This window comes from Aliidiomarina sp., from assembly GCF_022565475.1.
Lineage (GTDB): Bacteria > Pseudomonadota > Gammaproteobacteria > Enterobacterales > Alteromonadaceae > Aliidiomarina.
The window spans coordinates 114506-306093 of the sequence record NZ_JAIUMR010000003.1 but is presented as its reverse complement, the minus strand read 5'-3'; the positions used below and the strand labels follow the sequence as shown (position 1 = coordinate 306093).

Here is a 191588-nt window from a genome sequence, read left to right as displayed (position 1 = left end):
CCAGTAAGGTCTTTGCCTTCACGCAATTGCTTTAAGGCGGCTTCCATATCGAAGTTTGGTTTGGTCATGTAGTGTCATCTCGTTTTTGCTTAGTTTATCGAAATGACACAGAATTCTGAACACTACTTAAAGTTGTTTATGAATCCTTATCTGGTGTAACTGATGACGACACAAAATTAATCATATTCGCAGCAGGCATTGGCTGCGCATACAGGTAACCTTGCGCTAGGTCGCAGTCAAGCTCCCGAGCTAGCTGCTCTTGATCTGTGGTTTCCACACCCTCAACAACCACAGTTAAGCCGAGGCTATGCCCGACGGTAACAATCGCTTGCATAATGGCCATATCACTGGCATCTTCCATCGCGTTTAACAAGAAAGTGCGGTCAATTTTAAGGCTGCATACCGGTAAACGCCTTAAATAGACGAGCGAAGAATACCCGGTACCAAAATCATCGATGGATATATGAACTCCCGCATCTTTTAATCTTTGCAGTTGTGCTATTTGCTCAATATCGCTACCGATCACTTCATTTTCGGTCAGCTCAACACCTAACAACGTCGGCGAAACATCATAATGTTTTAGCGTTTTTAGTATTTTTTGCGCCAATTGATGATCGTCTAATTGCTTTCCCGACAGATTAATATCAATCCGGATACCATCAAGTTCACTTCCCTTCCAAGCAACGAGTTGCTTGCATGCGGACTCAATCACCCAGTCGCCGATACGATTGATCAAACCCGATTTTTCAGCCACTGGAATAAAAACGTCAGGTAATAATGGGCTTGAACCTTCAGGAAGACATCGGAGTAGTGCTTCACAGGACAGCATTTTCCCATCTTTTAAGCTGATCTGAGGCTGAAAGTACAACTGCAATTCGTTGTTCGTTAATGCACGATGAAGTAACGAACCGATCTGTTGATAGTGTTGCAACCGGTCGTTAATATCTGGCGTGTAAAAACAGCTTCTATTTTTGCCTTTTTCTTTAGCTTGATACATAGCTGCGTCTGCGTTACTGATTAACTCAGCTACTGTGGTGCCGTCCATAGGAAACAAGCTCACACCAAAACTTGCGGTGACTTGGTAATTTAGCCCATTCAACTCAAAACCACGATCCAAGGCATCAGTAATACGCTCAATCAATATTTGAACACCGTTAATACCTTCATAATCACTTAGCAACAACACGAACTCATCACCACCGAAGCGACTCAGCAAATCACAATCCCGTATTTCTGCCTTCAGAGTATCGGCAACGGCTCGCAGTAATTCATCGCCATAGTGGTGCCCCAAGGTATCGTTAATCACTTTAAAATTATCGAGATCGACAAAAATAACAGCTATTTCGTGCTTAAAATGACGCTCAGCCTCCACAAGGCGTGCTGACAGTTCAGTCTCCATCATGCGTCGATTAGGCAATTCCGTTAAGTCATCAAAACTGGCCAGCCATTGCAGCTTTTTATTGGCTTCCTTTTGTTCCGACAAACAAATGTCGATGCAAAACATTTCGCAGTCGCCGGTATCTTGCTTAATCATTACATGGCTGGAATATACAGGTACGGTATGACCATCTTTATGTTTGAGTTCAATTTCATCAGCAGGAATACCCACGTTATTATCCAACCACTCTCTGTGAGCGGTGATAACAAACTCGCGCATTTCATCAGGAATGATGAGATCTTCTAAAAGTTGTCCTTCTGCTTCCTCGCGAGTATATCCGTATATACGGCGGCTCGCGTCGTTCCAATAAATAACACGACGGTCTCGGTCATAGCCCTGCACAGCAACCATGGGTAAGCTTTCGATCAATTCGTAGAAATTTTGTTCGCTTTGGCGCTTAGCTCCACGCGAACTATCATGATATGGCATCCGATTCAGCTCCACGGATGTGTTCAAAATCCAATGAACAATCCAAATAGTATGTACTTTCTGCAGTATAGACATTGAGTCCATTTTCTCCATGCGAAAGTGTAAAGCATTATTTCGGGAGCTATTTTCTGAATTAGGCAGGAATGCAATAAAGCCCTCAAAACGAGGGCTTTATGCGGTTGAATCTCACTTTATGAACGCAAAGTATTAGGCAACTTCGCGTTGATTAGACTTAATCGTGTCCTCTGACATCCAGCAACCATGAAAACCTGCTGGAACCCGACGAGGAAGTTTAATTCGTGCGACCGGCCCTTGGCTAATATCCCGCGCATCAAATACCTGAAGCTGCTGTTCTTTCTCTTTGTCGTTCCAGGCGAAAACCACGACATATCCATCATCTTCCGCAGCTGCATTATCAGCGGGTGCAAACCATGGTTCTGAATACCAAGTGTGTTTGTGACCATCGCTAAACTCTCCAACACATTCGCCAGTGTCCGTATTGAATTTGCGCACACCCGTCCAATGTAGAATGTGGGGATTGTGATCGACCAAATAAGCCCACTGCGTTTTAATGCCGAACATTGCAGGGTGAATACTTGGAAACTCGACATTGTACTCACTATTGACTGGCTCTTCGCGACACTCGCCGGTCTTCATGTTCATGCGATAGCGCCAAAGGCGTGCATTCATGCCGAGGTTCGCGATGGCTTTTGCGGTGCGATCCGCGTCAATCTCGCCCGTTTCGGTTTTAAACGGCATATAGCGACAGGCAACCATGACGACTTCGTCGCCTTCTTCCCACGCATTCACTGTGTGATAAAGGAAACAAGGCGTAAATTCGAACCACCGAATCTCGTCGCTTTTACCATGCCGCGGAATGACTCCAAACCGGGTTGAAACTTCGGGATGAAACTCTAGCTTATGTCGTCCATTACGCATTGCTTCTTCATTATGAAACAAAGGGAGGTCATGCAAAATAGAATAATTTTCACTGATCGCCATATCATGTGGAAGGCGCGGGCCAGGCAACTCAATCGGTACATGATGGGTCAAATTTCCAAAGCGATCGACGACTCCGTAACTCATGTACGGCGCCTCGTTCCAATAATCGAAGAACATCAACTCACCGGTGCGCTGATCCACTTTTGAATGTGCTGAAAAACCACCACCCAACCCTTTGGCGTAATCGGCCTTACCAATCGTTTCTAGGGTCACAGGATCAATCATATAAATATCACCCGACATATACCAACTCGCCAAGGCAACGCCGCCGTGACCAATTACGTCAGTGTTGGCAGTATCTTTTAAATGTTTATCATCACGACCTTTTAAGGTCTCTCGGATGCCCCACATCGTCGCTTGACCAGCAGACACTTCTTCTTTCAGATCATCCGTTTGCACCCAGCGGTTTCTATAGGTGACTTTGCCGTCTTTGAATCGAGCAGCATGAATCATGCCATCACCATCAAACGGATGATAACGCCCTTGCGGAGCAAATCGGGGGTTCGGGCCATTGCGCAGATAAACACCACTCAGATCACTTGGAATCGTACCTTCAACTTCGAGATCGTCCCAAGTTGACTCGTCTAATACAGGAGCAAACGTTCCCATCAACCCAGGACCATATTCATCACCAAATGGTGCTTCGTTATCTATAGGCTGCTGCAGTGCCGTATTGTCGAGTGACTTCATGTTTATCTCTCCTAATGAGCCGACCATGAGACCCTTAAGTCTAAGTATGAAAGTATCACTATAAAACGACACGTCTAATTATGCAAGTATTAGGTTTTATCTCACTTATGTGACGTTTATGATTCCATTCTCATAATTTCAGTAGCCCAATCTAACGCTAAACGAGATAACTCCCCGAATTCAGCGAAACGTTCATCTTGAGTGTGCCCATGGTGATAGCGGGCAAATATTTGCTCCAGAATAACAGCAAGCCGATAGAGGCCAAGAATGTGATAAAAATTGACTTGTTCTACGTTTAAACCGGTTCGCTCTGCGTACTGACGAATCAAGTACTGGCGTGAAGGAAAACGGGAGTCGGCAGGTATCATTGCCAAACGCGCATATTTCGGATCGTCTGCCTCATGGCGCCAGTACGTCAGCAGAGTTCCAAGATCGCTTAATGGATCACCAATAGTGCACATGTCCCAATCGAAAACCGAGGTCAGTTGACTCGGATCCGATGGACTTAACATAACATTATCAAGCTTAAAATCATTGTGGACGAGGGTCATTCGCTGAGATTTCGGCTCATGCTCGCAAAGCCACTGAAAGAGAGAATCCATTCGAGAGTCTGCTGCAGTCGTGCACGCATTCCAGCGTTTAAACCACCCGTGAATCTGTCGCGAGAGGAATCCTTCTGGTTTGCCAAGAGTATCTAAACCGACAGACGATGGCGTAACATTATGAAAATCAGCCAAAGCATCGACTAAAGCTTGGCTCATACGTTGGGGAGCGTCTGTTATCTCCGCGTAGCACTCGGGTATCTCCATCCGAACGACGACACCCTGACGATATTCCATAATGAAAAATTCAGCACCTAAGACCTCAAGAACATCACAAAATACGAACGCTCTTGGTGCTTGTGGAAAGGCTTTATAGAGTCGCGAAAGCACTTTAAACTCTCGCGCCATGTCATGCGCTCCCTTGGCAATTGGTCCAAAAGGCGGACGACGCAGAACATAGGACACATCAGGGAACGTCAATAAATAGGTTAGATTTGCTTTACCACCGCCAAATTGGGTGATGTGCGGACGTTCCGTAACACCCGCTAGATCCTGCTTTTGCAGCCACGCAAACAACCGCTCTTCATCTAAAGCTTCGTCTGGACGCACAGCAATGATGTCGGACGACATTACTCGAACTCCTTCATGAGCCTGCGTGCAAACGCTCGTTTATGTGTTTCATCTGGTCCGTCATAGATTCTTGCTGCCCGCTCATGGCGATACCAGAATGCGATGGGTGTGTCATCGCACATACCTAAAGCCCCGTGGATCTGCAAAGCTCGATCTAAGGTGCGTTGCAGTACACCCGCGGTATGAAACTTGATCATGGAGACATTATTGCGCACTGCATACTGGCCCTCGCGGTCGATTCTGGCTGCAGTATCGAGCACCAATAACCGCGCAGATTCAATTTCAGCACGCATTTCTGCCAACCAAAATTGAATCGCTTGCTGATCGCCGAGTACTTGAGTGTGCGTGAGCTGTCGGTTCGCCGCATAACGCGCCGCCAATTCAAAGGCTCGACTACAAATACCTAACCAGCGCATACAATGATGAATGCGGCCTGGCCCAAGGCGTTGCTGTGCAATTTTAAAACCCTCGCCTTCTTTGCCGATGAGATTACTTACAGGAACACGAACATCTTTAAATTCGATTTCAGCATGAGAGTTGTGTCCCCAGCAGGTTTCCCCCATTACCGCAATATTTCGAATATGGCGATAACCCTTCGTATCCGCTGGCACTAAGATCTGGCTGGCAGCTTCGTGAGGTGCAGCCTCTGGATCGGTAACCGCCATCACAATAAAAAACGCTGCACCGTCTGCGCCGGTGGTGTACCACTTATGGCCATTGATCACATAGTCATCGCCATCACGGACTGCTCGGGTCGACATGATCACTGGATTCGACCCTGCGTGTTCAGGCTCTGTCATCGCAAACGCGCTGCGAATCTCCCCGGTCAACAGCGGCTTTAAGAAGGTGTCTTGCTGAGCTGGCGTGCCGCGTTCAATCAGCACCTCCATGTTACCGGCATCAGGTGCTTGGCAGTTACAGGAAACATGGCCAAGCATACTGCGGCCGAGCTGCTCACTGATTAAGCCATGCTCATATAGAGAAAACCCTTGGCCACCGAAGTCTTTCGGCACTTGTGGCAACCAAAAACCTTCCTTTTTCATCAGCGCTTTTACGGGCGCTAATGCACCTTCAAGCGCATCTTGGTTGCCTGCAAGCATTAGGCTTTCCAATGGAATTAGATGCTCGTCAACAATCGCTTTTAGTCTTTCGAGCTTCGCTTGAAAGGACGGTGTTACCGACGGAAAATCCGGAACAGGTGTAAAATTCATAATAATCTCTCAGAGTTTAAAGCGCCCAGCGGTGTGACCACCGTCGCATACAAAAGTAGACCCGGTCGTAAACGATGACGCAGGCGAAGCCAGAAAGAGTGCGAGACCGGTAAGCTCTTCGGTCTCGCCAACACGTCGTTGAGGGATTCGCTGAGTCAGTTGCGTTTCTCCTGCAGGGTCTTGCCATAAAGCTGAACTAAACCGTGTTTTAATAAAGCCTGGGGCGAGCGCATTGACCTGAATATTTTGTTGTGCAAGCTCTACCGCTAACGCTTCCGTTAACATCAAAACTGCTGCTTTACTGACTGAATATAGTCCCATCGAGGGTCCCGCACCCAAGCCCAAAATAGAAGCAACGTTGATAATTTTGCCACCACCGCGCTTATCCATGAGTGGCGCAGATTCTCGGATCCAACGCGCATAGCCTTTCACGTTAATATCCAAAATCTTATCCCAGACACCATCGTCCGCTGCCAAAATAGGGCCATAATGAGGATTGGTCGCAGCGTTGTTAACCAGAATATCCAGTCCACCAAAAGTGCTTTCAACGTTTTGAATCGCCTTTTTCACTGCTGCTGGATCACCACTATGAGCAGCAATTCCCATGGCCTGCCCACCTTCTTGAATGATCGTTGCAACGGCGTCCTTCAGCGACTCGTCGCTGCGCGCGGTCAAGATGACGGTTGCACCGGCCTGTGCATAACAACGTGCAATCGCCTCACCGATACCTCGCGATGCCCCGGTAATCAGCGCTACTTTTCCAGCGAGAGAAAAATCCGGTTGGGTCATTATTGATCTCCCTTGGGTCGTCTCGATTGAGCATAGCGAAACCGTCCTGCAATAAAGGAGGGCTCTGCTAAGGTGGCATTCCCTGCTGGGTTTAGCCCAGAAACGTGCATGTCACTATAGGCAGCAGAGAAATTGAGAGGCATAACGCCCGTGAGGTTGGTGGTCAATGCTACACCGGCCCATGCGAACGACTCTTCTGCCTTGGCAATAAATTCCTCATCAATTGAATAGAGGTACGTCGTCAAAGCGCCATGCTTTTTGCTAATAGCGCTTGCGTGCTCTAAGGCGTGGTCTCTATCTCGAACACGATAAATAAACCCTATCGGCGCAAACACTTCTTCCGTAATTGGCGTTTCCGCATTTAGTCCGAGTAATAAAGGTGTTGCAGTACGACAGTGGTCTCCCGCTACATTTGTATAGGGCTTACTCGCTCGAAGTAATCGGAATTCGCCGCTCTCGGCTCGGCGTTGCCAATCGTCAAGCAGTTGCAAGGTCGCTGGGGACTGAATACAACCTAAAACGCTCGAAGCGCGCTTGCTGTCCTGAATCAACTGGTCAATTCTTTCACAAAATAGTGACTCAATTTCATCGGCACTGACTTGTCGGCCATCCGCGAGCGAAACGCCCGACTCGGGAATGTAAAATGTCTGGGGACTGGTGCACATTTGCGCTGAAAATAGACAAAACGTATTCGTGATTGCGTCAAGCACAGCGTCTAAGTCACGAGCACTGTCTAAAATCACGGAATTAACGCCGCTCGTTTCCGTATAACATGGCCGATTACCGCTATGTTGCTCAACCCAAGCACCGAATTTTGCACTGCCGGTAAAGTCAACGATGGCAGTCTCAGGATGCTCAACAAGCACCTTACCCAAAGGTTCGTCGGTTGAATCAACAACCAACTGAACAAGTTCTGGATCAAATCCTACGTTTCTCAACCCTTCACGAAGAACCTTCACCGCAATCGCCATAGGCAGAATTGCTGTTGGATGCGGCTTGACGAATACTGGGTTGCCACAGGCAAGATTCGCGAATATCGCCGGATAGCCATTCCATGTTGGAAACGAAGCACAACAAAATACGACCGCCGTGCCCATCGGCATAATTCGCCACTTTTTCTCTAAGGTAACCTGATGTTTGCCACCGAAAGTCTTAGTCCAAGACGCTTCGGACGGAAGAACATTCAAACTTCCCCACGCCCACGCGAGCGCTTCTAAACCGCGGTCAAGCGCGTTCGCTCCGCTACCGGCAAACGCCATAGGGAAACTTTGCCCAGCGGTATGCATCACAGCGTTGGCGATTAGAAACGCTTGAGCATCAAGATCTTTGAGCAGTTGTACGCACACTTCTGTGCGCTTTTCTGCGCCAGCATTTACCCACGATCGCATCGCAGCATGGGCGTTTCGATACTGCTCATCGAGATTGAATATCGGATATTGGATGCCAAGCCGCTCACCAGTGTAAGGCGATATTTCCTCTCCTTCGTGGAAGCGTTCTGCATGCTCAAAATGGGCTTCTCGAGCAATTTTAAACTGTTGCCCGAGCAATGCTTCGTAGTCGCGGCGACCTTGAGCTACTTTTTCTTCACCATGAACACGGCTACTGCCCGTTTCAGTAAAGCCACTAAATGATGACCGACGAATGATAGCCTCGATTGCTTGGTCGAGTAATGGGTCTAGACCTTTAGGTGCGTGTTCAATCATGTTTTGCTCCTTTTTGCGCGTCGCCATTTCAAAATATGGTCTCTGGCTTGGCCTGACGCATCCGTCTCGCGTCCCGATAAAACTAAAGTATTGTCGTTAAGCTCCGCTCGGCGCACCTGATCAGTGCCAATGAAGTCCGGGTTCAATGCCTGCGAAACATGATGAACGATGCTGTTTTCAATCACTGTATAAGCACCACAGTAGGCAAAGAAGCCCTCTAACAATGATTGCCGTTGAGCATCTGTAAGCTTCCGTATCGACTGTCCTTGTAACGATGGACGGGATGATACTGAAAGCTGAGCAGACATGAATCCGTCGCTTGTGTAGACCAATATACCTTTTGGATCCGTGCCAAATGGATAAGCGACCTTACTCTCGTCGTAATGAATCTCCCACGAAACCAGCTCCCAACCGCCTTCAACTTGACCTTGCTTAATCATGTTAAACGCTCCACGACCATCGCCGTTCCCAAACCACCGCCACCAGCGACGCTGACTAGTCCATAACGCCCATTACATTCATCTAATTCATCCAGAAGCTGAGCGATGAGCATGGATCCTGTCGCTCCCATTGCGTGACCAAATGCGATGGCTCCGCCGTTAGGGTTTATTTTCTGACTATCGATATTAAAGCGGCGAATATAACGAATAACGGTTGCGGCAAAGGCTTCATTGACTTCAAGTCGATCCATTTGTGCCATGGTTAAATTCGACTTCGCCAATGCTTTTTCTGTGGCTGACTCTGCAGCGGTTAGCATTAACATGGGATCTGCGGCTGCAGTTGCATAACTTAAAATACGAGCACGAGGCTTTAAACCAGATGATGCGGCAAAGGCGTCGCTGCCAATCATGACTAAAGCAGCACCATCGGCGGGTGCCGGCGAGTTTCCGGCAGTGTGCAAGTGGTTGATTTGCGCCACACCGTCAAATGCTTTCACGAGCATTTGATCAAATCCTTTCTCACCAAACTCTTGAAATGCCGGCGGTAAGCTAGCTAGTTTATCCAACGTGAGGCCAGCTCGCGGCGGCTCATCAACACTTAAAAGCACGTCGCCGTCAGCATCTAAAATTGGCACCAACGATGACTGAAAACTTTTCTTTTCGCGCGCTTTTACCGCTCTGTTTTGACTTTCCAAAGCGTACTGATCTAGTTCTTCACGACTCAAACCTTCCAAGGTTGCAAGTAGATCCGCAGAAACACCTAGCGGTGTAAATCGGGTTTTCCGCATCACCGCTGGGTCGGTAAACCAATCCCCTTTGTCACTAAACATGGGTACCATTGACATGCTCTCGACGCCACCAGCGGCGATCAAAATGCACTCTCCCGCGCTAATTCGAGCAGCTGCGGCAGCACAGGCATCAAGCCCTGAAGTACAAAACCGATTCATAACCATGCCTGGAACATGATCGGGCCAACCGGCATACAGCGCCGCGATACGCGCAAGATTAGCACCTTGTTCTTTGATTTGGGTGACACAACCCAACACCAAATCTTCGACCTGCTCCGGCTCAATACCACTGCGCGCCGGCATGGCTTGTAGCAGCTGCGACATAAGCTCGATGGGTTTCACCTGCGCAAGTGCACCGCCATTTTTGCGAACTGCACCTCGAGGTGTACGAATAGCGTTAAATATTAATGCGTTCATTGACTCACCATAAAACTGACGACAGTTGTCGTACTTCCACCTACGTTAAGCGTGGCAAAGTGTTTTGCTCCGTGAACTTGTGTAGAGCCTGCTTGATTACTCACTTGAAGGGCTGCGTCGAGTAGCATCCTTACTCCGGTCGCTCCGACCGGGTGGCCGAGCCCGATGAGGCCGCCACTTGGGTTCACTGCGAATTGACTGGAAGGAGAAACGCCTCTCTCAATAATCTTCCAAGCTTCACCGGGCTGCTCAATTCCAAGGTGGTCAAGCAACATATAGCCGGTGATACTGAAGCAATCATGAAGCTCGATCCCAGCGAGCTGGTCGACCGTCAGAGAAGCTCGATGCATGGCGTCTGTGAACGCCTTTCTGACATGCGGAAACACCTGCTGATCGGCGACACTGCGACGTAATTTTTCCGACAATCGCATTGCGGCAGATGTATGCCCCCAACCGCTGATTCTCGGTATTTGGTCTAACCTTAACCCGTGCCGTTTCGCCCATTGACGTGCTGCAGATTCACTGGCCAATACAATACCTGCGGCACCGTCGGTTACCTGCCCACAGTCCTGCTTGCGAAGTTGACCTTCAATACGTGGATTGAACGCGTCATTGTCACCTAATTGTTCTGGCCCGATCGTCCAGCTTCGCGTTTGCGCTCGACTATTCAACGCTGCATTTGCGAACGCATTCGCTGAAATTGCCGTTAGCCACTCACGTTTAAGCGAGTAACGTGATTGATAGACGTCAGCAAGCTCGGCAAATTGTGCCGGCCACAAATAGGTCGCATCCACATGCTCTTTGCCACGCCACGCTGCTGCGGATAAATGTGCCGCGGCTTCCACGCCTGGCACATTTTTCATCTGCTCAATGCCCAGCACTAACGCAGTGTCATAATGACCCGATTGAATATCGGCAATGGCAGCCAACACCGCAACCGAACCTGATGCACAAGCAGCTTCATGTCGTGTGCTTGGCGTGCCATAAAACCCAGAGTTAGCTTCAGCAAAAAAACCACCTAAATGCGCTTGCCCAGTGAACAAGTCACTGACGAAGTTACCCACATGACAAACGCCGATCTCCTCAGCATTGATTTTTGCCGCGTGTAGGGTATCTGCGGTGACTTCACTGAATAGATCAAACAGTGTCAAACCTTCGCGCGCTAGATTGCGCGCGAAGTCACTCTGGGCACCACCGAGAATGAAAATCGGCTTCATAATTTTGCTCGAAGCTCATTTCTCAGGACTTTTCCGAGCGCATTTCGAGGCAATTTGTCGATATGTTCAATTCGCTCAGGCATTTTAAAAGAGGCAAATCCTTCAGCTTTCAAATGAGACTTGATGTCTTCAAGGCTAATATCCTCACCTTCTTTAGCCACGACAAATACGCAAATCCGTTCGCCCATGTCGTCACAAGGGAATCCAACGGTTGCCGCTTCGGCGAGCTTCGGGTTTGCGGCCAAAGCAATATCAATCTCATCAGGTGAGATATTAAAGCCACCGCGGATAATGATGTCCTTGCTCCGGCCAACAAAACGATAAAACTGCTTGGGCTCACTATCACCAGCGATTTCAAACAAGTCACCAGTCTTGAAATAGCCATCACTAGTAAAAGTATCTCGATCCCCAGGTTCCTGCCCTAGATAGTGGTCAAATAACGTTGCTCCATACACCTCAAGTTCCCCAGGCTGGCCTTCTTGCGTAATGATCTCACCAGTTTGCAAGTCGCGTAGCCGAGTTTTCATCAAGCGCGATACACTTGCCTTCCAGCTCAAACCTTCAACACCGAAACGGGGGAAGTAGGTTGCTCGTTGTTCATGATTAGGAATATCTGCAACGCTACTGACTAACGAAAGTCCCTCGTTAGAGCCAAATAAGTTAACCACTCCAATCCCATATTTCTCTGCGAATCCTCCAACCATCCAAGGTGACAAAGGTGCGGAGCCAGACGCGATCGTTCGTAAAGTGCTGATATCGAACTTCGCCATGAGCTCTTCGTTCTTCAGCAACATGTTCAACAATGCTGGAGGAGCAATCGTAAATGTCACTTTCTCTTTCTGGATTTGAGTCAGAAACACTGGAAGATCAAGAGGGTGATGCAGCGCCATCGCACTACGACTGCGGATCCAGTTAAATAGGAAACCGCCAATACTAGCCATGTTGACGAACGGAAATGGATTCAGCAATACATCGCCGATTTGAATTTCCGCCGCTTCATACGTCGCTTGTGCAATGGAAATCCACTGGTTATGGGTTCGCGGAACTCCTTTGGGATTGCCTGTGGTTCCAGACGTCCAGCAAATGGTGAAAACACTATTTGCATCATTAACCAAGCTCGATTCGATTCTTTCGCCCGAAGCGCGAACCGTATCGAGTTCTGCTGTAAAACTAAGACCTTTATCTGGAACGTCAGCACCGACCCACAAGCGCACACCAACATCGACGTTTTCAACGGCTGGAATCAGCTGATGCGGACCGCAATGGGTCGCGCCAACAAATACTTTGGGATTCAATTTACCCGCAATAAGCTCCATCTCATGCCGCCCATACTGCACGGGAACTGGGCTAATAGTGGCACCTAGACGCGACACCGCAAGGAACAGAATCACTAATTCAGAAACGTTTGGAAGTTGGGTCAGAACAACGTCTCCCGCGCCTAACCCCTGCTTGTGGAGGACACTGGCGCAGTAACCTACTTCTTCGTTTAACTCACTCCAGGTGAACCGTTGAGGCTCTCCTTCGAGAAGGTTGTTGCGGTTTGGCTGATCGAGCAAAGCCGCGGCACTTGGTGATGCCTGAACCGTTTCAGCAAACATGTCGTTCAGCGTTCGCGATCCCCACCACTCGTTCGCCGTGAACTCCTCGATACGCTGTTGAACAATTGGATGTACATTAGTCATAATCTCTCCGTTGTTGTTACTTACGTTGACGCCCCAGCGTTATTATTATTTTTTATTGAATGCTGGTGTATTGAGTGCGTCTTCGTATTCATGAATAAGCTTGTTGACGATGTCAGCCATTGGCTCAACTTGATGGATTGTCCCAACGCCTTGACCCGCAGACCAAACGTGTTTCCAAGCTTTTTTATCTTGATGTGGATTATTAAAATCGGGCTTGTCTACTGCTGCCATGTTGTCTGGGTTATAACCTGCACCAATCAAACTTTGCCGTAACCAGTTTGCCGGAACGCCGGTAATACCAGCGGAACAAACGATGTCTGCAGGTCCAGCTTCAACAATCATTTTCTTGTAATCGGGTAACGCCATGCTCTCTTCTGCAGCGATGAATTTAGTGCCCATGTAAGCCAGATCGGCGCCGAGCACTTCAGCCGCGCGGATGCCTCGACCGGTAGAAATTGAACCAGCTAAAACAATTGGGCCATCAAAAAACTCGCGTACAGAGTCAACAAAAGCAAACCCTGAAACCTGACCTGTGTGACCACCAGCGCCAGAACTCACGAGAACGAGGCCATCAGCGCCAGCTGCGGCCGCTTTGCGCGCATACTCAACGTTATTGACATCTGCAAAAACGAGGCCACCATAGCCGTGGACTGTTTCGATTGCGTCTTTAGGGCTACCCAAAGCCGTAATCACCAAAGGCGGTTGCGCTTTTGCCACCATCGCTAAGTCTTCCAGGCGACGCGGGTAGCTGCTATGCATCACTAAGTTCACAGCCCAAACAGCATCAGTACCCTCAAGACCTGTTTTGATTTGTTCTAACCACTGCGCAAATATTTCGGGAGTACGCGCATTTGGAGCAGGAAAAGAACCAACAATGCCAGCCTTACATGCTGCAATGACAAGTTCAGGGCCTGAGACGAGAAACATGGGAGCAGCGATAAGTGGCAGCTTGAGTTTACTAGTGATATTGTTGAGTTGAGACATCAAATTGGAACCTCTCGGAGTTATTATTGTAAGTGTCGATACCACATAGTGGTTAATCGTTACCCATTAGGTCTTATATTGCAAGTTATAATAAAATTATGAATATATCAACAGATCTCATTCGATCTAGCTCGGTTTACAAAGTGCTAGAGGTCATTGGTGACCGCTGGACTATTACAATTTTGCACCAGGCATTTCATGGTGTTCATGGCTTTGAGGAGTTTCAGAGACGGTTAAATATTCCACGTAGCACGCTAAGTAGCCGCTTAAAGCGGCTCATAGAATATGGTTTGTTTGAACAGCGACCTGCAACGACTCCCGATCAACGCTGGGAGTATCGTCTAACCGATATAGGTAAAGACTTTCTGCCTTGCGCTCTACTTGCGCTCGAGTGGCAAACGAATTGGGTAGCCGGTGCACCTCCAGGGTCTATCATTCACAAACCCTGTGGCGCACAAGTATTTCCTGAACTCGTTTGTGAGCATTGCCAAGGGCCGATAGAGGCCCGCAACGTTAGCTTTCAACCAGGACCAGGAGCGAATCGAGCGGCCGGTCAAAACCAACGCCGACGACGCAGTGTGGCGAAAGCGGCGCATAGTGATTTTCTGCCTGTTTCCGAAGAGTTGCTTGATATCTTAGGCGATCGTTGGACACCGCAGGTTATGGCTTTAGGCTTCTTTTCCATTCGCCGATTTGATGACATGCTGAGTGTACTTGGCGTTGCCAGTAACATTCTAACAGATAGATTAAAGCGTTTAGTTGAAATGGGCATGCTCGAGCAGCACCTTTATCAAACTCGGCCTGCACGAAAGGAGTATCGTCTGACGGACAAAGGCAGAGCGCTCTATCCTCTACTCGTCAGTCTGACGCAATGGGGAGACAAGTGGTTCTGTGGTCCGGAAGGCAAACCTATCGTATTCTTCCACAAGACCTGTGGGCATGAACTCAACGGGTTAATTGTTTGCCAAAGTTGTAAAGACGTTATCTTACCGGGTTCAACCGAACCGGGGCACAAACATACACATTAAGAAGCCACTCCTCGGAGTGGCTCTTGAGCGTGAAGCAATAAAGCAAAGCCTTAACACCATGTGTTAAGGCTTTTGTTTAAAAACGATAGCCCACACTTAAACCAAACATTCTTGGCTCTGCTATCACAGCAGAAGCATTTTGACTTAAGTTGAACGGTCCTCGGCCATCGATAATATTGGTGATATGCACTTCATCAGTAAGATTTCGGCCCCACAAAGAAAATTCCCAGTTTGTGCCTATTTCCCAAATCGCTTTAGCATTCAATAAACCGACCGATTCGTCGCCAAGAAGATCTAAGTTATTGGCTTCGAAAAATATTTGCGAACGGTAGGAATAATCGAGGAAAAAGCGGAAGGCGCTGCGCTCACCCACAGGACGGTAATAATTAATGCCAATGCTGTAACTGGTTTTTGGCGACCGGGTGAGGTTATTGCCACTGAAGTCTTGCCCGTTTTCATTGACAAAAGTGTCATAGGTCGCGTCTAAATAAGCATAGCTGCCGTGCAAGCGCCAATTTTCGTTAAGCATGGCATAAGCTTCAAGTTCCAGACCTTGGCTTGTCGCATTTGCCGCGTTACTGACGACCAGCGACGCACCATCGACTAACTGGAACACTTGCAAATCACTGTAATCGATATAGAACAAACTCGCATTCAGTCGCAGTCGGTTATTTAGCAGCTGAGATTTGAAGCCTAATTCATACTGGCGTGCATGCTCTTCATCAAAGCCTTGCTCCGCGGAATCAAGATCCCGTGCGGTACCATTGAAGCCACCGCTCTTATAACCCTCAGAGTACGAAACATAACCCATGACACGAGGTGAAAACTTGTAATCCAGAGAGGCCATCGGCGAAAAGTTGCTCCAACTCGCCGATGGACTTGTTTCATACGGAGCGACTAGGAAAGATCCTGTGGGGTCAAAGCCTTCGGTTCGAATACGAGCTTCTTTCTTTTCATAACCGAAACGACCACCAAGTTGTAGCGTTAAATTTTCAGCTAGCTCAATCCCCATTTGACCAAATAATGCATGATTGGTCGTATCATTCCACTGGTAGTAGAATGGATTGAAGCTCAACGTTGGCGGTAAGCCCAAGCCTGCATCATTGCCGGAAAAATCATTGTTTTCCATGCGGTATATATCTGCTGTCAGGTAATAGTAACCAAGTAACCAACGGAAATCTTGATCACCACCTGACAGTCGAAATTCTTGAGAAAATGTGTCTGCCTCATCAATAACATAACGAACGACTAATGGCGCATCTGATCCTGAGAAATCATCTTCTAGATCAACCTCACTGCGGCGGAAGGCCGTCACTGACGTTAAATCGGCCCAACCTAGATCATATTGAGCGGTCGCGGAAAGACCCCAAACATCAATGTTCGTATAGCCATCGACGGTTTTCTCACTCGTATAGGGGTCGGCACTGCACGGACTTGGCGCCATGGGTGAGCCTGGAGCGAACCATGGGAAGAAGATAAACTGCTCACCTTTACAATGACGGTTCGTACCGATCTCTCGAGTTCGTTTATAGTCAAAACTAAAACGGATATCGAAATCATCGTTAGGTATAAAATGAAGCTGTGACCGAAAAGCTAGACTATCTTCGTCACTCAATTTGCGACCTGTTGTTGCACTCGTTGCATAACCGTCACGGTCGCGTCGATTGATACTTGCTTTAGCATTCCAGTTTTCCGCAATCGCCCCTTCAACCAAACCACGAAAATCACGTCGATTGTAATTTCCGACAGTCACTTCAGCACGAGCACCGAACTCTTCCCTTGGTGCTCGAGTGATAAAGTTTATGGCGCCACCAACAACGTTCTTACCATATAAAGTTCCTTGCGGACCACGTAAGACTTCCACACGTTCCAAATCAAAAAAGTCAAGGTCAGTTCCACCTGGACGAGTGATGTAAACGCCGTCAACAAAAATACCAACCGAAGGATCTCCAGACGCGGATTGATCCGTGGAACCGATACCACGAATATAAATTTGTGGTTGTGCTGGGTTGAATCTACCTGTTGAGACACCCGGGGCACGCAACGCTAAATCATCGATACTTCCAATATTTGCATCTTCAAGTTGCGGCCCTTCAAAAGCACTTACGGCAACCGGCACTTCCTGCATACTTTGCTCAACGCGCTGTGCAGTGACCATTATCCTCTCAACCCCAGATACTTGCTCCTCAGGTTCAGGGCTCTCTTCTTGTGCTAACGCATAACTCGAATTCAATAATGCTGCAGAAATCGCTACTGACAAAATTTTTCGTTGGAACCCCATAAGGATGCTCTCCTTTATAATTGTGATTTGTCGTTCTCAAGCTCCTAACTACACAGGCATACAGTTTGATTCGACTAATTGTATGTTTCAGAGTCTTAGGTCTTATTATGAAATCAAATAATTCAATTATGCAAGTTAGGTAGTTAAAAAATACCCACAGAGGTACCTCCGAGAATGTATACGGCAACCAATTAGAATTTAAAAATGATAATTTTCAATTGGATATCAATAATGAAGAAAATCGGCTAACGACCCGAAAAATTTCGAAAGACGAGTGTTTTTGTTAACGAAAGTGTATTTTTTTACTATTTCCGTTCCCTCCAATCCCTGCTTGCATTTTCAATGCACCAAATTTGCACTCGTATTTCAGCTGGATACATCACTTCTATTCGGGGGCAGAGATCAGAGGTTCGAATCCTCACTGGCGTACCAGAATAAAGAACCACCTTCACGGTGGCTTTTTATTCTTTTTGGTGTCCATTTCAACCGCGGTAGTATGCCCAACCGGTTAATGTAGAGGTTGATAACCCATCCAATCCGGAGCCAACACCTGTTGCCCGCCATCATGCTCGCAATGAACGTGAAAGCCATCCAACAAATCAAGTGCTAGACAATCATCCACTGCTAACAGATCGTCCTTATGAAATTGTTCGGCGCCGGCCAATCCAGCCACCATCACTTTGGATTTAGCTAGAGCTTTTGCTTCTTCAGCTGTGCTCGCAACGACCAAGGTAAAATCATGATACTCGGCCAGTTTCCCCGGAAAGTAGCCACCAAAATTCACAAAGTAGAGCTTCTTACTGCTTGTTGAAGGTGCTTTCATCAGTTCGATTCTGTAGCCATCGACATGATGCACATGCACATAGCTATCCATGTGCACACTGTTACGATCGCCGAACCACTGTCGCTTTAACGCCGAGTACGTATCCTCAATCGTGTCGCCAACCACAAAGCGCACATCATGCAATTCAATATTTGCCCCCGGTGCATCGCCACCCACATAAACTAAAAATAACTTATCAGCCATTGTCCGCTTCCTGTATTTCACCATCAAAAAGTGCCTTGAATCGATAACGAGAATATTGGCCCAATGCGACGGTCGCGTTCTTCAACAAAAGCAATGGAATCGGTTCTACGACCGTCATAGACGGTGCGATCCCACATGCTTCGTGCGCCTAACACATTACCAATGGTTGCACGTATCGTGTGTCCGAACAGACTGCGTTTCTCGATATATGCATTCGCCCAAACAGGGCCCTCCCAAAACCGTCCTTGCTCCGTTAATCGCACATTTCGCGCTTCATATTCATAAGAGGCATTCATCCCCCACGCCCAATCACTTCCCGAACGGTCGCTTCGAAGTGTGATACTAGCAAAATTCTCTAAGCTTCGACTAATCGCCCGCGTTTCACCGGTAAGAGGGTCTTCAACGCGGCTATCTTGCCAAATAAATCGGGTATCAATTCGGCCACCTTCCCACCCCAGTTTGGCTAGCTCGAATGTATTCTTCCACTCCACTCCGTAGCGCCATGCATGATCGATATTACCGGGCGACTCACCGTCGTCGCCAATGGGAATTATGTCGACGATATCGTCTATCCGGTGCACGTAAGCCCGTAACGTCGTGGTTCCTATTTGGCCAATTTTAGTCGACATTTCACTCTCTAATTCCCACAACTGCGGCGGTTTCAGGTTTGGATTAGCAGAATTACGGACATCGTCGTTCAGGTTTACATTGGCTAAAAAGTCATAGAAGTTCAGCTGGCCGACACGTCGTTGTAAACGCAGGTTGGCATCCGTATCAGCAGACAATTGCCAAGCAAGGCTGATTGTGCCTTTCGGACGTCGGAAGTGACGGGTCATACCATCAGCACCGACCTGCTCCAGTCGGGAATACTCACCTCCCGCATTCACTTGCAGGGTTAAATTATCTCGGAGCTGACGGTTGTAACCGACCATAATTTCCATGCGCTTTTCTTCGACAATGGCTGTGGCACCGGAAAATTGTATTGGCTGAAATTGGCCATCTTGTAATTCAAATAAGCTGGCAGTGTTGTCGAGTTGATTGAATGCCGCTTCTGATGAAAACTGCCACTCGCCGCCCTCTTGAACAAGTCGATACTCAGCTCTGAGGATGTGCTCGCTTTCTTTACTCGTGCGATCGAACCGACTCCCTGAGTTCGCATGATCATCAGCATGAAACCCTTGCAGCTCATCGGAAAAATCAACGTCCATGGCTCGTGTAAGACCAATGAATTTCATTCGACCCAGTCCCCACGCGAATTCATAGTCCGCACCTAACTCGTAATTATAACCATCGGCATTACCTCGCAATTCACGTCGGCGGTCATCCAATCCCGGGCCACTTCTCGTTCCGTCCTCGGCAAAGTATTCAGAAATCTGACGATAAAGAATATTAATGTTGGCCACCGAATCACCTAAGTCGTTGATGACAAAACGGCCGCTAACGCGAGGTTGATTAAATCGAGATTTCCACTGATCATGACGATATTCAATCACATCGCCTTGAGCATTTCGTATCACTGCCGGTCCGTCGGCTCCACCATGACTGGAGCGGTTATCTAAACCTAGGGAATACTCGACGCGTCCTGTGTGACCACCTGCAGAAACTTCAAAATTGGAGAAGCGCGGGTCGGTATTGTAAGGACGAAACTCAGGTCGCCACACATAGGTTCCATTAATTCGCTCAGCCTTCACAATCACATTAGCCACAAGCCCCGACAAACCAGACACATCCAACGTCGAGCCATCGACAACTTCAATCCGCACCACATTCTGCACAGGAATACGGCCGAGTTCGCCAATGACTTCGTTACTTTTACCTGACATCCGTTGGCCATTAATCAGAACATTCCCTGTTGCTTGTCCTAGGCCACGCTCTTGAGCTTGTTCACGGATGACGAAACCGGGTACTTGTTGCAGCATTTCGAGCGCGGTACGCGGGGCATAACGCTCAAAATCTGCGGCGACATAAATACGTCGCCCGTCTGTCATCGTTGCTTCGGCATCGCCAGCAAATGTTGGCATCGATAAAGAAAGGACAGCCAAAGCGCAACCCAAGGTAGCAATCGGTGTTAATTTCATAAGTAGGCTCTTCATTGTATTTATTAATATTCACAAAAGAATAACAAATGCAATTAATGTGCCATATTGGAAAGTCGTTTTAAATCAAATGGGTATAAGGATCGACTGGGAAGTACTAGAGGTAAGTCTCATTAACATTTAGTGGTTTTTGCTACTTTTTAAACGCTCAAACCATGCTACCTCGTTAAGCGCATGTCACCAAGAAAGGCGGGCTGCCACCCGAGTCTCATCCGCATTGAGCACAAATGACCAGTCATTGCGTTCACACAGGCGCTCGACAATGCCCAATCCGAGTCCGTAGCCATGAGGCGATGCTTCTAATGGAGCAAAATGCCCATCCATGTCACTGCTCACTTGGTTAGTGATTAACAACTCGCGTTCATTAAGTTGAATCGTGATTGGCCCCTGCCCTGCAAGTGCGTGCTCAAATGCATTCCGAACTAAATTATTGACGGCAATAGAAAATGCCGGCGGGTGACCATTTACGGTTGGCGTTGCCCCCTCATCAATCACCACTTCAACAGATTTACCGTTTAAGAGGTAACGCTGCTGCTCAACTGCTTTCTTCACGATCGGCATGACCGCAAACTGCTCATTGAACAATCCGTCATCGGTTTCACGGGCAAGGCACAAAAACATATCGATTGTGGTTTTCATTTCATGAGTCGCGCGGCGAATCCGAGCGATTACCTTTTCGTCGGCCGCTGACAAATCACTCTGTTCCAGTAACTCGAGTGCGCCGGTTATCACCGTAATCGGCGTCCGTAATTCATGACTGGCAGAACTGGTAAAGTATCGTTCCCTGACAATAAACGCGGAAATGCGTTCAAGTGTCTTTTCAATGGTGCTCGCCAACATACCGACTTCATCATCACCGAAACGGCTTGATTGAATGCGCTTATGGTCTCCGGCAGATAGATACTCCATATCAATACTCGCGACGACGTGGGCGAGTTCAGCGACCGGCGAAACCGCTCTGCGCATGACCATCATGCCCAACCAAAAACCAAGCAGGCCCAGCGTGCCAATGACCCCAGCAATACCAAGCAACCACCACCAGTCCTCTGATGACTCAGCCTCAATGCCGGCTACGTCAAACACGACAAAGGCACGTCCTAGTTCGTTCTCAGCAGGGATGACCGCAACATGAAACTCGTCAGCAGTAAATTCGTAAATTCCCTCAGCGGGGTTTGTTCGTGCCCACGCTTGAAGTGCTTGCGGCAAACGATCAATTTGGTCATATCCACGTGGGTTAGTTTCGATTGTGGGATAGCTATCGGCAGCATGCTGCAACTGCACCGTCATGACCCGATCTTCTGTTAATTTTATTGCCGCGAAAAAGGCGAATCCCCAAGCCACGCTGAGTACCGCCATGCAGATCGCAAAGGCAATGGCCACGCGTTTGCGTAAACTGTGACGGTACATTACTCAGCTTCCTCGGAAATTCGATAGCCAATACGATGCACGGTGTGAATCAGCGGGTTAGCAAACGGCCTATCGATGATCTGGCGTAACTTGTACATATGTGAACGCAGCGCATCACCGTCGGGACGTTCATCAGCCCATAACAAGGCTTCGAGGTCATCGCGAGCGACGACGGCAGGCGCCGCTTCCATTAACCTTTGCAGCAGCCGCATACCCGCTGGGGTAATATCGAGATGCCGGCCAGCGCGATGCACCTGTAATGTCGCCCGATTCAAAATTAAGTCCCCGACAGTTAGGAGGTTGGTCGCTTTCCTGTGGCTCCGTTTATACAGTGCTTGCAGACGTGCATGCAGTTCCTGCAATTCAAACGGTTTGGTTAAATAGTCATCGGCACCCATACGAAAGCCATTGAGCTTATCCTCTAGGGTATCCCTTGCCGTTAACATCAAAATGGGTGTTTCGAGCGCAGCGCCGGTCCGCAATCTTTCGCAAACGCTCAAGCCATCCATCCTTGGCAGCATGAGATCCAGCACAATAACGTCATATGAATTCGCCATCGCGAGTTGCACCGCGCTCACGCCATCGTAAGCAAAATCTAGAACATAATGATGGCGCTCGAGGTACTCGGCTATGTTGCCAGAAATGTCACGATTGTCTTCGACAATCAATGCTCTGATTGGCGTTGGCGCGAGCACCTGTCCCATTTGTTGTTCTCCCTTACCAAGCGTAATCGAATCGCAGTCCAATAATGGGCTCCGCTTCGCTGCTGTCTTTCACTTGTACACCGCGGCGATAATCAAACTCAGTGTCATCACTCGATGATGCTGCGGTGACGTTGATTACATCGAGAAATGCGGTGACATCGACGGGGCCAAAAGCGCGCCGATAGTCGACGCGAAGGTTTAATGAGCACGAACCACTGCGACGACCAATGTTACGCTCTATAATCTCTTTAGAGTAGCGCAAAGGTTCCCCTGGTCCCAACACGTCTGCATGAATAATGAAATTTTCGTCCGGTCTACCGGACAGATATTTGTAGCGTCCAGCAATTTTCCAGCGATTGCTAATTTCCCACGTTAAACCAATGGTAGCGACGTGACGACGGTTAAAGTCAGAGGGCACTTCCCCACGACCGTCTTTGCGGTCGATGACAGCATCGTTGTATGAATAAGTTGTCGTCGCATAAATGCCTTCCGTAATCATACCGTTAACGACGAAATCGATGCCGTGCGATGAGCCGTCACCGCGATTTGCGAACGTTCCATTCACTCGGTCAAGATCAACGATCAGATTATCGAGACTTTGATAGTAAGCTTCCGTTAAAACGGACCAGCGATCACTCGGGAAGAATTGCAGACCGACGCTCGTATGCGTGATTTTTTCGTTCTCAAGTCTATTCGACTCGTTCGCGGCGAGGTAGAGAAAACGCGGCGACTGATAAAAGAATCCGGCGGTCGCAAAGTATCGAAACGTTCGGCTCGGGCGCCAATTCACGCTGAAACGGGGAGACACGAGGCTTTCGTCAGCAAAACCATCACGCTCAAAGCGCAGGCCCGGGGTGAAGTCCCAATCGCCGCGCTCAAACACCTGTTCTGCATAGCCAACATAATTGGTTTCTTTTTGATTCAGTGAAGAATCCACGCTCTCTGGGGTAAGGACAATGTACTTCTGCTCGGGATCAGGGCGGAAATCACCGCTATCATAGACAAATCGGGTCCAATCGCCATCGAGCACGGTTGCGTATTTGAGATCCAATTGAGTGACGTGCACACCGGTTCTGAACACTCCCCAGGAATTGACTGTTTCGAAATCACTGCGCCAGCCAATCTCCGTTTCACCTTCACTAATCGTGATAATGTTTTCCCGAACCGGATAATCCGACGGTGGCGAACCCTCGGGAACAAGATCAGGAAATGCTTCACCTTCAGAGCTTATTTTGTCACTTCTGCGATAATATACCCGGTTGGTCCATATCGCCGAATCGCCAATCCACGACCGTAAGGTTAAACCATACAAATCGCTGTCTTGCTCCGAATCTTGCAACGCCACATCTTCAAAATTGGGCGATTCAGCGACATGGGTTACACCACGGGTATACTTCTCGTGTGTGTCGATTAGCAACACTTCTAAGGTGTTGCGATCGTTCAAAGGAATAACCGATTTGACGATGATATCGCGTAAGACCGGCTCGCCGATGTCTAACTCTTCAATGATTTCGAACAATTGACCAAAATCGAGTCGGCGCGCAGAAATAAGCATGGTCGCATCGTCGGTAATCCCACTTGGGCCATCATAACCGACCTCAAAACCCGCGAGATCATAACGAAAACTTGCTGAAGGGCTGGGGTTGCCTTTGGCGACATCTAATTTGAGTAACGAAGCTGACCGTCCGCCATAGGCCGCACCCCATCCGCCCGGAGAGAACTCTGCGCCACTGATGACATTCGGTGCGAAGATTGAAAAACGGCCACCACCGCCAACATCTTCTTCTTCACCTAACGTTGCATCAAAGTGAATCGCTTTATCAAACGGGAATTCATCAACGAAGATTAAATTATCTCGCGGGCCACGTCCGCGTACACTGAAGCTCGCAAACTCACTGGAGGAGGCTAAACCCGGCAAGCCGTCGAGGGACAAGAGCGGATCGGCACCACCGCCAACGGCGCTGCGCAATCCTTCTCGGTCAATATAGGTGTTACTGCCCGAAGCATACGAGTCAGCACGTTGTCCTTGTACGACAAGTCGTTCGATCGCTTGCTCAGCCAGTGCAAATTCAGCGATGACATTTTTGCGCGTGACCACGCGTAGGCTCGGCTCAGAAGCGGGCGCGAATCCGCTTTGGGTAACCCGGACTGAATAAAGCCCAGGTGGCAGATCGTCAACAACAACGCGGCCTTGCTCGTCGGTTTCAACGGTTTGCGTGGTATTCGTCCTACGTTCTCTGAGGGTAATCTGGGCGCCTGAAATTGGCCTATCGGTTTTCTGATTCTTTATCACAAACGTCAGCGCGCCGGGCGCCTCTTGTGCTTGCGCAAACAGTGGGAAGCTCAGTAATAGCGCCCACACCATGAATAACGAGACCAGCTTCAAGTACCTACTCATGTTCTTGCTCCTTCAGCTCTCAACGATATTAAGTCAATTAAGTGCTGAAAGCGTAGCAAGAACAATGTCACCGAAAAGTCGCCAAATTTGTTTCAACAGCCAAGATGAGCGCAATTGATTGTCACGGTGTTTCACGACATCTATTCCACAATCTGGCCATCAACCAAGTTTATGGTGCGGTCACACTGTGCAGATAAGCGTGGATCGTGGGTGACGATCAAGACAGCACAGTCGTGCTCGCTTTGAATTCTGCGAAAGAGTGCAAAGACATCTTCCGCTGACTTAGAATCGAGGTTACCGGTTGGCTCATCGGCCAGCAACAGCGCCGGATCCGTTGCCAATGCGCGCGCGATGGCCACCCGCTGCTGTTGACCACCCGATAGCTGATTTGGCCGACGGTCACTGAATTTTTCCAACCCAACTGCGCTTAACAATTCCCGTGCTCGGTCGCGGGCAAGGTGATCGGGCTTGCCTTGCTGTAACATCAACGGCATTAACACGTTATCCAGCGCTGAAAAAGCCTGAATTAAATGATGAAACTGAAAAACAAACCCTAACGCGCGTCCGCGCAACTGGGTTCGCTCCATCTCACTCATAGAGCCTGTCGCTTGGCCGAGCAAATACAATTCACCTGATGTCGGTTGATCGAGCAACCCCATAATGTTTAACAAGGTACTTTTACCCGAACCGGATGGGCCGACCAGTGCGGTAAAATCATTAACCGAGAGCGTTAAGTTAATACCATGCAGCACTTCAACTTCATTGGGCATACCGATATTATAGGATTTCTTCAGCGCTTCGAGACGCATGATTTCCTTAGACATATCGAATTGCCTCCACCGGATCGAGCTGCGCTGCTCGACGCGCAGGTATTGCCGCCGCGATGACACCGGTAACAGTGGCAAGACTGACTGCCGAAACAATCAGCGACTGGGCAACGGGGATATAGAACAAACCGGGCCCGAAGGTATTGAAAACCCAAACCAACGCATAACTTGCCGCGACACCAACCACTGAACCAAATAAGCCAAACAGCGCACCTTGCAATAGAAACACCCGCAAAATTTGCGACTGACTGGCCCCTGTGGCACGCAAAATTCCGATTTCCCGCGTTCGCTGTACCACGCTCACTGACAAAACACTGGCGATACCAAACGCGACCGAAATCCCAACAAATACGATAATCATGTTGGTCGATAAACTCTGTGCACTCAACGCGTTCATGAGCTGTGAATTGGTGACGATCCAACTTTCTGAGCGCAGCTGCGTCAATCGGCCAATACTTTGGGCAATGTTTTCAGCGGTAAATATGTCAGCAACGCGCAAATCAATCACGGTCACCCCACCGACCAGATCGAGCATCGACTGGGCTTGGCGCAAGTCTAAATAAACATACCGGGCGTCAAGCTCACGCACGCCGAGTTCAAAAATTCCAGCCACATTGACCACTCGGCTTTCCCGCTGACCCGTGTCGAGTCGAATTTTACTACCCACTCGAACACCCAAATCTTGAGCCAACTGCGAACCGATCAACACATCATCAGCAGCAATGCTCAAGCGCCCACTGATCAGGTAATCTTGCAGCGGTACGATTTGTTGATAGCGCTCGAGCGTAATCCCAACCAAGGCGACCGATGAAACCGCTTCGCCGCGCAACACAAAAGCCGGCCCTGAAACAATCGGTGAAACTGCTGTGAGCTCTGGACGCTGGTCGAGTGCTGCGACAATTTGCTGCCAGTTATTGATACTGCGCAGGCGCTGTGCGCGTTTATCTTCAAGGACAAATTGCACAACGTCATCTGCAACAGGTGCAAGACGGTTTTGTTCATCTGGCTGAAGTAGGCGAATATGCGCTTGCGTGCCGAGCGTACGGTCAATGACATTAGCTTGTAAGCCTTGGATCAAGGCGCTGACAAAAACGATAACCGCGACACCCACAGCGACGCCAACCGTTATCATCAAGGTTTGCATCCGCCCTTCGCGAAGAAAGGCTATCGCGATCACCCATTCGGTCCAGAGTCGCTTCATGGTTGCAGCTGCATCCGCACACGTTGCCCCACTTCAAGCTCGCCCGGCAGCTTGGTGATCACATGGTCGCCCGCTGCAAGCCCGCTCACCACTTCCGTCATAGTTAAACCACGCAGGCCAAGCCGAACGGTGCGCAGCTCAACCTGCTGGTCTTGCACGACCCAGAGCTGGGCTTGCGATCCAGAGTTTTGTAATAGTGCTTCGTTGGGAACAACAAGCGTCGCGTCGCGCCTTGCTGTTTCAATATTGACCGACACCGTCATATCTTGACGGAGCAACTCGTTCGATTCGGCCACTTGCAAGCGAACCTCAATGGTTCCACGTTCAGGGTCAATGGCGGGTGCAATATAAGTTACAACCGCAGCAAATGGATGATCCAGATAAGCATCGGCGATAATCGTGGCGTCTTGCTGCAAGGCTAACAGCCCTAAGTTGCGCTCATCAAGTTGTGCTCGAACTTCCAGAACACCGTCGAGGGCGACCGTGAACAGCGTTTGTCCAGGTTGGGCAATATCACCCGTTTCGATATGACGGGTGAGGATAGTACCGGCGGCAGGGGCGCGGAGGGTCGCTTTCTCGCGTTGCGCTTGCAATGCCGCAAGCTCAGCCTGCAGGCGTTGTTCTTCGGTACCGCCGACGGCCAATGCCGCAACCTGCAGTTGAGCATTGGTCAGATTCACCCGCGCTAGGCGCTCAAGACGCTGAGCCTGCTCATAAGCCTCTTCAGCAAGCAATGCGGCCTGCCACAGTTCATAGCGGCGGTGACTCTCGCGCTCTGCTTGGGCCAGCTCAATCGCGGCGCGCTCAAGCTCGGCCGCAGCTTGCGGGCGAAGTCGGCTGTTTAGTTCACGAAGTGCAGTTTGAATTTGCCGAAGCTGAGCATCCAGCGTTTCCGCGCGTAACTCCAGCAGCACATCGCCCGCTTGAATACGGTCACCCTCAGCAACGTACCGAGCGACAACCATACCTGTGACTTCAGTGCCAACCTGTAAGCGCGCCTCATTCATTACACGGCCAGCTGCAACAACAGTTTGCACTAATGGTGCGCGTTGCACGGTATACGCTTGAACAACCGGGCCTTGCCATGTTTGCCAGACCAAATAGCCAACCACGATCACTAGGCTCGTGAGCAACACAAACTTCATTTTTAACATAGCGCGCACCGACCCTTCCCTCGCTAAAGACGCTCTGCATTATAGGCACAGGATCTCAAGCGCGGCTAGGTCGGCGCCACGGCAGAAATGTCGCGGCTTAAGCGCCCTGCTCGCGCAAGTAATCCTCGTAGGTTCCTGAGAAATTACGCATACCCTGCTCGGTTAGTTCAATGATTCGCGTGGCGATGGAGGATACAAATTCACGATCGTGACTGACAAACAGCAAAGTACCGTCATAATCTTCAAGCGCTAAGTTAAGCGCTTCGATCGATTCCATATCAAGGTGGTTGGTCGGTTCGTCCATAATTAATACGTTAGGACGCTGCATCATTAACTTACCAAAAATCATCCGGCCTTTTTCGCCACCAGAAAGAATGGTGACCGGCTTTTTAATGTCGTCTTGCGAGAACAACATGCGCCCAAGCACCCCGCGAATCGCTTGCTCGTCATGATGCGGTTGCTTCCACTGACTCATCCACTCAAACACCGTGATTTTCTCTTTGAACCAGTCCGAATGATCCTGCGCGTAATAGCCAATATTGACGTTCTCTGACCATTTAATCAGGCCGCTGTCTGCTTTATATTGCCCCATTAAACATTTCAGCAAAGTCGTTTTACCAATGCCGTTAGCGCCCAAGATCGCCACTTTCTCGCCAACTTCGATCATCGCACTGATGTCGTTGAGGACTTGATGATCATCGAAGGATTTCGACACGTCTTCCAGTTCGAGAGCCAGACGATATAATTTCTTCTCTTGTTCGAAGCGAATATATGGACTAACCCGGCTTGACGCTTTCACCTCGGCTAACTGGATTTTATCAATTTGCTTGGCGCGCGATGTCGCTTGTTTTGCTTTCGAAGCGTTTGCCGAGAAACGGCTGACAAACTGCTGCAGTTCAGCAATCTTTTCTTTCTTTTTAGCATTTTCATTCAAGAGTTGTTCGCGAGCCTGAGTGGCGGCAAACATATATTGCTCGTAGTTACCTGGATAAACACGAAGTTCACCATAATCAATATCGGCCATGTGCGTACACACGCTATTCAAGAAGTGACGATCGTGCGAAATGATAATCATGGTTGCTTGGCGCTGATTCAACACGTCTTCTAACCAACGAATGGTGTTGATATCCAAGTTGTTGGTTGGTTCGTCGAGCAGCATAATATCAGGCTCAGAAAAAAGCACCTGAGCTAACAACACACGTAATTTAAGGCCCGGCGCGATTTCGCTCATTAAACCATAATGCTGTTCAAGCGGAATACCGACACCAATTAACAGCTCACCAGCGCGTGATTCAGCGGTATACCCATCCATTTCGGCAAAAGCAACTTCCAAATCGGCGACGCGCATACCGTCGTCTTCGCTCATATCCGGTAAACTATAGATGCGATCCCGCTCGGCTTTCACCTGCCATAATTCCTCATGGCCCATGATCACCGTATCAATCACACTAAACTGCTCATAAGCAAATTGGTCTTGGCGTAATTTACCCACCCGCATATTCGGTTCAATCGACACATTGCCGGTGGACGGTTCCTGCTCACCACTAAGGATCCGCATAAAGGTTGATTTGCCGCAACCATTCGCGCCAATCAAGCCGTAGCGATTACCTTCGCCAAATTTAACAGAGATATTTTCAAACAGAGGTTTAGCACCAAATTGCATGGTGACATTTGCAGCAGAAATCACGATTACACACCCGAACAAAAAATAGGCGCGTAATCTACGTGTTTTGGCGGCAAATTACAAAGGATATCGGCCTTAAGTGAGTAAACGTGCCCGAAAACGTCGGCCTTTTAACTTGTCATTGGTCAGCACGGTCAGCGCCTGTTTAGCGGAATTTCGGCGCACGGCCACATAGCTCACCTGACTTTGCACATTGATTTTACCCACATGGTCAAAATCAATCCGGTTATCTTTGGTCAAGGCACCGACTATATCGCCGGGACGAAGCTTGTCTTTTTTACCACCAAGAATCTGAATAGTGGCCATTTCCGCCGCTTGCGGCTGGTTTTGCAGGTCGGAACTAGTCGGTAACGCCAGCAGGGCTACATGCTGTTTCAACGCGTCCTGCAACAGGCTAAATTTATAAGCGTCAGCATCCGTGATGAGCGTAATCGCCAGCCCCTTTTCACCGGCGCGACCGGTCCGGCCAATGCGATGAATATGGGTATCGGCGTCATGCGCAAGATTGACGTTAATCACTAAGTCGAGTGCTTTAATATCCAAGCCACGGGCTGCGACGTCGGTTGCCACCAGAATTCGGACACTCTGGTTGTTAAACAGCATGAGCGTTTGCTCTCGGTCTTTTTGCTCTAGGTCGCCATGCAGCGCCATCACACTAAACTGATGATTACGCAAAACGGTGTAAAGCTCATGGGTGTCGCGCTTGGTGTTACAAAAGAGAATCGCATTCTTCGGTTGCCGCTCGAGCAGCAATTGCATTACTGCATCTTCACGTTGCCTGCTGCTCACCTGATAAAACACTTGTTCAATCGCGTCGTCCACACGCACTTCGGCAACAACAATATGCTCCGGCGAGCGCATGAGTTTCTTCGCCAGTGACGCGATTTCGGCGGGAAAGGTTGCACTAAACATGAGGCTTTGACGCGTTGCCGGAATGGCAGCGACAATTTTATCGAGTTCTTCTTGAAAACCCATATCCAGCATGCGATCTGCTTCATCCAGAACTAAGGTATGGACACGGGTTAGGTCAAGCCGCTCTTGGTTTAAATGGTCGAGTACTCGGCCTGGCGTCCCAACAATAATGTGGGCGCCATGTTGCAAGGACAGCGCTTGTGCACGCGCCGGGACGCCACCGCAGAGTGTCAGCACTTTGAGGTTGGCTTGATTACGCGCCAAGCGACGAATTTCTTCGGCGACCTGCTCTGCCAGCTCACGTGTTGGGCACATCACAACACCTTGAATATGGTAAGCAGCAACATCCACTTTGGCCAGCAGGCCTAGGGCAAACGCAGCGGTTTTACCTGAGCCGGTCTGCGCCTGTGCCAATACATCACGACCCGCCAAGATCAATGGCAAACTCTGCGCCTGTACCGGCGTCATTTGCGTATACTCAAGGGTTTCTAATGTCGCGAGCTGTTCTGAAGAAAACGGCAACGATGAGAAAAGTAATGATGAGTCAGTCACGTGCAAGCGCCTTTGTTTGTGCAGGCACTTGGCCCGAAGCTAAAAAAAGCAATTATACCTGATTGCGACACATCACGCTGAAAAAGTATCCGCAGCTACCCTGCTTGATTGATGTGCAGCTTAATCACCAACGGGTAAGTGGCCTGTCTTCACATAAATGATCGTTTCTTCTTCAACAAACGGTGTGTGTTGACTCAGATGTGGGCTGCGCAGCCAAGATCCCGCCGGGTAGCGACCATGCTCATCGATAAATTCGCCACTGCGCACAACAATTTTTTGAGAGAAATCCATGTTTAGCATATCGACACCTTAACAACACACTTGCCTGTACAACGTCACTTGATTACATAAGTTCAACTAGTTTTGATCAATCGTCTCAAGACAAGCAGACAAGTGTTTTAACCAAAACTCCGGCGGGTGCGCCATGGTGCTGCGGCCAACACTAATTTCGCACACGGCGTAACTAGGGTCGCCGTTGCGAGGCTTCGGCAACACCAATATGCCGTGTTTGTTGACATAACGTTCTGTTGCCGCAATAACCGCAGCGTGATCATGGCCGATGTGCAAATGAAACATCGCGCCTTGCGGCTGCTCTGGGTTGACCTGAACGCTGGGAATTGTGGCTAGTAGCGGTCCAAGACTCTGGGCGTAACGCACAGCGTCATCAATGGCCGCGAGGTTGTCGTCGAGTCCTTGCTCGGCAGCGAGTATATACGGATAAAAAGAAATCAAATTACCGCCGGCGCGCCGATTCCAAATTCGAGCTTGGGCAATAAAGTCTTCGTCTCCAGCTAGAATCGCACCAGCGATGCCACCTAGATCTTTATACAAGCTGACATAGACGGAATCCGCTAAAGCACAAATGTCTGCCAATGAGCGTTGATAATACGCTGGACATTGCCATAACCGCGCGCCATCAAAATGAATGGCAATATCATGCTCTCGGGCCCATTGCACTTGAGCTTTCAGTTCTTCCCAACGCGGCAGCTGCCCGCCAATTTCACGCATGGGAAGTTCCAACAGAACGGCAGCAAGCTCCGCGGGCTGCAGCGCCTGAAGATCGGCCAGACGAACAACCTGATCGGTCATTCCAGCTAACACCACCTGCAAGCCCCAGAGTTTTTGGATACCGTCTTGTTCATGCAGAACCAAGTGCGAGGTTGGGTGCATCGCAACGCCAACTTTTCCGCATCGTTCACTATGAATTTTCAGCGCCATCGGCTGTGCCAAGGTGCCACTGGCCAAAAATAACGCGGCGGGCTTTCCAAGCAGATGCGCCATTTTTGCTTCGAAATCTGCAATCAACTCACCGCGACCATAAACATCCGCAGCCGTGTAGGACTGCGCACGCTGAGCTAACTGCCTCAATGTGTCTGCCATCGTTTTCTCAGGATGGCGTAAAATAGACGCTTTGATTCGGTTCGTCATGACTTACAAAACACCCGGGTTAAGCTGCCAAATCGAAAAATTGAGCACCGCCGCAAAACTTACCCAAGCGAGATACGGAACCAGTAGCACCGCGGCGACGCGGTTCAGGCGCCAAAACTGAATAATCGTCAGCACAATCGCTAACCACAAGAAGACTATTTCGATAAAACTCACGGCACCGAAATACCAAGCAAAGAACAACCAGCTCCAGAGCATATTCAGCGCCAGCTGCACAAAATTAGCTAAATGCGCACGTTTACTTGTAGCGGAAAAGCCATACTCACGCCAAATCAGCCAGCTGGCAATCGCCATCATCGTATACAGGGTGGTCCACACGGGGCCGAACAACCAGCCCGGTGGCGCCCAGCTCGGCACGCTCAATTCGGCATAAAAGTTTGGCGCATTCAATGAACCTAAACTACCAACGGCCGCAACAACGAACAGCAAAGCGAGCCATGCCAGTAGACCGATAAATTGCTGGGATTTAGTCGTATTGACGGACATTATAAGTTCCTTGTTAGCGCTTATATTGAGTCGAGCAGTAGGCTCGAGATACTTTAGGTGAGCGTAGCTGCAAATGTTTCGTTACTCTGCCGCTGACGCGCTTACGCCAAAGCCGAAACGACTGTGGCTTGAGTTCTTTGCGCATAAGCCGAATAACATCCTGCTCATTTAAACCATAATTTGTTTGTATCGCTTCAAAAGGTGTCCGGTCTTCCCAAGCCATTTCGATAATGCGCGACAAGTCCGCCGGAGTTTCTACAGATTTCATGGTAGCCTAGTTTTTGGCAGTGTATTTGTCATAAATACGAAGAAATCCAACGGTTAGATGACCCCACATCGCAATCACTCAATCTGAATAATCACCTTTGACGTAAAACCAGATGCCATTCTCGCGGACAAAATCCGATTTTTCTTCTAACATCCCCAACTCACCGTCAGCCCGATAAAACGCACGGAAATGAACAAAGCCAGTATCGTCACGTTGCCAAGTGTCCAAGACTTCCAGCTTCACCCACTCTGGATTATCACGAAGATCAAGCTGCGGTCGCGTGCGTGGATGCCAAGTAGCCAACAGGTAGTCGGTTAGCCCCAGCGCAAAGGCACTGAAGCGCGAGCGCATCAATTGCTCTGGTGTCGTTGCCACTTGGTTACCATGAAACCGACCACAGCAGTCATTGTAATCATGCGGAAGCCCGCATGGGCAGGTGTTAACCTGCATCTGGCTTCACCGCGATAAACTGGCAAACGGATCCTTCTCCGGTATGCCCTTGTCCTTCGTGAATCGGCCGCACCACATCAAGCGCATGTTGCACGTCAAAAGCTGAGAATTCGTGCTTTAACTCCTCGAGACTTAACATCAGGTCAGCAACCGGCGGCCCTCCGGTTCCTCTGCCCAACTGCGCTTCGTTATAACATTCAACGAGTAACCTGCCTCCGGGCTTAAGCGTGTTCTTTATCTGTTCATACAGGAATGGGCGTGAAGCGGAAGGCATGTGGCAGAATATCATCACTACCGCATCATAGGTGTTTGAGGGAAATCGATGCGTACTCAGATCGGCATGTAAAGTCGTCAAAGAGACTTTTCGCTGAGCCGCCAATTGTTTTGCTTTCTCAAGGCCTACGAGCGAAATATCGACAGCCGTCGCTTGTGCCCCTAGTTCGGCGAGATAGACACTATTTCGTCCCTCACCATCAGCAAGGCAAAGAACTTGAGGACTGTTTTGGTCGCTCAGCAGCGTCGTTGCGTTCGCTTTTAAGAAGTCATTTGGCTGCGTGCCATAATGATAGTCATCTTTACTGTAACGCTCATCCCAGGGGTTCATATTCACTCCTCATTTACTATGAGTTCCAATTAAGCACACTATCTCGAAAGTCGACTAGCAGAACTTATTTCGATGACTCGTATTTAGTTCACTTGTGGTCAGTTTTGAGTCCATGGTCGCTCGTCTAATTTATCAGATTTTTAATGTTCTTTTTCGTTAGAATACACGTACACAAGCCCATCGTCTCGAATTGAATTGGAAGTACTTATGTTAAAGCGAATGATCCTCATGTTGATTGGCACTGCACTCCTATTTGGATTGATTTTCGGCTATAAAGCGGTTGGCAATCACTTCATGAATCAGTTCTTCGATAACATGCCAACCCCACCTGCGACGATTACCGCAAATGAAGTCGTTCGCGATCGTTGGGTCGACTCCATTCCTACCATTGGTAACTTCCGCCCCGTCAATGGCGCCATGATCCCTGCCCAAATCGATGGCGAAATTAAGTCGATTCGTTTTAACAATGGTGACATCGTTGAACAAGGACAAGTGTTATTTATCCTCGATGACCGAGTGGAGCAAGCTGAACGCGAACGCCTAGCCGCTGCACTTGCGATTGCGGAAACCGAAGCTGCTCGTTTAGAACCCTTGTTTGCTCGACAAGAAGTTTCTGAATCTGAACTGCGCCGGCAACAAAGCCAAGTTGCACAAGCACGCGCAGCGTTAGCGATGCAAGACGCCATGATCGAACGGAAAACGATTCGTGCTCCGTTTTCCGGCGTTGCTGGATTACGACTCGTAAACTTGGGTCAATATGTGACCCCAGGTAGCGAGCTCGTTAGCATTCAGTCATTCGATCCTATCTATTTAAATTTCACCCTGCCAGAACGATTTTTAAGTGACATCGTTCGCGGCCAAACCATCTCCGCAGAAGTTGATGCCTATCCGAGTGAACGTTTTAGCGGCGAAATCCGCGCTATCGAGCCTTCGGTGCGTGAGTCGACCCGGACCATTCAAATACAAGCTCAATTCGAAAACCCAGAGCAAAAGCTACGTGCTGGGATGTTCGCACGGGTCCGTATTGATAGTGAAGAAGCTCGTGACGTGCTGATGATCCCGCGCACAGCAATTCAGTTTAATCCCTTTGGCAATATTGTTTTTATGATTGAAGAAGAAGGGGACGAATTAATTGTGCAACAACGCCTTGTGCGCACGGGTCAATCGCGTGGTGACATGGTTGAGATTACCGAAGGGCTCGAGGAAGGTGATCGGGTCGCATCATCAGGACTCCTAAAGTTGCGCAATGGGGCGGTCGTAAAAATTAACGACGATCCTGAGCTTCAACCTGCAACCAGTACCGACCCACAACCGGCAAACCGATAAGCGAGGTTGGTGATGAAATTTACTGAAATTTTTATTCGCAAGCCGGTTTTAGCGACTGTCATTAGCCTGCTGATCTTACTGATCGGCTTGCGAGCTGCACTTGATCTAAATGTGCGTCAGTTTCCTGAGATTCGCAATGCAGCGGTAACAGTAACAACGCAATACATCGGTGCGGATGCCGACTTAGTTCAAGGGTTCATTACCACCCCGCTCGAACGCGAGATTGCTGCTGCCGAAGGTATTGACTACATTGTTTCCAGTTCAACGGCCGGGATGAGCACAATTCAAGCTTTTCTGCGCCTTGACTACGACCCCAACGATGCCCTCACGCAAATTGCTGCTGAAGTGAATAAAATGCGCTCCGATCTGCCGGAGGACGCACTCGACCCAGTCGTTCAGCTTTCCGTCGGTCAAGACGTCGCATCTATGTATTTATCCTTCTACAGCGATATTCTCGAAGCGAATCAAATTACCGATTATCTCGTCCGAGTCATCGAGCCCCAGCTCTCGACCATTGCCGGGGTTCAACGCGCTGAAATTCTCGGTGCCCAAACATTCGCGATGCGGATTTGGCTGGATTCCCAGCGCATGGCCGCACGTGACATCACCGGCTCGGACGTCTTGCGCGCACTGCAAGCCAATAATGTACTTTCGACACTCGGCCGCACCAAAGGCAGTATGGTTGCAATCGATCTGGTTGCCGACACTGATTTACGCAGTGTTGAAGCCTTTCGCGACCTCATTGTCCGTGCCGATAATGGCTCCGTGGTCCGCGTTGGTGATATTGCCGACATCGAACTCGGCTCCGAGAATTATGAGGCGTCGGCTCTGTATAACGGTGAACAAGCGACCTTTATCGGTGTTGAAATAGCCCCAGATGCGAATGCACTCGACGTCATTGCGGCTGTTCGCGAAGTTTGGTTTCGCGATATTATTCCGCAACTACCCCAGGGTCTCGACGCCAGTATTTCTTACGACTCGACGGAGTATATTGAGAACGCCATCGACGAAGTCATGATGACCATTCTGCTCGCCTTAGTTATCGTGCTTGCGGTTATCTATGCATTTTTGGGTTCACTTCGATCCGTGATTATTCCAGCTGTCGCGGTTCCACTTTCGTTAATCGGAACCTTCATGGCGATGCTAGCCCTTGGCTTTTCAATCAACCTGCTAACCCTGTTAGCGATGGTTTTAGCCATCGGCATCGTGGTCGATGATGCGATTATCATGCTCGAAAATATTCAGCGGCACATCGAGAATGGCATGTCGCGAATGGACGCATCGCTCTTGGGCGCACGCCAACTCACTGGCCCAGTTATCGTTATGTCAACAACACTGGTCGCCGTGTTTGTACCCATCGGATTTATTGGTGGCTTAACCGGTACGTTGTTTGTTGAGTTTGCCTTTACCCTAGCGAGTACCGTCATTCTCTCCGGCGTTGTCGCCCTAACCCTCAGCCCGATGATGTGTTCGCGCATGCTGCGTTCTCGCGATCAAGGTAAGCGTCCGCGTTTCGAGCAATGGTTGGACGTTCGCTTTAATCGACTGAAAGATAGTTATCAGCAAAAGCTCCACAGCGCCCTTGAAACCAAAGCGGTATTGGTCGTGTTTGGTTCAATTATCCTCATTTCCTGTTATTTCTTGTTCGTCACGAGTAATTCAGAACTTGAGCCACAAGAAGATCTGGGTTTTGTCTTTGCCATTAGTCAGGCAGACAGTTACGCCACGCTCGATTATATTGAAAAGAACAGCGCTCAGTTCGCACAGCTTGAACGTGATGTCGACGAAATTGACATGGCCTTCGTGATTAACGGTATGCTCGGTCCCGGTAGTGCGGGTACCGGCCTCGGTTTAGCGCCATGGTCACAGCGTGAGCGGACAACTCAACAAGTGCTAGAACGAGACATTCAGCCGTTTATCGAGAACATTCCGGGGCTGCGCGTATTTGCCCTCATTCCACCGTCGTTACCGAGTCCTGGTGGTGGTCTGCCCGTTGAATTTGTCATCAGTTCGACACAGCCTCTTGAGAATCTACAAGACATTGCGAACGAGATCATGACCGAGGCAATGGAATCGGGTCGCTTCATTATGCTCGATAACGATTTGCGTATTGATCGTCCGCGCCAAACTGTGAAAGTCGATCGTGAGAAAGCCGCTTTGATGGGTGTCGATATGAGCCAGATATCGACCGATTTAGCGGCGATGTTAGCGGGCCCTTTCATTGGCCGCTTTGCGCTGGAAAATCGCTCCTACCGAGTCATCCCGCAAGTGCAGCGCAGTGAACGACTTACCGCCGATCAACTTACGCATTTTTACACGCGCAATCGCGATGGTGAACTGGTACCCATGTCGGCGTTAGTCGATTTGCAGGAATCAGTACAGCCGCAACAGTTAAGTCGCTTTCAGCAACTGAACGCCGTGACGATTAGTGGTATTCCGCGCCCTGGGGTGTCGCTTGGCGAAGCATTGTCGATACTCGACACTATCGCCGCACAGCGTATTCCTGCAGGCGTTGTGATTGACTATGCGGGTCAGTCGCGACAGTTTAAAAACGAAGGCCAACAACTATTGGTTACTTTCTTTTTCGCGTTAGTCATTATCTTCCTTGTATTGGCAGCGCAATTTGAAAGTTTCCGCGACTCACTGATCGTATTAGTGACGGTGCCCATGAGTATCTGCGGCGCATTAATATTCGTAAGTTTAGGGATCACTTCATTGAATATTTATACGCAAGTTGGTCTAGTTACCCTCATCGGCCTCATTGCCAAGCATGGTATTTTGATCGTTGAGTTCGCCAACAAATTGCAGGAAGAAGGTCGCAGTAAGCGCGACGCAATTGAGGAAGCTGCGGCCATTCGCTTACGGCCTATATTAATGACCACCGCAGCGACCGTGTTAGCCACGTTGCCACTGCTACTCGCCAGTGGCCCAGGCGGCGCGTCTCGTTTTGCTATGGGCTTAATTATCGCAACCGGCATGACCATTGGCACCTTATTTACCTTGTATGTGCTGCCAGCGGTTTATTTATACGTGGCGAAAGACCGTCAGGCCAGTGCCTAGCGAATTAGCTCCAGTTTCTTTAGGCTAATGTTTGCGCCTAGGGGCTTAACAGCGCATGGCGCCCGCGCATGATATTCGAGCGAGCTTGCCAAGACTCAATAACCAAACGCTGGTTATTGCCATCATAAGTAAACGTACTTTGCCGTGTCACCAATTCAGGTGGCACGGCAATTAAGTTACGAACCGTTTCATCAGCGAAGTTGTAGAAAACAAGTCTGTCCTCGGAATCACTCAGCTGATAGAAATAAATTCCATGATCGGTTACCACCCATGAATAACGGGTTCCGAATTCTTCGTTAGAAATAACTTGGACCGCCTCGTCACCTTCTCTTAACCGCCACAGTCCTCGGTTTGTACCGCGAGTAAAATAGATATCGCCGGATGGTAATGATTGCGCGAAAATACCACCCTGAGTAGTGAGCGGTCGCAGCTCACGCGTATCGAGATCTAATACATGCAGCTCCCCACCTTCCCGAACAATCAGTGCCGATCCGTCATACCACCACGTGGGGCGCCCGAGAACACGCTCAAATTCATAGAGCCGTTCTACACGACCTGTCGCCACCGTTAGTAAGCTTAAAACATCCGTTTGCTCACTGGGGTAACGCGCCACGAAAGCAATATGACGCCCATCATGGGACCAACGCGGAAAACGAACCATGTTATTGATTGCGGTTAATTTTCTCGGGTTCATTAAATTTTCGTCGGCAATCCATAACTCATAAGCACCCGAGCGGTTGCTCACGAATGCGAACTGCCCCGTTACCGCATTAAAGTGCGGATCGCGGTGCTGATAGCTCGATGCGGTTAACGGAAACACGGTACTCGGCAAGTCAGGAGTGAGTTGGAAGTATGACAGTTGTACTTGCGAATCGATGGTATGGAAGTAAATCGAACCGTCAGCACTAATCTGCGATGGGCTACCGAAATTATCAAAAGGTAATTTTTGCCGTTCACCAGACTGAATGTTGACTAAATATCCAATTCGCTCACTACTCACTGTTGTTGCCATCACAACATGCTGCCCATCCGGGTGCCACGAAATACCTATGATATCCACTTGGTCGTCTGTTAACCGAAATTCTTCATGCGTTGCTAAATCACGAATATATAAGTCTTCTGAAAAGCGATGCGCTCGCCGGGTTAACGCTAAGTAACGTCCATCCGGAGAAATACTCACATCGCGCACTGAAAATTCACAATTCTGCACACAGGGCAGTAGTTCCACACGTGCATCACCACCATCCCACGTCATCCGATACAAGTTACTATTGTTACTAGTCAGCCCGCTAAAATAAAACTCGTCGTTCAACGGATGTGCTGTAATGTAACTCGTTCCTGAGCGGCGACAGCCTGAAAGGCGTTGTTCTTCTCGGGTAATTACATCAACCGCATAAAAAGCGCAACGTCCACTGCCCTGTTCCTCTCGGGGAAACACAACATGACGACCAGTTCGACTCCATACGGGTCTAGTTTCGCGATGCGGTGAAAAGGTTAATTGATATTTTTCGTATGGATTGCGCAAGTCATGCAAGTACAGATTACTTTCACCACTGAAAGGGCGCATGGCATAAACCAATTGTTGGCCGTCAGGGGAAATTGATGCGAATTGCGCTCGACCAACTCCGGTCGTCACAATTTCGACAGACGCTAAATCAGCGCCTTCAATCTTGTTCGTCCGTTCGGGCAGGAGCCCTAAACCGATAGCTACGACGAATATCAGCAGTGCTATTGGCGCCAATACGAACTTCAGTATTCTATTTTTAATCGGGCTACTTGCAGATACCAGTCCATTACCAAGAGAAGTCACTGAGTCGACATTTAGCGCAAACGGTTCCGCGGCCAGCCGATAACCGCGCTTTCGAACAGTTTGAATACAGTCACACAAACCGAGTTTTTCAAAGCTTGAGCGTAATTGCCAAATCACGTTGGTTAATGCTTTCTCACCGACATACGCATTACCATCCCAAATGTTTTCAATCAGCTCTTCACGTGTGACAAGGCGCGGATGGGCCTCAATGAGATAGCACAACACTTCGATCGGACGCTTTTGTAATGCAATACATTCGCCTTCGGTCGTACAAATCTCGAGTTGTAACGGGTCAACGACAACATCAGCAATTTGATATTGCTGTAAGTTGGAACTAGATTCCGAATCGTCTATTCGAGTCATTTAGCTACGTCGCGGCAGAATACAAAAGTCGTGAAACTATACTACTCAAATTACATAATAATGAATAGTCTAGAAAAAGCCCCCTTTCGGGGTCGACTACATGTACTCACGTGCGTTCAGATTAGAAGCGATATTGGTACGATAACGTATAGGTTCTGCCAATCACGTTATAGCCATTGTTACGCAAAAAGAACGGTACGCTGTTACGACTCGGGTGCCCCGGTGCAAACTCCGGCGGCATTTCGTCGAACAAGTTATTGATACCGGCCGTTAAGCGATGGCTGCTGTTAAAGCGATAGCTGGTATTCACATTCACGCGATTGAAGGTTCCGAGCTTACTAGTCACAGGCGTAAGCTGGCCGTCAATATTCCACGAATGTACACCTTCACCAGTGCCTAAATAGTAATAGGCGACGTTCGACGTCCATTTGCCCATCCGCCAGCGCAACGAAATGTCGCCTTTCCATTTCTGCAGATAGTTCTCTTCCGTTTCTTCGACACGGCGGCTATCTTCAAAGGCTTGATATTGCTTTTTCAGCGTCCGAGAGACTCGAGTCCGTAAGCGGAAATCACCATATGACTCTGTATTCCAGGTGTAACTGAGGTCGGCATCGAGGCCCCGCGAAGCTTCATAGGCACTATTGATTGTGCCACGACGTACGCAGAACACGTCGGCATAATCCTGATCGGCCGGCTGCTGCATGATGTAACCAAGGTTCGTCAGCTCATTACAGTTGCTCGCCACATTCGTCCGATCATAGTAAGGGTCGGCCAAAATGCGACTGACACTCTCGGTATAGACTGCTCCACGCAACGAGATATGCCAAAAATCAATCATCCCGTTAAAGTTGTCACCAACCTGGAACACCGTACCTAAGTTAAAGAATTTTCCGCGCTCTTCCCGCAAATCTGTGTTTCCTGCTGAAATGGATTCAAAGCGATCCGGTTCAGCTGGATGGCTCGGGTCGACGTGGAAGGTCGTACTGCTGAATGAGCGGCTTAAGCCAGCATACAAACGGTGCATGTCCGGAGCACGGAAACTACGACCGGCGTTACCACGAAATAGTAGGCTGTCATTCGGGCGATAAATCAGACCCAACTGCGGCGTGAACGCGCCGTTGACCGCCGATTCGTCGTCATAATAGTCGTATCGTGTAGCAATGCTAGCATCAAGATATTGCCCGCTTACGCTAGCAACAATCGGAATAGCAAGCTCACCAGCTATAGCGTAGCGTTTGCGCGCACCTTCCCCTTGTGTGCCGCCTTGACCAAGTAGGTTGCCGCTTAAAGTATTGTCATCTTTGACGTCGGAATACCATTCTCGGTTCCACTCGCCTGAAAGAGCAAACTGAACTGGTCCAGTGTTGAGGTCAAACAAATCACCACTCAGTACCGCTAGGAACTGGTTCAAACCTGAGTCGGCGTCTGTGAGCGTTTCGGCATACAAACGCTCAACTTGCTCAGGCGTCATGAGATCCATTGGATACCACTTGTCTGGATTGGCCGAGTCCGCTGGATCAAAACTCACAACATTCAGTAACTCGTCCGCTAACAATTGGTTGCGCCCACGGCGGAAGAACGTTGCTTTACCATACGACCAAGTAAAGTCGAATTCATACTGGCCGATGCTGCGCCCAAAACTTAATGACTGGGTGAAATTTTGCTGTTCACCGGTGTAATTTCGTAGTTGGCCATAATCGACGAGCCGGCGACGCAAGCGGAATTCAACCGCGTCTTCAAAGTCTGACGAATCATAGCTGTAATTCCCTGGATTATTGCGGTCCATGAAAATGTCTGGACTAATCCCTTTCTCCGAATTCGCGCGCGTCGAAGTACGATCCGAGGCTTGTACTAACCAGTTGATGTCCCAACCTGAGTCCAATTCAGCATGATGATTCATGACAATATTGAATTCTTTTTTACCGGTCGCTAAACCCGGCGTGGTTAAGGTATCAAATCGACATTGGGTACTGCTGACCGAGCGGTCATACCACAGGGCAAATTCGCCAAGGACGTCATGACATTCTTGTTCAGTTGGTCGAACATCGACAGCGCTATGATAAAAGCGCTGTCGATCTTGGAAACGCAGCGACGTGCTACTGCCGATATTGTTGCCATCGACACCCCAGCGATTGGTAAAGTCTCGGTCGCCTTGGCGCAGTAGTTGATCAAATGCAAAATCTAAAACAAATAGTGTTTGTCCAAGGCTCGAATTAATGCCGGTCGTGAATGACGCGCGTTGACGATCTCGCCCACCTTCATGAGTTTTTTCACCTCGTAAATTCAGTGCGCTGCCTTCAAAGCGACGCTTCAAGATGATATTCACAACCCCGCCTACGGCGTCGGAACCGTAAATTGCAGACGCCCCACCGCTGAGAATTTCGATCCGCTCAATTGCACTGCTTGGAAATGTGGAAATATCGACGAAAGTTGTCGAGCCACCGGTCGCCGTTGGATATTGTGGAATCCGCTTTCCGTTGACTAAAACCAAGGTACGGTTGGCGCCCATTCCGCGTAAGTTGATCGTATGCGCACCTTGCGTCCAACTTGTTTCGTTTCCTTCAATGGTTCGTCCGGCGTTACCGACCGATGCTTGTAGTAAATCTTCAATCGATGTGTAACCGCTGTTAGCCAAGTCTTCCGCGGTAATTACCGTTACGGGTGCAACACCCTCCATATCCGTTCGACGAATTCGAGAACCGGTCACTTCAATGCGTTCGACTGTTTCTTCGGCCTGTGCTGGGTTCTGTCCGGACTCGACTTCTTGCGCTGCTGCGACATGCAGCGTACTCACTGCCAAAACCATAGAAATTGCGCTGGCAACTAACGTTGGTTTGTTCATGATTTTCCACCTTGTTTTTCTTTGTTTTTCTTTGTTTTTATTTCTAGAAGCTGTCAGTCGCCGAATACGACGTGCTCCACAGTCGTTGTTCAAACGTTTGTACATCACCGAACCAATCGTTTAATCATGCCTGCCCTTACAACTTGACAGAGCTCACTTGCAAATCAACGACGCCAAGCTCTGTTCGTCATCTTGTTATTCTCTTTTTAATCTCTTTCGATTTTAACTTGCTGATTTTTAATGCGATTCAATCCAATCCGGAATTACCATTCGCGTCCCATCCAGGGTACCTAATGTGAATTCCCCGTCCTCCCAGAACAAAATTTCACCGCTTTGGCCACGTTTTATGTCGGAATCGACATTAATCACTCGTCCGTCCCAGTGTTGAAACACGCCAGGAAAACTTGTATGGCCAACAACAATATGGCCAACGCTTAAAGACTTAAGTAAGTGATCGATTTGTTCAGAGGTGATGGGATCCCGGTCACGAAAATAACCGCGATACCACAGCGGACCCATGCTGCCATAAATAAAGTCGAGAACTGGTGTTTCCATCAGAACGCGCCGAGGCACACCAAGTGAGGCTCGATAATGCTCATTGATTTCGGCAATGCTTAAACCAAGCTCTTCATAGTCCGGATGAAGACCTCCATGCATGAATAAGATGTTATTCACTTTGACAATGACCGGCCGGGAATGCAGCCAAGCACCTAACACTGTGTCGGTGCCATAAAGCTCAGGAAAGCGCTTTTCAAGGCGTTCAGCGACATGGTGGTATTTGTCATTGAGGTAGCGTAAGTCGTCGTAAAGCACCATAGTTTCATGGTTACCGAGCAACATGTGCACGCGTCCACCGGCAGCTTGCGCCTGTTTATCGAGCTGATATAACAACCACAGTGCTTCTGTTTGCTGTGGGCCACGGTCGAAAACATCACCTGCAATCACCAAATGCCCATCGCCAAAGTTCCAATCCCAAGTATCAGTAATCAAATGATTGGCTTGTAAAAGGCCAAGTAGAATCTCGAATTGGCCATGTATATCTGAGAGTGCCGCCACTTTATTGGCGCTAAAGCGCACTTGCGGCAATACCTCTGCCGGCGGTCCAGCGCTGATTGGTTTGCGGTAACCACACTCAACCGGAATTAATTCCGACACAGGCTGGCGACGCTCGATGACTTGGTCAGCACAAACCCAGTAGAGGTCAAGAAGCGTGTAATTATCCCGATAAAATGCATAAGGACCGTCATCGGCCGCCTTCATCTCAGCGGTCGCAGGTGTATTTAAGTTCGCTCGCCAGTGGCTATTTACATCAGCTGTATCCGATTGCGTACAACCAGCAATAAAACCAGATAGTCCGACAACGAGTAGCATCCATTTCAATTTCTTCATGCGTTTCCTCTGCTCCGTTTAATCATGAAGTCGAGGATGACAAGGAATCACGAAAAGGCAAAGTGAGGGCATGTCTGATTAATGTCTTTTCAATATCTTTTTACATTATCTGACTGTTTTTAAATGATTATTTCGATAGTATGCGAGGGTGAAGCCCGGTTACCTCTAATGTTAATTTGGAAATGCCGGGCTTTATTTCATCAACAACTTACAGGTCTCGTACAACCTGCGCGACCTTCTCGTGGAGGCGGCTTAAACCTTCGTGTCGATATACTAATTCGCCTTCTGCATTAAGCACGCCAATCACGTTACTGTGGTCGTAACCGCCATTGGGGTTTTGTCGATATCGAATGCCCATTAACGCAGCCCAAGTGCGAATATCACTCGCACTGCCCGTCACGAAATGCCAACCGTCTTTATTGGCGCGTTGTTGCTCAGCAAATTCAGCTAAGCGCTCTGGAGTATCATTTTCATGGTCAAAGCTAACCACCAATACTTGGGTGTTGGCCGCGGCGTCGCCAAGTTGTTGTTCGACACGACGAATATCCTGCACCAGCACAGGGCAAGCTGTGTTGCAGCTGGCGTAAATCATGGTGACAATCACCGGCTTGCCACGCAAGTCAGTCAGTTCTACCGTTTCGTTATGCTGATTCACCCAGCTTAGCTCAGTTTGGTAAAGCGACTCATTTGTCAACGGAGCTGCCGCAGCGAGTGCTTCACCATGATGCTGATGGTGGCCGTGTTGGTGGTGTCGATGGCTATGGTCTTGAGCATGAGCTAATGCCATAGGTGCTGTCAGCAAGAATGACGCTATGAGTGCCCTGCTCAAATGGTTTAATCGCAAGCCGTTCTTCATCATCGGTTACTCCTCAGGATATGCGCAACGAAAACCCAAAGTGCTCGTTGTAGTGACTGGGGTATAGTTGCTGCGCGATTGATAACGCAGAAATGTTGCGTAATGAGCTGCATCGAAGTTTGCTAGCATCCGCGCTGTGTCACCACACGAACCACCACCAAAGTCGATTTTTTCGCCATTACTTAACAAGAGTTGATAGTCTTCGAGCCATTCGTTGACCTGTCCGAGCAAACCAAGCATGGCCTCATTGTCCTCGGCCCGGGATATAAACGGCGTTTGCGTATACCAAGCAAACACTTCGCGAGCATAGTCATCATCGTTGAGGTTTGCTTGTTGACGTTGAACGCTGAGCGCATATTCCCATTGCTCTAACGTCGGAAGTGAGCCGCCATCTGCTTCACAATAGGCTCGAGCAGCAAACCAGGACACCTGTGTCACCGGCGCTGTTTCAGCTGAACCGGGTTCTACCGCGGATAGCCAGTTTGTGAGATAGCCGCCATCATGAAAAATGCGTGGCGTGCGATCACGCTGCCATTCAGGGTGTTTGCGCACAAAATCAGCAAACTCATTGCGCGTGACCGGTTGTACATCAAGACGAAATGCATCGACCCAGACTCGGCTGATTTCTTGGTCGAGTATAACCGGTGAGACAAACTCACCGGCAGGGATCACCACCTGACTCGACATCGCGGGTAATGCGGTCACAAGCAGACCGCATAATGCCAATGAACGAGCGCGTTTGATCATCAGTTACTGTCCTTAGGTGTGGCAATTAATGCGCCAGCAGCACCACGCTCAGCGTCGGCAAACTCATGATCCACCAGTTTGTAAACGCCTGATTCAGGTACAATAAACTCCATAACCGCGCTGTTACTCGCTCCAAGCAGCACTGTTTGCATGCCTCGCCATTCGTTTTCGACATTGCCCTCGTACCAGACTCGATCAAAAATTCCACCAATCACGTGGAAACTTGAGGTATCGCTTGGTCCCGCATTGAGGAAATACAAACGGACGCGATCCCCGGCTTTCGCACGCAGTGGCTCATCAATGAGTGCTGACACATGACCATTAAATGTCACATGGCTAGGATTCCGATTCATCGCTGCTTGATGGTCGTAAATGTACTCATCACCTACTTTTTCTAAATAAAACTCAGACTGGACTATCACATATTCATGGTCGACTAAATGATCTGTCGGATAGCCACCTTTTGGCGACACAACCACGGCCCCATATTGGCCCATAGCCGTATGCATCAAAACGCTTGGTGTACCGCAGTGATACATGTATACACCTGGGTAGTTCGCGACCCATTCAAAGCGAATAGTCTCACCCGGCGCAATGGTTCGCCATTTATCGTCGGCCGCGACTGTCCCGCTATGAAAGTCCATAGAGTGTGGCATGGGGCTGACCGCAGGTTGATGCTTTTGGTAAGGGTTCGCGGCGAGTTGTTGGAAGTATGGTGCTCCACCGCGCAATGGATCCGTGACTACGACCGGCTCATCCGAACGGTTTTTCATGGTAAAGACGACACGATCACCTTCGCGAACATGTAAAGTCGGGCCAGGGACTGAACCGCCGTAGGTCCATGCATTAAAATTGACTCCTGGCGCTACTTCGACTTTCTGGGCGAAGGTATCTAAGCGAACTTCATGCACACGATTCCCGGTATACTCGAGCGGAGCAAGATGCGGCAACGCGCTCATGGTGTCTCCAATGACTGGTGCGCTGTCATATTGTTCACGAAAGACTTCAGCTTCTGCCAAGCCAAAGATCATGCCGTCAATTGAGAACTCACCATCTTTCATTGGTAATGTTGAATTGAGCGTAGGCGACTGAGCGCAAGCGGTTAAACCAAGGGCTAGTGCAAATGCCGAAAGCTGCATGAACGTCTTCTTACTCATAGGATGTTCCTTACTCAAGTGTGAAATAATGTCGCAGTGACGACATTGTAAGTGAACGAGCAGATACAAAAATATTGAGCTGAAAAGGTAATCCAACAGGGTGAACGCTGAAGGGAGGATGGTTACTCACTCCGACATGGAAGAGGTACTTGTGATTACCGAGCGGCCGAAGGTAATACCTAATAAAAAACAGTGGTCGAAAATTAAATATTGTGTGAATTACTGATCTATTTCGTCGGACTCCGTCTATTATATAGGTAGTCGTTATCTTTGAGGTTATTGAACATGAACAAAGTCAATCGAATCGAAATTACGATGCGCGTTAGTGCTGCGATTTTGCTCTACGTTGGCACGCTTGCTTTGCCGCAACTGTCTGTGTCTGCAAATGATCTCAACGACAATGCCGGCGAACAAATTTTTTCGAAGAGTGCGAATGGCTGCCTTGCTCCACTCGATACTTCTCTGCGCGCCTTACATTCGAACAGCGAACACGATTTGTGTGAACTGAGTAAAGGCAAAGTGGTGATGGTCGTCAATACCGCCAGCCAATGCGGCTACACGGGTCAATTTGAAGATTTGGAAACCATTTATCGTGAGTACCAAGAGCAAGGCCTCGTCATTCTTGGTTTCCCGTCAGACAGTTTCCGCCAAGAGTATGCCGATGAAGAAGCAACTGCCGAAGTTTGTTTCCGCAACTTCGGTGTCACGTTTCCGATGATGGCAACGACTAAGGTAACGGGTGAGGAAGCGAATAGCGTGTTTCAAGCACTGACGAATGCGACCGAGCAAGCGCCTCGTTGGAATTTTCACAAGTACGTGATTTCAGCCGATGGTACACAGGTGCGCAGCTTTGCCAGTCCTGTAAAACCCACTGATGAAAGTATCACGCAAACCATCGAATCATTTTTGCAGCAGTAACCCCCCCAGAAGTAGTACTTTTAGCCCGCTTGGCGTTTGAGCCTTGCGGGCTTTGTTGTTTGTGTTTACATTAGGGCAACGATTTGACATGCCGACATCGAATTATGACGATGTCACACGGACCTAAAGCATGCACAAAAAAACATGGAGTACGTATGAGATTTTTCGCCAATGATTGATCATCAATTGTTCGCCGCTCAGCCTATTTATGATCGTGAACAGCGCATTTTTGCCTACGAATTACTTTACCGCAGTGACTCCGGCTTGAACGCACTTGATGTCGGTGAAGAAATTGCAACCAGCGAGCTTATTTATAATTTATGCACTGGCATTGCCGAGCATGTAGAGCATTTTCAATATCCGGTCTGTATCAATGTCACCGCAGACTTCCTATTGTCGAAGGCTTTTTTACCGATTGACCCTCAGTTTGTGATTATCGAACTGGTTGAACGAATTACGCCAACTCCTGAACTTATTCAAGCCATCGAATCGTGGATACAAGCCGGCTTTCGTTTTGCCCTTGACGATTTCGAGTTTCTGCCGAGTTGGGAGCCACTCTTGCAATTAGCAAGTATTGTCAAAGTTGACGTCGAAAAGACCACGCTAACCGAGGCCAGTCAGTTTTTTCGTACGATTCACACTCCCAATACCTTATGGCTAGCCGAAAAAATTGAAGACCAACACACCTATCAAAGCTTCAAAAACTTGGGGTTTCACCTGTTTCAAGGCTACTATTTGGCCAAGCCTAAACTCGTTACCGGCAGGCGATTGCCTCGAACCGCCATTGAGTTTGGTCGGATTATTGATGTGCTTTTTCAGCCCGAGCCCGACTTAGAACGTCTAACTGCTGCTCTCAAAACCGATGCCACACTTGTCTCTAAGTTGCTCCGAATTGCCAATAGTCCCTACTACGGCGCGTCGCGTCCGATTGAAACTGTGAAAGAAATTATAATCTTGATTGGTATCGAGCCACTCCGAAAATGGGTGCTTTTAATTTCGTGCTTACAGTTTGTCGATACAGCGCACACTCGAATTATTCTCGAGCGCGCTTTTATGTGCTCAGATTTAGCCCATGCGCATTTAGATAAAGAAAGTGCTAATCGAGCCTTCTTAACCGGCCTTCTGTCAGGCTGTGATCTGTTATTCAACGTCGACAAAGGTGACTTCCTCGCCGAATTAAATGTCGCTGTGGAAATTAAAGAAGCGGTTTTGCAGTACCGTGGCCGTTTGGGGTCATTGCTGCGGCGTATTGAAGAGTTTGAATACGCGACGCTGATGAAAAAGCCTGACAATTACAATGTTTCCTACACACGAAGCTATCAATCAGCGACCACCCAAGTTCAATCGCTCATACGCACCTTAAACGCAAAACGAAAAGAATAAACAAGACGAAAAGGTTATTTGTCGACCTCCGCGTTCCAGCTTAAGCTTATTAGAGCTATTTCTGGGAGCTTGAACATGCAAAAGACTATTCTCCAATACCAAGTGGGCGCAACAACCGTTGAGCTAGAAAGCCGTCCAGGTGTTTTTGCCCCCAGCGCCCACGGTTTATATTTTGCTCGCACGATTCAATTCCAGCCCCATACACAAGTCTTAGATATTGGCACCGGTTCAGGAATTTTAGCCGTGACAGCAGCATTACAGGGTGCCCAAGTCACAGCAACCGACGTGGTGGAAGCATCGCTCGAATTGACCACGGCCAACGCCATCCGCAATGGTGTTGAGGTTCAGACCCGACAAGGACCTTTTTTTACCGGTGTAACCGGTACCTTTGATCAGATCGTTGCCAATCTCCCACAAGAAATTGTGCTCTCGGACGATACGCCGGTAAACCCTGACGAAGCGATTGCAATTGATGGTGGGGAGAGGGGGAATCATTTAGTCATCGCCTTACTTGAACAAGCGCCAAAGTACATGCACAGTAAATCTGAGCTCTGGCTTCCCTTGCATACACTGAGTGATTACCAAGACACGCTGCGCGCTGCACTCAGCCACTTTAATGTTCGTATTCACGCCATTGGCGATCTGCCGGTCAAGCCATTCGTGACCAAACACCTTGATATTTACAAGCAACTGAGTGAACAAGGTGTCATCCGTATTTTTCAGCGTGACGAACAATGGTTTTCCCAAGTCTGGGTGATTGCTCTCAGTCTGCGTTGAGTTTATTTCATTGACACTATTCTCTTTGTTCGCTATATCTTTGTTATGGTTATTTTTTAACCTCGCCAAGGATGTTCATAATCGCTATTTAATTATGAGTTGTCGCCTCAAGATTGTTCATTCGATGAAGGGATGCAACACAGCTCATGTTCAAAGCTCGTTGGCTATGTTTAGCCATTGTTGTGCTCACGATTATTGGCATATCCACTCAGCACTCTCTATCGAGTCGCGATGATGCTCAGTTGGCGACGCTTCAGTCGCATTCAGAATGGGTAAACGAACAGACCTGTCAGCAATGCCATCAAGCTGAGTTTGATCATTGGCAGGGTTCTCATCACCACCTCGCGATGCTCAAGCCAACTGCCCGATCGGTCCGCGGCGCCTTCAGTGATATCACATACAACTCGTCCTCAGAGTCATTTCGCTTTTACCAACGTGAGCAAGATTATTTTGTTAGCGTCCAGAATAACGCAAATGAAAGTAACGAGTTTTCCATCGCTTATACCTTCGGTTGGGAGCCTCTGCAACAATACCTTGTGGATAACGGTGATGGCAGTTTACAAGCCTTACCGATTGGTTGGGACACGGAGCAAAAGCGTTGGTTTGAGCTTAATCTAGGGTTAAATATCGAGCCATCAAATCCATTGCATTGGCAACGGTCCGCGCAAAATGCAACGTTACAATGCGTCGAATGCCACACGAGTGGATACCAAGTCCAGTACACACCGGCAACGAAAACCTATCAAGCACAGTGGCAGTCATTAGGCGTTGGCTGTCAAGCCTGTCATGGACCTGCAGGCGGTCACCTGGCTTGGGCAGAGCAACCAACGAGTGAACCACAAAAGGGCTTTCTGACGTCACTTCGCGCGGGGGGTGGGAAACAAGTCGACACGTGCGCCCAATGCCATAGCCGACGCTCCCCTCTTGGCCCACAGGAGCCTTCTACAGACTTTCATGATCACTATCTACTCAGCCTATTAACGGCTGATTTATATGAAGTTGACGGTAAAATCAAAGACGAAGTCTTCGAGTACGGCTCTTTTATTCAAAGTCGTATGTATCAAAAAGGAGTCGTCTGTAGTGACTGCCATAATCCCCATTCAGGCGATTTAAAAGCGCCGGGGAATGGAGTGTGCCTGCAATGCCATAATCCCGCAACGAATCCTCCACGCGACGACTTCGATAGTAGCGGTTTGCTTGCCGTAAATTATCAGAGTGCACAGCATCACTTTCATCCTGAAGGCACGAGCGGCGCTCAGTGCAGCAGTTGTCACATGCCGAGCAAAGTCTATATGGGTAACGATGCCCGTCATGACCACAGCTTTAGCATTCCGAATCCCGAACAAGCGCTTGCATTAGGTCACTCAGACGCATGTCTCAGCTGTCACGTCGATGACGATCCATCCGTGCTCGTGCAAGCCTTTAAACAGCGTTATCCCAACTTTGAACCCGCCGATGGTGGGTTTGCTGAAGCACTTTTTCGAGCGCGGCACGGCCAACCAAATGCCGTGGACACGCTCTTGTTGCAGCTGCAACGGACCGATCTGCCGCCGATTCGCTACGCTGCTTTACTCGCAGAGTCTCAGCACTATCCGGCAGAGCCGCTAGTTGAAAAGGTAACTGCTGCCCTTGAGCACACGAGCCCTATCGTACGGCGAACCGCATTAGATGTTTCTGCGAGCTTTCTAGGCCCACTCCAATTGCAAGCTCTGCTGCAGCGAATGCTGAATGATTCAAGCCGGTCCGTGCGTATGGTTGCGAGCGAGACTGCCATTGAAAATGCGTTGCAATCTGGACAAAACATCGCCCAAGACACACTCGCTGAATTCAAGCAGGTTCAAACCGAGTTGCAGGGACGACCGGAGGCGCACTTCAGCCTGGCTGGATTCTATCAAGCCACACAGCAACTCGACTTTGTCACCGCGAGTATTGACCAAGCCCTTTCGATTGAACCCGGCTTTAGCCCTGCGATTGTCGCTAAAGCACAGGCGTATGAAACACAATCTATCGAATTGAGCACACACTACCTTGAGGAACAGGTCGAAATGTGGCCTGACGATGCCGATTTGCAGTTCGCTTTATCCTTGTCGAGGATTCGTGCTGGATCCTTGCCCCAGGGTATCGAAGCCTTACAGCAAGCTGTCGCACTTGCACCGGATAACGACTATTACGCCTACGTTTTAGCTGTCGCTTGGTATAACGTTGGTTATATCGAGCTTGCGCAGCAGTTACTTCGCACGCAATTGACTAAAAATCCGCAAAATCGGCAGTTGCGGATTACCTTAATGGATTTTCTCGACGATGAAGCCGAAAAGCAATTCTTACTGCAAACACTTCAGCTTCAAAACCCATACGACCCGCTCATCCTAGGTCGAAATCACAACAATTTACCCTAAAGGGCATGCTATGAAACAGTTAAGATTCATTTCTATTTGTACTTGTATGCTCGCTCTCGCTGGCTGTAACTGGGGATCGAGCTCAAGCAACGACTATGTCATTAACCCACCTCAACCTCCGGTGGTGGTTGAACAACCGCCTAACATTCTCTTTATCGTCGTCGACGATGCCGGCATGGATCAGTTTGAGGCCTTCGGTTACGGCGGTATCGAGCCGCCGAAAACTTACAGTATCAATGCTATTGCTGAACAAGGTGTGCGTTTTCGCAATACTTGGTCGATGCCAACCTGCTCACCAACTCGCACGACCTATTTTGATGGTCGTTATCCATCGCGCAATAACGTACTTAATGCTGTCGTCTCGAACACCTTGGCGACGTCACAAATGTCGCCCTATCGTGCGACTTTACCGAAAGTATTACGCGAGCATGCTGGGTATAAAAGTGCATTAATCGGTAAAATGCATTTAACCGGCAGTGAAATTAACCCGCGAAACCATCCACTAGGCGATGACGCCATGCGTGAATTGGGTTGGGATTTCTTTGCCGGTTATTTAGATGGCGCGCCCTATCCCATTGATACGACCGCAGGGGGTGTAGGGCCGATTGGTACCTACCAATGCGGTTTTGTGCCGAATACACGCGCAAACGAAGCGGTTGGAGCGGATTACGGCGTGTGTTACCTCGCCGATGGTGAGCATATCATCATGAACGATGATGAGGCGTTCCGGACACCAGGGAAAACCTGTATTGAGCTGGGCGGCATCCTTGATCCACTCGCCGCCGAATACGACCCTGAACGCTTTGAGGAATTGCGATTTGATCATCAGAACGGTTTTTACACCGCCGAATGGAAAATTAACTACCCAGATGGTACCAACGAAACGCTAACTGCGGCCGATCCGCGTGGACGCGGCTACCGCACCGTTCAGGAAGCAAATCGAGCCATCGAGTGGATTCAAGGCGCGCAACAAGACGATGCGCCGTGGATGTTGAGCCTTGGGTTTGCCGCACTGCATGAACCTTTACAGCCACCACCCGTCAACCTGCTACCAAACCCAGACGCTGATCTCAGTCTTGCGGGCTGCGGTGACCGGATGGAGTTCATTGAGCAACGCGTGATCATGCAACACAAGTTCGAAGCGATTGATCATGAAATCGGGCGTATTCTCGAAGAGACCGGCATTGCTATCCGTCAAAATGACGGCAGTTTAGAATACAATCCTGAGAGCAATACCGTCATCGTCTTTACCACCGATAACGGCACCTATATGCCCAGCGTAAAAATCCCATTCGACCCACTGCGCGCCAAAGGCTCACTGTATCAGACCGGGATTTGGGTGCCGCTCATCGTCACCGGTGATCTTGTTGCCTCGCCCAATCGCGACGTTCCACATTTAATTAACAGCACTGACTTATACCGGCTCTTCCTCGATATTGCGGGTCTCGATAGTGAGGTATTAAGCGCGGAACTTCGCCTTGATGGACAACCCGTCATGCCTTATTTGGTAGCGCCGGAGCAAAGTTCCATTCGCGACTATAATTTCTCAGAACTCGGTACTAACGACACTGTGGCAGCTGCTCCGCCCTGTGTCATTGCGCAAGCCAACCTATGTATACAGCTATTTCCGCAACGCCAAGTTTGTGAAGACCAAGGCGGCGAGTGGTATGGTCCGGGAAGTGACTACAACCCCGATGGCTTTAGTTCATGCTGCGCGGTGAACAGCTACTTCGCTCAGCAGGGCTTGCCAACCACTGAGTTATTCCCTGATTCGCAGCAAGCCATTCGAGACGCCAACTTTAAACTCCTGCAAATCAATCGTTTAAGTTGTGACACACAACAACTCGTAGCGATTGAGGAGTTCTATGAAATTAACGAAAGTCCGCACGCGGATGAACTTAAACTCGATCGTGAAGAATACAATTTACTTGCCTCTGGAAGCGAAGGCGATTTAACCGACTTACAACGAGAGCGCCTGCACTGGCTTCGTGAAAAGCTCGCCGAACTGAAAGATTCAGTGATCGATTGCCCTGGCGACGGAGACGGTAACCTTATTGTTGATCAGGTGGATTTGGACAATTGGGAATACTGGGCGGACCCAGAACGTGGAGGCGGTCTCTCGAGCTGGTATGACTTAAACCGCGATGGTGTGACGGATGAGGCCGATAGAGAAATTATTCTTGCCAATATGGGAAATCAATGTGGATAACGTTTAGGCGTATTCACTTTCATTTATGCGTAAAACAATCCGGCGGTGGTTAACCTCTGTTTAATCATCGTCGTGTTGAGCGCTCATTGTTGCGTACAAAAGCCACAAAGTCAGTAAAACTCAGTGGCACGGAAAAGAGGTAACCTTGGAAGTACTTACAACCCATCTCCCGCAAAAACTCATATTGACGAATTTCTTCAACGCCCTCAGCAATAACTTCCATACCGATTTCCCGAGCGAAAGCAAAAACGAGACGAGCGATGGCTGCGTCGTGACTGTTGTGCAGGATATCACGCACAAAACGTAGATCGAGTTTAATCTCTTGAATAGGGAGTGACTTTAAATAAGACAATGACGAATAACCGGTACCAAAATCATCTAACGAGAAACTTACCCCTATTTTGCGCAGTGCATGCATACAGCTTTCCACTGCTTTGGTATCTTTGATCATTGAGCTTTCGGTTAACTCAATCCGCAAACGCTCTGGCTTGATCTCTGCGTCACCTAATATGTCTTCGACTTCACTCGCGAAGCGCGTGTCACACATTTGTTCCGCGCTTACATTAACCGCGACAGGAAAGCGAAAGCCTTTTTCTTCGAATTCGTGAATTGCCTGACAGGCTTTTTGCAAAACCAAGCGCCCGATAGGAATAATGAGTCGGCTTTCTTCGCAGAACTCGATGAACTCGGTCGGCGAAAGTAGCCCGCGTGTCGGATGTTGCCAACGCACTAAGGCTTCGACGCCGATAACCTGATGACTAACATTTAGCTGAGGCTGAAAAAATAACTCAAATTGATCTTCTTCAATCGCTTCGCGCAGTTCATCATAAAGTTTCGCTTTAGCGATGGCGTTGTCAGAAATATCTGACGTGTAATATTCAATCAGATTTCTGCCATTCGACTTCGCTGAGTACATGGCGAGCTCGCTATATTTGAGCAAGCTTTGCGGCGTCCGCGTATTTTCGGAATCCGCACAAGCCACACCAATACTTCCAGAACCATGGTAAACATAGTTTTCAATCCGATAAGGCGTGCTCAGTAATTCGTGAATACTGTTAATGCGTTGTTCAAAATTCGCTACATTGCTCGCCTTATCAAATAACGCCACAACAAACTGGTCTCCGACCAAACGCGCTACAAGATCGCATTCGGTTAATGTACTGACGATTCGTTTCGCAGTCTCAACCAACACCCAATCACCAAAGTCACGACCAAGGCTATCATTGCTACGCTTAAAATGGTCGAGGTCGATAAACAAGACCATGCAAGCGTTTTGTTGTGATTCAAGCGTGATTAATTGCCGTTCGAGATCGAGAACAAACTTGACCCGGTTGGGTAGACCTGTTTGCTCATCAAAATAAGCGAGGCGCTCAACTTTCTGTTCAGTTTGTCGCCGCGCTAACGTGCCTGCGATGAGGTTTGCAACCAGTTTCAACGACTCGATAATATGCGCCTGCTGAAACACTCTACGGCTTTGGTGCTGAATAACTAAACCACCAAAAAACTCGTCACTATGCCGAACACGAATCGCAAATGTCGGAAATTCAGCCGGCGGCGATGCGCCCGCTCTGCGACCAGAGAGCAGGCAAGTTTCGCGTTCTTGCTGGACGAGCTCGAGAAAAATCGGCGCTGGTAACTTTATGTGGAACTTAATCGACTGAAAATTAAAAAACGAACGGATTTCAGCAAGTGCTTGATCAATCGTAGTCTCGACATTTGCGGTCGGCACATTAATAAACCGAACCGCCAATTCGGCAACCAACTCGCGCAATCGAAATGACCCATCTGCATGCTTTCTTCGAATCGCACTGCCGATGAGTTCACCGACCACCTGCAGCAAATCAACTTGCTCAGGCGACCACGCATGCGTGGTTTGCGTGAGATCAATACCAAACATACCGAGTAATGAATCCTCACCCGGAAGTGGAACCATGATTAAGGCTTTAATTCCTTGAGACTCCAGCAGTTGGCGTTCTGGGCTATGGGAGTCTAAGCGGCTGACATCATCAACAGGAATGGGCTCCCCTGCTTGCCAAGCGCTAATCCAACCGACATACATGTCCATCGGTAGGTTTTTCATGTCTTCGATAACCGGTGGGATTCCTTCGGCACACCACTCAAATGTGTTATCCGCGAATTTCAAATTTTCACTAAATTCAAAAATATAGCTTCGGTCGGCCTTAAAGTATGAACCTATCGCTTCAAGGGCAAAGTCGATGGTGGCATCAATATCCTGAACTTTAGCTGCAACAAAGCGCGCAGAAATGCGCGCTATCAACTTTGAAAAGGATAAACGTTGCTCCGCCACCGGCATAGGAACAATGAGCCTCCATCTTTGTATGTGGTTCAGCTATACGAATAACCACACAATGACACAGGTTTTATAAAATATGCAAGATGAAGATGAACGATGATCAACGAACTTTCTTTGCTTTCGGAATTCGTTTCTTTGCTCTTTCCCATGTCTTTTCGTCAATTTTTCGACGTGGCGGCAATTTTTTATCATGGCTGGGTTTCGGTTTGCGGCGAATAGCCGCAACGTCCGGCTGAGAACTCGAGTCGGCGACAGCATTTAAGAGAATATTCAACTCTTTCTCGGTTAAATCTCGCCACTCGCCCGGCGCAAGCTTACCCAATTCAATATTCATAATCCGCACACGCTCGAGCTTTCTCACACTGTATTCAAAGTGCTCACACATGCGGCGAATTTGTCGGTTTAATCCTTGTACCAGAATAATTTTAAAAACAAAGTTCGACAGCTTTTCCACGCGGCAACGCTTGGTGACCGTACCGAGAATCGGAACGCCGTTGCGCATGCCTTGAATAAAAGCTGCGGTGATAGGTTTATCCACGGTCACAATATATTCTTTTTCATGATTATTGCCGGCGCGCAGAATTTTATTGACGAGGTCGCCGTTACTGGTCAGAAAAAGTAGCCCTTGGGAGTCCTTATCCAGCCGGCCAATCGGGAAAATACGCTTTTCATGACTAATGAAGTCAACCAGGTTGGCTGGCTCAGCTGAGTCTGTCGTACTGACAATCCCGACAGGTTTATTTAACGCGATAAAGACGAAACCATCTTTGTTTTGTGTTTCCACTCGCTTGCCGTTGACACGCACATCATCGTTGGCGCTCACCTTTTGTCCGACTTCCGCTACCTTTCCGTTAATCGTCACTGCGCCTTGTTCAATCAAACGATCCGCTTCGCGACGCGAACACATGCCACTGTCACTGACAAATTTGTTTAACCGAATTTCCGACTTTGTATTCATGAAGTTTCCCGACCAATGGACATTTTACAGCACTGTGTTTACTCGCGGAGTTTACCGCAGGTAATTGAGAAAACAATCCACATCAACCCGCGTGGGTAAGAATGTCAACCTAGGTCATCGTCCTTTATCGACATAGAGCCCCTGATCGGCTTGTCGGATCAAGGATTCTAAGTGATGGCTCGGACCTGCCGTGCCAGTGGATATTTCTATTGTTAAGTTCGTGTCTGCCACCTTGAGTTTTGCCGCAGCAACGGCTTGACGAATCCGTTGAGCACATGATTGCGTATCACGTACTGAACTATCCGGTAGCATCACAAGGAATTCATCTCCCCCACTGCGCACGGCAATGTCATGACTACGTATTGTGTCACGAATAGCATTGGCAATCGCCTGTATGGCCTGATCACCAACCGCATGGCCATAAGTGTCGTTGATTGACTTAAAGCGATCGATATCGATGGCAATGACTGACAACTGCTTCGCGTTGAGCAGATCAATATTCAGCATTTTTTGTTGTTGCTCAGCAAGCACCCGGCGATTGTAAAGCCCTGTCAGTGGATCGGTAATCGCATCAAACTCGCGCGCCTCCGCAATTGCCAAAATGTAATAGGAGTAGATCCCCGCGAGCATGGCTACAAAACCAACATTTTGCCCAATCACAAAAACCAAGTGGTAAAGTTCACTGTTGCGGAAATACAGGTCGGTCAATAGCACCAGCGAGTAGCTCCCACCCATGATGCCAAGCGAAATAGCAAAGATCCGCTGACGTAGATTGGTTAAACGACTAGCACGTAGAAATAACACGAGTGCAATCAAAAGCACTGCGATCATATTGCTGTACAGCAGTCCTCTTGCCCAATACAAATTAATGACCTGCTGAAAATTCAATTCGCTCGACAAGACCACCGCGATTCCCAACGAATGCAACCAAGCAAATTTTAGCTGTAAGACAAATCTGGGATTCCCCCGAAAACAAAGCACTGCAGCTAACAAAGCATGACAACTTAAAGTAACCAAAGCGACATTGGCAGCACCCCCCATGAACGCACCGATGACGGTCGTCATCGTAAGCGTATAAAAGAAGACCGCAGTGGCTAAACTGGAAAGTAAATAGAACCAAACAAAATTCTTTAAGGCGACTCGTTGCGCTAGTTTTTCAGGCTTCGGTAAGTAACTTAAATAGATCGCACAGGTTAAACTGATCAGGACACTTAATAGCGATAAGTAAATTCCTTGAGACATACTCTTAACCTACCTTTCCATCGTAATGCTGTTTATTAATTAAACAAACTAACCAGTTTTTAACTCAATTGCAATTCGTGTTTAAATGCTCATGGAGCTTTAACTTATTGTTTCATTGAAAGAAAGCGTGTCGATTTGGTTTCTTTTCAATTTCCCCCCAGTAAATCCTTTTTCTCATCAAACAATCAAGGATATAATGCACTTTTATTACATCAACTGACTACGATCTCAGTGCGGCAGTCCGGCGAAGTGTTCAGCATTAACAACGTCAACTGTTTAACGCTGAATCCAACAGAAGACGCCTATGTCCTATTCATTATTTGATTTTCTACAGTTAATCGGCTCGTTGGGTATTTTCATCTTTGGTATGAAAATCTTCAGTGAAGGCCTACAGAAAATTGCCGGTAGTAAACTCAAAGGCATTCTTAGCGGTATGACCCGCAACCGCGCGACCGGCGTTGTAACCGGCTTCGCGACCACTGCAATTACGCAATCGTCCACCACAACAACCGTCATGGCCGTAAGCTTTGTTAACGCTGGCTTGCTGACCTTTGTGCAGTCGACCGGGGTGATCATGGGTGCCAACATTGGTACGACGATCACGGCCTGGATGGTGGCCCTCTTCGGATTCAAAGTCCAAATTACCCCGATAGCTCTGGCAATTATCGGGGTATTTTTTGCCTTCTTGTTTTCCGGTAACAGCCGTCTAAGAAATATTGCCGAAGCCATGGTCGGTTTCGGTATTCTGTTTATCGGATTAGAGTTCATTAAAGGTGCCGTGCCGGACATTAACACGAATCCTGAAATGTTCGCCTTCCTCGACAGTTTCACTGATTACGGTTATCTGTCACTGCTGCTGTTTGTTGTCGTCGGAACGATCTTAACACTGTTAACCCAATCGTCCTCAGCCGCGACTGCGATTACCCTCGTTATGCTCGTGGAGGGATGGATCTCATTCCCCATCGCGGCTGCCATGATTTTAGGTGAAAACATTGGTACAACAGTAACAGCTAACCTTGCCGCATTGGTGGGTAACGTCCATGCCAAAAGGGCCGCTAGGTTCCATTTCTTCTTTAACGTCATTGGCGTGCTGTGGATGCTCGCGCTAATTTACCCGTTCCTACATGCAATGGATTGGGCAATTCAAGTCGCGACGGGTTCCGACATTACCGTAATGTCCGGAGCGGTTGAATCACGTGAGAATGGGGCGCTGGCGTTGTCCTTATTCCATACGTCCTTTAACGTACTCAACGTCCTGTTGCTTTTCGCTTTTGTACCGATGATCGTTCGCTTCGTCGAGTACATTCAGCCCGATCGCGGTGGTCAGGACGATGAATACCATTTGCGCTATATCAGTGCTGGTGTCATGACATCACCCGGTTTATCGGTCGATCAAGCACACAAAGAGATTCAACAATTTACCGACGTCATTGACAAAATGCATGAAACCGTCAATGAACTCATGTTTACACCCGATGCGGACAAAACCAAGTTACTCGAGAAAGTGCAGAAGTTCGAAGAGCTCACGGACGAAATGGAAATTGAGATTTCCGATTACTTGGTCCGCATCAGTGAGAACACGACACTTGAGCATTGGTTAACTGAACGTATTCGCTTCATGCAAACGATGGTCAACGACCTTGAGCGTGTTGCCGATATTTTCTATCAGATTTCCCGTCTCACTGAACGCATGGGTGAAGTCAAAGAAAACTGGCCGGAAAGCGCAACATCGGAAATGTCAGCCATGATGGATGCAATTAAGAACGCAATCCAAACCATGAAGCGCAATGCTGCTCGGGAGCCGGATGACGTTAAACTCGACGAAGCGATCGCTGCTGAGAACGAAGTAGACCGGATTCGAGATGAGTGTCGTGACAATCACTACACTCGCCTTGAAAAAGGTGAGTATGCAACGCGCTCTGGTGTTGTGTTCATCGATATCCTCAATCGTTTGGAGCGGATTGGTGACCACATTCTTAACGTCAACGAGTCCGCTGCAGGTCGTCGCCTGAAGGCCATGCGGATCGACGGTGAGTAAACTGTGGCCTATTGGTTAATGAAGACCGAGCCGGATGAGTGCAGCATTGATGATTTTGCTGCCGATCCGGCCAGCACGATTCGCTGGGACGGTGTACGTAATTACCAAGCACGTAATTTTATTCGTGACATGGTGGTTGGCGATGAAGTTTTTATTTACCATTCAAGTTGCAAACAAATAGGTATTGCTGGGGTTGTCAAAGTGGCAGCCTCAGCCTACCCCGACCCTTCTCAATTCGATCCTAGCTCACCTTACTGGGATGCAAAAAGTACCCCAAGAAACCCGCGCTGGGATGCGGTCGACTTGCGCTTCGTGACAAAATTTAAGACTGTCCTCAGCTTAGAGCAATTGAAAAAGCTTCCTGATTTAATCGACAACCCACTCGTTCGCAAGGGTAATCGCTTATCCGTCATCCCCTTTTCTGAAAGCGAATGGCAAGCGGTACTGAAGACCAGCAACAACATTGAGTAAATCACGCACGAACCTATCGCTCCGACGTTCATCCTCATTTCTACTTCGCTTTGCCGCAAAATAAGCCTTTGGCTCATCGAATTCCGCAAAAGTTGCGTAGTATGAATGCGAGAAAATTCATCACGGGGCTTTATCCATGTCTTATGTCCAGCGCATTACACTGTTTGTCTTGATGCTATGTAAGGCCACATTTGAGCTGGCAGCAAGTTAACCTTGCGGTTAAGTTAGTACCCGACGCTGCATGCCTCGATAACGGCGCTTTAACCGCAGTGACAGCAAACTCAGGTTCGCCATTGGCACTCACTACAGTGCTCCTCTTTGCCCTGGCGGGTGGCTTTATTCTAACTTAATACCGTGCGTGTTCCCTGTGCTCTCCTTAAAAGTCTTACACCTCGCAAACCACCGTGACAATACCCGCACCGATCGCACTAAGCATTTTTAAATCCGGTCAACGGATTACCACCGGGCCCTTATAGTAAAGGTTATGCGTCATATTACGAAAAACTAGAGCAAGCCCGTCAACCGGACTAACCGTCGTCCGCGACCGTGAGCACGAGTGTTACGCGTCGGTTCTGCCGGCGCCCTTCTTCAGATTCGTTGCTAGCAAGTGGCTGACTATCGGCGAAACCGACCGCTTTCAGTCGTTCTGGCGACACTCCTTGGTCGATCAAATAACGGACCACAAAGCTGGCTCGGGCAGCAGACAACTCCCAGTTGCTCGGAAAACGTTCCGTGCGAATGGGAACAGAATCGGTATGACCTTCGACACTGATACTGTGTCCGCTGCGTTGCAGCACTGCCACCACAGGTTTCATCAGCTCCGCTGCCTTTTCATCAGCGAAATGTGCTTCACCACTTCGAAAGAGAATCTGGTCGTTCAAACGGATATTCAGACTGCCCGGACTGGTCGTAATATCAACGAGGTCACCAAAGCCAGCTTCATTAAATTCACCACTGAGCATATTGCCCAGCGATGTTAGCTCTTTGTCTGACGCACTTTCTGGATCGATGCCAAGCACCGTCATCAAGGCACTGGTTTGACTAAGGCTTTGTCGCTCGGTCGGCGAGCCACTAAAATCTGCATTCGCCAATAACACCACGAAAAGCACGAGTAGCAGCGTCAGCAAGTCCATATAGGTGGTGACCCAAGTTTCTTCTTCTGGCTCGGGCACATCATTCAAGCCAGCAAAACCGTCGCGGCGCTTAACGAAGTTCTGGGTTAACTCGCGGTCCGCCAATAATTTTGCAGCTTTCTCCGCTGCAATTTGTGAGCTTTTGGTGCCAAAATTCATTAATCACCCCGCTTGCGAAATGGACTTTTTGACCCCTCTTCGGCATTCGCATCTTTGCCACCATTCCCGAAACCATTACTATCTAACTTGAGTTCGTCTTCAACATGGGCAAAGAAAGTCGTTAAATACTCGCGAATGTAGGCTGGGCTGCGACCTTTGGCGATTAACAAGACTCCTTCACGAATCATATTCATCAGCTGCACGCGTCGTTCGGTACGGCGTTCAAATTTGATTGCAATCGGTTTGAAAAATAAGTTTGCCAGTGCCACACCATAAAGCGTCGTTAACAACGCAAACGCCATATCCGCACCGATTTGCGCCATGTTGCTGTCACCCATACCTTGCAACATATTGACCAAACCAACCAAGGTTCCTAACATACCAAACGCTGGAGCAAACACCGCCATGGTGCGATAGATCTGTGCTTCCGCCCGCTCACGAATCTTCATTTTTAAGATACGCCACTCTAATAGCTCGGCGATGTCTTCAATTGGTGTATTGTTAATAATTAACTCAAGGCCAGTTCGGAGAAACGGGTTTTTTACTTGCTCAAGCTGATTTTCTGCATGCACCAAATTGCCCTGCATCAGCTGCCGCGCAACCGTCACTAATTCTGCTTGGTCGTCTTTGGCGTATAGCTTTTCGTTGCGCAGTACTATCCAGAGTATCTTAAATACATTCACAACTTCGCGTAACGGATAGGCCAACAAGGTTGCGGCAAAGGTTCCACCTAGTACTATGGCTAATCCGGGAAGGTTAACAAACGCCCAAGCATCCTGTGCCGTGAGAAAAATCGCAAAAAAGACGATGGCGATGCCTGACAGCATACCCATTAGCGTAGATAAATTCATAACAGCTCGTTGGACTCCCAAATGACCGCGGCCAATTCCCCCGCAACGTGATGGCGTTGAAGTCAGCGACAGTAAACGATTAGCATTGTTTTGTTTATCGGCTATATGTACGAGGATCTAAACGTACAGAAACGCAAAATACCAAAATAGTCGTATTTTGGTATTGATCTCAGTCACAGCATTGCTCATCGAGCGGGTTAGTTTCGAAATTTAGGGCCTATGGATAAGGTATAAGCCGCATCGCCGAAACATAAAGCATCCTCCAATTAACTGGCGAGTTTAGATCTTTTCCGCGTATGGGTTAACTATAAGAAATTAGCCGTGAAAAGATCTTAAATAACACGTAAATTGATGACACCTCATCCCATCCTTTAGGAGTTCCAACATGAAATTATACGAAATGGCGATTGCACCGAACCCACGGAGGGTGCGCATGTTTCTCGCTGAGAAAGGGCTGCTCGACCAAGTTGAGCGGGTGCAAATTGATTTACAAAAAGGCGAAAACTTAACGCCGGAGTTCCGTAGCAAAAACCCAATGACCAAGGTTCCGGTGCTCGAAACGGACGATGGCACTTGCATTGCAGAGACTATGGCAATTTGTCGTTATGTCGAATGTTCACACCCAGAGACTGTTGCCTTGCTGGGTGAGACCCCGAAAGAAGTCGCCCTCATTGAACAATGGTTGCGCTGGATTGATTTTTATCTGTTCATGCCGACCGGTATGGCTTTTCAGCACGGCAGTGGTTATTTCAAAGACCGCATGAAGTGTTTTCCTGAGTGGGGCGCTGACTGCAAAGAGAAAGTCGAGAAATTTTTCGATTTCCTGAATGAGCAATTGCGTGATCGCGACTATCTATGTTGCAGTAAATTTACCTGCGCCGACATTAATGCCTATACATCCGTACAATTTGCCAAGGTTGTCGGCGTTCGTGTCGATGCCGAGAAGCACCCTCATCTGCAAGCATGGCATGAGCGCATTGACAGTCGCGACTCTGCAAAAGTCTAGTCATTCACGGACAGTGTGCAGTTTATCTAAACGCCTTGCTTCGTTGTTCGACAGCGAGGCGTTTAGGTTAAAATCCACCACAACGAGCTCATTGACACAAATAACCACAGAATAATCGCCAATAACATCGGTTTAAAACCTGCTTGGCGAATCGTTGTGAGTGACATCGACGCGCCAATTAAATACAGGCACACCACTAAAAGTCGTTTCGCAAAATCAAATGCCAGTTCATAAGCTGCGGCACCTTGCGGAACGAGCTCAGCCACTAAAATTGCCACCACGTAAAAGACGATAAATAAAGGCACCGTTGGTAGTTTTGTGGCGACTTCAATATTGCGTCGACGTTGTCCAGCCTGATAAACCACGGCAGCAATTAAAACCATGGGTACAATTGCCAAGGCACGGGTTAATTTCACCGTCGTTGCCACCACCAAGGCTTCGTCGCCATAAACTTCGGCAGCACCAACCACGGACGATGTATCGTGTATTGCAATCGCAGCCCACACCCCGAAGTCATACTCGCTCAAACCGAGCCAGTGGCCGATCGGTGGAAACACGAATAGAGCAATCGCATTGAGAATGAACACACAGCCAAGTGCAACCGCGATTTGCTCTGCGCGCGCTTGAATCGTCGGCGCCATCGCCGCAATCGCGCTGCCGCCACAAATGGCGGTGCCCGAGCCAATCAATGTGGCGCTGCGCTTATCCATCCGCAAGAGTTTTGCTAGGCCGAGCGCAAGCAGCAGTGTGGTAACCACATAAAATAAAATAAGGAGAATGTTTTCGCCGCTGGTGCGCGCCGCAACTTGCAAGTTGACGCCGAATCCAAGACCAACGATGGATATCGCTAACAGTCTTTTCACCAACGCAGCGACATTGACATGCTTGGGAACCCAGCCTAGCAAGGCGGCTACAATTCCTAACACCAGTGCAACTGGCGAACTGATCAGTGGGGTTAGACACAGAAGTCCGATGAATAAGAAGACGATATGTTTGAGCGCAATAACTTGCATTCACAATGTTCCAGGTTGCAGCGAGAATGTGCGCAATATTAGCACCTTATGAATTTATTGCGAATGCTTGCCGGTTTTGGCAAGTTCAACGATACTTACTGACTCGTTGCAATGCAGAGCCGCTTATAGCATTCAATTCACTATAGTGGCGTACTTAGCCCTCCACTAAAAGGGGTTTTATCATGAAGAATATTCTTATCGTATCCGCGTCGAGCCTATTGCTGTGGTCATCAGCTGCGTTCGCTGATTTACCCTGTAAACTATCGAAAGACGTTACGCTAGAGCTCAACAGCGCGAGTATCCAGCAACTCCAAATTAGTCTTGGGCCCGACCAACTTGATTTAGAAGGCCACACAGGCAGTACAGGTAAATTGCACGTGCGTTATTGCGCCTCTGACCAAAAACGTCTTGATGCACTGGAAGCGAAAACAAGTCAACGTGGTGACCTCGCTAAATTAGAACTCGATCACGGCGGACGCTATAATGTTTTCCGAACCGGTCTCTTTCGCAGTTCTGATTATGGCTACTTTCAAGTTAAAGGACAGGTTCCAGCGTCGTGGTCAATCGACGTCACCGTTGGCTCTGGTAAAGCTGAAATTGAAAATGTCGCTACGGTCACTGCCGTCGTCGGTAGCGGTGAGCTCGAGGTCGACAACGTTTCTGGTCATGTTAGCGCGCAGGTAGGCAGTGGCAAAATTGACATTGAACACGCTGGCAGCGTCAATATAAGCACTATTGGTAGCGGTCGTGTCGAAGTCGACCACGTCAGCGGTAATGTTGATATTGGCAGTATCGGTAGTGGGCGTGCTGAGATTGACAATGTCCGTGACGCCGTGTCGATTCAAACCATTGGTAGTGGCCGCGCATCATTAGAAGACATCACTGGCGATATCACCGTACGCAGCATAGGCTCTGGCCGTCTTAGTGCAAAAGATATCGATGGTAGTGTGATGATTAATACGACTGGTTCTGGGTCAATTACGGTCACCAACGTTACCGGCGACTTTACCCTGCGGAGTAAAGGTTCAGGCAAAGTCAGCCATACCAATGTCAATGGAACCGTGAGCGTGCCTAACCGCTAATGCGGCAATTGCGCCGAACATTTGCGAGGGTCAGCGAAGATAGATTGCTTTACGTCTCGTGGGTAAATCTTTGCCTGCTAAACATTCAACCTGGGGGGAATTTCATCGCTGGAGTGTACCGGTTTTCATGGTCAGTCTCGGGTGTGGATTTTTACTGCTAACATTCTGGTCGCATTAACAATCCCGCATAGTGGTTCGCCGCTTAATCTGCTATAACTGACGCTATTAATCAGTGCTAGTAAGGAGCATGATGTGTCTTCATTTTCGCTAAAACAGCTGGCGTGGGTAGCGTTACCGCTTATTCTCGTAGCTTGTTCACCGCAACAGTCCGAACAACCGCATAGCCCACGCTCGGAGCACACACGAGTCGCCACGCCGACTATCGACCAGCATAGTTTTGCCAATAGCAATCAGATCCACACACCGCATTTGCATTTAAGCTTACAGGTGGATTTCAATCAGAAAAAACTGATTGGTTCGGCGGAATATGACCTCGAGTTTCGAGACGCACGTGCAACCGAAGTCGTTTTCGATACTGAAGCGTTAACTATTTACGGCGTCGAGCAACATGTGCATGGCGACTGGCAGGACACCACCTTTACACTTGGTGAGCGGGATCCAATTCTCGGCACACCACTGTCCGTTCGGGTTACCGCGGGCGCGGAAAAAGTCCGTATTCACTATTCAAGCTCACCGACTGCAACCGGCTTAGACTGGGTTGACCCCGTGGGCACCGCCGGCGGTCAATATCCATTTTTATATAGCCAGTCACAACCACATTATGCGCGGACTTGGATTCCGATTCAGGACACGCCAACGGAGCGCTTAACCTTCACGGGTGAGCTTTATACTCCACCCTATTTGGTTGGTCTTATGGGCGCAAACAACCCGCCAAACCCTGAACGCACGGGTTTCTATGAATTTCGCAGCGAACAGCCAATCCCGTCCTATTTGATGGCGATAGCGGTCGGCGACCTTGATTTTTATGCCTTGAACGAGCGCATGGCGATTTACGCCGAACCCTCGGTATTAGCCGATGCCGTTGCTGAGTTTTCCTACACTACCGATATGATGGCGGTGACCGAGCAGCTATTTGGCCCATTTGCATGGGACCGTTATGATCAGCTAGTACTCCCCCCGAGTTTTCCGTTTGGTGGCATGGAAAATCCGCAATTAGCCTTTTTAACCCCCACCGTGATCGCAGGCGATCAAAGCCTGGTTAGCTTAATTGCCCACGAGCTCGCCCATTCTTGGTCTGGTAATTTAGTCACCAATGCGACGTGGCGTGACCTCTGGCTCAACGAAGGATTCACCTCGTACGTCGAAAACCGCATTATGGAAGCTGTTTACGGCGAAGAACGGGCGCTGATGGAGCGAATGCTCGATGCCCAGTCGCTAATAAGTGCCTTACCGCACCTCAGTGAGCGCCAGCAGGTGCTGCACATTGAACTCGAGCAACGTGATCCCGACACAGCCTTTACCTCGGTTCCATATATCAAAGCACAGCTGTTTCTGTTTTTCTTAGAGGAGCGTTTTGGCCGCGAACGTTTCGATGCATTTGTCCGTCAATATTTCGCTGATTTCAGCTTCGCCACCCTCACGACTGATCAGTTTGTTGAGTACTTACAAGCCAACCTGCTGGCCTTGGAACCAGCATTAGTGCCGCTCGCCGAAGTTGAAGAATGGTTATATGCACCGGGCCTTCCAGACTCGGCACCAATACCGCAAGTCGCCGCCTTTGACCGTGTCGCGCAGGCACAAGAACGGTGGTTTGCTGGTGAGAATATCGACATCAGCAACTGGTCGATTCATGAGCGTGTTTATTTTCTCTCGCAATTACCGGCGGACCTGTCACAGCAAGACTTAGCCCGTCTCGACGAAGCCTTTGAACTTACCGCTACACGTAACAATGCAATTCTTTCGCAATGGCTGGTGATTGCTATTCAACACAATTACGAACCCGCCATGCCGCGCGTACGCGAGATGCTGACGAGCATGGGACGCTTAGCCTTTATTCGGCCCGTTTATGCAGCGCTCGCCGCAACACCTGAAGGTCTGGAGCTCGCGCGAGAGATCTATGCGCAGGCAAAACCGAGTTACCATGTCTTGACGCGCGACCAAATTGAAGCGATTTTAGAGCTCAATTAATTGCTCCAGTAAGGGTAAGTAATGGCGAAGTTGATTGCACCTGCAAGCATTCAAGATTATCGAGAACTGGCGCGCAAACGCCTTCCGCGCCAGTTCTTTGATTATCTCGAAGGCGGTGCCTATGATGAACAGACGTGCCGTGAGAACATGAGTGCATTAGCACATATTCATCTGCGCCAACGGGTTCTCAAAGATGTCAGTCAGCGCGATCTGTCAGCCACCATCCTTGGCGAGCGTTATGCATTGCCGGTTGTTCTTGGCCCTGTTGGACTGGCCGGCTTAAATGCTCGGCGCGGCGAAGTCCAAGCCGCCCGCGCCGCTAAACGTGCTAACGTTGCCTTTTGTGAGTCCACTGTTTCACTTTGTGGTATCGAGGAGGTCGCCGCCACCGGTGCTCAACTCTGGTTTCAACTCTATATGCTCAAAGACCGGGGCTACGCGGCAGAATTGCTGCGCCGAGCAAAACAAGCTGGTGTTAAGGTTTTGGTGTTCACCGTCGATCTTGCTGTCTTGGGTGCCCGTTATCGTGATGTTCGCAATGGAATTGCCGGGGCGTCCGGAATTCATGCGACCTTGACCAAATTAGCGGACTTGCTCAGTCATCCTCGTTGGCTATGGGATGTGCCGATCAAAGGGAAACCACTAGTGTTCGGTAATTTGGCCGACGCCGTTCCCTCAGCAAAAAGTCTACCGGCTTTTAAACACTGGGTTGATGAACAGTTTGATCCTGCGGTGACATGGGAAGACCTAACCTGGCTGCGTGACCATTGGGACGGCAAAATTGTCCTGAAAGGTATTCTTGATGCAGAAGACGCCAAACAAGCAGCAACATTACAATACGATGCAATTTCGGTATCGAATCACGGCGGTCGCCAACTGGATAGCGTCGAACCAAGTATTCTCGCTTTACCCAAATGTGTCGACGCGGTCGCGGGTCGATGTGAAGTACTCATGGACGGCGGCATTCGCAGTGGACTTGATGTTGTCAAAGCACTTGCACTCGGGGCGACGGGTTGCATGTTGGGTCGTGCTTGGGCTTACGGACTGGCGGCGCGAGGTGAGCAAGGCGTGAGCGAGGTGTTAACGATTTTACGGGCGGAAATGGATGTTGCTATGGCGCTCACCGGCTGTACATCACTCGAGGATATACAACCATCCATTTTGCTCGAACAGCCCGTGTAAATAAACGCATTCACAAGCGAGCATTGGCTCGATTTTGACTAAATCCGCTTCTTTTGCAATTTCCGCTGCAGCGTCCGGCGATGCATTTTAAGCGCCCGCGCTGTCGCTGAAATATTGCCATTGTGTTCCTGCAGCGTCCGTTGAATCAGCTCCCACTCCAGTGCATCGACGCTCACGGGCTCATCACATAGCGGTGGCTCTTCATCATCACCGGCGAGTACCTTCAACAAGGTGTTTATCTCAACCGGTTTGGTCAGGTAGTCATCACAACCTTGTTTGATAGCGTGCACCGTCGTCGCAATACTGGCATAACCGGTGAGGATAATAATCCGCGCCTGTGGCCATGTTTTCTGTAGTTCCTGCAAGCGGCTTAATCCAGACTCGCCAGACAAATTGAGGTCCAATAAAATAATGTCGAACGGCGTCCGTTGGTAATCGACAAGCGCCCGCTCTGTCGAAATCGCATGGACTCCCGGCCAGCCATGATGCTCTAAACGGCGCAGTAGAATGCGCGCAAACGGTTCATCGTCATCAATCATGAGGAGGCGAGTTTCCGCCATACCTAATCTCCTAAAGTTATTGCTGTGCAGCTATTTGCTGGTGCTCATGAAGTAAATCATACCTGATCAGCGCTCAATTGGGTTGCGTTTTCGAGCAAAGGCACTTCAACATACTGCTCAACGTAACTCGTCACTCGATCCTCCTCAGACGCACCTGCACCCTGAGCACTTTCATCGCGTAGTATTATTTTCAAAGTTCCGCCCATGCGTTCAAGTGTCGCGTGACTCAATAATAGGCCGATCCCTAGCCCTTTGTCGCTACTGACACTCCCTTGACTTAACTCGTTTAAACGCTTACTCGTTAACGAAAAATTTGGGTTGCGAATGCGCAGCTGCCATGTGTTCGCCACTATACGAGCATCGACAACGACCTGACCTGCACCAATTTGTCGCACTTCGTGAGCTGCGTTACGGACAAGATTCAGTAACGCTGGAAGTAGGGTTGAATCAGCGTGAATGAAGCAATCATGTGCTGACTCAAATTTGCATTCAATGTGATCTGCCGGTAGTGACAACGTCATGTGTTGACGAAGCTCTTTCTGCAATTTTGCCACCGAGATCACCGCATGCTCGTCTTGATGTAAAGACTCGCTGGCCGCACGCAGCTCATCCAATAGCAATCGCACTCGGGCGAGCGGTTCGCGCATTTCCTGCACTGCTGGGTGGTCGCTAAAACTCTCTTGTAACTCTTCATGCAACAGGCTGAGCATCGCCAGTGGTGTCGCAATGTCATGCGTAAATTGAGCAGAAACAGTGGCCATCGCCACAATTTGCTCGCGGCGCAACTGCGACTCACGCATCTGCTGTAACTGCTGTTGGCTGCGTTCAAGTCGTGTACGCATCAAGCGTAACGTAAACGACAAAAGAATAGCGGCGAGGATAAAGGTAAACCCCATACCCAAATAATGCTCACGATGCTCGGCATGCCCATGCGCACCTTGCTCAAGTAAAATGAGGAAATAGCCTTGCGCGATGAGAATAAACCCCAAGGTTAACCACCCCGAGAGCGGCTTTAATTGCAGAAAAGCAATGACCAATAGAATCAGTAACAAAGCGTTCGCCGGACTCGTAGCACCACCGCTTTGACTGAGGGCGATAACCCAAAGAGCGGTCAGCCCAATGACTTGCGCGAACGTCGTACCTTTCGTTTCACTCACAGTCGCCACAGCGGTCAGTACCGTAAGGAGCGCCAGCATCAACCAAAAGTAGTTAATCGCTTCTTGCTCGGCCGGGCGATAAAAAAATGCGCTGCCAATAAACACTAGCATCGTCACAACATACAAAAACTGAATATACAGCTTCGTCGCCTGCTGCTCTTTGCGCATCGCCCCCAAACCTTACAATTGTTATAAACCCTCTCCCCCCTTTGTACCAAGAACCCCAGCTTTTTTCTACACTTACGTTTCCGGCTCGGAGCCGCAATTGCCATTCCGGCTCCGAGCCGGAATGTGCTGGTAGCGAAATCGGGTGACAAAAAACGCCCCGGAGGGCGTTTTAGTCGGTGTGATTAGAATCGCATCGTGACCGAAGCGCCGACACTTCGGCCGGGTTCTACCCAAAGTGGTAGGTAGGGGTCATTGGCGGGCCGTAGACGAGAGCCACTTTGGCGCCAGTAGGTTTTATCGGTGAGATTGAATACACCGAAAGTTACCGACCAGGTTTCGTTCGGGAGCCACTGGCTGACCCAGTCAACTGTGGTATAACCGGGAGCTGAAAACAGTGCTGCGCCGCTAGCATCGACCAGGTCCCGTTGACCACGACTGGCCTGCACGAAGAGACGACTTTCCCAGTGCATATTCGGTAACCAAGCAAGCTCAACCGTCGCTCGGGCTGGTGCGACTTCACTCAAATGGTGGTTTTCCTCACTGCTGGCACCTTGCTCATAACCGCGCGTGATTTCAGCCGCAACACGCACCTCAAAGAAGTTACCTAGACTTTGGCGAGCGCGCATTTCGGCACCTTCAATACACACCCGATCACGGTTTTGTGATTGAAACACGAGCATACCGCGAGCGGGATCAAACCCTAATGCGGCTCGCGTCTCAATAAAATCACGATAGTGATTACGGAAAAACACCACTTCAAGTTGGCTGTCTGCATTCTGCCAGCGCAAACCGGTTTCGATGGTTCTGCCTTTTTCAGACTTCAGGTCAGGATTCGGAATCGCCACTAAGTTCATCATCGGCATATACAAGCCAATATTCACATCCGAAAACGGCGGCGCACGGAAGCCTTCCGCATATTGCACGAACCAATCAAGGTTCTCCTGCAGCGGCCATAACAGACCTAACTTCGGTAACCAACGGCTCTCACTTAGGTCAGTTACTTCCGTGTTGGGAAACGCGCTGGTGTAAAGGTCGTCTGCTGTGGAGTTCAGTTTGTAATATTCATAACGCAAGCCCGGACTCAGTGTTGGCCCTGCTGACCACAACTGAATTTCGTCATGCACGTAGACGCCTAACTCAGTTACATCACTATTCGGGAAATCACGCAGCGGGAATTGCTCGCCCAAAATAATAGTGGTTGTCGAACCATTCATTAAGTTGGTTTGTAAACCGTCACGACGGTCTGCAACCTGCGTTTTAATCAACTCAAATCCATAGCCAAGTCGTTGTTTGAAACCACCAAGTTGTAGATCATTTTCGAGATCGCTGCCAACACCCCAAGCCTTCTGTTGAAATTCGAAATCACGTTCAATGGAAATCGGCACTGGCGCTGCTCGCCGCTCCTCATACGTATCTTGGCGAGTATTAGTCATTTGCCGCCAAATGCGCCAGTTACCGCGATCGATACCGGCGACATTCTGGAAGTATTGGTCAATGACAAAACGCCATTGATCACGTGTGTCATCTCCTGTCATCAAGGTCGTCATCGCGAAGCGCCCCTGACCGAGTAGGGCGAGAATGTCACTCTCCCGCTTTTCTTCTTGGCTATCAAAGCTGATTCGAAGGCGAGCTCGATCCGTTTCTTTGGCAAAACGCAGAAGAATCGCATCCTGTTTTTGGTCGAGCTGGTCTTGGACGTCTGGTGAGCTTGGTAAATTTGGTTCATTAGCACGCTGGTGGGCGCCAGCAATTAAAAAGCCGTAGTCGCCTTGCTGCCAAGCCGTCGCTGCGGTCGCTCGATAGCGGTCACGATCACTTTGACCACTGACATTCACGAAGCCGCCAAAATCACCCGAGCGAATCACATCGTCGATATCGAGCATCGAAAACGCAACCACACCACCTAACGCTTTACTGCCGTATAACGTTGACGCCGGGCCACGGAGAACTTCAACTCGGCTAATTAAACCAAGCTCTGATAGGCCGCGTCCCGTATCCGAGAAGTTCCCAACGCTAAAACCGTCGCCCACCGGTACATTATCAATCACGATGGAACTGCGATTGCCGCCAATACCGCGGATGGTAAAGCCGCCATGACCAAAACGTGTGCTGCCTTGGTCAATATCGATCCCTGGTTCATAGCGAATTAAATCAGCAACATCGAGCGCCAGCTCTCGTTGCATTCGGTGTTCATCTATAACGGTTACAGTACCGGTAACTTCACTTTGTTGGCGTGCCTGCCGATGAGCCACGACTGTGATCACCTCATAAGTATCCGCTAATTCATCTTCAGCATAAGAGGTCAATGGGATGGTGAATAAGAGCGCAGAAGATATTGCAAGCGCAAGGGAAGTCGGTACAAAAGAAACATCTGAAAACTTTTGCATAGGGGGCATCCAATTCCAAACTGTCGGGGGGAGTTAAAGCCGGCCCAGAGGTCTGGGCCGGGGTCTTACGAAACAAACTAAACGTTCGTTTATTTAGTACACTTCGTTACGCGTGTTGTAGTTGTTGAACTTACCGGTTGGCGTAATCATTCGTGGACCTTTAATGACATGCTTCAATGTCCGAGTCTTGTCATCAACAACGACGATAGCCGACTCTTCTTCCATGCCACTCCAAACCGAGAACCAAACTTCGGTCCCTTGTTTGTTGTATTCAGGCTGAACAATCCGTTTCGGGCCTGGGCCCAAATCCGCCCATTCTGCGATTGGCAGCACGGTGTAACCCGCATCAAGGTTGTTGATATCGAATACCGCCACCGACTGACTGATTTCGGCTTCTGGGTGGAATGTAGTATCTACCCATAAATTGGTCGACTTCGGATGTGATTTCACGAACAGTGAGCCACCACCTTGACCTTGCAACACCTCTACCGCTTTAAACGCATGATCCGGGTAATTGTCTGGGTCAGTACCAATTAAGGTAATATCAGCGTTACCCAGTGCACTCGTTATCCATACTGGGCCATACTGAGGATGCTCGATGTTCGCACCGCGACCTGGGTGAGGAATCCGCTCCGCTGGAACTAACGCTTTTAACGTCCGCTCCTGCGCGTCAATCACCGCAATCTTGTCCGACTCATTGGCTGCAGTCATGAAATAACGGCCACTACGATCCCAACCACCGTCGTGTAAGAATGGTGCAGCATCAATCGTGGTAACTTGCAGTGCATCAATATTTTCATAATTCACGAGCAAGATTTTGCCGGTTTCTTTGACGTTAACAATGAACTCGGGGTGCTTGTGTGAACCCACAATTGCAGCAACGCGCGGCTCTGGATGATATTCTTGAGTGCCAGTCACATAACCGCGAGTTGAAACAATTTTGTGTGGCTCTAAGCTTTCACCATCCATCAAGACATAGTGCGGTGGCCAGTAGGCGCCAGCAATCGCAATTTTGTCTTCGTAGCCTTTGTAACGCGAGTTCTCAACTGAACGTGCTTCCATCCCGATTTTAATCTCAGCGACCACTTGTGGCGGATCCATATACAAGTCAATTAAGTCGACTTTACCGTCGCGGCCGATGGTTGAGAAATAGCGACCTGAGCTCGAAGCACGAGAAATATGTACCGCGTAGCCAGTAGGCACATAAGAAATAACCTCGTAACTATCGCCGTCGATAATCGCCACTTCACCCGCGTCGCGCAGCGTGACCGCAAACATGTTGTCAACATCGTAATTATGTTGTGGTGTTGCTGGACGATCTTCAGGTGCGACGTGAACAATCCACGAGTCGCGCATTTCTTTCATGCCCCACTCCGGTGGTGTTGGTGGTTCATGTTGCAAGTAACGCGCCATCGCATCGATTTGCGCATCGGTGAGTTCGCCTGAAGTACCCCAGTTTGGCATACCCGCCGGAGAACCGAACGCAATCAAGGCTTTCAGGTAATCTGTGCCTTTCGCTTGCGTGAGATCAGTCGTCAATGGCAAGCCGGTTGCGCCTTTGCGCAAGACACCATGACAACCGGCACAACGCTCGAAATAGATTTGTTGTGACGAAGCGAATTCTTCTTCGGTCAAATCTGGCGCGCCCGGAGTCACGACCATCGAGCCTCCTTCAACCGGCGATGGTGCACCTTTATACGATACTTCTGCAGCAGTTGCAGTGCCATGTGCTTGACCACTCGCACGATCGGTTTTGCCACCACCTTCACGCACATTTTTAACCTGCGCTGCGGTGATCTCTGGGCCTTTGTTACCCCAGCTATTGAGAACGTAGTTAGAAATATTCGCTATTTCTGCGTCATCTAAATGAGCCATTGCCGGCATCACCGCGTTATAAGTCACACCGCCAACCTCAAGTGGTCCAGAGACTCCTTTGAGGATGGAATCGACAACGCGCTCGGGCTCAGCTTGCAAGTTCGGGTTGTTGGCCAGTGGAGGAAATGCGCCGCGCATCCCTGAACCATCGGGACGGTGACAAGCGGCACAGTTGCGCTCGTACGATTTTTTGCCCGCTTCTAAATCAGCGGCTGCGGCAGTTCCCGCAAATCCGCTAATCGCAAGCATGATGCCAGCAGCAGTGGCTGAGAACCATATTGGTTTCCGCCAAGCTGAACGTTGAGAAGTAGTTTTCATAAGCTTGTCCTCCAAGACAAGTGAATAACACCAAGTGAGAGCTGTTCACGAAGTCAGTTTGCGGTAAAGTAGTTCTCATCGACGCAGTGTTTCGCTTTTCCCTGGGGGGATGTCGCTAACCGACTTCTGTTTTGATGTCCTCACTGTAGCCAATTCAAGCCCTTATTACACGAGGGCTTCGGGAGTATCCCCTGCGGATCATAGGGTTAAAAAAATAACTAAAGGTGGGTAGTTCATGAGCAATAATTTAAGTCCGCAAAAGCGTATTTTCATCACCGGAGGGGCAAGCGGCTTCGGTTTTGCGCTGGCCAATTTCTACGCACAGCAAGGCTGGCGAGTCGCCATTGGTGATATTCAAGAGGAGCTGGGGCAGCAGGCACAACAGACCTTGGCGCAAAACGCACAAGAAGTGCGCTACTTTCACTGTGACGTCACCGACGAAGTGGATCTTCAACGCGTAGCCGATACCCTTTTAGAGGCATGGGGAGGGGTAGATCTTGTGGTAAATAATGCTGGCGTCGCCCAAGTCGGTGCCATCGAAACCGTCAGTCTCGACGACTGGCACTGGATTATTAATATTAACTTACTTGGTGTTGTGCGCGGCTGCAAAGTCTTCACGCCAATCTTTAAACAGCAAAAGCAAGGGCATTTTATTAATATCGCCTCCATGGCCGGACTACTCGACGTGCCCAACATGTCGGCCTATAACAGTACAAAAGCCGCCGTCGTCTCTTTGTCCGAAACCTTGCAACATGAACTAGCACCGAGCAACATCGGCGTCACCGTGGTCTGCCCCTCATTTTTCCGAACAAACCTCGGCAATTCCATGCGCAGCACGGTTCCAAATATGGACAAAACGCTCGACAAACTCATGAGTAAGAGCGACCTTAGTGCTGACGATATCGCCCGACAGGTTGCCGCCGCAGCTGCACAAAAACACTTTTATGTCTTGCCCCATGCCACTGGCCGACGAATTTGGCGCTTAAAGCGCTGGCTACCTCGCGGACTTTACGCCAGACTCATGCAACAACAGTTCGCTAAAGTGGGAGGAAAAAGATGACCACGACCGCCGAGTTGACCCAATTATTCGCAGCGCAAAAAACCGCGTTTCATGCCGCGCCATTTCCATCGGCTCAGGAGCGTGTGGAAAACCTTGAAAAGCTGAGAGTGGCGCTTTTAGAACAGCAAGAAAGTCTTATCGCCGCCATTCATGACGACTTCGGTCGCCGTTCAGCTGACGAAACGCGGCTTGCTGAACTGCTACCTTCGATTGAGGGTATTCGCTACGCACAAAAGCGCGTGAAACGCTGGATGCGCCCCTCTAAACGTAAAGTCGGGGCTGCATTCCAACCGGCATCGGCCAAGGTTGTCTACCAACCTCTTGGTGTGGTTGGCGTCATCGTGCCCTGGAATTATCCGCTCTACTTGGCGATTGGACCGCTCGTCGCCGCATTAAGTGCGGGGAACCGCGTCTTGATTAAAATGAGTGAATATACGCCAGCGACCGCAACCGCTGTGCAAAAGCTTATTGCCGAATGTTTCGCACCAACGGACGTTGCTGTGGTTACTGGTGATAGTGACATCGGCATCGCCTTTTCGGAGTTACCCTTCGACCACTTATTATTCACCGGTGGCACCAGTATTGGCCGTAATGTCATGCAAGCGGCGGCGAAAAATTTAACCCCAGTGACCTTGGAGCTCGGCGGCAAATCACCTGCTATCCTCGGCAACCCGCGTCACTGCGATCTTGAAGCAGCAGCCGAGCGCATCGCCTTTGGTAAAGCCCTGAATGCCGGCCAAACTTGCGTAGCGCCCGACTATATTCTTTGCCCTGAAGCGCAAGTTGAGGACCTCGTGGCCGCGTTAAAGTCTGCATTTTCACGGATGTACCCTAGTTTCCGTGACAACCCAGATTACAGCTGGATCATTAACGATAAACAATTCAAACGCCTGCATAATGTCTTGCAAGACGCGATTACGCGTGGCGCTGATGTGCACAGTATCAACCCGAACAATGAGACCTTTGAATCCACACGCTTAATTCCACCGACCATTGTCAATAACGTGACCACCGACATGGCGATCATGCAGGCGGAAATTTTTGGTCCGCTTTTGCCTATCGTTCCCTACCAGACATTCGACCAAGCTCTGGCACACGTGCGCAGCGGTGAGCGCCCATTAGCTTTATATTATTTCGGTGAGGACAGCGACGAACGCCGCCAAATTCTTGAGCAAACCCATTCCGGTGGCGTCTGTTTTAATGAAGCGGTGTTCCATGTTGCCCAAGACGATTTACCGTTTGGCGGCGTCGGCGCTTCGGGCATGGGACACTACCACGCACATGAAGGTTTTCTCACTTTCAGTCAGGCGCGGGCGGTGCTCGCCAAGGGTCGATTAAATAGCGCAAAGTTTATCTATCCACCTTATGGCGGTAAGATTTTGCAACTCATTTACAAGCTGTTTATTCGCTAAGGAATGTCGCCATGGGTCAAGTCATTTCGCTCAGTCGACGGCGCTTCATGCAGTTTGGGATTGGTGGCGCTCTTGTACTTACAGCGGCGGGAACCGGAGCGCGCTGGGTTCAGCGTAATCGCCGCTCCGCTGCGCCTGAGTTTCAACAGTTACGGCAACAGGACATTCAGTTGCTGACGGCAATTTTACCGTTTGTTATCGGCCCACATCCGGCGTTTGCCGCGAATTTGGACACTACGCTAGACAACATCGATCGGCTGTTAGCACACAGTAGCCCAGCGAAACAAGCCGAATTGCGCGATCTCTTTGACCTGATGACCTTCAAAGCAACCCAAGGGCCAACGACCGGTTATTGGGGCGAGTGGTCACAAGCGACCGAACGCGATATCCAGAAGTTTCTGCTGCGTTGGCGAGATAGTCGCGTGGCGCTCTTGCGCTTTGGCTATCAAGGTCTTTGCCAACTTTGCCACATGGCTTGGTATGGCACCTCTGCGTCATGGCAGGCGATTGGCTATCCGGGACCACCTCCTTTACATCGGAGTCATGAGTAATGCCAGTACCTGATTTATTTCGTCAAGGTCTGCGTGACGGTTGGCAAGTTTTCGACGCCACCCAGGCTATGCCAAACCTACCTGAGTTTGATGTCGTCATCATTGGTAGTGGTGCCGGTGGGGGAACGGCGGCTGAAATTCTGGCGCTGGCTGGTCAACGCGTACTCATTCTCGAGGAAGGCGCACTAAAAACGTCCAGCGACTTTGAAAATGATGAGCTGAAAGCTTACACCGAGATGTACCAAGAGGGTGCGTTACGAACCACGGCCGATGGCAGCATTAGCATTTTGCAAGGACGCACAGTCGGAGGCACGACAACGGTTAACTGGACCAGTAGCTTTCGTACCCCGGAGTCGACCCTCGGCACTTGGCAACGCGACTACGGCATTGATTACGCCAACACAAGTTCGATGACACCTTGGTTCGAGCAAATTGAAACGCGGCTTAACGTCGAACGCTGGGCGATGCCTCCAAACGCTAACAACGACGTCATCCGCAACGGTTGCGAAGCACTCGGTTGGCACTGGGACATTATTCCACGCAATGTCACCGGTTGCTGGAATTTGGGCTATTGCGGCACCGGTTGCCCGGTGAACGCGAAACAGTCGATGTTAGTCACCACCATCCCCAATGCGCTCAGCCATCATGCTGTGCTCATTCATAGTGCGCGGGTGGAGCGACTGGATATTCAAGGTGACACAGTCAAGGGTGTGTTCGTCAGTCCCATGAATACGTGGTTAACTCGTAGCGACGGTCCCGGTTTCTATGTTAGTGCCAAGCGCATCATTTGCGCTGGAGGTGCGATCAATACTCCGGCTTTGCTGATGCGCTCGAAAGCACCAGACCCCTATAAAGTGCTTGGTAGTCGCACATTTTTGCACCCAGTTTGCATGACTGCAGCACAATTCGAACAGCCAATTAATGGCTTTTATGGTGCGCCACAATCAGTTTACTCGGATCACTTTAACGACATTCCGCTGGACCAAAGCCGACTCGGCTACAAGCTTGAAGTGCCCCCCATGCAACCGAGTGTCGTCTCCGCTTTGCTCGGCAGCTGGGGCGTCGAAAACTGGTTACGGATGCAACAGCTGAGCCACACAAACGTAATGCTGGCACTCATGCGCGACGGATTTCTACCCGATTGTCAGGGCGGCCAAGTTCAGCTCCGTCGCAACGGCGATGCGGTTTTAGACTACCCCCTGAAAGAGAGCTTGTGGCGCACGGTTCGCGATGCGCTACTGAATATGGCCAAAATTCAGTTTGCCGCCGGCGCGCAACGGGTGATGCCATTACATACCGGGGCTGAGTATGCCGACTCGGAGTCTGCGCTCGTGAACATGCTCGAGAACCTGCCTTATGAGCGCTTAAAAGTGCGTCTTTCCAGCGCTCATGTCATGGGCGGATGTCGCATGGGTCTCGACCCACAGCAAAGCGTGACGCGGATTGATGGTCGTCACCATCAGCTGCAAAATTGCTGGATCTTTGATGGTTCCATCTTTCCGACAAGCGTCGGTGCCAACCCACAACTGAGTATTTATGCGTTTGTTGCACGCTTGGCCACACAACTTGCTGAGCAATCTTAAATGACGACCGCAATAGATGAGCTCAATAAGCCGAGTCTAGCGCTGATGTTACGCCAAGCAACTGCGCAGGCGCACAAAAACTTGGAACAGGCGCCACTGTTAAGCCGGCTTTTGCATCACGATTTAAGTAAAGACGAATATGCTCAAGTCATCCAAAGATTTTACGTTTTTTACCAACCACTTGAGCCAATTTTGCATGACATCGCACCCTACTCCTATCATTCGCGCAGCGTATGCTTGCTGCGTGATTTAACTGAATTACAGCACCCAACACCAGTGGTTCATTGCTCGAGATTTGCTGAGTACCTCGCCCAATTGCCTGAACAAGAAAAGGAGTTGGCCGCATTTGCAACTTTATACGTGGTCGAAGGCTCGACCAATGGCGGGAAAATTATAAGTCAACGTTTACAACGCATTAACCCTCGTTTCGGTGTTCATTTTTTTAATCTTTGGCAACAATCACCAAGTGGCTGGCAAGCATGGCGTCACTGGAGTGCTGAACTCGAGCAAAAGGTTGATCTTAATCAGTTGAAAAATCGTGATTTAGATTTCATTATTGCCCACGCTAATGCTACCTTTACTGAACTGATGCATTTATTTCAAAGTGAGAAAATCTAATCACTAAATTGTGTCAATCACTACTTAGGACACGTTGAATGAGCCAAGGAATTAGCACCCAAATCGATGCCGAGCTCGGAGCTCTCATTGATGCGTGTGAAAAAGAACCGATCCATATTCCACAATCGATTCAGTCGTTCGGTGTTCTTTTCGTATTGTCTCAGGACTGTCACCAGTGCGTTGCATACAGCGAAAATGCGGTGACGTTTTTTCCCAACCTTGCCAACATTGATTGCTTCGCCGCCAAACCTTCAGAGCTTTTGCCTGCTCCTTTGCTCACTGAGCTTGAAAACGCAAACCAAAGCCAGCAGCATACGCTGTGGTCAATTATTGACGAACTTAGCTACTTTGCGTGGTTGCAGAACGGGCTCTGGGTGATTGAAGTCGAAGCGTATTGCGCCGATAGTCACAACTGGTTCGATCTCGAGTTACAAAAAGGCCTCGATCGAATTAAGTCTTGTTTTACGCATCAAAGCTTAATTCAGGCGCTCACAACAATTACCCAAGCGTACACCGGTTATGACCGTGTTATGCTTTATCGCTTCGATGAAGACTGGCACGGCGAAGTCATTGCCGAAAGTGTGCGGGGTGAATTGCAGTCCATGCTCCATCACCACTTTCCAGCCAGTGATATTCCGCCGCAAGCGCGCGCTATGTATCACCATAATCCGGTGCGCATGGTTCCTGACAGCCATGATGAACCCGTACCCCTGCTAATGCGTTCAAAGCATGCCGAGCCGGTGAATTTAAGTCGCGGTAGCTTACGGGCAGTTTCGCCTTTACACATGCAGTACCTGCGCAATTTGGGTGTGGCTGCATCTGCTTCACTTGCCCTTTTTGAAGATGATAAATTGTGGGGTATTATCGCCTGTCACCATAGTGAGCCGCGGGTGATTCAACCACGCCAGCGAATGCTTCTGTTGCGGCTGATTGAATTTGCGGCAGAGCGACTGTGGTTAATACACTCCCGCCAAGTCGAACGTTACATGCGCCGGCTCCATGATGCCCGAGCGGCATTAGCACAGTCCTCACATGTGACGTCCTCGCCACATGAGTTAGTGCAAGAACACGCGACGCATTGGCTCGAACTGTTGCGTTCTGACGGTTTAAGTTACCTGCGCGGCGAACGCTTAACCAGCGTCGGCGAAGTGCCCTCGCATGGCGAAATTGTTACATTAGTGACGTCGCTCGAAAAAAAGAATAGTCATCAACTGTTCTGGCATAGCAACGAAATTCAGGATGATATGCCAGATGTTTTTAAGCCGAACTCTCCATTTGCAGGGGTGTTGGCCATCCCATCGAAAATTGAAGGCGATACATTTTCGTACCTGATTCTGTTTCGGAAAGAAAAGCGCCTGACACGAAAGTGGGCTGGCGCACCGGAGAAAATGCAGGTGCAAACAAAGTCCGGAACCATGCTCGGGCCACGAAAATCATTTGGCCTCTGGGAAGAAGAAGTGCGTGGCAAAAGCCTTCCTTGGCGCAGCGCACAACTCTATGCAGCTCGCGATATTGCCCGTGATCTTCTTATCGTCGCTGACTCCATGCAGCTGAGCATCCTTAATGAACGTTTGGAAAAATTGGCAAGCTATGACGATTTGACCAGTGTGCTTAATCGTCGCCGCCTCGAAGAACAACTGAGTCAATCGCTCAATACTGCGACGCGCTATCAACGGAGTTTTGGCGTTTTACTGCTAGATTTAGACCTCTTTAAAAATATCAATGACAACTATGGTCACCATGTTGGTGACGAAGTCCTCATCAAAGTGTGTGAGGTCATTCAACGTACCCTGAGAGAAACCGATGTATTCGGTCGCTGGGGCGGCGAGGAATTTATGATCATCGCACCGGAAACAAGTTACCCCGATACGGTCAATCTCGCCGAGCGCGTGTGTGCTGCCGTCGCTAACAATGATTGGCAAGAATTACCCGCTGTGACGGTGAGTATTGGCATCGCCCACTATGAAGACGACAAGAAGTGGGACGCAATTTTTGAACGCGCGGACAAAGCGCTCTACCGAGCGAAAGCCAATGGCCGTAACCGCTGTGAGAGCAAACTAAAAATCAAATGATATTGCCCACGGTCGCAAAAAAGGTCAGCCGCACAGCTGACCTTTTTGTCTTCTGTGATGCTTACCAGAGCATCGGTTTGGCAACCGCTAAATGGAAAATAAACAATAGTTGCGCAAGTGCTAACACCGCTGCAATCACCCGGACCTGCTTTGGACGCTTCAGATTCATGGCAAAAACACCAGCAATGATGTAGCCAAATAATAAGACAATTTTTATCACTAACCAGGGTAAACCAAAGACCGGTAAATTTGCCAGCGCAATCAAGCTAACCGCCATGAGTAATAAAATTGTGTCGTTCACATGCGGCAACCAGCGCAAAGGTGTCTGCCGCCAACCAGTTTTACCCAGAGCATCAAGTACGAGTCGCAGGATAAACAAGAACGCCGTGATATAAGCCGTGAGCATGTGCACATGCTTAATCGGTAGATACATTTCCATTGAAGTTTCTCTCTTTTCACACTCAGTGATGGAAGGATACGAACAAGCAGAATAACCGCAACCAGTATAACAACGCAATCGCTTCTGTCGTTTACCATTGAGGCTTTTGTACTCAGGTTTTGTTGGGGTACTCACTTACCCCTTTCGAGTTAACTCAATGCCGGAAAATGTCGAAGAACCCATCCCGATTTATAATTTAATTCATAAATAACAATCTATTACAATCATCTTCAGCAAACCCGCGCGATGACACCATAGCAACCTAGCTTGTGGCAGATCAATGCCGAGCAACGACGGAATCGGTATACTCCGTGTTCGATAGACGTAAAGGTAGGACTGGTTATGACAGATTTTCGTTGGGATCCTGAGCTCATTGCCCGCTATAACATTAATGGGCCACGCTACACTTCATACCCAACCGCTTTGGCGCTAAGCTCGCCATTCGCACACGAGCACGTCATCTCTGCGCTAGCCGCGGATGATCGCACGTTAAGCGTCTATATTCACTTACCCTTCTGCCACAAGCTTTGCTATTACTGCGGCTGTAACAAAGTCATTACCCGTCATCAAGGCAAAGCCGACACCTACCTCGATGCGCTTGAAAATGAAATGAAGCTGTATCGATCGTTGCTGAAGGCACGCAAGCTTGGTCCCTTGCATTTAGGCGGCGGAACGCCAACCTTCCTTACCGAGGAACAACTGACTCGGCTGATGACCATGCTGGAAACACATCTTGGTTTAGTGGCTAATGGTGAGCATGAAATCAGTATTGAAATTGATCCGCGCAGCTGCTCGCTGGAAAAATTAAAACACCTACGAACGCTCGGCTTTAATCGCGTGAGTTACGGCGTGCAAGACTTCGACAACACCGTACAAATCGCCATCAACCGCGTGCAAGACGATGAAATGATCGAGACCCTGGTGCATAAATCACGCGAATATGGTTTTGACTCAATTAACCTTGATCTCATTTACGGATTGCCACATCAGCATCCCGAGAGCTTTCAACGCTCGCTCGATAAAGTTGTTGAATTGAACCCTGACCGGATTTCCTTGTTTAGCTACGCGCATTTGCCCGCGCGCTTTGCTGCCCAACGCAAACTCGACAAAGGTGCGTTGCCCAACCCAGAAATGAAGCTGCAACTTCTTGAAATGGGGATTCGCACTTTTACTGCTGCTGGCTATCAGTTTATCGGCATGGACCACTTTGCACGCGCTGATGACGAGCTCGCAAAAGTTCAACGCGAAGGGAAACTGCAGCGTAACTTCCAAGGTTACACAACCCACGGCTCTGACGCGCTACTAGGGTTAGGGGTATCGTCAATTAGCCAAATCAACGGTGTGATCTGGCAGAATGAGAAAGACCTACCAGACTACTATCAAGCTATAGAACAACGTCAGTTACCTGTCATCAAGGGAGTCAGTTTAACGCATGACGACCAAATTCGTGCTGACTTGATTGCAGAAGTCATTTGCCACTTCAAGCTCGACATAATCAAATTTGAAAGTAAGTGGTCACTTACATTTAAAGAGTATTTTGCCGACAGCTTCCCGCGACTGGCGCCGTTTACCGAAGACGGTTTAGTTACACTCACCGACAAAGAGCTCGTGGTGACCGATCTCGGCCGCCTGTGGGTGCGCAGTATTTGCAGCACCTTTGATGCCTATCTACTCGACGGTCAGCAAAGTTATTCGAAAGTCGTTTAAGTGACAAGGCGAAAAAAGGGCTGCAATGCAGCCCTTTCCTGTCGGTGTTGTTGCGACGAAGCCCCCTACTGACATCCGCCACAGCAACGACCGGCAAGTTGCTCTTCCGGTACAAACAGTACGCGGCTTTCTAATTCAATATGTTCGCGCAAATCCTGCACTAACTCTGCAAGCAAGTCATACAAGGCGGTCCATGTGCCGCATGCACCCGCTGGCAAGGTTAAGTTATTGGTAATTTTTTCGATGTGCTGTAACGCTAACTCATGTTCATCATGCTCGCTCTCCATGACCATAATCGGTCCTTGTGGATAGCTTGCCGTAGACAGCATCGGAAACAGAATTTGCTCTTCCTTCATCATATGGCTTTCCAATTCCTGAAACATGTCACTCAAATGTTCAGCAAGCCCCTCGGGACAATTAGGGTCACCCGCATGGGCCTGCTCAACGCGGCGGGCAAGTTGAATCGCTTGCGGTAACTGTTCACGGTGTAACGCGTGGTAGCGCTCCAAAATAAATTCAATCAGTTCGTTATTGTCGGCTTTTTGCCATTGGTGTAGCGAGCGGCTCATAAGTGACTGGGTAGTGGTGGAAAACTGCATCGATAACTCCTCGGTTCAATCTGTCTACATTGAAAAAACTTATTTAGTTGATTTTTAAAGTTTGCAAGGTGCATGCCAGTTTGTAAGTTATCCACAGGATTGCGTGCTCACGCGTCGGTTAATCAGGTCAACTCGGAAGAGGTACTCCTTGCGAGGAATACAGCCATCCACCGCCGCATGGTACCTTTCACCCATGTTGTTCTGGGTACTATTTACCCCCTCAAGGTTGAAACTACCATGATCCAATCGAGTCTTCTCGCCGACCTCGTCACCAATCAACCGGGTCCCGTGCGCCTGCAAAAATTAGTCAGCACCCTGAAAAGCTATTTTTCCTGTGGTGCCGTCGTGTTGTTGCGCAAAGAAGACGACACGCTTTCGCCCGTGGCGAATCATGGCTTAGTGAAAGAAGCCTTTGGTCGCCACTTCGAACTTGCCAAGCATCCACGTTTAGCCATGCTTTGTTCCGCGCGGCAAGCCATTCGCTTTGAACCGGACAGCCCGCTGCCAGACCCTTATGACGGCTTAATCGAAGCACTACCCGGTGAGCAATTAGCCGTGCACGACTGCATGGGCATGCCTTTGTTTATTGAGGGCGAAACTTGGGGAGTGGTCACCCTCGACGCCTTAACACCGGGCACGTTTAATGAAAGTCATCGACTGGAGCTGCAGAGTTGCGCCATCGTCATGGAAGCCATGCTGCGGATGACTCGCCTCGAGCAAGACAACAAAGCATTGCGCCAAGGTCGTCAAGATGAAGCGCAAATGGAGCGGAAGTTACAGGCAGAAGCAGGAATTATCGGCCATAGTCAGGAAATGGCCTCTGTTCTGGATGAACTTAATGTCGTCGCCGACTCCGAGCTTCCTGTGTTACTACTCGGCGAAACTGGAACCGGTAAAGAGCTTTTTGCTCGACGGCTGCATGCTTTGTCGCCACGAGCGAAGAAGCCTATGGTGTATGTCAATTGCGCGGCACTTCCGGAAACCTTGGCCGAGAGCGAATTATTTGGCCACGCCAAAGGCGCCTTTTCCGGTGCAGCGAGCGAACGCCAAGGTCGTTTCGAAAGCGCGCACGGCGGCACTATTTTCCTCGATGAAGTCGGCGAATTGCCGTTAAACATCCAAGCAAAGTTGTTACGTGTCCTGCAAAATGGTGAGGTGCAGCGCCTCGGCACAGATAAAACACGGCATGTCGATGTGCGGATTGTTGCAGCGACTAACCGAAAGTTACGCGAGCAAGTCAAAACTGGTGAATTCCGGGCAGATCTTTACCATCGACTCTCGGTTTATCCACTGCATATTCCACCACTGCGTGACCGAGGTAACGACATCCTGTTACTTGCTGGCTTCTTCCTCGAGCAAAACCGTACGCGGCTTGGCTTTCGCAGCTTACGGATCGCCGAGACTTCCGAAGCGCTGCTATTAAGTTACCCCTGGCCGGGCAATGTTCGTGAACTTGAGCATGTCATTAGTCGGGCAGCGATTAAGGCTCTGAGCCGCGGCGTCGTCCGCTCCGATATCGTCACCCTTACCCCTGACTGTTTTGATGGCCTAGAAGCAGCACCATCGACGCTGATTCGTGAAGAGCTACCACAGTCTGAATCCGGGAAAGAGCTACCGAATCTAAAGTTAGCCGTCGAACAAACCCAGCGAGCGCTCATCCGTCAGGCTTTGCATCGTGCAGACCAGTCATGGGCACAGGCTGCGCGGCTACTTGGTATTGACGCCAGTAATCTGCATAAATTGGCAACGCGCCTTGGTCTTAAGGAAAGCAGTCGCAACGCCACGGCCGGCAGAAAAGAGAGCGCATGATTCTACTGCGGCGTTTATTCTGGCGTTTAATCGCCATTGTCTCATTAAAATTGGCAGTTCTCGGGATCCCGCTGCCGGGCTTGCCTACCGTGCCATTTGTGCTCTTGGCTGCTTGGGCTGCCGGTAAGGGCTGGCCTGAGCTGGAAAACTGGCTGCTGAGGCATCCACGTTACGGACCGAGTATTCTGGCTTGGCGTCGCGAGGGAGCCGTTTCTCGCAAAGCGAAATGGATTGCCACAGGGATGATGGCTGTCAGTCTGGTCATGCTGTTTTGGTCGCCAGCACCCGTACTGTTGAAATATCTATTACCGCCCTTTCTCGCTGCTGTTGCGTTCTGGCTTTGGCGTCGCCCCGAGCCTGTGGCACAATCAAGCCCTACCAATCCTGAGTAAGCCTTGGAGACTTTATGTCGAAACCCACACAGCCTATGTCTGACCAACAGGCCTTACGTTACTCGCGTCATGTCATGTTGCCGACCGTCGACTTCACGGGCCAAGAGCGTATTCTTGCGGCTCGCGTCGCCATTGTCGGCATGGGTGGCCTCGGCTGCGCAGTTGCACCGTATTTAGCTGGAAGTGGTGTCGGTGAGTTAATTCTCATCGATAACGATCGGATCGAGCGCAGTAACTTGCAACGTCAGATTCTATTTCGTGAGCATAATATCGGTGATTCTAAGGCTGAAACCGCGGCAGCAACGTTGCGCGCCTTAAACAGTGAAGTGAAAATCCAAGCGATCAGCGAGCGCCTCACGCGCGATAACCTCGAGGCCGTGCTGGTTAACAGCGACGTCATCGTGGACTGCTGCGACAATTTGGAAACGCGCAATTTGCTTAATGCATTTTGTTGGCAACAACAAATTCCCTTGGTGTCCGGCGCCGCCATCCGCTTCGAAGGTCAAGTCGCCGTCTATCCGATGACTGAAGACACCCCGTGTTATCGCTGCTTTAGTCGTTTGTTTGGTGAACAACAACTGACGTGCATGGAAGCTGGCGTTTTCTCGCCGGTCGTTGGCGTTGTTGGCGCGCTACAAGCCGTTGAAACCCTCAAGTTAATTGCACACGTAGGTGAGACATTGAGTGGCGCAGTGCTACTTTACGACGGCGCTCACGCAAGCTGGCAACGCATTAATCTGCCGAAGTCACCGGATTGTTCGGTATGCGCAAATCCGCGTGATTAACCGGCTGTTTTTTCAGTCCGATTTGCTCATAAACATATTCCAACGCATGAAATGTATCCGCCAACGTGCAATTTTCTTGATCATGCTTCTTCAAGCCCAAACGGGTCAGCTCAATGTGCCACGTCGGCTCGACGTCAGCTTTCTTCAGTGTGTTTTTTACACAAGCAAGTGGACAGCCATCTAAAGCGATAATTTGTCGACCAGAACGCGCTGTTTTCAGCAACGGACGCACACCACCACCAACACCGGCAATGCAGGACATTTCCGCAACGCCTTCGCGGCTCATCCAAACGGCGATATCGTTTGCCAGTTGGGCAACGTTCGAACAACCTGAACACGAATAGACCAGCGGCTTCTCAACCACGCTCATTTTCGGCTCTACATTTTCAACCTGTGCCATCGTGCACTCCTCCGTAGATCATCTGCCACGCTTTCAGCGCTTCGCAGACTATGGGGAGAAGTTTAGAGAGTCCAAGAAAATCCGGATTGATATGAATCAAATCACAGAAAAGAAAAGGCGCCGTACCTCGAAAGAGTCAGGCGCCTTTGATTTACATCATACAGTTGACTACTTATTAACCAGGCCGACCGTCTTCTCGCGGCGTGGTCAAGACCGGAAAATACACCACAATATAGAACAAATAAGCCACGACCCAAGCGCCGATGGCCACGTTATACCAAGTTAACGGGAAACCGGGAAGCAACCAACCGGCAAAAATGCGGAGTAAGGCTGCGAGGATAACCAACACAAAGGCGACGGTCATAATCGCTTTCGGTTGTAATAAGCGACCCGTGTGACCGAGTGACACACGTGCCATCATCGCCAAGATCATCACGCCCATTGCGCCAGCCGTTAACGCATGCACCCCAGTACTTACACTCACCGAAAATCCAGCATAGCGCAGAGCGAAGAGCGCTAATCCTAACGGGATAAATGCAACCGCTATGTGTAATGACCAGAGTAAAGGTACGTTAAACGTCACCCAAAAACGCACTCGGACAAGGCGAATTAAGTTCACCACCGCCGCAAAGGCAAACAGTACAGCCATCGCCGATGCTGGAATATGAGGTGTTAATAAGAAAAAGTGCAGCGCAAAAATGAGCCATAGCGAGCCTAGCGCAAGTTTATCCAACAAGGGCACCGGTGTGACCCTCGGCGTCCCCGTCCCGTTCGCTGTAAACATCGGTAAAACCCGCCCAGACACAATTGCCATAATTAGGGTGATCAACCAAATAGCATTCATACTGCCATGCTGGATAAACTGGAATTGCCCCCAAATCACGCCGGCATGCATGAGACCATTACAGACGGTGAGGAGCAAGAGCACCGGCACAAAGAACAAATTTCGTGTTTGCCCAGCTTTCATCACAATCACGGCAAACATAAGTGCAGCGAGTGGTAGGAAAGCTAAATCGACGATCGCTACGAGCCAAACCGGTAAGCCGCCACCGAACAGCATTAATAATCGACCCGCTAGCCAAACTGCAGTGAGAATGAAGAGTTCGCGCCCATGTGTAGCGCGCATTCCTGTCCAGTTCTGCACCGCGGTGAGAAGAAAACCGACAATAATGGCAGCAACAAAGCCGAAAACCATTTCATGTTGGTGCCAGAACATTACATTGTAATATGGCGTTAATTGAATAATACCTGACAGCGCCAAACCCCAAAGGAGCATAGCGATCACGCTGAATATTGCACCAAACAAGAACATCGGCCGAAACGCTTGACGTAATAACGGCGCTAATGCTTGCTCCTTGGCTAAATCTGTAATTTGCATAACGACGTTCCCCTTGATTTGTCGCTTACTGTTCTTGATAAAAGTCGTGCGCTTGTGCAGCCGCAAGTTCTTTGCGGTAACGCTCAGCGCGCATGGCAAAAAACATTACCGTCATACACACAGCTAACACGGCATAGAGCACCATGAAGGCACCACTACTAATACCAAGCAAATCTTGTGCCACACCGAATAAGACCGGTAAGGTGCAGCCACCTAAACCACCGAGCGCGGCGACAATTCCACCCACAGATCCCATCTGTTGTGGGTAGTGATTGTGGATAACTTTATAAACGCTCGCTCGGCCGAGTCCCTGCGCAATACCAATGACAAAAATCAAGCCGGTAAATAACCAAACGTTAATTTCCACCGACAGCACGACATCCCGTTCGAGACCGTGAATGGTCATGGTGGTTGGCGGGTAGCTCAAGAAGAACAAACACACCAAACAAATCCAAAACACGCTCCAATTGACCAACTGCCCACCGTACCGATCTGCTAACCAGCCGCCGAGCGCCCGCACCATACTCGAGGTCGTGACAAAAAACAGAGTGAAGCCCATCGCTTGCTGAAAGGTCAGGTGGTAGGCACTCATGTAGTAACTTGGCAGCCATAGGATCAGGGCTAAGAAGCTACCGAAGACAAAATAGTAATAAAGGCTAAACCGCCAAACCCGTAGATCTTTTAACGGTCTTAACTGATCACGCCAAGCCGGTTGGAATTTCGGCACATAGCTGGGTACTTTCGGTGCCAGAGCCATAAAAACCAGAAGCATGAGCAAGAGGCCTATCGCGTAGAACGGCCCGGTCCATTGCCAATCGAGCCGCATCACCAATAACGGTAGCAGAATAAAGGAAATAGCAGCACCGGCATTACCGGCGCCAAAAATACCAAGCGCGAGACCCTGTTGTTGGCGTGAAAACCAATCTGTCACATAACGAATACCGAGGGTAAATGAGATCCCACTCAGGCCTATCCATAAGCCGACCCATAAAAATCCTGCATAGCTGTCAATCAAGGGGAGAAGTAGCAAGGCCGGAATGGTGATCACCATCTGCCAAATCCATAACGTCCGAGCCGACCAATATTCCGATAGGATGCCAACCGGAATGCGCAATAAGGCGCCAGAGACAATTGGCGTTGCGAGCAGCAGGCCGAGTTGTGTGCCACTGAGCTCGAGTTGCGCTTGGATATCAATACCGAGCACCGCGTAAATAATCCACACCGAGAAGTTCGCTGCAAATGCTAACGTGGCTAAAGTGAGTGCTCGCCAAGCACCGGGAAGGGTCGCATCCATTTAATTATCCTGCCTCTACATTAGCTACATGATAATGATTTTTACCTGTATTCGCTGCAACCACAAGGAATACCTCCATAGCCCCTGGCTACCACCTTTCCCAAATTAAACTAATACGTTTGAGGTATACACCTCAAATAAAATCAATCACCTAGCGGATATCTTTATACCTCTTTTGGGATAGCGAGTTACTTTTCCTTAATTTTCGCCCAATCGCCTTCTTGATGTAGATCAAGCAAGCTAGGCCTATACCTAAAGACAATGCACTCAGAATAAACCCCTACTTGTAATGAGGTCATCATGTCGTCTGCTACTAGCTTAAATTTGTTTCGCTTCAGCGATCCAAAAATAAAGACGCTGCATTTAACTTGGTTCGCGTTCTTTCTCACCTTTGCGGTGTGGTTTGCACATGCGCCATTGCTATCATCGATTCAAGAAACCCTTGATTTGACCGATGCGCAAGTGCGCGCGCTATTAATCTTGAACGTCGCTATGACCATTCCCGCGCGGATTATTGTCGGTATGTTGGTCGACAAATTGGGGCCACGCCTGATTTATTCCGCCCTATTAGTGATCTCTGCCTTTTTATGTATTGGTTTCGCTTTTGCCAATACCTACACCAGCTTAGCCATTTTCCGTTTCTTGTTAGGCTTCGTCGGTGCCGGTTTTGTTATCGGTATTCGTCTTGTTAGCGAGTGGTTTCCCGCCCATCAAGTTGGTACAGCCGAAGGCATTTATGGCGGTTGGGGTAACTTTGGTTCCGCCGCCGCTGCGATGACGCTTCCTGCACTAGCACTGGCATTTGGTGGTGACGATGGCTGGCGTTACGCCATCGCTTTGGTTGGTATTTTGTGTGGTATCTACGGCCTAGTATTCTACAAGCTCGCGCGTAATACCCCGAAAGGCTCGATTTATTTTAAGCCGAAAAAATCAGGTGCCATGTTGGTGTCTTCTTGGGGCGCCTTGTGGGCGTTAATTTTGATGAATATCCCCATGTATCTTGCCCTTGGTTTACTGGCTTGGCGCCTAGCACCCGGCGGCGTAAACCTGCTCTCTGAATCAACCATGTACGTATTCTGGGCCATACTTCTGGTGGTGTTCATCTATCACACTTGGCAAACTTGGAGTATCAATGCCGAACATTTGCGTGAAGGTGTTCCGGAACTGGAGAAATTCTCATTTAAACAAGTGGCTATTTTAAATATCGCCTACTTTGCGACCTTCGGTTCAGAGCTTGCGGTCGTGTCCATGCTGCCACTGTATTTCTTGCAGACGTTTGAAGGCTTGAACCCCGTCACCGCTGGTTTACTAGCGTCGGGCTTTGCTTTTATGAACTTAGTTTCGCGGCCGATGGGCGGTTGGTTCTCCGACCGTTATGGTCGTCGTCGCACCCTGATTATCATGATTTCCGGCTTGGCAGTTGGTTATTTTATGATGGGACTTATTGATAGCAACTGGTGGATTTTAGTTGCGGTACTCGTCACCATGGCTTGCTCGTTCTTTGTGCAAGCGGGCGAAGGTGCTGTATTTGCCATGATTCCACTGATTAAACGCTCGATGACAGGACAAATCGCCGGTATGGCTGGCGCCTATGGTAACGTGGGTGCGGTGGTCTACTTGACTGTCCTCAGCTTTGTTTCCTACAGTGTCTTCTTCTATGTCATTGCAGCTTCAGCATTAATTGGGCTGGTCGCGGTGTTCTTTATGGACAACCCGAAAGGCCACATTACTGAAGTCATGCCAGATGGCACGGTTCACACCATCGAGGTAGGCCATAAATAAATGGAAACACAGGCACCGATAGCAGGGCCGGAGCAATCACAGCAACTACAGCTTGATTACTTTGTTCTCTGTAACGAAGGCGGTAAACAAGGCAACGAAGATGCAGCCGCCGCCTTGGTGCCTGAAAGTGCTCATTTATTGACCTATAAAGGCGCTATTTTCACTGTCGCCGACGGTGTCAGTAGCGCCGAAGCAGGACGAGAAGCCAGCACCACTGCAGTCCGGACCTTTATTCAAGACTATCCGAAAACGCCCGACACCTGGTCGGTGAGCCATAGTGCTGGGCAAGTGCTATCGACCATCAATTTACGTTTGTATCGTCACAGTCATGCCTTTGCCAACGAAATGAAAGGTCAGTTGTGTACCTTTAGTACCGCGATCATAAAATCTCATTCGGCGCATATCTTTCATGTGGGTGACAGTCGCGTTTACCATTGGCGCAAGGGTCAATGCCAACAACTCACCCACGACCACACGGCTCACCTCAGTCAAGATCGCCACTTTCTCGCTCGTGCCTTGGGGATGGACAGTAATCTGCAACTTGACCACCAACGGATTAATTTGCAAATCCACGACAAATTGCTGCTAAGCTCAGACGGTTTACACGAGTTTGTTAGCCTTGACGCGATACAAGAAGCGCTCAATGCGGGGCTGTCGGCGCAAGCAACGGCGGAACAATTATTTGCGCAGGCACTGGCAAACGGTTGTGACGACAATGTCAGTATTATCGTCGTCGATATCCACCAACTACCGAATGAAAACATTGACGACTATCACGAGAAACTCACCAAACTGCCCTTCCCGCCAGCCTTTAGCCCGGGCATGAAAGTTGACGGTTATGAGATTATCAGCGAACTCTTTGCGAGCTCTCGTAGTCATCTCTATCTCGTCCGTGACAACGAAAGCGGTGCCGAAATAGTCATGAAAACACCATCGGAAAACTTTTCCGACGACACCGCTTACATTGAACGCTTTATTCGCGAGGAGTGGATCGGCAGTCGCATTGAAAGCCCGCATGTAACCAGAATTATTCGGCAAAACCGGCCACGGAGTTTCCTCTATTATTTAATGGAGTACGTAGAAGGCGTCAACATGGAGCGCTGGCTAGAAATCAACCAGCCGATTAAACCAGCTCGGGCGCTCAGTATTCTCGAACAAGTTGCGGCTGGCCTGCAGGCTTTCCATGATTGCGAAGCGATTCATCAAGACCTAAAACCCGGCAATATCATTATTCAGCAAGAGCCTGGCACCGGGAAAGAAACCGCCAAAATTGTCGATTTCGGCTCAGTATTTGTCGCCGGCGTTGCCGAGATTTTCATTCCGATTGACCAAGAGTCCGTATTAGGGACAGCTGCCTATTCAGACCCTTTGTACCTCACCGGTAAAAACTCAGCGATTCAAGGCGACGTCTATGCACTCGCCACCATCGCCTACGAGCTCTTCACGGGAAAACTGCCCTATGGCAGCAAAATTGAAGAGTGCAAAACACCGAGTGACTATGACCGCTTGCGCTATATCAGCGCTCGTAAAGCCAACCCAGCGATACCAGTCTGGCTCGACCGCGCACTCGAGAAAGGGGTGTCATTTGACCTGCAAGTGCGCTACACCACACTCGCGAGCTTTTTACGTGACATTCGCCAACCCAACCCGGAGTTTTTGCGCGACGAAGTCAAGCAAAGCACCCGTGGCAGCAGCTTACTGTTTTGGCAGCTGCTGTCGGGATTTTGGTTTGTCACCTTGCTCTTGGTCATCTATCTGTTTGTGATCAACCGCGGCTGATTACTTTGCCTTTGGCCGAAAAGGCTGTATCACGCTTTCGTCACACTCTAAGTACGGACCTTCCATTAAATCAATGCAATACGGTACGGCTGGGAAAACCGCATCGAGGCATTGACGAATAGCTTTCGGCTTGCCCGGTAAATTAATCAGCAAGCTTGACCCGCGCAGCCCTGCCGTTTGCCGCGACAAAATAGCCGTCGGCACATACTTCAACGATTCTGTGCGCATCAGCTCACCAAAACCGGGCATCATGCGGTCACACACAGCTTCGGTCGCCTCGGGGGTGACATCGCGCTTTGCTGGCCCTGTGCCGCCAGTCGTTACCACCAGACAACAACCGTCCTCATCAACCATGCGTTTGAGCATGGCTTCAATCTCCGGCTGTTCATCGGGAATCACTTCATAAACAGGCTCCCACGCCGAAGTTAAATAGTCATTCAGCGTAGCAATGATTGCTTTGCCAGAGATGTCTTCGTAAACGCCAGCACTGGCACGGTCGCTTACGGTCACAATGCCAATTCGAGCTTGCTTCGTTGTTGTCATGCTTGCTGCACCATTCCTGCTAGTTGTAGCCAATAGCCATTCACATCGCCCGCGGGTAATTTTATTGGGGCGGCTCCTTGGGTATTGTCGCGGAACTTCTCTAGCCAGTCAAAAGTGCCTTCCGCTTGTGGGCTAATCCGCACCACGTCAACGAGCCCTTGCATCTGAGGAACTTGATTAATGAGGTTATAGCGATCGCCGGACTGAGTTTGAATACCATTGAGCACAAAAACACGCTGACCGTCTTGACTGTCGACGCGGCGCCCATCTGGATACTTAATACAGCAGAGTTCGCATTGATCTTTATGCCGATTCTCCGAACGCGCCGTAAAGCATCGGGCCGACCAAGCGAGTGGCATGTGCCCAAAGGCAAAGACTTCGGCTTCAAATCGATCACGCACCGATTGCACCTCGTCATGGCTAAGCAACTCTTGCAGCCAATCCCGCGAGAGCTCAACGGGCATAACCCAACGTTGCATGCCCATGTCGACCAGTCGTTTCACGCTGTGTTGGTTATACACACTGATCGCTGCACCGGCGACGAATGGCAATCCATGTTCACGCAGTAAGCGAATGGCACCGACATCATTTGCCTCGACAAGAAACTCGCCATTGTCACAATAGCGTTTCAGCTCACGCAACTCCGATGGCGCCTCGAGTAAGGTCATAGTCGACAAGCACACTTGCTTTCCTGCTTCGCGGAGTTCATGGGCAATGGTCAGATAGTCATCGAGCTTGAGTTCGCGGCGCTTGCTGCACACCGTCTCACCAAGGTACACCACATCCACATCACTTTCAGCTGCTTGACGATAGAACGCCTGCATGGTTGCTTTTGGCCAGAAGTACAGCACCGGCCCTAATGAAAACTGCATGGTTTGTCTCCTATTTCCAGCTGCGGTGGTAGGCACCGATGGTGGTTTGACTGCCCTCGGAAAGGCCCGCGAGTACCCGATTCCAATCGTCTTGGACATGGAAACGATCGGGATCATGCAAAACCGCGTCAATGGCGGCGCGCCAGACTTTGGTAATCTGCGCCACGTAAGCAGGTGAACGCTGACGCCCTTCAATTTTTAGCGAGGCAATTCCTTCCTTGTGTAACTCCGGTAAGAGCCCTAAGGTATTTAGACTGGTTGGCTCTTCGAGTGGATGGTAGACCTCACCGTCGACAGCAAAACGACCTTTGCACAAGGTTGGATAACCGGCTGTTTCCTCAGGTTGAAAGCGATCAATCAAAACACCGTTAAGACGTGATTCAAGCACGCCGTCCTTTTCGTCCCAACGCACGCAAGCCGCTGGCGAGCAAGCTCCAACCGTATTCGGCGACTCACCGGTCATATACGAACTCAAATAACAACGACCTTCGGCCATAATACAAAGACTGCCAAAGGCAAAGACTTCCAAATCTACATTCGTGGTTCGAGCCAGTGCGCGGACTTGGTTCATGGCTAACACCCGTGGCAGTACCACACGTTTTACGCCAAATTCTTGTTGATAAAATTCAATCGCCGCCGCATTCGTTGCCGACGCTTGCACGGACAAGTGAACTTCCTGTTCCGGGTAGCGCTCGGCGATATAACTCAATACCGCCATATCGGCAACGATCAGCACATCAACGCCTGCCTGAATGGCCGCATCGACCGCAGCCGTCCAGCGCTGGAACGTATCTGGATGGGCAAAGGTATTGATCGCAACATGAATTTTACGACCATGCTGATGCACATAACGCACCGCGTCATGCAATGTTCCGGCTTCTAAATTGAGTCCGGCAAAATGGCGGGCATTGGTTTGATCTTTCAAACCAACATAGACAGCGTCAGCACCATGCTCGATGGCTGCTTTTAATGCTGGAATACTCCCTGCAGGACATAACAATTCCATAAAGGGCCTCATTCATTAATAAATTCAAAGTGAACAGTGACGGACGCACCTTAACCCAGACTTTCTCATCAATACTTGATTTAGATTAACGCGGCGGCACAAACTTTTGATACCGTTTAAGGGTCTTTGATTTTACCCAAAATATTTACGGAAGTGTTTGAATGTTAAACAAAAATAGAGTTATCCAGAAGGTGGTAGAAGCAGCCCCCAATGTTGTCGCAAAAGGGGTAAAATTGGCGCCGTCGAAATTGACCACCCAGTCCTTGCAGTTCACCTTAAATCAGTTTTTCAAAACTGATCTGCAACAAGGGCGGCTCGACTTTCTGCGCAACCGCACAGTAAAAGTGGTCGTCAGCGATATTCAGCTTGAGTTTATTGTGACACTAAACCCGCAACAGATGGCACCGCGCCTAAAGGTCATCATGACAACGCACGATGCCGATATTCTCTTCCGTGGCAACATGGACGATTTGTTCTTGCTCATCACGCAAAAAGTCGATCCGGACACCTTGTTCTTCCGCCGGAAATTAATGCTGATTGGCGATACCGAACTCGGTTTGGAATTGAAGAACTATTTAGACACGATCGAGTTGCAAGCGCGTCTCCCGAAAGCTTTATATGATCTTTCAGAGGCACTCGCCGAGGAAGTGCTATTGAGCCGTGAAGCGCGCGCTCAGCATTAATCGAACGGGCCTTCACAAAAAGAAAAACCGCTCAGTGGCAGCTGGTGTACCAGCGCACTGAGCGGAAAAGTCGTCAGAGAATCCGGAGCAATTCGCCCTGACGATTAAAAGCGAGAAAATTAGCAATGTTCCCACCCTTAATACTTTCCACCATCATCTTTAATGGCTGCTCTGCTTGTTCAGGTGTTGGCGGCACACCAATTAAGCCGCTCATACTCGCTGCGAACGCGATATCCCAGTCAACACCCGTGTGTTCAGATTCGCGCAACAAAACGTCGAATTGTTGAATTTCTTCTGGCAGTTTATCGACGCAAAGCACTGGATTTAAGTTGCCACCTTCGCCCCGTTGAAAGCGTTCTTGCTGTTCCGCTGTGGCCTTTTCTGGCATTTCAGCCTTGGTGAACACTAACAGTAAGCGCTGCGGCTCAGGCTGTTTTTGCGCTGCGTCAATAAAATCGTCATAACTACTTAACATGGTGTTGCTCCGAACAAAATTGATAGCGGCAGCTTACCACATTAACCTGCTCCTCTCCTTCCGCCAAAAGGGGAGGAAACCCTCCCCTTTGTGGGTAGTCTTTGTTTGCTCTTGGTTAACTGACGTTCTCGAGCGTCTTTTGTTCGTCGACCGCTTTGCCGAACCGGGCATTCGCAGCCAGCTGGTTGCGTTCACGATGGTAGTGGCGTAACGAATGCTCGCGACGGCGTCCAGCACTGAACGCAGACACGCGTTTCAAATAGCCAATGACCCGCGTGCCATAATCAATATCGTCAGAACCGCAGTCTGAGCAGGCGCTCAGCGTGCGCTTGTCGATATGCTCGCAGCGATTACAGATGGTGATTTTCACATTGATACAAAAATAGTTGCAGCCTGTTGCAGCAGCGGTATTAAACAATGCCAAGTAGCCTTCGGTGGACAGTTTTTCTTCCACATTTAAATGTAAAGCTGAGCCACCATCGAGATACTCGATCAGTTCTTTTCCATGTAACACAAATTTATCCAGCGCGTTCACACTGTCATCTTCAACGGTGTAAAAATATGAGTTGTAGCAATCGCGCGGCACAAAATAGCCATCTTTCCGGTCCCACTTAGCGTTCTTGACGCCGAGGTTTTCAGCCGGCACAAACTCTGTGTTGAACATGTAACCGTAGGTCTTTTTCGCGGCTTTATTGGCGTCATAAATGACCTTCAAATGTCGTTGCACAAAGTCCTTATAGGCTTGGTTATTTCCTACTTGAATGCCTTGCGACTCGGCAGCCTCGGTCATACCGTTAATGCCGATTGTGAGAAATTGCTTATCGAGGCTAATAAAACCCGCATCATAAACGGTAAGCAGTCCAGCCTCTTTGTACTCTTCCATTAAGCGTCGGTAGGCCACTTGGTATTTGTGTATCTTGTCGATTTCTTCCGCCAAATCACGTTGGTCTTGGACAAGACGATTCATATTCACGGTAATGACGTTAATCGACCCGGTCGCAACCCCTCCAGCGCCTAGCGTATAGGAAAACGTATTGTCAGCAATTTCACTGCGCAAGCGACAGCAGGACGCCAATGAATCGGCACTGTCAGACAAATAGACGAAGAATGAACTCCCCTTCTGCATGTGGTTTGCCATGTCATAAGCAAAGGATTGATCTTTACAACGACCGCTATCAGTCAACATGGCTACCGTCACCACTGGGAAGGTTAAGATCGTTTTATTGCGCTCTTCATTGAACCAATCTAAGAAGAAGTCTTGTAGTGCTGATACGGACTTCCAGCTCGGCTTGCTAAAATCTGGGAAAACAAATTCCCCAAACATGCTGTCAAAATAGTACTGATCATAAATGGAGATATTCCAGAACACGCTTTGGTAGCCGCGCGCAGCTGCCGGCTGATTTAGCGCATAAACCACATGTTGCAAATGGTTAGCAATTTCATGGCGGTGAGTATTGAGATAGTCATCGCCATAATCTTTGCGGGCAAAGTAGTCGAAGTAGGTTAAAAACTCGACCGTTGCCACAGCACCAGCAAACTGCGAACTCACAGCAAACACGAAGTTGACGAAGGTGCCGCAGAAGGACTCAATGTGCTTCGGTCCCAACGATTCGCCCCCCAGCTTCGTTAGTCCGTCACGCAAAAATGGATACATAGTGACCGAAACACAATAGGGTTTAAGGCTGGTCTCGTCATGCACATAGATTTCATGATTTTCAATTTGCCGAACATACTCGGTGGCCAGTTCTGCGCCAAATAGTTCGGTAATTTTGCGACTCACCTGAGCACGGTTCACCTGGACGAAGAAGTCTTTCATCAGCTCCGCTTCCAAGGTCGCCACGTTCTTTTGTGTTACGTTCGCATTAGCATCCATTTTCGAGCCATCTGCGGCATTTTGGGCACTTAAATAATCATCAATGAAGCCTAACTTACCGTCGATTTGTTCTTGATTCATCCGTAACATGATGTGTTCCCCTGTTCATTTTTGTTGATGCAGACCTATAGCAAAAAGCGGAAATTCAGCAGTTCCCCTCGGCGCAAGTCGACAAAACGTTGGTTCGTTGTCGGACTATTTAAGCCGCCCCGCTCCGCAATCCACGGTCCCGTTTTTAAATAATCTAAATGCTTGTGAAGATCGTCGGAAACATCCTCTAAGCCGGTATACAGGCAAGTTTTCAGCCCCGCCTGCCGAGCCAATCTTAATAATTCAAGTAGGGCTTGTGGCTGCCATTCACCACCTAGAAAGACAACACAGGTCAACAGGCCTCGATAGTGGTCGAGCCGCTGCTGGAAATAATCTGGGGTCAATACCGTGCCACTACCCTGCGGCCAAGTGTCGACACTATGGCAACCTTTACAGCCGACTGAGCAGCCGGTGATGGTGTAAGCCAGCGACGTTTCACCCGGCACTTCCTGCCAAACCACTTGCTCTTCGCTGTAACGTAAATAACCGTTAGCTTTCACTTCAACCCCATATCTTGTGTTTATTGGATTCCATTAGCACAATATATAGTGTTTACAGTAACCAACTGGCAAATCTATCCTTTGATCTAGATCAAGGTTTTGCGGCAGTGAAATTCACTACTGAACGCAAAGCCGCAGCAAATAAGGATCCTTTACCTCGTCAGAGGTAATGGGTCATCGGGATGGTTTTTTAGGCGTTTGTTTCTAAGATAGGAAAGAGCGCTCTAGCGAACTGAAAGCCCGAGCGTTTGGGGATGGAACGTTGCTGATTAAACATTACAGCGAAGCATCAACCAGGCTTGCCGCCAACATGTTCCAGCCGATCGCGCAACGACAGGTTAATCTCTTCCTGCGCCGTCATCGTCGCTTCGGTTGCAAAGCTTTGCGGTATCCAAGCGATAGCCGCTGCCACACTCACCGCGACTAGAGTGAGCTTGGCAATGCCCTTTAGTTCTGTTCGTTTGTTTGTCATGCGCAACCTCGCATTGATTCGCCCTAGACATCGATTTCATGTTCTTGTGTGGTCATTCACAGAAAGCGACTTCAGTTAGCCAATTTTACAATGTCCGTATCTTTAACAGGGGAATTTAAGGAGATACGCCAAGGGGAGTAGTTGAAATTACCGCGCCATGAGGAGCTTCGTGGTGATTTTTACCTGCTGGGTAATTTTTACCCGAAAGCGTTCAGGTGAAAACCACCAATACCGAGTTCGAAAACGCCAAGATAACCCATATATAATTGATTTAATTGGATTATTAAAAGCTGGCACGCTTCCTGCTAAATCAACCATGAATCACTCGGATGATCCGGGGAGAGTTTAGTAAACGGGAGTAAGCACATGCTTAACAATAATCAACTCAAAAAAGGGGGCTGCCATGGGTGAGTATAAAAAACTCTGGTGGACGTTAATTGCGATTCTAGCCATTACCTTTGGTATTTTGGGCTATTTCGGTAAAGAAGTGTATCGAGTGGCTCCGCCCATTCCTGATCAAGTCGTCTCCGCTCAGGGCAACCTGATCATGACCAATGAGACCATTTTAAATGGTCAAACGGCGTATCAGTCGGTTGGTGGTATGCAACTTGGTTCAATCTGGGGTCATGGTGCTTATCAAGCACCCGACTGGACAGCCGATTGGCTACGCCGCGAATTGTTAGCATGGTTAGACATTACTGCTCAGCAGATCTATGGTGTCTCCTACGACGAGCTAGACCCGCGCGATCAAAGCATGCTGCGCCATGATCTTGAAGTCGAGTATCGCACCAATACCTACGACCAAGCTCGCGACGTGCTGGTATTGAGCGACACCCGCTATGCCGCCATCCAACAAACTGCGGACTACTATATTCGCTTGTTTGGCAATGACCCCGCCTTCGAGCAGACGCGTCATAACTTCGCCATGAAGAACGATACGCTGCCATCGGAACGCCGTCGTATTGAGTTAACGCACTTCTTCTTCTGGACCTCGTGGGCTGCAGCAACTGAACGTCCGGATTCGAACGTAACTTACACCAACAACTGGCCACATGAACCACTGATCAGCAATACGCCTTCAGCGGAAAACCTGATTTGGTCGTTGGTCAGCATCATTCTATTGATCGCTGGTGTGGGTGCGTTGATTTGGGCCTGGGCCTTCTTACGCAAAGAGCACGCAGAGCCGGTCGCACCGAAAAAAGACCCCATCAGCTTAGTGAAGCTCACGCCGTCACAACGTTCACTCGGCAAATATTTGTTTGTTGTGGTTGCCTTGTTTACGCTACAAGTTTTCCTCGGTGGCTTTACTGCGCACTACACCGTTGAAGGTAGTGGCTTCTATGGCATTGATACCACACAAATCCTACCCTATACCTTGGTCCGTACTTGGCACTTGCAAGCCGCCATGTTCTGGATTGCTGTCGGGTTCCTTGCAGCCGGTCTGTTCCTTGCTCCGATTATCAATGGTGGCAAAGACCCGAAATACCAAAAACTTGGTGTCGACGTGCTGTTCTGGGCACTGATTATCGTCACTGCCGGTACCTTCATTGGTAACTGGTTAGCGATTGCACAAGTCATGCCTGAGCACTTAAGCTTCTGGTTTGGTCACCAAGGCTACGAATACCTCGACCTTGGTCGCTTCTGGCAGATCCTGAAATTCGTCGGCATCCTATTGTGGTTGGTGCTCATGCTTCGCGGCATGTTACCGGCACTGAAGAAAGACGGTGACAAAAACCTGTTGGTGTTGTTCATCTGTTCAGTGATTGCGGTCGGCTTGTTCTACGGTGCCGGCTTCTTCTACGGCGAGCGCACGCACTTGTCGGTCATGGAATACTGGCGTTGGTGGGTTGTCCACCTCTGGGTAGAAGGCTTCTTCGAAGTATTCGCGACCGTATCGTTTGCCTTTATCTTCTATAACATGGGCCTTGTTTCACGCACCACGGCAACCGCGGCGAGCTTAGCGTCAGCGTCGTTGTTCCTGCTTGGCGGTGTACCTGGTACTTTCCATCACTTGTATTTCTCAGGTACCACCACACCAATTATGGCAGTTGGCGCAACCTTCTCTGCACTTGAAGTTGTTCCTCTGGTGGTCTTAGGGTACGAAGCATGGGAAAACTGGCGCTTGAAAGCTCGTGCGGACTGGATGGCTCGGGTTAAATGGCCTCTGATGTTCTTCATTGCCGTGGCATTCTGGAACTTCCTTGGCGCTGGCGTTATGGGCTTCATGATCAACCCACCGATCGTGCTTTATTACATCCAAGGTCTGAATACGACACCAACCCACGCTCACGCGGCATTGTTTGGGGTGTATGGATTCCTTGCGCTCGGTTTCTGTCTCTTGGTATTACGCTATATCAAGCCGAACTTCCAATTCGACGAGAAGCTCATGAAAACCGCGTTCTGGTGGTTAAACTGGGGCTTGGTACTGATGCTCTTCACCAGCTTGCTACCGATTGGCTTTATCCAGTTCCACGCCAGTGCAACCGAAGGCTTGTGGTACGCACGTAGCGAAGAGTTCATGCAACAACCATTACTGCACATGCTGCGTTGGGTGCGAACTGTCGGTGACGTCATCTTTATTGTGGGTGCCTTGGCGGTCAGTTGGCAAATTACCAAAGGTGTTTTCTTTAAAGACAAAGAAGCGGCGCTTCTCGCCGAGCAAAACGCCTAATGTAACAAAAAGGCTCTACTCCAGCCCTCGGACAAGGACGTCCACTCCATTCGGGTTAAAGCTGAAGTAATCGAAACGACCAAAGAGATGACAGCAGTCATCTCTTTTTATTTGGGATTGTTTGCAAACAAATAACGATTGCGGCCTTGTTGCTTGGCTCGATAAAGCGCTTGGTCAGCTAACTCAAGAACCTCTTCAATTTGCTCGCCGTCTTGCGGCCAAATCGCGATGCCTATCGTCGAGCCGATGTTCAACGTTAATTGTTCAATTTGAAATGGCTGACGCAACGACTCTAAGACACGCTCTGCTACCATTTCGCCCGTGGCCTCAGGACACCGGTCGTCTGTCGTTAATACTAAAAGGAACTCATCGCCGCCAAGGCGCACCGCTAATTCGTCTTGCCGAACTTGATGACGCAAGCGCTGAGCGACTTGCTGTAACAAGGCATCACCGACCGCATGACCATAGGTATCATTGACCGGTTTAAACTTGTCCAGATCAAGATAAAGTAAGGTTAATGACTGATGCCGTTGCTCGGCAAACTCCCGCGCAACTTTCAGATACTTAGTTAACGCATTGCGATTGGCAAGCCCAGTTAATGCATCGCGATGGGCTTTCGACTCCATTTCACCGAGTGCAGATTCAGCACGAGTTAAACTCACCAGCAGGTCGCGCAGCGATTGCTCCAAGGACTCAATTTCACGGATGCCTTTGTGCAAAGGGATTTCGGCAATTTTTCCTTTGGAAAGACGATGAGCAGCTTGAGTAATCTCTTGTAGCGGCTCAGTGATGACGATACTTAAACGCCAGGCAATGAATGCGAAAAGCAAAATGAATAATAAGCTGGTCGACCAAATAACAATTTGTAGTTGGGTGACGGACCGAACGGCAACGGCTTCGTTTTCCCGTAACAAAATCGACCAGCCAAACCCCGGAAAGTCGCGATAGCCAGATGACTTCGTAAATCCCGTGAAGTATCGCTCTCCATCCGGCCATTTTTCCACGAGAAAACCGGATTCTCCGGCCTCGGCAGCAGTTAAGCTAGCGAGATTAAGCTCTTGCCCTGCCATACGACCGGGCCCTAACAATACTGCATTTATACGTGGGCTGACGACAAAAAATTCAATTTGATGGCGCTCGCGCAGCGGCTCCATAATGGTGGTCTGCACTTCGCGTGCCCACTCCCAACTCAGATGCGCTGCCAATACTCCACGAAACTCACCTGCGTCAGAAAAAAGTGGAAAGCTGATATCGACAAACTTCATCGCCTCACCACTTGGATTTGGTAGTAACTGAGCTAAGAGCTGCGCTTCGTGCACATCGCCATAGAAACGTTCGCTTCGCGCTTCAGTGAATACTGGACGGTGTGCAATGCTCATACCCTCAAGTAATCCTCCAGTGCTCACCTGAACAACCCCTTCGGAGTCGGTGACACCGAACCAAGCGAAGCTTGGCACTTTCTCTTGCACCGCTTCGAGTAGATCTCGCATTTCATCTGGATCTTCAAAGCTCATTCCAAATTGGCTAAGCAATTCCACTTCAATCGAGCGCGCCCACATAAATTGGTCAAGGTTATGATTCAACAGCATGCTTGTATCAATTAAGGCGTTACCAATTTGGGATTTCAATGCACGAGCCTCCGAATGGTGAGCAATCGAACTGAGCACTAACGTCAGCGCAAGAATCATGCCCGCACTGACCAGTACGAAGTGTGAACGCAAACTTCTCGAAGATGCTTGTGCCTTAACGCTTGTCAATCTTTTGCAGCTCCTATGCAAGCTTGGTTACGACCACTCGCCTTCGCTTGATAAAGAGCACGATCCGCAGCAGTAATGAGTTGATCGATAGAGTCCACATTCTGATTATCTTTGACTCCCGCACTAATCGTCACACCGTAACTCTGAGAAAAGCGGTGATTGACCACCGCAAAACGGATTTTGTCAGCAATCGCTAATGCTTGTTGATCGTCTGTTTCTGGACAAATCAATAAGAACTCTTCACCACCCCAACGGCCAAAAATATCACTGCGGCGAATATGACGTTCAACAAGGTCAGCAAACTCTTGCAGCACTCGATCCCCCACTTGGTGCCCGAGTTCGTCGTTAATGCGCTTAAAATAATCAAGGTCAATCAACACTATGGACATGTTGCGTTGATAGCGCGAGGCGTGTTCAAAGGCTTCTGCGAGCTTTAAATCAAGAAAATAACGGTTAAAGACCCCAGTCAGCTTGTCGGTCACGGATAATTTTTGTAGCTCTAAATTCTTTATTGCTAACTCATCTTGCGCTGCGCTGAGTTGTTCGTGAGCCCGACGAAGACGGTTATTTAGCAGGCGTAAACGCGCGAGATAAGCGAGCAATGAAATGACCACAATAGCGATTAAAGACAAGGGCAACCACATAGCACGTAGACTTAATCGTTGGCTAAATTCGAGCTGCACCCAACGCGCATAAATTTCTTGATGTTGCTCGGCTGGAATGCTCGCCAAAACTTTACCGATTGCGCTATGCAGCAGCGGCCAATCATTCCTTACTGCGACACCTGAATCGAAGGAGTAAGGTGTTTGCCCGGAAATTTTCAAATTCGCCAAACCATCACGACGAATAAGAAAGCTCGCAACGGCTAGGTTATCGACAAAGACATCCACCAGACCGCTGGCGAGTGCATGCAGGCCTGCTTCAGTATTGGGGTAACGCACAAGTTGTAAATATGGATAATACTCGCTTAGCAATTCGTCCGATGCATAACCGCCAACGACGCCAACACGCTGGCCACGCAGTACCTGCATATCGGGAATAAAATCCACGTCTTCACGAGTAACAATCACCATCGGCGATCGAACATATGGCGCAGTAAAATTGAGATAGTGACTACGCTCAGGAGTCGCAGCGATAACAGGAAGCAGATCGATACGCCGTTCCATTGTCGCTTGGAGCATGTCATCCCAACTCTGCATCGGCACGAGTTCAAACTGAAGGCCAAGGGTCTCGGCAATGATATCGAGGTACTCAGCTGCTAGGCCGCTCAGTTGACCAAATTCATCGAGCATTTCAAAAGGCGGCCAGCCAAGCGCTTCCACGCCGACTCGAATACTGCCAAGCTCGGCCAAAAAGGTTTTTTCCGCTTCGGTTAATTGCACACTGCGGCCAAACTGTTCATTGAAAATGACCGCGCTCTGACCTGCATGAACGTGTTGAAGTAAATTAAGGCGTTGCAGCTGCTGGCTCAAAAACTCGATACGACCAGGGTCAAGTTCACCCACTGGCGTTGATGTCGCTGACACCAGAGACGCAATAACTTGTGCCTCAGCGAAAAGCGCGCTGCGTGATTTATTTTGCGTGTTGTACTGGCTATAGATGAGTTCAACTAATTCTTGCGGATGAGCGAGTGCGTATTCCCAACCGCGAATGACCGCGCGGCGCACCGCCGCAGCTCGCTCTGGAAATAGTTCGGCTTCAGTGCGCGAGGTAAAGAGAATATCGCCGTACAAATCAATCCCAAAGTGGCGCGGGATCATGACATGAATATCAAGGCCATCTTCTCGCAATACAATAGGTTCATTGGACAGATAAACCACAGTTGCGTCGATTTCGTGATTGCGCAACATACTCAAACGCTCTTGCCACGAGCCAGGAACAAGCTCAACGTCGCGAATCCGCTGATCCGCTAATAAAGCGAGGACATCGAGACCATCAGCGCTGCTTTCATAAAAACCAATTCGCCGACCGGCCAAATCTCTCGGACGGCGGATCTGCTTCTCCCGCAAACTGACGATAGCATTGGCTGAGTATTGGAAAATCGCTGCAACCAGGACAATATCTGGATTTTGCCCAGCTTCCAGCAAAGCGACCGAATCAGTGATTGCGTAATCGCTACGGCCATCGAGCACCTGCTGAATAATATTCTCACTGGTGTCGCGCTCTCGCAGCACAACGTTCAATCCCTCATCAGCAAAGTACCCTTGCTCGAGAGCCGCATAGTAGCCGGCAAACTGAAACTGATGTTTCCATTTCAATTGAATAGTGATTTCTTGATCGACTGCATGCACCACTTCAAAGCCCGTAGGTCTCTGTTGCGCCGTTGCGTTGCCGAACACAACGCTAAGCGCAATAAGAAACGTGCAAAGCAACATACGTAGCATAACAAGTTGATCCTATTAAACACATTATTATTAGGATAGTCGGAACGACAACATTTTGCTTCGTTGCTGACGATACGGCGTTCAAGTTCATCAACCCATCGTGAACTGAAAATTTCTGATGTGCAAGCTTTTGGTATAGATTGGTAATTTTGAAAATCAGTAACCGATAGTAATCACTTACTGTTTATTGTTATTTGAGCGTAGATAAACGAAGTCTTTCTTCTGATTCAACTTTTAAGGCCTAAATCATATGCACTATGCATTAGTTTACCAAGTTTCTGACGACTATCTTTCACGTCGTCCAGAGTTTCGCGATGAACATTTAACCTTAGCATGGGCTGCTCAACAGCGATAAGTCGACAGACTCAGTATTTCACCACCGAGCTCGACGTTCGGAAGGCAAGGTCGGGAAAGCTCGACTTGTCCTCGGCGTAAAGCGCGAGTCAATTCATCCGTGCGCGCCAATAAACGCGTAAGCACCACTTCCCATTCATCGTGATTGACGGAGTGTTCATTTTGCACTGCCAATGTGCAGGACACGCCATAAGACCATGCACGATCGACGCACAATAAAATCGCTCGTTCGACCTCCGTCATCGTTAAATCAAAACCATAACAAGTAACGTCATCGCCGCCACAATCGCGAATATTTAAATTACCGTCTTGCAAAGCCACTAAAAGAGATACCGGCACTGTTTCGGTTTCCGTTGAACGCCATACGACCGCTTGCTGTAAAGCCTCCCAATTGATTTCACCTTCAGCCTGTCGCTCTTGTGCTTGGTACCAGTGCCGGTGTTCGCGATTCAGTAACGCAGTGATTGTTTCCACTTGCTCAGCTTCATTTGCTGCTGAGGCCTGTGCCGATAAATTCTGCAACGCTTGGACACCGGGTTTGCCCACTTCAAAGCGTAACCAAGTCAGGTCAGCAGAAGGCATGTTCGCTAAATCAGTGGCTAAACGTTGTGCTTGAGACTGCGCTGACAGTGTATAGGGGTTAATCCCTGGCAAATGACTGAACGTCACCACCGCCACCAACAGCGCTGCCATCAAAACATTGACGCGTGGAATCAATTGCAACTCACCACCATTCTGACGAATGGCGCTATAAGCGTAACCAATGGCGTGAGCACTAAGAACCAGAATCAAAACGAGTGCCCAGTAGCGCGGTGGTGTCCAGCCATATTCACCGATGCGTGTGATCACCGCTGCGAGGGCAATTGCAGCCAGAATCGGCAACGACAAAGTTGCCAGCCGCACAACCCAACGCAGCCAATGAGGGTAAGGTAAAGGCGCTTCACCGGTTTGATACACGGCATTAAAGAATAGCAGGAAAGCACCGATTAAGAAGGCCAGTAGGAACGCCACGCTAAACACCGAACGTTCGCCGGACCAAAGCTCGGAAAAACCAAATGGCAAGGCGATGACGAAAAGCAACACGATCAGTGCAAGCACCGGCAATAGCCAGGTAAACACAGCAAATACAATTTTGCGGGTCATTTGAATGGGTTTCGGTTCATTACGACCGATTAAAATGCCGAAGCCAATTAATAAACCGGTAGTTGCGTAGCGCACGGGTTCGGCACGGAAGAACTCTGCAAAAAACTCTATACTTAATAATCGAAACAGCGAAATGCACAGGGAAATCAGCGCCCAACCAATACCAACAAACACAAGCATGAGCAGCAGCGTTAATGCATTTTGCCAAGCATGGCTAAATAACGCGGGGTAACAGTGTTGTGGTTGTTGTAACCACACCTGCCAAAACGCAGTTAAAATAAATGCTGAGGCGGCCAACAGCAACGCAAAGGGCATGAGCACATGGGTGTTGTCGCTAAAGCTTGTCGGATTTGCAAGTAAGGTTGCGAGCCATGCAAGAGCCAAGAAAAACAACAAAAAGCCTGCGCTACTCCACCACAGCGATCTTTGATTGATACAACGAATGGTGAGCATGAACATGGCCGGTACCGTTAAGACCAGCGTAAACAGTGGAAAAGACACAGACAGGGATGTAAGCCACCACCAGTCGCGTTCAAGCCCTTGGGCTAAGCCATACAAGACAATGGCCTGAACAATAGCTAACACCACAATAAAATAGCGCGTAGGTCGCGTCAGCACCGTGTCGAAATTGTTTTCTATTTCAGTAGCTTGTGTTTGCATACGTAGGCCTCTCAGACAATCTATTGAGAGTAGCTGCAAAGTTCATTGCTGACTAGTCTGTAGGAAACAAAAAACCGACCATCTGGTCGGTTTTTCGAGAGGCGACTATGCCTTTATTGCATCAGGGGTGAGCCGTCCACCGCAAATGAATAACCTTCAATTTCGGCATCCGCAATTAACGTTTGAATGTATTGTGCAATCGCTTTGTGGCGCACTTTTTCATTCAAGTAATCGCGAATCTTCTCTTTCACCGCACTGTAGTCGAGCGGCTGACCTGGGACTTTGCGTTCGACCCAAACCACATGGAAACCGTAGCGACTTTCCACCGGTGAGTCATATAAGCCCGGCTCAAGAGCGAAGACAATGCGTTCAAACTCAGGTACGGTCTGACCGCGACTCAGTTGCCCCAAGCTGCCACCTGTTTCTTTTGAAGGGCACGACGAGTGTCCACGTGCGAGCCCCGCAAAATCGCCACCGGCTTGCAGCTGCTTAATCACTTCTTCAGCTAAACTCAGTGCTTCCATCCGGCCCTTGTTATCATCAGGTGCGGCGGCAAGTAGAATGTGCCGAACTTCCAACAAGGGTGACGTCGTAAAGCGTTCGCGGTTGGCTTGAAAGTAATGCTCGCATTCTTCGTCTTGCGCTTCCGGTATATGCACTTCTTGATCTATCAAACGCTCAACGAAATCTTGCTCTGCTGCATCAGCATGAGCCGAGGCAACTTTAAAACCAAGTTCTTGCGCACGCTGCTTGAAAAGCTCACCAATAATCAAAGCTTCAGCAGCTTTTTTCATGGCTTCTTGTTGGCTCTCCGCTGGATGATATTGCATCTCTTCCAGAACTGATTTTTCTTCAATGGTAGTGTCATTGACACGAATCATAACAACCTCTCTTTCATCGGCCACGAGCTCCAGACCCCCGGCTGATAAAAGCGTGGAGAGTGATATAGCATCCTCTCCACGCCTAGACTTCAGGCTCTTCGTTACTAACGCAGGATTAGTAGCGACGACGGACGATTTGGTGACTACGGCCGAAATACTTCACTGGCACGCTCCAGATATGCACTAAACGACTGAATGGGAACAGTACGAATAGCGTCACACCCCAGAACACGTGGGCTTTGTAAATCCAGTGCATATCAGCTAAGAAACTCACCGCTTCTGCTGGACGGAATGTCAACAAATGGCGGCTCCAGCTCATCAGATCTTTCATCACATAACCGTCCATGTGACCCGTAGAAACAGGAATAGTGATGAGGCCGAGAATTAATTGCCAGTAGATAAGCAGCAAAATTAACGTATCCATCACCGAGCTACTGGCCCGCACGCGAGGGTTAAACAAGCGACGGTAGACCAGCATGGTTAAGCCAATAAAGCACATGACACCAAAGAAGCCACCAACACCTAACGCGATGAGCTGCTTCTGCGCGAGCGTCACACCGAAGAAATCCCAGACTTCATACGGAATCACCAAGCCACCAAAGTGACCAAGGAAGATCATGATAATACCCACATGGAAAAACACACTGGCAATCCGGAAAAAGTTTTTATCCAAGATTTGACTCGATTGCGCTTTCCACGTGAATTGCTCACGGTCATAGCGAAGCGCGCTGCCAACAAAGAAAATGACAGACGCAATGTAGGGATAAATCCCAAAAAGTAACATGTCGACGAAGTTCATGATCAGTTTCCTCGTTGAGCTTCTGTCTGAGCTGCATCAGTGATGTCAGCCCAGTTAATCGGGACGTACTGGTCTTTGCGCTGGGTTTCTGACGGTTTGTTTACCGCTGTGCTGCAGCCATCTGTCTGCGAGTCAGGGCCAAACTTGACCATTTCTTCTTCCCAAACCTTATCCAGCTCTTCTTTGGTGTCGTCACGCTTTTCATTGGCGATTTGCTCGCGCACGTCAGCAATATCCACACTGACACCCGAAAGTTCTAGCAACGCATGCAGTACCGCAGCATAGTCGCTATCGCGCTGCTCTAAACGAGCTGCCAATAAAGCGAGAATATGCGCCACTTCTTCTAAACCAAGGCGCAGGTTCTCTTCACCTTGAGTGGAGAGAAACTCAAGGTAAAGAGGGATGTAATCAGGGAGCTCACGCACCCCAATTTCCAAGCCTGCTTCTTTGTATTGGTTCATTAAGTTGACCATGGCCTGACCGCGATCCCGCGATTCACCATGCACGTGCTCAAACAAAAGCAGTGACAGCGAACGTCCACGCTCGAATAAGGTGTCATATTCGGACTGCCAGTCCATCAAGTCACCGTTAAAGCGAGCGGACACAAATGCACTCAGCGCTTGCTGACGTTCCGCCGATAACGGCGACTCAGCAATAATGGCCTGAATATCTGACTGCGCTGCAAGTAACCCCGGACGAGGATAATCAAGCAGCAATGATAAAACTCTTGCGATTTGCATATTGATTAATCCTTCATAACCACAGGAATGACTTTACGAACACCTTTTTTGTCGCCACCGAACAAGCTGAGATCGCTTTCGCCACCACCACAACCGTTGCCGAAGCTAAAGCCACATTCGCCTTTTAAGTCATAGGCGTTTTGTGCATAAGCCCGGGCACTGGTTGGAATAACAAAGCGGTCTTCAAAGTTGGCTAACGCCATGTAGCGGTACATTTCTTCCACTTGGTTTGGTGTTAAGCCCACTTGCTTCAGCACTTCAAAATCTTCAACACCGTCGACGTTTTGAGAGCGTTTGTAGGCGCGCATGGCAATCATGCGCTCAAGCGCACGAACAACTGGAGCTTCGTCACCAGCGGTCAACATGTTCGCTAAGTAACGCAACGGAATCCGTAGCGACTTCAGGTCTGGAATTTCACCGTTCATGCCAACATGGCCCGCTTCCACTGCCGTTTGAATTGGTGACAATGGCGGCACATACCAAACCATCGGTAAGGTGCGATACTCAGGGTGCAATGGCAGCGCAACTTTCCACTCCATTGCCATCATGTATACGGGTGAGCGCTGTGCTGCTTTCAGCCAGTTGTCAGCAATCCCTTCTTTTTTCGCGGCCGCAATGACTTCTGGGTCAAACGGGTCCAAGAACAACTCTAACTGAGCTTGGTAGAGATCTTTTTCGTTCGGAGTGTTTGCCGCCGCTTCAATTTTGTCTGCGTCGTACAGCAGCACACCTAAGTAACGAATCCGACCGACACATGTTTCTGAACACGTCGTTGGCTGACCCGCTTCAATGCGTGGGTAACAGAAGGTACATTTTTCGGATTTACCGGTTTTCCAGTTGTAGTAAATCTTCTTGTACGGACAACCAGAAACACACATGCGCCAGCCACGGCACTTGTCTTGGTCAATCAAGACAATACCGTCTTCTTCACGCTTATAAATGGCGCCAGAAGGACAGGCTGCCACGCAGGCTGGGTTCAAGCAGTGCTCACACAAACGCGGTAAGTACATCATGAAGGTCTTTTCGAACTGACCATAAATGTCTTTTTGCACCACTTCGTTGAAGTTGGTGTCTCGTTTCCGCTTCTCGAATTCGGTACCGAGAATTTCTTCCCAGTTTGGACCCCACTCGATTTTTTCCATACGCTGGCCGCTAATCAATGAACGCGGACGCGCAACCGGTTGGTGCTTGGTGTCACCAACATTGTGTAAGTGCTGATAGTCAAAATCGAACGGCTCATAATAGTCGTCGATTTGCGGTAAGTCTGGGTTGGCAAAAATATTTGCCAAAATACGCAGTTTGCCACCGATTTTCAGTTGCAACTTGCCTTTACCTGTGCGCTCCCAGCCACCTTTCCATTTGTCTTGGTTTTCCCACTCTTTCGGGAAGCCCACGCCAGGCTTGGTTTCAACGTTGTTGAACCAGGCGTACTCCACACCTTCACGTGAGGTCCAGACATTCTTACAGGTGATCGAACAAGTGTGACAACCGATACACTTGTCCAGATTTAACACCATGCCAATCTGAGCTCTAACTTTCATAATCGTCTTCCTAAAATCTGGTGCAGGTCGGGCGCTTGCCACTAGGCCGCAAGCGCCAACTCATCACTTGGTATCCAGCCAATCAACCTTGTCCATCTTGCGGACAATGACGAACTCGTCGCGGTTACAGCCAACCGTACCGTAGTAGTTAAAGCCGTAGCTCTGCTGCGCGTAGCCGCCAATCATGTGCGTCGGCTTCATGACTGCACGCGTTACCGAGTTATGGATACCACCGCGGGTTCCGGTCATTTCTGAGCCAGGTACGTTTACAATCCGCTCTTGCGCGTGATACATCATGCTCATACCTTCCGGTACCCGCTGCGAAACAACCGCACGTGCTGAGATTGAACCGTTAACGTTGAAGATTTCGATCCAGTCGTTATCCTCAATACCTGCTGCTTTCGCATCGATTTCACTGAGCCATACAATCGGGCCACCGCGCGATAGCGTCAGCATGAGCAAGTTGTCCGAATAGGTGCTGTGAATGCCCCATTTCTGGTGCGGCGTTAAGAAGTTCAACACGATTTCTTTATTACCGTTTGGCTTCTTATTCAGCACAGGCTGCACCGTCTTCAGGTTAATCGGTGGCTTATACACACAGAGTGTCTCACCAAAATCGCGCATCCATTCATGATCCTGATAGAACTGCTGACGGCCAGTGATGGTGCGCCATGGAATCAGCTCATGAACGTTGGTATAACCTGCGTTATAAGAAACGTGCTCGTCTTCTAAGCCCGACCAAGTCGGTGACGAAATAATCTTCCGCGGTTGCGCCACAATGTCGTGGAAACGAATTTTTTCGTCTTCTTTTGGCTTGGCTAAGTGGGTGTGATCGCGACCGGTAAACTCGCTCAGCGCACCCCAAGCTTTCACCGCAACCTGACCATTGGTTTCCGGTGCGAGTGATAAAATTACTTCACAGGCATCGATGGCGGTTTCGATTTTCGGACGTCCTTGGTTCGCACCTTCTTCCACATGCTTGCGGTTAAGTTTGCCAAGGAAATCGACTTCATCTTGGGTATTCCAATTGATGCCCTTACCGCCGTTACCTAGCTTGTCCATTAATGGTCCAAGTGACGTAAAACGATGATAGGTATTCGGGTAGTCACGTTCGACTTCCACCAAATTCGGCATGGTTTGACCTGGGATCGGCTCACATTCACCTTTCCACCACGCTTTCACGCCGTAGGGTTGCGCCAACTCATTTGGCGTATCGTGCTGCATCGGCACGGTGACGAGGTCTTTCTCTACACCGAGGTGACCGACACAAACCCGCGAGAATTCCTTGGCGATACCTTTGAAAATTTCCCAGTCACTACGTGCTTCCCAAACAGGGTCAACCGCGGCAGTTAACGGGTGAATAAACGGATGCATATCCGAGGTATTCATGTCGTCTTTTTCATACCAAGTCGCGGTCGGAAGAACGATGTCGGAATACAAGCAGGTGGTCGACATGCGGAAGTCTAAAGTGACCCAAAGATCGACTTTACCCTCAGCACCTTCGCCGCCCCATTCAACGTCCTCTGGCTTCTGACCACCGAACTCACCTAAGTCTTTGCCCAGCAATCCATGCTTGGTGCCCAGTAAATGCTTAAGCATGTACTCATGGCCTTTACCCGATGACCCGAGCAGGTTTGAGCGCCAAATAAACATGTTCCGCGGGAAGTTCTGCGGACTCTCCGGTTGCTCACAAGCAAACTTCAAGCTGCCGCTTTTCAGCTGATCAACCACATAGTCTTTGACGTCCATGCTAGCTTTCTCAGCTGCTGCAGCAATACCCAGCGGATTGGTGCCTAATTGTGGCGCACTCGGTAACCAGCCCATGCGTTCCGCGCGCGTGTTGTAGTCAATAATGCTCGACTTCCATTTGTTCGGATTCGCTAGTGGTGAAACCACTTCGGTCATTTCTAATTTCTCGTAACGCCATTGGCTCGAGTGATTATAGAAAAATGAGGTGCCGTTCATGTGGCGTGGTGGACGCTGCCAATCCAATCCAAACGCGAGTGGCGCCCAGCCCGTTTGCGGACGAAGTTTTTCTTGGCCGACGTAATGTGCCCAGCCGCCGCCACTTTGACCAATACAGCCACACATCATCAGCATGTTGATCAAACCACGGTAGTTCATGTCCATGTGATACCAGTGGTTGAGTGCGGCACCAACGATCACCATCGAACGGCCTTTGGTTTTATCGGCGTTGCGGCCAAACTCCCGCGCAACTCGAATCACATCTTTCGGATCTACACCGGTAATCGGCTGTTGCCATGCTGGCGTATAAGGTACGCTGTCATCGTAGCTTTGCGCACGATTGGGATCCCTCAAGCCGTTGTCGACACCATAGTTTGCCAGCATTAAATCAAATACCGTTGCGACTAACGCAGACTCGCCATTGACAAGCTGAACACGCTTCGCTGGGATTTTCCGCATTTGAATTTCATCGTGTTCGGTATGCTGGAAATACTCATACTCGTGCGGCTTGCCGCCAAAGTAAGGGAACGCCACATCGACGATATCATCGGCATGATCTTTCAGAGAAAGATGTAAGTCGACGTCGCCTTTCTGGTCTTTTTGCTCGAGATTCCATTTACCTTTTTGACCCCAACGATAGCCTATTGCACCATTTGGACTCACTAAGCGGTCACCGTTGCGATCAATCGCAATGGTTTTCCAATCTGGGTTGTTGTCTTCACCTAAATTATCGACAAGATCCGCTGCACGCAGGAAACGGCCTTGGGTTAACTTGCCATTTTCTTCTTCGAGCATGACCAACATTGGCATGTCGGTATAACGGCGAACGTAGTCCGTGAAATATTCACTGGGCTGATCCACGTGGAATTCTTTTAGAATCACGTGACCGAAGGCCATCGCTAACGCAGCATCGGTACCTTGGCGTGGCGCTAACCAAGTATCACCAAATTTCGATGCTTCTGAGTAATCCGAGGTAATTACACAGGTTTTGGTGCCTTTATAGCGAACTTCCGTTAAGAAGTGAGCGTCCGGCGTACGCGTTTGCGGTACGTTCGAGCCCCAAACAATGATGTAATTGGAGTTATACCAATCGGCTGATTCAGGCACGTCAGTTTGCTCGCCCCAGACCTGCGGTGATGCGGGTGGGAGGTCACAGTACCAGTCGTAGAAACTGAGGCAGTTACCACCGATCAATGATAAATACCGTGCGCCAGCAGCGTACGAAACCATCGACATCGCCGGAATTGGTGAAAAACCGGTTACACGGTCAGGGCCGAATTCTTTGGTTGTGTAAACGTTCGACGCGGCAATCAACTCATTGACTTCGTCCCATGAGGCACGAACAAAGCCACCGAGACCACGGCGTTCTTTATAACTTTTAGCTTTCGCCGGATCAGAAACAATCGATTCCCAGGCTTTCACCGGGTCGCTGTGTTGCTCTTTCGCTTCACGCCACAACTTCATCAATTGTTGACGGACTTTCGGATACTTTAAGCGGTTAGCGCTGTAAATATACCATGAGTAGCTAGCGCCTCGAGGGCAGCCTCTCGGCTCATGATTAGGTAGATCCGGGCGCGTTCGTGGGTAATCCGTTTGTTGCGTTTCCCAAGTGACGAGGCCATCCTTGACATAGATTTTCCAGCTACACGATCCAGTACAGTTTACTCCGTGAGTAGAACGTACTACTTTATCGTGCTGCCAACGCTGGCGATAACCTTGTTCCCAGGTGCGATCTTCATTGGTTGAGACCCCATGGCCATTGGCAAAGGGCTCTTTCTTCAAGTTGAAGAAGCGCAGTTTATCGAGTAAATGACTCATTTTTCAGACTCCAGTCCAGCTACTGCATTCATGTTTCGAGGTCTACACTATGGTAATCTTAGGAAAGTGTGCTTGATCTGCATCAATGCGGCCAGCGCGGCGATCTGGCAGGCGATTAGTAAAATACCACCATGGTGGTACTTGCGTATAAGCCGTAAATTATTGTTTTGAATTCGCTTTTGTCATTTTGTTTAAGTAATGCGGTAGTCATTCAATTACCTATGGGTAAAAAGGGGTATTCCAGGTGAAACAGCGGCTTTCGTCTCTCGCAGGAAGTATTAGTTTGGCCTTATTTGCTATCGTGGGTCTGTCATTAGTGACACTTCTCACCAGCTATTGGCTTTCGGAGAAAGTGAACCGTGACCCGGAAGCATTGAATGTTGCCGGCTCATTGCGCTGGCAAACGTATCACATTGCGATTGTGGCGGCGCAGGACGACCCAGAACGTCTGCAAACCGCCGTGCAAAACCTCAACCAAAGTTGGAATCATGCCTCGTTCCGACGCTTTGCCCATAGTGACACCGCGATCTATTCCCATTTTCGTCAAGCACAGGCCAATTGGTTGGAGCTCGAGCGCTTATTACGTGCCGAGTCCGTGGACACCCCGTCGTTTTATCAAGGGCTCGTTGAGCAAGTGAACTACATTGATGGTCTGGTGTTATTGATTCAACAAGACGCCGAACGTTCTGTTGGTCAGTTGCGTTTAGTGCTAGTCATGGCGCTGTTCCTGACCGTTATTCTTGCCATTATTGTTTTGCATTGGCTCCGTGTGCGCTTCGAAATTCCGTTAATAAAGCTGCAGCAAGCTGCCCGCAAAATCGGCCAAGGCGATTTCACCACGCGGGTTGACCTCGCCAACAACCGCGACGAGCTTGGTGTTTTAGCGAATACCATCAATAAAATGAGTGACACAATTGGCTTTATGTATGGGCGCCTCGAAACCCGTGTTGATGAGCAAACCCATCAACTTCAGCGCAGTCATATTACCTTGCAGTTGCTTTATGACATTTCCAAGCGAATCAACGAACATGCGCTCAATTACAATGATTTTCGTGACACGACACGTAAACTCGCTGATGTGCTTGATCTCGACGATCTTGAACTCTGCTTACTCACTGACGACGGTAAATCGCCCTACCTGCAATTTCAAGCGGCAGAGCCAGACCGCGACCCCTGTCATGCAACGAACTGTGCCGAATGTATTCGCAAGGACGACTGTATCTCCGTCGAAGAGGGTGTTCGTCAGTACTACTATCCATTGAGCCGTGAACAAAAGCGTTTCGGTGTCATGGTTGCTCGTTGTCGCGAAAACCAAGTCCTGCACGACTGGCAACAGCAGCTTTTAAAATCGGTTTCCGACCAGTTGGCCCTCGCCTTAAGTTTAAAAGCTGAGGAAGATCAAGTGCGTCGCTTAGCCATGGTGAATGAGCGCACCGTCATCGCCCGGGAATTGCATGACTCGCTAGCGCAAGCTTTGTCCTATCTGAAAATTCAGGTGACGCGGTTAAATAAGGCGCTGGCAGTCAAAAACGAAGCGATTATTGAGGATGTTTCCCGTGAACTGCGGGAAGGTCTCGACTCCGCCTATCGGCAATTGCGTGAACTGTTAACGACCTTCCGCTTAAAAGTTGATGGTGGTGGTTTACTCAATGCTCTGGAAACGACGGTCACGCAGCTGCAAAATCAAACCGAGATGGAAATTCAGCTCGATTATCGGATTGCCGATATGCCGCTTGAACCCCATGAAGAAATTCATTTGCTACAAATGGTACGCGAAGCCGTTCAGAACGCCATGCATCATAGTGAAGGGAGTCGTGTGGTGATCCGTTTAGAGCATCTAGCAAACGATGACGAGAAGATTGAGCTGGCGGTCGAAGACAATGGCATTGGTATACCAAGCGATCCGCAGAAATTAAACCATTATGGCTTAGTCATCATTAAAGAGCGCGGTCGCCACCTTGGCGGTGACGCTGAGATATTGCGCCGGTCCGAAGGCGGTACCGGCGTCTATTTCCGCTTTGTGCCGCAGTATCTACAGAAGGAAAAGCTCAACAAGTCACCCACAAACGTGGGTGACATACCCAGTATTCATCAGTAGTTGAGTGCCAAGCGCTCACTTTCGCGCACACCGCTGACCACTTCAAGGTACTCGCTGCCTTGATAGGTCTGTGGTTCACCTAAACGTACCAAGCGCCGCTCACTACCGCTGTCAGTAAGGACGTGAACATAATTAAGTTGACCTAAGCGCTGCACCGCAGCCACAGGTACCAGAAGCACATCACGGACACCGGTGGGCACACCCACTTTGCCATACATGCCAGGGTACATATTGTCCGTGCTTGTCGGTGCTAAGCGCACCAAAAAGCTCCGCGAGGCCGTATCTGCAGCCGGCTCGATTTCGACCACTTGTGCTTGCATGCGCTCAGCAAAGGCATCCAATTCAATCGTTAACGTATCGCCAATCGCAATGTTCGCCAACACTGATTCACTGACCGCAGCTTCAAGACGTAACGTTTGCGGCTGATAGAGACTCACCAACAACATCCCCGGCGTTGCCGTATCGCCGGTAAAGACCGCGCGGCGACTAACAACACCATCAAATGGCGCAACAATCACGCTAAAGCCTTCACTCGTGCGTGCTTCTGACAATGCTTCGCGCGCTCGATTCAGTTCGGCTTCAGCGCTATCCCGAGCAGCTCGTGCTTCATCAAGGCGAGCTTCAGGTAAGACTCCTTGCTGGACCACACTCTCGGTCCGTTGGAAGTTCAAACGAGCCTCGTTAACGCGAGCTTGCGCAGCCGCTAATGACTGCTCTTGCTGGCGAACGCGAGCGCTTAAATCGTCACTTTCTAAGCGCAGGAGAATGTCCCCCGCTTGCACAACATCACCAGCATCAACCAACACATCAGCAACACGCGCAGTGATTCGTGCCGAGATCGAAGATTGCTGGCGAGCTTGCAAACTGCCGCTGAAATGACGGACCTGTTGTACGCGTGCACGAACCACCTCGGCACTTTCTGCCACCGTAGCTGACTGCGTAGCGGCTATGGTTGCAGTCGGTAGTTTGCTGACAAACCCTCCTGCTAACCAGACAAATATCAATGCCAAGCCGACAAACGCAGCGACAATCGTGAGAATACGCTTACGATTCATGACAAACTCTCCTGTTCCTGCGATAAAGCAGCTGGTAAACCATGGCCTTCCGCATCTTTGTACATTAAGTGATAGACGACCGGCACAACCAACAACGTAAATACGGTTGAGGCGGTAATGCCAAAGATAATCGCCCACGCTAAACCATTAAAAATTGGGTCGAGGGTAATCACGATATTCGCTAACATGGTGGTACCGGCGGTCAATAAAATGGGCCGTGTTCGCGCCGCACCAGCATCGAATAGTGCCTCTTCTAAGGTGCAAGGCGTTCGCAATCGCTGCTGAATAAATTCAATAAGAATCAGAGCATTACGGACAACTATGCCAGCCAAAGCGATCATCCCGATCATGGCTGTGGCGGTAAATAACGACGGATTCGGGTAGCCGTTAATATCCGCCGCGAACATATTCAAGAACCAAAATCCGGGCATAATGCCAATAATGGTCAGCGGAATGGACAACATCATAATGCCGGAAACGCCTTTCAGGCCGGTTTGTAACACCATCACCAGATAGACTCCAAGCAGCGCAACGCCGTACGCGATACCGAGGTCACGGAAGACATCTAACGTGATTTTCCATTCACCCTCACCGCTCCAGACAACCGAAATGTTATCCGGCACATCCCAGCCTAAACCTGAGCCATTATTGAAGTAATGGCGACGCCAATGGGGTACGAAATTATCACCTTCTTTGCCTTGATCAACCATAACATCGGCGACTACATCCGCAGGCACTCGACCGACCGACTCGGCATACACATACGCAACCGGGCGCAGGTTTTTGTGCAGAATGGGTCGGTCAGCATTGACTTCAACGAAGCGGCCAAGTTCTGCCAATTGTACTAAAGGCGCAGGTGCTGCCCGCAATCCTTGACCTTCATCCACTTGAGCGATGCCCTGTTGACCGCGAACATAAAGCGACAAAAGGTGGTCGGGGTTATCACGCGCCCCTTGCGGCAATCGAATTTCAATGGGTAATGGATTAATTTCGGTTGGCTGTTGCAAGAAATCAATCACCCAGCCTGCAGTCGCTGCCTGAATACTTTGGTGAATATCCGTCGCGCTGATACCCGACAGAGCTGCCTTCTCACGATCCACTTCAAAGCGCCAAACGCTATAATCAAAGGGGACTGAGGTATCAACTTCACTGACCATGTCTTCCCGGCGCAAGCGATCTGCAACCACCTGTGCGGCGGCTTCAAGCTCTCGATAGTCGGTTCGACTGTCACCATAAATCTCCGCGACCACGGTGGCCAGAACCGGCGGTCCTGGCGGCATTTGTACCAGCTTTAAGCGGGCGTTATGCGTTGTGGCTATGGCTTCCAAGTCATCGCGTAAACGATTCACCATTTCGTGTGACTGCATTTGCCGCTGCTGTTTCGGTGCCAAGACAACCCGCAATTCGCCTTGCCACGGTTGCTGACGATGGAAGTAATGCCGCACCATGCCATTGAAGTCCATTGGCGAGGCGACGCCGGCAAAGCTTGAAACTGACGCTACTTCCGGCACGCGTTGCAAGTAATTGGCAAACTGTTCGAGCACCATGGCGGTGCTTTCAAGCGACTCGCCCTCACGTAAATCGACAATCAGCTGGAACTCATTCTTGTTGTCGTGCGGCAATAACTTCAGTGGCACGAGACGCATCGCCGGCAGAATTGCTGCAATGACAAAGAGTCCAGCAACGGCCCAGAGAAATATTTTGCTACGCCGCGGACTCGCTATTAACGGCTTAAGGATGGCGCGGTAGCCTTTGTAGAGAACTGAAGTGCTCGGGTCGTAAGCCCCTTTTTGCTTGGCCTTAGCCATAATTTTCCACGCCAGCCACGGGGTAATTAAGAATGCAGTAAGGGTCGAGAAAACTACGCTGACAGGCACGTTAAACGCCATCGGCGCCATGTATGGGCCCATCATGCCGGTGATAAAAAACATCGGCGTAAAGACAATGATAATTGCCAAGGTCGACATTAATAGCGCGCTACGGATCTCCACCATGGCAGCGATGACTGCGCGCTTAGTTGCTTTACCCTGCTCGCGCATGTGACGTTCAATATTGTCAATCGCGGCAATAGGGTCATCGACAATTAAGCCTAAGGCCAAAATCAGCGCAAATAGAGTGACTCGATTGATGGTGTATCCAAACAAAAGGTCCATGCCAAGCGTGGCGCCATAAGCGATTGGAATAGCAATAGCAACCACAGCAGCAGCGCGCCAGCTCAGGAACAGACCGACAAACACCACCACCACGATGACCGCAACGATCAAGCTGCTGACGAGCTCTTTGACTTTGTCGTCGGCCGTTTCACCGTAATTCCGAATGACAGAATACTCGACCCCTGCCGGTAACCAATCGGCTTGCAGTTCTTCGAGCGCAGCAAGAACATTGTCCGCCACCCAAACTGCATTGGAGCCACGTTGTTTTGCTACAGAAATAAACACCGCTGGATATTTGTCTACTGCAGTATTCTCGTGCTCGGCGCTAAACGCCAGACCCGGATAGAAGAAGGTGTAATCGTTCGGCTGCTCTGGGCCGTCCGTCACATCAGCAACGTCACGTAAATAAACCGGTTTACCATTGACGACATTAACAACCGCGTTGGCTAATTCGGCGGCCGATTGGAAAAACACGCCGCTTTCGACTTGAATCACACGGCTATCTTGGTGCAAATGGCCTGCTGTCACCTGCGTGTTGCTGACTTGCACAGCGCGAGCAATGTCGGCCAGTGTTGTACTATGAGCAGCCAATGCCACACTATCGAGCTCAATTTGCACGACTCGTGCCTGACCACCGGTCACTTCCACGCGATTGGTATGGCGAATCGACTTGAGACGCTGGGTCGCTTGTTCCGCCACGCGACGCAACGTAAATGCGTCATGTTGCTCTGGATCTTGACTATAAATGGCAGCTACGACAATCGGTACATCATCGATCTCAACGGGCTTCACGACCCAATTGCTAACAACGGCAGGGATTTGGTCTTGATTGGAGTACAGCTTGTTATACAGCTTGACCAAGGAGTCTTCGCGATCTTCACCAACATAGAAGCGCACCGTAACATTGGCGTGGTCACGGTTCGAGGACGAATAGACATACTCGACACCATCAATTTGCGAGACTAAGCGTTCCAGTGGCTCCGTCACTTGCGTGGCCACTTGACGAGCCGACAAGCCAGGTGCTGAAACGACAACGTCAGCCATCGGCACGACGATTTGTGGATCTTCTTCACGCGGCGTCAGTAACAGGGCGATGACACCAAGTAATAGCGCAAAACCAATAAAGATTGGCGGGAAGGCACTATTTAAAAACCAGTTTATAATGTTGCCTTGTGGCTTCTCACCACTTCGCGCTTGCGCCATGCTTTGCTCCTCGAATGACAGCAATAGAGAGACGGCTGATTCGCCGTCTCGCAATAGTTCCGTATACGTTCAGGCCTGCAGCTTACTTGAAAGCATTCCCCGGCTTCAGTCCAAATTTGGCTAAAATTTTTGCCAATGGACAAAATCCCGTAAAGGACGCTTGGAATAAATTTAAACCAACAAATCCTGTTAGCAATAACCAAGCAGGCGACACCTGCCAAGCCAACAGGGCGGAAATCAGAACCACAGCACCAGCAAATGCCATTACAGCGCGATCAATATTCATTTTCTCTTTCCTCAGGTTGATTCCATCGTGGCAACCTTAGCTTTAGCCTAGATGGTTTTGTTGAAAAAATCGCGATTTCAGCGATATTAAATGTTACTTTATTAGAATTGTCTAATATATAAACCCTAAAAAAAGATCGTCGACACGCGATCTTCTTTTTATCGTTAGCAATAAATCCCATGCAGCGATTCGAGAATCGTCATCGCCTTCTCGTCTTCGATTCGATACAGCACCGTTGTGCCCTCTTTACGAAAACCGACAATTTTCTGCTCTCGCAGCTTTGCCAAATGTTGCGACAACGATGATTGTGATAAACCCAATTTCTTTTCCAAATCGCCCACCGACATCTCGCCATTCACCAAATAGCACAAGACCATCAAGCGGTGACTATTCGCCAGCGACTTCAACAGTGCTTCAGCTGCGGTTGCATTGATTTCCATTTGCTCAATCGATATCGAGGTCATTTTCATAAGATTATTATATTAGCTCTTTCTAATTTAATCAACTCCCTTGATTATAGGCGCTGCGACTCCAGAAAGGAAAGTCCCGCTTGGGTGAGAAGCGGGACTTTACGTTCAAACGTCGATTCAATGCGATTTACGGATTATAGAACTCGCCGTTTTTACGCAAATAGTAGAACCAGTTGAGTAATAAACAGAAGCCGTAGAAGATAGCGAAACCGATCATCGCGTATTCTGGCGTTGCTGCGGTGATTTGCTCACCGAATACTTGTGGAATATAAAACGCCCCGTACGCAGCCACGGCCGAAGTCCAGCCTAATACTGGGCCTGCCTGTTCTTTCGGAAAGACCACGGCGATGGTACGGAAGGTTGAGCCATTACCGATGCCACTTGCTGCAAATAAACCTAAGAACAACAAGAAGAACTGCATGAAATATTGCTCAGGCGCTTCCGATTGATAGGCCAAGCGCATGAAATAAGCGGCACCTAACGCACAAACCACCATGATAAACGCACAAATCTGGGTCACGAGTGCACCGCCCAATTTATCCGACAACCAACCACCGACGGGGCGAATCAAAGCGCCAATAAATGGAGCGATCCAAGCGTAGGTTAGCGCACTCGGACCATTCGGATTCGGCGTATTATGCGTCATCACGCCATCAACCATAATATGGCTATAGCCGAAGATGACCTGAATCGACAACGGGAATGCCGCCGCAAAGCCGATGAACGAGCCAAAGGTCATGATGTAAAGAACGCTCATCACCCACGTGTGTTTATTGTTGAATATCTTGTATTGGCGATTCAAGCTCGTGCGAATGGCTCCCGGCAAGAATTTCAAGAGCATAACGGTGCCAACCAGAACCATAACGAGAACGATTTCTTTCGGCACACCAAAACCTGAACCATTGGCGTCCGACGGCAGCATGAGCCATAGACCGACTATGGAAGTCAGGAAGCCGATACCATACATAGCCAATATAATGGCAAAGGACACCGGCGCTTTCGGCAAGTTTGGAGTCACTTCTTCCGTGTTGATGTTATTCATGCCAAACCAAGTCGCGAACGCGAGAGGAATTAGCAGCAATAGCCAGACATAACCGGCATTCTGAATCCAGGTTTCGCTACCCGCAGGAATACTGCCGATTAGAGTGCCGCTGGCTTTCTGCAGAATCATTGAGTCGCCAGCACCTAACCAGGAGAAAGCGGCAAAGGTCATGACCAGTGGCACAAGCAACTGCATGGTGGTGACACCAAAATTACCTAATCCCGCATTCATGCCCAGTGCTGAGCCTTGTTGCTTGCGCGGGAAGAAGAAGCTGATGTTTGACATCGAGGCGGCAAAGTTACCACCACCAATGCCTGACAACAGCGCCATTAACTGGAACAGCCACAGTGGTGAGTCTGGGTTTTGCAACGCAAGCCCGGTGCCAAAAGCGGGAACGATCAACAAACTTGTGGTCAAGAAAATGGTATACCGACCACCGCACAAACGAACGAAAAAGCTCGCCGGAATGCGCAACGTGGCACCGGTCAAACCGGCAATTGCGGTTAGGGTTAATAGCTCACCAGGGTTGTAAGGAAAACCAAGGTTCATCATTTGAACCGTAATGATGCTCCAGTACATCCACACGGCAAAGCCGCATAATAAACTCGGAATCGAAATCCATAGGTTTCGATTTGCAATGCGTTTCCCTTCGCTTTCCCAGAACTGTTCGTTCTCGGGTTCCCAGCGTTTTAAATCTGACATGTTGAACTCCTCACTCCAGCTACTTTCCAAGCGCAGCGTCAGTGTGCGATTTGTCTGGGGTTATCACAATGTTCCCGAGGGGATGGACAACCGCCTACCACGGAGTACCCCTATAGTGGTAGTTCATGAATTTAGTCGGTAATTAGCCTTTGAATTTCAGCGGTTTATACTAAGCTATTGGCTAGCGAGGGAAAGTTAAGTATCCCTATTTAGAGTGTGGGTATCACTAAAAACCATGATGTAGGTCAATGTTTTACAACCGACTCTAAGAGGTAATAGGCGGCACTGAGGAAATACCTCCGGATTGTTTAAATTGGGGATAGTGACATGAGTAATAAATCCAGTGTGATGTTAGTGGACGATCATCCACTGTTATTAAAGGGTCTCAAACAACTCCTCGAGTTCGAGACTGATATTGAAGTCATCGCGGAAGCAAACAACGGTCCCGACGCTATTCGTTTAGCAGAAGACCTTGATCCTGATTTGATTGTGCTCGATCTCAACATGCATGGCATGGACGGTCTTGAGACCTTAAAAGAGATGCGCAAAGTCGGTGTCACCTCGCGCATCGTCATGTTGACTGTGTCTGACGCCGATGAGGACGTGGTTGAAGCCATAAGCTCGGGTGCTGACGGTTACCTGTTGAAAGACATGGATCCGGAAAAGCTTCTTGAGCAAATACGCCGTGCGCTCGATGGCAAAATGGTGCTGAGCGAAGCAATTACAGAAATCTTGGCTACGGCCATTCGCAAGCCTGCACCGCGACAGCAAGCTGACTTGAATAATTTAACCAATCGCGAGTACGAGATTTTATCCCTCATTGCCAAAGGCATGAGCAACAAAGTCATTGCCCGCGAACTTGATATTTCCGATGGGACCGTTAAGGTACATGTAAAGCATTTACTGAAGAAACTCGGTTTACGTTCGCGCGTCGAAGCCGCAGTTTGGATGGTCAATCAACAAAGTAATTAAGGACTAGGCATGTTATCTGTTCGCGATGCTGTGCAACACATGTTGGACAGCGTTCAGCCGATCACCGAATCTGAAACTGTTTTTATCGCTGACGCCGTCGATCGTGTTCTCGCTCAAGCGATTCATTCGACCGTGGATATCCCCTCCTACGACAATTCGGCGATGGACGGCTACGCCATGCGAGCCGATGACGTGGCAACACCACAACAGACCCTCACGTTGGTCGGCCAAGCGCTAGCGGGTCATCCCTTTCGTGGCACGCTCAAAGCTGGCGAGTGCATTCGCATTATGACGGGCGCCGAAGTGCCAAGTAGCGCTTCGGCTGTGATTCCGCAAGAAGACACAGTCGTCGATGCAAATATCCCGCAGCAGATTTTATTTACCACTGCAGCTAAAGATGGCCAAAATATCCGCCGCCATGGTGAAGAACTGAAGGTAGGTGCGCCGGTCTTTGCCTCAGGTCACCGTTTTACACCCGTGGATATTGGCCTTTTAGCGTCGCTGGGAATTGCCGATGTGAACGTTCATCGACGGTTAACGGTTGCCCTATTCTCTACCGGCGATGAGCTTGTCGCCCCGGGACACTCGAAACGTAGTGATCAAATTTACGACAGTAATCGCTTTGTTTTGCATGCCATGCTCGAGCGCCTCGGTTATCAAGTTTTGAATCTTGGTTTGATCCCCGACAACAAGCAAGAAATTGCCGATGCATTTATGGTCGCATCGGCACGCGCTGATGCCATTGTCTGTTCTGGCGGGGTTTCGGTCGGTGACGCTGACTATACCAAACAAGTGATCGATGAACTGGGTGCTGTTGGCTTTTGGAAGGTTGCCATGAAACCCGGTAAGCCATTTGCGTTTGGCAAGGTCAACGGCACATGGTTCTTTGGTCTGCCGGGCAATCCGGTCTCTGCCACAGTCACCTTCCAGCAACTGGCGCTACCCACGCTACAGCGGCTCGCTGGCGAGCGCGATCAAGAGCCAGTGTTAATTCAGGCCGTTGCTGGCGAACCACTGAAAAAGCGCCCTGGGCGCGCAGATTTCCAACGTGGGATACTACGCTACGAAAATGGCGAAAACCGAGTTTACAGTGCCGGACCACAAGGGTCTGGAATGTTGAGTTCTTTAGTCCAAGGCAACTGTTTAATCCGATTAGAGCAAGATCGCGGCCCTGTCGAGGCCGGCGAAAGCGTGGTCATACAGCTTTTAGGTACTCCGATTAAATAATCGTACGCCAATCGTCACGATGCGTGTCACCGTGACGAATTCGCATCAATTTTTACGCGTCGGCGACAACCAATTCTGAGCAAATTCATCCGCGGGTACGGGTCGTCCCAACAAAAAGCCCTGGCCATCGTGACAGCCCGATTTTATCAAATATTCAAGTTGCGCTTCACTTTCGATACCTTCAGCAATTAAGTCCATTTGCAGCGCTTTCGCCATAACGATAATTGCTTGAATAATTGTTTCATCATGCTGACTATGTTCTATTTTCGAAACAAACGAGCGATCGATTTTCAACACCGCAGCTTTTAACTGAGTTAGGTACGACAAAGACGAATAGCCCGTACCAAAATCATCGATAGCCCAAGAAAAACCAGCTTCATGCAACTGCCGAATTCGTTTTAAATTTAACTCAGGCGCTCGCATCATCGCCGTTTCAGTTAATTCAAGTAGCAAGCGGTTCCGATCAACCCCTTGCGTTAACTGCTCAAAACGCTGAATGGTGTCATGGCTCTCGATTTGTTTATTGGAAATATTAATTGCGAGTTTACCAGGTAATGGCGTGCCATCAGAATCCCAAGCGAGCAACTGCTGACAGGCTGCCGTCACTACCCAATCACCCAAGTTCTGCATTAAACCACGCGTTTCAGCAATGGCAATAAAGTCAAGCGGGCTAATCCATCCAAATTCGTCGTCGTACCAACGACACAAGGCTTCGGCACCGACCAATTTGCGGTCTTTTAAGGAAAAGACCGGCTGAAAATAGAGTTGGAAATTTTGCTCACGTAACGCTTTACGAAAACGTTCGAATAGCAGTTGGCGATATTCCATCGCACTTATCATTGACGAATTGAAAAATGCATAGCCATGTTGCCGCGCCTTCGCATCCGCTAGAGCGACACTGGCTCGACGCAATAATTCTGCACCAGTTAATGCTTTATCCTGATCATTGGCTAGACTCGTTTGCCCAGCGCAGCCAATCGTAAAGTCGAGATGAAATTCGTTGTTGTCGATGATTACAGGGCTTTCAAACCATAACGCAATTTGCCGCGCATACGCTTCACCTTGTTCTAACAATGACAGTCCATCGGCTACTTTCGCCGCTAAATCAGCGGACGACGGTAAAATAGCGAACTCGTCACTGGACACACGCGCAAGAATTGTTTCCGAACCGATGTACTGCTGCAAACGCTCGGCGACCGCTCGCAGAACTTCATCACCGACAGCTGAAGTGTACACGTCATTGATGGTCTTAAACCGGCGAATATCTGCAAGAAAGATAGCTTCAGGTGTCTGTTTAAGTAACTGTTCATGCAAACCGCGACGGTTCGTCAGACCTGTTAACGAATCACGATACGTTAACGCCTGAATTTGCTCTTGTTGACTCGAGCGCTCGAGTTCAGAACCAACTTGCGCGGCGGCAATTCGCATCACTTCATGGGCTAAATCGTCGAATTGCGTAACTTCAGTCGACATTGCGACCAGAATCCCCAGTTTACGACCGTCTGAAGTGAGTAACGGCATACCAATGTAACTTTGCACACCAAGTTCGACCAATAGGTGATCATCGGGGAAGCGCTCGAGTATGCCGCCTTCGTACGCGCAAGACTCACGTTCAGGTACGGTTTCGCAGGGACTGCCTTTAAGATCATAAGAAATGTTATCGAGCAGCTCACCGCGCGCCATCAATGCTAAAGTTCGCGCTTTCATTGGGTTCTCGACCGTATTGGCAATAAGTACGTACTCGACATCGAGTACGCTCCCCAACTCGAGGACTAAGGTATTAAAAAAGTCGCTATATCCACTTCGCGTTAAGGCGTTAGCCAAACGCAGAAACATAGATTCTGCTGAAATTTTCCCTGCCACTCTAGTACCTGCTTGTTGCTGCTCGCGTTGAGACCTCTACTATAAGTTTAGAATTGGGTAATTTCTACCGTCGCTAACAAGTTTTCAAAAATAGATTTACATTTTTCGTAGCAATTTATTCCAGTTCCGCAATTCAAACGACTCGTTAGTGACTCGCAACGGCTTTAATGAGCATGTACACCTGCTCGCCTTCTTGAAATTGCAGGCGTTGCAGTGAATGTTTGGTGATTAACGCGCTGCAGTGCTGACCATCTGCGAGTTCAAGCAACACCCGACTTTCCGCAGGATGCATCGCTGGCTTCACGGCGATAATTTGCGCAGACAGTGCGTTACTTATACTAGTGTCTTTCGGAAGCGTGCGCGTGAGGCCAATCGACTCGGCCGCGATCAACAGGCGTCGCTGCTTTAAACTCGCAACCTGGTTCTGCTGCCAATCAGGGTTCGGCAGTCGCATCGACTGACCAGCAATGGTTAGGTGCAACAATTCGTCTGCCTCTACAGGCGCTTTCGTCGATGCATGCGCCGGTGCATCCGACACGGCGTCAACCACTGTGGCCGCCAATACATTTGCCCCACCTAAACGAGCCAAACCTTCGTCTGACTGCAACACTGACACGAACTCTCCATGCGTAATCACCTGCCCCTGCTCCATAAAGACCAAATAGTCAGCCAGCCTGAGCACTTCTTCGGCGTTATGAGAGACATAGAGAATCGGGATTTGTAGGACGTTTTGTACACGTTGGAGCACCTGGACTAAGTCGAGCTTAGCCTTGCGATCAAGGTTTGCGAGAGGCTCGTCCATCAGTAGCAACTGTGGGCAACTGAGCAGCGTCCGCGCAATGGCCACACGCTGCTGCTGTCCACCCGAAAGTTGCGCCGGCTTGTGCTGCAACAATTCATTGATACCAGTGAGCTCGGCAACCCATAAAGGGCCAGAACGTAAGTGCTGCTTACGCACTTGTGGCGCCCGACGCCACGCAAATTCAAGATTTTCCAACACCGTTAAGTGCGGAAACAAAGCGGGTCGCTGAAAAACAAAACCAATGTTGCGATCTTCGACAGCCATAACCTGCTGTGCAGTTAACCAAGACTCTGCAGCAAATTGGATGCTGCCATTCACGCCCTGTGTTTCTAAACCTGCAATCACGCGTAGCAACGTTGTTTTGCCACAGCCTGAAGGACCGTATATCGCACTAATACCTGTCGTGGGTAAATCGAGTTTCGCGTGTAAGTGAAAATCACCACGGTGAAGGTCAATGTCGAGGCGCAAGAATTGTTGCTTTTGCAAGTCTGCGTTCGCTGTGTGGTTCGCATGAAGATCTGCATAAGTCTCTGCATTCAGCATCACGATACCCCCCGCAACTTCATGACCGCTTGACCACGGTTTAAACTATAGACAATCAACAATACAAGTAGCGAGAAGGCCAAGAGCCACAACGATAATTGATTGGCGGCACTATAATTTAGCCCTTCCACATGATCATAAATCGCGATGGACACCACTTGGGTTTCACCGGGGATATTCCCGCCAATCATAAGCACAACGCCAAACTCGCCAATGGTATGGGCGAAGGAAAGCACTGCAGCAGTAACAAAGCCTCGCTTCGCTAACGGTAACACGAGGTGAATAAAGCGATCGGCATAACGCGCTCGCAGACACGATGCCGCTTCGAGGAGCTCTCGTGGTACGCTGGCAAAGGCGTTTTGTAACGGCTGTACCGCAAATGGCAACGAATAAACCACCGAGCCAATAACAAGGCCAGTAAAGCTAAACGCGAGGTGGTGCATGCCTAACGCTTCAAGACTGCCGCCGATAATGCCTTCAGGTCCCAGCGCAACCAATAAATAGAAGCCTAGGACCGTGGGTGGCAAGACTAAAGGCAGGGCAACCGTCGCTTCAACTAACGGCCGCCAACGACTGCTGGTTTGACTCAGCCACCATGCCAATGGCAGCGAAATAATCAAGAGAATAACCGTCGACACTGCCGCAAGTTGCAAGGTTAACCAGATGGCTTGCAGGTCATTGGCACTCATTCTGGCTCCTTATGCGGATAGAACCCGGCGTCGACAAAGATAGCCTGTCCCTGTTCACTCGCAATAAACGCATAAAATAAATGTGCTAATTCGTTGTCTGCTCCCGCTTGCGTAATCACCATTGCTTGTTGCACTTTCGGTGCGTCAGGAAGCTGACGAATATGGCCATGTTGCATTTCATTGTGCTCGGTTAACGCTTTTGCTAGGACGCCAACCTCAGCGCTACCACTGCGGACAAAATGCGCGGTTTGCGCCGCACTTTCTGCATACACCAAGCGATTTTCCAGCTGCGGCCACTCGGCTAAGCTTTGCAACCATGCTAATGCCAAACGACCATAAGGTGCATGTTGCGGGTTCGCTATCGCAATCCGACCGCGGCTGCGGAGCAAGTCCGCGCCCGGTTCGAGATCTGAATCCCATGCTTGTCGGCGTGACCACAAGGCCAGCCCACCTTGCGCATACGCAAATACCTCACCATTAGCCCCACCACCTTCAACCAATGCAACCGGAAAACTTTCATCGGCGGCGAAGAATATATGAAATGGCGCGCCATTTTGAATTTGCCCAAACAAGCGTCCAGAAGACCCGTACACCACTTGAACTCGCCCGCTCGCACTTGGGTTTTGTTGAACAAATTCGTCAACTAAAGTCGGCATCACCCAACGCAAATCAGAAGCCGAGGCAATCCTTAATTCCTCTGCTTGTGCATAACTTAGCGCTAAACAAAGCGTTGAGCATAAAACAAAAATTAACCGCCGCATCGAGTCAGCCTTCATTATCAAGTGCGTCTTTATTAGCCTGCCAACGCTGCGCCGCTTGCTCATCGCTTGTTTTAGCAGTCACCCAGTAATCACCGTCGTTTGTATGTTCTTTCTTCCAGAAAGGCGCGCGAGTTTTCAGGAAGTCCATGATGAACTCAGCTGCTGCAAAAGCTGCATTGCGGTGCGCGCTCGCGACCCCAACAAACACAATTTGCTCATTCAAGGTTAAGCGACCAACTCGGTGAATCACGGTTACGCGACCGAGCGGCCAACGTTCTTGCGCTTCACTAACAATTGCAGCCAACGCTTTCTCCGTCATGGCGGGATAATGTTCCAACGTCATGGCGGTTAACTTGCCACTCTGAAGTTCACGGACAAGCCCGGTGAAAGTAACCACCGCGCCAAACTTCGCATCATCCGCAAGATAACGGTATTCTTCTCCGACATCAAAATTAGCTTCATATACGTGAATCTTCACATTCTGCATGGACTTCTCGCTTCCGTATTCGTAACAACTCTTGAGTAACAGAATTAGCCACCCGTAACCGGTGGGAAAAATGCAACTTCATCGCCTGCTTCGATAACATAGGTATGGCTCACGAGTTGTTGATTGACTGCGGCTAAAACGTCTTGTGACGCAAGCTCTTGATGCCACTTTAGCGAGCGCTGCTCTAAGTGCTGAATAAGGTCTGCAACCGTACTGCCGTGAAAGTCCTCGACGGCCACTTCACTGGTGCCTAAGCGTTCACGCAAAACTGCAAAGAACAATACTTTAATCATGTTAACGACTCTCCTCGCTATCTCGTTGCCAGTGCCCACGCTTACCGCCAAGCTTTTCTTGCAATGCAATATCGGTAATCGTCATCGCTGGGTCGACGGCCTTGCACATGTCATAAATGGTGAGCGCTGCCACGCTAGCAGCGGTTAACGCTTCCATTTCCACGCCTGTTTTCCCTTCGACCACGCAGCGAGTCAGAATCCGAACTTCGTTCTTCACGCTGTCGAGTTCAAAATCGACGGTAACCTTGTTCAGGGCTAATGGGTGGCAAAGCGGAATTAAATCGCTCGTTCTTTTGGCGGCCATGATGCCAGCGACCCGCGCTGTCGCTAGTACGTCGCCTTTTTTAGCGGCAGCTTGTTGCAGTTGCGCCATCACGTCGCCATTCATAATGACCCGCGCGACCGCAATGGCTTCTCGGCGTGTGACTGTTTTTTCGGTGATATCGACCATATGCGCAGCGCCAGCAGCGTCTAAGTGGGTCAGTTTGTTGTCGCTCATAAATGCATTATCCATTCAAAAGGTGTTGAGTCGGGTTGCAGCTATTTACCGGGCTATTCTTTACGTGGGCGACAAAATTGCATGGCCCTTGGCGCGCATCGAGTTGCGGCTTAATCAATTGTTCCCAAGCCAATTTCGCTGCACCACCTGAACCCGGCATGGCAAAAATTAAAGTCTCGTTCGCGAGTCCCGCTATCGCCTGGCTCTGCAAAGCTGCGCTGCCAATATCTTGAAAACTTAACTGGCGAAAGATTTCACCAAAGCCATCGACGACTTTATCGAATAACGGTGTAATTGCTGCGACTGTTGCATTGTTCGCAGCAAATCCAGTTCCGCCATTAATCAAAACCACCTGAACGTCTGTACTCGCAATCCAACTGCTCAACTGTTGACGAATTTGGTAACGATTATTGGTCGTAATACTGCGTTCACAGACCACATGCCCAGCTGACTTCAACGACTCAACCAAGAAAGCACCTGTGCTGTCATTTGCGTCCGTGCGCGTGTCTGAGACTGTCATCACCGCTACATGCAATGGCATAAATTGCTTCACTTTTTTACTCATGATCGATTCCCTCTAGTTTCACCCTGCTGAAGGCTCGCTTGCTGTTCACCAATCGGTCCTGAATAACCTTGCAGGAAACGCTGCCACTGTTCTGGGGTGTTGGTATTCAGCAGCGCTCGTTCATCAACTGAACTGGGTAACGGCAAGGCCTCGGCCGCAGTCCAATTGATTAGACTGCGAATCGAACGCCGAGCATTTGGGTTGACGAGTTGCTCGGCAAGAAACGCCTCAAGTGCAGCGTTTCGATACAGTAAACATGGCATTTCATAACCTTCGAAATAAGCCGGATTTGGGCTACTGACCAAACTCGACAAGAGTTCAACCGACAGTGCCGGCATGTCCACTGGTAAAACCAAAACGCGGTCATAATCGCAGAACGGTAAACACGCGTGTAAACCGGCCAACGGACCTAATTGCGGGTACTGGTCAGCAACAAACAGAAACTGAGTTTGGGTCGGTAATTGCAGTTTGGGATCGCGACTGACCACAATTTGTTCTGCGCCGCTTAATTGTGCAATTTTTGCCATATGCTGCAGAAGAACATGTTCGTCTGCGCAAGCACGTGCTGGTGAAATCGGCAGCAAGGCTTTGTCGCGTCCCATCCGCGAGGACATGCCCCCAGCAAGAAGAATACAACTGAACGGTTGCATGCTTAGCCTCCGATCATCGCCAAGTGCCGAGTTGCTCCGGTGAATTCCTCATGCAAATGATGGCTCGCAGCTTTTCCTTGCAACACATCCTGCAGGTGCTGAATCAGTGCTGCGGGGTCATCCTGCTGCAAGAACGGGCGTAAATTATTGTGCTCAGAGGCAAACAAGCACATAAACAATTGTCCGCGCGACGACACGCGTAAACGGTTACAGTCAGCACAAAAGTCTTTGCTATAAGGCATAATTAAACCCATGCGACCGGCAAAGTCCGAATGAGTAAATTCCTGTGCAGGGCCAGCTGTGGTTGGTTTAATGGTTTGCACCCAACCGTCATTGAGTAGCTGTTGTTTGATGTCTTCGCCACGAACATGATTACGCTGATAGTAGGCGCGGTTATCGCCAGTTTGCATCAACTCGATAAACCGCAGAGCAACCGGACGAGTTTTTACATACTCTAAAAACTGCGGTAACTCGGCCGCGTTATAATCGCGCAGCAATACACTGTTAATTTTGACCCGTTTCAGGCCACGCTCAAGGGCAAGGTCGATTCCCCGCAGAATACTATCGAGGCGGCTATCACCGGTAATCATTTGGAAGGTACCAGCATCTAAGCTGTCCACGCTCACGTTGATGGCATCCAGCCCAGCGTCGATCCAACGGTCGAGGTCGCGCTCTAAGCGATAGCCGTTGGTGGTAATCGCTACTTCATCAATGCCAGGCACCGCTTTACAGGTTGCGATGATTTCAGTGAGATCCTTGCGTAATGCAGGCTCGCCGCCGGTAATTCGCACCTTGCGAGTGCCAGCTTGGGCAAACGCAGTAACCACTCGACGAATTTCTTCGAGGGTCAGCTCTTCTTTGCGAGACACGCAATCAGGACCGTCGGGCAGACAGTAATTACAGCGGAAGTTGCAGCTTTCCGTAACCGACAGACGCAGGTACGTAAAGCGACGCGAATATTTATCAGTAAGCATGTTCACACCTTTCCAAATTTCGGGAGGTCAGCTCGTTTCCAAACTCACCCTGGTGGCGGAATTGCCACGGCTGTCGCATCATGCCTTCAATGTTGGAAGGTTTAGATAACGCAGCTCGGCGTACACACACATGGTATGCGTTTTACTGAGTTTAGTTTATATCCGAAAAGAGGTGGGGGGATACCTCGAGGGGGGTAGTTTTCAGCGCTAACGCACCCTACTTTGCGCCAGATCAACATCGCTACGACTGGCCAGAATAAAATAGCCACCATTGTAAGCTAGGGTAAGTTCTACGAGTTAAACCATGACACACATTCCAGAGTTATTATCGCCAGCCGGCAACCTCAAAGCCTTGCGCATGGCTTTTGCCTATGGTGCAGACGCAGTTTACGCCGGACAGCCAAGGTTTAGTTTGCGCGTGCGCAATAATGAGTTCGATCTCGACACCTTAGCGAGTGGGATTCAAGAGGCGCATGCTCTGGGTAAGAAACTCTATGTGGTGTGCAACATTGCCCCGCATAACGCTAAGTTGATTAACTTTGTCGAAGACATTCGTCCAGTGGTTGAATTGGGTCCTGATGCGCTGATTGTGTCCGACCCTGGCGTTATTTTTCTACTTCGTAAGCATTTCCCGCAAATGCCGTTGCACTTGTCCGTGCAAGCCAATACCGTCAATTGGGCGGCGGTCAAATTCTGGCAGCAACAGGGCATTGAACGAGTCATTCTCTCGCGTGAGCTCGGCCTAAAAGAAATTGCCGAAATTCGTCGCCAAGTACCCGACATGGAAATTGAGATTTTCGTCCACGGTGCTCTATGCATGGCGTACTCCGGGCGCTGCCTCTTGTCGGGCTATTTCAATAAGCGCGACCCGAACCAAGGTGCCTGTACCAACTCCTGTCGTTGGCAATACAAGGTTACACCGGCAATCGAAGACGCCGTTGGCCAAATTAACCCGCTACCGCAAATACTACAGGATGCCGTGGTGCTTGAAGAACCGCAGCGGCCCGGCGAATACATGCCCATGTTTGAAGACATGCATGGCACGTACATTATGAATTCCAAGGACTTACGTGCGGTGCAGCACGTGGCCGAGCTGACCGCTATGGGCGTGCATTCGCTGAAAATTGAAGGCCGTACCAAGTCGCCCTATTACGTTGCTCGCACCGCCCAAGTCTATCGGCGCGCCATCGACGACGCCGTCGCTGGTCGCCCGTTCGATGAAACGCTATTGCATGAGCTCAACGGCATGGCCAATCGCGGCTTTACCGAAGGCTTTTTGCGTCGCCATGTATCTCAGTCAGAATTACAAAACTATGCAACGAGCCATAGCGAAGGCGAGCAACAGTTTGTCGGTGAGTTTACCGGCCATGTTGAAGTGCGCAGTGGTGTGACCTATGCGGAAGTTGACGTTAAAAACCGCTTTGAACTTGGTGACGCTTTAGTCCTGATGACCACAGCGGGTAACCACAGCTTTACTTTGCAAAACCTGGAAGACAAGCAGGGTTTGCAGCTTGCAGTGGCGCCGGGGTCTGGGCATGTAGTGTGGTTGCCTTTACCCGCTGATCACGACAATCTGCCGCTTGAACATGCGATGTTACTTCGTCAATTATTTACGGTTGCTGAGCCGGAAACGGCGGTACCGATACAAATCACTGAGGTGTCTTAATGTCGTTACAAATTCTTGATGACTGCATTAATTGCGATATGTGCGTGCCAGAGTGCCCCAATGAAGCAATTTTGATGGGCAGCAGCATTTATGTGATCGACCCAGATTTATGCACTGAGTGTGAAGGGTATTACGATCAACCTCAGTGCATTCCGGTCTGTCCTGTGGACTGTATTGTTCCTTCGTGAGCGCTAACGCTTGTGGGGCATTGGCGCGCTCATTTGCTCACGAGCGCGCGTTGCTGTTCCATGCCTAACGAGATGATATACGGGTATTCTTCTTTCGCCTGCGCATCTTTCTGTTGGGCAATAAAGTCCGCTTTACTGTGCATTTCATGCCAACCTTCGGCAATCAATGCTTGCGCAACCGCACCACCCATGGTCGCACCCGGACCGGTCAAAATAATCACATCCGGTGCAAGCTCTTTCACCCCAGTCAGGATTGCTTGACTAAAATCGTAGGTTTCACAAACTTGGTGGACCAAGGTGTATTGGCGCAACGCTTCAACATCGGTACCAAGCGGTTGCCAAATAACGCCGCGGCCATCAATCATCGGTACTTTAGGTGCGCTGAAGAAGTCCTTCGCAAAAACTTCGAGTGCTTTTTTGCTTGCATCCGCCATCAGTGACGTGTGGAAGGCACTGTGGCCCGGCAATACCAGCGGATAACGATCATCCAGAGGCGGTAGTACCGTCATGGCGTGCTTAATTGCGCTGTCTGGTCCCGCCAGTACTTGGTAGCCACCAAAGCGAATGGAACGGTATAAACGCTTATCGTCGTCACTATGTTGCAGCAGCGACTCTATCAGTGCCTGACGCTCAGCATCCGCTTGCCAGTCGTCATTCACGTCTGGGTAAATCAACTGACCTCCCAGATCTTGGCCGCCAGAGTTTTGACCACCCCCTTCTTGACCACCAGTAAGGGCAGCCATACCGCCGACCAGTTCAAGGCCTTTTTCAGCATCGAGTGCGCCGGCACAAGCTAGGGCAATGTACCAACCCATGCTGTTACCCGTCACCGCAGCGATTTCAAAACGGTCTTGATCAATGCTTAAAAAATCACTGTACGAACAGGCGTAAATTAACGGTGCAGCGTTGTTCGCAGCCAAATGCTCACGACTCTTAAACAGTTTGGCACTATCAAGCTCTTGAATAGGGGTTTCGCCCTGCTCTTTACGGATGGCATCTAACCGATCCAGAATATCCTTGCGGTCACCATGATGAGTCGCCAAATAGCCCAACTCAGCACGGTTATAGGTTCCCCGCCCCGGGCAAACGACTAAAGCACGCAATTTTTCACGGCTCATGACTTCTCTCCTGCTTGCCCTTTACTACCGATTTTAGCGCCCGGCTTTAACGTACCGCCTTTGCTCGAGTTTGCTCGTAAGCCTGCAATCGTATCGGCATCTGGAGAGTCCTGCCCCCAAATCAGCGCTTGTGCAGCACGGACAATGCCATCTTTTGCGGGTAACACATGGTAAGCGGCCTTCGCCAATGGAATAAATGAGTCATCCGCACATAAACGGCCAAGTCGAGCTTGCACACCGGCTTCTTGCAGGCGAGTCCATAGTTCTTCGGACACTGATCCAGTTTGCCGACATTCGTCAACAATCAACACATTCGGGCAATCTCCAATGGCCATCAGCAGACTTTCCATCGGTAATGGATGCAGCCAATTCAAGTCGACCAAACGACTTTGCACACCGTTCGCAGCAAGTTCTTGCTGCGCCTGACGCGACAGATAATAGCCGTTACCGTAACTGATAATACATAAATCGACGGAATGACTAGCAGCAATCGTGTTGCTTTCATGCACACTGACCTCACCGAATCCAATGCGCTGGTCTGGTTCGGGGTAGTCAAACATCCAACCATTGTCACCGACCTCATGAAGGTCTTTTTGGTTATAGAGCGCAATCGGTTCAAGGAAAATCACCACTCGTTTTTGCTCATCGGCGAGACGCACTGCTTCGCGTAACATTCGTGCCGCTGAAGCCCCATTCGACGGACAAGCAACAACAACGCCTGGCAAGTCACGGAACACCGCAAAGCTATTGTCGTTATGGAAGTGACCACCGAAGCCACGTTGGTAGGCAAGGCCTGCAACACGAATAACCATGGGATTGGTGTATTGACCAGAACTGAAGAACGATAAAGTGGCCGCTTCACCGCGGATTTGGTCTTCGGCATTATGCACGTAGGCCAAGAATTGGATTTCCGGCATAGGCAAAAAGCCGTTGTGAGCCGCGCCAATGGCCATCCCTAAAATACTTTGCTCGTCGAGCAAGGTATTCATAATGCGGTTAGGGCCAAACTGATTGACCAAGCGACTGGTCACACCGTACACGCCGCCCTTTTTACCAATATCTTCACCCATCATAATGGCGTGAGGGTATTGCGCAAACAGGTCATGTAACGCCCAGTTCAGCAATTTGTTCAGTGTTTGTGGCTTGCCGATGTTATGTTTTTCGTGGGCAAAAAGCTGTTGCCGTTGTTCACCACTCAGTGGTGTCGGAATTGGCTGCTCTGCACGCTGTGGCGCAATCGCAGCCATCACTTCGCGACTGTCTTTCAGCTTGTCACGATAGGTCGCTTCACGGCCAACCGCTCGCACGCGCGTAAAGAGCGCATTCAAGTAGTCCTGCATTTGCGCTTTGCTGGCAATACCATAGGCTTCGAGCAGTGCTAAGCTGGTGCGTAACGGATCGTTGGCCTCATTATGGGCGATTTGCTCTTTGCTTAAATAGGTCATTTCCGCATCAGAACCAGCGTGACCATATAAACGCACACATTTCATATGCAAGAACACCGGTTGACGGCGTTTCCGCGCAATTCGCTCAGCTTCCTTCGCAGCGGCGTAAACCGACAGCAAGTTGCGGCCATCACAGCTGACATAATTTAAGCCAGGGCGTCGACTGAAACTTTGCTCTATCCAACCGTGCGGTGTGGATGTGCTGATACCAATGCCGTTGTCTTCACAAACAAACACCAGCGGCAGGGGCATGCTTTGATAAGCAGTCCAACAGGCAGTGTTAATTGCCCCTTGGCTGGTTGAGTGGTTGGCCGACGCATCACCGAAGCTGCACAGTACCGCAGCGTCATGTGGCACTTCACCGTTATGGTTTAGGCGTTTAGCCAAACCAATGCTGTGCGCCATCCCCACCGCTTTCGGTAAATGCGAGCCAATGGTGCTGGTTTGTGGTGGTACAAACGCTGCTTTGCTACCGAGTACTTTGTGGCGGCCGGAAGAAATAGGGTCGTCCTTACTCGCGGCAAAACTCAACAACATGTCGTAAATCGGCGTGCTGCCGTGCACCTGCTTCAAGCGCTGAATGAAAAACGCACCAGAACGGTAATGGAGAAACGCCATGTCATTGTGGCGGAAAGCAGCCGCTATTGCAGTATTACCTTCATGGCCAGCGGAACCAATGGTATAGAAGCTTTCACCCGCTGCTTGCAGTTCGCGGGAATGTAGATCAAGTACGCGACTTGTCAGTTGTGTATCGACCCAATCGAAGAGTTGCGCTGGGGTGATGCCCAGCGCGTCGAGGTTTGGTAAATCGTCTACTTGCGGTAAAGGATTACCAAAGAGCGCCGTATTTAGGCGCTCCTGCAAAGGTTGCACCGTTTGGCTCATGATAATTAACCGAATGCAGCAAGGTCAGTTTGCGCACGGCCTAGAATTAAGGCGTGCACGTCGTGAGTGCCCTCGTAAGTATTCACTGCTTCAAGGTTCATAACATGGCGAATAACATGATATTCGTCGGCAATTCCGTTTCCACCGTGCATATCACGCGCTACACGAGCGATATCAAGCGCTTTACCACAGCTGTTACGCTTAATTAAGCTGATGGTTTCTGGGGCTAACAAACCTTGGTCGGCTAAGCGACCGGCTTGTAACGAGCCAAGCAGGCCTATGCTGATTTCAGTTTGCATATCAGCTAATTTCTTTTGAATCAGCTGTGTTGCGGCCAACGGACGACCGAATTGGATACGATCCATGGTGTACTGACGAGCCGCCTGCCAACAGAACTCTGCTGCACCTAGCGCCCCCCATGAAATACCGTAACGCGCCTTGTTCAAGCAGCTAAATGGACCTTTCAAACCGGTTACTTCGGGGAACATGTTCTCTTCTGGCACAAAAACGTTGTCCATCACGATTTCACCCGTGATCGATGCACGCAAGCTGAACTTGCCTTCGATTTTTGGTGCGCTCAAGCCGTCCATACCTTTCTCAAGTACAAAGCCGCGAATCACGCCGTCAAGCTTGGCCCAAACCACGAAAACATCCGCGATTGGACTATTGGTAATCCACATTTTGCTACCCGTTAAACGATAGCCGCCGTCGACTTTCACCGCACGAGTTTTCATGCTCGCTGGGTCTGAACCGGCATCTGGCTCGGTTAAGCCAAAACAACCGACCCACTCACCACTGGCAAGCTTCGGTAAATACTTTTCTTTTTGCGCTTGCGTACCGAACTCATTAATCGGGTACATAACCAAAGAGCTCTGCACGCTCATGGCACTGCGATAGCCGCTATCAACGCGTTCAACTTCACGGGCGATCAAGCCGTAACAAACGTGGTTGACACCAGCACCACCAAATTCTTCGGGAATCGTAGCCCCCAGCAGACCCATTTCGCCCATTTCAGTCATGATTTCGCGATCAAAACGCTCTTCCCGATTCGCCATTAGCACTCGCGGCATCAGGTTTTCCTGACAATAAGCGTGAGCACTGTCACGGATCATGCGTTCTTCGTCCGTTAACATCGAATCCATAAGGAATGGGTCTTGCCAATTAAATGCAGCGCGTTTACTCATGACGTCCTCTTCTGGGGTTAGCAGGTTTGCTTGGGTTTAACTTGCTCTGACTAATGTTTTACAGACAAGTTGCATACACAACTTATTATATCGAGTTTAACAGCGGAATACCTAGCAAGAAAGGACGGAAGTTGACAGATAAGACCAATTTAACGCGCGATGCAGGAGAAACCCCTGCATCTTGCTGCGTTTTCGCGATCGCGACACGCTATCGCGGTTAGCTACCGCGGATAGCGTCCGCGGATAGCTGCGTCGGCTAATCACTGCATTAAGCTGCTGACGTGCGATCAAGTGAACGTTATGGCTGCCCGTCGACACTACCGAAGTCGAAGTAGACCGTCGCCTCATTACTTTCCGAACTTGTTAACGACATCATCCGCAGGTAAGTTGGCGTCCAATCTTGTTCGCGCATGGAGCTGTGCAGCGCGGTCGAGTCGAATCGAGCGTCACTGAGACTCGACACTTTTAACTCACAAAAGCTGGTATAACACGTCAATGAATCAATATTAAAATCACGTAAACTTTCGTCCGTAATAAAAAGGTCTTGGATATTTTGTTCAAGCGGGTAAGCCCAGTCAGGGTCTACCGGCTCGTGCTCAGCACGTAAAGCAAAATCATCACCACTCATGAAGCCTTCGGCGGCGTTGCGCATCGCTCGCTCTAAGGCGCGCTCGCTATTGTTTGTTTCTGCGGTCGTTGCCTCAGGCTCTGGTGTAGGCTCCGGCTTCGGTTCGACAGGTGCGCGTGCCGCCGCTTGGGCTTCCAGTCGCTCAGTCATCATTAAGGTCAACGAGCGGTTTTCCGCTTGCAGTTCAGCGACTAAATCTTCTAAAAAGCCAATCCGCCGCTGCGCCTCACCGTCTTCGATAACCACTTCACTCTCAATCACGACCGGAGCTTCCTGCTCGGCCATACGGCTCTGCCAAAGCAAAATCAGTAGTACCGAAATGATAATTAAATACACCCAATGCATGAATTTATTCATGGCTTGCAACCTTTCCTGTCAATGAATTCCAATAATCTACAGTCTTTCACACTTTTCCGCCAAATAAAAATATACAGCAAATCAGTATGTTACCCTTTCGGCTCGGAGCCGCAATGTAATTTGATTCTGGCTCGGAGCCGTAATCAGTGACCAGCCAAAGTCTTCCGGCTGCGTTTTATTGGCAGCCGAGATGACCTGTTATCGTAAGGTGGAGTTTTACCGCAGCACGATCAGCCAGACCAGATAAAACAGCGCAAAGCCGACGAGATAGCTGAGTCCTATCCATGCCCACGCATGTAAGAACTTATATTTTCTTGTCGCTCGTTGTTCATCTGTGGCAGCTCGACGGGCAAGTTGGAAATTTAGCCAAGCAAACAGTGGTGTGGTTAAAAAAGCTGCGGTCATTGCGAATGCAAGCATAGGCCCGAGCGCACCGCTGAAAAAGACAATCATACCGAATCCGAGTGCAGCCTGGCTGAGCAAAATGAAGGTATAACCAGTGCGACTATGAAGCGTACTTATACTCGGGTTTAGACTCGGCCACAACAAGCGGCTAGCGATGTGCATGCCACGGGCATAGCCATCCAAAACTGTCAGCGTGGTGCCAAACATACAGAAAAATGCAACTAAAATGACCAACCAGCGTGTCCATTCACCGAGGCTTGCTGCATACATGCCAACCAGCTGTTCAGCGAACGCACTACTTCCCATGGCGATTTCCTGCTGGGCACCATGTTGTATCAGTGCGCCCAACGCCAAGAAACATAGCGCTAATCCTGCGGTTGTCCAAAAGCCGACGTTAAAGTCAAACAGGCCACCGAGCCGCGAGATCGGCAATACTTGCCGCTTCTCCTGCAGCCAAATGGAATTAATAACGGAAATTTCTATCGGAGCGGGCATCCAGCCCATCATAGCCACAAGAAATGCAAGCGCAGCTAAGTTCCACGGTGACGGACTAACAAAGTCGGCTGGCGTATTTCCCGATGGGCCTAACTTAACCAAAGCATAGGTCATCGCTGCCACGGTCAGTATAGCAAGAATCACCATCATGATCCGTGCGAGTAGGTCGAGTGCTTTGTATTCACCGAGTAGAAGGAAAAGAACACAACCGAGCAATAACACTGCGCTAACGACCACAATATCGAGACCACCAGGCAACATGAAATTCAGCAAGCTGGCGGTGAGCAGCAAAACCCCCGCAGTATTCACAATGGCGGCAACCACGGCTAACACTAAAAAAATAATTAGATAGGGTTTACCTTGCTTGTAGTAGCCATGAACGAGGGTTTCGTTTTGATTGAGCGTGTAATCAATTGCAAACCGAAAAAACGGGTACTTCAATACATTGATGAGAATGATGAGGCCAAACAATTGCCAGCCAAATAAAGCGCCAGCTTGAGTTGATGCCACTAAGTGCGAGCCGCCAACGGCAGCCGTTGCCATTAATAAGCCAGGGCCTAAAGCGCGCCATCGGTTTGTTGTTTTGTCCATGTTGTTATTCTTATCGCCAAACACCGAAGCCTATTTATGCACGCTCTTTTCAAAAATGCAAAAAAAATCCCCCGCCGAAGCGAGGGATTCTATTTTTACTTAGCCGTGTCGAGATTAACGAGTTTGTGGCACTCGAATTTCGACAGACAAACGAGCTTCCGTACGACGGTTGCGCGCGTTTGCTGGCAAGCTAATTTCGTTCACAATCGGCTGGCTCATGCCGTGACCGCGTGACTGAATGCGGCTGCGAGCGATACCGTGCTCATTCACCAGAATGTCAGCAACAGCTGCTGCACGACGCTCTGATAAACGCTGGTTGTATTCAGCAGTACCGATTAAGTCAGTGTGACCGTGTAAAACAACTTGCGTATCAGCATGTTCTTTCATGAAATCAGCCAAACGACGGATGTCGCCTTGATAGTCGCTGGTTACGCGAGCAGAATCAAAGGCGAAGCCTACGCGTAATTCTTCAGAAACTTGCTGTGTGGTGTAAACGGTACAGCCACGGCTGTCGACAACATGACCACGTGGGGTGTTTGGACACTCGTCACGATAATCTGGAACGCCGTCGCCATCTGTGTCAGTTGTACGATCAACTACAGGCTCTGCTGGAGCAGCTTGCTCTACACGGCGGTCACGCGTGTTATCAAGCAATGGACCATTGTTGCCGAACGAGTAGGCCATACCTAAAATAAATGACTGGTCGTTGAAGTCTGACTTAGTTTGCGGCGCATATTCAGCTTTCACCGACAAACGGTCAGAGAGGAAGTGCCGATAACCAAGAGTCGCACGCCACATTGCGTTACTGTGGTCGGCAACGTTTGCACGGCTTGCACCTAAGCCGAAATAGAAGTTACGCGTTGCATAAAACAATGCGTCAACACCATAAATTTCACCGTAACCTGTGTGCTGCATGTTCTGCGTACCGACTTCTACGTAGTCATAGTATGAACGCAAAGCAAAGCGTTTGGTCAAAGGCACAGAAAGCTCTAAACCCGGCTGTGCAGATTGCGTGCTGCCGCTAAAGTTATGAACATTGCCCAAACCGTCGACATATTGACGCTTATTGCTGTACTTAGTTAGGTGCAAACGCAAACCAACGGTGATATCTTCGGTACCAGCATAGTAACCGTCATTGGCCACCGCATGAGGGCTTGCAATCAAAAGACCAGCAATGACGGCTGGCGCTGCAATTCCGACAATCTTTTTCATAAGGGTATATTCCTTCTTTCCTTTGAGCTTCTCCACTTACCCGGGAGGCTTGGGGGGTACTAAACCCTTATTCTGGCGCAACTATGAGAAAAATCTCTAGCTTTACCAAAACTTTAGAAATCGAAGTGCATTAATAAACCAAATCGTTAATTAACGTTGACATTTTCAACATGCGCACTGTTCCGAAGTATAACATTAGCGTCATGAATATCAATGTATTCGACGTTATTTTCAACAACTTTTCAAGCGATTGCGGAAATCAAAACGACTTCGTTACCCTCAGTTTGAAGTGCCGAAGCAGCGAGTCGATCACAAACGAACAACTAGTCGTGGCGCAAATGATAGTAAATGCCCCCGCCTTCAGCCGCCCCACCAACGACTAACCCTTTGATTTCCTGAGCTTCTTCAGCTGCTATCTGTGAGTTGTTACCACGCCAGAATACGTCTGCGTTTACAGGCAACTTGAGCCGCCAATGATCAGTCACGTCGACATTCAGAAGCCCTGCATTCACTTGCGTCACCGCTATTGCATAGTCCGCAATCACACGGCGAACTTCTTCGCCCGTAGAATACACAACATTCGAGCCATCGAGCGCAGGGAAGTGCCCACCACCGCCCGCTCGATAGTTATTCACCGCAACAAGAAAACGTTGCTCTAAATCGATGGGTGCATTGTCATATTTCACCTGTTCGACACGTCGGGCGTCCGGGTTAATCAACTTCCCGTAACGATTATAGCGTGGCGGTTGCGCAAGGTTAAACTGATAACTCAATCCACAAAGAACATCAAAATTGAAGCTCGGAAAGCCGCTAAATAGCGCTTGCGGTTCCGCTTGCTCAGCGACAATGGTGTTGTATGTCAATGCTGACATTTCCAGCCATTCGATTAGCTCGGCGCCTGTGACCTCAACAACTTGTAGGGTATTAGGGTAAATATACAGGTCAACTAAATTGCCGAGCGTAAACTCACCGGCAGGAATCATGGTGTAGTCGTCGGCATGTTGAAAACCATTACGAAACGGTGCGGCAGCACTCAATAGTGGCAGATCAGTCGGCAGTTCACCTTGTTCACGCAGCTTCTCCACGTACCAGCGTTGCGCATCGTTAATCAGCTGCACCGCACTACCGGGTCGAACCCGACCGAACACACTGGTAACTGGCGAAGAGAGCTGCCCAAGTGGCTCATTCAGCATTGCAATCGTCGCTTGTTGCTCTGCGACCATCATCGATGCAAGCGATTCATCTTGCTCATCAGTAATAGGTCGGGCTTCAACGTGACTGTTGAAGACCTGCCAATGCTGCCCATCATGCTCGAGAATTAAGTCAATAATGCCCAAATGATTGCCAAAATACCCAGGTGACACAGCGGGCACGCCGCGGACAAAACCCCGTTCATTATCGACATCCGGTAAGTTATCATAAGCTGGAGAGCCTGGAAAAAGCTGATGCTGGTGACCAAACAAAATCGCATCAATCCCGTCTACACCAGCGAGTTGATAGCTCGCTTGCTCGGCAAATTCTGGATAACTGCCATAGACCCGCAGTCCAGAATGCGGAATAGCAACAACGATATCCGCGCCGTCCGCTTTCATTTTTGGCACAAAGTACTCGGCCGCCGCAACCATATCACGCACCCGCACTTTACCCGCCAAATGTTGTTGATCCCAACGGACAATTTGTGGCGGCAAGAAGCCAATAAAGCCCACATTAAGGGTAACTAGCTGACCATGGTTAGTGGTCACCTGTCGCGGTAAAATAACGTACGGTGGCACCAGTGGGTTATCCCAGCCGTGCGATTGTTTACCGGCGTCGGCTGGACTATCGGCCCAAAACACGTTGGCGCTGATATACGGAAAATTTGCACCGGCAATCGTGCTTTCCAAAAATTCCAGACCAAAATTAAACTCGTGGTTGCCGAGGTTGCCAACGTCATAGTCCAAGTAATTCAACGCCCGCATAATCGGATGACGGTGTTCATCGACATACGCAGCGCCTTGCCCAGCGACCCAGTCGCCAAATGCAGAGCCTTGAATCAAATCGCCATTATCCACCAAAAAATTATTCGGTTGCTCCTCGCGAGCTTGATGAATCAGCGCTGCGGTGTACGTCAAACCGAGCTGATCGGTCGGCTGCTGACGAAAATAGTCGTATCCAACCATATATGCATGCAAATCAGTCGTTTCCATAAGTCGGATCTGGACTTGCGTACCTGTGGCAACTGGCGTCGCCTCGCTTGCGGTTTGAACTGCCTTGCCGCAGGCTGACAACGCTATCAATGCTATAGCTGTGGGAAGTATGATTTTCGACATCTTTTTCATCATGATCACGAGCCTAATTTAAATAGGTAGATTGATTTATTCAGTTCGAAGCCAGCTCTGCTGCAACATCGCTGGGTGTTGGTAAACCGGCTCAAAGGCCGGTAACAGCGGTTGCATAAGTTGCTCAATTTCAGCTTCTATTTGCCAAGGCGGATTGACAATCAGCATCCCCGAGCCGTACATGCCGCGCTCCCCTTCCGCTTCCTTGTAATGCAACTCGCTACGTAATATGGGCTGTTGCAACTGACTTTGCAGTTGCTCCAACATGGTTTCATGGCGACCTGCAGGCAGCATTGGATACCAGATTAACACCGACGCATGACGGCAACGTTGCATGATATTCTTGACCGTGTCAGCCACCGCCGCATATTCACTTTTGTCTTCGTAGGCAGGATCAATTAGCGTCAAAAGCCGAGGCGTTTTCGGCGGCAACATGCGCACGACACCTTGTAGTCCATCACCGTAGACGACAAAACCGGTCTGTTCGTGCGTGGTTAACGCTTCATGTTCACCTGGGTGTAACTCAAACACGGTGTGACGATCACCCGGGCGTGCTAAGCCTGCAACCCAAGCAGGCGAACCGGGATAAAAGCTAATCGTTTGGTCACGCGAATATGGGTTTAAGCGTTGTAATTCATTAAAAAAATGCTGCCAAACCGGGTGCTTAGCGAGTTGCTCGCGATGCTCAAGGACCAATTGTACGCCATGACGATATTCACCCGTTTTCTGGGCTTGCGCATCGCGCAAATCATACAAGCCTTTGCCGGCATGGGTGTCAAAGTAGTGAATCGCACTCGCTTTTTGCTGCATACGTTGAATGGTCGCGATTAAAATCAGATGCTTATGCACATCGGCGGCATTCCCCGCATGATAACCGTGTTGATAACTGAGCACAGGATCCTCGGCTGCTGTTAGAAATGTTCGAAACCCTAGATTACCTTGAAAGCACTTTATTGTCGCGTTTGTCTGCGCTATAACGTATGGACTGCGAGTCATGAGGAATTTCAAATGGCGTTTATGGAAAAGGCGTTAGTCGTTTACACAAATGAACAGTTCGCCCTACTCGAAAAAGTACACACGTTCGCCCTGACTCATAACATTAAGCTCATCGATGTACCGCTCGATGAATTTCTCGAAACACCGGGAATGTTCAGTGACCAAGCAGACCACGTCGTGGCGTTTGTCACCGACCAAACCGCACACCAGCTCATTGATATCGCCAAAACATTGAATCTTTCCTTGGGCTTTATACCACTTGTGCAGGGCGGGCCATTAGCAACCTGGTTTAAACTACCTAAAGATCAGGACCAAGCCATTCGCTTAGCCTTTGAAGACGATCCCGAAGCGCTCGATATTTTGCGCTGCAACAATGAAGTGGTTTTAGGTTCCGTCACCATTGGCAACACGCCGTTTGTTAATCAACGGAGCAGCACTTGGTTGCGCCGGGAGCAGTCACCGTGGCGATTTGCCTTGTACTGGCTTGCGTTGCTGTGGCGCAGTATCCGTAATCTTTTCACCATTAGCGTCTTCCCCGTGACCATCAGTACCGACAAAAAGGAACTACAAACCGCTATTTCGGGCATGGTCGCTATTGAAAACGACATTCATTCCGCCGCAGCGCGACTGCTGGATACCACTATTTCCGTACAAGACAATCGAGTGTCCTGTGTGGCGATAGCCCCAAAATCCGTCATCCAGTACCTCGAGTTTCTTTTTGGTTCATTGCTGCGTCGGCGCAATCAGCGCAAATTACCAAGCTGCATTGGCTATATCAAAACCAAACGGCTCACCCTAAAGGCAAACCAACCCATGCGCTTGGTTTTGGACGGCCGCATGCGCAAAACTGACAGCGTTGAACTCGAGATGTATCCGCGCGCAGTGCGCATCAATATGAGCGATGAGTACCATGATTTTCATGAGCCGATTGATGACAACAAGGACACGATGCGGGTGGATAATTTGCCGCAAAATGAAGAACGCATTTCCATGATTACCCGTCATCTGCCGCTCTTTACCCATGCCCTTGAAGAAGACTTCAAGGAGCTGTTTTTGCAAGTTCGCGACAGTGCAGTTGCCCATCCGCATTATCTTGCCTTAATGATTCTAAGTTCGATTGTCGCGACGCTTGGTTTGTTTTTGAATAGTACCGCAGTCATTATTGGCGCCATGGTTCTAGCGCCGCTGATGGCACCCATAGTCGCTGTTGCCATGGGACTCCTCAGAAGTGACCGCTCACTTACGTTGCAGTCATTGAAAACGATTGGTATTGGTGTTGTTTTAGGTTTGTTCGTCTCCGCGCTCCTAGCAATTCTGGTTCCCGTGAAAGAGCTCACACCAGAGATTGCCGGACGCTTACAACCGACATTACTCGATTTAGGCGTTGCCATTGCCTGTGGTATCGCCGGTGCCTATGCGTATGCCCGCGCCAGTGTCATGCGCAGTTTGCCGGGTGTTGCGATTGCCGTTGCGTTAGTACCACCACTTTGCGTTGCCGGTATTGGGCTTGGTTGGACAAACTTAAGTATGATTTGGGGCGCAGGCCTGCTCCTTGCCACCAACTTGATCGGCATCGCCGGCGCTGCCGCTCTAACCTTTCTCGTCTTAGGTTACGCACCCGTACAGCGTGCTCGCAAGGGGCTTATTCTAACCATGGCGTCGGTTGTTGTTATTGCAATTCCATTAGCTTTCGCATTTGCGTCCATTTATCAGAATTATCGTATAGAGCGTGATATCAGTCAGTTCGAATTTGTTTATAACCAGCAGCCGATTCAATTTAGTAATATTGAGGTGAATGCTCGGCGCAACGCTATCTACGTCAGAGCTGACTCAATTGGAACTCAGCCGCTTGACGACGCTTCCATGCGCGCACTGAAAGAAGAACTCGAAACACGCTGGAACCGCGAAGTCACTCTCGAAATCGGCTTCCGCTACCGCCTTTAATCCGAAACGCCACTCATCGCTTCCATTTCGCAACCTGTTCTGGCTCCGAGCCAGAACAAAAATAATTCCGGCTCCGAGCCAGGGCGGTAACATCATGTATTTGCAGTGGGTTTTTGTTATGGTAAGGAAAATAATTGAACGAGGAAGAGTTATGAAAGTTTCTCAGGTGGCGTTCGCGCTAACCACAGGTTGGCTATTGCTGACCAGTTTGACATCGCCAGTGGTTGCTCAGAACCAAGAAATTGAAGCAAAATTGGCGGGGCTCGATGAGCGCATTGAAGCGGGTCGTCAAGCGTGGGGAGTGCCTGGAATGGCGGTCGCTGTGGTCTATCAAGACCAAGTTATCCACGCTGAAGGTTACGGGGTGCTGCGCCAAAGTGAGTCGGCTAACGTCAATGCCGACACCTTATTTGGCGTTGCCTCCACCACGAAAGCAATGACTGTCGCAACCCTTGCCATGCTGGTCGATGAAGGCAAGCTCGATTGGGATGACAAGGTCATCGACTACCTTCCATGGTTCCAGCTCGCGGACCCTTGGGTCACTCGGGAAGTGACTATTCGTGACTTACTTATTCATCGTGTCGGTGTTGGCCGCATGACTGGTAATCGCTTGCAGTTCATGCCCACGGCTGATCGTCGGACCGTGATTGAAGCCATGCGCCATCATGAATTTGAGGCACCCTTCCGCTCACGCTATGTGTATAGCAATGTCATGTACTCCGTCGCAGGTGAAATCGTCGCTGCAGTATCGGGCATGAGCTGGGACGACTTCATGGCGCAGCGATTATTTCAACCATTGAATATGTTGCGCTCCAACACGTCAATTACTCAGTTTAGTGATCAAGACAGCAATATCGCTTGGCCACATCAGTGGATCGATGGCGAACTGGTGGAAATTCAACGTCGCAACTTCGACAACGTTGGCCCGTCAGCTTCCGTGAATACTTCAGTGAACGATATGGCACAGTGGATCCGCTTGCAGCTTGGTGAGCCTGGCGTCTATAACGGTGAGCGCTTGCTCAGCGAACGCGTCATGCGCGACATGCACCATCCGCAGATTGTAACGGGCCGCGGTGATCGCAGTGAGCCTATCCGCGCTTATGGTCTCGGCTGGAGCCTTGACGAGTATCGCGGTTTTCAGCGCAGCCAACACGGCGGGGCGACGGACGGATTTAATACTAATTTAGTCCTCATTCCAGAGCTCGACCTTGGCATTGTCGTGGTCACCAACACCTTCTCGAGCTATCAAGTCGCGGTCGCCAACGAAATTATCGACCGTATTGCTGGCCTTGACCCGCGCGATTGGACGCACGAGCTCCTCGACCGTTACAACCAAAGCTATGAGCGTGCGTCTGCTGCCCGCGACGCCATTCATGCAGAGCGTCAGCTCAATACCGAGCCAACCTTATCCAATGCACAGTTGATCGGCCGCTATCACGACAAGCAATATGGTGAAGTCCAAGTATTTGCCACGGAACAAGGCTTAGCGCTGCACTTTTGGGATGACGGCGTAAGTATTTTGGACCTCGAACATTGGCACCATGACACCTGGCGTGCGTCGTATCGCAACCGTGCGCAACGGGAAAAGTTTGTTCATTTTACCCGCGACCGTGATGGTAATGCCGCAAGTCTTGAAGTCACTTGGACGTTGCGTCCGGTACTTACCCAAGTCGGCATTTATCCGACCAATTATTATCGTAATGTGAGTTTCAAGCGAAAAGATTAGCTCCACAGATACAACAAGGCACCGTCATCGCGGTGCCTTTTTATCTGCCTAGAAAACTAGTCCAAACGGGTTAGTCTGCGAGGACGCTCGCCCGAATCCGCTTGATCGCTTGCGAATGCAATTGCGATACCCGTGACTCACTGACATCGAGAACCGCACCAATCTCTTTTAAGTTAAGCTCTTCTTGATAATACAGCGCCATCACCAGCTTTTCTTTTTCTGGGAGTGCAGCAATCGCACGCGCAATCAGTTCCTTTCGCTCACTGCTAAACAAGGCTTCTGCCGGCGACCATTGCTCGTCGCTTTCACCCAACTGGGCTTCTTCGTGATCGGTCACCACATCGTCATAAGACAGCACTAAACCATTATTCGTATCGAGCAGAACCTTTCGGTATTCCTCTAATTCCATATTTAACTGCGCAGCGATTTCGCGCTCTTCGGGAGCACGGCCGAGTTGCTGTTGCAGCTTTTGCACTGCTGCTTCAATTTCCCGCGCGGTCCGCCGGACACTGCGTGGAAGCCAATCTCGCGAACGCAATTCGTCAATCATGGCCCCACGAATACGCTGATGCGCGAACGTCGAGAAAGCAACGCCAGCTTGCGGATCGAAACGCCCGAGTGCGTCGAGTAAACCTTCCAATCCCGCTTGAATCAAATCGTCGATATCGACCCCAGCCGGCAGCCTCACCTGCAAAGCCAGTGCGTGTCGCCGAACCGTCGGGTAGTACTGTTGTACTACCGACTCACGATTTAATTTGCCTTGTGCGGTGTACATGGTCGTGATCAGGACTCCTGCTTAGACATACTCACGGGTAATTGAATTCGCAACAAACGAATTCCGAAGAATCGTGCCGCCACTGCTTCCACGTTCGCGATCAGACCTCGCGTCGACGACAATGGCGGATGCATCAGCAGCACTTGCTTCGGCGCGCCTGCTCGCTGCAAGGTTTTCAAACCATAATAAGCGCGTTGGAAACCATTCAAATCAGGCTCTACCCACAATACCCAACGCTGATATTGCGTAGCAAGCTCGGCAAGCCCAAGCGGCGACGATTCAGCGGCTATAATATCCCAATCATCGCTGTTACCGACCCATTGCTTACCCGCTTGCGCATAACGCTCAAGTTCAGCGCGTACACAACTTGTGTCATTCAACAACGCAGACGGCAAGCCAACGACCACAATGGTGCCACGTGACGCACGCGTAACGGCCTGCGCTTCAGGTTTATCCTTTTTATGCTGCCCCGCCCATTGGCGGAGGCCGGCAGCTTGATCGCCACTGACTGCTGTGGTCACTGATCTACCTCTATGTTAACGTTTCACACCAGTCGACATGACCCGAAGTGCCGCGCTGGTGCGGAATAACTGTAATACACTTTGGACAATTTTGCGCGCGTTCGCTTTGCCCCGCTTGTTTGTTGACGTCAACAAACGTCCCCGCAGGGCGGCTACTTCAGGTTTTCGACTTTGCTCTAAAAACAACGCCGTAGCCGCTAACGATGTCGCCAGCATGGTAGCTACCTCGGGCGCTATTTCATGCACGTCAGCCGGCGTAAATTGGCCATAAACAAAACGCGTCAGGCTCTGAATCTCATCACTGAATAACTGTTGATGAATCAAACTTAATTGCGATGCTTCGGTCAATCCGGCCGGCAATACCCAAAAGCGACGAACTAAAGTCGAAGCTCGTTCCACCGATCTGACTTCACCATAAACAAGTTCGACAGGGAAGTCATTCTCCTGCAAGCAAACATGACCTCGGGTTAATGACAATTTAGCCGATTCGCCTCGATAGCGAATGTTCTGCTGTTGGAAAGGCTCAAGGCCGTCTCGCAATTTCAAAAGAGAAATGCGTTCCCAGTTGCTCCCCACTTGCTGCCAAACACGGTGATTTCGATTTAGAACCGCTATCCAGTGTTGATGTTCATTGAATAGCTCGTGGAGCGTATACGTTTCCGGCAAACTCGCAAACACATGCCGTTTTACCCCCAGCGCTTGGCCATAATGAACCGGCGAAAGCTGTTCGGTCAAAGGTAACGGCAACACTTCACCGTCCATGCCTAATGCTAAGTTAGGCAGACGCCAACTGCGGCCACTCACCGGCTTATCTTCAATCCATAAAATTGCGTGAGGTACCGCCTCTAGCAACGCATCATGGGCGCCATGCAACCATTGCTGATACTGTTGAGGCTGGCTCGCTTTGGGCTGCTCGCTTAATTGCCACAACACCTCCAACGTCTCGAATCCCGGCAACAGCTCAGCCAGCGACTGATATTGTTGCGACACCTGCTGACCTTGAGCCTGTAGGTTACGGCGACTCACCGGCTCGTCTTGAGCATTCGAAAAACCTTGCAACCACTGTGCAAAATCTAAATCATCCGCACCTACTTCGGGCATTGCTTGCTCGATCAATTGACCAAAGTCGACCAAGTCCAGATCCTCAGGTACGCGTTGACCATTGGCAACAAAGTGAATCGTCAAGCCATTGCGAATCACCACGTCAAGCGCTGCACCTAAATGCACCGATTCATCAATTTTGGACAAAATACAGTCGCGAATTTCGTTGCCTGCTGCGCGCGCAGAGTCCTGAAAACGGTCCACAACTTCTTGCAACATGCCACGCTGACTTGCGCTATTCAATAGCAACACTAAGCGCGTCATAGGCCCGGCTTGTTGGCCATCGGCAAACTGTAATTCAGCAACGCGTTGCGTCAGTCGCTGGTCGCGCTGACTCATGCCAATCGTGTCGATCAACACCAAGCGCTTACCCTGCATTTGCGCGGCCAATTTGTCGAGTGACTCGCCCTCTTCAAGTGCGTACATGTCGACGTCTAATAAGCCCGCGTAAACTTTAAGCTGTTCACGCGCACCAACACGATAGTTATCTGTGGTGACTAACAGCAGTGCGTCAGAACCAAACTGCATGACATAATTAGCGGCCAACTTGGCGGTTGTCGTCGTTTTACCGACACCCGTTGGTCCAACTAAGGCTAAAACGCCATCTTGAAAAAGCTCTGCCGGAAACTGGGGCGCGAGCAAACGCTGCTGCAATTGTGTTTTTAACCACGCACGAACATCGCTGAGCTGACTCGGCAACAGCCCGGCAAACTCACGAATCAACGCCGACGAAAAGCCGCTCGATTGCATTAATGTAGCGAGTTCTTGTACTGGATGCTTTTTCGCCACCGGTGCTGCGCCAGCGTTTTGTCCCTGCTGAAGTAAACGCCGCATATCATTCACTTCGCTCAACAAGCGTTGAGCCAAACCAGCAAAGTCTTGCGGCGGTGCGTCGACTTGGGCTACTTTTTCTTCGAGGTCTTCCTCAACCATGGCCAAGATTTCATAACCATTGTCCGTACTCCGCGAGGACAAAATGAGTGCATCGTCGCCCAGTGCTTCGCGCACTTGCTTCATGGCTTCACGATTATTGGCTGCTAAAAAGCGCCTTACACTCATTGACTTTCTCCAATCATTGCGGTGATTTTCATTGTCCGGTCATCAGGGATTTCCGCTTGTGACATCACCACTAAATAACGTAATTGCCGACGCAAGAAATTCGATAATAATGGCCGCAAACTATGCTGACAAACGAGAACCGGCGGTTCGCCGAGCGTTTCTTGACGTTGCAATGCCAGTTGCGCCTGTTGCTGCAATGTTGCCGCCAGTCCCGGCTCGAGCGCGCCACCACTATTCATTGCTTGCATAAGAACCTGTTCTAGCCGTACATCGAGACCGATTACATGGAGTTCTTTCTCGCCGCCGAACCATTTTTGGGTAATTGCCCGACCGAGCGCCAAACGCACTTGCGCAGTGAGATCATGGGCGTCAATATTTTGCCCCTCAAACTCGGCTAGGGTATCAAAAATCGTACGCATATCGCGAATCGAAACTTCTTCGTCCAATAGATTCTGCAGGATACGTTGGAGCACGGTTACAGACACACATTTCGGTACTACATCTTCAACCAAGGTTTTATTTTCTTCCGCCAGCTTATCAACCAATTGCTGCACTTCTTGACGGCCAAGTAGCTCACTCGCAAAGCGCTGAAGCAGGTGATTTAAGTGCGTCGCAACCACAGTACTCGCGTCCACCACGGTATAGCCGTAAATTTGCGCATGCTCGCGCTCGCTCGCGTCAATCCACGTTGCTTCGAGCCCAAAAGCGGGATCGACCGTCGCAATGCCTTGGACATCACCGGTGACCTGACCCGGGTTAATCGCTAACCATTTCTCTGGATAAATTTCTGCGCGTCCCACTTCACCACCTTTCAGGGTAATGACATAGGTGTTGGGGTTCAGCTCGAGGTTATCGCGAATATGCACGACCGGAGGCAAAAAGCCGACATCTTGAGCAAACTTCTTGCGCACGCTTTTAATTCGTCCAAGCAGTTCACCTTGTTGACGGTCATCCACCAACGCAATCAACCGGTGACCAACTTCCATACCCAGGGTATCAACCAGTTGAACATCAGCCCATGTTGCTTCCGGCGACTCAAATTGAGCAACCGGGGCTTGATCAACAGGCACCGCCTCAGCCGCAAGCTTTTGCTTTTTAAGAAGACGCCATGCCATAAAACCAAGTCCGGCAGTAAACAGCAAGAAGACAAAATTCGGCATGCCTGGCACTAACCCAAGCAAACCAATAACACAGGCCGCCAAGATCATAACTTTCGGATTAACAAATAACTGGCTGACCATCTGCTGGCCAACGTCTTCGTCGGTATTCACTCGCGAAACGGTTACACCGGCGGCTGTAGAAATAACTAACGCTGGGATCTGCGCGACCAAGCCGTCACCAATCGCAAGCAAAATGTAGACTTGACCGGCTTCGGCAAAACTCAAATTGTGCTGCATGGTACCGATCATCAAACCGCCGATAATATTGACGACCATGATCACTAAGCCCGCAACCGCATCACCGCGGACGAACTTACTCGCACCGTCCATTGAACCGTAAAAATCAGCTTCCTGCGCAACTTCTTGACGGCGGCGCTTGGCTTCTTCTTCACCGATTAAGCCGGCATTCAAGTCCGCGTCGATCGCCATTTGTTTACCCGGCATCGCGTCAAGCATAAAGCGCGCGCCAACTTCAGCGATCCGCCCAGCACCTTTGGTGATAACCATGAAGTTGATAATCACCAAAATCAAAAAGACGACGATACCGACGGCGAAATTACCGCCAACAAGGAACTGACCGAAAGACTCAATCACTTTACCGGCAGCGTCTCCACCGGTGTGACCTTGCATCAAAACGACACGCGTTGACGCTACGTTCAGTGACAGGCGTAATAGCGTGGTAAACAGCAACACCGCCGGAAAGGCAGCAAAGTCGAGCGGTTTTTCCGCAAACATGCTGACCAAGAGCACCATCAAAGCCAGAGCGATATTGAAGGTGAAGAGCATATCGAGCGCAAATGGCGGTAGTGGCAATACCATCATCGCCAAAATCAGTAAGATCAGGATCGGGCCGATGAACAGTTGCATCCGGCCGTCAAGCGACTTACCTAATTGCCCAAGCGTGTACTGGACACCCTTCATTCACTTTCCTCCTGGTGCCGCGGATGAACCTTACCCTCGGCCATTTTTGACGGTACTTCGAGCCCTTTCGGCTTCGGCGGCACATCGCCACCGCTCACTTTCACTTGTTTCAAACGGAACGCCCAAGCTAAGACTTCCGCTACAGCTGCATACAAGGGACCGGGAATTTCACGGTCCAAATCGACGTTGAAGTATAACGCACGAGCCAATGCAGGTGCTTCTAATAGCGGAATTTTATGTTCGGCGGCAATCTCACGAATTCTTGCGGCCACCGCTTCGGTGCCTTTCGCCACGACGCGCGGCGCATTCATATTCTGCTCATCATACTGCAAAGCCACCGCATAATGGGTCGGGTTCGTAATAATCACGTTCGCTTCGGGCACTTTGCTCATCATCCGATTGCGCGACATGGCTTGTTGCTGCGAACGGATTCGCGCTTTCACATGCGGATCACCTTCGGTTTCCTTGTGCTCTCGCTTTACCTCGTCCTTGGTCATTTTCATCTTCTTGGCATGACTGTATAACTGAAAAGGCACATCGATCAGCACCACAACAATCAGCGTCAAAACCATCAATAACGCAGCTTGCGCCGCCAACTGCAACGCGTTCGCCAGTGCCTGTTGCACCGGCTGCTTCATTAAATTCATGTATTCGCCGTGGCGAGACATAAGAAATATGATCAAAACACCGCCAACCAGCAATGACTTGGCAATGGCCTTGCCGAGCTCGGCCAACGCTTGGCTAGAAAAAATTCGTTTCACGCCTTTGACTGGGTTCAGTTTCGATAACTGTGGCTTCATGCCTTTCGCCGACACTAACCAACCGCCGAGTAGCGCCGGGGCGACTAAAGCAAGCACCACCATCAACATAAACAGCGGCATCAAGGCGAATAATGCATGTTGCGCGAGCATGGCCACGTTCATCAACATCGGGCCAATTTCAAATGCCTGCTGGCGTTCAAATAGAAACGATTGCTCCATGACAAAACCAACCTGCTCGTAAAGCATAGAGCCCATGCCCCACAGGCCAATCAAACCGCCAAACAGAAGCACAAATGTGGTTAACTCTCGCGATCGCGCAACCTGCCCCTCTTCCTTGGCTTTTTGCAGCCTTCGGGGCGTGGCGGGTTCTGTTTTTTCGGAGTCGTCGCTGCTGCTCTGTTCAGCCATCGCTTACAAATTCCAGACATTATTCGGGAGTTAGCGGCTATTCTGACAGAAGGCAAATGGATTTGAATGGCAAAAAAGCGCCGGTTTAAGGGCGCTTTTCAACGTTAATGGGGATTTACAGGAAAAATTGGCTCATTGAACCTTGGATTTCCGCGTCATCGAGCTCACTGTCCAACAAACGTTGGAAGGCTTCTTCATCGCCCGGCAACAAACCCTGATTTTGAATGAATTCCGCGGATTGCTGGGTATGAAGCACCAGTGTGATGCGGCGGTTCATCGGGTCTTCGGGCTCTGCATCAGCGAGCGGTATACGATCAGCAACACCAGAAATTGATATCAATTTATCCGGAAATAAGCCACCAGCAATCAACTCTCGGCGCGACGCGTTGGCACGGTCTGCAGATAATTCCCAGTTACTGTATCCTGCGTAACCACCGGCATAGGGTAAGCTATCCGTATGGCCGGTAATGGTGAGCTTGTTGTCCACCGAGTTCAATATCGGTGCCAAGGTGCGTAATAGCCTTTCCATATAGGGCGCGACTTTTGCGCTACCAACCGAGAACATCGGGCGCTGCTCGGTATCCATCAACTGAATTCGCAGCCCTTCGCGGGTTAAATCTAAACGAAGTTGAGGACGCAACTGACGTAGAACCGGATCCTCTTGCATCGCTTGTTCAATTTGACGCTGAATATTCTGGAAGTGGCGGCGAACGTCGGCTGGACGTGTTTCCATTCGATAGTCAATGCGGGCACGCTCGCCCGACGAGTGCATCGGATCAGGTCCACCGCCTTGAATGACGTTACTCGCCGAGGTCATACGATCACCGCCGGCCATAGCCACCGCTAAAGGTGCACGAAAGTATTCGGAAACGCCTTGACGCTGCTCTTCACTCGACATCGACAAAACCCACATAACGAGGAACAATGCCATGAGCGCCGTCATAAAGTCAGCTAAAGCAATTTTCCAAGAGCCACCGTGGTGCTTATGAATGACCTTTTTTCGGCGGATGATAATGGGGCGACGATCTGGATCAGCCATAACGCTTATTCCGCAGCTTGATTGTTGCCACGAACATGGTCTTCAAGTTCGTTGAAGCTTGGGCGTTCGACCGTATGCAATGCTTTACGTCCAAACTCAACCGCTAATTGTGGCGCATAACCACCTGTGCTCGCGAGGAGTGTGACACGAATACATTGTAAGGTTTTAACAGCTTCAGCAACCTGACGTTCAACACGACTCGCTAAAGGATTAATAAAACCGTAACCGGCCAAAATACCCAAAAATGTGCCGATTAACGCGTGAGCAATCATTTGCCCCATCACGTCAGGCGGTGCATCTGCGGTCATCAATGCTTTTACTACCCCAAGAACCGCCGCGACGATACCAAATGCCGGCATTGCATCACCAACTTTGGCAATCGCATCGGCAGGAACATGCGCTTCTTCTTCAAAGGCTTCAATTTCGTGCAACATCAGCTCATCCAACTCATGTGGATCCATGTTGCCGCTGATCATTAAACGCAAATAGTCGGTCAAGAAGTCACGAATCATGTCGTCTTCGAGCACGATCGGATGTTCATTGAAAATGGGACTTTCGGTTGGATCTTCAATATCACGTTCGACGGCTAACATGCCGTCGCGACGCATTTTATTGAGTAGTTTATAAAGCACCGACATGAGTTCCATGTACAGCGCTTTATTATACTTGGTGGTTCGCTTTAACTTTTTCGCGGCGTTCATGGTTGCTTTGATTGCTTTACCATTGTTCGCGGCAATAAATGCCCCTACACCCGCACCACCAATCATTAAAATTTCGAGTGGCTGCCATAACGGCCCGAGCTGTCCGCCAGCAAGTGCAAACCCGCCAAATACGGAAAAAAATACGACTAAAAATCCGATTGCGACTAACACATGGAACCCCTTCTAATTACGGCTTTTATGCAACCGGGCGAGATATTGCTCGTTAACGCGAAGCAGCCCGTCTCAAGGTGGGTTATCGGCGAACGCGGCGAAAACTTAAGAAAAAAATTGCTAATTAATGATTTTTTGTTTCTTTCGCAAGCTTACTTTTTGTTTGCGATTTTTTCTTCGCCGGACCTGGCTTTCCTGCGCGTGATGGGGGGTTGCAAATACCGCAAACATAATCGTCGTCTGGTGTATGAGCATGGTTAACAAACTCAAGCTGACAGGACTGACAGGTACTTAATTGAAACATGTTGCTCTCGAAAAAACGGAGTAACGTCCATGCACGGGTTAAGCCTAAAACCTGCTCACCATCAGTACTTTCAATGTGTTCGTTATAGAGACGGTACGCCTTGGTAAACGCAGTCATACGTTCAAGGCCTTGATCTTCATGTAAGCGGCGGTAAATTGAATAAAACAACGACGAATGGACATTCGGCATCCACGTCATAAACCAGTCGGTCGAGAATGGTAACAAACCTTTGGGCGGCGACTCACCGCGAACTTCTTTGTACAAGCGAACGAGTCGACCACGGTTCAGTGTCACTTCTGATTCGAGTACTTGCAAGCGAGCGCCGAGTTCAATTAACTCGATCGCCAACTTGACTTGATTCATCTCTTCAAGAAGCTTTTTTTCCGACATCGGATGCTACACACTCATTAACGCGTTGCTGCCATCAGCATTGCAAGGTGAGTTTCTTTCAATCCAGTTTCGCGTTTGCTTCGCAAGATCGCTTCCAATTGCTCTGCGTTCTCCGCACATGGACGCATCACGAATTGACCTTGCGTAGCCAACCAACCAATTTCTCGAACCGACAACGACTGAAACAAATCAGCCAGCTCTGCATTGAGTTTCAAACGAAACATCGCCGCTTCGCGATCTTCATTCAGCATTTGCTGCATTAAATATAAATAAGCAACGTTCAGCTCTTGGAACTCTTCCAACGTTTTTGTAAATGACAAAACCCTATCTCCTCTACACTCCGGGCGGAGTACAGCGCAATCGTAGCCCGTTTAAAGTAAGTTTTTGTTTTTCTTATTATAAATAATTACAAAAAGAGCTGTGACTTTCTTCATGAACAACCCAAAGCTACCGTAATGATTTTTTGTAATCTTTACCATAACTTTACTTTCTGATTTAAAAGTACTCTACCGAGTTTAAAAACCCATGTCACGCAAAAGATCATTGATCGATCGTTAACTTGCTGAAGAGCAACGAACAATAGTTGACCTACGCTCGGTTAATAAATAAACAGAAAGCGATTTTTATTGTTATTTTTAGTCATCATGATAGGAATTCTAGCACTTGTCTAGTGCTAATTTTGTATTCGATTAACAACTTGTATACAAAAATCAGCGCTTCATCGCTCAGTCGAATTTTCGGCGACATCATAAAGCCAGATCATTAGCTCTGCGATGATCTGGGTCAATGAATCCGGCAGGAATTCATCGGGATTCAGTTCCATTAACAAGGCCACGAGTTCCGGCGCTGCATGACAATAGATCCCATGCTTTTCTGCTTCCGCTGCGATACGTTCAGCGAGTTCACCATAACCTTGGGCAAGTATTTTGCTGCGTTTGTCCATGGCATCATATCGAAGTGCTACCGCACTGCGGCGTCTGGGTGAATCACTCATCGGCCACCTCACTCACATGGGGTTCATCTTGCCCGACATCTGTGAACATTTCGTGACGGTCATCCATGAGCGACGTGTTGTTGGATTGGCGCACGACCTCAACATCTTCGTACTCAGTGCGGATTTGCACTTCATCTAGACCTAACGTTTGCAAACGAGCGCGTAATTTGTCTTCCCTAGCTTCGAGCCGATCAATAATCGCCTCAACGGCAAAAAATTGCAGGTCGAGGCGATTATTATACAAGGTAAACTTAAGGCGCAGCGGGCCAAGGTTAGTCACCTCTAAAATCATATCGGTCTGCCAAGTACAGTGACGGATCGACGGTTTACCTTGCTCCTTATTTTCTTCTTCACGATGGCGCAAAAAAGTGAGTGTCAGTGACATGAATAAACCTGTCCATAAGTCCCCCTCCCAGCGCAATGTTGGCTGCGCTAACATTTCCAGTTGCTGACGAACGGTGGGCTGCAAACTCTCTGGGATTAACTTAACTTCAGCTAAGTCGCGACTCGAAAGTGCCGACTTCGCCAAAAACTGCGGATGTAAGGCTAACTGCGGACGCTCTAAATGGCCGCGATACCACTGCTTCAAAGCATGTTCATAAAACAGGCCACTGTGGCGAATGGATTGTTGCAATCGTGATGCTACCAGTGTCGATGTCGGTGATTCCGTCGTCGCTATAAGTGGCACTTTAGCCACGACCGCCTTCGCTAGCGACGGATACTGGCCAATGATCTCGGCGATGGTTCGACCGGTTTTGGTTAAGTGTAGCTTCGTAGAGGTATTCGCAGGTGAATCAGCCGGGATGTGCTGGGCAACTTGACCGCGCAGACGGGTGTCTGCAGACTGGCTTTTCTGTTGGATCGCATGGGGTTGAGAGTTTGCGCGGGAGTCAGTCCGCGAGTCACTTTGCAGAGCCCGAGGGCCTTCTCCGGGATCAACGTTGCGCACAGGTTGATTCAGTTTTTGTTCCGAAACATTGCCTTTCGGACCCAAAACCTGATGCAAGAGGGTATCAAGTAAAGGCGTAATGCCACTCATAACAACCCCCTTCGCACGGCTTTACAACTTATTGAGACAAGTAAGCGTCCTCAACCTGTTTCTTTTTCGAAGCTGACGAGATTAATTTTTCCAGTTCTTGACGACGTGCCAATAAGCGTTCACGAATTTCTTTATCTTGCTCAAGCAATTTCCGCAACAACTCAAGCTTCGCCTCTTGCTGAGCTTCGCTCAACATCGCGTCGACTTCGTAATTTTGAAGCTTCTCGACTTCAGAAACGTAGACCACCTCACTTTCGATCAGTGCGGCCCAGTCGTCGTTGCGCGCATGCACAAGCATAGTATTAGAAAACTCGAGCAAGCGTTGATAAGACTGAATCACGTCGCCTCCGTCCATTACTGGTTTTAAGTACGCTCTCGCACCCATGCTCACGCTCCTTGAGCGGTAGCGGCTTGCTGACCAATTTCTTTCCATGCTGATCCAATCTCATTTAATAGTTGTGCCGCTTCGTCTAAAGCACCCGTGCTGTTGTTTAAATTAGCCCGCAACAACAGCCCACTAATATAGTTGTACAAGGCTTCAAGTCGCTCGGCTAACTCACCGCCATTGTCTTTATCCAAGGCAACGAGCAAGCCACTATTTACAATATCAATTGCTTTGGTAATGGCCTTGCCTTTTTCAGCAATATTGCCATTTTCCATGTGCAAACGAGCGGCTTTAATCGCACTTTGCGCACCGTCGAAAAGCATCGAGATCAGTTGATGAGGGCTGGCAGAAAGCACATTACTTTCAACACTAACGCGACCATAAGCCGCTGCACCACGCATTGCATACATAACCTATCTCCTACTCGTTACTTTTTCCGACCTAACTGAGCATTCATAATGTCAAACTGCTGCATCAGATAAGAACTGGTTGAATTCATTTGCGCAACCATGCTGTCTAATTGCGAGAACTGACTGCGATAACGCTCAATGGTGCGATCGATGCTGATTTCCATCCGTTCGAAACGCTCGTCAATCCGTTTTTGGCTATCCTGCAACCCGGTGATTGAGTTTTTAATTGGCCCAGAATCATTCAATAACAAGGAAACCGTGCTTTCGACACGCGCACTAAACCCTTGGCTACCTTCGCTACCGGCAAAGAATTGTTGTAAGGCGCCAATATTATTTTGCACCGCGCTGCTTAATTCTTCGTCATTCACTTTCAAGCGGCCATTCAGCTCAAACTCAATGCCCAGGTCACGCAAAGTGCGCATCGCGCCGTCTTCAACACCACCCGTCACGACACTGCGAACACGTGATTGCACAGTTCTCAAGGCGCTGTCGCCAAGAAGTTGACCATTATTCGCTTCCGCACCATTAAATTTGGTGAGATCGGTCATGACGGTCTGTAAGTTGTTGTACGCTTTCACGAAGTCGTTTACGGCTTTTTCAGTTGCAGCAGTATCACGAGCGACCACAACTGAAGCATTTCCTTCTTCAGCGATGTCTAAAGTCACCCCTTGAATCGCGCCTTCGACACGATTTGTCTGACTTTGAATACTGATACCGTTCACCGTTAATACCGCATTCTTCGCAGTGACCTCGGTTGTTGTATCCGTGCTTAACTCTGCGGCTAAATCGCCACTATAGGTAATATCCGCAATTGCAGCGTCGGTACCTGTCGTGGTCGAGGCAAAGACTAAACGATGTGGATTACCGCTACCGTCATTAACAATCGACGCCTGCACACCGCCCTCAGCTTTATTAATTGCGTCGCGAATCTGCTCAAGTGAGCTCTTGCCAGGCTCGATGGTAATATCCAGAGAATCACCATTACCAAAGCTAAAGTTGATGCTTCCACTACCCAGCTGAGTGGATTTATCTTCCACCCCCATACTGGCAATACTGTAATTTCTGGCCAGTGAAGTGACCGCTATATTGTACGTTCCCACCGCAGCGGTCGAACCTGCTGCTGCTTTGACACTCTCGCCGGAAACCGTGCTGGTCACACCCTGAAAAGCTGCTGGCTCATTCAGCTTGGCCATGGCGTCTTTAAACTGATTCAGCGCCCCTTCAACACGGCCGTAAGCAGAAATTTTTGCTTGGTTGGTTTGTTTTTGGATAGTCAACGGCTGCAACTTCTGACGCTCAGCTGCTTTCAGCTGATCGAGAAGTCCGTTCAGATCCATACCGGATCCAATACCTAATGCAGAAATAGAAGCCATGATTAACCCTTTTAATCGTCTGACGAAAAAGAAACACCTTACTCTTTTAAGTCATCTTGCTAAGTTTGTCAGCTTTTCGTCAATATAAATGATGGAAAAGCGCCCAAAAAGTGGGCTTATTTGAGTTATCGGCAGGGTTTAGGAATTCTTTAAAGATTAATAGTCGATGCCGAGCACAGACTTAATTACACCGAGTTTTTCCAAAGCAGCACCGGTAACCGTATCGCCAAGATTATCCTGCGGTGGTTTGGTATCAGAGGTTAGAATAACAGTATGAATATGACGCTTTTCATCCAGCCGGGTCACCCAGGCCAATTGTCCCGACTCGTAGCGGATCAACGAACCGACAGGAATGACACCAAAATGACGGACGTATGCTTCAATCCAAAGCTCGTCAAATTGCGTGCGGTTATCCAATAAATGCCGGTAGGTGTCCTCCGCGGTCATACCTTCTCGGTCAGCCCGCGGACGACTCATCGCATCAATCACATCCACTACCGCGGCCATCCGCGGCAGCTGACCTAACGCATTTGCTTCAAGATTATGCGGGTATCCGGAGCCATCTAACCGTTCGTTAATTTGTTCAACTACATTTTTCACGAGAATGGGCGCTAACCATTTGCATGTTCCCATGCGCGATAGCACGAGTTCTACATGCGACTGCATGCGCATGTAGGAGTCTCGCGTCAGCGTACTCGCTCGCCACAAGGAACTCGGCAGCATGCCTTTACCGAGATCATGCACCATCGCACAGGCAGCAATACCTTTAATGACATCACGCGGCATGCGGCCACGGCTTTGGGTGAGGTCGACCAACTTCATAGCCACGCTCAAACCATGCACGACCCACGGCGACTCACGGTGAATGCAACGAAGCGCAAACAGTGCCTCTTCGCGGTCATCTTCGAGAATGTCCAACAACCGGTCCGCGTGCGCAGACAGTTGCGTCGAGTTAATCATCTGGCCCTGATTCAAGGCCACCATCTGACTGTCGAGATAACCAGCGATGCGCGCCAGCCGCCGCGCCATCGGTGTCGCATATTTTTGCCCTTGGCGACGACCGAGGAACTTTACTGCCTCTGGCTTAACTTCAAAGAGAGCAGATGGCGTCCGATCGTTGCCTTCGCCAGCGGTACGTGACGCTTCGCGTTCGATTTCGCGAACGAATTCCCAAATCTGTTTCTCTTGGTCCTTGGTAATTTGGGTAAACTCGAAACCGACGCCTAAAACTTGTCGATCGGAGTCGGTTTTCACGTGGCGGACATCGCCAATGATCGGAAATACAGTGCCATTCGGAAAGCAAATTTCCAGCTCGGTGCGCATTTGCGTAATCACTTTCGACGCACCGTCCTGAGCAAAGAACTCGACCAATGCACCAGTGGCCGATAAGTCTTTTAAATCTCCCATCAGCTCGAAATATTTTTTCTCGGGCTCTTTTTCCGGCTCTTGCTCAGCGTCTGCAGCTTTACCCTCGGCCTGATCACCTTTTGCCTTTTTACTTTCTGCTTCTTGGGTGATTTTTTCGACATATGGGTCTGTGGATTTTGTTTTCGGTTCCGCCGATGAATCCACCAACATGTCTTTTTCAGCGACTTTGTCACTTTCTTCACGTTTCAGCGTTTTTATTTCTTCGAGCTTTTTCGGGTTATCGACGGAAGGACGTTCCACAGGCGGCTTCTTCGCAGCGATTGCTTCCGGCGACGTTGACTTTACACGCTCCCGATTCGGCTCTTCCGCTCGCAATCGCACACCCACATCCATACCGATGCGCAGCGTGGCACGAAACGCCGCCCGGCGTTGCTTTAAATCAAGACCTTCCGGCCATTTCGAGCGTGCCAACAAACGTCCGTCTTTGTCGGTAAAGGTTTCCATTTGCATCGGGGTCGAACGAATGAGTCCCGCATGGCTTTGACCCAATAGAATAAACTTCACGCCGCGGCGAAGTTTGGGTGCCAGTTCACGAATTGCTGTCAGATCAAATTCAACAAACTCATCTTCTTCGAGGTCAAGCAGGATAATCGGGAACGGCTTCGCCTCAGCCGTTGTCAGCTGAAGCGAGGCAGCACCAGGCTGCGTCATAGTTTCAAGTAATGCTGCAACTTCAAGCTTACTCGAAACGGGGGAATATTCTTCTTCCTGCACCTTAGTTCCTATCGGTCATTCAAATCGTGCAAACCAGATCCATCTTTAGTCTATTTTGCCTCACTCGGAAAAAAACAAAAGCAGAAACAAAGGGGAAATAGTTGGCTATTTCAAGTCATCAGCCTGACCGCTCCCCAATGTCGGCAATCTTACTCGCTATATCGGCCTTGCGCATAAAACCTGAAGGACGCCGAGCAAACCACCACCAAACTTTTAAGACACCGCAATGCCGAAAGCTAACGCGAAACCGACGCATGAGCAAAACTCATCAACACCATTTGTAAAATTTTTTTAAAGCAGCACTAAAGTTTTCTACAGCGGTTCCGATAACTAGGGTTGACGGCAGGCCAATACGCCGGCCATTTATGAAAACAGAAGGAATAAGACTATGTCAGTTATCAATACAAACATCACTTCGATGATTGGTCAGCAAAACCTTCAGAAGTCGCAATCAGCATTAGCAACTTCTATGGAGCGTCTGTCTTCAGGCCTGCGAATCAACAGTGCTAAAGACGATGCAGCTGGTCAAGCCATCGCTAACCGTATGACTTCACAAATCACTGGCTTAATGCAAGCTCAGCGTAACGCCAACGACGGTATTTCTGTTGCGCAAACTGCTGAAGGTGCATTGAACCAAGTAAACGACAACTTACAGCGTATCCGTGAATTGTCAGTTCAAGCACAGAACGGTACTAACTCTTCTGAAGATTTGAAATCAATTCAAGCGGAAATTTCACAGCGTTTGAACGAAATCGACCGTATCTCTGAAGAAACTGACTTTAACGGCGTTAAAGTTCTTGCGAATACTCAAGATCTTCGTATTCAAGTGGGTGCAAACGACGGTGAATCTATCAGCATTAACTTGCAAAAAATCACCTCTGAAACACTAGGGTTAGGTTCATTCAACGTAAGTGGTCCAGTTGGTACAGCTGCAGCGCCAGTTGCTGCAGATTTCCAATCTGTATATGGTGAGACAACGGCAGTTACTGCTGCAACAGTTACTGATATCTCTGCAGATTTAGCTACTCGAATCGGTGCTGGCGCTGGTAATGTTGCCGCTCCTACAGTAGTAGTTGATGAAGATGGAAACTTCTTTGCTCAGGCAGTTGTTACTGTCGACGCTACAAACGTTGAAGCATTGCAAGAGTTTGGTTTCCGTGATGCAGAAGCAGGCACTCCTTTAAACGTATTTATTGCGCTCGACCCAAGTACTGCTGACACCACAACCACTCCTGGTACTGCTGCATTTACTGTTGCTGCTGCAGACTTAAATGACAATGATATCCTAGGCGGCGCAACTGCAAACCCATTAGCTGCTCTAGACAAAGCGCTCAGCGATGTTGATGTGTTACGCTCAGATTTAGGTGCTATCCAAAACCGTTTTGAATCTGCAATTACTAACTTGCAAACTAATGCAACTAACTTATCAGCTGCGCGTTCACGTATCGAAGATGCGGATTACGCAGTAGAAGTTGCTAACATGACGCGTGCACAGATTCTGCAACAGGCTGGTACTTCTGTATTGGCTCAGGCGAATCAGGTACCACAGTCAGTATTGTCTCTGTTGGGTTAATTCCCCAATAGCTACACACAGCAAAGGCGCCAATTGGCGCCTTTGTTATTTTGGGTCAGGCTTTAAAATATCGGCTTCAGATTGATTACTTTTCATAATATTCCACTAAAGTTTCATCGCAAATCGCCGATAAATATTTATGGCTATGTTGCATGTATTTTAGTAGTTGCGCTTAGCTAACCTTAACTGAGGGCAACACTATGTCGGTGATCAACACGAACATCACATCGATGATTGGCCAGCAAAACTTGCAAAAATCGCAATCTTCGCTAGCCACGTCTATGGAAAGGCTGTCGTCTGGATTACGCATTAATAGCGCAAAAGACGATGCCGCTGGGCAGGCAATTGCGAACCGCATGACTTCGCAAATTACAGGGTTAATGCAAGCCCAAAGAAATGCCAACGATGGCATCTCTTTGACGCAAACGGCCGAAGGGGCGTTAAATCAAGTTAATGACAACCTTCAGCGCATTCGCGAGTTAACTGTTCAATCTTTAAACGGAACCAATTCCAGTGCTGATTTAGCCTCTATTCAAGCGGAGATAAATCAGCGTACCAGTGAAATTGATCGTATTTCGTTGGAAACTGATTTCAATGGTGTAAAAGTACTATCTGAAAATCGCACGCTTAACATGCAAGTTGGCGCCAATGATGGTGAAGTTATTAGTGTAGATTTGCAGCGTATTAACTCCGCCACTTTAGGTGTGAGTAAACTATCAATGATTGGCCCTCAATTCGATAGCAATGGACAAGGCATGCCAATTGCCGATGCTTTAAGTGCTAAATTTGGAAACACCAGCCTAACTGACGCCACAGTTAACAATACTCCAAGTGGTTCTGATTGGCAGGGATTACTCGGGTTAACCAACACCGTATCAGTAAACTCTATCAATGTTGTTGCGGATTTAGATGGAAACTTCTTCATTGAAGATAACATTACCGTTACAGGTGAAGACATTGCCACACTTGAATCGAAAGGCTTTGTTGATGAGGGTGGCGGTAATTTTAAAGTTTATGTGCCGGCGAATTTTGATACTAGCGTGGCAGGTGCAACCGAGTTATTTTTCAACTTTAACATAAACGATTATGAAGCAAGTGATGTAACACCGGCGGCTACCACTAACCCACTTGCACTGATGGATGCAGCAATATCACAAGTTGATGTGTTACGCTCAGATTTAGGTGCTATCCAAAACCGTTTTGAGTCTGCAATTACTAACTTGCAAACCAATGCAACTAACTTATCAGCTGCGCGTTCACGTATCGAAGATGCGGATTACGCAGTAGAAGTTGCTAACATGACGCGTGCACAGATTCTGCAACAGGCTGGTACTTCTGTACTTGCCCAGGCGAATCAGGTACCACAGTCAGTATTGTCTCTGTTGGGTTAATTCCCCAATAGCTACACACAGCAAAGGCGCCAATTGGCGCCTTTGTTATTTTCTGTTATTACGAGACGTCAACGAGCAGCAGCGTTCGATGTGGCCATAGCACCCCGTTAAGAGACTTTTGCTTCCATATTGAAAAAACGTTCGTCTTCGCTTTGTGTGACAAAACCATTCCTTTTATAAAGGCTCACCGCTGGGCTAATTTTAAGAACTCGCAATTTAAGCGTATTCAGATGTGCATGTAATGTGCGTCTTTTAGCCTCTGCTAATGCAACACTGCCTATTCCTTTATTTTGTGCTGCGGGTAAAACCTGAAGGTCTCTTAAAACGCAACAATCAGCTTCAAATTGCAGGCGCATAACCCCAACAACTTCTTGCTGATAAATAATGTCAAAGTTTTCGAGTTCGGATGTGACTTCCAATACTTTCGATGCATCCCAACTTGGTGCAAACTGCTCGTAGTAAACGCGCATATTCTCAAACGTAAAACTCGCTGCTCTTACTAGATTTTCAGAGCGTACAAATTTGATTTCCACAGAGTCTCCCAATGCCCTGCACAGCGAGCGAGTTTATGAGCGTCCGACGGCCAATATCCGCGAGCTGCTATGCCTTGTTACGAATGATACTTCATGACGAGTTCAGGGTGCCCAGTATGCTCATCAATTTGCTCGCCAAGTACATTGAATCCGTGTTTCTCATAGAATTTTATGCTCGGAATATTTTTCTTATACACAGTGAGTTGCAGACTCTCGCGCCTATTCTTAGCATCCTCAAGTAATGCTGAGCCGAACCCCTTGCCCTGTTCGCCTGGTACCACAAAAATTGCAGCAAGATTGTTCTCATATACGCTATAAAAACCAACGACCTTACCCTCGGCTTCTAAGGCATTCTGAAATTGTTTCGCTAAATTAGGGCTGATTCAAGAAAACGTACAGGCTTCAACGATCATTAGCTCGAAGGTCGGCAAATATATCTTCAGATGAGATCGTTTGTTCACCAACACAAGTGAATCCATGCTTTTCATAGAAACCGATGTTTCGAATGTTTTCTTTGTAAACAGTGAGCTGCCAAGACAATACCTGAAAAATCAGATTGTTCTACTTGATGTCCACACTCTTTGAAAGTTACAGCCGATTGTTATTTGGCATATGCAGCTATTTCTCAATTACAGGGGATAGCAAATTCAGAATTAAAGCTTATATTGTTCATGCGGTCTCTTTTTGCCCAAATCTGACCGTATGTAAGGAGTTCTATCGTACGAAGTTCAACTTCTTCGGTACCATTTGGGCCTTCTAAATCAGCTCTCATCGCCAACTTATGCCCTGTTACGCCCCACGGGTAGCCGACTACCGTAGTTATATAAAACTTTGTACCCTCAGGAACCGGATAAGAAATTTCGCGTTGCTTTTCAAACAAGAGCTTCTCAAACATTTTCTTGTCCCACTTTTCCTTATCGCTAGTATATTCTTCATACGACCCTGGAAAAACGCTCATTTCAGTGCCAGCAGAGAATGAGTGTAACCCTAGACATAACTCTCTCGAACCGACCCCCTTAGAATTAAGAACAACGCACCTTGCTTCGTAAACAAAAGACTCGCCTGTCAATTGATAGCACTGTCCAATGAGGGCTTGTACTGAAGGGTCATGCGATAAATCTCTGATCCCATACGCAGCACAGCCCGGCAGAACAATGCTAGCAGCCCAAAGCACAAACCACTTCAACGGCATGCGCATCTACCCCCCACATAACGCCCGGCTCACACGCCGGTTTGAAGACGCAGAGTGGCGGAACAATCGGTCGCTATGCAGCCGATTGTTAAATTTTTTAAAGTACGGTATCCTGTACATGATCATTATCTTGCACAGGAGTCCCGTTATGGATGCCATCAGCTACACAGCCGCTAGAAACAATTTAGCAAAAACCATGGAGCAGGTCTGCGAAGACCATTCTCCAGTGATCATCACTCGGAACAAGTCGCAGTCCGTGGTAATGATCTCCCTTGACGATTATGAAGCTTTGCAAGAGACTTCATATCTCCTGCGCGCACCAAAGAACGCCCGTCGTTTGTTGGAATCCGTTACCGAGTTGGAGCAAGGCGGCGGCCAAGAAAGAGAACTTTTTGAATGAAGCTCATCTTCTCCGAAAACGCCTGGGAAGATTATCTATACTGGCAAAAAACCGACAAAAAGATTATGAATCGAATCAATAAACTAATCAAGGAAACGAAACGAGAAGCGTTCGAGGGCATCGGCAAACCCGAACCCCTCAAACACAGTTTCGCTGGCTACTGGTCCCGCCGAATTAACGACGAGCACCGCATGGTCTACAAGGTTACGGATGACGCATTGCTCCTGGCCCAGCTCCGGTACCACTACTGATTTAACGCCTTGCTCACCGGAAAATTGCGAGCGCAGCGAGTAATTTATCCGTGTGTAGCAATTTGTTAGCCATTGGCCTCGGACTGCTCTCTGAGCCTGGCTCCATAGTGATATGCCTTCTGAAAGGTGCTGCCAAAGAACGTACTCTCAAAATGAACTGCGTCTGCCCCTTCCCGCCAGCCGTCACGTCTCAATTCATCAGAAGTTGTCTTATCGAAGCCTATCAACGGGGAGCCAACCAAGCTTGCAAGGCCCCTCCTTTCTAAATCCTCGTACTTCTCATGCATAAATCCATGAAAACCATCCCCTTTCAAGAACTGCATGAGGTCATCGAGGAAATACGCAGCAGTTACGTCGAGTGCGCGCCTGAAGTCTGCGTCATCTATGACTCCGTCTAAATAAGCCAAGAAGAAATTTGCAATCAGTTCTGACTTTTCAACGTCAGATTGGGACTCGATAACTAGCAGTATTTTTTGTACGAGCCTTTCGCTTTTCTCCTGACCTGATATAACCGCCTCTCGGAACCGCAATCGCTTTTCCTCTGGAACCTCATTCATCGCTACCAGAAATTGGCGAACTTTCTCTGTATAGAGCTTGTCACGAACAGAAGAACCGATCGCATAGAGCTTGACGATAGAGCCGACGATCGGCACTTCACTGAGCACGCTGTTGTCGACTGCTTGCTTTAATGCGATCTCAGCGCCTTCTGCGCTCAGCTCTAGTATCTTACCCTTGGCCATCACACTCCCTCTGGCTAACATTATATTAATAAGCACGCCGCATATCCCCGATACACATGCATGCGCGTTATCACCCCACTTCTACTCGCTTTCATACCCATCAACATTAAACCCAGGCGCATGAATACCAGCCCTCTAAACGGGCGCGGCACACGCAAATGGGGCGTTGGGTAAAGGACAAAACGTGCATGAAAGCGAGACGTTAAAGGTGGGCTCTTCCATGAGGAAACTACTGAGCGGACCCTATTGGCTACTCGAAAGTCGCTATCGCTTTGCCAATTTTCCTTTGGCGTGCGTTTATCTAAAAGTTAAATTACGCTGAACCTCCGCTGAAATCAACTGGGTGAGCTTTTATGCCCGTGACTGGCCGACGCGCTAATCCATCCTTGGTTTCAGTACGTAATGAATGCAAACCCGAAAACCTGAGTGACTATGTCTCAACTGATCATTTTTTACGACGGCGGTTGCCCGTTGTGTGTTCGCGAAATGCGTCATTTAAAGCGTTTAGACTCGCGCCAGCACATGGCGTTTGAGGACATTAATGCAGATGACTTTAATGTGCGGTATCCGCAGGTTTCGTTTCAACGTGCCAACCAAATTCTGCATGGCATGAATGCAAAAGGTGACCTCTTGTACGGACTAGACGTCACACATGCTGCTTGGTCGTTGGTTGGTCGCGGCTGGCTGACCGCGCCATTGCGCTGGCCGATCGTGCGTTGGTTTGCCGACAAGGCCTACTTATTGTTTGCACGCAACCGCAATGGTATTTCGAAGCTCCTTACGGGTAAACGACGCTGCGACGTTTGCTCCATCGACTAACCTAATGAAGAAAGGCCCCGTTCGGAGCCTTCTCATTGTTATTCTGCAGTACAGTCACTGACTTTTATCGTCACGCTGGCAATTTGATTACCATCTTTTCCGCGATAAACGTACAAGGTATCGATATTATTGTCGCGAAAACCGGCCATGTCCGGCGACGAACACACTTCCCGAGTGACCAGTGGTTCAATCGCGTCCAGAAATAGGTCAGGATCAATTTCGTCGGCATCAAAAGCGACCAAGGTATAGACATACATAAACGAACGTTTCAGGGCAACCGTGGTGTCCAGTCGTGTATCCTCGTCAACCATGATCGGGGTCATTTGATTCATTTCATTGGACACTGCGATTAAGCTCGCTTGTATGTCATTGTCATCAAGTAACTCGGCTTGGGCGGCGCCAGTAACCGCAAAAAGTACCGCAATTGCAAAAGAACGTAACTTCATAAAAACGCTTTTCCTTGTTGGTTGTTTTACCGCAGCATATAACAAGTCTCGGGCCTGCACTAGTATTCCCCTGTTCGGTCGATATAATCGACGTAAACACTCAGCGAGGACACAGAAAGGCATGCAATCTCACGCACAACAAGAACGCCTTGGGCGCGGTATCATTTTTATGGTGCTCGCGGTGTTTTGCTTTGCCTTGATGGACGTGGCCATGAAAGAGCTAGCCAGTCGCATGAGTGCGATGCAGGTGTCCTTCTTTCGTGGCGCGACGTCGCTGCCTTTTGTCTTGCTGTGGTTGGTGATTAGTAATCGGCTTCCGCGCATTAAGCCGAACAAATGGCATTTACACGTGGTTCGCGGCGTGGTCAGTATCGCCTTTCTTACCTTAACGGTCATTACCCTGCGCGAACTGCCTTTAGCCAACGCGTATGCCATTTTCTTTGTCGCGCCCTTGCTGATTACACTATTGTCTGTGCCACTGTTGAAAGAAAAGGTTGGCATTCATCGCTACAGCGCTGTCGCGGTCGGCTTTATTGGTGTCGTGATTATGCTGAACCCCAACGCCATGGGCTTTTTTTCCTATGGTGTCATTACCGGGCTGTTAGCCACGCTGGGTTATGCGCTGATTATGGTGATGGTCCGTTACATGCATCGCAGCGAAACATCGGAGTCGCTAATGTTCTTTTTTGTACTAAGCCTGAGTCTTGGCTGCGGCTTCATTGCAGTTTTCGATTGGCAGCCGGTACAGCTACAGGACATGCCTTGGCTGTTTGGGTTAGGCGTGTCAGGGGCTATCGCCCAGTACTTACTTACTGAAGCGTATCGGATGGCACCGCCGTCGTTGCTATCGTCGTTTGAATACACCGCAATGATTTGGGCGTTAGCGTTGGGCTACTTACTGTGGGGCGATTGGCCTGGGGCGTATGTCCTATTGGGTGCTGCAGTGGTTATTGCCAGTGGAATTTACATTAGCCATCGCGAAGCGGTCAGAAACAGTACGATCAAGAAAACTGAGCTGCCTTAATTAGGGCATCAGTTGCTATACGGCAGGTACATTTTTTAAGTATAAAAATCATTTAGTTAACAATAAATGGCTGGTTTTATCTTATCTTGCTATAAAGTTTTTAAAAGACAGTCCGATAAAAAGAATATCCGGACTAATATGTATTAGATTCGTATTGCATAGGAAGACTCACTATGACTACGCCAATTAGTGAACTCTCAGGTAATTGGGCGGCTTCGTTCGCTGCGTCTGAGAAACAACGCGCTGAAAAGGTCATGCAACATTTGCCTGCCACCAAAGGCAATGAGACGGCTGCACAAAAAATGACTGCCGAGCAGCTGGTACCACCGTTGCAGCAAATCAATGAAGTGTTGAACCCCTACGGTGTTCAATTCCAGATTTCCGACGGCGAACCCGTGGTTGTGCAGATTGTTGACACCAAATCTGGCGATGTCATTCGCCAAATTCCGTCGGAAGAGGTTTTACGAGCAGCTCAACAGCTCAATGACTTACGCGGTGTCTTGATCAACGGCGAAGCCTAAGCCGCCTATACGATCGAAAAAGGGAGGTTTTCCTCCCTTTTTTGCGTGCTTCAATGCAAGCACTAGACATTCATATTCATGACTTCTTTATACGCATTCACTAAACGGTTACGCACCTGCACACCCATTTCAAAAGCGAGCGACGCTTTTTGCGCATCGACCATCACATCATTGAGTTGTACGCTCGGGTCACCAAGCTGAAAGGCTTGAGTTTTTGCAGCTGAGTTTTGCTGCAATTCGTTAATGCGATTAATTGATGCTTTAAGTTCCGTTGCAAAGCTACCCTGCGGTTTCTCGAGTTGCGCAGCGGCCGCAACGTTTGGCTTTTGGCCTGTCGCTTGGGTTTGCAAGGTCTGCATTTGCTGCAAGGCGGCTTGAATTCCAGAGACACTCATCGTGCTTCCTCTCTTTTCCATTCACTCGTGTTATGAGTCGGTTTTATCAATGTTGCATAGACTAGCAGCTCGCCATTTCAACAAAAGGTCTAAATAACGCAAAAAAAGCGGCTTATTTGGCGCTTTGATTTGCACTCGCCTCGTCATAATGGCAAGCACTAAAAAAGCCTCTATTGAGGTTTTCGGTATCGAACCTAATACACCCGTAAGCAACAAAGACGTGATGAATTCATGGAAACAACGGTAAATCAACAAGCCCAAGGCACTCTGGCGCCAAGCACCAATCCCACCATCGACAAAGCGATGGGGTTGTTGCGCAGTAATGCTTTGCTTCCACTACTGATCGGTGGCGCGGCATTCATTGCTGTCGTTGTCGCCCTGATTATGTGGGCGACGACCCCTGAATATCGCGTTTTATACTCGAATTTATCGGAAGCGGATGGCGGTCGCATTGTCAGCGAACTCGAAAGCCAACGTATTCCGTATCAATTAACCGCCGGCGGCAGCAGCATTATGATTCCAGGTAATCAGGTGCATCGCGTCCGTTTAAGCATGGCGGAACAAGGACTTCCTGCGGGTGGCAACGTTGGTTTTAGTCTGATGGACAACCAAGCCTTCGGGATCAGTCAGTTTGCGGAACAAGTCAATTTCCAGCGGGCGCTCGAAGGTGAATTAGCCAGTTCTATGGAATCATTAGGGCCGGTGCACCGTGCCCGAGTTCATTTAGCCATGGCCAAACCGTCAGTCTTTGTGCGCGAACGTGAGCCAGCAAAAGCCTCTGTGGTATTAAGCCTGCATGCCGGTCGTGTCCTCGGTGAAGGTCAAGTAACCGCCATTGTCCACATGGTTGCCAGCTCGGTGCCAGAACTTACGGCTGACAATGTTACTGTTGTTGATCAGCACGGCAACTTACTGTCAACCAACGGTCAAAAGTCGGACCTTACCGGGACCGAGCTCACTTACACCCAAGAAGTTGAGCGTAATTTCCAACGTCGCATTGAAGATATTCTGGCGCCTATTCTCGGTCGTGAGAATGTCAAAGCGCAGGTTGTGGCGCAAATTGATTTTTCACGCATCGAAGAAACGTCGGAGCGTTATACCCCGAACCAGACCCCTGAATCTGCGGCTGTCCGTAGCATTCAAAGTAATTTGTCTTATCAACGCAATGGTGAAAACACCGGCGGTGTTCCGGGTGCGCTCAGCAACACCCCACCGGGTGTCGTCACTGCACCGATTGAAACTGAAGCAGGTGTTGAGGTTCAAGGCGAAGCGGCGGCAAATCCAAGCAACGTGCGCCAAGACAACATTGTCAATTATGAAGTGGATCGGAATATTGCCCATATTCAGCATCAGCGTGGTCGGTTACAGCGTTTATCTGCTGCAGTAGTGGTGAATTACCGCAATGGATTCAACGAAGAAGGCGAGTCGATTTTGATTCCATTGGCACCGGAAGAGATTGATCGTATCGACCGTCTCGTTCGTCAAGCCATGGGCTTTAGTAATGAGCGTGGCGACCAACTCGAAATCGTCAACAGTGCGTTCGTCGAAGACAGCACGCCAGCCTTTATTCAGCGCGAATGGTGGCAAGAGCCGGAGATGCAGGCTCTCCTTGTGCAAGCCACGCGGTATTTCCTCGCTGGGTTAGGTATCCTGTTATTCTACCTATTGATTCTTCGCCCAATCCTCAGAAAACGGTTTGGTACCATTGAAAAAGTTCGTAGCAAAGAAGCGGCTGAAACTGATGACGAAGATATCGAAGATCTAACCGCGAAACGTGGCCGCCTGAGAGCTATTGTTGGCGATGACGACGAAAACGAAGAGGCTGAAAAGGACGCCGATGTTGAAGAAATGACCTTCAACTGGCCGAAGAAGAAAGATACCCGCGCTTACGAGAACGCGCTGAAGAAGACACAAGAAGTTGCACGTCAGAAGCCTCGTCAGGTTGCACGAGTCGTACAGAATTGGTTAGCGGAGGATGATCATGTCCGAGATTAATGCAGCGACGCAAGAAAAAATCGCCAACATGACGGGCATCCGCAAAGGTGCAATTTTACTGTTGTCACTCGACGAAGATACAGCTGTGGACGTATTTAAGCATTTTACTCCACAGCAGATTCAGAAAATCAGTAAAGAAATGACGACGCTGCAGAATGTTTCTCGTGACGAAATTAAGTGGGTGCTTGAGCAATTTCACGCCGAATTTGAAGAGATGCCGCCAGTTGACGAATACGACGGCTACATTCGCTCTGTCCTCACCAAGGCCCTAGGTAGCGAACGAGCATCGTCGCTCATTGAAGACGTGCTTGATCAAAAAGCTGGAAACTACGGTATTGATGCTTTAAATCTCATGGATTCGCAGGAAGTCGCCGAACTCATTCGCGATGAACATCCACAGATTATCGCGACGATTCTGATTCACCTCGACCGCCAGCAAGCATCGGGTGTGTTAGAAGTGTTCGACGAACGCCTGCGTAACGACGTCGTGCTGCGCATAGCGACCTTCACTGGTGTGCAACCGGCTGCCTTGCAAGAATTGACTGAAGTCCTCGGTGGCATGCTTGACGGTCAAAATCTTAAGCGCAGCAAAATGGGTGGTATTCGCACTGCCGCTGAAATTCTTAACCTCCTTAACGGTAGCCAAGAAGATACGGCGCTGGAAAATATTCGTGCGTTCAACGAAGAATTGGCAAGCAAAATTGTCGACGAAATGTTCCTATTCGAGAACCTTATCGAGCTCGACGACCGCAGTGTTCAGGTTCTTCTCAAGCAAATCGATACCAACTCACTGGTTATTGCGCTCAAAGGCTCTGAAGCCGACTTGGTCGACAAATTCCTCCGCAATATGTCACAACGCGCGGCGCAATTGGTGCGCGAAGAAATGGAAACGCGTGGACCTGTTCGCTTGTCACAAGTGGAAACCGAGCAGAAAGCAATTTTGGCAATCACTCGCCGACTGGCCGATTCAGGCGAGATTATGTTAAGCAGCGGAGACGATACCTATGTTTAAGCCATTCTCGCCAAAAAGTTTGAAAAAGGTGGACGCTGATCATCAAGCCATGTCGATTGCTGAAAATGATCACGCAACACCGATTTATGATGGCGACGATTGGCAGCGCTGGTCGCTCGACTCCTTAAAGGCCAAGCTTGCTCAAGCTAGTTCTCCGCAAGCGAGTGAGTCCAAGCACGAAGGTCGCTTCGTTCGCGATGCCGAACTTGCAGCATTAAAAGAGCAAGCTCGCCAAGAAGCATGGGAACAGGGCCACGCTGAAGGTTATAAGGCTGGCCATGAAGCGGGTTATAGCGACGGCGCGCGCGAAGCAAAGGCTGCGGTTGAAGCCGAGAAGGAAGCGAAAATTGCTGCCGCCGTTGAGCCACTGCAGCAGCTCGCTCAGCAATTTAGCCAGGCACTGGCATTGGCAGACACCGAAGTGGCTGATCAACTCGTCGAATTGGCAATCACCGTCGGAACGGAACTTGCTCGTCAGAACGTTGCTGAAAACCCAGAGCATATCGTCGAGCTGGTGCGCGAATTGCTCCACGACGAATCACCTTTCAATGACAAAGCCATGCTGATTTTGCATCCGGATGACCATGCATTGGTGCAAGTACATTTACACGATGATCTAAAGCAGCATGGCTGGAAAATGATGGTCGATGAACGCATTACTCCCGGCGGCTGCAAAGTGAGCAGTAAACTCGGCGAGCGTGATGCAACTTGGGAGTCACGCGTACAAGCCATTCAAGAGCAGATGCGGAAACGTGAGGTTGACTCGAAATGAGTGCGATGCAGACGACTGAAAATCGCCAACAGAACTGGAGCCAAGTACTCCAGAAAGTGCGTGGTCGTGTGCAAAATACCACAACTATTACGCATAGTGGTCGTGCGGTTCGCGCAACTGGCATGGTCATTGAAGTGGTCGGTCTCGAGTTGCCTGTCGGTAGTGCTTGTCGTGTCGAAGTTAATACGTCCCCGCACGGTGAATCAACGTTTTGTGAAGCAGAAGTTGTTGGTTTCGCTGGAGATCGTTCATTTTTAATGCCGCTGGAAGAAATTCATGGCTTAAAACCGGGTGCGCGCGTGCTGCCGCTACAAAGTAGTGGCCAATTTGAGGGGCGGCGGTTCCCCATGGGCCGAGGTTTACTTGGTCGCGTTGTCGACGGCAGTGGTCAGCCGTTAGATAACCGGGGGCCCATTACGGATTCTCGCTTCGCTCCACTCACCACAAAAGTGTTGAACCCCATGTTACGCGCCCCCATCGAGTCGTCCATTGACGTCGGCATTCGTGCCATTAATTCATTGTTAACGGTCGGCCGCGGCCAACGCATGGGCTTGTTCGCCGGCTCTGGTGTCGGGAAGTCCGTCCTATTGGGTATGATGGCTCGTTTTACTACGGCTGACGTGATTGTTGTTGGCTTGATTGGTGAGCGTGGGCGCGAAGTTCAAGATTTTATCAATAACATCCTTGGCGCTGAAGGTTTAGCGCGCGCAGTTGTAGTCGCAGCACCAGCTGACACGTCACCTTTGCAACGCTTGCAAGGTGCATCCTACGCCACCCGCATTGCCGAAGATTTCCGCGACCAAGGCTTGAATGTTTTACTCATTATGGACTCACTTACCCGTTTCGCCATGGCCCAGCGGGAAATTGCTCTGGCGATTGGTGAACCACCAGCAACCAAAGGTTATCCACCTTCCGTATTTGCCAAATTACCGGCTCTTGTCGAGCGCGCGGGTAACGGCCCTGCGGGTGGCGGCTCAATTACGGCATTTTATACCGTCCTCACTGAGGGCGATGATCAACAAGATCCAATTGCCGACAGTGCTCGTGCTATACTCGATGGACATATTGTTTTATCGCGCGCTTTAGCTGAGTCAGGTCATTATCCGGCGATTGACGTCGAGTCATCAATCAGTCGAGTGATGAACACCGTTGTACCCGACAGCCAAATTCAACAGGCACAGAAATTTAAGAAACTATTTTCTGTTTATCAACGTAACCGCGACTTGATTAGTGTCGGCGCATACAGTCCTGGACACGATCCACTACTGGATCAAGCCGTCAATATTTATCCGCGTTTAGAAGCATTTTTACAGCAGGGACATACCGAGGGCGCCGATCAAGCGAGTTCGCTTGACGCACTCGCTCAGGTGATTGGAGGAATGCAATAATGGCAGCGACCGCACTTGATACACTGACAGATTTAGCGCGTGAAGCGCGAGACAAAGCCGGCATGTTGTTGGCGAATGAGCGCAAAAGTCAGCAACAAATCGAGCAACAACAAGAAGTGTTGATGAATTATCGTGCTGAGTATGCGAGCCAATTACAACGCTTATTAGTTGAGGGCATTGACCCTGTCACTCTGCAAAATTACCGGCAGTTTCTGATGTCCCTAGACGATTCTATTCAACAAGCAAGTCGAGCTTTACAGCAGCAAAATCAAAAAGTGTTACACACCCAGAAAAGCTGGCAACAACAACAGAAAAAACTCTCGTCATTTACGACGTTAAATGAGCGTCGTGCGAGCGAGTTGCGTCTTCGAGAGTCGCGTAAAGAACAGCAGCAAACCGACGAGTTTGCCAATCAGCGATTTGTACGGGGCGGCCTTTCCCTTGTTCGCTCCGAAGGTGAGGATTAATTATGTTTGATTTATTATTGGCATTGCCTCAACAAGGTACAGCGCAATCGACAAGTTCGGGGAAACCACTGTCATTAGGTGCCTCTGATGTGCCTGCTCAAGTACCATTTTCGCAAGTTCTAAAACAGCGCTATGTTGGTGGTCCGATCGATGCAAACCAGCCCGTATCTGCAGCCCTGCTGCCAACACCTGTTGCTGAAGAAATTGCCGCGGTGTTGTCGCAAACTCAGTCAACAGCCGCGCCGTCACCTACGTTCTTTGATTTAGACGCGCAACAATCTGCGGCTGAAGTATCTGCGGACTTGCCAGAAGATCTCCGTTTCGTCGGACTTGACGATGCATCGACAGCGCCGCTGCAGCCAGCTGCACAATCGGCAATGGTTCACGCTGAGCACGGCAATCCGCAAATTAGCCAACTGACCGTCGAGAATACTCAACCTCATGTGGCCGATGATTTGCGCAAGCAGGTCCTCACTGCAAGTCCCCAGCCCATTCGTGCAAACGCAGATGCTCCCCAACCAATCGAGCAAGATTTACGCAAGCGGGCAGAGACGGCACAGCCACAACCGATTCGCGCTGGGGTTGAAGCCACGCAGCCAAGTCGTCTCACCGTCGAAACGACGCAGCCACTGCCGCAAGAGCTGTTAAAACAAGCGCAACCGGCACAGCCGCCTCGGGCTGGGGCTGAAACCACGCAGCCAAGTCGTCTCACCGTCGAAGCGACACAGCCACTGCCGCAAGAGTTGTTAAAGCAAACGCAACCGGCACAGCCACAACCGATTCGCGCCGGGGTTGAAGCCACGCAACGAAGTCGTCTCACCGTAGAAACGACGCAGCCACTGCCGCAAGCGCTGTTAAAACAAGCGCATCAGCCAGCAGACATGTTAGCCCGGATCGAAAGCTCTCTGGCGCAGTCGGCGCGATTGCGTGAGGCGCCAGCAGCATCGGCGGCCATCGCAACGATGACGCAAGAAATTCAAACTGGCGATACAACCTGGGTTCGCCCACTTGCGAACACACTTTCGGCTACCGCGGAACCATTGATTTCTGCCACCGTCGCCCAACAAGCGCCGCAAACCAGTTTTGTCGCGGCGAATGGCGTCGCCGCAGAAGCAAACATCATTCCAGCGACAACCGGTGCAAGTGAACCGAACATAGCGCCCATGCAAACTGTGAGCGCAGCTCCAACGCCAACGACCACGTTGAGCGCACCTTTGGCGACGCCAGCATGGCAAGCTCAGCTCAGTCAGCAAGTCAGTGAACAAGCCCAGCAGATCGTCAACATGCGTGTGCAAAATGACCAAACCGTTCGCTTACGTTTGCACCCGGCCGAACTTGGTCCGTTAATGATTAGTATGAAGATTGAAGACCAATCGGCGCAGTTACAATTTGTGTCAGGCCACAATCAGGTTCGCCAAGCCGTCGAGCAAGCATTACCGCAATTACGTGAGATTCTCGCTGAACAGGGTATCGAACTAAGCCAAAGTTCGGTACGTGACCATGGCGCTAACGATCAACATCAAGAACAAAGTCAAAGTAATCCACAAGCGCATCGTTTAGAATCAGAAGCATTGGCCGATAATAACAGCAAGTCTGAATCAGTTTTGGCTGCAGATCTGGCGGTCGGTCCAGGTCGCGTCAACGTTTTCGCTTAGTTCAAAGAGAAAATAAGGGTTAGAAGTTCCTTTATTTGAGCCTTTGGATTGAGCGCGAGCTCGCATAATAGAATGAATTACAAGCAAGGATAGTTGCATGGCAAAAGCACAACCACAAAAGAAAGAAAGCGGTAACAAACAAAGCCCGTTGGTTCTGATTCTCACCGGCTTGGTGGTGTTACTCATCGCCGTCGTCGGTTTGAATACTTGGTTATTAATGGAGACCCGGACCACGACTTTAGCCGCTATTCAAGGCCAACTAGGTCCTACCGAACAGGCGCATACACCGGTTTTAGTTAAACTAGAGCCGCTGTCAGTCAATTTACGCAGTGATCAGTTTGGGCCACGAATTTTATACACCGCTATTTCTCTTGAAGTACAAGATGGGATTAGTAAAGACACAATAATGGCCAACATGGCACAAGTGCGTAGCCGTTTACTTTTACTGTTATCAGGAATGAATGCCGAGTATATCAGTAACCACGAAGGTAAAGTTGATCTTGCTAATTTGGTCAAGCAGCGTCTCAGTGAGCCTTATGGTAATGGTCAAGAGATCCTTATTCATGATGTACTCTTTACTGAATTCATTGTGCAATAGAAAGTTAGGCAGTCACTAGAGAGGACCGGCGCGAAGCCGTTTCACGGAGTATGTATGGCAGGCGACAAACCGCTTTCACAACACGATATTGACGAGCTATTAAGTTCGATATCGCGACCTAAACAACCTGCGCAGGAGATTAAAAGCTCTTCGCGTCAGGAGCGTTCGGCTCGAGTAAAGCAAAAAAATGTCAACGAACGACCATTTGATCCAGGTTCACAACACCGTGTGGTCCGTGAACGCCTGCATACATTAGAGATTATTAACGAGCGCTTCGCCCGTCAATTCCGCATGAACTTATTTAACTTGCTCCGTCGAAATGCAGATATCACGGTGGAGTCGGTACGTTATCAACGTTTTCAAGATTTCTCCGACGAAATTCCCAGTCCAATCAATCTGAATATCGTCGCCATGAAGCCGCTACGCGGTTCTGCCTTGATTGTGTTCCCGCATAACATGGTGTCCATGATCGTCGAAAACCTATTTGGGGGCGATGGACGCCTTATTACGCGAAACGACACGCGTGAATTTACCGCGACTGAACAGCGGATTATTAATCGGGTCCTTAATTTAGCCATGGACGCCTATCAAGAAGCGTGGCGGACCGTTTATCAAATAAAGATGAGCTACATTCGCTCGGAAATGCAGGCCAAATTCGCAAGTATCACGACCTCGCCAAGCGAGTTGGTGGTCAGTACCACTTACCATTTGGAAGTTGGTCATTTGGAAGCGAATTTCAATATCGTCATGCCTTATTCCATGATCGAACCCTTACGCGATCGCTTAACCAATTTGCGCGCGGACGGTTCAAGTGCTTCAGACCTAGCTTGGCGTCAACGCTTCAGTAAAGAACTGCAAGAGTCGGAAGTCGAGTTGGTGACCGAGTTCGCCCAAATACCCGTGCGATTACCGCAAATCATGGGACTCAAAGTGGGTGATGTGTTGCCAGTCGATTTGCCTTCTACCGTAACCGCAACCGTCAGTGGTATTCCCGTTCTCGAGTGCGATTTTGGCGCTTCAAACGACCACCGAGCATTGCGGGTGAAAAAGGTTTTAGAAAACCATGTGTTACCTACCCGAAAAAGGGAAGTAGGTTCGGTGTTTGCCGCTCCTGCTGAGGATTTTGAAAATGACTGATACACCAAAGAACGAAGACCAACACGATAGTCCAGAAAATTGGGACGATGCAGCGCAAGAGGAAGGACTTGGCGACAAGGCCAGCGACACGGTTTTTAAGCCGTTAGAAAGCAATGCATCGAACTCAGGCGCTGCACATGACCTCGACATCATCATGGACATTCCCGTGCGCCTCAGTGTTGAACTTGGCCGCACTCGCATAACCATTAAACAGCTACTAGACTTAGCTCAGGGCTCGGTGGTTGAACTCGATGGCTTGGCCGGCGAACCTATGGATATTCTTATTAACGGCTACTTGATCGCACAAGGTGAAGTGGTTGTTTTGGATGACAAATACGGTATTCGGATTACCGAAATTGTCACACCTGCGGAGCGCGTACAGAAACTGAATCGATGAGCACTTCTTCTGCATTGATCAATCAAACACAGACCAGTGGCGATCTAACTGCTGGTTTAGCGACACT

General features: G+C 49.4%; 159 protein-coding genes, 1 pseudogene and 1 riboswitch (1 of these 161 cut by a window edge). Of the genes and pseudogenes, 52 read left to right on the top strand and 108 right to left on the bottom strand.

Going from position 1 to position 191588, the window contains the following annotated elements; all coding sequences use genetic code 11:
* Nucleotides 1–136: 136 nt before the first annotated feature.
* The 11 genes from LAT77_RS04705 to LAT77_RS04655 all read right to left on the bottom strand — a co-directional run bounded on the left by LAT77_RS04705 (nucleotide 137) and on the right by LAT77_RS04655 (nucleotide 13962).
* Nucleotides 137–1960 carry a bifunctional diguanylate cyclase/phosphodiesterase gene (locus LAT77_RS04705; RefSeq protein ID WP_290563396.1) on the bottom strand — a complete coding sequence of 608 codons (1824 nt, stop codon included), beginning with the start codon at nucleotides 1958–1960 and terminating at the stop codon, nucleotides 137–139.
* A 114-nt stretch (nucleotides 1961–2074) separates the two neighbouring features.
* A complete protein-coding gene (locus tag LAT77_RS04700; protein ID WP_290563395.1) occupies nucleotides 2075–3559 on the bottom strand; it encodes a carotenoid oxygenase family protein in 1485 nt (494 codons plus the stop codon).
* A 116-nt stretch (nucleotides 3560–3675) separates the two neighbouring features.
* Entirely contained in the window at nucleotides 3676–4731 is a 1056-nt protein-coding gene (locus LAT77_RS04695; RefSeq protein WP_290563394.1) for a phosphotransferase family protein, read from the bottom strand.
* Entirely contained in the window at nucleotides 4731–5942 is a 1212-nt protein-coding gene (locus LAT77_RS04690) for an acyl-CoA dehydrogenase family protein (RefSeq protein WP_290563393.1), read from the bottom strand. The genes LAT77_RS04695 and LAT77_RS04690 overlap by 1 nt, the downstream gene beginning before the upstream one ends.
* Nucleotides 5943–5951: 9 nt before the next feature.
* Complete coding sequence (locus LAT77_RS04685) at nucleotides 5952–6731, bottom strand: glucose 1-dehydrogenase (protein WP_290563392.1); 780 nt, start codon at nucleotides 6729–6731, stop codon at nucleotides 5952–5954.
* Nucleotides 6731–8434 carry an aldehyde dehydrogenase family protein gene (locus LAT77_RS04680; protein WP_290563391.1) on the bottom strand — a complete coding sequence of 568 codons (1704 nt, stop codon included), beginning with the start codon at nucleotides 8432–8434 and terminating at the stop codon, nucleotides 6731–6733. Before LAT77_RS04680 ends, LAT77_RS04685 begins: the two co-directional genes overlap by 1 nt.
* Entirely contained in the window at nucleotides 8431–8874 is a 444-nt protein-coding gene (locus LAT77_RS04675) for a lipocalin-like domain-containing protein (protein WP_290563390.1), read from the bottom strand. The genes LAT77_RS04680 and LAT77_RS04675 overlap by 4 nt, the downstream gene beginning before the upstream one ends.
* Nucleotides 8871–10079: an acetyl-CoA C-acyltransferase gene (locus LAT77_RS04670; RefSeq protein ID WP_290563389.1), complete on the bottom strand. Its 1209-nt coding sequence runs from the start codon at nucleotides 10077–10079 to the stop codon at nucleotides 8871–8873. The genes LAT77_RS04675 and LAT77_RS04670 overlap by 4 nt, the downstream gene beginning before the upstream one ends.
* Complete coding sequence (locus LAT77_RS04665; RefSeq protein ID WP_290563388.1) at nucleotides 10076–11296, bottom strand: acetyl-CoA acetyltransferase; 1221 nt, start codon at nucleotides 11294–11296, stop codon at nucleotides 10076–10078. Before LAT77_RS04665 ends, LAT77_RS04670 begins: the two co-directional genes overlap by 4 nt.
* A complete protein-coding gene (locus LAT77_RS04660) occupies nucleotides 11293–12978 on the bottom strand; it encodes a class I adenylate-forming enzyme family protein (protein WP_290563387.1) in 1686 nt (561 codons plus the stop codon). Before LAT77_RS04660 ends, LAT77_RS04665 begins: the two co-directional genes overlap by 4 nt.
* Before the next feature lie 45 nt (nucleotides 12979–13023).
* Nucleotides 13024–13962, bottom strand: a complete 939-nt coding sequence (locus LAT77_RS04655; RefSeq protein WP_290563386.1) for a nitronate monooxygenase — start codon at nucleotides 13960–13962, stop codon at nucleotides 13024–13026.
* A 143-nt stretch (nucleotides 13963–14105) separates the two neighbouring features.
* Here LAT77_RS04655 and LAT77_RS04650 point away from each other — a divergent pair, with 143 nt between their 5' ends.
* A complete protein-coding gene (locus LAT77_RS04650; RefSeq protein WP_290563385.1) occupies nucleotides 14106–14990 on the top strand; it encodes a helix-turn-helix domain-containing protein in 885 nt (294 codons plus the stop codon).
* Between the two features lie 76 nt (nucleotides 14991–15066).
* Here the strand turns inward: LAT77_RS04650 and LAT77_RS04645 are convergent, their stop codons facing one another.
* The 17 genes and pseudogenes from LAT77_RS04645 to LAT77_RS04565 form a co-directional block, all read right to left on the bottom strand.
* Nucleotides 15067–17271: a TonB-dependent receptor gene (locus LAT77_RS04645; RefSeq protein ID WP_290563384.1), complete on the bottom strand. Its 2205-nt coding sequence runs from the start codon at nucleotides 17269–17271 to the stop codon at nucleotides 15067–15069.
* Nucleotides 17272–17779: 508 nt separating this feature from the next.
* A complete protein-coding gene (locus LAT77_RS04640; RefSeq protein ID WP_290563383.1) occupies nucleotides 17780–18298 on the bottom strand; it encodes a DUF1543 domain-containing protein in 519 nt (172 codons plus the stop codon).
* 23 nt (nucleotides 18299–18321) lie between these two features.
* Nucleotides 18322–20376, bottom strand: a complete 2055-nt coding sequence (locus tag LAT77_RS04635) for an outer membrane beta-barrel protein (RefSeq protein ID WP_290563382.1) — start codon at nucleotides 20374–20376, stop codon at nucleotides 18322–18324.
* A 195-nt stretch (nucleotides 20377–20571) separates the two neighbouring features.
* Entirely contained in the window at nucleotides 20572–21801 is a 1230-nt protein-coding gene (locus tag LAT77_RS04630) for a HAMP domain-containing sensor histidine kinase (protein ID WP_290563381.1), read from the bottom strand.
* Nucleotides 21801–22478, bottom strand: a complete 678-nt coding sequence (locus LAT77_RS04625) for a response regulator transcription factor (RefSeq protein ID WP_290563405.1) — start codon at nucleotides 22476–22478, stop codon at nucleotides 21801–21803. The genes LAT77_RS04630 and LAT77_RS04625 overlap by 1 nt, the downstream gene beginning before the upstream one ends.
* A gap of 40 nt (nucleotides 22479–22518) precedes the next feature.
* Complete coding sequence (locus LAT77_RS04620; RefSeq protein ID WP_290563380.1) at nucleotides 22519–24903, bottom strand: TonB-dependent receptor; 2385 nt, start codon at nucleotides 24901–24903, stop codon at nucleotides 22519–22521.
* A 140-nt stretch (nucleotides 24904–25043) separates the two neighbouring features.
* The gene (locus LAT77_RS04615) at nucleotides 25044–25727 is read right to left on the bottom strand and encodes an ABC transporter ATP-binding protein (RefSeq protein WP_290563379.1); all 684 of its coding nucleotides are present in this window, start codon (nucleotides 25725–25727) and stop codon (nucleotides 25044–25046) included.
* Entirely contained in the window at nucleotides 25720–26931 is a 1212-nt protein-coding gene (locus tag LAT77_RS04610; protein WP_290563378.1) for an FtsX-like permease family protein, read from the bottom strand. The genes LAT77_RS04615 and LAT77_RS04610 overlap by 8 nt, the downstream gene beginning before the upstream one ends.
* Nucleotides 26928–28085: an efflux RND transporter periplasmic adaptor subunit gene (locus tag LAT77_RS04605; protein WP_290563377.1), complete on the bottom strand. Its 1158-nt coding sequence runs from the start codon at nucleotides 28083–28085 to the stop codon at nucleotides 26928–26930. Before LAT77_RS04605 ends, LAT77_RS04610 begins: the two co-directional genes overlap by 4 nt.
* A 97-nt stretch (nucleotides 28086–28182) precedes the next feature.
* Complete coding sequence (locus LAT77_RS04600) at nucleotides 28183–29772, bottom strand: ABC-F family ATPase (RefSeq protein WP_290563376.1); 1590 nt, start codon at nucleotides 29770–29772, stop codon at nucleotides 28183–28185.
* 72 nt (nucleotides 29773–29844) lie between these two features.
* Nucleotides 29845–31233, bottom strand: a complete 1389-nt coding sequence (gene dbpA / locus LAT77_RS04595; RefSeq protein WP_290563375.1) for an ATP-dependent RNA helicase DbpA — start codon at nucleotides 31231–31233, stop codon at nucleotides 29845–29847.
* Nucleotides 31234–31353: 120 nt separating this feature from the next.
* Nucleotides 31354–31512 (bottom strand): annotated as a pseudogene (locus LAT77_RS04590) (cupin domain-containing protein); the annotation flags it as partial.
* A 78-nt stretch (nucleotides 31513–31590) separates the two neighbouring features.
* Entirely contained in the window at nucleotides 31591–32661 is a 1071-nt protein-coding gene (locus tag LAT77_RS04585; RefSeq protein ID WP_290563374.1) for a low specificity L-threonine aldolase, read from the bottom strand.
* A gap of 3 nt (nucleotides 32662–32664) precedes the next feature.
* Nucleotides 32665–33165 carry a TspO/MBR family protein gene (locus LAT77_RS04580; protein WP_290563373.1) on the bottom strand — a complete coding sequence of 167 codons (501 nt, stop codon included), beginning with the start codon at nucleotides 33163–33165 and terminating at the stop codon, nucleotides 32665–32667.
* Nucleotides 33166–33178: 13 nt separating this feature from the next.
* Complete coding sequence (locus LAT77_RS04575; RefSeq protein WP_290563372.1) at nucleotides 33179–33433, bottom strand: TIGR03643 family protein; 255 nt, start codon at nucleotides 33431–33433, stop codon at nucleotides 33179–33181.
* Between the two features lie 78 nt (nucleotides 33434–33511).
* Nucleotides 33512–33883, bottom strand: a complete 372-nt coding sequence (locus tag LAT77_RS04570; RefSeq protein ID WP_290563371.1) for a YchJ family metal-binding protein — start codon at nucleotides 33881–33883, stop codon at nucleotides 33512–33514.
* Entirely contained in the window at nucleotides 33873–34487 is a 615-nt protein-coding gene (locus tag LAT77_RS04565) for a bifunctional 2-polyprenyl-6-hydroxyphenol methylase/3-demethylubiquinol 3-O-methyltransferase UbiG (protein ID WP_290563370.1), read from the bottom strand. Before LAT77_RS04565 ends, LAT77_RS04570 begins: the two co-directional genes overlap by 11 nt.
* A gap of 207 nt (nucleotides 34488–34694) precedes the next feature.
* On the opposite strand from LAT77_RS04565, the gene LAT77_RS04560 reads away from it, so the two are divergent.
* Both LAT77_RS04560 and LAT77_RS04555 read left to right on the top strand, forming a co-directional pair.
* A complete protein-coding gene (locus tag LAT77_RS04560; RefSeq protein ID WP_290563369.1) occupies nucleotides 34695–35813 on the top strand; it encodes an efflux RND transporter periplasmic adaptor subunit in 1119 nt (372 codons plus the stop codon).
* Nucleotides 35814–35825: 12 nt separating this feature from the next.
* The gene (locus LAT77_RS04555) at nucleotides 35826–38873 is read left to right on the top strand and encodes an efflux RND transporter permease subunit (RefSeq protein WP_290563368.1); all 3048 of its coding nucleotides are present in this window, start codon (nucleotides 35826–35828) and stop codon (nucleotides 38871–38873) included.
* Nucleotides 38874–38910: 37 nt separating this feature from the next.
* On the opposite strand, the gene LAT77_RS04550 is transcribed toward LAT77_RS04555, so the two are convergent.
* The 6 genes from LAT77_RS04550 to LAT77_RS04525 form a co-directional block, all read right to left on the bottom strand.
* Entirely contained in the window at nucleotides 38911–41046 is a 2136-nt protein-coding gene (locus LAT77_RS04550) for a winged helix-turn-helix domain-containing protein (protein ID WP_290563367.1), read from the bottom strand.
* 121 nt (nucleotides 41047–41167) lie between these two features.
* Nucleotides 41168–43888 (bottom strand): TonB-dependent receptor, encoded by a 2721-nt coding sequence (locus LAT77_RS04545; RefSeq protein WP_290563366.1) that lies wholly within the window; start codon nucleotides 43886–43888, stop codon nucleotides 41168–41170.
* 237 nt (nucleotides 43889–44125) lie between these two features.
* Nucleotides 44126–45277 carry a metallophosphoesterase gene (locus LAT77_RS04540; RefSeq protein ID WP_290563365.1) on the bottom strand — a complete coding sequence of 384 codons (1152 nt, stop codon included), beginning with the start codon at nucleotides 45275–45277 and terminating at the stop codon, nucleotides 44126–44128.
* Between the two features lie 208 nt (nucleotides 45278–45485).
* Nucleotides 45486–46136 (bottom strand): SCO family protein, encoded by a 651-nt coding sequence (locus tag LAT77_RS04535; protein WP_290563364.1) that lies wholly within the window; start codon nucleotides 46134–46136, stop codon nucleotides 45486–45488.
* A gap of 3 nt (nucleotides 46137–46139) precedes the next feature.
* A complete protein-coding gene (locus LAT77_RS04530; RefSeq protein WP_290563363.1) occupies nucleotides 46140–46880 on the bottom strand; it encodes a formylglycine-generating enzyme family protein in 741 nt (246 codons plus the stop codon).
* Nucleotides 46880–48037, bottom strand: coding sequence for a multicopper oxidase domain-containing protein (locus LAT77_RS04525; protein WP_290563362.1), 1158 nt, complete (start codon nucleotides 48035–48037; stop codon nucleotides 46880–46882). The genes LAT77_RS04530 and LAT77_RS04525 overlap by 1 nt, the downstream gene beginning before the upstream one ends.
* A gap of 285 nt (nucleotides 48038–48322) precedes the next feature.
* On the opposite strand from LAT77_RS04525, the gene LAT77_RS04520 reads away from it, so the two are divergent.
* The 5 genes from LAT77_RS04520 (at nucleotide 48323) to LAT77_RS04500 (ending at nucleotide 55720) form a co-directional block, all read left to right on the top strand.
* Nucleotides 48323–48955 carry a glutathione peroxidase gene (locus LAT77_RS04520; RefSeq protein WP_290563361.1) on the top strand — a complete coding sequence of 211 codons (633 nt, stop codon included), beginning with the start codon at nucleotides 48323–48325 and terminating at the stop codon, nucleotides 48953–48955.
* 171 nt (nucleotides 48956–49126) lie between these two features.
* Nucleotides 49127–50338 (top strand): EAL and HDOD domain-containing protein, encoded by a 1212-nt coding sequence (locus tag LAT77_RS04515; RefSeq protein ID WP_290563360.1) that lies wholly within the window; start codon nucleotides 49127–49129, stop codon nucleotides 50336–50338.
* Between the two features lie 75 nt (nucleotides 50339–50413).
* Nucleotides 50414–51115 (top strand): class I SAM-dependent methyltransferase, encoded by a 702-nt coding sequence (locus LAT77_RS04510; protein WP_290563359.1) that lies wholly within the window; start codon nucleotides 50414–50416, stop codon nucleotides 51113–51115.
* Nucleotides 51116–51261: 146 nt separating this feature from the next.
* Nucleotides 51262–53511 carry a cytochrome c3 family protein gene (locus tag LAT77_RS04505; RefSeq protein ID WP_290563358.1) on the top strand — a complete coding sequence of 750 codons (2250 nt, stop codon included), beginning with the start codon at nucleotides 51262–51264 and terminating at the stop codon, nucleotides 53509–53511.
* Between the two features lie 10 nt (nucleotides 53512–53521).
* Nucleotides 53522–55720, top strand: coding sequence for a sulfatase-like hydrolase/transferase (locus tag LAT77_RS04500; protein ID WP_290563357.1), 2199 nt, complete (start codon nucleotides 53522–53524; stop codon nucleotides 55718–55720).
* Nucleotides 55721–55784: 64 nt separating this feature from the next.
* Here LAT77_RS04500 and LAT77_RS04495 read toward each other — a convergent pair whose 3' ends face one another.
* The 3 genes from LAT77_RS04495 to LAT77_RS04485 form a co-directional block, all read right to left on the bottom strand.
* Complete coding sequence (locus tag LAT77_RS04495; protein WP_290563356.1) at nucleotides 55785–58034, bottom strand: bifunctional diguanylate cyclase/phosphodiesterase; 2250 nt, start codon at nucleotides 58032–58034, stop codon at nucleotides 55785–55787.
* 100 nt (nucleotides 58035–58134) lie between these two features.
* Complete coding sequence (rluF, locus tag LAT77_RS04490; protein WP_290563355.1) at nucleotides 58135–58992, bottom strand: 23S rRNA pseudouridine(2604) synthase RluF; 858 nt, start codon at nucleotides 58990–58992, stop codon at nucleotides 58135–58137.
* A gap of 114 nt (nucleotides 58993–59106) precedes the next feature.
* Nucleotides 59107–60234: a GGDEF domain-containing protein gene (locus tag LAT77_RS04485; protein WP_290563354.1), complete on the bottom strand. Its 1128-nt coding sequence runs from the start codon at nucleotides 60232–60234 to the stop codon at nucleotides 59107–59109.
* Nucleotides 60235–60538: 304 nt separating this feature from the next.
* Here LAT77_RS04485 and LAT77_RS04480 point away from each other — a divergent pair, with 304 nt between their 5' ends.
* Nucleotides 60539–62272, top strand: coding sequence for a Na/Pi cotransporter family protein (locus LAT77_RS04480; RefSeq protein WP_290563353.1), 1734 nt, complete (start codon nucleotides 60539–60541; stop codon nucleotides 62270–62272).
* Between the two features lie 3 nt (nucleotides 62273–62275).
* The gene (locus LAT77_RS04475) at nucleotides 62276–62743 is read left to right on the top strand and encodes an EVE domain-containing protein (protein WP_290563352.1); all 468 of its coding nucleotides are present in this window, start codon (nucleotides 62276–62278) and stop codon (nucleotides 62741–62743) included.
* 527 nt (nucleotides 62744–63270) lie between these two features.
* Here the strand turns inward: LAT77_RS04475 and LAT77_RS04470 are convergent.
* Entirely contained in the window at nucleotides 63271–64035 is a 765-nt protein-coding gene (locus tag LAT77_RS04470; RefSeq protein WP_290563351.1) for an OmpA family protein, read from the bottom strand.
* Nucleotides 64035–64886, bottom strand: coding sequence for a MotA/TolQ/ExbB proton channel family protein (locus tag LAT77_RS04465; RefSeq protein ID WP_290563350.1), 852 nt, complete (start codon nucleotides 64884–64886; stop codon nucleotides 64035–64037). The genes LAT77_RS04470 and LAT77_RS04465 overlap by 1 nt, the downstream gene beginning before the upstream one ends.
* A gap of 385 nt (nucleotides 64887–65271) precedes the next feature.
* Between LAT77_RS04465 and LAT77_RS04460 the strand changes: the two genes are divergently transcribed.
* Nucleotides 65272–65892: a glutathione S-transferase family protein gene (locus LAT77_RS04460; RefSeq protein ID WP_290563349.1), complete on the top strand. Its 621-nt coding sequence runs from the start codon at nucleotides 65272–65274 to the stop codon at nucleotides 65890–65892.
* A gap of 62 nt (nucleotides 65893–65954) precedes the next feature.
* On the opposite strand, the gene LAT77_RS04455 is transcribed toward LAT77_RS04460, so the two are convergent.
* Nucleotides 65955–66905 (bottom strand): putative sulfate exporter family transporter, encoded by a 951-nt coding sequence (locus tag LAT77_RS04455; protein ID WP_290563348.1) that lies wholly within the window; start codon nucleotides 66903–66905, stop codon nucleotides 65955–65957.
* A gap of 182 nt (nucleotides 66906–67087) precedes the next feature.
* Between LAT77_RS04455 and LAT77_RS04450 the strand changes: the two genes are divergently transcribed.
* The 3 genes from LAT77_RS04450 to LAT77_RS04440 all read left to right on the top strand — a co-directional run bounded on the left by LAT77_RS04450 (nucleotide 67088) and on the right by LAT77_RS04440 (nucleotide 71317).
* A complete protein-coding gene (locus tag LAT77_RS04450) occupies nucleotides 67088–67987 on the top strand; it encodes a DUF4097 family beta strand repeat-containing protein (RefSeq protein WP_290563347.1) in 900 nt (299 codons plus the stop codon).
* A gap of 252 nt (nucleotides 67988–68239) precedes the next feature.
* A complete protein-coding gene (locus LAT77_RS04445; protein WP_290563346.1) occupies nucleotides 68240–70135 on the top strand; it encodes a M1 family metallopeptidase in 1896 nt (631 codons plus the stop codon).
* 21 nt (nucleotides 70136–70156) lie between these two features.
* Nucleotides 70157–71317, top strand: a complete 1161-nt coding sequence (locus LAT77_RS04440; RefSeq protein ID WP_290563345.1) for an L-lactate dehydrogenase — start codon at nucleotides 70157–70159, stop codon at nucleotides 71315–71317.
* A gap of 38 nt (nucleotides 71318–71355) precedes the next feature.
* Here LAT77_RS04440 and LAT77_RS04435 read toward each other — a convergent pair whose 3' ends face one another.
* The 4 genes from LAT77_RS04435 to LAT77_RS04420 form a co-directional block, all read right to left on the bottom strand.
* Nucleotides 71356–71877 (bottom strand): response regulator, encoded by a 522-nt coding sequence (locus LAT77_RS04435; protein WP_290563344.1) that lies wholly within the window; start codon nucleotides 71875–71877, stop codon nucleotides 71356–71358.
* Nucleotides 71878–71933: 56 nt separating this feature from the next.
* Entirely contained in the window at nucleotides 71934–73202 is a 1269-nt protein-coding gene (locus LAT77_RS04430) for a HAMP domain-containing sensor histidine kinase (protein ID WP_290563343.1), read from the bottom strand.
* 182 nt (nucleotides 73203–73384) lie between these two features.
* Nucleotides 73385–75589: a TonB-dependent receptor gene (locus LAT77_RS04425; protein ID WP_290563342.1), complete on the bottom strand. Its 2205-nt coding sequence runs from the start codon at nucleotides 75587–75589 to the stop codon at nucleotides 73385–73387.
* Between the two features lie 93 nt (nucleotides 75590–75682).
* Nucleotides 75683–77782 carry a cytochrome D1 domain-containing protein gene (locus LAT77_RS04420; protein WP_290563341.1) on the bottom strand — a complete coding sequence of 700 codons (2100 nt, stop codon included), beginning with the start codon at nucleotides 77780–77782 and terminating at the stop codon, nucleotides 75683–75685.
* A 235-nt stretch (nucleotides 77783–78017) separates the two neighbouring features.
* On the opposite strand from LAT77_RS04420, the gene LAT77_RS04415 reads away from it, so the two are divergent.
* From LAT77_RS04415 to LAT77_RS04390, 6 genes are read left to right on the top strand one after another with little or no spacing between them, the layout of a single operon-like run.
* Nucleotides 78018–78842 carry an SDR family oxidoreductase gene (locus LAT77_RS04415; RefSeq protein ID WP_290563340.1) on the top strand — a complete coding sequence of 275 codons (825 nt, stop codon included), beginning with the start codon at nucleotides 78018–78020 and terminating at the stop codon, nucleotides 78840–78842.
* Complete coding sequence (locus LAT77_RS04410; protein WP_290563339.1) at nucleotides 78839–80254, top strand: coniferyl aldehyde dehydrogenase; 1416 nt, start codon at nucleotides 78839–78841, stop codon at nucleotides 80252–80254. Before LAT77_RS04415 ends, LAT77_RS04410 begins: the two co-directional genes overlap by 4 nt.
* A gap of 11 nt (nucleotides 80255–80265) precedes the next feature.
* Nucleotides 80266–80805: a hypothetical protein gene (locus tag LAT77_RS04405; protein WP_290563338.1), complete on the top strand. Its 540-nt coding sequence runs from the start codon at nucleotides 80266–80268 to the stop codon at nucleotides 80803–80805.
* Nucleotides 80805–82388: a GMC family oxidoreductase gene (locus LAT77_RS04400; protein WP_290563337.1), complete on the top strand. Its 1584-nt coding sequence runs from the start codon at nucleotides 80805–80807 to the stop codon at nucleotides 82386–82388. Before LAT77_RS04405 ends, LAT77_RS04400 begins: the two co-directional genes overlap by 1 nt.
* Nucleotides 82389–83006, top strand: coding sequence for a biliverdin-producing heme oxygenase (locus tag LAT77_RS04395; RefSeq protein WP_290563336.1), 618 nt, complete (start codon nucleotides 82389–82391; stop codon nucleotides 83004–83006).
* Nucleotides 83007–83044: 38 nt separating this feature from the next.
* Nucleotides 83045–85078, top strand: a complete 2034-nt coding sequence (locus LAT77_RS04390) for a sensor domain-containing diguanylate cyclase (RefSeq protein WP_290563335.1) — start codon at nucleotides 83045–83047, stop codon at nucleotides 85076–85078.
* A 61-nt stretch (nucleotides 85079–85139) separates the two neighbouring features.
* Here the strand turns inward: LAT77_RS04390 and LAT77_RS04385 are convergent, their stop codons facing one another.
* Complete coding sequence (locus tag LAT77_RS04385; RefSeq protein ID WP_290563334.1) at nucleotides 85140–85517, bottom strand: SirB2 family protein; 378 nt, start codon at nucleotides 85515–85517, stop codon at nucleotides 85140–85142.
* Nucleotides 85518–85859: 342 nt separating this feature from the next.
* Between LAT77_RS04385 and hemN the strand changes: the two genes are divergently transcribed.
* Complete coding sequence (gene hemN, locus LAT77_RS04380; protein ID WP_290563333.1) at nucleotides 85860–87224, top strand: oxygen-independent coproporphyrinogen III oxidase; 1365 nt, start codon at nucleotides 85860–85862, stop codon at nucleotides 87222–87224.
* A gap of 65 nt (nucleotides 87225–87289) precedes the next feature.
* Here the strand turns inward: hemN and LAT77_RS04375 are convergent, their stop codons facing one another.
* Nucleotides 87290–87823: a hemerythrin domain-containing protein gene (locus LAT77_RS04375; RefSeq protein ID WP_290563332.1), complete on the bottom strand. Its 534-nt coding sequence runs from the start codon at nucleotides 87821–87823 to the stop codon at nucleotides 87290–87292.
* 237 nt (nucleotides 87824–88060) lie between these two features.
* On the opposite strand from LAT77_RS04375, the gene norR reads away from it, so the two are divergent.
* The 3 genes from norR to LAT77_RS04360 are packed head-to-tail and all read left to right on the top strand — an operon-like array spanning nucleotide 88061 to nucleotide 90809.
* Nucleotides 88061–89632: a nitric oxide reductase transcriptional regulator NorR gene (norR, locus tag LAT77_RS04370; RefSeq protein ID WP_290563331.1), complete on the top strand. Its 1572-nt coding sequence runs from the start codon at nucleotides 88061–88063 to the stop codon at nucleotides 89630–89632.
* A complete protein-coding gene (locus tag LAT77_RS04365; protein WP_290563330.1) occupies nucleotides 89629–90024 on the top strand; it encodes a YbaN family protein in 396 nt (131 codons plus the stop codon). The genes norR and LAT77_RS04365 overlap by 4 nt, the downstream gene beginning before the upstream one ends.
* Nucleotides 90025–90038: 14 nt before the next feature.
* The gene (locus LAT77_RS04360) at nucleotides 90039–90809 is read left to right on the top strand and encodes a molybdopterin-synthase adenylyltransferase MoeB (RefSeq protein WP_290563329.1); all 771 of its coding nucleotides are present in this window, start codon (nucleotides 90039–90041) and stop codon (nucleotides 90807–90809) included.
* On the opposite strand, the gene LAT77_RS04355 is transcribed toward LAT77_RS04360, so the two are convergent.
* The 3 genes from LAT77_RS04355 to LAT77_RS04345 all read right to left on the bottom strand — a co-directional run bounded on the left by LAT77_RS04355 (nucleotide 90757) and on the right by LAT77_RS04345 (nucleotide 93881).
* Nucleotides 90757–91209 (bottom strand): putative zinc-binding protein, encoded by a 453-nt coding sequence (locus LAT77_RS04355; RefSeq protein WP_290563328.1) that lies wholly within the window; start codon nucleotides 91207–91209, stop codon nucleotides 90757–90759. The two genes, LAT77_RS04360 and LAT77_RS04355, sit on opposite strands and share 53 nt — an antisense overlap.
* Before the next feature lie 175 nt (nucleotides 91210–91384).
* On the bottom strand, nucleotides 91385–92587 hold the full coding sequence (locus LAT77_RS04350) for an NnrS family protein (protein WP_290563327.1): 1203 nt from the start codon (nucleotides 92585–92587) through the stop codon (nucleotides 91385–91387).
* A 25-nt stretch (nucleotides 92588–92612) separates the two neighbouring features.
* Nucleotides 92613–93881 (bottom strand): NarK/NasA family nitrate transporter, encoded by a 1269-nt coding sequence (locus tag LAT77_RS04345; protein WP_290563326.1) that lies wholly within the window; start codon nucleotides 93879–93881, stop codon nucleotides 92613–92615.
* A 300-nt stretch (nucleotides 93882–94181) separates the two neighbouring features.
* Between LAT77_RS04345 and LAT77_RS04340 the strand changes: the two genes are divergently transcribed.
* Nucleotides 94182–95663: a NarK family nitrate/nitrite MFS transporter gene (locus LAT77_RS04340; protein ID WP_290563325.1), complete on the top strand. Its 1482-nt coding sequence runs from the start codon at nucleotides 94182–94184 to the stop codon at nucleotides 95661–95663.
* Nucleotides 95664–97442, top strand: coding sequence for a bifunctional protein-serine/threonine kinase/phosphatase (locus LAT77_RS04335; RefSeq protein ID WP_290563324.1), 1779 nt, complete (start codon nucleotides 95664–95666; stop codon nucleotides 97440–97442).
* Here the strand turns inward: LAT77_RS04335 and mog are convergent, their stop codons facing one another.
* Genes mog through LAT77_RS04320 form a run of 3 tightly spaced genes read right to left on the bottom strand, consistent with a single transcriptional unit; the run spans nucleotide 97443 to nucleotide 99863 of the window.
* Entirely contained in the window at nucleotides 97443–97985 is a 543-nt protein-coding gene (gene mog, locus LAT77_RS04330; RefSeq protein WP_290563323.1) for a molybdopterin adenylyltransferase, read from the bottom strand.
* On the bottom strand, nucleotides 97982–98857 hold the full coding sequence (locus LAT77_RS04325) for a U32 family peptidase (protein ID WP_290563322.1): 876 nt from the start codon (nucleotides 98855–98857) through the stop codon (nucleotides 97982–97984). Before LAT77_RS04325 ends, mog begins: the two co-directional genes overlap by 4 nt.
* A 10-nt stretch (nucleotides 98858–98867) precedes the next feature.
* Complete coding sequence (locus tag LAT77_RS04320) at nucleotides 98868–99863, bottom strand: peptidase U32 family protein (RefSeq protein WP_290563321.1); 996 nt, start codon at nucleotides 99861–99863, stop codon at nucleotides 98868–98870.
* Between the two features lie 233 nt (nucleotides 99864–100096).
* On the opposite strand from LAT77_RS04320, the gene LAT77_RS04315 reads away from it, so the two are divergent.
* Entirely contained in the window at nucleotides 100097–100546 is a 450-nt protein-coding gene (locus LAT77_RS04315; protein ID WP_290563320.1) for an SCP2 sterol-binding domain-containing protein, read from the top strand.
* Nucleotides 100547–100619: 73 nt separating this feature from the next.
* Here LAT77_RS04315 and LAT77_RS04310 read toward each other — a convergent pair whose 3' ends face one another.
* The 4 genes from LAT77_RS04310 to LAT77_RS04295 form a co-directional block, all read right to left on the bottom strand.
* Complete coding sequence (locus LAT77_RS04310) at nucleotides 100620–101021, bottom strand: ribonucleotide reductase subunit alpha (RefSeq protein WP_290563319.1); 402 nt, start codon at nucleotides 101019–101021, stop codon at nucleotides 100620–100622.
* Between the two features lie 115 nt (nucleotides 101022–101136).
* Complete coding sequence (nrdD, locus tag LAT77_RS04305; RefSeq protein ID WP_290563318.1) at nucleotides 101137–102984, bottom strand: anaerobic ribonucleoside-triphosphate reductase; 1848 nt, start codon at nucleotides 102982–102984, stop codon at nucleotides 101137–101139.
* A 35-nt stretch (nucleotides 102985–103019) separates the two neighbouring features.
* Nucleotides 103020–103484: an anaerobic ribonucleoside-triphosphate reductase activating protein gene (gene nrdG, locus LAT77_RS04300; protein ID WP_290563317.1), complete on the bottom strand. Its 465-nt coding sequence runs from the start codon at nucleotides 103482–103484 to the stop codon at nucleotides 103020–103022.
* 289 nt (nucleotides 103485–103773) lie between these two features.
* Nucleotides 103774–103956 (bottom strand): hypothetical protein, encoded by a 183-nt coding sequence (locus LAT77_RS04295; protein WP_290563316.1) that lies wholly within the window; start codon nucleotides 103954–103956, stop codon nucleotides 103774–103776.
* Nucleotides 103957–104359: 403 nt separating this feature from the next.
* Between LAT77_RS04295 and LAT77_RS04290 the strand changes: the two genes are divergently transcribed.
* Nucleotides 104360–106627 (top strand): nitric-oxide reductase large subunit, encoded by a 2268-nt coding sequence (locus tag LAT77_RS04290; protein WP_290563315.1) that lies wholly within the window; start codon nucleotides 104360–104362, stop codon nucleotides 106625–106627.
* Between the two features lie 107 nt (nucleotides 106628–106734).
* Here LAT77_RS04290 and LAT77_RS04285 read toward each other — a convergent pair whose 3' ends face one another.
* The 8 genes from LAT77_RS04285 to LAT77_RS04250 form a co-directional block, all read right to left on the bottom strand.
* Nucleotides 106735–108384, bottom strand: coding sequence for a diguanylate cyclase (locus tag LAT77_RS04285; RefSeq protein WP_290563314.1), 1650 nt, complete (start codon nucleotides 108382–108384; stop codon nucleotides 106735–106737).
* Nucleotides 108381–110768 carry a transporter substrate-binding domain-containing protein gene (locus LAT77_RS04280; RefSeq protein ID WP_290563313.1) on the bottom strand — a complete coding sequence of 796 codons (2388 nt, stop codon included), beginning with the start codon at nucleotides 110766–110768 and terminating at the stop codon, nucleotides 108381–108383. Before LAT77_RS04280 ends, LAT77_RS04285 begins: the two co-directional genes overlap by 4 nt.
* Before the next feature lie 342 nt (nucleotides 110769–111110).
* Nucleotides 111111–112925 (bottom strand): DUF4153 domain-containing protein, encoded by a 1815-nt coding sequence (locus LAT77_RS04275; protein WP_290563312.1) that lies wholly within the window; start codon nucleotides 112923–112925, stop codon nucleotides 111111–111113.
* Nucleotides 112926–113038: 113 nt separating this feature from the next.
* The gene (locus LAT77_RS04270; RefSeq protein ID WP_290563311.1) at nucleotides 113039–113806 is read right to left on the bottom strand and encodes a peptidylprolyl isomerase; all 768 of its coding nucleotides are present in this window, start codon (nucleotides 113804–113806) and stop codon (nucleotides 113039–113041) included.
* A 115-nt stretch (nucleotides 113807–113921) separates the two neighbouring features.
* Nucleotides 113922–114605, bottom strand: a complete 684-nt coding sequence (gene narI / locus LAT77_RS04265) for a respiratory nitrate reductase subunit gamma (protein ID WP_290563310.1) — start codon at nucleotides 114603–114605, stop codon at nucleotides 113922–113924.
* A gap of 2 nt (nucleotides 114606–114607) precedes the next feature.
* A complete protein-coding gene (gene narJ / locus LAT77_RS04260) occupies nucleotides 114608–115345 on the bottom strand; it encodes a nitrate reductase molybdenum cofactor assembly chaperone (RefSeq protein ID WP_290563309.1) in 738 nt (245 codons plus the stop codon).
* A gap of 5 nt (nucleotides 115346–115350) precedes the next feature.
* Nucleotides 115351–116886, bottom strand: coding sequence for a nitrate reductase subunit beta (narH, locus tag LAT77_RS04255; RefSeq protein ID WP_290563308.1), 1536 nt, complete (start codon nucleotides 116884–116886; stop codon nucleotides 115351–115353).
* Between the two features lie 63 nt (nucleotides 116887–116949).
* Nucleotides 116950–120669, bottom strand: a complete 3720-nt coding sequence (locus LAT77_RS04250; RefSeq protein WP_290563307.1) for a nitrate reductase subunit alpha — start codon at nucleotides 120667–120669, stop codon at nucleotides 116950–116952.
* A 283-nt stretch (nucleotides 120670–120952) separates the two neighbouring features.
* On the opposite strand from LAT77_RS04250, the gene LAT77_RS04245 reads away from it, so the two are divergent.
* Nucleotides 120953–122767, top strand: coding sequence for an ATP-binding protein (locus tag LAT77_RS04245; protein ID WP_290563306.1), 1815 nt, complete (start codon nucleotides 120953–120955; stop codon nucleotides 122765–122767).
* Here the strand turns inward: LAT77_RS04245 and LAT77_RS04240 are convergent.
* From LAT77_RS04240 to LAT77_RS04220, 5 genes are all read right to left on the bottom strand, one after another.
* Nucleotides 122761–123822 (bottom strand): efflux RND transporter periplasmic adaptor subunit, encoded by a 1062-nt coding sequence (locus LAT77_RS04240; protein ID WP_290563305.1) that lies wholly within the window; start codon nucleotides 123820–123822, stop codon nucleotides 122761–122763. The genes LAT77_RS04245 and LAT77_RS04240 overlap by 7 nt on opposite strands.
* Nucleotides 123819–127178: an efflux RND transporter permease subunit gene (locus LAT77_RS04235; RefSeq protein ID WP_290563304.1), complete on the bottom strand. Its 3360-nt coding sequence runs from the start codon at nucleotides 127176–127178 to the stop codon at nucleotides 123819–123821. Before LAT77_RS04235 ends, LAT77_RS04240 begins: the two co-directional genes overlap by 4 nt.
* Before the next feature lie 82 nt (nucleotides 127179–127260).
* Nucleotides 127261–127464: a DUF2892 domain-containing protein gene (locus LAT77_RS04230; RefSeq protein WP_290563303.1), complete on the bottom strand. Its 204-nt coding sequence runs from the start codon at nucleotides 127462–127464 to the stop codon at nucleotides 127261–127263.
* Nucleotides 127465–127628: 164 nt separating this feature from the next.
* Entirely contained in the window at nucleotides 127629–127934 is a 306-nt protein-coding gene (locus tag LAT77_RS04225) for an ArsR/SmtB family transcription factor (protein WP_367118131.1), read from the bottom strand.
* Between the two features lie 127 nt (nucleotides 127935–128061).
* Complete coding sequence (locus LAT77_RS04220; RefSeq protein ID WP_290563302.1) at nucleotides 128062–129678, bottom strand: MFS transporter; 1617 nt, start codon at nucleotides 129676–129678, stop codon at nucleotides 128062–128064.
* A 327-nt stretch (nucleotides 129679–130005) separates the two neighbouring features.
* Here LAT77_RS04220 and narL point away from each other — a divergent pair, with 327 nt between their 5' ends.
* Entirely contained in the window at nucleotides 130006–130650 is a 645-nt protein-coding gene (gene narL, locus LAT77_RS04215) for a two-component system response regulator NarL (protein WP_290563301.1), read from the top strand.
* 9 nt (nucleotides 130651–130659) lie between these two features.
* Nucleotides 130660–131877 (top strand): gephyrin-like molybdotransferase Glp, encoded by a 1218-nt coding sequence (gene glp / locus LAT77_RS04210; protein ID WP_290563300.1) that lies wholly within the window; start codon nucleotides 130660–130662, stop codon nucleotides 131875–131877.
* 45 nt (nucleotides 131878–131922) lie between these two features.
* Here the strand turns inward: glp and LAT77_RS04205 are convergent, their stop codons facing one another.
* From LAT77_RS04205 to moaA, 10 genes are all read right to left on the bottom strand, one after another.
* A complete protein-coding gene (locus LAT77_RS04205) occupies nucleotides 131923–133740 on the bottom strand; it encodes a sensor domain-containing phosphodiesterase (protein WP_290563299.1) in 1818 nt (605 codons plus the stop codon).
* Nucleotides 133741–133885: 145 nt separating this feature from the next.
* A complete protein-coding gene (locus LAT77_RS04200) occupies nucleotides 133886–135085 on the bottom strand; it encodes a molybdenum ABC transporter ATP-binding protein (protein WP_290563403.1) in 1200 nt (399 codons plus the stop codon).
* On the bottom strand, nucleotides 135085–135774 hold the full coding sequence (gene modB / locus LAT77_RS04195) for a molybdate ABC transporter permease subunit (RefSeq protein WP_290563298.1): 690 nt from the start codon (nucleotides 135772–135774) through the stop codon (nucleotides 135085–135087). The genes LAT77_RS04200 and modB overlap by 1 nt, the downstream gene beginning before the upstream one ends.
* A complete protein-coding gene (gene modA / locus LAT77_RS04190) occupies nucleotides 135771–136535 on the bottom strand; it encodes a molybdate ABC transporter substrate-binding protein (protein WP_290563297.1) in 765 nt (254 codons plus the stop codon). The genes modB and modA overlap by 4 nt, the downstream gene beginning before the upstream one ends.
* A 4-nt stretch (nucleotides 136536–136539) precedes the next feature.
* A complete protein-coding gene (moaE, locus tag LAT77_RS04185) occupies nucleotides 136540–137022 on the bottom strand; it encodes a molybdopterin synthase catalytic subunit MoaE (RefSeq protein ID WP_290563296.1) in 483 nt (160 codons plus the stop codon).
* A gap of 44 nt (nucleotides 137023–137066) precedes the next feature.
* Nucleotides 137067–137315, bottom strand: coding sequence for a molybdopterin converting factor subunit 1 (gene moaD, locus LAT77_RS04180; RefSeq protein WP_290563295.1), 249 nt, complete (start codon nucleotides 137313–137315; stop codon nucleotides 137067–137069).
* A 1-nt stretch (nucleotide 137316) separates the two neighbouring features.
* Nucleotides 137317–137814 (bottom strand): cyclic pyranopterin monophosphate synthase MoaC, encoded by a 498-nt coding sequence (gene moaC / locus LAT77_RS04175; protein WP_290563294.1) that lies wholly within the window; start codon nucleotides 137812–137814, stop codon nucleotides 137317–137319.
* Nucleotides 137815–137821: 7 nt separating this feature from the next.
* Nucleotides 137822–138379 (bottom strand): molybdenum cofactor biosynthesis protein B, encoded by a 558-nt coding sequence (moaB, locus tag LAT77_RS04170; RefSeq protein ID WP_290563293.1) that lies wholly within the window; start codon nucleotides 138377–138379, stop codon nucleotides 137822–137824.
* Complete coding sequence (locus tag LAT77_RS04165) at nucleotides 138376–139029, bottom strand: molybdenum cofactor guanylyltransferase (protein WP_290563292.1); 654 nt, start codon at nucleotides 139027–139029, stop codon at nucleotides 138376–138378. The genes moaB and LAT77_RS04165 overlap by 4 nt, the downstream gene beginning before the upstream one ends.
* Before the next feature lie 2 nt (nucleotides 139030–139031).
* Nucleotides 139032–140003: a GTP 3',8-cyclase MoaA gene (moaA, locus tag LAT77_RS04160; protein ID WP_290563291.1), complete on the bottom strand. Its 972-nt coding sequence runs from the start codon at nucleotides 140001–140003 to the stop codon at nucleotides 139032–139034.
* A riboswitch (molybdenum cofactor riboswitch) is annotated at nucleotides 139993–140136 on the bottom strand. Its footprint overlaps the gene before it by 11 nt.
* A 171-nt stretch (nucleotides 140137–140307) precedes the next feature.
* Between moaA and yegQ the strand changes: the two genes are divergently transcribed.
* Complete coding sequence (gene yegQ / locus LAT77_RS04155) at nucleotides 140308–141669, top strand: tRNA 5-hydroxyuridine modification protein YegQ (protein WP_290563290.1); 1362 nt, start codon at nucleotides 140308–140310, stop codon at nucleotides 141667–141669.
* Nucleotides 141669–141857 (top strand): YfhL family 4Fe-4S dicluster ferredoxin, encoded by a 189-nt coding sequence (locus LAT77_RS04150; RefSeq protein ID WP_290563289.1) that lies wholly within the window; start codon nucleotides 141669–141671, stop codon nucleotides 141855–141857. The genes yegQ and LAT77_RS04150 overlap by 1 nt, the downstream gene beginning before the upstream one ends.
* Nucleotides 141858–141886: 29 nt before the next feature.
* On the opposite strand, the gene LAT77_RS04145 is transcribed toward LAT77_RS04150, so the two are convergent.
* The 8 genes from LAT77_RS04145 to LAT77_RS04110 form a co-directional block, all read right to left on the bottom strand.
* A complete protein-coding gene (locus LAT77_RS04145) occupies nucleotides 141887–142975 on the bottom strand; it encodes a malonyl CoA-ACP transacylase (RefSeq protein ID WP_290563288.1) in 1089 nt (362 codons plus the stop codon).
* Complete coding sequence (locus LAT77_RS04140) at nucleotides 142972–145305, bottom strand: thiamine pyrophosphate-dependent enzyme (protein WP_290563287.1); 2334 nt, start codon at nucleotides 145303–145305, stop codon at nucleotides 142972–142974. The genes LAT77_RS04145 and LAT77_RS04140 overlap by 4 nt, the downstream gene beginning before the upstream one ends.
* A gap of 5 nt (nucleotides 145306–145310) precedes the next feature.
* The gene (locus LAT77_RS04135; protein WP_290563286.1) at nucleotides 145311–146489 is read right to left on the bottom strand and encodes an acyl-CoA dehydrogenase; all 1179 of its coding nucleotides are present in this window, start codon (nucleotides 146487–146489) and stop codon (nucleotides 145311–145313) included.
* Nucleotides 146490–146787: 298 nt separating this feature from the next.
* Nucleotides 146788–147474 (bottom strand): hypothetical protein, encoded by a 687-nt coding sequence (locus tag LAT77_RS04130; protein WP_290563285.1) that lies wholly within the window; start codon nucleotides 147472–147474, stop codon nucleotides 146788–146790.
* A gap of 216 nt (nucleotides 147475–147690) precedes the next feature.
* Complete coding sequence (locus LAT77_RS04125) at nucleotides 147691–148965, bottom strand: divalent metal cation transporter (RefSeq protein ID WP_290563284.1); 1275 nt, start codon at nucleotides 148963–148965, stop codon at nucleotides 147691–147693.
* A 114-nt stretch (nucleotides 148966–149079) separates the two neighbouring features.
* On the bottom strand, nucleotides 149080–150177 hold the full coding sequence (locus tag LAT77_RS04120; RefSeq protein ID WP_290563283.1) for an OmpA family protein: 1098 nt from the start codon (nucleotides 150175–150177) through the stop codon (nucleotides 149080–149082).
* Nucleotides 150178–150500: 323 nt separating this feature from the next.
* Nucleotides 150501–152486: a bifunctional 2',3'-cyclic-nucleotide 2'-phosphodiesterase/3'-nucleotidase gene (locus LAT77_RS04115; protein WP_290563282.1), complete on the bottom strand. Its 1986-nt coding sequence runs from the start codon at nucleotides 152484–152486 to the stop codon at nucleotides 150501–150503.
* Nucleotides 152487–152531: 45 nt separating this feature from the next.
* Nucleotides 152532–153389, bottom strand: coding sequence for a 23S rRNA (adenine(2030)-N(6))-methyltransferase RlmJ (locus tag LAT77_RS04110; protein ID WP_290563281.1), 858 nt, complete (start codon nucleotides 153387–153389; stop codon nucleotides 152532–152534).
* Between the two features lie 114 nt (nucleotides 153390–153503).
* Between LAT77_RS04110 and LAT77_RS04105 the strand changes: the two genes are divergently transcribed.
* Together LAT77_RS04105 and LAT77_RS04100 are read left to right on the top strand one after the other, a co-directional pair.
* The gene (locus LAT77_RS04105) at nucleotides 153504–155435 is read left to right on the top strand and encodes a DUF389 domain-containing protein (protein WP_290563280.1); all 1932 of its coding nucleotides are present in this window, start codon (nucleotides 153504–153506) and stop codon (nucleotides 155433–155435) included.
* A gap of 151 nt (nucleotides 155436–155586) precedes the next feature.
* Nucleotides 155587–157161, top strand: a complete 1575-nt coding sequence (locus LAT77_RS04100; RefSeq protein ID WP_290563279.1) for a serine hydrolase — start codon at nucleotides 155587–155589, stop codon at nucleotides 157159–157161.
* 70 nt (nucleotides 157162–157231) lie between these two features.
* On the opposite strand, the gene LAT77_RS04095 is transcribed toward LAT77_RS04100, so the two are convergent.
* The 15 genes from LAT77_RS04095 to LAT77_RS04025 all read right to left on the bottom strand — a co-directional run bounded on the left by LAT77_RS04095 (nucleotide 157232) and on the right by LAT77_RS04025 (nucleotide 172815).
* Nucleotides 157232–157936 (bottom strand): RNA polymerase sigma factor FliA, encoded by a 705-nt coding sequence (locus LAT77_RS04095; RefSeq protein WP_290563278.1) that lies wholly within the window; start codon nucleotides 157934–157936, stop codon nucleotides 157232–157234.
* Nucleotides 157937–157944: 8 nt separating this feature from the next.
* Nucleotides 157945–158457, bottom strand: a complete 513-nt coding sequence (locus tag LAT77_RS04090) for a hypothetical protein (protein WP_290563277.1) — start codon at nucleotides 158455–158457, stop codon at nucleotides 157945–157947.
* Between the two features lie 15 nt (nucleotides 158458–158472).
* Nucleotides 158473–160617, bottom strand: coding sequence for a flagellar biosynthesis protein FlhF (flhF, locus tag LAT77_RS04085; RefSeq protein WP_290563276.1), 2145 nt, complete (start codon nucleotides 160615–160617; stop codon nucleotides 158473–158475).
* A complete protein-coding gene (gene flhA, locus LAT77_RS04080; RefSeq protein WP_290563275.1) occupies nucleotides 160614–162698 on the bottom strand; it encodes a flagellar biosynthesis protein FlhA in 2085 nt (694 codons plus the stop codon). Before flhA ends, flhF begins: the two co-directional genes overlap by 4 nt.
* On the bottom strand, nucleotides 162695–163867 hold the full coding sequence (flhB, locus tag LAT77_RS04075; protein ID WP_290563274.1) for a flagellar biosynthesis protein FlhB: 1173 nt from the start codon (nucleotides 163865–163867) through the stop codon (nucleotides 162695–162697). Before flhB ends, flhA begins: the two co-directional genes overlap by 4 nt.
* A 115-nt stretch (nucleotides 163868–163982) precedes the next feature.
* A complete protein-coding gene (motB, locus tag LAT77_RS04070; protein WP_290563273.1) occupies nucleotides 163983–164906 on the bottom strand; it encodes a flagellar motor protein MotB in 924 nt (307 codons plus the stop codon).
* A gap of 5 nt (nucleotides 164907–164911) precedes the next feature.
* Nucleotides 164912–165778, bottom strand: coding sequence for a flagellar motor stator protein MotA (gene motA, locus LAT77_RS04065; protein WP_290563272.1), 867 nt, complete (start codon nucleotides 165776–165778; stop codon nucleotides 164912–164914).
* 124 nt (nucleotides 165779–165902) lie between these two features.
* Entirely contained in the window at nucleotides 165903–166472 is a 570-nt protein-coding gene (flhC, locus tag LAT77_RS04060; RefSeq protein ID WP_290563271.1) for a flagellar transcriptional regulator FlhC, read from the bottom strand.
* A 17-nt stretch (nucleotides 166473–166489) separates the two neighbouring features.
* Complete coding sequence (locus LAT77_RS04055) at nucleotides 166490–166792, bottom strand: flagellar transcriptional regulator FlhD (protein WP_290563270.1); 303 nt, start codon at nucleotides 166790–166792, stop codon at nucleotides 166490–166492.
* Nucleotides 166793–167190: 398 nt separating this feature from the next.
* Complete coding sequence (locus LAT77_RS04050; protein WP_290563269.1) at nucleotides 167191–167466, bottom strand: EscU/YscU/HrcU family type III secretion system export apparatus switch protein; 276 nt, start codon at nucleotides 167464–167466, stop codon at nucleotides 167191–167193.
* A complete protein-coding gene (locus LAT77_RS04045) occupies nucleotides 167459–168505 on the bottom strand; it encodes a flagellar hook-length control protein FliK (RefSeq protein WP_290563268.1) in 1047 nt (348 codons plus the stop codon). The genes LAT77_RS04050 and LAT77_RS04045 overlap by 8 nt, the downstream gene beginning before the upstream one ends.
* Nucleotides 168506–168533: 28 nt before the next feature.
* A complete protein-coding gene (gene fliT, locus LAT77_RS04040) occupies nucleotides 168534–168890 on the bottom strand; it encodes a flagellar protein FliT (protein ID WP_290563267.1) in 357 nt (118 codons plus the stop codon).
* 2 nt (nucleotides 168891–168892) lie between these two features.
* The gene (fliS, locus tag LAT77_RS04035; protein WP_290563266.1) at nucleotides 168893–169300 is read right to left on the bottom strand and encodes a flagellar export chaperone FliS; all 408 of its coding nucleotides are present in this window, start codon (nucleotides 169298–169300) and stop codon (nucleotides 168893–168895) included.
* A gap of 17 nt (nucleotides 169301–169317) precedes the next feature.
* Nucleotides 169318–170673 (bottom strand): flagellar filament capping protein FliD, encoded by a 1356-nt coding sequence (gene fliD / locus LAT77_RS04030; protein ID WP_290563265.1) that lies wholly within the window; start codon nucleotides 170671–170673, stop codon nucleotides 169318–169320.
* 156 nt (nucleotides 170674–170829) lie between these two features.
* Nucleotides 170830–172815, bottom strand: coding sequence for an HD domain-containing phosphohydrolase (locus LAT77_RS04025; protein ID WP_290563264.1), 1986 nt, complete (start codon nucleotides 172813–172815; stop codon nucleotides 170830–170832).
* Nucleotides 172816–173203: 388 nt separating this feature from the next.
* On the opposite strand from LAT77_RS04025, the gene LAT77_RS04020 reads away from it, so the two are divergent.
* Nucleotides 173204–174388, top strand: coding sequence for a FliC/FljB family flagellin (locus tag LAT77_RS04020; protein ID WP_290563263.1), 1185 nt, complete (start codon nucleotides 173204–173206; stop codon nucleotides 174386–174388).
* A gap of 200 nt (nucleotides 174389–174588) precedes the next feature.
* On the top strand, nucleotides 174589–175779 hold the full coding sequence (locus tag LAT77_RS04015) for a FliC/FljB family flagellin (RefSeq protein ID WP_290563262.1): 1191 nt from the start codon (nucleotides 174589–174591) through the stop codon (nucleotides 175777–175779).
* Nucleotides 175780–175886: 107 nt separating this feature from the next.
* Here the strand turns inward: LAT77_RS04015 and LAT77_RS04010 are convergent, their stop codons facing one another.
* The 3 genes from LAT77_RS04010 to LAT77_RS04000 all read right to left on the bottom strand — a co-directional run bounded on the left by LAT77_RS04010 (nucleotide 175887) and on the right by LAT77_RS04000 (nucleotide 177510).
* Complete coding sequence (locus LAT77_RS04010) at nucleotides 175887–176312, bottom strand: GNAT family N-acetyltransferase (protein WP_290563261.1); 426 nt, start codon at nucleotides 176310–176312, stop codon at nucleotides 175887–175889.
* A 77-nt stretch (nucleotides 176313–176389) separates the two neighbouring features.
* Nucleotides 176390–176695, bottom strand: coding sequence for a GNAT family N-acetyltransferase (locus LAT77_RS04005; RefSeq protein ID WP_290563402.1), 306 nt, complete (start codon nucleotides 176693–176695; stop codon nucleotides 176390–176392).
* 242 nt (nucleotides 176696–176937) lie between these two features.
* Nucleotides 176938–177510 carry a hypothetical protein gene (locus LAT77_RS04000; protein WP_290563260.1) on the bottom strand — a complete coding sequence of 191 codons (573 nt, stop codon included), beginning with the start codon at nucleotides 177508–177510 and terminating at the stop codon, nucleotides 176938–176940.
* A 142-nt stretch (nucleotides 177511–177652) separates the two neighbouring features.
* On the opposite strand from LAT77_RS04000, the gene LAT77_RS03995 reads away from it, so the two are divergent.
* Entirely contained in the window at nucleotides 177653–177904 is a 252-nt protein-coding gene (locus LAT77_RS03995; protein WP_290563259.1) for a type II toxin-antitoxin system Phd/YefM family antitoxin, read from the top strand.
* Complete coding sequence (locus LAT77_RS03990; protein ID WP_290563258.1) at nucleotides 177901–178155, top strand: Txe/YoeB family addiction module toxin; 255 nt, start codon at nucleotides 177901–177903, stop codon at nucleotides 178153–178155. Before LAT77_RS03995 ends, LAT77_RS03990 begins: the two co-directional genes overlap by 4 nt.
* Before the next feature lie 65 nt (nucleotides 178156–178220).
* Here LAT77_RS03990 and LAT77_RS03985 read toward each other — a convergent pair whose 3' ends face one another.
* Complete coding sequence (locus LAT77_RS03985) at nucleotides 178221–178895, bottom strand: hypothetical protein (protein ID WP_290563257.1); 675 nt, start codon at nucleotides 178893–178895, stop codon at nucleotides 178221–178223.
* A gap of 432 nt (nucleotides 178896–179327) precedes the next feature.
* Between LAT77_RS03985 and LAT77_RS03980 the strand changes: the two genes are divergently transcribed.
* A complete protein-coding gene (locus tag LAT77_RS03980; RefSeq protein WP_290563256.1) occupies nucleotides 179328–179714 on the top strand; it encodes a thiol-disulfide oxidoreductase DCC family protein in 387 nt (128 codons plus the stop codon).
* Between the two features lie 38 nt (nucleotides 179715–179752).
* Here the strand turns inward: LAT77_RS03980 and LAT77_RS03975 are convergent, their stop codons facing one another.
* Nucleotides 179753–180160 (bottom strand): hypothetical protein, encoded by a 408-nt coding sequence (locus LAT77_RS03975; RefSeq protein ID WP_290563255.1) that lies wholly within the window; start codon nucleotides 180158–180160, stop codon nucleotides 179753–179755.
* 121 nt (nucleotides 180161–180281) lie between these two features.
* On the opposite strand from LAT77_RS03975, the gene LAT77_RS03970 reads away from it, so the two are divergent.
* Nucleotides 180282–181184, top strand: a complete 903-nt coding sequence (locus LAT77_RS03970; RefSeq protein ID WP_290563254.1) for a DMT family transporter — start codon at nucleotides 180282–180284, stop codon at nucleotides 181182–181184.
* A gap of 173 nt (nucleotides 181185–181357) precedes the next feature.
* On the top strand, nucleotides 181358–181705 hold the full coding sequence (locus LAT77_RS03965; protein WP_290563253.1) for a flagellar protein FlaG: 348 nt from the start codon (nucleotides 181358–181360) through the stop codon (nucleotides 181703–181705).
* A gap of 62 nt (nucleotides 181706–181767) precedes the next feature.
* Here LAT77_RS03965 and fliE read toward each other — a convergent pair whose 3' ends face one another.
* Nucleotides 181768–182100 (bottom strand): flagellar hook-basal body complex protein FliE, encoded by a 333-nt coding sequence (fliE, locus tag LAT77_RS03960; protein ID WP_290563252.1) that lies wholly within the window; start codon nucleotides 182098–182100, stop codon nucleotides 181768–181770.
* A 231-nt stretch (nucleotides 182101–182331) separates the two neighbouring features.
* On the opposite strand from fliE, the gene fliF reads away from it, so the two are divergent.
* The 10 genes from fliF to fliO all read left to right on the top strand — a co-directional run.
* A complete protein-coding gene (gene fliF, locus LAT77_RS03955; RefSeq protein ID WP_290563251.1) occupies nucleotides 182332–184095 on the top strand; it encodes a flagellar basal-body MS-ring/collar protein FliF in 1764 nt (587 codons plus the stop codon).
* Nucleotides 184082–185107 carry a flagellar motor switch protein FliG gene (gene fliG / locus LAT77_RS03950; protein WP_290563250.1) on the top strand — a complete coding sequence of 342 codons (1026 nt, stop codon included), beginning with the start codon at nucleotides 184082–184084 and terminating at the stop codon, nucleotides 185105–185107. The genes fliF and fliG overlap by 14 nt, the downstream gene beginning before the upstream one ends.
* On the top strand, nucleotides 185100–185879 hold the full coding sequence (locus LAT77_RS03945) for a flagellar assembly protein FliH (protein ID WP_290563249.1): 780 nt from the start codon (nucleotides 185100–185102) through the stop codon (nucleotides 185877–185879). The genes fliG and LAT77_RS03945 overlap by 8 nt, the downstream gene beginning before the upstream one ends.
* Complete coding sequence (gene fliI, locus LAT77_RS03940) at nucleotides 185876–187267, top strand: flagellar protein export ATPase FliI (protein WP_290563248.1); 1392 nt, start codon at nucleotides 185876–185878, stop codon at nucleotides 187265–187267. Before LAT77_RS03945 ends, fliI begins: the two co-directional genes overlap by 4 nt.
* Nucleotides 187267–187734: a flagellar export protein FliJ gene (gene fliJ, locus LAT77_RS03935; RefSeq protein ID WP_290563247.1), complete on the top strand. Its 468-nt coding sequence runs from the start codon at nucleotides 187267–187269 to the stop codon at nucleotides 187732–187734. The genes fliI and fliJ overlap by 1 nt, the downstream gene beginning before the upstream one ends.
* Nucleotides 187735–187736: 2 nt before the next feature.
* The gene (locus LAT77_RS03930; RefSeq protein ID WP_290563246.1) at nucleotides 187737–189389 is read left to right on the top strand and encodes a flagellar hook-length control protein FliK; all 1653 of its coding nucleotides are present in this window, start codon (nucleotides 187737–187739) and stop codon (nucleotides 189387–189389) included.
* A gap of 97 nt (nucleotides 189390–189486) precedes the next feature.
* Nucleotides 189487–189987, top strand: coding sequence for a flagellar basal body-associated FliL family protein (locus LAT77_RS03925; protein ID WP_290563245.1), 501 nt, complete (start codon nucleotides 189487–189489; stop codon nucleotides 189985–189987).
* A gap of 54 nt (nucleotides 189988–190041) precedes the next feature.
* Entirely contained in the window at nucleotides 190042–191124 is a 1083-nt protein-coding gene (gene fliM / locus LAT77_RS03920) for a flagellar motor switch protein FliM (protein ID WP_290563244.1), read from the top strand.
* Nucleotides 191117–191521, top strand: a complete 405-nt coding sequence (gene fliN, locus LAT77_RS03915) for a flagellar motor switch protein FliN (protein WP_290563243.1) — start codon at nucleotides 191117–191119, stop codon at nucleotides 191519–191521. Before fliM ends, fliN begins: the two co-directional genes overlap by 8 nt.
* On the top strand, nucleotides 191518–191588 hold the 5' portion of the coding sequence (fliO, locus tag LAT77_RS03910; protein ID WP_290563242.1) for a flagellar biosynthetic protein FliO. Its footprint extends 334 nt past the window's final position; only the first 71 of its 405 coding nucleotides appear in the window; its start codon is at nucleotides 191518–191520; the stop codon falls past the right edge of the window. Before fliN ends, fliO begins: the two co-directional genes overlap by 4 nt.

What these genes read in the sequence shown, in the direction of transcription:
- LAT77_RS04545 (WP_290563366.1), bottom strand. Translation starts at nt 43,888, where the DNA reads ATGAACAAACCAACGTTAGTTGCCAGCGCAATTTCTATGGTTTTGGCA.
- LAT77_RS04360 (WP_290563329.1), top strand. Translation starts at nt 90,039, where the DNA reads ATGTCGAAACCCACACAGCCTATGTCTGACCAACAGGCCTTACGTTAC.
- LAT77_RS04620 (WP_290563380.1), bottom strand. Translation starts at nt 24,903, where the DNA reads ATGAGTAGGTACTTGAAGCTGGTCTCGTTATTCATGGTGTGGGCGCTA.
- LAT77_RS04540 (WP_290563365.1), bottom strand. Translation starts at nt 45,277, where the DNA reads ATGAAGAAATTGAAATGGATGCTACTCGTTGTCGGACTATCTGGTTTT.
- LAT77_RS04000 (WP_290563260.1), bottom strand. Translation starts at nt 177,510, where the DNA reads ATGCGCATGCCGTTGAAGTGGTTTGTGCTTTGGGCTGCTAGCATTGTT.
- LAT77_RS04200 (WP_290563403.1), bottom strand. Translation starts at nt 135,085, where the DNA reads ATGCTGAATGCAGAGACTTATGCAGATCTTCATGCGAACCACACAGCG.
- LAT77_RS04655 (WP_290563386.1), bottom strand. Translation starts at nt 13,962, where the DNA reads ATGTCTCAACTCAACAATATCACTAGTAAACTCAAGCTGCCACTTATC.
- LAT77_RS04585 (WP_290563374.1), bottom strand. Translation starts at nt 32,661, where the DNA reads ATGACGAACCGAATCAAAGCGTCTATTTTACGCCATCCTGAGAAAACG.
- rluF (WP_290563355.1), bottom strand. Translation starts at nt 58,992, where the DNA reads ATGAATACAAAGTCGGAAATTCGGTTAAACAAATTTGTCAGTGACAGT.
- mog (WP_290563323.1), bottom strand. Translation starts at nt 97,985, where the DNA reads ATGACAACAACGAAGCAAGCTCGAATTGGCATTGTGACCGTAAGCGAC.
- glp (WP_290563300.1), top strand. Translation starts at nt 130,660, where the DNA reads ATGTTATCTGTTCGCGATGCTGTGCAACACATGTTGGACAGCGTTCAG.
- LAT77_RS04675 (WP_290563390.1), bottom strand. Translation starts at nt 8,874, where the DNA reads ATGATTAAGCAAGGTCAAGTTGAAGGCGGTTGGGAGCTGGTTTCGTGG.
- LAT77_RS04695 (WP_290563394.1), bottom strand. Translation starts at nt 4,731, where the DNA reads ATGTCGTCCGACATCATTGCTGTGCGTCCAGACGAAGCTTTAGATGAA.
- motB (WP_290563273.1), bottom strand. Translation starts at nt 164,906, where the DNA reads ATGGCTGATCCAGATCGTCGCCCCATTATCATCCGCCGAAAAAAGGTC.
- LAT77_RS04045 (WP_290563268.1), bottom strand. Translation starts at nt 168,505, where the DNA reads ATGAGTGGCATTACGCCTTTACTTGATACCCTCTTGCATCAGGTTTTG.
- LAT77_RS04250 (WP_290563307.1), bottom strand. Translation starts at nt 120,669, where the DNA reads ATGAGTCATTTACTCGATAAACTGCGCTTCTTCAACTTGAAGAAAGAG.
- LAT77_RS04550 (WP_290563367.1), bottom strand. Translation starts at nt 41,046, where the DNA reads ATGACTCGAATAGACGATTCGGAATCTAGTTCCAACTTACAGCAATAT.
- LAT77_RS04335 (WP_290563324.1), top strand. Translation starts at nt 95,664, where the DNA reads ATGGAAACACAGGCACCGATAGCAGGGCCGGAGCAATCACAGCAACTA.
- LAT77_RS04135 (WP_290563286.1), bottom strand. Translation starts at nt 146,489, where the DNA reads ATGAGTAAACGCGCTGCATTTAATTGGCAAGACCCATTCCTTATGGAT.
- LAT77_RS03930 (WP_290563246.1), top strand. Translation starts at nt 187,737, where the DNA reads ATGTTTGATTTATTATTGGCATTGCCTCAACAAGGTACAGCGCAATCG.
- LAT77_RS04610 (WP_290563378.1), bottom strand. Translation starts at nt 26,931, where the DNA reads ATGAAGCGACTCTGGACCGAATGGGTGATCGCGATAGCCTTTCTTCGC.
- LAT77_RS04700 (WP_290563395.1), bottom strand. Translation starts at nt 3,559, where the DNA reads ATGAAGTCACTCGACAATACGGCACTGCAGCAGCCTATAGATAACGAA.
- LAT77_RS04645 (WP_290563384.1), bottom strand. Translation starts at nt 17,271, where the DNA reads ATGGGGTTCCAACGAAAAATTTTGTCAGTAGCGATTTCTGCAGCATTA.
- LAT77_RS04660 (WP_290563387.1), bottom strand. Translation starts at nt 12,978, where the DNA reads ATGACTAATGTACATCCAATTGTTCAACAGCGTATCGAGGAGTTCACG.
- LAT77_RS04465 (WP_290563350.1), bottom strand. Translation starts at nt 64,886, where the DNA reads ATGAATTTATCTACGCTAATGGGTATGCTGTCAGGCATCGCCATCGTC.
- LAT77_RS04495 (WP_290563356.1), bottom strand. Translation starts at nt 58,034, where the DNA reads ATGCCGGTGGCGGAGCAACGTTTATCCTTTTCAAAGTTGATAGCGCGC.
- LAT77_RS04455 (WP_290563348.1), bottom strand. Translation starts at nt 66,905, where the DNA reads ATGCAAGTTATTGCGCTCAAACATATCGTCTTCTTATTCATCGGACTT.
- LAT77_RS04630 (WP_290563381.1), bottom strand. Translation starts at nt 21,801, where the DNA reads ATGTACCGTCACAGTTTACGCAAACGCGTGGCCATTGCCTTTGCGATC.
- LAT77_RS04530 (WP_290563363.1), bottom strand. Translation starts at nt 46,880, where the DNA reads ATGATCAAACGCGCTCGTTCATTGGCATTATGCGGTCTGCTTGTGACC.
- LAT77_RS04385 (WP_290563334.1), bottom strand. Translation starts at nt 85,517, where the DNA reads ATGGAAATGTATCTACCGATTAAGCATGTGCACATGCTCACGGCTTAT.
- fliJ (WP_290563247.1), top strand. Translation starts at nt 187,267, where the DNA reads ATGGCAGCGACCGCACTTGATACACTGACAGATTTAGCGCGTGAAGCG.
- LAT77_RS04350 (WP_290563327.1), bottom strand. Translation starts at nt 92,587, where the DNA reads ATGCAAATTACAGATTTAGCCAAGGAGCAAGCATTAGCGCCGTTATTA.
- LAT77_RS04460 (WP_290563349.1), top strand. Translation starts at nt 65,272, where the DNA reads ATGAAATTATACGAAATGGCGATTGCACCGAACCCACGGAGGGTGCGC.
- LAT77_RS04405 (WP_290563338.1), top strand. Translation starts at nt 80,266, where the DNA reads ATGGGTCAAGTCATTTCGCTCAGTCGACGGCGCTTCATGCAGTTTGGG.
- nrdD (WP_290563318.1), bottom strand. Translation starts at nt 102,984, where the DNA reads ATGTTACGGATGAATCAAGAACAAATCGACGGTAAGTTAGGCTTCATT.
- LAT77_RS03980 (WP_290563256.1), top strand. Translation starts at nt 179,328, where the DNA reads ATGTCTCAACTGATCATTTTTTACGACGGCGGTTGCCCGTTGTGTGTT.
- LAT77_RS04415 (WP_290563340.1), top strand. Translation starts at nt 78,018, where the DNA reads ATGAGCAATAATTTAAGTCCGCAAAAGCGTATTTTCATCACCGGAGGG.
- fliM (WP_290563244.1), top strand. Translation starts at nt 190,042, where the DNA reads ATGGCAGGCGACAAACCGCTTTCACAACACGATATTGACGAGCTATTA.
- LAT77_RS04395 (WP_290563336.1), top strand. Translation starts at nt 82,389, where the DNA reads ATGACGACCGCAATAGATGAGCTCAATAAGCCGAGTCTAGCGCTGATG.
- LAT77_RS04520 (WP_290563361.1), top strand. Translation starts at nt 48,323, where the DNA reads ATGAACAAAGTCAATCGAATCGAAATTACGATGCGCGTTAGTGCTGCG.
- moaD (WP_290563295.1), bottom strand. Translation starts at nt 137,315, where the DNA reads ATGATTAAAGTATTGTTCTTTGCAGTTTTGCGTGAACGCTTAGGCACC.
- LAT77_RS04665 (WP_290563388.1), bottom strand. Translation starts at nt 11,296, where the DNA reads ATGAAGCCGATTTTCATTCTCGGTGGTGCCCAGAGTGACTTCGCGCGC.
- moaE (WP_290563296.1), bottom strand. Translation starts at nt 137,022, where the DNA reads ATGCAGAATGTGAAGATTCACGTATATGAAGCTAATTTTGATGTCGGA.
- LAT77_RS04105 (WP_290563280.1), top strand. Translation starts at nt 153,504, where the DNA reads ATGGCGTTTATGGAAAAGGCGTTAGTCGTTTACACAAATGAACAGTTC.
- LAT77_RS03965 (WP_290563253.1), top strand. Translation starts at nt 181,358, where the DNA reads ATGACTACGCCAATTAGTGAACTCTCAGGTAATTGGGCGGCTTCGTTC.
- LAT77_RS04275 (WP_290563312.1), bottom strand. Translation starts at nt 112,925, where the DNA reads ATGCAAACACAAGCTACTGAAATAGAAAACAATTTCGACACGGTGCTG.
- LAT77_RS04230 (WP_290563303.1), bottom strand. Translation starts at nt 127,464, where the DNA reads ATGAATATTGATCGCGCTGTAATGGCATTTGCTGGTGCTGTGGTTCTG.
- LAT77_RS04690 (WP_290563393.1), bottom strand. Translation starts at nt 5,942, where the DNA reads ATGAATTTTACACCTGTTCCGGATTTTCCGTCGGTAACACCGTCCTTT.
- yegQ (WP_290563290.1), top strand. Translation starts at nt 140,308, where the DNA reads ATGACACACATTCCAGAGTTATTATCGCCAGCCGGCAACCTCAAAGCC.
- narJ (WP_290563309.1), bottom strand. Translation starts at nt 115,345, where the DNA reads ATGCAAATCGCAAGAGTTTTATCATTGCTGCTTGATTATCCTCGTCCG.
- flhF (WP_290563276.1), bottom strand. Translation starts at nt 160,617, where the DNA reads ATGAGTGTAAGGCGCTTTTTAGCAGCCAATAATCGTGAAGCCATGAAG.
- LAT77_RS04145 (WP_290563288.1), bottom strand. Translation starts at nt 142,975, where the DNA reads ATGAGCCGTGAAAAATTGCGTGCTTTAGTCGTTTGCCCGGGGCGGGGA.
- LAT77_RS04150 (WP_290563289.1), top strand. Translation starts at nt 141,669, where the DNA reads ATGTCGTTACAAATTCTTGATGACTGCATTAATTGCGATATGTGCGTG.
- LAT77_RS04420 (WP_290563341.1), bottom strand. Translation starts at nt 77,782, where the DNA reads ATGAAAACTACTTCTCAACGTTCAGCTTGGCGGAAACCAATATGGTTC.
- LAT77_RS04365 (WP_290563330.1), top strand. Translation starts at nt 89,629, where the DNA reads ATGATTCTACTGCGGCGTTTATTCTGGCGTTTAATCGCCATTGTCTCA.
- LAT77_RS04575 (WP_290563372.1), bottom strand. Translation starts at nt 33,433, where the DNA reads ATGAAATCTGTAGAAACTCCGGCGGACTTGTCGCGCATTATCGAAATG.
- narH (WP_290563308.1), bottom strand. Translation starts at nt 116,886, where the DNA reads ATGAAAGTTAGAGCTCAGATTGGCATGGTGTTAAATCTGGACAAGTGT.
- fliI (WP_290563248.1), top strand. Translation starts at nt 185,876, where the DNA reads ATGAGTGCGATGCAGACGACTGAAAATCGCCAACAGAACTGGAGCCAA.
- LAT77_RS04485 (WP_290563354.1), bottom strand. Translation starts at nt 60,234, where the DNA reads ATGTCTCAAGGAATTTACTTATCGCTATTAAGTGTCCTGATCAGTTTA.
- LAT77_RS04505 (WP_290563358.1), top strand. Translation starts at nt 51,262, where the DNA reads ATGTTCAAAGCTCGTTGGCTATGTTTAGCCATTGTTGTGCTCACGATT.
- LAT77_RS04535 (WP_290563364.1), bottom strand. Translation starts at nt 46,136, where the DNA reads ATGATGAAGAACGGCTTGCGATTAAACCATTTGAGCAGGGCACTCATA.
- LAT77_RS04050 (WP_290563269.1), bottom strand. Translation starts at nt 167,466, where the DNA reads ATGAGTGATTCACCCAGACGCCGCAGTGCGGTAGCACTTCGATATGAT.
- LAT77_RS04325 (WP_290563322.1), bottom strand. Translation starts at nt 98,857, where the DNA reads ATGCAGTTTTCATTAGGGCCGGTGCTGTACTTCTGGCCAAAAGCAACC.
- norR (WP_290563331.1), top strand. Translation starts at nt 88,061, where the DNA reads ATGATCCAATCGAGTCTTCTCGCCGACCTCGTCACCAATCAACCGGGT.
- LAT77_RS04240 (WP_290563305.1), bottom strand. Translation starts at nt 123,822, where the DNA reads ATGAATCGTAAGCGTATTCTCACGATTGTCGCTGCGTTTGTCGGCTTG.
- LAT77_RS04225 (WP_367118131.1), bottom strand. Translation starts at nt 127,934, where the DNA reads ATGAAAATGACCTCGATATCGATTGAGCAAATGGAAATCAATGCAACC.
- LAT77_RS04020 (WP_290563263.1), top strand. Translation starts at nt 173,204, where the DNA reads ATGTCAGTTATCAATACAAACATCACTTCGATGATTGGTCAGCAAAAC.
- fliF (WP_290563251.1), top strand. Translation starts at nt 182,332, where the DNA reads ATGGAAACAACGGTAAATCAACAAGCCCAAGGCACTCTGGCGCCAAGC.
- modB (WP_290563298.1), bottom strand. Translation starts at nt 135,774, where the DNA reads ATGAGTGCCAATGACCTGCAAGCCATCTGGTTAACCTTGCAACTTGCG.
- LAT77_RS04430 (WP_290563343.1), bottom strand. Translation starts at nt 73,202, where the DNA reads ATGCGCAAAGAGCAGCAGGCGACGAAGCTGTATATTCAGTTTTTGTAT.
- LAT77_RS04570 (WP_290563371.1), bottom strand. Translation starts at nt 33,883, where the DNA reads ATGCAGGTTAACACCTGCCCATGCGGGCTTCCGCATGATTACAATGAC.
- LAT77_RS04705 (WP_290563396.1), bottom strand. Translation starts at nt 1,960, where the DNA reads ATGGAGAAAATGGACTCAATGTCTATACTGCAGAAAGTACATACTATT.
- LAT77_RS03945 (WP_290563249.1), top strand. Translation starts at nt 185,100, where the DNA reads ATGTTTAAGCCATTCTCGCCAAAAAGTTTGAAAAAGGTGGACGCTGAT.
- LAT77_RS04345 (WP_290563326.1), bottom strand. Translation starts at nt 93,881, where the DNA reads ATGGATGCGACCCTTCCCGGTGCTTGGCGAGCACTCACTTTAGCCACG.
- LAT77_RS04310 (WP_290563319.1), bottom strand. Translation starts at nt 101,021, where the DNA reads ATGTTAAGTAGTTATGACGATTTTATTGACGCAGCGCAAAAACAGCCT.
- LAT77_RS04130 (WP_290563285.1), bottom strand. Translation starts at nt 147,474, where the DNA reads ATGAATAAATTCATGCATTGGGTGTATTTAATTATCATTTCGGTACTA.
- fliS (WP_290563266.1), bottom strand. Translation starts at nt 169,300, where the DNA reads ATGTATGCAATGCGTGGTGCAGCGGCTTATGGTCGCGTTAGTGTTGAA.
- LAT77_RS04640 (WP_290563383.1), bottom strand. Translation starts at nt 18,298, where the DNA reads ATGGCTGATAAGTTATTTTTAGTTTATGTGGGTGGCGATGCACCGGGG.
- LAT77_RS04220 (WP_290563302.1), bottom strand. Translation starts at nt 129,678, where the DNA reads ATGTCAGATTTAAAACGCTGGGAACCCGAGAACGAACAGTTCTGGGAA.
- LAT77_RS04400 (WP_290563337.1), top strand. Translation starts at nt 80,805, where the DNA reads ATGCCAGTACCTGATTTATTTCGTCAAGGTCTGCGTGACGGTTGGCAA.
- flhC (WP_290563271.1), bottom strand. Translation starts at nt 166,472, where the DNA reads ATGTCGGAAAAAAAGCTTCTTGAAGAGATGAATCAAGTCAAGTTGGCG.
- LAT77_RS04605 (WP_290563377.1), bottom strand. Translation starts at nt 28,085, where the DNA reads ATGTTAAAAATGAAGTTTGTGTTGCTCACGAGCCTAGTGATCGTGGTT.
- LAT77_RS04410 (WP_290563339.1), top strand. Translation starts at nt 78,839, where the DNA reads ATGACCACGACCGCCGAGTTGACCCAATTATTCGCAGCGCAAAAAACC.
- LAT77_RS04340 (WP_290563325.1), top strand. Translation starts at nt 94,182, where the DNA reads ATGTCGTCTGCTACTAGCTTAAATTTGTTTCGCTTCAGCGATCCAAAA.
- LAT77_RS04295 (WP_290563316.1), bottom strand. Translation starts at nt 103,956, where the DNA reads ATGACAAACAAACGAACAGAACTAAAGGGCATTGCCAAGCTCACTCTA.
- LAT77_RS03925 (WP_290563245.1), top strand. Translation starts at nt 189,487, where the DNA reads ATGGCAAAAGCACAACCACAAAAGAAAGAAAGCGGTAACAAACAAAGC.
- moaB (WP_290563293.1), bottom strand. Translation starts at nt 138,379, where the DNA reads ATGAGTAAAAAAGTGAAGCAATTTATGCCATTGCATGTAGCGGTGATG.
- LAT77_RS04390 (WP_290563335.1), top strand. Translation starts at nt 83,045, where the DNA reads ATGAGCCAAGGAATTAGCACCCAAATCGATGCCGAGCTCGGAGCTCTC.
- LAT77_RS04635 (WP_290563382.1), bottom strand. Translation starts at nt 20,376, where the DNA reads ATGAAATTAACACCGATTGCTACCTTGGGTTGCGCTTTGGCTGTCCTT.
- fliE (WP_290563252.1), bottom strand. Translation starts at nt 182,100, where the DNA reads ATGAGTGTCTCTGGAATTCAAGCCGCCTTGCAGCAAATGCAGACCTTG.
- LAT77_RS04525 (WP_290563362.1), bottom strand. Translation starts at nt 48,037, where the DNA reads ATGAGTAAGAAGACGTTCATGCAGCTTTCGGCATTTGCACTAGCCCTT.
- LAT77_RS04120 (WP_290563283.1), bottom strand. Translation starts at nt 150,177, where the DNA reads ATGAAAAAGATTGTCGGAATTGCAGCGCCAGCCGTCATTGCTGGTCTT.
- LAT77_RS04480 (WP_290563353.1), top strand. Translation starts at nt 60,539, where the DNA reads ATGTCCTATTCATTATTTGATTTTCTACAGTTAATCGGCTCGTTGGGT.
- LAT77_RS04440 (WP_290563345.1), top strand. Translation starts at nt 70,157, where the DNA reads ATGGCGAAGTTGATTGCACCTGCAAGCATTCAAGATTATCGAGAACTG.
- LAT77_RS04140 (WP_290563287.1), bottom strand. Translation starts at nt 145,305, where the DNA reads ATGAGCCAAACGGTGCAACCTTTGCAGGAGCGCCTAAATACGGCGCTC.
- LAT77_RS03995 (WP_290563259.1), top strand. Translation starts at nt 177,653, where the DNA reads ATGGATGCCATCAGCTACACAGCCGCTAGAAACAATTTAGCAAAAACC.
- LAT77_RS04095 (WP_290563278.1), bottom strand. Translation starts at nt 157,936, where the DNA reads ATGTACACCGCACAAGGCAAATTAAATCGTGAGTCGGTAGTACAACAG.
- LAT77_RS03970 (WP_290563254.1), top strand. Translation starts at nt 180,282, where the DNA reads ATGCAATCTCACGCACAACAAGAACGCCTTGGGCGCGGTATCATTTTT.
- LAT77_RS03985 (WP_290563257.1), bottom strand. Translation starts at nt 178,895, where the DNA reads ATGGCCAAGGGTAAGATACTAGAGCTGAGCGCAGAAGGCGCTGAGATC.
- LAT77_RS04100 (WP_290563279.1), top strand. Translation starts at nt 155,587, where the DNA reads ATGAAAGTTTCTCAGGTGGCGTTCGCGCTAACCACAGGTTGGCTATTG.
- narI (WP_290563310.1), bottom strand. Translation starts at nt 114,605, where the DNA reads ATGAACTTCGTCGACATGTTACTTTTTGGGATTTATCCCTACATTGCG.
- LAT77_RS03990 (WP_290563258.1), top strand. Translation starts at nt 177,901, where the DNA reads ATGAAGCTCATCTTCTCCGAAAACGCCTGGGAAGATTATCTATACTGG.
- flhB (WP_290563274.1), bottom strand. Translation starts at nt 163,867, where the DNA reads ATGGCTGAACAGAGCAGCAGCGACGACTCCGAAAAAACAGAACCCGCC.
- LAT77_RS04680 (WP_290563391.1), bottom strand. Translation starts at nt 8,434, where the DNA reads ATGATTGAACACGCACCTAAAGGTCTAGACCCATTACTCGACCAAGCA.
- modA (WP_290563297.1), bottom strand. Translation starts at nt 136,535, where the DNA reads ATGCGGCGGTTAATTTTTGTTTTATGCTCAACGCTTTGTTTAGCGCTA.
- LAT77_RS04450 (WP_290563347.1), top strand. Translation starts at nt 67,088, where the DNA reads ATGAAGAATATTCTTATCGTATCCGCGTCGAGCCTATTGCTGTGGTCA.
- hemN (WP_290563333.1), top strand. Translation starts at nt 85,860, where the DNA reads ATGACAGATTTTCGTTGGGATCCTGAGCTCATTGCCCGCTATAACATT.
- LAT77_RS04375 (WP_290563332.1), bottom strand. Translation starts at nt 87,823, where the DNA reads ATGCAGTTTTCCACCACTACCCAGTCACTTATGAGCCGCTCGCTACAC.
- LAT77_RS04270 (WP_290563311.1), bottom strand. Translation starts at nt 113,806, where the DNA reads ATGATTCGTGTCAATGACACTACCATTGAAGAAAAATCAGTTCTGGAA.
- moaA (WP_290563291.1), bottom strand. Translation starts at nt 140,003, where the DNA reads ATGCTTACTGATAAATATTCGCGTCGCTTTACGTACCTGCGTCTGTCG.
- LAT77_RS04555 (WP_290563368.1), top strand. Translation starts at nt 35,826, where the DNA reads ATGAAATTTACTGAAATTTTTATTCGCAAGCCGGTTTTAGCGACTGTC.
- LAT77_RS03975 (WP_290563255.1), bottom strand. Translation starts at nt 180,160, where the DNA reads ATGAAGTTACGTTCTTTTGCAATTGCGGTACTTTTTGCGGTTACTGGC.
- LAT77_RS04425 (WP_290563342.1), bottom strand. Translation starts at nt 75,589, where the DNA reads ATGCAAAAGTTTTCAGATGTTTCTTTTGTACCGACTTCCCTTGCGCTT.
- LAT77_RS04115 (WP_290563282.1), bottom strand. Translation starts at nt 152,486, where the DNA reads ATGTCGAAAATCATACTTCCCACAGCTATAGCATTGATAGCGTTGTCA.
- LAT77_RS04580 (WP_290563373.1), bottom strand. Translation starts at nt 33,165, where the DNA reads ATGTCCGTCAATACGACTAAATCCCAGCAATTTATCGGTCTACTGGCA.
- fliN (WP_290563243.1), top strand. Translation starts at nt 191,117, where the DNA reads ATGACTGATACACCAAAGAACGAAGACCAACACGATAGTCCAGAAAAT.
- flhA (WP_290563275.1), bottom strand. Translation starts at nt 162,698, where the DNA reads ATGAAGGGTGTCCAGTACACGCTTGGGCAATTAGGTAAGTCGCTTGAC.
- LAT77_RS04165 (WP_290563292.1), bottom strand. Translation starts at nt 139,029, where the DNA reads ATGCAACCGTTCAGTTGTATTCTTCTTGCTGGGGGCATGTCCTCGCGG.
- fliD (WP_290563265.1), bottom strand. Translation starts at nt 170,673, where the DNA reads ATGGCTTCTATTTCTGCATTAGGTATTGGATCCGGTATGGATCTGAAC.
- LAT77_RS04435 (WP_290563344.1), bottom strand. Translation starts at nt 71,877, where the DNA reads ATGGCGGAAACTCGCCTCCTCATGATTGATGACGATGAACCGTTTGCG.
- LAT77_RS04515 (WP_290563360.1), top strand. Translation starts at nt 49,127, where the DNA reads ATGATTGATCATCAATTGTTCGCCGCTCAGCCTATTTATGATCGTGAA.
- narL (WP_290563301.1), top strand. Translation starts at nt 130,006, where the DNA reads ATGAGTAATAAATCCAGTGTGATGTTAGTGGACGATCATCCACTGTTA.
- LAT77_RS04685 (WP_290563392.1), bottom strand. Translation starts at nt 6,731, where the DNA reads ATGACCCAACCGGATTTTTCTCTCGCTGGAAAAGTAGCGCTGATTACC.
- LAT77_RS04470 (WP_290563351.1), bottom strand. Translation starts at nt 64,035, where the DNA reads ATGAATTTTGGCACCAAAAGCTCACAAATTGCAGCGGAGAAAGCTGCA.
- LAT77_RS04565 (WP_290563370.1), bottom strand. Translation starts at nt 34,487, where the DNA reads ATGAACCCCTGGGATGAGCGTTACAGTAAAGATGACTATCATTATGGC.
- LAT77_RS04355 (WP_290563328.1), bottom strand. Translation starts at nt 91,209, where the DNA reads ATGGCACAGGTTGAAAATGTAGAGCCGAAAATGAGCGTGGTTGAGAAG.
- LAT77_RS04015 (WP_290563262.1), top strand. Translation starts at nt 174,589, where the DNA reads ATGTCGGTGATCAACACGAACATCACATCGATGATTGGCCAGCAAAAC.
- LAT77_RS04560 (WP_290563369.1), top strand. Translation starts at nt 34,695, where the DNA reads ATGTTAAAGCGAATGATCCTCATGTTGATTGGCACTGCACTCCTATTT.
- LAT77_RS04320 (WP_290563321.1), bottom strand. Translation starts at nt 99,863, where the DNA reads ATGGAATTGTTATGTCCTGCAGGGAGTATTCCAGCATTAAAAGCAGCC.
- moaC (WP_290563294.1), bottom strand. Translation starts at nt 137,814, where the DNA reads ATGAGCGACAACAAACTGACCCACTTAGACGCTGCTGGCGCTGCGCAT.
- LAT77_RS04615 (WP_290563379.1), bottom strand. Translation starts at nt 25,727, where the DNA reads ATGTCTAAGGAAATCATGCGTCTCGAAGCGCTGAAGAAATCCTATAAT.
- LAT77_RS04280 (WP_290563313.1), bottom strand. Translation starts at nt 110,768, where the DNA reads ATGCTACGTATGTTGCTTTGCACGTTTCTTATTGCGCTTAGCGTTGTG.
- LAT77_RS04235 (WP_290563304.1), bottom strand. Translation starts at nt 127,178, where the DNA reads ATGGCGCAAGCGCGAAGTGGTGAGAAGCCACAAGGCAACATTATAAAC.
- fliG (WP_290563250.1), top strand. Translation starts at nt 184,082, where the DNA reads ATGTCCGAGATTAATGCAGCGACGCAAGAAAAAATCGCCAACATGACG.
- LAT77_RS04125 (WP_290563284.1), bottom strand. Translation starts at nt 148,965, where the DNA reads ATGGACAAAACAACAAACCGATGGCGCGCTTTAGGCCCTGGCTTATTA.
- LAT77_RS04290 (WP_290563315.1), top strand. Translation starts at nt 104,360, where the DNA reads ATGGGTGAGTATAAAAAACTCTGGTGGACGTTAATTGCGATTCTAGCC.
- LAT77_RS04510 (WP_290563359.1), top strand. Translation starts at nt 50,414, where the DNA reads ATGCAAAAGACTATTCTCCAATACCAAGTGGGCGCAACAACCGTTGAG.
- LAT77_RS04500 (WP_290563357.1), top strand. Translation starts at nt 53,522, where the DNA reads ATGAAACAGTTAAGATTCATTTCTATTTGTACTTGTATGCTCGCTCTC.
- fliT (WP_290563267.1), bottom strand. Translation starts at nt 168,890, where the DNA reads ATGGGTGCGAGAGCGTACTTAAAACCAGTAATGGACGGAGGCGACGTG.
- LAT77_RS04670 (WP_290563389.1), bottom strand. Translation starts at nt 10,079, where the DNA reads ATGAACGCATTAATATTTAACGCTATTCGTACACCTCGAGGTGCAGTT.